At 71.2% G+C, this 230,686-nt stretch carries 184 protein-coding genes and 7 pseudogenes (1 of these 191 cut by a window edge); 100 read left to right on the forward strand and 91 right to left on the reverse strand.

Annotated elements, in window-relative coordinates:
• Positions 1–427 precede the first annotated feature (427 nt).
• Complete coding sequence (locus AB0D34_RS00795; RefSeq protein ID WP_362654397.1) at positions 428–1,597, reverse strand: GDSL-type esterase/lipase family protein; 1,170 nt, start codon at positions 1,595–1,597, stop codon at positions 428–430.
• Positions 1,598–1,613: 16 nt separating this feature from the next.
• A complete protein-coding gene (locus AB0D34_RS00800) occupies positions 1,614–2,183 on the reverse strand; it encodes a WHG domain-containing protein (RefSeq protein ID WP_362654400.1) in 570 nt (189 codons plus the stop codon).
• A 70-nt stretch (positions 2,184–2,253) separates the two neighbouring features.
• Between AB0D34_RS00800 and AB0D34_RS00805 the strand changes: the two genes are divergently transcribed.
• Entirely contained in the window at positions 2,254–2,748 is a 495-nt protein-coding gene (locus tag AB0D34_RS00805) for an FBP domain-containing protein (protein WP_362654403.1), read from the forward strand.
• Between the two features lie 22 nt (positions 2,749–2,770).
• Here AB0D34_RS00805 and AB0D34_RS00810 read toward each other — a convergent pair whose 3' ends face one another.
• Complete coding sequence (locus AB0D34_RS00810; RefSeq protein ID WP_362654406.1) at positions 2,771–5,467, reverse strand: beta-L-arabinofuranosidase domain-containing protein; 2,697 nt, start codon at positions 5,465–5,467, stop codon at positions 2,771–2,773.
• Positions 5,468–5,615: 148 nt separating this feature from the next.
• Between AB0D34_RS00810 and AB0D34_RS00815 the strand changes: the two genes are divergently transcribed.
• Entirely contained in the window at positions 5,616–8,237 is a 2,622-nt protein-coding gene (locus AB0D34_RS00815; RefSeq protein WP_362654409.1) for an AAA family ATPase, read from the forward strand.
• Positions 8,238–8,337: 100 nt separating this feature from the next.
• Positions 8,338–9,753, forward strand: a complete 1,416-nt coding sequence (locus AB0D34_RS00820; protein WP_362654411.1) for an FAD-binding oxidoreductase — start codon at positions 8,338–8,340, stop codon at positions 9,751–9,753.
• Between the two features lie 752 nt (positions 9,754–10,505).
• On the opposite strand, the gene AB0D34_RS00825 is transcribed toward AB0D34_RS00820, so the two are convergent.
• Both AB0D34_RS00825 and AB0D34_RS00830 read right to left on the reverse strand, forming a co-directional pair.
• The gene (locus AB0D34_RS00825; RefSeq protein WP_362654414.1) at positions 10,506–11,195 is read right to left on the reverse strand and encodes an HAD family phosphatase; all 690 of its coding nucleotides are present in this window, start codon (positions 11,193–11,195) and stop codon (positions 10,506–10,508) included.
• A 19-nt stretch (positions 11,196–11,214) separates the two neighbouring features.
• On the reverse strand, positions 11,215–11,691 hold the full coding sequence (locus AB0D34_RS00830; RefSeq protein WP_362654416.1) for an Lrp/AsnC family transcriptional regulator: 477 nt from the start codon (positions 11,689–11,691) through the stop codon (positions 11,215–11,217).
• 208 nt (positions 11,692–11,899) lie between these two features.
• Here AB0D34_RS00830 and AB0D34_RS00835 point away from each other — a divergent pair, with 208 nt between their 5' ends.
• Both AB0D34_RS00835 and AB0D34_RS00840 read left to right on the forward strand, forming a co-directional pair.
• Entirely contained in the window at positions 11,900–13,387 is a 1,488-nt protein-coding gene (locus AB0D34_RS00835; protein ID WP_362654419.1) for an FUSC family protein, read from the forward strand.
• A gap of 101 nt (positions 13,388–13,488) precedes the next feature.
• Entirely contained in the window at positions 13,489–14,523 is a 1,035-nt protein-coding gene (locus AB0D34_RS00840; protein ID WP_362654422.1) for a lactonase family protein, read from the forward strand.
• Positions 14,524–14,602: 79 nt separating this feature from the next.
• Here AB0D34_RS00840 and AB0D34_RS00845 read toward each other — a convergent pair whose 3' ends face one another.
• Entirely contained in the window at positions 14,603–15,526 is a 924-nt protein-coding gene (locus tag AB0D34_RS00845; RefSeq protein WP_362654425.1) for a hypothetical protein, read from the reverse strand.
• A 95-nt stretch (positions 15,527–15,621) separates the two neighbouring features.
• The gene (locus tag AB0D34_RS00850) at positions 15,622–16,605 is read right to left on the reverse strand and encodes a BadF/BadG/BcrA/BcrD ATPase family protein (RefSeq protein WP_362654428.1); all 984 of its coding nucleotides are present in this window, start codon (positions 16,603–16,605) and stop codon (positions 15,622–15,624) included.
• 108 nt (positions 16,606–16,713) lie between these two features.
• Between AB0D34_RS00850 and AB0D34_RS00855 the strand changes: the two genes are divergently transcribed.
• Positions 16,714–17,391, forward strand: a complete 678-nt coding sequence (locus tag AB0D34_RS00855) for a uracil-DNA glycosylase (protein ID WP_362654431.1) — start codon at positions 16,714–16,716, stop codon at positions 17,389–17,391.
• 38 nt (positions 17,392–17,429) lie between these two features.
• Here AB0D34_RS00855 and AB0D34_RS00860 read toward each other — a convergent pair whose 3' ends face one another.
• Together AB0D34_RS00860 and AB0D34_RS00865 are read right to left on the reverse strand one after the other, a co-directional pair.
• Positions 17,430–19,169 (reverse strand): GAF domain-containing sensor histidine kinase, encoded by a 1,740-nt coding sequence (locus tag AB0D34_RS00860; RefSeq protein ID WP_362654434.1) that lies wholly within the window; start codon positions 19,167–19,169, stop codon positions 17,430–17,432.
• 157 nt (positions 19,170–19,326) lie between these two features.
• Positions 19,327–21,720: a phosphoketolase family protein gene (locus AB0D34_RS00865; protein ID WP_362654437.1), complete on the reverse strand. Its 2,394-nt coding sequence runs from the start codon at positions 21,718–21,720 to the stop codon at positions 19,327–19,329.
• A 29-nt stretch (positions 21,721–21,749) separates the two neighbouring features.
• Between AB0D34_RS00865 and ppk2 the strand changes: the two genes are divergently transcribed.
• The gene (gene ppk2, locus AB0D34_RS00870; RefSeq protein ID WP_362655358.1) at positions 21,750–22,553 is read left to right on the forward strand and encodes a polyphosphate kinase 2; all 804 of its coding nucleotides are present in this window, start codon (positions 21,750–21,752) and stop codon (positions 22,551–22,553) included.
• 17 nt (positions 22,554–22,570) lie between these two features.
• Here the strand turns inward: ppk2 and AB0D34_RS00875 are convergent, their stop codons facing one another.
• The 4 genes from AB0D34_RS00875 to AB0D34_RS00890 form a co-directional block, all read right to left on the reverse strand.
• On the reverse strand, positions 22,571–23,440 hold the full coding sequence (locus AB0D34_RS00875; protein WP_362654440.1) for a universal stress protein: 870 nt from the start codon (positions 23,438–23,440) through the stop codon (positions 22,571–22,573).
• Positions 23,437–24,459: a zinc-dependent alcohol dehydrogenase gene (locus AB0D34_RS00880; protein ID WP_362654443.1), complete on the reverse strand. Its 1,023-nt coding sequence runs from the start codon at positions 24,457–24,459 to the stop codon at positions 23,437–23,439. Before AB0D34_RS00880 ends, AB0D34_RS00875 begins: the two co-directional genes overlap by 4 nt.
• 12 nt (positions 24,460–24,471) lie before the next feature.
• A complete protein-coding gene (locus tag AB0D34_RS00885; protein ID WP_362654446.1) occupies positions 24,472–25,377 on the reverse strand; it encodes a universal stress protein in 906 nt (301 codons plus the stop codon).
• Positions 25,378–25,539: 162 nt separating this feature from the next.
• Positions 25,540–26,169: a hypothetical protein gene (locus AB0D34_RS00890; RefSeq protein ID WP_362654449.1), complete on the reverse strand. Its 630-nt coding sequence runs from the start codon at positions 26,167–26,169 to the stop codon at positions 25,540–25,542.
• Positions 26,170–26,394: 225 nt separating this feature from the next.
• Between AB0D34_RS00890 and sulP the strand changes: the two genes are divergently transcribed.
• Both sulP and AB0D34_RS00900 read left to right on the forward strand, forming a co-directional pair.
• The gene (gene sulP, locus AB0D34_RS00895) at positions 26,395–28,089 is read left to right on the forward strand and encodes a sulfate permease (protein ID WP_362654452.1); all 1,695 of its coding nucleotides are present in this window, start codon (positions 26,395–26,397) and stop codon (positions 28,087–28,089) included.
• Between the two features lie 530 nt (positions 28,090–28,619).
• Positions 28,620–29,084, forward strand: coding sequence for a cyclic nucleotide-binding domain-containing protein (locus AB0D34_RS00900; protein ID WP_362654455.1), 465 nt, complete (start codon positions 28,620–28,622; stop codon positions 29,082–29,084).
• 253 nt (positions 29,085–29,337) lie between these two features.
• On the opposite strand, the gene AB0D34_RS00905 is transcribed toward AB0D34_RS00900, so the two are convergent.
• A complete protein-coding gene (locus AB0D34_RS00905) occupies positions 29,338–29,553 on the reverse strand; it encodes a hypothetical protein (RefSeq protein WP_362654458.1) in 216 nt (71 codons plus the stop codon).
• A 122-nt stretch (positions 29,554–29,675) separates the two neighbouring features.
• Between AB0D34_RS00905 and AB0D34_RS00910 the strand changes: the two genes are divergently transcribed.
• Both AB0D34_RS00910 and AB0D34_RS00915 read left to right on the forward strand, forming a co-directional pair.
• A complete protein-coding gene (locus tag AB0D34_RS00910) occupies positions 29,676–30,377 on the forward strand; it encodes a response regulator transcription factor (RefSeq protein ID WP_362654461.1) in 702 nt (233 codons plus the stop codon).
• 131 nt (positions 30,378–30,508) lie between these two features.
• Positions 30,509–31,489 carry a nitroreductase family protein gene (locus AB0D34_RS00915; protein ID WP_362654463.1) on the forward strand — a complete coding sequence of 327 codons (981 nt, stop codon included), beginning with the start codon at positions 30,509–30,511 and terminating at the stop codon, positions 31,487–31,489.
• Positions 31,490–31,746: 257 nt separating this feature from the next.
• Here the strand turns inward: AB0D34_RS00915 and AB0D34_RS00920 are convergent, their stop codons facing one another.
• The 7 genes from AB0D34_RS00920 to AB0D34_RS00950 form a co-directional block, all read right to left on the reverse strand.
• A complete protein-coding gene (locus AB0D34_RS00920) occupies positions 31,747–32,127 on the reverse strand; it encodes a hypothetical protein (RefSeq protein WP_362654466.1) in 381 nt (126 codons plus the stop codon).
• Between the two features lie 216 nt (positions 32,128–32,343).
• Complete coding sequence (locus tag AB0D34_RS00925) at positions 32,344–32,943, reverse strand: response regulator transcription factor (RefSeq protein ID WP_362654468.1); 600 nt, start codon at positions 32,941–32,943, stop codon at positions 32,344–32,346.
• A 171-nt stretch (positions 32,944–33,114) separates the two neighbouring features.
• A complete protein-coding gene (locus AB0D34_RS00930; RefSeq protein WP_362654471.1) occupies positions 33,115–34,362 on the reverse strand; it encodes an ROK family protein in 1,248 nt (415 codons plus the stop codon).
• 778 nt (positions 34,363–35,140) lie between these two features.
• Complete coding sequence (locus AB0D34_RS00935) at positions 35,141–36,073, reverse strand: carbohydrate ABC transporter permease (protein WP_362654474.1); 933 nt, start codon at positions 36,071–36,073, stop codon at positions 35,141–35,143.
• Positions 36,073–36,978, reverse strand: a complete 906-nt coding sequence (locus AB0D34_RS00940) for a sugar ABC transporter permease (protein ID WP_362654477.1) — start codon at positions 36,976–36,978, stop codon at positions 36,073–36,075. The genes AB0D34_RS00935 and AB0D34_RS00940 overlap by 1 nt, the downstream gene beginning before the upstream one ends.
• Positions 36,979–36,984: 6 nt before the next feature.
• Entirely contained in the window at positions 36,985–38,271 is a 1,287-nt protein-coding gene (locus AB0D34_RS00945; protein WP_362654480.1) for a sugar ABC transporter substrate-binding protein, read from the reverse strand.
• Positions 38,272–38,570: 299 nt separating this feature from the next.
• The gene (locus tag AB0D34_RS00950) at positions 38,571–39,656 is read right to left on the reverse strand and encodes an exo-alpha-sialidase (protein WP_362654482.1); all 1,086 of its coding nucleotides are present in this window, start codon (positions 39,654–39,656) and stop codon (positions 38,571–38,573) included.
• A 293-nt stretch (positions 39,657–39,949) separates the two neighbouring features.
• Between AB0D34_RS00950 and AB0D34_RS00955 the strand changes: the two genes are divergently transcribed.
• Positions 39,950–40,537 (forward strand): hypothetical protein, encoded by a 588-nt coding sequence (locus AB0D34_RS00955; protein ID WP_362654485.1) that lies wholly within the window; start codon positions 39,950–39,952, stop codon positions 40,535–40,537.
• A gap of 146 nt (positions 40,538–40,683) precedes the next feature.
• Here the strand turns inward: AB0D34_RS00955 and AB0D34_RS00960 are convergent, their stop codons facing one another.
• Positions 40,684–42,702, reverse strand: coding sequence for a HEAT repeat domain-containing protein (locus AB0D34_RS00960; protein WP_362654487.1), 2,019 nt, complete (start codon positions 42,700–42,702; stop codon positions 40,684–40,686).
• 147 nt (positions 42,703–42,849) lie between these two features.
• Positions 42,850–44,505, reverse strand: a complete 1,656-nt coding sequence (locus tag AB0D34_RS00965) for an acyl-CoA dehydrogenase family protein (RefSeq protein ID WP_362654490.1) — start codon at positions 44,503–44,505, stop codon at positions 42,850–42,852.
• Positions 44,506–44,570: 65 nt separating this feature from the next.
• Here AB0D34_RS00965 and AB0D34_RS00970 point away from each other — a divergent pair, with 65 nt between their 5' ends.
• Positions 44,571–45,326: a PaaX family transcriptional regulator C-terminal domain-containing protein gene (locus tag AB0D34_RS00970; RefSeq protein ID WP_362654493.1), complete on the forward strand. Its 756-nt coding sequence runs from the start codon at positions 44,571–44,573 to the stop codon at positions 45,324–45,326.
• Between the two features lie 64 nt (positions 45,327–45,390).
• On the opposite strand, the gene AB0D34_RS00975 is transcribed toward AB0D34_RS00970, so the two are convergent.
• Complete coding sequence (locus tag AB0D34_RS00975; RefSeq protein WP_362654496.1) at positions 45,391–46,194, reverse strand: pectate lyase; 804 nt, start codon at positions 46,192–46,194, stop codon at positions 45,391–45,393.
• A 48-nt stretch (positions 46,195–46,242) separates the two neighbouring features.
• A complete protein-coding gene (locus AB0D34_RS00980) occupies positions 46,243–47,220 on the reverse strand; it encodes a polysaccharide lyase family 1 protein (protein ID WP_362654498.1) in 978 nt (325 codons plus the stop codon).
• A 508-nt stretch (positions 47,221–47,728) separates the two neighbouring features.
• Between AB0D34_RS00980 and AB0D34_RS00985 the strand changes: the two genes are divergently transcribed.
• Entirely contained in the window at positions 47,729–49,033 is a 1,305-nt protein-coding gene (locus AB0D34_RS00985; protein ID WP_362654500.1) for a PHB depolymerase family esterase, read from the forward strand.
• A 221-nt stretch (positions 49,034–49,254) separates the two neighbouring features.
• Here the strand turns inward: AB0D34_RS00985 and AB0D34_RS00990 are convergent.
• Positions 49,255–49,629 (reverse strand): annotated as a pseudogene (locus AB0D34_RS00990) (tRNA-dihydrouridine synthase); the annotation flags it as partial.
• On the opposite strand from AB0D34_RS00990, the pseudogene AB0D34_RS00995 reads away from it, so the two are divergent.
• A pseudogene (locus tag AB0D34_RS00995) lies at positions 49,583–49,922 on the forward strand (helix-turn-helix domain-containing protein). The pseudogenes AB0D34_RS00990 and AB0D34_RS00995 sit on opposite strands and share 47 nt — an antisense overlap.
• Here the strand turns inward: AB0D34_RS00995 and AB0D34_RS01000 are convergent.
• Together AB0D34_RS01000 and AB0D34_RS01005 are read right to left on the reverse strand one after the other, a co-directional pair.
• Positions 49,845–51,218: a nucleobase:cation symporter-2 family protein gene (locus AB0D34_RS01000; protein WP_362654502.1), complete on the reverse strand. Its 1,374-nt coding sequence runs from the start codon at positions 51,216–51,218 to the stop codon at positions 49,845–49,847. The pseudogene AB0D34_RS00995 and the gene AB0D34_RS01000 sit on opposite strands and share 78 nt — an antisense overlap.
• 130 nt (positions 51,219–51,348) lie before the next feature.
• Positions 51,349–52,683 carry an FAD-dependent oxidoreductase gene (locus tag AB0D34_RS01005; RefSeq protein ID WP_362654503.1) on the reverse strand — a complete coding sequence of 445 codons (1,335 nt, stop codon included), beginning with the start codon at positions 52,681–52,683 and terminating at the stop codon, positions 51,349–51,351.
• 157 nt (positions 52,684–52,840) lie between these two features.
• Here AB0D34_RS01005 and AB0D34_RS01010 point away from each other — a divergent pair, with 157 nt between their 5' ends.
• Positions 52,841–53,305: a DUF6214 family protein gene (locus AB0D34_RS01010; protein ID WP_362654504.1), complete on the forward strand. Its 465-nt coding sequence runs from the start codon at positions 52,841–52,843 to the stop codon at positions 53,303–53,305.
• Positions 53,306–53,342: 37 nt separating this feature from the next.
• Here the strand turns inward: AB0D34_RS01010 and AB0D34_RS01015 are convergent, their stop codons facing one another.
• The gene (locus AB0D34_RS01015) at positions 53,343–54,011 is read right to left on the reverse strand and encodes a DUF305 domain-containing protein (RefSeq protein ID WP_362655361.1); all 669 of its coding nucleotides are present in this window, start codon (positions 54,009–54,011) and stop codon (positions 53,343–53,345) included.
• 96 nt (positions 54,012–54,107) lie between these two features.
• Here AB0D34_RS01015 and AB0D34_RS01020 point away from each other — a divergent pair, with 96 nt between their 5' ends.
• Complete coding sequence (locus AB0D34_RS01020; protein WP_362654506.1) at positions 54,108–55,610, forward strand: hypothetical protein; 1,503 nt, start codon at positions 54,108–54,110, stop codon at positions 55,608–55,610.
• On the opposite strand, the gene AB0D34_RS01025 is transcribed toward AB0D34_RS01020, so the two are convergent.
• From AB0D34_RS01025 to AB0D34_RS01045, 5 genes are all read right to left on the reverse strand, one after another.
• On the reverse strand, positions 55,598–56,272 hold the full coding sequence (locus AB0D34_RS01025) for a helix-turn-helix domain-containing protein (protein ID WP_362654509.1): 675 nt from the start codon (positions 56,270–56,272) through the stop codon (positions 55,598–55,600). The two genes, AB0D34_RS01020 and AB0D34_RS01025, sit on opposite strands and share 13 nt — an antisense overlap.
• Before the next feature lie 216 nt (positions 56,273–56,488).
• The gene (locus AB0D34_RS01030; protein ID WP_362654511.1) at positions 56,489–57,181 is read right to left on the reverse strand and encodes an HAD-IA family hydrolase; all 693 of its coding nucleotides are present in this window, start codon (positions 57,179–57,181) and stop codon (positions 56,489–56,491) included.
• A 9-nt stretch (positions 57,182–57,190) separates the two neighbouring features.
• Complete coding sequence (locus AB0D34_RS01035) at positions 57,191–57,454, reverse strand: hypothetical protein (RefSeq protein WP_362654513.1); 264 nt, start codon at positions 57,452–57,454, stop codon at positions 57,191–57,193.
• Between the two features lie 120 nt (positions 57,455–57,574).
• Entirely contained in the window at positions 57,575–58,246 is a 672-nt protein-coding gene (locus AB0D34_RS01040; RefSeq protein WP_362654516.1) for a phosphatase PAP2 family protein, read from the reverse strand.
• Between the two features lie 126 nt (positions 58,247–58,372).
• Positions 58,373–58,903, reverse strand: a complete 531-nt coding sequence (locus AB0D34_RS01045; RefSeq protein WP_362654519.1) for a DUF5134 domain-containing protein — start codon at positions 58,901–58,903, stop codon at positions 58,373–58,375.
• A 171-nt stretch (positions 58,904–59,074) separates the two neighbouring features.
• On the opposite strand from AB0D34_RS01045, the gene AB0D34_RS01050 reads away from it, so the two are divergent.
• The 3 genes from AB0D34_RS01050 to AB0D34_RS01060 all read left to right on the forward strand — a co-directional run bounded on the left by AB0D34_RS01050 (position 59,075) and on the right by AB0D34_RS01060 (position 63,926).
• Positions 59,075–60,664 carry an FUSC family protein gene (locus AB0D34_RS01050; RefSeq protein ID WP_362654522.1) on the forward strand — a complete coding sequence of 530 codons (1,590 nt, stop codon included), beginning with the start codon at positions 59,075–59,077 and terminating at the stop codon, positions 60,662–60,664.
• Positions 60,661–61,200 (forward strand): MarR family transcriptional regulator, encoded by a 540-nt coding sequence (locus AB0D34_RS01055; protein WP_362654525.1) that lies wholly within the window; start codon positions 60,661–60,663, stop codon positions 61,198–61,200. The genes AB0D34_RS01050 and AB0D34_RS01055 overlap by 4 nt, the downstream gene beginning before the upstream one ends.
• A 125-nt stretch (positions 61,201–61,325) precedes the next feature.
• Positions 61,326–63,926 (forward strand): cellulosome protein, encoded by a 2,601-nt coding sequence (locus AB0D34_RS01060; RefSeq protein ID WP_362654528.1) that lies wholly within the window; start codon positions 61,326–61,328, stop codon positions 63,924–63,926.
• 4 nt (positions 63,927–63,930) lie between these two features.
• Here the strand turns inward: AB0D34_RS01060 and AB0D34_RS01065 are convergent, their stop codons facing one another.
• Complete coding sequence (locus AB0D34_RS01065; RefSeq protein ID WP_362654531.1) at positions 63,931–64,323, reverse strand: glyoxalase superfamily protein; 393 nt, start codon at positions 64,321–64,323, stop codon at positions 63,931–63,933.
• A 70-nt stretch (positions 64,324–64,393) separates the two neighbouring features.
• Between AB0D34_RS01065 and AB0D34_RS01070 the strand changes: the two genes are divergently transcribed.
• Entirely contained in the window at positions 64,394–64,930 is a 537-nt protein-coding gene (locus AB0D34_RS01070) for a GNAT family N-acetyltransferase (RefSeq protein WP_362654534.1), read from the forward strand.
• Between the two features lie 12 nt (positions 64,931–64,942).
• Here AB0D34_RS01070 and AB0D34_RS01075 read toward each other — a convergent pair whose 3' ends face one another.
• Positions 64,943–65,626, reverse strand: coding sequence for a glycerophosphodiester phosphodiesterase family protein (locus AB0D34_RS01075; RefSeq protein ID WP_362654537.1), 684 nt, complete (start codon positions 65,624–65,626; stop codon positions 64,943–64,945).
• A gap of 271 nt (positions 65,627–65,897) precedes the next feature.
• Here AB0D34_RS01075 and AB0D34_RS01080 point away from each other — a divergent pair, with 271 nt between their 5' ends.
• The 4 genes from AB0D34_RS01080 to AB0D34_RS01095 all read left to right on the forward strand — a co-directional run bounded on the left by AB0D34_RS01080 (position 65,898) and on the right by AB0D34_RS01095 (position 69,819).
• On the forward strand, positions 65,898–67,295 hold the full coding sequence (locus AB0D34_RS01080) for a DUF6421 family protein (protein WP_362654540.1): 1,398 nt from the start codon (positions 65,898–65,900) through the stop codon (positions 67,293–67,295).
• Positions 67,296–67,354: 59 nt separating this feature from the next.
• Positions 67,355–68,104 carry an SDR family oxidoreductase gene (locus AB0D34_RS01085; protein WP_362654543.1) on the forward strand — a complete coding sequence of 250 codons (750 nt, stop codon included), beginning with the start codon at positions 67,355–67,357 and terminating at the stop codon, positions 68,102–68,104.
• Positions 68,101–69,171: a low specificity L-threonine aldolase gene (locus AB0D34_RS01090; RefSeq protein WP_362654546.1), complete on the forward strand. Its 1,071-nt coding sequence runs from the start codon at positions 68,101–68,103 to the stop codon at positions 69,169–69,171. The genes AB0D34_RS01085 and AB0D34_RS01090 overlap by 4 nt, the downstream gene beginning before the upstream one ends.
• A gap of 75 nt (positions 69,172–69,246) precedes the next feature.
• Positions 69,247–69,819: a transglutaminase domain-containing protein gene (locus tag AB0D34_RS01095; protein ID WP_362654549.1), complete on the forward strand. Its 573-nt coding sequence runs from the start codon at positions 69,247–69,249 to the stop codon at positions 69,817–69,819.
• A gap of 133 nt (positions 69,820–69,952) precedes the next feature.
• Here the strand turns inward: AB0D34_RS01095 and AB0D34_RS01100 are convergent, their stop codons facing one another.
• Both AB0D34_RS01100 and AB0D34_RS01105 read right to left on the reverse strand, forming a co-directional pair.
• Positions 69,953–70,681 carry a lysophospholipid acyltransferase family protein gene (locus AB0D34_RS01100; protein WP_362654552.1) on the reverse strand — a complete coding sequence of 243 codons (729 nt, stop codon included), beginning with the start codon at positions 70,679–70,681 and terminating at the stop codon, positions 69,953–69,955.
• A 186-nt stretch (positions 70,682–70,867) separates the two neighbouring features.
• Entirely contained in the window at positions 70,868–71,284 is a 417-nt protein-coding gene (locus AB0D34_RS01105) for a DUF4395 domain-containing protein (protein WP_362654555.1), read from the reverse strand.
• Positions 71,285–71,359: 75 nt separating this feature from the next.
• On the opposite strand from AB0D34_RS01105, the gene AB0D34_RS01110 reads away from it, so the two are divergent.
• The 4 genes from AB0D34_RS01110 to AB0D34_RS01125 all read left to right on the forward strand — a co-directional run bounded on the left by AB0D34_RS01110 (position 71,360) and on the right by AB0D34_RS01125 (position 74,541).
• Positions 71,360–71,773, forward strand: coding sequence for a thioredoxin family protein (locus AB0D34_RS01110; protein WP_362654558.1), 414 nt, complete (start codon positions 71,360–71,362; stop codon positions 71,771–71,773).
• Between the two features lie 207 nt (positions 71,774–71,980).
• On the forward strand, positions 71,981–72,490 hold the full coding sequence (locus tag AB0D34_RS01115) for a flavin reductase family protein (protein ID WP_362654561.1): 510 nt from the start codon (positions 71,981–71,983) through the stop codon (positions 72,488–72,490).
• Positions 72,491–72,716: 226 nt separating this feature from the next.
• Positions 72,717–73,505, forward strand: a complete 789-nt coding sequence (locus AB0D34_RS01120; protein WP_362654564.1) for an electron transfer flavoprotein subunit beta/FixA family protein — start codon at positions 72,717–72,719, stop codon at positions 73,503–73,505.
• A 73-nt stretch (positions 73,506–73,578) separates the two neighbouring features.
• Positions 73,579–74,541, forward strand: coding sequence for an electron transfer flavoprotein subunit alpha/FixB family protein (locus AB0D34_RS01125; RefSeq protein WP_362654566.1), 963 nt, complete (start codon positions 73,579–73,581; stop codon positions 74,539–74,541).
• A gap of 58 nt (positions 74,542–74,599) precedes the next feature.
• Here the strand turns inward: AB0D34_RS01125 and AB0D34_RS01130 are convergent, their stop codons facing one another.
• Positions 74,600–75,493: an endonuclease/exonuclease/phosphatase family protein gene (locus tag AB0D34_RS01130; RefSeq protein WP_362654569.1), complete on the reverse strand. Its 894-nt coding sequence runs from the start codon at positions 75,491–75,493 to the stop codon at positions 74,600–74,602.
• A 189-nt stretch (positions 75,494–75,682) separates the two neighbouring features.
• On the opposite strand from AB0D34_RS01130, the gene AB0D34_RS01135 reads away from it, so the two are divergent.
• Both AB0D34_RS01135 and AB0D34_RS01140 read left to right on the forward strand, forming a co-directional pair.
• Positions 75,683–76,999 carry an aldolase gene (locus AB0D34_RS01135; RefSeq protein WP_362654572.1) on the forward strand — a complete coding sequence of 439 codons (1,317 nt, stop codon included), beginning with the start codon at positions 75,683–75,685 and terminating at the stop codon, positions 76,997–76,999.
• A 95-nt stretch (positions 77,000–77,094) separates the two neighbouring features.
• On the forward strand, positions 77,095–79,503 hold the full coding sequence (locus AB0D34_RS01140; protein WP_362654574.1) for a serine/threonine-protein kinase: 2,409 nt from the start codon (positions 77,095–77,097) through the stop codon (positions 79,501–79,503).
• Here AB0D34_RS01140 and AB0D34_RS01145 read toward each other — a convergent pair.
• Both AB0D34_RS01145 and AB0D34_RS01150 read right to left on the reverse strand, forming a co-directional pair.
• Entirely contained in the window at positions 79,449–80,186 is a 738-nt protein-coding gene (locus AB0D34_RS01145; RefSeq protein WP_362655364.1) for a hypothetical protein, read from the reverse strand. The two genes, AB0D34_RS01140 and AB0D34_RS01145, sit on opposite strands and share 55 nt — an antisense overlap.
• A gap of 148 nt (positions 80,187–80,334) precedes the next feature.
• The gene (locus tag AB0D34_RS01150; protein WP_362655367.1) at positions 80,335–81,384 is read right to left on the reverse strand and encodes a LacI family DNA-binding transcriptional regulator; all 1,050 of its coding nucleotides are present in this window, start codon (positions 81,382–81,384) and stop codon (positions 80,335–80,337) included.
• Between the two features lie 195 nt (positions 81,385–81,579).
• Between AB0D34_RS01150 and AB0D34_RS01155 the strand changes: the two genes are divergently transcribed.
• Positions 81,580–82,530, forward strand: coding sequence for an ROK family protein (locus AB0D34_RS01155; protein WP_362654577.1), 951 nt, complete (start codon positions 81,580–81,582; stop codon positions 82,528–82,530).
• Between the two features lie 102 nt (positions 82,531–82,632).
• Here AB0D34_RS01155 and AB0D34_RS01160 read toward each other — a convergent pair.
• Positions 82,633–82,848, reverse strand: a pseudogene (locus AB0D34_RS01160) (NPCBM/NEW2 domain-containing protein); the annotation flags it as partial.
• 303 nt (positions 82,849–83,151) lie between these two features.
• Between AB0D34_RS01160 and AB0D34_RS01165 the strand changes: the two are divergent.
• The 7 genes from AB0D34_RS01165 to AB0D34_RS01195 all read left to right on the forward strand — a co-directional run bounded on the left by AB0D34_RS01165 (position 83,152) and on the right by AB0D34_RS01195 (position 90,909).
• Entirely contained in the window at positions 83,152–83,352 is a 201-nt protein-coding gene (locus AB0D34_RS01165; protein WP_362654580.1) for a hypothetical protein, read from the forward strand.
• A gap of 147 nt (positions 83,353–83,499) precedes the next feature.
• Positions 83,500–84,540, forward strand: coding sequence for an NUDIX domain-containing protein (locus tag AB0D34_RS01170; protein ID WP_362654582.1), 1,041 nt, complete (start codon positions 83,500–83,502; stop codon positions 84,538–84,540).
• 295 nt (positions 84,541–84,835) lie between these two features.
• Positions 84,836–85,867, forward strand: a complete 1,032-nt coding sequence (locus AB0D34_RS01175) for an ABC transporter permease (RefSeq protein WP_362654584.1) — start codon at positions 84,836–84,838, stop codon at positions 85,865–85,867.
• Positions 85,868–85,952: 85 nt separating this feature from the next.
• A complete protein-coding gene (locus AB0D34_RS01180; protein WP_362654587.1) occupies positions 85,953–87,620 on the forward strand; it encodes an ABC transporter substrate-binding protein in 1,668 nt (555 codons plus the stop codon).
• 75 nt (positions 87,621–87,695) lie between these two features.
• Positions 87,696–88,688 (forward strand): ABC transporter permease, encoded by a 993-nt coding sequence (locus AB0D34_RS01185; protein ID WP_362654590.1) that lies wholly within the window; start codon positions 87,696–87,698, stop codon positions 88,686–88,688.
• 26 nt (positions 88,689–88,714) lie between these two features.
• On the forward strand, positions 88,715–89,791 hold the full coding sequence (locus tag AB0D34_RS01190; protein WP_362654593.1) for an ABC transporter ATP-binding protein: 1,077 nt from the start codon (positions 88,715–88,717) through the stop codon (positions 89,789–89,791).
• The gene (locus AB0D34_RS01195; RefSeq protein ID WP_362654596.1) at positions 89,788–90,909 is read left to right on the forward strand and encodes a dipeptide ABC transporter ATP-binding protein; all 1,122 of its coding nucleotides are present in this window, start codon (positions 89,788–89,790) and stop codon (positions 90,907–90,909) included. Before AB0D34_RS01190 ends, AB0D34_RS01195 begins: the two co-directional genes overlap by 4 nt.
• On the opposite strand, the gene AB0D34_RS01200 is transcribed toward AB0D34_RS01195, so the two are convergent.
• Together AB0D34_RS01200 and AB0D34_RS01205 are read right to left on the reverse strand one after the other, a co-directional pair.
• Positions 90,810–91,907: a protein kinase family protein gene (locus tag AB0D34_RS01200; protein ID WP_362654598.1), complete on the reverse strand. Its 1,098-nt coding sequence runs from the start codon at positions 91,905–91,907 to the stop codon at positions 90,810–90,812. The two genes, AB0D34_RS01195 and AB0D34_RS01200, sit on opposite strands and share 100 nt — an antisense overlap.
• Before the next feature lie 27 nt (positions 91,908–91,934).
• Complete coding sequence (locus AB0D34_RS01205; protein ID WP_362654600.1) at positions 91,935–93,290, reverse strand: dipeptidase; 1,356 nt, start codon at positions 93,288–93,290, stop codon at positions 91,935–91,937.
• A 133-nt stretch (positions 93,291–93,423) separates the two neighbouring features.
• On the opposite strand from AB0D34_RS01205, the gene AB0D34_RS01210 reads away from it, so the two are divergent.
• Positions 93,424–94,704, forward strand: coding sequence for a geranylgeranyl reductase family protein (locus AB0D34_RS01210; RefSeq protein WP_362654603.1), 1,281 nt, complete (start codon positions 93,424–93,426; stop codon positions 94,702–94,704).
• A 19-nt stretch (positions 94,705–94,723) separates the two neighbouring features.
• Here AB0D34_RS01210 and AB0D34_RS01215 read toward each other — a convergent pair whose 3' ends face one another.
• Positions 94,724–95,173 (reverse strand): nitroreductase family deazaflavin-dependent oxidoreductase, encoded by a 450-nt coding sequence (locus tag AB0D34_RS01215; RefSeq protein WP_362654606.1) that lies wholly within the window; start codon positions 95,171–95,173, stop codon positions 94,724–94,726.
• Between the two features lie 134 nt (positions 95,174–95,307).
• Between AB0D34_RS01215 and AB0D34_RS01220 the strand changes: the two genes are divergently transcribed.
• The 3 genes from AB0D34_RS01220 (at position 95,308) to AB0D34_RS01230 (ending at position 97,986) form a co-directional block, all read left to right on the forward strand.
• Complete coding sequence (locus AB0D34_RS01220) at positions 95,308–96,003, forward strand: TetR/AcrR family transcriptional regulator (protein WP_362654609.1); 696 nt, start codon at positions 95,308–95,310, stop codon at positions 96,001–96,003.
• 82 nt (positions 96,004–96,085) lie between these two features.
• On the forward strand, positions 96,086–97,324 hold the full coding sequence (locus AB0D34_RS01225; protein WP_362654612.1) for a sensor histidine kinase: 1,239 nt from the start codon (positions 96,086–96,088) through the stop codon (positions 97,322–97,324).
• Positions 97,321–97,986, forward strand: a complete 666-nt coding sequence (locus tag AB0D34_RS01230; protein ID WP_362654614.1) for a response regulator transcription factor — start codon at positions 97,321–97,323, stop codon at positions 97,984–97,986. Before AB0D34_RS01225 ends, AB0D34_RS01230 begins: the two co-directional genes overlap by 4 nt.
• On the opposite strand, the gene AB0D34_RS01235 is transcribed toward AB0D34_RS01230, so the two are convergent.
• Both AB0D34_RS01235 and AB0D34_RS01240 read right to left on the reverse strand, forming a co-directional pair.
• Complete coding sequence (locus AB0D34_RS01235) at positions 97,947–98,234, reverse strand: DUF6332 family protein (protein ID WP_362654616.1); 288 nt, start codon at positions 98,232–98,234, stop codon at positions 97,947–97,949. The two genes, AB0D34_RS01230 and AB0D34_RS01235, sit on opposite strands and share 40 nt — an antisense overlap.
• A gap of 75 nt (positions 98,235–98,309) precedes the next feature.
• A complete protein-coding gene (locus AB0D34_RS01240; RefSeq protein WP_362654619.1) occupies positions 98,310–99,797 on the reverse strand; it encodes an MFS transporter in 1,488 nt (495 codons plus the stop codon).
• A gap of 86 nt (positions 99,798–99,883) precedes the next feature.
• Here AB0D34_RS01240 and AB0D34_RS01245 point away from each other — a divergent pair, with 86 nt between their 5' ends.
• On the forward strand, positions 99,884–100,264 hold the full coding sequence (locus tag AB0D34_RS01245; protein ID WP_362654621.1) for a MarR family transcriptional regulator: 381 nt from the start codon (positions 99,884–99,886) through the stop codon (positions 100,262–100,264).
• A gap of 12 nt (positions 100,265–100,276) precedes the next feature.
• Here AB0D34_RS01245 and AB0D34_RS01250 read toward each other — a convergent pair whose 3' ends face one another.
• The 3 genes and pseudogenes from AB0D34_RS01250 to AB0D34_RS01260 form a co-directional block, all read right to left on the reverse strand.
• Entirely contained in the window at positions 100,277–101,047 is a 771-nt protein-coding gene (locus AB0D34_RS01250) for a DUF5995 family protein (protein WP_362654624.1), read from the reverse strand.
• A 34-nt stretch (positions 101,048–101,081) separates the two neighbouring features.
• Positions 101,082–101,816, reverse strand: coding sequence for a maleylpyruvate isomerase family mycothiol-dependent enzyme (locus tag AB0D34_RS01255; RefSeq protein ID WP_362654627.1), 735 nt, complete (start codon positions 101,814–101,816; stop codon positions 101,082–101,084).
• Between the two features lie 134 nt (positions 101,817–101,950).
• Positions 101,951–102,049: pseudogene (locus AB0D34_RS01260) on the reverse strand (LysR family transcriptional regulator); the annotation flags it as partial.
• 43 nt (positions 102,050–102,092) lie between these two features.
• On the opposite strand from AB0D34_RS01260, the gene AB0D34_RS01265 reads away from it, so the two are divergent.
• Positions 102,093–102,788, forward strand: a complete 696-nt coding sequence (locus tag AB0D34_RS01265; protein WP_362654630.1) for a type 1 glutamine amidotransferase domain-containing protein — start codon at positions 102,093–102,095, stop codon at positions 102,786–102,788.
• Positions 102,789–102,828: 40 nt separating this feature from the next.
• A complete protein-coding gene (locus AB0D34_RS01270; protein WP_362654633.1) occupies positions 102,829–103,344 on the forward strand; it encodes a GNAT family N-acetyltransferase in 516 nt (171 codons plus the stop codon).
• Between the two features lie 11 nt (positions 103,345–103,355).
• Here the strand turns inward: AB0D34_RS01270 and AB0D34_RS01275 are convergent, their stop codons facing one another.
• The 3 genes from AB0D34_RS01275 to AB0D34_RS01285 all read right to left on the reverse strand — a co-directional run bounded on the left by AB0D34_RS01275 (position 103,356) and on the right by AB0D34_RS01285 (position 105,593).
• Positions 103,356–103,742 carry a LuxR C-terminal-related transcriptional regulator gene (locus tag AB0D34_RS01275; RefSeq protein ID WP_362654636.1) on the reverse strand — a complete coding sequence of 129 codons (387 nt, stop codon included), beginning with the start codon at positions 103,740–103,742 and terminating at the stop codon, positions 103,356–103,358.
• A complete protein-coding gene (locus tag AB0D34_RS01280) occupies positions 103,739–104,245 on the reverse strand; it encodes an ATP-binding protein (RefSeq protein WP_362654639.1) in 507 nt (168 codons plus the stop codon). The genes AB0D34_RS01275 and AB0D34_RS01280 overlap by 4 nt, the downstream gene beginning before the upstream one ends.
• Positions 104,246–104,423: 178 nt before the next feature.
• Entirely contained in the window at positions 104,424–105,593 is a 1,170-nt protein-coding gene (locus tag AB0D34_RS01285; RefSeq protein WP_362654642.1) for an MFS transporter, read from the reverse strand.
• A gap of 332 nt (positions 105,594–105,925) precedes the next feature.
• Here AB0D34_RS01285 and AB0D34_RS01290 point away from each other — a divergent pair, with 332 nt between their 5' ends.
• Positions 105,926–106,846, forward strand: a complete 921-nt coding sequence (locus AB0D34_RS01290; protein ID WP_362654645.1) for an AraC family transcriptional regulator — start codon at positions 105,926–105,928, stop codon at positions 106,844–106,846.
• A gap of 180 nt (positions 106,847–107,026) precedes the next feature.
• On the opposite strand, the pseudogene AB0D34_RS01295 reads toward AB0D34_RS01290, so the two are convergent.
• Positions 107,027–107,428, reverse strand: a pseudogene (locus AB0D34_RS01295) (sugar ABC transporter ATP-binding protein); the annotation flags it as partial.
• A 216-nt stretch (positions 107,429–107,644) separates the two neighbouring features.
• On the opposite strand from AB0D34_RS01295, the gene AB0D34_RS01300 reads away from it, so the two are divergent.
• The 12 genes and pseudogenes from AB0D34_RS01300 (at position 107,645) to AB0D34_RS01355 (ending at position 123,299) form a co-directional block, all read left to right on the forward strand.
• Positions 107,645–108,412, forward strand: coding sequence for a sulfite exporter TauE/SafE family protein (locus AB0D34_RS01300; protein ID WP_362654648.1), 768 nt, complete (start codon positions 107,645–107,647; stop codon positions 108,410–108,412).
• A gap of 205 nt (positions 108,413–108,617) precedes the next feature.
• Positions 108,618–109,955 carry a gluconate:H+ symporter gene (locus tag AB0D34_RS01305; RefSeq protein WP_362654651.1) on the forward strand — a complete coding sequence of 446 codons (1,338 nt, stop codon included), beginning with the start codon at positions 108,618–108,620 and terminating at the stop codon, positions 109,953–109,955.
• Positions 109,956–109,988: 33 nt separating this feature from the next.
• On the forward strand, positions 109,989–111,317 hold the full coding sequence (locus AB0D34_RS01310) for an enolase C-terminal domain-like protein (RefSeq protein ID WP_362654654.1): 1,329 nt from the start codon (positions 109,989–109,991) through the stop codon (positions 111,315–111,317).
• A gap of 165 nt (positions 111,318–111,482) precedes the next feature.
• On the forward strand, positions 111,483–112,082 hold the full coding sequence (locus tag AB0D34_RS01315) for a hypothetical protein (RefSeq protein WP_362654657.1): 600 nt from the start codon (positions 111,483–111,485) through the stop codon (positions 112,080–112,082).
• A gap of 191 nt (positions 112,083–112,273) precedes the next feature.
• Positions 112,274–112,999: pseudogene (locus tag AB0D34_RS01320) on the forward strand (amidohydrolase family protein); the annotation flags it as partial.
• Between the two features lie 122 nt (positions 113,000–113,121).
• Positions 113,122–115,755 carry a SpoIIE family protein phosphatase gene (locus AB0D34_RS01325; protein ID WP_362654660.1) on the forward strand — a complete coding sequence of 878 codons (2,634 nt, stop codon included), beginning with the start codon at positions 113,122–113,124 and terminating at the stop codon, positions 115,753–115,755.
• A gap of 2 nt (positions 115,756–115,757) precedes the next feature.
• Positions 115,758–116,702: a substrate-binding domain-containing protein gene (locus tag AB0D34_RS01330; RefSeq protein WP_362654663.1), complete on the forward strand. Its 945-nt coding sequence runs from the start codon at positions 115,758–115,760 to the stop codon at positions 116,700–116,702.
• Positions 116,703–116,747: 45 nt separating this feature from the next.
• Positions 116,748–117,980: a sugar ABC transporter substrate-binding protein gene (locus AB0D34_RS01335; protein WP_362654666.1), complete on the forward strand. Its 1,233-nt coding sequence runs from the start codon at positions 116,748–116,750 to the stop codon at positions 117,978–117,980.
• Positions 117,977–118,876, forward strand: coding sequence for a sugar ABC transporter permease (locus AB0D34_RS01340; protein WP_362654669.1), 900 nt, complete (start codon positions 117,977–117,979; stop codon positions 118,874–118,876). Before AB0D34_RS01335 ends, AB0D34_RS01340 begins: the two co-directional genes overlap by 4 nt.
• Entirely contained in the window at positions 118,873–119,700 is an 828-nt protein-coding gene (locus AB0D34_RS01345) for a carbohydrate ABC transporter permease (RefSeq protein WP_362654672.1), read from the forward strand. The genes AB0D34_RS01340 and AB0D34_RS01345 overlap by 4 nt, the downstream gene beginning before the upstream one ends.
• A 5-nt stretch (positions 119,701–119,705) precedes the next feature.
• Complete coding sequence (locus AB0D34_RS01350) at positions 119,706–121,715, forward strand: TIM-barrel domain-containing protein (protein ID WP_362654675.1); 2,010 nt, start codon at positions 119,706–119,708, stop codon at positions 121,713–121,715.
• Positions 121,716–121,823: 108 nt separating this feature from the next.
• Positions 121,824–123,299: a glutamate--cysteine ligase gene (locus tag AB0D34_RS01355; protein ID WP_362654678.1), complete on the forward strand. Its 1,476-nt coding sequence runs from the start codon at positions 121,824–121,826 to the stop codon at positions 123,297–123,299.
• Here the strand turns inward: AB0D34_RS01355 and AB0D34_RS01360 are convergent, their stop codons facing one another.
• Together AB0D34_RS01360 and AB0D34_RS01365 are read right to left on the reverse strand one after the other, a co-directional pair.
• On the reverse strand, positions 123,300–124,397 hold the full coding sequence (locus AB0D34_RS01360) for a Gfo/Idh/MocA family oxidoreductase (protein ID WP_362654681.1): 1,098 nt from the start codon (positions 124,395–124,397) through the stop codon (positions 123,300–123,302).
• Positions 124,367–125,077 (reverse strand): ThuA domain-containing protein, encoded by a 711-nt coding sequence (locus tag AB0D34_RS01365; protein WP_362654684.1) that lies wholly within the window; start codon positions 125,075–125,077, stop codon positions 124,367–124,369. Before AB0D34_RS01365 ends, AB0D34_RS01360 begins: the two co-directional genes overlap by 31 nt.
• A 206-nt stretch (positions 125,078–125,283) precedes the next feature.
• Between AB0D34_RS01365 and AB0D34_RS01370 the strand changes: the two genes are divergently transcribed.
• A complete protein-coding gene (locus AB0D34_RS01370) occupies positions 125,284–126,426 on the forward strand; it encodes a S1 family peptidase (RefSeq protein WP_362654687.1) in 1,143 nt (380 codons plus the stop codon).
• A gap of 80 nt (positions 126,427–126,506) precedes the next feature.
• Here AB0D34_RS01370 and AB0D34_RS01375 read toward each other — a convergent pair whose 3' ends face one another.
• Complete coding sequence (locus AB0D34_RS01375) at positions 126,507–128,663, reverse strand: PQQ-binding-like beta-propeller repeat protein (protein WP_362654690.1); 2,157 nt, start codon at positions 128,661–128,663, stop codon at positions 126,507–126,509.
• 195 nt (positions 128,664–128,858) lie between these two features.
• On the opposite strand from AB0D34_RS01375, the gene AB0D34_RS01380 reads away from it, so the two are divergent.
• The 4 genes from AB0D34_RS01380 to AB0D34_RS01395 all read left to right on the forward strand — a co-directional run bounded on the left by AB0D34_RS01380 (position 128,859) and on the right by AB0D34_RS01395 (position 134,457).
• Entirely contained in the window at positions 128,859–131,303 is a 2,445-nt protein-coding gene (locus AB0D34_RS01380; RefSeq protein WP_362654693.1) for a tetratricopeptide repeat protein, read from the forward strand.
• Positions 131,207–132,424 (forward strand): hypothetical protein, encoded by a 1,218-nt coding sequence (locus AB0D34_RS01385; protein ID WP_362654696.1) that lies wholly within the window; start codon positions 131,207–131,209, stop codon positions 132,422–132,424. The genes AB0D34_RS01380 and AB0D34_RS01385 overlap by 97 nt, the downstream gene beginning before the upstream one ends.
• Positions 132,421–133,722: an alpha-glucoside ABC transporter substrate-binding protein gene (locus AB0D34_RS01390; RefSeq protein ID WP_362654699.1), complete on the forward strand. Its 1,302-nt coding sequence runs from the start codon at positions 132,421–132,423 to the stop codon at positions 133,720–133,722. The genes AB0D34_RS01385 and AB0D34_RS01390 overlap by 4 nt, the downstream gene beginning before the upstream one ends.
• Before the next feature lie 72 nt (positions 133,723–133,794).
• Positions 133,795–134,457 carry a DUF6629 family protein gene (locus tag AB0D34_RS01395; protein WP_362654702.1) on the forward strand — a complete coding sequence of 221 codons (663 nt, stop codon included), beginning with the start codon at positions 133,795–133,797 and terminating at the stop codon, positions 134,455–134,457.
• A gap of 73 nt (positions 134,458–134,530) precedes the next feature.
• On the opposite strand, the gene AB0D34_RS01400 is transcribed toward AB0D34_RS01395, so the two are convergent.
• The 5 genes from AB0D34_RS01400 to AB0D34_RS01420 all read right to left on the reverse strand — a co-directional run bounded on the left by AB0D34_RS01400 (position 134,531) and on the right by AB0D34_RS01420 (position 141,194).
• Positions 134,531–134,878, reverse strand: a complete 348-nt coding sequence (locus AB0D34_RS01400; RefSeq protein ID WP_362655370.1) for a hypothetical protein — start codon at positions 134,876–134,878, stop codon at positions 134,531–134,533.
• Positions 134,879–135,438: 560 nt separating this feature from the next.
• Complete coding sequence (locus AB0D34_RS01405) at positions 135,439–136,470, reverse strand: LacI family DNA-binding transcriptional regulator (protein ID WP_362654705.1); 1,032 nt, start codon at positions 136,468–136,470, stop codon at positions 135,439–135,441.
• 51 nt (positions 136,471–136,521) lie between these two features.
• A complete protein-coding gene (locus AB0D34_RS01410; protein ID WP_362654708.1) occupies positions 136,522–137,589 on the reverse strand; it encodes a glycerophosphodiester phosphodiesterase family protein in 1,068 nt (355 codons plus the stop codon).
• 183 nt (positions 137,590–137,772) lie between these two features.
• Positions 137,773–139,944, reverse strand: a complete 2,172-nt coding sequence (locus tag AB0D34_RS01415) for an MMPL family transporter (RefSeq protein WP_362654711.1) — start codon at positions 139,942–139,944, stop codon at positions 137,773–137,775.
• Positions 139,945–140,189: 245 nt separating this feature from the next.
• Positions 140,190–141,194 carry an aldo/keto reductase gene (locus tag AB0D34_RS01420; protein ID WP_362654713.1) on the reverse strand — a complete coding sequence of 335 codons (1,005 nt, stop codon included), beginning with the start codon at positions 141,192–141,194 and terminating at the stop codon, positions 140,190–140,192.
• Positions 141,195–141,303: 109 nt separating this feature from the next.
• On the opposite strand from AB0D34_RS01420, the gene AB0D34_RS01425 reads away from it, so the two are divergent.
• The 3 genes from AB0D34_RS01425 to icmF all read left to right on the forward strand — a co-directional run bounded on the left by AB0D34_RS01425 (position 141,304) and on the right by icmF (position 145,891).
• A complete protein-coding gene (locus tag AB0D34_RS01425) occupies positions 141,304–142,221 on the forward strand; it encodes an AraC family transcriptional regulator (RefSeq protein ID WP_362654715.1) in 918 nt (305 codons plus the stop codon).
• Between the two features lie 139 nt (positions 142,222–142,360).
• Positions 142,361–142,528: a hypothetical protein gene (locus AB0D34_RS01430; protein ID WP_362654718.1), complete on the forward strand. Its 168-nt coding sequence runs from the start codon at positions 142,361–142,363 to the stop codon at positions 142,526–142,528.
• 132 nt (positions 142,529–142,660) lie between these two features.
• Positions 142,661–145,891: a fused isobutyryl-CoA mutase/GTPase IcmF gene (gene icmF / locus AB0D34_RS01435; protein ID WP_362654721.1), complete on the forward strand. Its 3,231-nt coding sequence runs from the start codon at positions 142,661–142,663 to the stop codon at positions 145,889–145,891.
• Positions 145,892–145,961: 70 nt separating this feature from the next.
• On the opposite strand, the gene AB0D34_RS01440 is transcribed toward icmF, so the two are convergent.
• The 3 genes from AB0D34_RS01440 to AB0D34_RS01450 form a co-directional block, all read right to left on the reverse strand.
• The gene (locus tag AB0D34_RS01440; protein WP_362654724.1) at positions 145,962–146,093 is read right to left on the reverse strand and encodes a hypothetical protein; all 132 of its coding nucleotides are present in this window, start codon (positions 146,091–146,093) and stop codon (positions 145,962–145,964) included.
• Positions 146,094–146,163: 70 nt separating this feature from the next.
• Complete coding sequence (locus tag AB0D34_RS01445; RefSeq protein WP_362654727.1) at positions 146,164–148,218, reverse strand: 2-oxo acid dehydrogenase subunit E2; 2,055 nt, start codon at positions 148,216–148,218, stop codon at positions 146,164–146,166.
• Between the two features lies 1 nt (position 148,219).
• On the reverse strand, positions 148,220–149,170 hold the full coding sequence (locus tag AB0D34_RS01450) for a thiamine pyrophosphate-dependent enzyme (RefSeq protein ID WP_362655373.1): 951 nt from the start codon (positions 149,168–149,170) through the stop codon (positions 148,220–148,222).
• Between the two features lie 388 nt (positions 149,171–149,558).
• Between AB0D34_RS01450 and AB0D34_RS01455 the strand changes: the two genes are divergently transcribed.
• From AB0D34_RS01455 to AB0D34_RS01480, 6 genes are all read left to right on the forward strand, one after another.
• Positions 149,559–150,848, forward strand: a complete 1,290-nt coding sequence (locus AB0D34_RS01455) for a cysteate synthase (protein WP_362654730.1) — start codon at positions 149,559–149,561, stop codon at positions 150,846–150,848.
• Between the two features lie 488 nt (positions 150,849–151,336).
• Positions 151,337–159,394: an amino acid adenylation domain-containing protein gene (locus tag AB0D34_RS01460; protein ID WP_362654733.1), complete on the forward strand. Its 8,058-nt coding sequence runs from the start codon at positions 151,337–151,339 to the stop codon at positions 159,392–159,394.
• Between the two features lie 6 nt (positions 159,395–159,400).
• Positions 159,401–167,038 carry an amino acid adenylation domain-containing protein gene (locus tag AB0D34_RS01465; protein ID WP_362654736.1) on the forward strand — a complete coding sequence of 2,546 codons (7,638 nt, stop codon included), beginning with the start codon at positions 159,401–159,403 and terminating at the stop codon, positions 167,036–167,038.
• Between the two features lie 58 nt (positions 167,039–167,096).
• Positions 167,097–171,254 (forward strand): amino acid adenylation domain-containing protein, encoded by a 4,158-nt coding sequence (locus AB0D34_RS01470; RefSeq protein WP_362654739.1) that lies wholly within the window; start codon positions 167,097–167,099, stop codon positions 171,252–171,254.
• Positions 171,251–171,463: an MbtH family protein gene (locus tag AB0D34_RS01475; protein WP_362654740.1), complete on the forward strand. Its 213-nt coding sequence runs from the start codon at positions 171,251–171,253 to the stop codon at positions 171,461–171,463. Before AB0D34_RS01470 ends, AB0D34_RS01475 begins: the two co-directional genes overlap by 4 nt.
• Positions 171,464–171,481: 18 nt before the next feature.
• Positions 171,482–172,702, forward strand: a complete 1,221-nt coding sequence (locus AB0D34_RS01480; RefSeq protein WP_362654743.1) for a cytochrome P450 — start codon at positions 171,482–171,484, stop codon at positions 172,700–172,702.
• Here the strand turns inward: AB0D34_RS01480 and AB0D34_RS01485 are convergent.
• Both AB0D34_RS01485 and AB0D34_RS01490 read right to left on the reverse strand, forming a co-directional pair.
• Positions 172,651–173,937 (reverse strand): MFS transporter, encoded by a 1,287-nt coding sequence (locus AB0D34_RS01485; protein WP_362654745.1) that lies wholly within the window; start codon positions 173,935–173,937, stop codon positions 172,651–172,653. The genes AB0D34_RS01480 and AB0D34_RS01485 overlap by 52 nt on opposite strands.
• A gap of 69 nt (positions 173,938–174,006) precedes the next feature.
• Positions 174,007–175,050: a LacI family DNA-binding transcriptional regulator gene (locus tag AB0D34_RS01490; RefSeq protein WP_362654748.1), complete on the reverse strand. Its 1,044-nt coding sequence runs from the start codon at positions 175,048–175,050 to the stop codon at positions 174,007–174,009.
• Between the two features lie 148 nt (positions 175,051–175,198).
• Between AB0D34_RS01490 and AB0D34_RS01495 the strand changes: the two genes are divergently transcribed.
• Together AB0D34_RS01495 and AB0D34_RS01500 are read left to right on the forward strand one after the other, a co-directional pair.
• Complete coding sequence (locus AB0D34_RS01495; RefSeq protein WP_362654751.1) at positions 175,199–176,257, forward strand: cellulase family glycosylhydrolase; 1,059 nt, start codon at positions 175,199–175,201, stop codon at positions 176,255–176,257.
• Positions 176,258–176,399: 142 nt separating this feature from the next.
• On the forward strand, positions 176,400–177,092 hold the full coding sequence (locus AB0D34_RS01500; RefSeq protein ID WP_362654754.1) for a restriction endonuclease: 693 nt from the start codon (positions 176,400–176,402) through the stop codon (positions 177,090–177,092).
• Between the two features lie 12 nt (positions 177,093–177,104).
• Here the strand turns inward: AB0D34_RS01500 and AB0D34_RS01505 are convergent, their stop codons facing one another.
• Positions 177,105–177,578: an NUDIX hydrolase gene (locus AB0D34_RS01505; RefSeq protein WP_362654756.1), complete on the reverse strand. Its 474-nt coding sequence runs from the start codon at positions 177,576–177,578 to the stop codon at positions 177,105–177,107.
• Between the two features lie 110 nt (positions 177,579–177,688).
• Here AB0D34_RS01505 and AB0D34_RS01510 point away from each other — a divergent pair, with 110 nt between their 5' ends.
• A complete protein-coding gene (locus AB0D34_RS01510; RefSeq protein WP_362654759.1) occupies positions 177,689–178,159 on the forward strand; it encodes a carboxymuconolactone decarboxylase family protein in 471 nt (156 codons plus the stop codon).
• Positions 178,160–178,206: 47 nt separating this feature from the next.
• Here the strand turns inward: AB0D34_RS01510 and AB0D34_RS01515 are convergent, their stop codons facing one another.
• The 6 genes from AB0D34_RS01515 to AB0D34_RS01540 are packed head-to-tail and all read right to left on the reverse strand — an operon-like array spanning position 178,207 to position 184,857.
• Positions 178,207–179,223, reverse strand: a complete 1,017-nt coding sequence (locus AB0D34_RS01515) for an oligopeptide/dipeptide ABC transporter ATP-binding protein (RefSeq protein ID WP_362654762.1) — start codon at positions 179,221–179,223, stop codon at positions 178,207–178,209.
• Complete coding sequence (locus AB0D34_RS01520; RefSeq protein WP_362654764.1) at positions 179,220–180,248, reverse strand: ABC transporter ATP-binding protein; 1,029 nt, start codon at positions 180,246–180,248, stop codon at positions 179,220–179,222. The genes AB0D34_RS01515 and AB0D34_RS01520 overlap by 4 nt, the downstream gene beginning before the upstream one ends.
• Positions 180,241–181,209, reverse strand: coding sequence for an ABC transporter permease (locus AB0D34_RS01525; protein ID WP_362654767.1), 969 nt, complete (start codon positions 181,207–181,209; stop codon positions 180,241–180,243). The genes AB0D34_RS01520 and AB0D34_RS01525 overlap by 8 nt, the downstream gene beginning before the upstream one ends.
• Positions 181,210–181,211: 2 nt before the next feature.
• A complete protein-coding gene (locus AB0D34_RS01530; protein WP_362654770.1) occupies positions 181,212–182,237 on the reverse strand; it encodes an ABC transporter permease in 1,026 nt (341 codons plus the stop codon).
• The gene (locus AB0D34_RS01535) at positions 182,225–183,943 is read right to left on the reverse strand and encodes an ABC transporter substrate-binding protein (protein ID WP_362654772.1); all 1,719 of its coding nucleotides are present in this window, start codon (positions 183,941–183,943) and stop codon (positions 182,225–182,227) included. The genes AB0D34_RS01530 and AB0D34_RS01535 overlap by 13 nt, the downstream gene beginning before the upstream one ends.
• Before the next feature lie 17 nt (positions 183,944–183,960).
• Positions 183,961–184,857 carry a proline iminopeptidase-family hydrolase gene (locus AB0D34_RS01540; RefSeq protein WP_362654775.1) on the reverse strand — a complete coding sequence of 299 codons (897 nt, stop codon included), beginning with the start codon at positions 184,855–184,857 and terminating at the stop codon, positions 183,961–183,963.
• A gap of 281 nt (positions 184,858–185,138) precedes the next feature.
• On the opposite strand from AB0D34_RS01540, the gene AB0D34_RS01545 reads away from it, so the two are divergent.
• Positions 185,139–185,855: an FCD domain-containing protein gene (locus tag AB0D34_RS01545; RefSeq protein WP_362654778.1), complete on the forward strand. Its 717-nt coding sequence runs from the start codon at positions 185,139–185,141 to the stop codon at positions 185,853–185,855.
• Between the two features lie 6 nt (positions 185,856–185,861).
• Here the strand turns inward: AB0D34_RS01545 and AB0D34_RS01550 are convergent, their stop codons facing one another.
• Both AB0D34_RS01550 and AB0D34_RS01555 read right to left on the reverse strand, forming a co-directional pair.
• Positions 185,862–187,334: an L-fucose/L-arabinose isomerase family protein gene (locus tag AB0D34_RS01550; protein ID WP_362654781.1), complete on the reverse strand. Its 1,473-nt coding sequence runs from the start codon at positions 187,332–187,334 to the stop codon at positions 185,862–185,864.
• A gap of 25 nt (positions 187,335–187,359) precedes the next feature.
• On the reverse strand, positions 187,360–188,658 hold the full coding sequence (locus tag AB0D34_RS01555) for an MFS transporter (protein WP_362654784.1): 1,299 nt from the start codon (positions 188,656–188,658) through the stop codon (positions 187,360–187,362).
• A 240-nt stretch (positions 188,659–188,898) separates the two neighbouring features.
• Between AB0D34_RS01555 and AB0D34_RS01560 the strand changes: the two genes are divergently transcribed.
• The gene (locus tag AB0D34_RS01560; protein ID WP_362654787.1) at positions 188,899–192,837 is read left to right on the forward strand and encodes a glycosyl hydrolase; all 3,939 of its coding nucleotides are present in this window, start codon (positions 188,899–188,901) and stop codon (positions 192,835–192,837) included.
• Here the strand turns inward: AB0D34_RS01560 and AB0D34_RS01565 are convergent.
• Complete coding sequence (locus AB0D34_RS01565; RefSeq protein ID WP_362654790.1) at positions 192,820–193,845, reverse strand: LacI family DNA-binding transcriptional regulator; 1,026 nt, start codon at positions 193,843–193,845, stop codon at positions 192,820–192,822. The genes AB0D34_RS01560 and AB0D34_RS01565 overlap by 18 nt on opposite strands.
• 368 nt (positions 193,846–194,213) lie before the next feature.
• Between AB0D34_RS01565 and AB0D34_RS01570 the strand changes: the two genes are divergently transcribed.
• The 3 genes from AB0D34_RS01570 to AB0D34_RS01580 all read left to right on the forward strand — a co-directional run bounded on the left by AB0D34_RS01570 (position 194,214) and on the right by AB0D34_RS01580 (position 196,981).
• Positions 194,214–194,411, forward strand: coding sequence for a hypothetical protein (locus AB0D34_RS01570; RefSeq protein WP_362654793.1), 198 nt, complete (start codon positions 194,214–194,216; stop codon positions 194,409–194,411).
• A gap of 144 nt (positions 194,412–194,555) precedes the next feature.
• The gene (locus tag AB0D34_RS01575; RefSeq protein ID WP_362654796.1) at positions 194,556–195,344 is read left to right on the forward strand and encodes a cyclase family protein; all 789 of its coding nucleotides are present in this window, start codon (positions 194,556–194,558) and stop codon (positions 195,342–195,344) included.
• Complete coding sequence (locus AB0D34_RS01580) at positions 195,341–196,981, forward strand: thiamine pyrophosphate-binding protein (protein ID WP_362654798.1); 1,641 nt, start codon at positions 195,341–195,343, stop codon at positions 196,979–196,981. Before AB0D34_RS01575 ends, AB0D34_RS01580 begins: the two co-directional genes overlap by 4 nt.
• A 10-nt stretch (positions 196,982–196,991) precedes the next feature.
• Here the strand turns inward: AB0D34_RS01580 and AB0D34_RS01585 are convergent, their stop codons facing one another.
• Positions 196,992–197,957, reverse strand: coding sequence for a WYL domain-containing protein (locus AB0D34_RS01585; protein ID WP_362654801.1), 966 nt, complete (start codon positions 197,955–197,957; stop codon positions 196,992–196,994).
• A gap of 130 nt (positions 197,958–198,087) precedes the next feature.
• Between AB0D34_RS01585 and AB0D34_RS01590 the strand changes: the two genes are divergently transcribed.
• The 3 genes and pseudogenes from AB0D34_RS01590 to AB0D34_RS01600 all read left to right on the forward strand — a co-directional run bounded on the left by AB0D34_RS01590 (position 198,088) and on the right by AB0D34_RS01600 (position 200,677).
• Positions 198,088–199,404, forward strand: coding sequence for an FAD-binding oxidoreductase (locus AB0D34_RS01590; protein ID WP_362654804.1), 1,317 nt, complete (start codon positions 198,088–198,090; stop codon positions 199,402–199,404).
• Positions 199,405–199,428: 24 nt separating this feature from the next.
• Positions 199,429–199,860: pseudogene (locus AB0D34_RS01595) on the forward strand (ABC transporter transmembrane domain-containing protein); the annotation flags it as partial.
• Positions 199,861–199,930: 70 nt separating this feature from the next.
• On the forward strand, positions 199,931–200,677 hold the full coding sequence (locus tag AB0D34_RS01600; RefSeq protein ID WP_362654807.1) for an ATP-binding cassette domain-containing protein: 747 nt from the start codon (positions 199,931–199,933) through the stop codon (positions 200,675–200,677).
• A 9-nt stretch (positions 200,678–200,686) separates the two neighbouring features.
• On the opposite strand, the gene AB0D34_RS01605 is transcribed toward AB0D34_RS01600, so the two are convergent.
• The 5 genes from AB0D34_RS01605 to AB0D34_RS01625 all read right to left on the reverse strand — a co-directional run bounded on the left by AB0D34_RS01605 (position 200,687) and on the right by AB0D34_RS01625 (position 206,665).
• The gene (locus AB0D34_RS01605; RefSeq protein WP_362654810.1) at positions 200,687–202,129 is read right to left on the reverse strand and encodes a glyceraldehyde-3-phosphate dehydrogenase; all 1,443 of its coding nucleotides are present in this window, start codon (positions 202,127–202,129) and stop codon (positions 200,687–200,689) included.
• A gap of 76 nt (positions 202,130–202,205) precedes the next feature.
• Positions 202,206–203,435, reverse strand: coding sequence for a DegT/DnrJ/EryC1/StrS family aminotransferase (locus AB0D34_RS01610; protein WP_362654813.1), 1,230 nt, complete (start codon positions 203,433–203,435; stop codon positions 202,206–202,208).
• Positions 203,436–203,522: 87 nt separating this feature from the next.
• Positions 203,523–204,665, reverse strand: coding sequence for a GNAT family N-acetyltransferase (locus AB0D34_RS01615; protein WP_362654816.1), 1,143 nt, complete (start codon positions 204,663–204,665; stop codon positions 203,523–203,525).
• Positions 204,666–204,806: 141 nt separating this feature from the next.
• On the reverse strand, positions 204,807–205,454 hold the full coding sequence (locus tag AB0D34_RS01620; RefSeq protein ID WP_362654819.1) for a response regulator transcription factor: 648 nt from the start codon (positions 205,452–205,454) through the stop codon (positions 204,807–204,809).
• On the reverse strand, positions 205,451–206,665 hold the full coding sequence (locus AB0D34_RS01625) for a sensor histidine kinase (protein WP_362654822.1): 1,215 nt from the start codon (positions 206,663–206,665) through the stop codon (positions 205,451–205,453). The genes AB0D34_RS01620 and AB0D34_RS01625 overlap by 4 nt, the downstream gene beginning before the upstream one ends.
• Positions 206,666–206,824: 159 nt before the next feature.
• Here AB0D34_RS01625 and AB0D34_RS01630 point away from each other — a divergent pair, with 159 nt between their 5' ends.
• The 9 genes from AB0D34_RS01630 (at position 206,825) to AB0D34_RS01670 (ending at position 215,036) form a co-directional block, all read left to right on the forward strand.
• A complete protein-coding gene (locus tag AB0D34_RS01630) occupies positions 206,825–207,610 on the forward strand; it encodes a class I SAM-dependent methyltransferase (protein ID WP_362654824.1) in 786 nt (261 codons plus the stop codon).
• 52 nt (positions 207,611–207,662) lie between these two features.
• Positions 207,663–208,280, forward strand: coding sequence for a TOPRIM nucleotidyl transferase/hydrolase domain-containing protein (locus tag AB0D34_RS01635; protein WP_362654827.1), 618 nt, complete (start codon positions 207,663–207,665; stop codon positions 208,278–208,280).
• Between the two features lie 225 nt (positions 208,281–208,505).
• Positions 208,506–209,618, forward strand: a complete 1,113-nt coding sequence (locus AB0D34_RS01640) for a Gfo/Idh/MocA family oxidoreductase (RefSeq protein WP_362654830.1) — start codon at positions 208,506–208,508, stop codon at positions 209,616–209,618.
• Positions 209,615–210,541 (forward strand): PmoA family protein, encoded by a 927-nt coding sequence (locus tag AB0D34_RS01645; protein ID WP_362654833.1) that lies wholly within the window; start codon positions 209,615–209,617, stop codon positions 210,539–210,541. Before AB0D34_RS01640 ends, AB0D34_RS01645 begins: the two co-directional genes overlap by 4 nt.
• Positions 210,535–211,290 (forward strand): cupin, encoded by a 756-nt coding sequence (locus AB0D34_RS01650; RefSeq protein WP_362654836.1) that lies wholly within the window; start codon positions 210,535–210,537, stop codon positions 211,288–211,290. Before AB0D34_RS01645 ends, AB0D34_RS01650 begins: the two co-directional genes overlap by 7 nt.
• Positions 211,291–211,361: 71 nt before the next feature.
• Positions 211,362–212,645, forward strand: a complete 1,284-nt coding sequence (locus tag AB0D34_RS01655; RefSeq protein WP_362654839.1) for an ABC transporter substrate-binding protein — start codon at positions 211,362–211,364, stop codon at positions 212,643–212,645.
• Positions 212,642–213,583: a sugar ABC transporter permease gene (locus AB0D34_RS01660; RefSeq protein ID WP_362654842.1), complete on the forward strand. Its 942-nt coding sequence runs from the start codon at positions 212,642–212,644 to the stop codon at positions 213,581–213,583. Before AB0D34_RS01655 ends, AB0D34_RS01660 begins: the two co-directional genes overlap by 4 nt.
• Complete coding sequence (locus AB0D34_RS01665; protein WP_362654845.1) at positions 213,580–214,440, forward strand: carbohydrate ABC transporter permease; 861 nt, start codon at positions 213,580–213,582, stop codon at positions 214,438–214,440. The genes AB0D34_RS01660 and AB0D34_RS01665 overlap by 4 nt, the downstream gene beginning before the upstream one ends.
• A complete protein-coding gene (locus AB0D34_RS01670; RefSeq protein WP_362654848.1) occupies positions 214,437–215,036 on the forward strand; it encodes a hypothetical protein in 600 nt (199 codons plus the stop codon). Before AB0D34_RS01665 ends, AB0D34_RS01670 begins: the two co-directional genes overlap by 4 nt.
• A 23-nt stretch (positions 215,037–215,059) precedes the next feature.
• Here the strand turns inward: AB0D34_RS01670 and AB0D34_RS01675 are convergent, their stop codons facing one another.
• Entirely contained in the window at positions 215,060–217,306 is a 2,247-nt protein-coding gene (locus AB0D34_RS01675; RefSeq protein WP_362654851.1) for a heavy metal translocating P-type ATPase, read from the reverse strand.
• Positions 217,307–217,461: 155 nt separating this feature from the next.
• On the opposite strand from AB0D34_RS01675, the gene AB0D34_RS01680 reads away from it, so the two are divergent.
• Entirely contained in the window at positions 217,462–218,406 is a 945-nt protein-coding gene (locus tag AB0D34_RS01680; RefSeq protein ID WP_362654854.1) for a hypothetical protein, read from the forward strand.
• A 2-nt stretch (positions 218,407–218,408) separates the two neighbouring features.
• Here AB0D34_RS01680 and AB0D34_RS01685 read toward each other — a convergent pair whose 3' ends face one another.
• The 3 genes from AB0D34_RS01685 to AB0D34_RS01695 form a co-directional block, all read right to left on the reverse strand.
• Positions 218,409–219,284, reverse strand: a complete 876-nt coding sequence (locus AB0D34_RS01685) for a PhzF family phenazine biosynthesis isomerase (RefSeq protein ID WP_362654856.1) — start codon at positions 219,282–219,284, stop codon at positions 218,409–218,411.
• A gap of 47 nt (positions 219,285–219,331) precedes the next feature.
• Positions 219,332–221,152, reverse strand: a complete 1,821-nt coding sequence (locus AB0D34_RS01690; RefSeq protein WP_362654859.1) for a glycoside hydrolase family 15 protein — start codon at positions 221,150–221,152, stop codon at positions 219,332–219,334.
• Positions 221,153–221,219: 67 nt separating this feature from the next.
• The gene (locus tag AB0D34_RS01695; RefSeq protein ID WP_362655375.1) at positions 221,220–221,999 is read right to left on the reverse strand and encodes a DeoR/GlpR family DNA-binding transcription regulator; all 780 of its coding nucleotides are present in this window, start codon (positions 221,997–221,999) and stop codon (positions 221,220–221,222) included.
• Positions 222,000–222,123: 124 nt separating this feature from the next.
• Here AB0D34_RS01695 and AB0D34_RS01700 point away from each other — a divergent pair, with 124 nt between their 5' ends.
• Both AB0D34_RS01700 and AB0D34_RS01705 read left to right on the forward strand, forming a co-directional pair.
• Entirely contained in the window at positions 222,124–223,008 is an 885-nt protein-coding gene (locus tag AB0D34_RS01700) for an SIS domain-containing protein (RefSeq protein WP_362654862.1), read from the forward strand.
• An 8-nt stretch (positions 223,009–223,016) separates the two neighbouring features.
• Positions 223,017–223,868, forward strand: a complete 852-nt coding sequence (locus tag AB0D34_RS01705) for a class II fructose-bisphosphate aldolase (RefSeq protein ID WP_362654864.1) — start codon at positions 223,017–223,019, stop codon at positions 223,866–223,868.
• Here the strand turns inward: AB0D34_RS01705 and AB0D34_RS01710 are convergent.
• Complete coding sequence (locus AB0D34_RS01710; protein ID WP_362654865.1) at positions 223,846–224,592, reverse strand: class I SAM-dependent methyltransferase; 747 nt, start codon at positions 224,590–224,592, stop codon at positions 223,846–223,848. The two genes, AB0D34_RS01705 and AB0D34_RS01710, sit on opposite strands and share 23 nt — an antisense overlap.
• A 34-nt stretch (positions 224,593–224,626) precedes the next feature.
• Entirely contained in the window at positions 224,627–225,769 is a 1,143-nt protein-coding gene (locus AB0D34_RS01715; RefSeq protein ID WP_362654868.1) for a methyltransferase, read from the reverse strand.
• Positions 225,770–225,837: 68 nt separating this feature from the next.
• On the opposite strand from AB0D34_RS01715, the gene AB0D34_RS01720 reads away from it, so the two are divergent.
• The 4 genes from AB0D34_RS01720 to AB0D34_RS01735 all read left to right on the forward strand — a co-directional run bounded on the left by AB0D34_RS01720 (position 225,838) and on the right by AB0D34_RS01735 (position 228,919).
• On the forward strand, positions 225,838–226,479 hold the full coding sequence (locus tag AB0D34_RS01720) for an alpha-ketoglutarate-dependent dioxygenase AlkB (RefSeq protein ID WP_362654871.1): 642 nt from the start codon (positions 225,838–225,840) through the stop codon (positions 226,477–226,479).
• A gap of 37 nt (positions 226,480–226,516) precedes the next feature.
• Positions 226,517–227,761 (forward strand): ROK family protein, encoded by a 1,245-nt coding sequence (locus AB0D34_RS01725; RefSeq protein ID WP_362654873.1) that lies wholly within the window; start codon positions 226,517–226,519, stop codon positions 227,759–227,761.
• A gap of 311 nt (positions 227,762–228,072) precedes the next feature.
• Positions 228,073–228,477: an NUDIX domain-containing protein gene (locus AB0D34_RS01730; RefSeq protein ID WP_362654876.1), complete on the forward strand. Its 405-nt coding sequence runs from the start codon at positions 228,073–228,075 to the stop codon at positions 228,475–228,477.
• Between the two features lies 1 nt (position 228,478).
• Entirely contained in the window at positions 228,479–228,919 is a 441-nt protein-coding gene (locus AB0D34_RS01735) for an RpiB/LacA/LacB family sugar-phosphate isomerase (RefSeq protein ID WP_362654879.1), read from the forward strand.
• A 14-nt stretch (positions 228,920–228,933) separates the two neighbouring features.
• Here the strand turns inward: AB0D34_RS01735 and AB0D34_RS01740 are convergent, their stop codons facing one another.
• Complete coding sequence (locus AB0D34_RS01740; RefSeq protein ID WP_362654882.1) at positions 228,934–229,905, reverse strand: NAD(P)-dependent oxidoreductase; 972 nt, start codon at positions 229,903–229,905, stop codon at positions 228,934–228,936.
• Positions 229,906–229,944: 39 nt separating this feature from the next.
• Positions 229,945–230,686 carry the 3' portion of an HTH-type transcriptional activator IlvY gene (gene ilvY / locus AB0D34_RS01745; protein ID WP_362654885.1) on the reverse strand. The gene runs 116 nt beyond the window's last position, so 742 of the gene's 858 nt are visible here — the last part of the coding sequence; the start codon falls outside the window, past its right edge; the stop codon is at positions 229,945–229,947.

Raw genomic sequence — 230,686 nt, forward strand, 5'->3', positions numbered from 1 at the left:
CGGTGCCTCGACCCCTGCGTTCGGTGCCCGGGGTCCGCAGCCCTGTGCGCGGTGCCCGCGGTCCCGCAGCCCGGTGTCCGGTGTCCGCGGTCCGCAGCCCGGTCCCCGGTGCCCCAACCCCTGCGTTCGGTGCCCGGTGCCCCAACCCCTGCGCTCGGTGCCCGGGGTCCGCAGCCCTGCGTTCGGTGCCCGGTGCCGGGGGTCCGCAGCCCGGTGCCCGGTGCCCGGTGCCCGGCGCCCGGTGCCCGCGGTCCCGCAACCCGGTCCCCGGTGCCCCAACCCCTGAGCCCGGTGCCCGCGGTCCGCAGCCCGGTGCCCGCAGCCGGAGTCGGTTTTCGCAGCGGGGTACCGGCGGTGGGGTGTCTCGGCCTCGGGATCCGAGCGGCCCGGGCGATCCGTCTGCCTCGGATCGGGCGGCGCCGGCACCTCAGTCGCTGCCGAACACCCCGTCAACCCCGAACGCCACCGCCGCGAACCGTTCCCCGATCCGCCGATGCGCAGCCGCATCCGGATGCAGGCCGTCCGGCAACGGCAACTCCACCGAGTCGGCCTCGCCGTACAGCTCACGCCCGTCCAGGTAGTGCAGGTTGGGATCCTCGGCGGACCGCTGCTTCACGATCCGGGTCAGTTCCTCGCGGATCACCTGAAGCGTCAGCTTGCCGCTCGCGCTTTCGGAAGGGTCACCGAGTGTCCTGAACCGCAGCCGACCTTCCCCGATCTCGCCGAAATCCGGAAAGCAGGGCCCCGGAGTGTCCTCGTGGAGGGGGCACAGGATCGGGGAGACGACCAGCAGCGGCACCTCCGGATGTCCCTCACGGATCGTGTCGAGGAAGCCGTGCACCGCGGGACCGAACGCGCGCAGCCGCATCACGTCGTGGTTCACGATGTTGATCCCGATCTTGACGCTGATCAGGTCGGCAGCCGTGTCCCGCATGGCCCGCGCGGTGAACGGATCGAGCAGCGCGCTCCCGGCGAGGCCCAGATTGATCAGCTCCACGCCCCCCTGCGTCGCCGCCACCGCGGGCCAGGTGTTCCTGGGGCTCGCCGCGTCGGAACCGTGGCTGATGGAGCTGCCGTGGTGCAGCCACACCCGGCGGTCACTGGAGGCCGCGGGTTCCACGGGAGCGTCCGTGCGCAGGGCGATCAGCTCGGTCGTCTCGTTGTGCGGCAGCCAGATCTCCACGTCCTTGGCCCCGCCCGAAAGGCCGTCGAACCGCACGGTGCCGGGCGACCCGGCCCTGACCTCCGACGTCCCCGCGGCCATGTCGATGGTGATGACATGGCCGTCGAGCACGCTGCCCTGCCCCACCGGTCGCCCGTCGACGACCAGGTCGTACAGGCCGTCCGGACGCGGCGGGGCTCCCACATAGGCCCGCTTGGTCGGCAACGTGTCCAGCTCCACCGCCGTGGCCCGGGTGCGGAAGACCAGCCGTACCCCGGCGGGCTGGGACTCGGCCATCGCCAGCTGCCCGTCGGTGTTCTGCGCCCGGGCCCGGGCCGGCAGCCGGTGCGGCAGCACCCCGAGTTCGGTGTGCTCCACGTCTAGGGCGCCGCGCAGCAGCTCGGCGGTGACGGGGGTGGTGATCCAGTCGGACATGTCCTCAGCCTGTCGGTCAGTGGGCGGGCCAGTTGCGGAGCAGCGTGTCGAGGGCGTCCAGGATCCGGTTCCAGGACTCCTCGGAGTCTGGGGAGCTGTGGCTGAACCCACCTGCCCCCTCCAGGCTCGCGTAGCCGTGGAAGGTGCTGCCCAGCAGCCGTACGGCGTCGGTCTGGCCGGGTTCGGGCAGGTCGTAGCCGCGCAGGATCGCCCGCATCATCCGCGCGAGCCGTACGCCGGCGCTGGCGGCCGCGGTCTCGGGGTCGAGCCGGAGCCGGGCCGCCGCGGCGCGGCCGGGGTGGGCGTGGGCGTAGTCGCGGTAGACGTTGGCGAACGCGGTCAGGGCGTCCTTGCCGGCCCGTCCGGCCACCGCGTCCGCGGACAGGTCGGCGAGCTCCGCGAGGGCGAACAGGGCGATGCGGGTCTTCAGGTCCTGGGAGTTCTTGACGTGCGAGTACAGGCTCGCGACCTTGACGTCGAAGCGCCGGGCGAGCTCCGAGACGGTGACGTGCTCGAAGCCCACCTCGTCCGCCAGCTCCGCGCCCGCCCGGACCAGTCGTTCCGTGGTCAGTCCCACCCGTGCCATAACCGTCCTCCTGTATGCCAGAGCCGATTATGCATTTGCCTAAAGGTTTTAGGCAATCTAGCGTGGGATTATGGAACCGCTGACCGAACAAGAGATCCGCGCCGCCTTCGTGAACTGCACCAAGGGCGAGGCGAAGCGGCTGTCCGTGCCCCGCGACCTGGCCGACCGGCCCTGGCAGGACCTGGACTTCCTCGGCTGGCGCGACCCGCAGGCCCCCGACCGTGCATACCTCGTGGCTGTCCTGGACGGCCGTGCGCGCGCCGTCCAGCTGCGGGCCGGTGCGCGCGGCTTCTCGCAGACGCGGAAGAGCATGTGCTCGCTGTGCCTGACCACCCACACCGGTGGGGTCTCCCTGATGGTCGCCCCGAAGGCGGGCAAGGCCGGACAGCAGGGCAACTCGGTCGGCGCCTACATATGCGACGACCTCGCGTGTTCGCTGTATGTGCGAGGCAAGCGGGACGCGGGCGCGGGTGCGCGGCTGCACGAGACGCTCACGCTGGAGGAGAAGGTCCAGCGGACGGTCGCCAACCTCGCCTCCTTCGTCACCAAGGTGGTGGGACCGTAGCGCGCCCGCGCCCTGCGGGAGTTCAGGAGACGTACGTCGCCTGCTGTGCCGTGCTCAGCACCGTCCGGCCGTCCGCCTCGCCGAGCAGGCCGTCCGCCACCCAGGAGTCCACCGTCGACCGCACCCGGGTGACGAGCGCGCTCTTCGTCACGAAGGGTGCCCCCGCCCAGATCTCGTCGAGCAGTGAAGTGCCGTCGGGCTTCACGGGGTTGGCCACCCCGGAGTCGAGCCCGCCGAAGACGACCTTGGGTTCCGAGCGCCGGAAGTAGACGTGGGTCGGGTCCTCGGTCCCCTCGTGGAAGGGGGCGAACTCGGTGCCGTTCAGCGTGAAGTGGAGGGGCTTGCCGCTCACCGGGGTGAGGGCCGGCAACAGGTCGCCCGAGAGGGCCGCGTCGGCGTACAGCCCGAACGGCAGGTAGCTGGTGGCCAAGTCGCGGGCGACCAGGTTCACCGGACCGTAGAACAGGGTCTGCAGCGTCGGGTCGTCCAGCGCCTTCTCGGTCCGCAGCCGGAACGGCACGGAGACCTGGACGACGTCACCCGCCTTCCAGGTCCGCGACACCGTGAAGTACGAGCCGGGCACCGGAGTCCCGTCCACCGCATCGCCGTTGACGGTCACCTGGAACCCGGCGGTCGCCCACGACGGCACCCGGAGCTTCAGACCGAAGGTGGCGCTGCCCCCGCCGAAGGTGAGCGTGGAGCCCTGCTCGCTCGGACAGTCCGTGGTCTGAGTGACCGTCATTCCCCTCTCAGTCCAGGTGAGTTGGGACGCGCTGTACAGGTTGACGTACAGCGCGCTGCCGTCGGCGGACTTGAAGTACACCGAGTCCTGGTACCTGGTGGCGCTCTCCATGCCCGTGCCCTCGCAGCAGGTGGTGCCCTGCTTGGGCGTGTAGTCCCGCACATGACCGGGCGTCAGCCCGATGAAGTAGGTGACGCGCGGCTTCTCGGCGTCGGCCCTGTCCTGCTTGGAACCGAGCACCTGGTTGTAGAGGGCCCGCTCGTAGTAGTCCATGTACTTCGGGGCCTGCTCATGGAAGAACAGGGTCCGGCTCAGCTTCAGCATGTTGTACGCGCAGCACGTCTCCGCCGTTGTGTCGCTGATCGTGCCCGCGATCACCCCGGCGGCCTTCCAGAACTCCAAGGTGCTGGTGCCGCCGATGCCGTACATCCGGGCCGGGACGACCATGTCCCAGAAGTTCTTCGCGGCGGTGAGGTAACGCGCCTCGTCCGTAGCGTCGTACAGCCGCAGCAGCCCGGTGAAGATCGGGATGTGCTGGTTGGCGTGCAGCCCGTCGAGTGTGTCGGTGTTCGCGGCGCACGCGTCGATCAGCTTGTCCAGGTCGAACAGGCGGGCCAGCGCGAGGTGTTCGGCCTTTCCGGTGCATGCGTGCAGGTCGACGATCGCCTCGACGATGCCGCCGAACTCCCCGCTGGAGAAGAGGCCCCACATCCGCTGCAGGGTCGCCTCGGGGAGCACCGACAGCCGGGAGTACATCCAGTCGCCCATGCCCGACGCGAGATCCAGCGCGCGGGCGTCGTCCGTGGCGGCGTACGCGTCGAGGAGGCCTCTCAGGATCTTGTGCGCGGTGTAGTAGGGCGCCCACACTCTGGTGTAGTCGCTGGAGGTCATCGACTCCAGCTGGATGAACTGCGTCTCCGGGTACGCCGCGAGGAACCCGGGGTGGCTCGGGCCGCCCCAGGTGCGGCGCAGGGTCGCGGTGAGGCCGCGGCCGGACGCGTCGGCGAAGGTGCCGCCGGTGGTCTCGGAGAAGTCGTACGACGCCAGGTCGCCGCGTCCGGCCGGGGTGCCGGAGGCTCTGGTGCTCTGGAGGGCGGTGATCTCGGCGGCGGTCAGGGCCCGGGACCAGACGTTGAACTCGTCGAAGGCGCCCGCGAAGACGGGGTCACCGGAGTAGTGCGAGCGGCCGAGCCAGTGGTGGGCGAGCGTGCCGAGCGCGGCCGGGTCGAGGCTCATCGCGGTGTTCGTCGCGACGGCCGTGCCGTTGACGTACAAGGTGGCGGTGGTCCCGGAGATCGTGACCGCGAGATGGCTCCACCGGTCCAGGGGCAGTGCGGCGTTGCCGTCGAGGCCCTGCTCGCCGGCCGCCGCGCCGGTCGTGACGGCGAAGCGGGGTACGCCTGAGGCGTTGCGGGCGGCCAGGTACAGGTACGTGGTGGTGTCGTTGCCGAAGTCGAGGACGCGGGCCCAGTCGTCGGCGTGGGTGGGCTTGACCCACGCGGACAGCGTGACCGCCGAGGCACCGCCGAGCAGGGCCCCCGGGAGGTCGACGTACTGGTAGGAGCCGCGCACGTTCTCCTGGGCGGTGCCGAACCTGCCGGTCACGGCGAGCGTCCTCGGGTCGGTCCGCAGGGCCGCGCGCACCTCGGTCAGGGCGCTGACCATGCTCGCGATCCGGTCGGCGAACACCTGCTCGCCGGTGCCCGCGTACGCCTGCGAGAGCATGGTCAGAAAGTGCCCGGTGTAGTGGCCGCGCAGATTGCCGTTGGCCTCGCCGTCCAGTCCCTCCCAGCCGCCGGGTGCGACCGCGCCGCCGGTGGACAGACCGGCGTTGGCCCGGAAGACCTGGAGCAGCCGGTTCACGTCGTAGCCGCGGGCGTGGTCGAGCATGAGCTCGCGCTTGTCCGCGAACAGGCCTGCGCCGAGGGTGACTTCGTCGAGCGCGAAGGGCTGGACGGTCCACACGGGCGGTGCCATGGGGTGCTCCTCTACTGGTGAGCAGTGTTCGTAATCACGAACACTGTTCGGGTCATCGATCAGACGATAAGGATCACGCTGAGCAGCGTCAATGGGCCCGCTCGTCGTGGAGGGCCGTTCCGCCGTCCCCGGTGGCAGAATCGGCTCCGTGGATTGGGGGATCCTCGAGCGCGAGCCCGAGCTGGCGTGCATGGCCTCGGCCGCGCGGGAGGCGGCGGACGGGGCCGGATCCGTCGTGCTCGTCCTCGGTGAGGCCGGCATCGGCAAGTCGAGCCTGGTCAGAGCCCTGCCGGAACACCTCCCGGACGGCACCCGGGTCCTCGTCGGCGAGTGCGACGACCTGGCCACCCGGCGCCCCCTCGGCCCCTTCCGCGATCTGATCGGCAGCGTGGGCGGTGAACTCGCCGACGCCGTGACCGAGGGCGGAGACCGCCACCGCGTCCACGAGGCACTGCTGGAAGAACTACGCGGAGCGGTCCTCGTCGTCGAGGACGTCCACTGGGCCGACGAGGCCTCCCTGGACGCCCTGCGCTTCCTGGTCCGGAGGGTGGAACGGCTGCCCGCCCTGCTCGTCCTGACCTACCGCGACGACGAGTTGAGCCGCGAACACCCCCTGCGTCACCTCCTCGGCCAGGTGTCCCGGGCTTCCCGCGTGCACCGGCTGCCCCTGGCGCGGCTGTCCCTGGACGCCGTACGCACCCTCAGCGCGGGCCGGGTGGACCCCGCCCAGGTGTACGCGGTCACCAACGGCAACCCCTTCTTCGTCGCCGAGATCGTCGCGGCCGGCGGCACCGGCAAGGTACCCCCGACCGTCGTCGACGCGGTGCTCGCCCGGCTGAGGGGGCTGCCCGGCGCCACCGCGGACGCCCTGGAGCAACTCGCCGTGGTCCCCTCGGCCGTCGAACGCCCGCTGGTCGACGCGCTGTTGGCCGAAGGCGCCGGGGAGCGGCGCGGTCCGCTCACCGACGGCGTCTCCGTCCTCGCGGCCGCCGAACAGCGCGGTCTGCTCACCGTCACCCCGGAACGGGTCGCGTTCCGGCACGAGTTGATCAGGCGGGCCGTCGCGGACTCCCTGCCCGCCGCCCGTCGTATCGGCCTCAACCGGGCCGTTCTCGCCGCCCTTGTCGCCCGTCCGGGATCCGACGCCGCCCGTGTCGTTCACCACGCGGCCCAGGCCGGCGACCGGGACGCCATCGCCCGTTACGGCCCCGACGCGGCGCGCGACGCCTCCTCGGCCGGTGCCCACCGTGAGGCCGCCGCCCAACTCCGGCTCGTGCTGCGCGAACGGCACCGTTATGCCCCCGCCGAACTCGCCGACCTGCTCGAACGCTACGCCGTGGAGACCTACACCATCGCCGACTCGGCCGCCGCCGTCGCCGCCCAGCGGGAGGCCGTCGCGCTGCGCCGGGCCCTGGGCGACACCCTCGCCCTCGGCGCCGACCTGCGCTGGCTGTCCCGCATCCACTGGTGGGCCGGCAACGCCGACCAGGCGCAGGAGGCCGCGCGTGAGGCGGTGGCGGTCCTCGAACACGCGGGCGACGACCGGCTGTTGGCCCTCGCCGTCAGCAACACCGCCCAGCTGCGCATGCTGTCCGAGCGCTATGCCGAAGCCGTCGAACACGGCGAGCGCGCCATCACCCTGGCCCGCAAGGCCGACGATCCGGCGATCCTCGCGCACGCCCTCAACAACGTCGGCACCGCCCGCTGGCGCTCCGGAGACCCCGGTGGGCGCGCCCAGTTGGAGGAGAGCCTCGACGTCGCGCTCGCCGCCGGGGAGGTCGAGCACGCCTGCCGGTCCTACGCCAACATCATCTGGACCCTGCTCGACAACCTCCAGTACGACGAGGCCGACGCGTTCCTGCCCCCGGCGATGGAACTCGCCGACCGCGCCGAGCACTTGGGCTTCCTCAACTACCTGCACGTCGAGCTCGCCATGCGCCGCCTCGCCGCCGCCGACTGGGAGGACGCCGAGAAGCACGCCGAGTACGGGATGCACGACTTCGTCCCGGCCCGCTGTCCCGCCCTGACCGTCCTCGCCCGGGTCCGCGTCCGCTGCGGCCGCCCCGGCGCCGACGAACTCCTCACCGAGGCCTGGGAGATCGCCGTAGGGACGAAGGAGCTGCAGCGCACCGGACCGGTGGCGGTGGCGCGGGCGGAGGCGGCCTGGCTGCGCGGGGACGCGAAGGCCGTGATCGAGGCCGCGGAGCCGGTGCACACCCAGGCGAGCCGGCTGCCCGGCGCGCCGCACCGGCCCGAACTCGGCTACTGGCTCACCAAGGCGGGCCACCCCGTCCCACCGGACGACTCCGGCCACCCGTACGCCTTGCAGGCGCGCGGGCAGTGGCGTCGGGCCGCCGACCTCTGGCGGGCCGCGGGATGCCCCTACGAACACGCGGCCGCGCTCGCCGAGAGCCCGGACCCCGCCGACAAACTGACCGCCCTCACCGCCTTCGACGCGCTCGGCGCCGAGCCGGCGGCCCGCCTGCTGCGCGCCGAGCTACGACAACTCGGCGTGCGCCACATCCCGCGCGGCCCCCTCGCCGCGACCCGCGAGAACCCCGCCGGGCTCACCGAACGCCAGCTCCAGGTGATCCGGTTGCTGGCCGAAGGGCTGACCAACGCGGAGATCGCCGCCCGGCTCGTCGTGTCGGTGCGCACGATCGACAACCACGTGCGGGCCGTACTCGACAAACTCGATGCGCCGGGCCGACGCCAGGCGGCCGCACGCGCGGCCGAGCTCGGGCTGCTGCCCGACGGGTCGCAGACGTAGGTATGCCGGGTCGCCGAGCTGGGTGACGGTCACGGATGTCCGCTTCCGCGCGACGCGAGTAGAACGGGCGAATCGACCCGATTCGGAAACGGGGGACCCCATGTCCAGCACGCCCGCCCAGGCCGCACGTCGTGAACTGACCGGATTCACCGGGGAGTTGATCGGCCCCGACGACGCCGGCTACCAGGAGGCCCGTACCGTCTACAACGCGATGATCGACCGGCGCCCCGCCCTCGTCGCCCGCTGCGCCGACGCGGACGCGGTGGCCCGCACAATCGGCTTCGCCCGCGCGCACGGTCTGCCGCTCGCTGTCCGGGGCGGTGGCCACCACGGCGCCGGACTCGGCACCGTCGACGGGGGAGTGGTCGCCGACCTGTCACCCCTGAAGGACATCCAGGTCGACCCGGCGGCCCGCACCGTCAGGGTCGGTGGCGGCTGCGTGTGGGGCGAGGTGGACCGTGCCACCAACGCGCACGGCCTGGCCACGCCGAGCGGCATCGTCTCCACGACCGGCGTCGGCGGCATCACCACCGGCGGCGGGCTCGGTCATCTGACCCGCAGGTGCGGGCTGACCATCGACAACCTGTTGGAGGCCGACGTGGTCCTCGCCGACGGCCGCAGGGTACGGGCGAGCGCCGACGAGAACAGCGACCTGTTCTGGGCCATCCGGGGCGGCGGCGGCAACTTCGGCGTCGTGACCTCGTTCGTCTTCCGGCTGCACGAGGTCGGCACGGTCATCGCCGGTCCGACCTTCTGGCCCGTCGAGGTGAGCGCCGAAGTGCTCTCCGTCTACCGGGACTTCATCCTGGACGCGCCCCGGGAGCTGGGCGGATTCTTCCTGTACGGCACGGCCCCGCCGGCCCCGCCGTTCCCCGAGGAGATCCAGCTCCGCAAGACGGCGGGCGTGGTGTGGTGCTGGACCGGCGACGACACCGAGGCCGCCGCCCGCGCGATGGCCCCGCTGCTCGACGCCCTGCCCGCGCCGCTGCTGCACGCGCCCATGGTCATGCAGCACCCCGACCTCCAGTCCATGTTCGACGGGCTCTACCCGCCCGGCCACCAGTGGTACTGGCGGGCCGACTTCGTCGAGACCATTCCGGACGAGGCGGTCCAGCTGCACGCCAAGTACGGCGCCGAGGTGCCGACCATGCAGTCGACCATGCACCTCTACCCGATCGACGGCGCCGCCCACGACGTGGGTCAGGACGAGACCCCCTGGGCCTACCGCCACGCCAACTGGGCCTCCGTCTACGCGGGCGTCGACCCGGACCCGGCCAACGCCGAGCTGATCAAACGGTGGACCGTCGACTACTTCGACGCCCTCCACCCGTACTCGGCGGGCGGCGCCTACGTCAACATGATGATGGACGAGGGTCAGGAGCGCGTCCGCGCCAGCTACCGCGGCAACTACGACCGCCTCTCCCGCATCAAGGCCGACCGGGACCCGGACAACGTGTTCCGCCTCAACCAGAACATCCACCCGGCCCCGAAACCGTCACACGGGGCACGGCCGTAGGACGGACCGGGGCGGGCCGCCTCAGGCCGGACAGCCGGACAGCCGGGCAGCCGGTCGGCCACGGCCCGGTACGGCCGCGCTCCACCGGTGACCGGCACCGAGACGGTGCGCATGCCCGCCTACGGCCGCGCCCTGATCGGTCCGTTTCCCGACCCGCACCACCGGCCGGGAAACGGGTCTGCGGGCTGTGCCTTCGGCCGAGTCGGCCCCCGTCGGGCCCTGGCCCGGATCGGATCGGATCGGCCCCGGCGGTAGGAGTCGCCAGCTGGGCTCGTCCCCAGCAGGCGCCCCTCCGCCGGATCAACCCGGGGCCCGGGGCCCGGGGGCTCGCCCCTGCGCCCGGTTGCCCTTGGGACGGCTCCTGGGCGGGTCTGGGGTTCGTGGCTTGTGCCTGTGCCGGGTGGCCCTTGGGCTGGGTTCTGGGCCGGTCCGAGTCCCGTGGCGTCGCCGCTGTGGCGCGGGTGGCCCTCGGCTCGGCTGCTGAGCCGACCCGGGGTTCGTGGCTTGTGCCTGTGCCGGGTGGCCCTTGGGCTGGGTTCTGGGCCGGTCCGAGTCCCGTGGCGTCGCCCGTGCGGTCCGGGTTGTCCTTGGGGCCGACTTCTGGGCCGGTCCGGGGCCCGTGGCGTCGCCGCTGTGGCGCGGGTGGCCCTCGGCTCGGGTCTTGAGCCGGCCCGGAGCCACCCGCGCCTGCGCCCGGGCTGCCCGGTCGGCTTCTGAGCCGGCCTGCGCGCAAGCCGGACCCCGTGGTCACGTCAGCCGGTGTTCCGCGTCAGCCACTCATGAGCCGCCCGTGCCGTGAACTCCTCCTGGCCTGCCCGTAGGAGCAGATCGGCGTGGGCGAACTCCGGGGCATCCGCCTGGGCGGCGACGTACGGGATTGCGATGCAGCGCATCCCCGCGGCGTGCGCGGCGGCGGCGCCCGGGGCGGCGTCCTCCAGGACCACGCAGTCGGCCGGGTCGGCGCCCAGTCGGCGGGCCGCCTCCAGGAAGACGTCCGGGGCGGGCTTGCCGTGGGCCACCTCGTCGGCCGAGACGACCGTCCGCAGGTACCCGTCCAGCCCCGTCCCGGCCAGGATCGCGTCGATGGCCTCCGGCGAGGACCCCGAGGCCACGGCCATCGGCACACCCTCACCGGCCAGCAGCTCCACGAACTTCCGCATCTCCGGGTACGCGCGCGTGGCCGTGCGCGCCAGCTCCAGATAGCGCCGGTTCTTCGCGGCGAGCAGTTCCGCCACCGACGCCCGCAGCCCGTACAGCGACTTCCAGTGCGCGACCGTCTCCTGCGTACTGATCCCGACGTACCGCTCGTGATCGGCCCAGCTGAAGCCCGGGACGCCGTACTCGGCGAGCGTCAGCCGACCCGCTTCGTAGTAGTTCGGCTCGCTGTCCACGAGTGTTCCGTCGAGATCGAAGATGACCGATATTCCGCTGAGCCCGCTCATGGCCCCAGGATGTCAAAGATCAGTTTCGGGCAGTGCGCCCGACCGACTCCACCAGCGGCAGCAACCGGTACGCCACCCGCTCCCGCAGCGCCACCTCGGTACGCGTGCGCACCACACCCGGCAGACTGATCACCTCCTGGATCACGTCCTCCAGATGCGCGTTGTCCCGCGCCACCACCCGCGTCAGCAGATCCCCGCCGCCCGCGATCGAGAACGCCTCCACGATCTCCGGTACGGCCGCCAGCGCGTCCCCCACGTCGTCCAGCCGCCCCTGCGTCACCTCGATGTGCACGAACGCCAGCACCGGATGCCCCAGCGCGGCAGGCGAAAGCGAGGGCCCCGTACCGGTGATCACCCCGTCCCGCTCCAGCCGGTCGAGCCGCGCCTGCAGGGTCCCGCGGGCAACCCCGAGTATCCGCGCGTACTCCCGCACACTCGTCCGCGGCTGCTCCAGCAGCAGCCGCAGGATCCGGGTGTCGAGCTCGTCCACGGTCATGACGTACGGCCTCCTCGTGCCTGGTCCGTCGGCCCACCGATGTGCGCCCAGGAACCACTTCTCCTGTACCAATGGCCCAGCATATTCGACCTCGCTTGAGCCACCAGTGGCAAGGATGCTGCAATGGGCCCGTCGATGGCGCTGCGGACCCCGCGGCGCCTTTTCCATGCCGGTGCACCCGGCACACAAGGGTTCCAGGGGGCGGTACGTGCTGAAGAGGGTGTTCATGGCTCCGGACCCGGGCCGGGCCCGGCTGCGCTTCGCCGCGCGGGCGGTGCTCGGCATCGGTCTCGCGGTCGTGGTGTGCGGGCTCGCGGGCCACTCGCTGGCCGGTGCCGTCACCGGCGGTCTCGCCGCGCTGCTCGCCCTGTTCACCGTCACGGACGCCACCGTGCGCGGGCAGGCCGTCACCACCGTTCTGCTGCCCGCCGTCGGCCTGCCCGTCCTCGCCGCCGCGGCCGAACTCCACGATCACCCCGTCGCCCGCGACCTCACCTTCCTCGCTGTGGTCGGCGCGGGCGTGTACGCCCGGCGCTGGGGCCCGCGCGGGCACAGCCTCGGTGTCTTCGCGTTCATGACCTTCTTCGTGGCGCAGTTCCTGCACACGACCACGGACCGACTGCCCGAGCTGTCCGCCGCCGTCCTGCTGTCCCTGCTCACCGCCGCCGCGGTCCGCTTCGGCCTGTGGTGCTACGAACGCCAACTGCCCCCGGCGCCCGTACCCGCCCCTCCCGCCGGCACCGGCCTCGCCCGCGCGACCACCCGCCAGGCGGTCCAGGCCACGGCCGGCGCGGGCTTCGCCCTCGTCGTCGGCCAGCTGCTCTCGGGCCAGCGCTGGTACTGGGCCGTCGGCGCCACCTGGTGGATCTTCGTGAACACCACCTCGCGCGGCGAGACCCTGGTGCGCGGCTTCCGCCGGGTCCTCGGCACGGTGATCGGCATCGGACTCGGTCTGCTGGTCGCCGTACCGCTGCACGGCGCGCCCGCCCCGACGGCCGTACTCGTCGCCGTCTGTGTCTTCGGCGTCTTCTACTCGGCCGCCGTCTCCTACACCTGGATGATGCTCTGGGTCACCCTGCTCGCCGAGCTCCTCTACGGCCTTCTCGGCGTCCTGAACCCCGGCCTGCTGGCCCTGCGGTTCGCGGAGACGGGGGTCGGCGCGGTCGGGGCCGTCCTGGCGGTGCTCTTCGTCCTGCCGATCACCACACATGCCGTCACCGACGCCTGGATCCAGCGCGCCCTGCGCCGCGTTCACACCTGCACCGCGGAGGCGGCGGCCCGCCTCGCCGGAACGACCGAGGCCGACCCGGCCGCCCGGGTGACCGAACTGGAGCAACTGCTCGGCCGGGTCCGGCTCTCGGTGGCCCCGCTGGTCCACCCTCTCAACCCCATGCGGGGCCGCAAGCGCCGCGCCCGCCGGGTGCTCGCCCTCCTCGACGACTGCGCCCGCGAGATCCGCGGCCTGGTCACCGTCGCCGCCGACCCCGAGGCCGCGCACGACACCCGGCTGGCCGTCGCGTGCCGGCGGGTGGAGACCGCGGTGGAGGCCCTCACCGGCGGCCGCGACCTCCCGGTCACGGAGCGCCCGCCCGCCGAGGGACCCGCACTGACCCATCTGCATGGCCTGGAGCGGGCGCTCGCGGAGCTGGCGGCACCGCTGCGGACGCCGCCGGGCTCGCCCTTGGTGGGAGCCTGACCCCGCACCGGCCCGGTGAGATTTTGCCCGGGCTGGTCTAGACCGCTGGTGATCGACTGCTACCGTCGCCCCGAACGACACAGGACCGAGAGGGGACGACGGTGGCAGACGGCATCGAGCGGCGGCGACGGGCCTACATCGGGTCGTTCACGGCTGCCGGGGGCCCCGGCATCGTGACGGCGACCGTGAACCCGGACACGGGTGCGCTGAAGGTGCTGGGCGCCCTCAACGGCGTACCCGATCCGTCGTATCTGGCCCTGTCGGCCGACAGGGAGGTCCTGTACGCGGTCAGTGAGACGGCCGAGGGCGCGGTGGCCGCGTACCGGGTGACCGGCGAAAGGCCCGCGCCGACCGGTCCGCCGGTGCCGGTGGACGGGAACGGGCCCACCCACATCGCCGTGCACGCCGGGCACGTCCTGACCGCCAACTACGGCTCCGGCAGCGTGACCGCCACGCCCCTGCGCCCCGACGGCACCCTCGCGGACGCCCCCACCGGAGTCCTCCGGCACACCGGCTCGGGCCCGCACCCGTCCCGCCAGCAGGGCCCGCACGCCCACCAGGTGCAGTCCGACCCGAGCGGGCGGTGGGTCGTCAGCGTCGACCTCGGCACGGACTCGGTGCGGGTGTGCACCCTGACGGACGGCACGCTCGACGTGCACCGCGAGATCGCCCTGCGTCCCGGATCCGGCCCCCGTCACCTGGCCTTCCACCCCGACGGCACGCGTGCCTACGTCCTCAACGAGCTCACCCCGACCGTCACCGCATGCCGCTGGGACGCCGAGAAGGGCTCCCTGAAGCCCCTGAGCGAGGCCCATGTGCTGGCGGGCGCCGCGTCGCGCGACGCGTACCCGTCAGGCGTCGTCGCGTCCCCCGACGGCCGCTTCGTCTGGACCGCCACCCGCGGTGAGGACGTCCTGTCCACGTTCGCCGTCGAGGGCGACGAACTGCGGCTGGTCGGCACGGTGTACTGCGGCGGCGACTGGCCACGGGCGCTCGCCGAGTCCGGCGGCTTCCTGTACGTCGCGAACGAACGCTCCGGCGAGGTGACCTGGTTCGCCGTGGACCCGGAGACGGGCCTGCCGCGCTACGAGGGCTCGATCGAGGTGTCGGCCGCGTCCTGCGTGATCTTCGACTGAACCACGCGCCCGCATGCCGAAGGGCCCGCTCCGAGGTCTGGAGCGGGCCCTTTCGGCGTCACGGTCGCGGTGCGCGAGGTCAGCGCACCGGTGCGCCCTGCGCCTGCTGCGGGGCGATGCCCAGCGCGGTCGTGTACTTGGCGAGGGCGAGCTTGCCGATCGCCGGGTAGGGGCCGAGCGGCTCCGCGGCGGAGCAGCCGGCCTCCTTCGCCGCCTCCTCGATGACGGCCGGGTCGATCTCGGGCCCTATCAGGTAAGGCGCCAGCGCCAGCTGCTGGGAACCGGAGGACCGCAGCTGGTCGGCGATGGACGCGATCGAGCCGTCCTGGTCCAGGGCCGCGGCCATCACCGGCACGGCGAGACGCGCGGCGAGCAGCATGCCGGTGATCCCGGCCGCCTGCACGGCCTCCTCGCCGCCCACGGCGGCCAGCACGATGCCGTCCGCGGCCGTCGCCACGGTGAACAGCCGGGCACGGTCGGCGCGGGCCAGACCGGCCTCCGACAGCCGTACGTGCAGCGCCTCGGCGAGCAGCGGGTGCGGGCCCAGCACATCGGTGAGGTCGGCCGCGATCCGGCTGTCCATCACGGCCTGGCGGATCCGGCGCAGCAGCGCGTTGTCCGGACCGGCGAGCAGCGGCACCACGACCGCGACCGGGCCCTCGGGCTCCCGAACGTCCATTCCGGCGGCCCTGGCCTGCTCGTAACGCGCGGTGCGCTCCTCGGCGGCATGGGTCAGCACGGCCTGGAGTGTGGGGAACTCCGAGTCGTCCCCGTCGAGGTACCCGATCCGGGCATCAAGGCCGGGCAGCTCGGAGCGGGCGATGCTCACGACCTCCTCGGCGAGGCTGCGCGTGGCGGGGCCGGGCGTACCGGGCACCGCGAGGACGAGCGCGGGCGCGCCCTCGGGAGCCGCCAGGGGCTCGGGTCGGCGGTGCCGCCCGGGCTGGCGAGGTCGCGGCATTCGTACTGGCAGGCCGGACGCGGGCCCAGTGGGGGAGCTCATGGCGACGCATGTTACTGGCTCAGAGGGCTCCCCTGTTCGGGGAGGGTGCAGGTGAGCGGTATCCGTCCGGTTTTGTCTGATGAGTTACGTCCGCTTCAGCCCCTCTTTGGGGTCACCACGTACAGCATCGACTCGTCACTCGGCAGGGTGAGCGAACTCCGCGCCAGTTCTGCGGCGATCTGTACCGATCCCTCCAACGGCCCGCCCGCTGCCGCGACCTGCCGGGCGTGCGGCAGCCGTCGCTTCAACTCCTCCTCCAGCGGTACGACGAGGGCGGCACCCAACCTGAACAAGCCACCGGTGAGACCGACATACGGCTCACCCTCGGCCGGGCAGACCGCGGCCGCCGACTCGGCCATGTGCCGGGCCGCCGCACGCAGGATGCCGTCGGCGACCGGGTCGCTGTCGGCGCAGGCCGCCACCTGCGGTGCGAAGGAGGCGAGGACGGCGGGCCGGTCCGTACGCGGGTACAGCCTGCCGGGCAGCTCCCGCGCCGGTCCGAACACCTCCTCGGCCAGGGCCAGCAGCGTCGCCGAGCCCCCGGGCCGGCCGTCGTGGGCCCGCAGCGCGGCCTCCAGTCCGGCCCGCCCGATCCACGCACCGCTCCCGCAGTCGCCCAGCAGATGACCCCAGCCGTCCGCACGGCGCCAGGACTTCAGGTCGGTGCCGATCGCGATCAGACCTGTCCCGGCGGCGACCACCGCACCCGGCCGCGGTCCGAGAGCACCGGTGTACGCGGTCACCGCGTCCGCGACCAGCGCGACGGTCCGGACCCCGAACTCCCGCCCCAGCGCGTCGGGAAGCTCGGCACGCAGGGCATCGCCCAGGGTCGCGAGACCGGCCGCCCCGACGACGGCGGAACCGAGCCCGGTCACTCCCGCCTCCGGCAGCAACGCCCGGACCATGGGCACCAGTTGTTCCATCAGGTGGCCCGGCTCGATCCCACGTGGCCCTGTCCTCACGGGCACCCGTGACTCCCTCGGGGCCGTGCTGCCGCGACCGGGGACACCGATGACGGCACGCAACCCTGAGCCGCCGGAATCGACGGCGAGGAAACCTTCCCCCGTGCTACCGGTCACGGCGTCTCCCTTCCCGTCGGGGAGGAAGAGTAGCGCCCGGGACAGGGCCTCTGCGCGAAGTCTTCCCCGCGTACGCAGGGTGTCCGTGGGTGCCAGTAGAGTCGCGCCGTGGCACCACGACCTTTGCATGAACTTGTTGAAGCGGGCTGGGCGAAGGCTCTCGATCCTGTGGCCGAACGCATCGCCGCGATGGGGGACTTCCTGCGGGCCGAGATAGCCGCGGGCCGGACCTATCTTCCGTCCGGTGCGAACGTGCTGAGGGCCTTCCAACAGCCCTTCGACGACGTCCGGGTCCTGATCGTGGGTCAGGACCCGTACCCCACACCGGGCATGGCCATCGGGTTGAGCTTCGCGGTGGCGCCCGAGGTGCGGTCGTTGCCGGGGAGCCTGGAGAACATCTTCCGCGAGATGCACTCCGACCTGGGCCTGCCGCGGCCGTCGAACGGTGATCTGACCCCGTGGACCCAGCAGGGCGTGCTGCTGCTCAACAGGGCACTCACCACGGCCCCGCGCAAGCCCGGCGCCCACCGCGGTCAGGGCTGGGAAGAGGTCACCGAGCAGGCCATCCGGGCGCTGGCGGCCCGCGGTACGCCGCTGGTGTCGATCCTGTGGGGACGGGACGCGCGCAATCTGCGACCGCTGCTCGGCGACCTTCCGTCGATCGAGTCGGCCCACCCCTCACCGATGTCGGCGGACCGGGGCTTCTTCGGCTCCCGGCCGTTCAGCCGGGCCAACGACCTGCTGGTACGGCAGGGTGCACAGCCGGTGGAGTGGCGACTGCCCTAGAGGACCGGCATATCGGCCGGCGGCCTGTGAGACCGGCTTCACCCGGCATCCTGAGCGGTCGGCACCGGCACCCACCACACCAGCAGGGCGCCCCCACCCGCGGGGGCGCGCAACTCCAGCCCGCCGCCGAGCTGTTCGGCCCGCTCGGCCATGTTGCCCAGCCCGCTGCGGCGGCCCTCGGGCGCAATGCCGACGCCGTTGTCGGTGACGGTGAGGCGGACCCGGCCGGACTCCGCCGTGAGGGCCACGTCGGCGCGGTCGGCGTGGGCGTGGCGGGCGATGTTGGTCAGGGCCTCGGAGAGTACGGCGACCACGTGATCGGCGGTCTCGCGCGGTACGTCGGTGTCGAGCAGCCCCTCCATCCGCACACTGGGCGCGAAGCCCAGTACCGGGGCGGCCTCGCCGGCGATCCGCACCACCCGTGCCCGCAGTCCCGTCCCGGCGGCTCCTTCACGTGAGCGCAGGCCGAAGATCGTCGACCTGATGATCTTGATGGTCTCGTCGAGGTCGTCCACCGCGCGCACGACGCGTTCGGAGGCCTCGGGATGGTCGATGAACCGGCCCGCGCTCTGCAGGGTCATCCCGGTGGCGAACAGCCGCTGGATCGCGAGGTCGTGCAGGTCGCGCGCGATGCGGTCACGGTCCTTGAGCACCGCGACCTCCTCGGCGTCCTGCCGCCGTTCCGCCAGCTCCATCCCGATGGCGGCCTGGGCGGCGAAGGCCTGAAGGGTTTCGGTCTCGGTCGTCGAGAACCCGGTCGTGCCCGACTCCCGGGCCAGCAGGAGCACGCCTCGCACCCCTTGCTCACCCGTGCCGATGGGTACCGCCACGGCGGGACCGAGCCCCTCGAAGCGGGGCGGCTGCGGGGAGATTCGGTCGTCGTGGGAGACGTCCGCGCTGACCGCGGGGGCAATCGTGGCGAAGGCCAGGCCCATCAAGGTGGAGTCCATGGGCAGCACGAGTCCCTGGTGCGCCTCCGCGTGCAGTCCGACGGCGATCTCCACCGAGAGCGAGCCGGTCTCCGTCATGGGCAGCGCGACCGCGGCCAGCGCCGAGCCGGTGATCTCGCCGGCCCGCTCGGCGATCAGAGCGAGCACGTCGGCCCGGCCGCCGCCGGACAGCAACCGGTGGGTGACCTCCGCGTTCGCCCGCAGCCAGCGCTCCCGCAGCCGGGACTCCTCGTAGAGGCGGGCGTTGTCGATGGCCACACCGGCCGCCACGGCGAGGGTCGACAGGACCGATTCGTCCTCCCCGTCGAACTGTGCTCCGCCGCGCTTCTCGGTGAGGTACAGGTTGCCGAAGATCTGGTCGCGCACCCGGATGGGGACGCCGAGGAAGGTGTTCATGGGCGGGTGGTTCGGCGGGAAGCCGTACGAGGCCGGGTGCTCGGAGATCTTCGCCAGGCGCAGCGGCTCGGGACGGCTGATCAGCTCGCCGAGGATGCCGTGTCCCTCCGGGAAGGGACCGATGCGGGCGATGCGCTCCTCGGAGACCCCGACGGTGTGGAAGGCGGACAGCCGCTTGCCGTCCGGACCGATCACGCCGAGGGCGCCGTACTCGGCGTCGACCAGCACGGCCGCCGCCTCGACGATGCCGTGCAGCGCCTGCTCCAGATCCAGCTCCCGGCCGACCGAGAGGACCGCCTCCAGCAGACTGTGCACCCGGTCCCGGGTGCCGCGGGCGGCGTCCAGCCGCGCCTGCAGCTCCCCGAGCAGCTCGTCCAGCCTCAGCTGAGGCAGCCGTACGCGAGGCTGCTGAGGCTCCTCGGAGCTCCCCACCTGCGCCCTCCTCCGGCATGTCGGGCGGGCTGACACCGGCCGCTCCAGTCATGGGCCACGCTACCGGCCCTCGGAGGGCGACGGTACGGGTCCGGATACGGAGTCGGCGGCGCCCGCCCGCCCGTCGGATCCCGTCCGAGGCGCGCGAAGCGGGGCGTCAGGTGTTCCAAGTCCAGTCGGCGACCTCGGGCAGGTCGGTGCCGTGCTCGCGGATCCACGCCTGGTGGCGGGTGCGGGCGTCGGCCATCTCCTGCCGTACGGCGGCGGCGCGTACGGCGAGTCCGGGGACGCGGTCGATGACGTCCATGACCAGGCGGTAGCGGTCGAGGTCGTTGCGGACGACCATGTCGAAGGGTGTGGTCGTGGTGCCGGACTCCTTGTAGCCGCGCACATGCAGGTTCCTGTGGCCGGTGCGGCGGTAGGCGAGGCGGTGGATGAGCCAGGGGTAGCCGTGGTAAGCGAAGACGACCGGCCTGTCGGCGGTGAAGAGGCCGTCGTACTCGAAGTCGCCCATGCCGTGCGGGTGTTCCTCGTGGGGCAGCAGACGCGCGAGGTCGACGACGTTGACCACGCGGACGGCGAGGTCCGGCAGGTGGCGGTGGAGCAACTGGGCCGCGGCCAGGACCTCCTGGGTGGGAACGTCGCCCGCGCAGGCGAGGACCACGTCGGGTTCACGGGAGCCGTCCTCCGTGCCGGCCCAGTCCCAGATCCCGGCGCCGCGGGCGCAGTGGGCGCGGGCCTGGTCGATGGACAGCCAGTCGAAGCAGGGCTGTTTGCCGGCCACGATCACATTGACGTGGTCGCGGCTGCGCAGGGCGTGGTCCGCCACCGACAGAAGGGTGTTGGCGTCCGGCGGCATGTAGACCCGTACGACCTCGGGGCTCTTGTTCAGGACATGGTCGACGAAACCGGGGTCCTGGTGGGAGAAGCCGTTGTGGTCCTGGCGCCAGACGTGGGAGGTCAGCAGGTAGTTGAGGGAGGCGATGGGGGCGCGCCAGGCCAACTCCCGAGACGTTTTGAGCCACTTGATGTGCTGGTTGACCATCGAGTCGACGATGTGTACGAACGCCTCGTAGCAGGAGAACAGGCCGTTTCGCCCGGTGAGGAGATAACCCTCCAGCCAGCCCTGGCAGGTGTGTTCGGAGAGGATCTCCAGCACCCGGCCGTGCGGGTCCAGGTGCTCGTCGACCGGCAGTCGCTCGGCCTGCCAGGCCTTGCCGCTGGCGCCGAAGACGGCCTGGAGCCGGTTGGAGGCGGTCTCGTCCGGGCCGACGAGCCGGAAGTCCCGGCGGACGCCGGTGTCCCTCATGACCTGTTCCAGGAGGTCTCCGAGGACCCGGGTCGGCTCGTGCAGGGTCGTGCCCGGCTTCTCGACGGGTACGGCGTAGTCGTCCAGTGAGCGGATGGGTAGGTCGCGCAGGAGGAGCCCGCCGTTGGCGTGCGCGGTGGAGCCGAGACGGCGGGAGCCCTCCGGGACGCAGGCGAGGACGTCGGCGACGGGCCGGCCGTCCCGGCCGAACAGCTCCTCGGGCCGGTACGAGCGCAGCCAGGACTCCAACTGCCGTAGATGCTCGGGATTTTCGCGGACCTGCGACAGCGGGACCTGGTGGGCGCGCCACGTGCCCTCGACGGGCTCACCGTCCACCTCCGCCGGGCCGGTCCAGCCCTTGGGGGTGCGCAGCACGATGACGGGCCAGTGCACGCGCTCTGCGCGGCCGTCCTCACGGGCCGACCGCTGTACGGCCGCGATGCGGTCCAGCGCCTCGTCGAGGGCCCGGGCCATGGCCCGGTGCACCTGGAGCGGGTCGTCGCCGCTGACGTGGATCGGGTCGTGGCCGTATCCGCGCAGCAGCTCGTCGAGTTCGGACTCGGGGAGCCGGGCGAGCACGGTCGGGTTTGCGATCTTGTAGCCGTTGAGGTGCAGGATCGGCAGGACGGCACCGTCGTGGACCGGGTCGAGGAACTTGTTGGAGTGCCAGGAGGCGGCCAGCGGTCCGGTCTCGGCCTCGCCGTCCCCGATCACGCAGGCGACCAGCAGGTCCGGGTTGTCGAAGGCGGCCCCGTACGCGTGGGCGAGCGAATATCCGAGCTCACCGCCCTCGTGGATCGAGCCCGGTGTCTCCGGGGCGACATGGCTGGGCACCCCGCCGGGGAAGGAGAACTGCCGGAACAGCCGCTCCATCCCCTCCGCGTCCCGGGAGACGTCCGGGTAGGTCTCGCTGTAGCTGCCCTCCAGCCAGGAGTTGGCGAGCACGGACGGCCCGCCGTGACCCGGGCCCCACACGCACAGCGCGTCCATACCGCGGGCCCTGATCACCCGGTTGAGGTGGGTGTACACGAGGTTCAGGCCGGGGGAGGTGCCCCAGTGGCCGAGGAGCCGCGGCTTGATGTGCTCCGGCCGCAGGGGTTCGGTCAGCAGCGGGTTCGCCAGCAGGTAGATCTGTCCGGCGGCCAGGTAGTTGGCGGCTCGCCAATGGGCGTCCAGGGTGCGCAGTTCGTCGTCGGAAAGTACGGTGGCGTCGAGGTGTTCGACGCGTTCGAACTGGGACATGGAAGGGCTCCGTGGGCAGGTCGTCGGATGTGGGAGGCGGCATGGCGGCGAAGCTGCCGCGCAGGACGTACGAGACGGAACTGCTGCGTCTGCAGACCGAGTTGGTGAAGCTCCAGGAGTGGGTGCGCGCGGAGGGCGCCCGGGTGGTCGTGGTCTTCGAGGGCCGGGACGCGGCGGGCAAGGGCGGCACCATCAAGCGGGTCGCCGAGCACCTCAACCCCCGGGTCGCCCGGATCGCGGCGCTGCCGAAGCCGACCGAGCGCGAGCGCACCCAGTGGTACTTCCAGCGGTACGTCGAGCATCTGCCGGCGGCCGGCGAGATCGTGCTGTTCGACCGGTCCTGGTACAACCGGGCCGGGGTGGAGCACGTGATGGGCTTCTGCACCAGGGAGGAGTACCAGCTCTTCCTGCGCCAATGCCCCATCTTCGAGCGGATGCTCGTCGAGGCCGGGATCGTGCTGCGCAAGTACTGGTTCTCGGTGAGCGACACCGAGCAGCAGGAGCGCTTCCGCAAGCGGCTGGAGGACCCGCTGCGCCGCTGGAAGCTGTCGCCGATGGACCTGGAGTCGATCACCCACTGGGAGGCGTACTCCCGGGCCAAGGACGAGATGCTGGTGCACACCGACATCGCGGAGGCGCCCTGGTTCGTCGTGGAGAGCGACGACAAGCGCCGGGCACGACTGAACATGATCGCCCACCTGCTGTCCTCCGTGCCCTACCGGGAGGTGCCGCCGCCGGTCCTCGAACTGCCGAAGCGGCCGAAGTCGACCGGCTACGAGCGGCCGCCGCGCGATCTGCAGACCTACGTCCCCGACCACGCGGCGAGCCTCTGAGCAGCCGGTCACCTCGCTCACCCCTGCTCGGGCACAATCGTGACCGGGCAGGCGGAGTGGTGCAGCACCCGGTGGGCCACCCGGCCCAGCTGGAGCCCGAAGTGCCGCGGGCGGCGCCTGGCACCCACGACCAGGAGGTCGGCTTGGTGCGAGGCGGCCACCAGAGCATCTCCGGCGGGGCCCTCGACCGTACGGCGACGGAGCTCGGCGTCCGCGGGTACGTACTGGAGGGCCGCGTCCAGCGTCTCCACCGCCTCCTGCTCGTGCAGCCGGGCGGGCTCCCCGGTCAGCAGCGGGTGGTCGGTGTTCTCGTGCGCCGGGCACCGCCAGGCCCGTATCGCCTCCACCGGCACCCCGCGCCGCTCGGCCTCCTCGACGGCGAAGTTCACGGCCGCCGTGTCGCCGACGCCCACGACGATCCGGCCGTGCCGCCCCGACCGTGCCTGGTTGTCGTGGCTGCCCCGGACGACGACCACCGGGCAGTGCGCATGCCCGGCCACCGTCAGGCTCACGGAACCCAGCAGCGCCTCGGCCATGCCGCCGCGGCCCCGGGTGCCGGTGACCAGCAGGGAGGCGTCACGGCTCTCCCGGACCAGCGCGTACTCGGGCTCCTCGAAGACCACCTCGAAGGTCACTTTCAGGTCGGGCTGCCGGGCGCCCGCGCGCCGGACGGCACCGCGGACGACATCCTGCGGCAGCACCCGGCCGGCGCCCTCGCCCAGGTCATGGGCGAGAGCGGCACCCTCGTAGCGCTCCCACAGGCAGGCGTTCACGATCCGTAGCGGCACCCCGCGTAGGACGGCTTCGTCGGCCGCCCAGTCGGCGGCGCGCAGGCTGGGTTCGGAGCCGTCGACGCCGACGACGATCGGAAGCTCCACGGCGCTCATCGTCCTGCTCCCATCTCGAAGACGATCCGTGCCCTGACCTGGCCGCGCAGTACGTCGTCGATGGATTCGTTGACGGTGTCGAGCGGGCGGGTCTCGGAGATGACCCGGGTGCGGCCGGCCGCGTGCAGCCGGAACACCTCGGCGAGGTCCTGGCGGGTGCCGACGATGGAGCCGATCACGCTGGTGCCGTTGAGGACGGTGTCGAAGATCGGGACTTGGACCGTGCCGTGCGCGGGCAGGGCGACCATGACGAGCTTGCCGCCGCGCCGCAGTCCGGAGTTGACGGCGGCGAAGGCGTCCTCGTTCACCGCCAGGGCGATCGCCGCGTGCGCCCCGCCGTACCGTTTGAGGACGTCGCCCACGTCGTCCTTGCGGGCGTCGATGAGGAGGTCGGCGCCGAGTTCGGCGGCGAGTTCGAGCTTCTCGTCGGTGACGTCGATCGCGGCCACCTGGGCCCCGGCGATCTTCGCGTACTGCACGGCCAGATGACCGAGTCCGCCGATCCCGGAGATCGCGACGAACTGCGCGGGCCGTACTCCGGCGACCTTGAGCGCCTTGTACGTGGTCACGCCCGCGCAGGTCAGCGGGGCGGCGTCGACGGCGGTGACTCCGCGGGGCACCGGCTGGGCGAAGTCGGCCCAGGCGAGCATCTTCCCGGCGTGGCCGCCGTCGCAGCCGTATCCGGTGTTGACCTGCCGCTCGCACAGCGTCTCCCAGCCGGACAGGCAGTGCTCGCACCGACCGCAGGCCTTCCCCAGCCAGGGCACGGCGACCCGCTGCCCGACGGACAGGTGGGTGACCCCGTCGCCGGGCTTCTCGACGATGCCGACACCCTCATGGCCGGGCACGAAGGGCGGGTTCGGCCTGACGGGCCAGTCGCCGCGGGCGGCGTGGATGTCGGTGTGGCAGAGCCCGGAGGCCTCGACACGGATGCGGACCTGGCCGGGGGCGGGCTCGGGGTCGGGGCGTTCCTCGATGACCAGGGGTTCGCCGAAGGCTCGTACGACTGCTGCCTTCATGGTTGCTGCTCCTCAGGGATGGGGGATCACGGCGACGGGGGCGGCGGAGTGGTGCAGAACGGCGTGGGTGACGGGGCCGATGTGGGCGCCGAACGGGCTGCGGCGGATGCGCCGGCCCACGACGACGAGCGAGGCCTCGCGGGAGGCGTCGACGAGGTGGGCCGCGGGGGTGCCGTAGAAGGACTCCTCGGTGACCTCGACCTGCGGGAACTTCCTGCGCCACGGGGCCAGGACCTCCGCCAGCGCGGCGGTCTCGCGCCGGGTCAGTTCCCCGTGGAGTTCCAGGTCCACGGACAGGCCGTAGGCGTAGTACGGGGGCGGGTTCCAGCCGTGCACGACCCGCAGGGAGGTGCTGCGGCGGGCGGCGGCCGCGAACGCGAAGGCGATCAGTTCCTCGTCCGGGCTCTCGATGTCGAGTCCGAGGGCGACGGGCCGGAACGGGGTCGCGGCGGACGGGATGCCGGTCGGGTCCATCTCGTGCTCGTCGGCCGCCTGCTCACCTGCCCGGACCAGGACGACAGGCCGCTCGGAATGTGCCACCGCCGACAGACCGACGGAGCCGATCATGAATCCACCGACCCCACTGAGACCGCGCGAGCCCAGCACCAGCAGCTCGGCTTCCTTCGCCGCGCCCGCCAGCACCTCCGCGGGCCGGCCGGAGAGCTGCTCGGTGATCACGTCGAGGCCGGGGTGGCGCAACCGGAGGCCTTCGGATGTCTCCCGGGGAATGCGCTCGGTCCAGTGCTGCCGGGTCTCGGCACCGAGCAGCGGCGCCTGCGCCATGGGGGCCGGCACCGGCTCCCAGACCTGGACCAGCCTCAGCGCCAGACCGAGCAGCTGCGCCTCGCGGGCCGCCCACTCGGCCGCCGCCCGGCTCTCACGCGAGCCGTCCAGGCCGACGGTGACGGTGCGGGTCATGATCTCCACCTCCTGAATCGGGGGTCCCGATTCGAGCGTCGTCTTCGGATGGGGCCCCCGGCAGGGGCCGTACGTCCCTGCCGGGGGGCGACCGGCCCAGGCCGGTCGTTGGTGCGGCGGACCCCTGCTCCCCCTTGATGGGGCCCGCCGCGCCTCCCGCGGTCAGCGCAGCCAGCGGCTGCGGCTGACGAGCGGGAGCTTGGCCCAGGCCCTGCCGAGGCCGAGGGTGTCGCCGGCGGAGGCGGCGGCCAGGGCGATCAGGACGACCGCGTAGACGAGGTGGTAGTCGGCGAACGGGTTCGTCGACATGCTCGGCGAGCCGTCCGAGAGGTGCTGGGCGGGCGGCCACTCGGCGACCCACATCAGCGCCATCATGACGCTGCCCGCGAGGGCCGCGAGCCGCAGTGCCACGCCGGTGATCAGCGCGACGCCGATGCCGAGCAGACCGAGCATGAACAGCCAGTCGGCCCAGGCGTCCCCGGCCCAGGAGTGGAGGGTGGACTCCATCGGCCCGGCGGCGACACCGCTCAGGAAGCCCCTGGTGGGCGAGCCGCCGTCGATCCAGCCCCTGCCGGAGGAGGTCGCGTAGCCGAGGCCGAAGGTCTTGTCGAGGAACGCCCACAGGAAGACGAACCCGGTGAGCAGACGCAGGGACGCGAGGACGTAGGCCCGCGCGGTGTGCGTGCCGCTGAGTGCCGACACGCCGGACTCGGAGGAGGAGGCGTTCCGGTGCCTGCGCAAGGACGGCAGGTGGAAGCCCGGGCTCCGGTGCGGGTGCTCGTGCACGGCCATGGCGGTGATCCCTTCGGGGAGGGTGAGTCCGTTCGGTGTCTGTCGTCCCTCACACCGGTCGCGGAAGACGGCCGCCGCCGGATGCCGAAGATCGCTGACCACAGGGCTGAACGGCCCTGTCCTCAAGGGCCGTTGGGGTACACGCATGCTCGACGTCCGCCGCGCGGAACTCGCGCCCGCGGTCGGCCCGGTGGATGCTGGGGCCCGGACGGAGGGAGGTGGTACATGAGGCAGCACTCGGACGTTCCGGGATGGCGCCGCCTGATGCCCGGAGCCGTCGCGCTCCTCGGCTACCGGCGCACCTGGCTGAGGGGCGACCTACTGGCCGGCGTCACGGTGGCCGCGTATCTGGTGCCGCAGGTCATGGCGTACGCGGGGGTGGCCGGGCTGCCGCCGGTCGCCGGACTGTGGGCGATCCTGCCCGCCCTCGTCCTGTACGCGCTGCTCGGTTCCTCACGCCTGCTCTCGGTGGGCCCCGAGTCCACGACGGCACTCATGACCGCGACGGTGGTCGGTCCGCTCGCCGCCGGTGACCCCGGTCGATACGCCACCCTGGCGGCCGCGCTCGCGGTCACCGTGGGACTCCTGTGCCTGGCGGCACGGGTGGTACGCCTCGGCTTCCTCGCGGACCTGCTCTCCCGCCCCGTGCTGATCGGCTACCTGGCCGGCGTGGCGCTGATCATGATGGTGGACCAGCTGCCCAAGCTCACCGGGGTGCGGACGACCGGCTCGGAGTTCTTCCCCCAACTGTGGTCCTTCGTACGGCACTTGACCGACGCCCACCAAGCGACCGTGATCCTTTCCGCCGCCGTGCTCGCGTTCCTGTTCACGGTGCCGAGACGCGTCCCCGGGCCCCTGGTCGCCTTCGTCCTCGCCACGGCCGCCGTGGTGGTCTTCGACCTCGACGACCGGTACGGCGTCAAGGTGATCGGTGACATTCCCTCGGGCCTGCCCGGCCTCGCGTGGCCCGACCTGAGCGAGCTGCCGCGTCTCGTGCTGCCCGCCCTCGGCGTCCTCATCGTCGCGTACACGGACTTCATCCTCACCGCGCGGGCGTTCCACACCGAGGGACCCGGGCTCGACGCCGACCAGGAGTTCCTGGCGCTGGGCGCGGCCAACCTCGGCGCGGGCGTCCTGCACGGCTTCCCGGTCAGCAGCAGCGCCAGCCGCACGGCGCTCGCCTCCTCGGCGGGCGCCCGCGGCCAGGCGTACTCGCTGGTCGCCGCTGCCGTGGTGCTCGCCGTCCTGCTGTTCCTCAGCCCGCTGCTCACCCGCGCACCCTCCGCGGTGCTCGGCGCGCTCGTCGTGTACGCCGCCGTCCGCATGATCGACCTCGCGGGCTTCCGCCGTCTCGCGTCCTTCCGCCGCCGCGAACTCCTGCTCGCACTCGGCTGCCTCGCCGGGGTGCTGGCCCTCGACATCCTCTACGGCGTCCTCGTCGCCGTCGGCCTGTCGGTGGCCGAGCTGCTGAGCCGGGTGGCCCGGCCGCACGACGCGATCGAGGGCGTGGTGCCGGGCGTGGCCGGCATGCACGACGTGGACGACTATCCGACGGCCCGCACGATCCCCGGCCTGCTGGTCTACCGGTACGACTCCCCGCTCTTCTTCGCCAACGCCGAGGACTTCCACCGCCGCGCCCTGGCCGCCGTGGACGAACAGACCGAGCCCGTACGGTGGTTCGTCCTCAACACCGAGGCCAATGTCGAGGTCGACATCACGGCACTGGACGCGGTCGACGCACTGCGCCGCGAACTCACCGACCGCGGACTCGTGTTCGCCCTCGCCCGCGTGAAGCAGGACCTCCTGGACGACCTCCAGGCGTACGGCCTCGCGGACTCCGTAGGCCCGGAACTGATCTTCCCGACGCTGCCGACGGCGGTGGCGGCGTACCGGCGCCGGCCGGACGGGGCATCGGGGTAGCGCGCGCACCGGAGTCGGGGGAGTCGGGGTGGCGCGCGCACCGGAGTCGGGGGAGTCGGGGTGGCGCCGGGCACCCGAGCCAAGGGGAGCCCGGGTTGGCGCCGGGCTCCGGAGCCGCGTGGTCTGCCCGGGTGGCGGCCGGGTGCCGAAGGCGTGGGGAGCCCGGGTTGGCACCGGGTACCTGAGCCGCGTGGTCTGCCCGGGTGGCGGCTGGGTGCGGAAGGCGTGGGGGATTCGGGGTAGTGCCCCGCACCGCGGGCGAGGGGCCGGTGGTGTCGAGCACCGCTGTTGCGTGGACTGCCCGGGTGGCGGCCGGGTGCCGAAGGCGAGGGGAGCCCGGGTTGGTGCCGGGCTCCGGAGCCGCGTGGCCTGCCCTGGAGGCGCGCCCTGCACCGCAGGCGAGCGCAGCCCTGGTAACCCTCCGCACCGGAGCCGAGTGGCTCGGCCGAGGGACCGAGTGGCCCATGGGCCGCCGTCGGCGGTGGGAGCACGCTGGCCTCAGCAGTTCCCCACCCGCCGGGAGGCAGGCCATGATCACCACCCCCACGCCCAGCATGCTGCGAGCCCTACCCGCCGAACACCGGCACCGGCTGATGCGCGTCGCCCGCGAGGTGGCCTACCCGCAAGGCGCGCGACTGTTCGAGGAGGGCAGCCGGGCCGACCGGTTCTGGATTATCCGTACCGGCACCGTCCAGCTCGACATGCATGTGCCGGGCCGCCGGCCGGCCGTGATCGAGACCCTGCGGCACAACGAACTCGTCGGCTGGTCCTGGCTGTTCACCCCGCACAGCTGGCACCTGGGCGCCGAGGCGACGAGCCCGGTACGGGCGTACGAGTTCGACGCCACGGCCGTCCGCCTGATGTGCCAGGAGGACCCGGCCATGGGCAACTCCGTGGCCCAGTGGGTCGGGGACGTGCTCGCCCACCGTCTGCACTCCGCCCGGATCCGGCTCCTGGACCTGTACGCCCCGTACGGCTCCGGAAGCATCGTCTGACGGTGGCCGCCGTCGGCCGCAGGGCCACCTTCAAGGAGATCGTGCGGCTGATGCGGGACCGGGGCATCAGCGCCCTGCCCGTCCTCGCAGGCGAGGCCTGCGTGTTCCGGCCCGCCAGTCCGGGGCGCTGTCGCGGGCGAGGTCAGCAGCTCCTCCGCGGTGACGGCCCCGCACTTCGCCAGGTCCGACAGGCGCCGCGGCCGCCCCGGACGCCACGCTCGCCAGGCCGCCCGGACCATGGCGCACGCCGGCGTCAAGCCTGCCGCTGGTCGACGGACTGGGCATGCTGCAGGCCGTCGTCAGCAGCTCCGACCTGCTCAAGGTGTTCCTGCGCGGCGACGAGGAGATCGCGCAGGAGGTGCGGCGCGAGATCGTGGACGACGGTGCGGTTCGTCGGCCGGGTCCGGGACACGTCCCTGATCCCCGTGGCCGCCCGTGCCACGCCTGCCACGGATGCCGGGCGGGCCATGGACGCCCGGCCTTCCGGCGCACCTTGGGCCGATCGGCCCTAGTGCGTCCGGCCCCCGCGAGCGATGATCGTCCTCAGGGACAGCCCGCAGTCCGTCCGCCACCGGGGAACGAGGGGTCGTCATGACCGAGCCAGGCACCTTCACGGAGGACAACCCGATCCGTGTCTTCCTGCTGGACGACCACGAGGTCGTACGGCGGGGCCTGACCGACCTGCTCGACGCCGAACCGGACATCTCGGTGGTCGGCGACGCCGGCACCGTCGAGCACGCCCTGGTCCGAGGACCCGCACTGCGCCCCGACGTCGCCGTCCTCGACGTACGGCTCCCGGACGGTGACGGCATCACGGTCTGCCGCGAACTGCGCAGCCAGATGCCGGAGTTGGCCTGTCTGATGCTCACGTCGTTCGACGACGAGGACGCCCTGCTCGACGCCATCATGGCCGGAGCAGCCGGTTACGTCCTCAAGCAGATCAGGGGCTCCGACCTGGTCTCGGCGGTCCGCACGGTCGCCTCGGGCCAGTCGATGCTCGACCCCGCGACCACTACCCGCCTGATGCGCTCACTGCGAGCCGACCCCGCCGAGGCACCGGCTGTGGCACCGGAGCTGGCGAGCCTGTCGCCTCGCGAGCGGGACATCCTCGCCCTCATCGGCGACGGTCTGACCAACCGCGAGATCGGCAGGAAACTCTTCCTGTCGGAGAAGACTGTCAAGAACCACATCTCGCGGCTGCTGGCCAAACTCGGTGTCCAGCGCCGCGTCCAGGCCGCGGTGCTCGCCTCCCACCTGGACCAGCCCGACACCGGCGGCCGTCCCACGAAGTGAGCTTCGACGGGGCCGTCCAGAACCCACTCGAGGCCGAGCGGCCCCTGCTCCTCACATGTGCCGGGCGCGACGCTGATCCGGTCACCGAGAAGCCCGGTGCCTCCTTCGGCGCAGGGCGGGGAGGAGCCCCGATGCCCCCGACGCGTACCGCGGTCCTCGACGCGGCGACCCTGGAGACACTGGTCTCCGCGGCCGTGGCCGCCCCTTCGATCCACAACACCCAGCCCTGGCGCTTCCGCCTCGACCCCGACCAGCTCACGCTGGAGATCCGCGCGGCCACACAGCGGGGCCTGCGCCGGATCGACCCGACCGGCCAGGCTCTGCACCTGTCCGTGGGCTGCGCCGTCCTGAACCTGCGGATCGCGGTCGAGCACTTCGGCTGGGAACCGGTGACGCGGCTGCTTCCCCGCGCGGACGAACCGGACCTGCTCGCCACCGTACGTCTCGGCGGAACCGCCAGGACCGCCCCGTACAGCCCCCTCTACGACGCCGTGTGGCGTCGTCACAGCAGTCGCTTCCCCTTCACGGGGCGACCGCTGCCCGCTCCCGTCCTCGCCGAGCTCGCCGATGCGGCCCACGTGGAAGGGGCTCGGCTGCAGCACTTCGGGGCGCCCCGGACCGAGCGCGTGCTGCGTCTCACCAGGGAAGCGGAACAGCGCAACACCATCGACCAGGATCGCGTCGCGGAAAGCCGCCGATGGGTGACGGAGAGCGGCGACACCGGCTTGGGTATCCCGCCCGAGGCACTGGGCCCCCACGACGTCTTGGACCGCGTCCCCATGCGGGACTTCGGCAGCCACGCTCAGGCGCGGGCGCTGACCGCCCGCGCCTTCGAGGAACAGCCCTCGATCGCCCTGCTGTCCAGCGTCCACGACCGCCGCAGCGACTGGCTTCGCGCGGGGCAGGCCCTCGAACGGGTGCTGCTGGTCGCCACCGTCCACGGAGTCCGGGCGTCGCTCCTGCACCAGGCGATGGAATGGCCCGACCTGCGCGAACGCCTCACACCCCCGACCGACGCCCGCCCGTGTCACGCACAGATCGCGATCCGCCTCGGCTACGGCCCCGAGGGACCGGTGTCACCCCGGACAATCGGCGGAGGGACATCCAGCTGACCGTGACGAATTCGGCCTCCGAGCCGAACGAACTCGCCGAGGCCGTGGACGGCCTCGGCGCCCCGGTGGGTTCGGCGACGTACGCCGGCGGCCACGCGGCGATCCTCCTCGCGGACCGTGACGTCCTGATCCCGCTCAGGCAGGTCGACGTCGTGGTCCCTCGGCCACGGCAGCGCGTGGCCGAGGGACCTGACCCGAGGTCGGCGGCCCGCCTGGCCGCCGATCACGCCTACATCGACGCACTCCGACGAGCCACGCTACGGTGCCTCGATGTCGGTCTCCTGAGTGGTGGACGTGCCGGCAGGCCTCTTGATCTTGAAGGTGTCCTTGTAGGTGTCGCCGTCCTCGCAGGTCACCGTGGCCGTGGCGGACAGACCACTCTTGGAGATCTTGGTGAACTTCACCGAGTACTCGCCCGTGTCATCGACGTCGGTCTTGTCGGTGCGGGTCTCCTTGCTCGTCTTGACCGTCACTTTCACGGGAGCGGACCCGCTGTCAGGGCAGTCCTCGACCGAACCGGTGACCGTCACGGTGGCTTTCGCCGGGTCGGCCTGTGCCTGGGTCGCTACCGCCAGGGAGACAGCGGCTGTCGCCGGCAGAATCGCCGTGACGGCGCAGATGGCGAGACGATTACGCATGGCTTCTCCTAGCTCGTCGGCACGCGTCGCGAACGGTTGCCCGAGGAACGCCAGGCCATGGATTTCCGATCCACCGTCCGACGGACGCGCTGGTGGGGGCCTGTTCCAGGCTCCGCATTCCAAGCTCCGGCTTCCTCGCGCGCGGATCAAGGGCGAGGTCTGCCCACCACCCGTGGGCACAGCTGCCCACGTACACAGCTCACGACGGCTCCACAGCTAGCCGGTGAACCCCTGCTCCACGGCCAGACGGGTCAGATCCGAACGGCGCCGGGAACCCGTTTTCTCGCCGATGCGGTCCAGATGGGACTGGACGGTGTGCTTGCTGATGCGCAACCGACCGGCGATCTCGTGGTCCGTCGCGCCGTGCGCGAGCAGCCGGAGGATCTGCCGTTCCCGGTCCGTCAGGTGCGGTGAGCGTGGCAGCAGCCGGCTGGCGGGCGGGCACACGTAGCTGCGCCCCGAGCCGACGGCACGGATCGCCCTGAGCACCTCGTCCTCCTCGGTCTGCCGGCTCAGGTAGCCGTGGGCCCCTGCCTGGATCACCTGGACGGCATCGATCTGCGGCGAGGACGACACGACGATGACGCCGTGCCCCCGGTCGCGCAGCTGCGCCACGACCGTGACGAGTTCCGGTGCGGGCCGCTCCAGGTCCACCAGGACCACGTGCGCGTGCCGGAGAGCGCCGTCCGCCCGCTGCACGGACGGCGCCGCGGCGACGAGGTCGAGGTCGGGCACCGTGTGGATCAGGCGCGACAGACCGCGCCGGAAGACGGGGCAGTCCCCGATGACCGCGACACGCATTACGTCGGCACTCACAGGGACCTCTTTCGATCTCGAGCGAGAACCCCCTGCCCCTCAGCTTCGACGCAGGCCTTGGCCGCGTCGCACCGGACTAGCCCGTCCAGGGCCTCACACGCGAGGGACATCGCCCGGGGGCCTGCCGCGCCCGACGTCCCGCACGCCGGCTCACGCCCCCTGCCGCAGGGCTCAGTTGACCTGCTCCGGATCCTGCCGTGGCCGGGTCCCGGCCGGGCCGGCCAGGCCGAGGCGGTCGAGGAACTGCTGAAGCGTGAAGGCCGCCATGCCGAGGGCGACGGCGTTGCCCGAGACCCGGGAGGGCTCGACGGTGAGGGACGACAGGGAGCCGGGCATGACATGCCGGGGGAGTTCCTCACGCACGGCGGGCACGAGCCATTCCGCCAGGGCCTCGGAGGCCCAGCCGGTGAGGGTCACATGCGGGACGTTGAGCAGGTTGACCAGGTCTCCGAGCGCCGCGGCGAGGTAACGCGAGGTCCGCAGGGCCAGCGCCGACAGCGCCGGATCCTCCGCGGCCAGGCCCTCGGCGACCGCCACCACGAAGTCGCGCTGCCGGGACTGCCCTAGCGTGGGATGCTCCGGATCGATCTCGGTGAGCGTGGTGCGCAGGCCCGGGGCGCCGACGTACGCCTCGACGCAGCCACGCCGGCCGCAGCGGCACTGCCTGCCGTCCAACTGGAGCAGTGTGTGGCCCCATTCACCGGCGTTGTTGGTGGTGCCGCGGATCAGCGAACCGTCGATGGCGATACCGGCGCCGACGCCGGTGCCGAGGTTGACGACGGCCATGCTGTCCACGACGGTCCCCACCCCGAACCACAGCTCGGACAGGACGACCGCCTTGAGCGGGTTGTCGACGTACACCGGGACCGGGAGGATCTCCTCCAGCATCTTCTCGACCGGGACGTCGTGCCAGTCCCAGTTGGGCGCGAAGACCGAGACGCCGGCGTCGGGATGCACATGCCCCGGCATGCTGACGCCGACGCCGATGACGCGCTCACGGTCGAGGTCGCCGGCCCCGACCGCGGCGCCGACGGCGCGAACGATCCCGTCGATGACGTAGGCGGGGTCGTTCTCGTCCTCGTCCAGCGCGACCTCGCCGTGGCCGAGCACGCCGAGGCCGAGGTCGTACAGCGTGGCGTCGACGTAGGTCTCGGCCACGTCGACGCCGACGATGCGGCCGCGTTCGGGGTCGATGGTGAGCCGCTCCTGCGGCCGCCCGCCGGTGTTGCGCTCCACGTTCGAGATCCGCAGGACGCCCTCGGACAGGAACTCGGTGACCAGGGTCGCCACGGTCGCCGCACTGAGCTCCGTGTGCCGGGCGAGTTCCTGCCGGGTGGACGGCCCGAGTTCGAACAAAGCGTGCAGAACCTTGAAGCGGTTCTCGCTGCGAAGATCACGAGCCGTGTGCCGCGCCACCATGCTCCTTCAGTTGTCAGAGGACTCCCACCACAGCTTAACGAGCTCCGGATCACCCGGTCCGGCAGTGCCCTTCGCCAGTAGGGCCAGGCCGGACCATCCGAGCGGCACCCAGAGTTTGTTCGATTCTCCGCCGGCCCATCGGTCACCCGGATCTGCGATCCCTCCCGGGGCAGCGGCAGTCGGATCACCTGCCCTGGTGCGGTGTCGGGCGCGGTGGCGAAACCGGTCAGCAGACCGTCGTCCTGGGCGGCACACGACCAGTCCGTCACCGGCTCCAGGCCGAGCAGCTTGCGGCAGCGTGACCTCGCAGCTGCAACGCCGACGCGGTGGCCGACCCGACCTCGCGCGTATAGGTGACGGGCAGACCGACACGGGTGCTGCTCCGCCCGCCGAGCCCCCCGCAGAGGCGCCGAGCGGCCGTTCAGCGCCCACCGGGCGGACACGTCGGTCAGCCCCCGGACCGCGCCGAGTCCCCGCAGCGCCCCGAGGTGCAGCGCCGGCGGCCCGAACCCGGCGATCGTCGGATGCGTCCGCCGGCTTCTCGGGAGCCGCCGCCGTCGCACGCCGCCGCACCTCCCGTACGGCAACGGGCGGCGGCGTGCTCCGTGCGGCCGGCGCGTCGGTCAGGTGCACCGTTGCGTCGGGGTCCCTCGCCCGCAGGCGTACGGCGTCCTCGGGCGCCGGCGCGACGAGGGCCGGCCCGCCGCCGGTCGCCCGCCCCGGTACTCCGGCCGGCCGGAGTACCGGACCTGCTGGAGCCGGGCGCGCCACCGCCCCCTCACTTGACTCCCGCGCTTCCGCCGCTGATGTCCATCTCGTACAGGTACCGCTGGCCCAGGTAGTAGACGGCGATCATCGGCAGCGTGAGGAGGATCGAGCCGACCATCACCAGGTTCCACGGCGGCGGCTGGCCGGCCACGGCGGTGGTGGTGATGTACTGCACGCCGAGGGCGAGGGGCATCTTCGACTCGTCGTTGAGGTAGATCAACGGCCCCATGAAGTCACCCCAGTTGTAGGTCAGGGTGAAGATGCCGATCGCGATCAGGACGGGCCACAGCATCGGGAGCATGATGCGCCGGTAGATGCCGAAGAACCCGAGCCCGTCCACCATGGCCGCCTCGTCGAGCTCACTGGGCAGGCGGGAGACGAACTGCCGGACCAGGAAGACGTTGAAGGCGTTGGAGAAGAAGTTCGGCACGATCAGCGGCAGATAGGTGTTCACCCAGCCCAGGTCCTTGAACAGGATGAACTGGGGGATCATCGTGATCTGCGTCGGGATCATCATCGTGGCGATGACGACCAGGAACATCACGTTCTTGCCGGGGGCCCTCAGACGTGCGAAGGCGTAGCCGACCAGACCGCTCGACACCATCTGGCCGATGACCGAACCCAGCGAGATGATCAGTGAGTTGACCAGGAACCGGCCCATCGGCAGATCGCTGCCGAAGACCCGGGTGAAGTTCCGCCACTCGAACTCGTGCGGGAAGATCGTGAACGTGTTGGTGGTGACCGTGTGGTCGCTCGACAGCGAGATCGACACGGCGAACACCAGCGGGACCGAGAGGACCGCCGACACGATGATCAGGGTCGCGTAGGTGAACGGCGTCGCCCTGAAGACCCCGAGGACGCGGGCCGAACCGCCCACGGGCTCCTCGTCCTTGTGGAGTTGCCCGCCCTGCTGCGGTGCGACGGTGGGTGCGAGGGTCGCCATCACTTCACCTCGGTCTCGTAGAACACCCAGCGGCGGGTGGTGCGGAAGGCCACCAGGGTGAACACCAGGATCACGGCGAACAGCAGCCATGAGATCGCCGAGGCGTAGCCCATGTGGTAGTAGGAGAAGGCCTGGTCGAAGAGGTACGGCACGGTGGTCTGGCTGGCGTTGTAGGTGCCGGGCTGGGAGGCCTTCGGGGTGAGGATGTACACCTGTGAGAAGACCTGGAACGCCGCGATCAGCCCCATCACCAGGTTGAAGAAGATGACCGGGGTCAGCTGGGGCACCGTGATGCTCCAGAACTGCCGCACCGGTCCCGCGCCGTCGATCTCGGCCGCCTCGTACAGCTCCCGGGGGATGCCCTTCATGGCGGCGAGCAGCAGCACGGTCGCGCTGCCCGCGCCCCACACCGACAACAGGATCAGGGCGTACTTCACCCAGCTCGGGTCGAGCAGCCACTGCGGTCCCTTGATCCCGACCCACCCGAGCGCGTCGTTGAGCGGGCCGGAGGGGGCGAGCACCACCCGGAAGGCCAGCGACGCGGCGACCAGGGGGACCAGTGTCGGCAGGTAGATCAGGGTGCGGAACAGCTTGCGGACCCGGACCTGCTTGTTGAGCAGGTTCGCCAGCCACAGGCCGACCAGCAGACCCAGGGGCACGGAGAGCGCCGCGTAGAAGAGCGTGTTCCCGAGGGCCTTCCAGAAGACGGGATCCTCGGTGAGCAGCTTGGTGTAGTTGTCCAGGCCGACCCACTTGGGCGGGGTGAAGGAGTCCCAGTCCGTCATCGAGAAGTAGATCGACGAGATCATCGGCCCGAGCAGGAAGGCGAGGAAGCCGATCACCCAGGGAGAGACGAACAGATAGAAGGAGAGCGCCTCACGGCGCCGCATCCGCGACATTGCCATGGCCGGTCATCCCGCGGACTTGACGATGGATTCCAGGCTCTTCTGGAGGGCGGTCAGAACCTTCTTGGCGCTCTTCTCCTTGCCGAGCCAGAAGTCGGCGGTCGTGGTGTCGATGGCCGCCTGCATCTCGTTCCACTCGGGGATGAACGGTGCCTTGAAGAGGAACTCGCTGGACTCGGCGAACACGTCCATGCTCAGCGGGGTCTTCATCCAGGCCGGCTTGAGGAACGCCTCGCTCTTCTGCACCTCCAGGTTGGCCGGCACGTCCTCGGCGGCGGCGATGATCTGCTGCTGGGCCTCGGGCGAGGTGAGGAAGTCGATCGCCTTGAAGGCGTTGGTCGGGTTCTTCGCCGTACGGGAGATGGCGAGACCGCTGCCGAAGGAGGACACGGCCTGCTTCTTGCCGCGCCACATCGGGGCGATGTCCCACTCGAACGTGGACTTCGCCTGGCCGGCGATGGCCCAGAACCCGGTGGTGCTCACCGCGACCGTGCCGGCCGCGAAGGCCTGGTCACCGCCGACGTCCGTGCCCATGTCTGCGTACTGCGCCTTCGACGGTGTCACCCCGTGCTTGAAGAGCAGGTCGCCCGCCCACTGCAGTGCCTCGACGACCTCGTCACTGTCCGCCGTCGGCTTCCCGTCGGCGTCGATGATCGCGCCACCGTTCTGGTACGCCAGGCTCCACCACACGGGCCACCAGCCGGCACCGCCGTACCCCCAGGTCTTGCCCTTCTCCGTCAGCTCCTTGAACGCGTCGAGGGTGTCGTCCCAGCTCCACTCCGCCGTGGGGGCCTTGATGCCCTTCTTCTCGAACAGGGTCTTGTTGTAGTACATGATCATCGCGCCCGAACGGTCCGGTATCGCGTAGACCTTGTCCTCGTACGAGTACAGCGAACCGATCGTCCCGAACCGCTGGGTCAGATCCAGTCCCGCGCTCTTGGCCAGGTCGTCGAGCGGCCGGAGCTGGTTCTTGCTGGAGTAGACGTTGACGTTCTCCGCGACCTGCATGATGTCCGGGCCGCTGCCGCCCGCGATCATCGTCTGCACCTTCTGCGGGTACGAGTCCGACGGGATCAGCTGGAGCTTCACCTTCAGGTCGGGGTACTTCTTCACCAGCAGGTCGATGCGCTTCTGGTAGGCGGCCCGGTCGGTCTCCCCGCCCCACACCGTCATCACCAGCGGGGCGTCACCCGACCCGCTGCCGGAGCCGCACGCCGTCAGCGTGATCACCCCCGCCGCGACTCCCAGACCCAGAAAACCCCGACGAGAGAACTGCGCTCGGTCAAGCGTCATGGCATTGCCCTTCCTTGAGACATGCACACGCCCTGGAGTCGCCCGGGTGATCAGGCCGGGCTTCGAATGGCGGTTAAACTAACCGTCGTTTTAACTCGGGTACAAGACCTTGTTTCCCACGGGTTTCAAGGGGCGGCTGGGGCCGGAGGTGTCACAAAAGCAGGCATCGCGGCTGTTGTTGCAGGTGGGGGACGGGGCGAGCGGGCCCGGGGAAGAGTGGGGCCCTCCCACGACTTTCGTGGGAGGGCCCGCTGGGGGTGATCAACCGTCGGCCGAGGCCCGCGGTTACGCGTCCCGGATCACCCGACCACCGCCGCCCGCACACACAGCACGTCCGGCAGATGCGAGGCCAACTGGCGCCAGCTGTCGCCGTCGTCGGCGGAGGCGTACACCTCGCCGTTGCGGTTGCCGAAGTAGACGCCCGCCGGGTCCGCGTCGTCCGTGCACATGGCGTCCCGCAGCACCGTGCCGTAGTGGTCCTCCCGCGGCAGCCCCGCGGTGAGCGGCTCCCAGGTCTTGCCCGCGTCCGCGGTGCGGAAGACCCGGCAGCGGTGCCCGGCCGGCACCCGGTCCACGTCGGCGTTGATCGGGAAGACGTACGCCGTCCCGCCCCGGTGGGGATGTGCGACAGCCGCGAAACCGAAGGTGGACGGCAGCCCCTCGCCGATGTCCGTCCAGTGCGCCCCGGCGTCGTCGCTTCTGTACACGCCCCAGTGGTTCTGGAGATACAGCCGGTCCGGATCGGCCGCGTCCCGGGCGACCTTGTGCACGCACTGGCCGAACTCGGGGTCGGGATCAGGGAGGAAGACCGCGGAGACACCGGAGTTGGACGGCTCCCAGCTCGCGCCACCGTCCTTGGTGCGGAACACCCCGGCGGTGGAGACGGCCACCGTCACCGCACGCGGATCCCGCTGGTCGGTGAGGACGGTGTGCAGGCCCTCACCGCCACCGCCCGGCACCCACTTCGAACGGGTCGGGTGCTCCCACAGCGGCCGGACGAGCTCAAAGCTCTCCCCGCGGTCCTCGGAGCGGTACAACGCCGCGGGTTCCGTGCCCGCGTACACCACGTCCGGCTCGGCCGTCGCCGGGTGCAACTGCCAGACCCGCTCAAGGGAGGCCTCGGTGTCCTTCGGGAACTTCACGGCGGGCTGGGCGGGCTCCGTCCAGGTGCGGCCGAGGTCGTCGGAGTGGAACACGGACGGTCCCCAGTGCGCGCTGTCCCCGCCGGCCAGCAGCCGCGGGCGCTCGCCACGGGTGTCGATCGCGACCGAGTACACGGCCTGCGCGTTGAAGTACGGGCTCTCGTCGAACTCCCAGGTGCCGCCGCGCGCACGCCCGATGAACAGGCCTTTGCGGGTTCCCACGGCAAGCAGCTTCTCCGTCATACCGATCACCTCCGCTGTGCTGTGACCTCTTTGTCCCAGCCACCGGCCAGTCTGCACCCCAGCACTGACAGTCACCTCTGGAAAGGGCTTCACCCCAGGTCAGCGCCCGGATGGTAACGGGCTGCGCCGATTCGGGGGCGGCTTTCCGCAAGATGCCCGCGGCGGCGGTCTGCCAGTGGGACCGTCGTGACGGAGAACTCGCCGTGAGCCGTGAGCATCGAGGAGGGCTCTCCCGTATGGGAGGTCGGTCCGGCATGTTCGTGCGCCCGTCGCTCATGAGGAGGATGCCTTCGATGGCGTTCCGTGGTCCCAAGGTCTGGCTGTGGCGGTGGCGGCGCAATCCGCTCAGACGCCGCGCCGACACCGTCGAGGCGTGGGTCGTGCTCGGTGCCTGGCTGCTCACCGTGTTAACCGGTGTGTTCGGAGGGCTGGCGGTGAGCCGGGCCGTCGAGCACCAGCTGGCCCTGGAGCGCGTCGAATGGCGGCCGGTCGTGGCGCGGCTCACCGAACAGGCGCCCGGTACGGCCGATCCGGGCACGGCGAGCGGTGAGCGGGTGTGGGGCAAGGTCGCCTGGAGCGGTACTGACGGCTCCTCCCACACAGGGCAGGTCCGCGTCGATCCCGGCAGCACCCAGGGCACCCCGGTCACCGTCTGGACGGATGCCGAGGGCCGCCTGATGACCCAGCCCGCCACCGAGGGCCAGGCCCAGATCCGCGCCGCGATGATCGGCACCCTGGTCGGCATCAGCTCCGCCGCCGTCCCCTTCGTCGGCGGCCGAGTCCTCCGGGGGCGCATGGAACGCCGCCGCCTCGACCAGTGGAACACGGACTGGGCCCACTTCGGACCGCTGTGGGGCGGGAGGCGGGCGGACGGAAGGTAGCGGGGGCAGAGGAACGGAAGGTGGCGGGGCAGGGGAGCAGATCGATCCCCTGCCGACCGGACTCCCCGGCCCCCCTGCCGGCCGGGCTCTCCCCGGCCCCCTGCCGACCGCAGGCTCCCCGCCCCCTGTCCACCCCGCACCCCGTCCTACCCGCCGTTCAGCACCTCCCCGCACGCCCGCACCAACCGCTCGTCGTCCAGCACGTCATGGCTGCCGTGCCCACCGGACGGTGACGCCAGATGCCGCCGCCGAGCTGCCAGCTCCTCCCGGAGAAGGTCGTGGAGGGGCGCTCCGGCGGGGCCGAGCCCGGCGAGGCAGGTGGTGACGGTCCGGCGTGTGCACGGATTCTCCGTCCAGGCGGCCCGCAGAACCGGCGCGGCGAGGTCTGAGTCCCCGCTGATCCGCCACACCGCGCCCGCGGCGGCCACTCGCTCCCACAGGTCCTCGGCCCGGAGCATCCGGCGCAGCCCCGGCAGCGCCGGATCCGCCGCCGGGCCACCGAGCCGCGCCAGCGCCCCCGCGGCGGCCCCTCTCCGCGGCCGCCCCTCCCCCAACTCGGCCATCAGCACGGGCACTACCGCCGACACGTCCCCCTCCACGGACCACAACGCCCCCGCCGCGTCCGCCGCGCACTCTGTCTCCAGCAGCTCCCGCAGCACCGGTACGACCTCGGAGGCCGCCGCACCCCCGAACGCGTCCAGAGCCCTTACGGCCGACTCCGCCACCGCGTCCCGCAACCGCAGCCCCACCGACATGCCCCGCACCAGCCGCAGCACCTCCGGTACGGCCTTCGCGTCACCCAGCGCGGTGAGCGCCGACAACAGAGGTACGGCTCGCTCGAACATCCCGGGGGAGTCCAGCGGGACCTCTCCCAGCCGACGACGCAACGCGGGCGCGAGCGGGGCCGCGGCGGCGCCCAGATGACCGATCACATGCCCCAGGTCGTCGGGTACGACCACCCCGTCCAGCACCTCCGCAAGAACCGGCACGGCCCGTGAATCCCCGCTCCTGGCAAGGGCCTTGAGCGGACCGCCCAGGGTAGGTGCCCCGCGCTCCCACCGGCGGACCCACAGCTCGGGCCGGGCGGTCACCAGGGCGGCCAGGCCATCGGCGGCGGGGGCGGCAAGGCCGAACAGGTTCTCCAGGACGGATACCGCGGCATCCCGCAACCTGCCCTGGTCGGCGTCCAGTTGAGCGCCGATCAGGGTGACCGGCTCGGCCCAGTCGGCGCGCCACTCGCGGAAGAGCCCCGCCGACATCCACACGGCGTTGCACCGGTCGACGGCGTCAGGAGCCGTCAACTGCCCCAGGAGCAGGGCCGTTCGCTCGTCGAGCCGGTCGCCGAGTCCGCGGTGCAGGGTCCGCAGCAGTTGCGAGCCCTCCTCGTCCGAGGGCCGCAGTCGCCTCAGCCGCCCCACGAGCGTGTCGGCGTGGGAGCAGTCGACGCCGTACCGTCTGGTGGGTCGGCTCCCCGACCGTTCCCTGAGCAGTCCGACGGCGACCGGCACCAGGTCGGGCGGCAGCCGGTCGGGGGCGCAGTCGGCGAGCTGACCGAGGGCGGCCAGCCGCAGGGCCGGATCGTAGGGCGGCGCGCTCTGTACCGTCAGCAACTCCAGCGCCTCGGCCGCGTGTCCGGGATGCCGTCGTACGAAAAGCCCCAAACCCTCGGTGAGGGCGAGCAGCACCCGGTCGTCCCGCTCCAGCGTGAAGCGCTCCCGCAACAGGCCCAGCACGCGGGCCGGTTCGTCGAGGAAGCGTACGAGGGCCCCGGGTGCGGCCCGGCGGACGGCGGGGTCGGCGTCCGCCGCCAGCCGGACGAACACCTCGGCGCCGGCGCGGACCCCGACCCGGGCCAGGAGACCGTCCTCGACGCCGGTCTCACGGTCCTCGTACTCCGACCCGATGCTGACAAGGAGTTCGACGATGCCGGCCCGGTCCGCCACCTCCCCGCTCGCCACGAGCGTGAGCAGAAACGGAACGCAGGCCAGGGTCGAGTCGTACACGTCTCCCTGGTGGTGCACGGCGCCGTACATCCCGTCAAGGGCGGTCTCCCGCTCGACCGGATCCACGGAGGCGAGCCCCCGCAACAGTGCGGGCACGTCCTCCGCACTGCCGTACGCATGCCGCAGCGAGGCCCAGTCGACCTCGTTGATCCCCGTGAACACGTCGTCCTCCCCCAGGCGAAGTACCAACTGATCGGAGTCTGCACCACGGGACTGACAACGAAGCGGAATCAGGCTGTGACGGTGAGCGATCCGGACAGGGAGGCGGTCCGGTTTTCGCCAGGTGGACCAAGTGGGCCTGGAACGGCCTCAGTCGTCGCCGGTCAGCGCCCTCCCGAGGACCGTGTCCATGTCCACGGCGTCGGGCAGTGTGCCGAAGGCGTGCCCCCAGTCGCCGTCGAGCCGGGTCGCGCAGAACGCGTCGGCCACGGCGGAAGGAGCGTGCCGGACGAGCAGGGAGGCCTGGAGCGTCAGGGCCATGTGCTCCACCAGCCGACGGGCACTCGCCTCGGACGCTGTGGCCAGCAGGTCCTTCAGCCGGGCCACGGACGCGTCAAGTCGGGCATCCGCCCCCCGGGCCAGGGCGAGTTCGCCGAACAGGGCCTGGGCGGTGTCGGGCTCACGGCGCAGCGCCCGCAGGACGTCGAGGGCGTTGACGTTCCCGGACCCCTCCCAGATCGACAGCAGCGGCGCTTCACGGTAGTGCCGGGGCATGCCCGAGTCCTCCACGTAGCCGTTGCCGCCGAGGCACTCCAGGGCCTCCGCGGTGAAGGCCGGGCCCCGCTTGGTGACCCAGTACTTGCCGACCGCGGTGGCGATACGGCGGAACGCCTGCTCGCCGGCGTCCCCGCGCACCGCCCGGTCGGCGGCGCCCGCGAGGCGCAGCGTGAGCGTCGTGGCGGCCTCGGACTCCAGCGCCAGATCGGCCAGCACGTTGCGCATCAGCGGCTGGTCCACCAGCCGGGCACCGAACGCGCTGCGGTGCCGGGCGTGATGCCCCGCCTCGACGAGCGTCCGGCGCATCAGCGTCGCCGACATCATCACGCAGTCCAGGCGCGTGCAGTTGACCATCTCGATGATGGTCTTCACGCCCTGCCCCTCGGGGCCGACCAGCCAGGCGACGGTCCCGTCGAACTCGGGCTCGGAGGACGCGTTCGACCGGTTGCCGAGCTTGTCCTTGAGGCGCTGGATGCGGAAGGTGTTGCGGCTGCCGTCCGGCAGGACGCGCGGGACCAGGAAACACGACAGCCCGCCGGGCGCCTGCGCCAGCACCAGGAACACATCGCACATCGGCGCCGACGTGAACCACTTGTGACCGCGCAGCGTGTACACGCCGGACTCGGCCGTCGGCGTGGCCGTCGTGGTGTTCGTCCGGACGTCGGAACCGCCCTGCTTCTCGGTCATCCCCATGCCCGCGAGCAGCCCGCGCTTCTCGGTCGGCACCCGGAGCTCCGGCTCGTACTCGCGGCCGGTCAGCAGGGGCTCGTAGACCTTCGCCAGGTCCGGCTGTTTGCGCAGTGCCGGGATCGCCGCGTACGTCATCGACGTGGGACAGCCGTGGCCGGCGTCCGTGTGGCCCCAGACCAACCCGCCTGCCGTACGGGCGACATGGGCCCCGGCACGGTCCTCCGCCCACGGCGTGCCGGCCAGTCCCTCGGCGACGGCGGTGCGCATCAGGTGGTGCCAGCTCGGGTGGAAGTCGACCTCGTCGACCCGGTTGCCGTAGCGGTCGTGCGTACGCAGCACCGGCTCGTTCCGGTTGGCCTGATCCGCCCACTCCTGGGCCTCGGCGCTGCCGGCCCGCAGACCGAGCCGCCGCAGCCCCTCCTCGGCCCAGCCGGCACCCTCACGGCGCAGCCCTTCCAGCAGGACGGGGTCGTCGGAGGCGTCGTAGGGAGCCAGGGGAGATGGCTGATTCGTGACGGTGTGAGTGGCGGACCGATCGGGCGCGGGTACGGAGGTCATGGCCCCCATGTTGCGACTTCGCTGCGGCTGTATCAATAGTGCAACAAGACGTACAGTACGTGACCATGCGGAGGAACGTGTCGGTGCAGCCCGGAGAGGTCGACCTGCGACCGCTGTCCGCGCGGTCGGTCGTGCTGAGTCTGCTCCTCGGCGCGCATCCGCCGGAGATGCCCGTCAAGGACCTGGTCCGCGCGGTGGAGCCGTTCGGTGTCGGCGGGTCCACGCTGCGGGCCGCCCTGAGCCGGATGGTGACCGCCGGTGACCTGCTCCGCGCCGACTCCGTCTACGGTCTCAGCGACCGTCTGCTGGCCCGTCAGCGGCGCCAGGACGACTCCGTGCACCCTCGCACGCGCGCGTGGGGCGGCGACTGGGAGACGGTCGTGATCACCGCGACGGGCCGTGGACCGGCCGAACGCGCGGAACTGCGCGCGCGACTCACCGCACTGCGGCTCGCCGAACTCCGTGAGGGCGTCTGGCTGCGCCCCGCCAACCTGCTCCGGCCGCTCCCGGACGACCTCGACGGGATCGCCCAGTGCTTCACGGCCCGCCCCGCGCGCCCCGGACCCGAGCCCGCCGCGCTGTGGCCCCTCGACGACTGGGCGGCCCGGGCCCGGGCGCTGCTCAACCATGTCGCCCGCGCGGACCGGCCCGCGGACCGGCTCACCGGCTTCGCGGCCGTCGTACGGCATCTCCTGGCCGATCCGGTGCTGCCGCCGGAACTCCTGCCGCCGGACTGGCCCGGCGCCGAGCTGCGCTCCATGTACGCGGACTATCAGCGGGAGTTGGCGGACACCGTCCCCCAGCATCACCTCCGGACATGACACGGCGGCCGCGCGAAGCGTCGTGCGGGGACGCTTCGTACGGCCGCCTTCACCTGCGAGAGGGCTACCTGTAGGTGATGTCCGAGGTCGCGTACTTGCAGTAAGTACCGTCGGCGTTCGTGCCGTTCGTGGTCGGCTCCTTGCCCGTGTTGTTACCGATGTACTTCTGGCACGGGATGATCTTCTTGCTGGAGTCGCCGACGATCGTGATCTTCTTCAGGGTCGCGCTGTCGCCGTAGTTGGTGTTGATGCCGACGAGCTTGCTGCCCGAGTAGGTCGCCTCGATGGTGTTGAGGTTGATCGTCCGCTTGTACTGCGTGGAGCAGTTGCCGCAGGACCGGACGAAGGTGCCGAAGCCCTGCACGGCGAAGTTCGAGACGTTGAGCGTCCCGGCGCCGTTGAACTGGAACACCTTGTCGCTGGCCGACTTCGCACCACCGCCGGAGACGGTGTACACGTTCGATGACGAGGAGCCGCGGAAGGTCGCGGCGTCCTCGCCGACGTCCTCCCACCAGACGTTCTGCAGCGTGCAGCTGCCGGCGCAGTGGATGCCGTCGGCGGCGGGGGCGCCGATGATGACGTTCTTGAGGACGGTTCCGGCGGCCAGGTTCAGGATCGGCCCCTGGTCCTCGTCCTGGCTGCCGCTGCCCAGGTCGCCGGTGCCGTAGAGGCGCTTCATCCCGTAGTCCTTGGTGCCGGACAGCTGGATGGTCGAGGAGACCGCCTGGCTGCCGTTGGCGGTGGGCCAGGTGGCGGCGCTGGCGGTCGGGGCATTCAATGTCATGATCATGCCAACCGAGAGGCCGAGTGCGGCCGTGGCGCCGGTCAGCGCGCGGGTACGCGCGCGTGGACGTGGTGAAGAAGTCATGTCCCGAATCCTTCTTCCGTGATGGGGGGGTTGACGGGGTGGGGGTGGTCAGATCTTTCCGGTGCCCGCGCCGCCCGTCACCGAGGTGACGACGGAGGAGGCGGGCTCGGCGGTGTAGCCGTACGGAGCGGTGGTGAAGGTGCCCACCCGCGAGACCTCGGTGGCGGCTCCGCCGAGGTCGTTGCCGCGCAGGTTGGCGTACCCGTCGACGTCACTGCTCCGGTTCGTGGTGACAGCGACTCCGGTACTGCGGAAGACGTTGTTCTCCACGAGCATCTGGGCGCCCATGCGGGAGTGCACGGCGGTCTCGGCGCCGACGACGTAGTTGTCGTAGAAGTGTCCGGTGCCGAAGCGCAGACTGGGGATGCGCGAGTTGACGTTGTTGAACCAGTTGTGGTGGTACGTCACCTTCAGATGGCCGGTGTCCTCGCTCGCGTTGTTGTCGCTGTGGCCGACGAGCGAGCCCTTGAAGTGGTCCTTGAAGGTGTTCCAGGACACCGTGACGTTGTCCGAGGCGTGGTTGATGTCCAGCAGACCGTCGTAGTAGTCCTTGTCGTGATCGCGGTCCGCCGAGAAGGAGTTGTGGTCGATCCACACCTTCGTCGAGGCCTGCACCTCGATACCGTCGGCGGGTGCGAGCGGCTTGCTGATGTTGAGGTTGCGGACGACGACGTTCGTGACCTTCTTCAGCCGCAGTCCGCCGCCGGTGAACCCGGAGGACGAACCGACGCCCAGCACCGTGGTGTTGGAGCCGACGTCGACCGTGCCGCTCAGCGAGATCAGGCCGTTCACCTTGACGACCTTCGCCGTGCTGCCGGTGACCGCCGTCTTGAAGGCGGCCAGTGTCGAGACGGTGACCGCCGAAGCGCTGCCGCCGCCGGTCGTGCCGGCGCCGAAACCGATGGGGGAGGTCTCGGCGGCCCCGGCCTGCTGCGGGACGGTCAGGGCGGCCGCCGTCGCGAGCGCGGCCGCGCCGGCGGCCAGAGCGGATCTTTGCGCGTGTGTACGTGGGGGGCGAGTACGCATGCGGGTGCGTCCCTTCCAGGATGCAGACGGGTGCATGTTCTTGAACGATGTTCGTGCACATGAACGCCGCCTGGGTTTTTCGGTGGATGTAGCGACCGGTCGTCACTCGGTCGGTCACATCGCTGAACGGAACGTAGGGGGCAAGCGCTTTCTAGTCAACGCTTTGCGCAGAAGACATTCGGTCATCCCAGGTGGCGGGCCTCAGCGAATTCTTTCGATGCATGGGAGCGCTTCCATGGCAGGCATGTGCATGCCACGATGCTGGCCGGACGCTTCCCTTCCGAGAGATTCCGAGAGATTCCGAGAGGGGCGAGTCGATGTCGACCCCACCCATGCGTACGTTCGTCGGCGGCCTGGTGCTCACTCGGCCGGCCGTGGCTCTCGCAGCCGCGTACCGGTCGCCGATGTCGGGGCCCGCCGTTGTACCCCACGACCAAGAACCTGGCCGACCTCGACCAGGCGCCGTTCCTCCTGCTGATTCGTCCTGCTGAACGAAAGGGGCAAGGCCGTGTCCACCACCCCCCGCAACACGACGAGAAGACCGCTGAGTTCGGTGCTGTTGGCCCTGCTGTCGTTACTCGCGGCGGCGTTTCTCACCGCGCCCACGGCAGTGGCCCGCACCGAGGCGGTCCCCACCGCGACCCTCACCGAGGTGACCGGCTTCGGCACCAACCCCAGCAACCTGCAGATGTACCTGTACGTGCCGGACAACGTCACCGCGCACCCCGCGGTCGTGGTGGCCGTGCACTACTGCACCGGCTCCGGACCGGCCATGTACAACGGCACGGAATGGGCCCAACTGGCCAACACATACGGCTTCGTGGTGATCTACCCGTCGGTCACCCGGTCCAGCAAGTGCTTCGACGTGTCCTCGCCGCAGGCCCTCAAGCGCGGTGGCGGCAGCGACCCCGTCGGCATCAAGTCCATGATCGACTGGACGGTCAGCACCTACTCCGCCGACACCAGCCGGATCTACGCCACCGGCATCTCCTCCGGCGCGATGATGACGAACGTCCTGCTCGGTGACTACCCGGACGTGTTCGCGGCGGGCGCGGCCTTCTCCGGCGTCCCCTTCGGCTGCTTCGCCACCACGGACGGCTCGGAGTGGAACAGTGCCTGCTCGGGCGGCACGATCACGCACACCCCGCAGGAGTGGGGCGACCTGGTCCGTGCCGCCTACCCCGGCTACACCGGCGCCCGCCCGCGGATGCAGGTGTGGCACGGCACCGAGGACGACGTGCTGCGCTACCCCAACTTCGGGGAGGAGATCAAGCAGTGGACGAACGTCCTCGGCGTGAGCCAGACCCCGGCGGCCACGGACACTCCGCAGTCCGGCTGGACCCGCACCCGCTACGGCGCCACCAGTGACCGTGCCCCCGTCGAGGCGATCAGCCTCCAGGGCGTCGGCCACAACCTCTACGCCAACGGCATGGCCACACGAGCCCTTACCTTCTTCGGCCTCGACAGCACGGGCCCGGCGCCCCAACCCCAGCCGGGCGCCTGCAAGGTGACGGCCACGACGAACGCCTGGAACACCGGCCTGACGGCATCGGTCACCATCACCAACACCGGCACGACGACGATCAACGCCTGGAAACTCGCCTTCACCCTCCCCACCGGCCAGACCATCACCAACGGCTGGGGCGCCACGTACACCCCGGCCTCCGGCGCGGTGACGGCGACGAACGCGACGTACAACGGGACGATCGCCCCGAACGCGAGCGTCTCCATCGGGTACCAGGCGAACCACGGCGGGAACAGCGCGGCACCGGGTGGCTTCACGCTCAACGGAACAGCCTGTACGACGAGTTGAGCGCTCACAGCAGGCTCTTCCGGCGGGATGTCCCGGCGCGGTACGCGGGAGTCCCGCCGGACGACATGCCAGGAGCGCAACAGGCCTCGCACCCGGTCGAGGGGTCCGGCAAGGGCGTACATCCACACGGATGTCTCAGGCCGACCACCCTGAACCGACCGTGCGCAAGGGAGCCCACCTGCCCTGTCCCCGCGCCGAAGGTCCTCTGCGGAAACCGGAGTTCACACCGACCGGTGGTACTGGTCCGGCACACGCACGTCCGCGCCAGGCTCCCGTGCCGCCTGCCGTGCCGAGGACGGGTTGCGCAGCAGTTCGCGGCCCAGGAGTACGGCGTCCGCCTCGCCGTTGGAGAGGATCTTCTCCGCCTGCTCGGTGTCCGTGATGAGGCCGACCGCGGCGACCGGGAGGTCGGCCTCGTGCTTGACACGGGCCGCGAAGGGCACCTGGTAGCCGGGGCCGACCGGGATGCGGACGCCCGACGCGTTGCCGCCGCTGGAGACGTCCAGGAGGTCGACGCCGTGGGCCCGGAGGTCGCCGGCGAAGCGGACGGTGTCGTCCGGGGTCCAGCCGCCCTCCTCCGAGCGCGACGACATACGGCTGGAGGGCGTCCTGCACGCGCTCTCCGACCCGATGCGGCTCCGGATCGTGCGAGAGCTCGCCGCCGTCCGGCGACGAGCTCTCCTGTTCGCACTTCGATCTGCCCGTCACCAAGTCGACGACCACCCACCAGTTCCGGGTGTTGCGCGAGGCAGGGGTGATCCGGCAGACCTACCGGGGCACGGCCAAGATGAACGGCCTGCGTCACGACCGGCTAGACGATCTCCTCCCGGGCCTGCTCGGCGTCCTGCTCGACGCCGTCGACCGTCAGGCCGGCCGGCTCGGGGGCTGACCCGATGTGGTTGAAGAGCAGGTTCAGCACGATCGCCGTCAGACAGCCCGCGCTGATGCCACTGTTCATCACCGTCTGGAACCAGTCGGGGAACTTCTCGTAGATCGTCGGGACCCCGACCGGCAGCACACCCATGGCCACCGAGACGGCCACCACCGTCAGGTTGTTGTTGCCCTTGAAGTCCACCTGGGTGAGGGTCCTGAGGCCGCTCGCCGCGACCGTCCCGAACATCACCAGCCCCGCCCCGCCCAGCACCGGCGCCGGTACGGCCGCGACCACCGCGCCCAGCTTGGGCAGCAGCCCCAGCAGGACCAGGATGCCGCCGGCCGTGGCGACGACCCAGCGACTGCGCACCCGGGTCATCCCGACCAGCCCCACGTTCTGCGCGTACGCCGTGTACGGGAAGGTGTTGAAGACACCGCCGAGCACCGTCGAGAGACCGTCCGCGCGCAGGCCGTCCGAGAGCGAGCGCGGCTCGACCTTCCGGTCCGTCATCTCGCCGACCGCGATCAGGTCACCGGTCGTCTCGGTCATCGTCACCAGCGCCACGACCAGCATCGACACGATCGCCGAGAACTCGAACGTGGGCGCCCCGAAGTGGAACGGCGTGCTGATCCCGACCCAGTCCGCGTCCCCGACCCCGCTGAAGTCCGTGAACCCGAAGGGGACGGCCACCGCCAGACCCACCACGATGCCGATCAGTACCGCGATCCGGCTCAGGAAGGCGGGCGCGAAGCGTTGCACGCCGAGCACCACCGCCAGCACGAAGACGGCCAGTGCGATGTTCTTCGGTGCGCCGAAGTCGGCCGATCCGACTCCACCCGCCACCCAGTTGCCCGCGACCGGGAGCAGCGAGATGCCGATGATCAGGATCACCGTGCCCGTGACCAGGGGCGGGAAGAAGCGCAGGAGTTTCCCGAAGACCGGCGCGAGCAGCATGATCGCCAGGCCGGCGACGATCACCGAGCCGTAGATCGCGGGCAGTCCGCCGCCCGTCGTGCCGATCAGGACCATGGGGGACACGGCCGCGAACGTACAGCCCTGCATGATCGGGAGCCGAACGCCGAAGCGCCAGAAGCCGACGCACTGGATGAGCGTGGCGATGCCGCACACCAGGAGGTCGGCGGTGATCAGATACGCCAGGTCGGCGGGCGAGAGTTTCATCGCGCCGCCGACGATCAGGGGGACGGCCACGGCGCCGGCGTACATCGCGAGGACGTGCTGGAGGCCGAAGACGGTGAGCTGGCGGACGGGGGGTACCTCGTCCACGGGGTGCACAGGGGTGGTTTGGGCCATGTCCGAGACGGTAGGGGCGTTGAACAGATTGTTGATTTCGGGGGTGTTGCCGGTGCGTTGCCTGGTGCGGGTAGTGCGGGGCTGGTCGCGCCCACGCGGCGGAGCCGCTTATCGATACGGCCCCGCGCCCCTAAATTCCGTGAGCGGCGTTGAGAAGGGACTGCCAGTCGGGGAGCTTCACCACGCCCCTGCCCAGAGACGCGCCGAGTTCCACCTCTGCTTGCTCAATGGCGCACCAGCCTGCCCACTCCACCGGATCGACGCCCGCAGCCCGCAGTGCCGTCAACGGGTCGCCGGGCAGATCTTTGTGTACGAGCGTGTCGGCGTCCTCCAGCAATGACGTCGCCGTCTCCTTCGCGCATGGCCGGTTCGTGCCGATGACGCCGGTCGGGCCGCGCTTGATCCAGCCGGCCGCGTACTCGCCCGGTGCCACCGTGCCCTCGCGCAGGACCCGTCCGGCGAGGTGGGGCACGGTTCCCGTCGCGGGGTCGAACGGGAGGCCCTCCAGCGGGACTCCGAGATAGCCGACCGAACGCAGCACCAACTGGGCCTCGATCTCCTCGAATTCGCCAGTGCCGGTCACGCCGCCGTGTCCGTCCGGTGCCGTGCGCTCGAAGCGGACCGCGCCCACCCGGCCGCCGGCGGCGAGCAGTTCGACGGGACGGAGGAAGAAGCGCAACGAGATCCTGCGGGACGACGGTCGCGGGTCGGCTGCCGCCCAGCCCCGCAGTACCTCCACGTTCCGGCGCTGCGGTGCCGGCAGGGGAGAGGGGTCGAGGTACGCCGGGTCCAGTGCCAACTCCCCGGCCCGAACCTTCACTTCGGTGCCGGGAAGCGAACCCAGCTCGCGCAGCTCCTTGGTGGTGAACCGGGCCTGGGAGGGGCCGCGCCGGCCCACCATGTGGATGTCCGTCACCCGGCTGGCCGCCAGCGCGGTGAGCGCCGGCTGCGGCATGTCGGTGGGGCTGAGTTCGGTCACCCCGCGCGCCAGCATCCGCGCCACGTCCACCGCGACGTTCCCGACGCCGATGACCACGGCCGACCGCGCGCCGGCCACGAAGCCGTCGGCCGTCGAATCGGGGTGCGCGCTGTACCAGGACACGAACTCGGTCGCCGACCAGCTGCCCGGCAGGTCCTCGCCCGGGATGCCCAGATGGCGGTCGGTCGCGGCGCCCACGCAGTACACGACGGCGTGGTACAGCTCGCGCAGCCGTGCGGCCGGTATCCCACCGGGGCCGATCGCGACACCGCCGAGGAACCGCACCCGCTCGTGCTCCAGGACGGTCCGCAGGTTGTTCTGGAGCGACTTGATCTTCTCGTGGTCCGGTGCCACGCCGTACCGCACCAGGCCGTACGGGCACGGCAGCCGGTCCAGGACGTCGACGAGCACGTCGGGATCCTGCTGGACGAGGCTCTGGGCGGTGTAGCACCCGCTCGGCCCGGAGCCGACGACGGCGACACGCATACCTTCAGGATCGCACCATCGCCGCTGCGCTGACAGGGTGCTGCGCGCCAGGAGTACGCGTGTCCGTTCGTATGGAATGTGATCATGCGGTTACGTTGCGTGTGTGCTAGAAGCATCCTTTCTTAATCTTTCTGATCGTTGTCCGACGGACGGCAGCGTGTCCGTGTGGCCCGCGTGGGAAGTGCGGGAGGACGAGGACGCGACCTCGTGGTTCCACGTCCGGCTGGCCTTCGGTGACGGTGCCCGGGTGGACGTGCTCGCCGTGGTGGCCGAGGGCTGTGCCTCCCTGGAGGACGTACGGGCGCAGCCGGCGCTCTCGCTCGACGACCTGGCCGCACTCGGGGACTGGATCGAGGGCCCGCTGTTCGAGGCCTGCGGCATCGCGCCCGAGGCGGACGCCGAAGCCCGGGAGGCCGGACCGCGTCGTGCCCGCCCCGCCTGGCCGCGTGGCATGGAGGGCCGTTGGCTGGTCGCCCAGGAGTACCGGGCCGCCCAGGAGGACGGCGTGGACCCGGTCCTCGCGGTGATGTGCGCGACAGGCCACAGCCGCCGCAAGTCGCTCCGGCTCATCTCGCAGGCACGCGACGCGGGATTTCTGACGCCACGTCACGCAAGGCGCTGAACAGGCCGGTTGAGACCGCTTCGCGGGGCAGGCCGGTTCAGAGCATGTCCCGCATCCGGTCGATCTCGCTCGTCTGCTGGGCCACCACGTCGTCGGCCATCTCCTCGATCCGGACGTTGTTGCCCTGCCCCTTCACATCCGTCGCCATGGTGATCGCCCCCTCGTGGTGGGTGATCATCAGGGTGAGGAAGAGCTGGTCGAACGCCGTCCCCTTCGCCGCGCGCAACTTGTCCAGCTGAGCCTCGGTCGCCATCCCGGGCATCGCGGCGTGCTCGTGGTCGTCGCTCTTCTCGGACTGCCTGTAGGCCTTCAACCAGGCCTTCATCGCGTCGATCTCCGGTCCCTGGGCGGCCGCGATCCGCTCGGCGAGCGCCTTGAGCTGCTCCGACTCAGCGCGTTGCGGGGCGAGTTCGGTCAGTTCGAGGGCCTGGCTGTGGTGCTCGATCATCATCCGCGCGTACGAGACGTCCGCCGAGTTGGGGCTGTCGTCGTCGGCCCGCTGCTCTTCGGCGTCCTGTGCGGACAGCGTGCGGTTGGCCTCACCGGGCTTGCCGGGCACCAGCACCGAAGGCCCGGTCGCCGAGGCCGACTTCGGGTCCGCGTCGGAGTCGCAGCCCCCGAGGGTCAGGGCTGCCAGTGCGGCCAGGGCGGCCGTCGCGTACGGCGCGCGGCGGAAAAGCACAGTGGTCACCCGTGGTCCCTTCATTACGAGTTCGTTGCCCTCTGTTGATCTGTGCATGGTGAAGACGATACTGCGGGGGTGCGTGCAGCGTTCCACATGAACCGCACAGGGAGGAAAACAGTGATCCTGTTGAGAAATCCCCGAACCCGGCACAGACGTCTGGGAGTTGCCGCGACCGCCGTGGGTCTCCTGGCCGCGCTGCTGTCCGCCGGCCCGGCCGCCGCGACCCCCGACCCCGGGGACCGCCCGGCCGCGGGCAAGGAGGTGTCCAAGAGCACCGAGGCCGAGGTGAGGGCGGCGATCGCCGACGGCGAGATACCCGGCCAGGACGAAATCGTGCACTCCGACAACATCGAGCACCTCGTCAACATCCCCAAGGACGCCCTGCCCGGCACCAATTCGGACCTGGCCTTCCAGGGCCGGTACGCCTTCGCCGGCAACTACGACGGCTTCCGGATCTTCGACATCAGCAACCCGAAGGTGCCGAAGACCGTCTCCCAGGTGCTGTGCCCCGGATCGCAGAACGACATCTCCGTCTCCGGGAACCTGCTGTTCCTCTCCACCGACTCCTCGCGCAGCGACAGCAGTTGTGCCAGCACCACCCAGCCCGCGACCGAGAAGTCCTCGTGGGAGGGCATGAAGGTCTTCGACATCAGCGACAAGCGCAACCCGAAGTACGTCGCCGCCGTGGAGACCGCCTGCGGCTCGCACACCCACACGCTGGTGCCGGAGCGCAGGAACGTCTACCTGTACGTCTCCTCGTACTCGCCGAGCGCCACCTACCCCGACTGCCGGCCGCCGCACGACGGCATCTCCGTCATCAAGGTGCCGCGCAGCGCCCCCGAGAAGGCGGCGGTCGTCAGCTTCCCGGTGCTCTTCCCCGGCGAGGGCCCCGACGGCGGCGGCAACCCCGGTTCGCCCACCAACCCGGGCGTCTCCAAGACCACCGGCTGCCACGACATCACGGTGCTCCCGGAGAAGGACCTGGCGGCGGGCGCCTGCATGGGTGACGGCATCCTGTTCTCCATCAAGGATCCGGAGAACCCGAAGGTCATCGACCGGGTGCAGGACAACGTGAACTTCGCGTTCTGGCACTCGGCGACCTTCAACCAGAAGGCGAACAAGGTCGTCTTCACCGACGAGTTGGGTGGCGGCGGTGCGGCCACCTGCAACGCGGAGATCGGTCCCGACCGCGGCGCGGACGGCATCTACGACATCGTCGGCAAGGGTGACAAGCGCAAGCTCGCCTTCCGCAGCTACTTCAAGATCCCGCGCCACCAGGCCGACACCGAGAACTGTGTCGCGCACAACGGCTCGCTGATCCCGGTCAAGGGCAAGGACATCATGGTCCAGGCCTGGTACCAGGGCGGTGTCTCCGTCTGGGACTTCACCAACTCCGCGAAGCCCAAGGAGATCGCCTACTTCGAGCGCGGCCCGCTGAGCACCACCACCCTGCAGGGCGGCGGAGCGTGGTCGGCGTACTACTACAACGGCTACATCTATTCGAACGACATCGCCAAGGGCTTCGACGTACTGAAGCTCAGTGACCGGCGCACGGATCCGGCCAAGAAGGTGTGGCTGAACGAGCTCAACGTCCAGACGCAGCCGGACTACTTCGACTGACCCCCGGGCTCGCCGCCCGTCTCGAAGAAACGCGACAGATCGGTGTCGTACGTCCCGTCGGGTGCCTCGGTGCCCGGCGGGACGCCCTGCTCCCAGTCGAGCCGGTAGCGCGTGAAGAGCTCGGCACGCAGGGTCGTGAGTGGCATCGGGACGTTCGGCACGACCATCGCGTAGACCGCGCCCATGAGCTGCGAGCGCAGCATCGGGTAGTCGGTCTCGACCGTCTGCGAACCATGCCGTTCCATCGTGTCCCGCAGCAGCTCGGCGAGGCGCTGCTGTTCCGGGCACTGCACGACGCCGTCGGTGTCCAGCAGGCCCGCCATGTGCTGGCGCATCAGCACGGTCCGGTCCCGGGTGAGGCCCAGGATCGCGTCGATGGCCCGCGCCATCCGCTCTCGCCCGTCCTCGGTGCGGGGCTCGCGCTCCAGCGCCTCCTCCAGTGTGCGGTGCATGATCCGGTGTACGGCGGACTGCACCAGCCGGCGCTTGCCGGGGAAGTAGTACGACACCAGACCGCGCGCCGAACCGGCCCGGTCCGCGATGTCGCCGAGGGTCGTGGCCTCGTACCCGCGCTCGGAGACCAGTTCGATCGCCGCCTGCAGGAGCCGCTCCCGGGAACGGCGGCGCAGCTCTTCATTGACCGAGGCGCTGCGCGGGGACATGCTGTAACTCCTGCGTTGACTGGCTATCAGCCAACTATACTCAACGCGTCCGGCCCGGCCCGTGAAAGGCCTGGTCGGGGCTGCTGCCTGCTCTGGGCGACGCGGGGGATCGTCCAGAGTGGGCGAGCATACGCTCCGCTGGTGTCCTCAGGCGACCTTCTCGGCGGGGTGACCACCCCGTTTTCGGCCACCGATTTCCGGGCGTCCGTCCGGGCCTCAGCCCACCAGACCGAGGACCGGCCGCAGCCCGTCGGGGCGTCGCGCCACCGGCAGATGGTCCACGAAGTGCACCCCGCAGCCCAGGGCCGCCGCGCCGCCGTCCGCCCGCCGGTCGTCACCGACCATGAGGACGTCCCGGGGCTCCACGCCGAGCGCCGAGCAAGCGGTCTTGAACAGCCTGGGATCCGGCTTCTGGATGCCGTGTTCGTACGACAGCACATAGGCGTCGACGTACGGATCGAGCCCGTGCGCGCGGAAGACCGGCCGTAGATCCCAGCCGATGTTGCTGACCACGCCCACCTTGATCCCGCGCTCGCGCAATGCGCGCAGCACCTCGGCGGCGTCGGGATAGGGCTGCCAGGCGGCCGGGAGCATGTGCCGGTCGTACAACGCGTCGTGCAGGGCCGGATCCGGCAGCGCGACGAGCCGGGAGAGCCCGGTGTAGGCGGCTCGGTGCAACGCGGCACTCTCGTCCCGCACGCCCCACATCTCGGCGAGCTCGTCCGGCATCGGCACCCGCGGCGCCGCTCCACCCGGCAGGGCCCCCACGCTCTCCAGTTCCTGCGCGGCCCGCGCCAACTCGGCCTCGGCGAGCGTGAGTCCCGCCTCGGCGAGAACGGCACTCAGCCAGGCCTCGGTGGACTCGATCCGGAAGAGGGTGCCCGAGAAGTCGAACAGCACGGCAGTCATACGGTGATCCTAAGGGCCCGCGTTCCACGCGACGGGGAGTTCGCTCCCGCAGAACACACAGACGAACTCCGCCTCGCGCACGATCGAGCGCTCCCCGCACTCCTCGCACCGCCGGAACACCACCTCGTGAGTGAACCGGCCGGGGTGCTCGGGGCCGACGCGGTCGAGGGCACGCCGCACGGCGTGCCACGAGTCGGTGTCCGGGCAGTAGCCCGTGGAGGGGTTGGTGACCTCGTGGACGGTCCAGCGGCCTGCGGCCCGGGCGAACCCCATCTCGCCAGAGCCAGGTGGCGAGGTCGGCGGCGGAACGGATGGTCCGCCCTCGCTGTTCGGCCGTACCGTCGAGCGCAGATCGGGCGGGCTCGCATAGCGAGACGCGGCTCGGTCCGTCGTTCACGGCCGGTACCGCTGGTGAACCGTCACCGCCAGGGTCACGAGCATCGCGCCCAGCAGCCAGCCGCCGAGGACGTCGGAGAACCAGTGCACGCCGAGCCAGATGCGGGTCAGGCCCACGCCGACGACGGAGACGACGGCGATCGTCAGGGCCGTGAGCCGCAGGGCGCGGCCGGCGCCGTAGTGGTGGAGGAGCCACAGCAGGAGGCCGCAGACCACCGTGGCCGTCAGGGCGTGGCCCGACGGGTAGGCCGCGAAGTGGGCGGAGTCGACGGGGTCGGGCCAGACAGGACGTTCCCGGCCGACGGCGGCCTTCAGGATCTGCTGGACCAGTGTGCCCAGCGCACATGTGACCACCAGCCATACGGCCGTCCAGCGGGCGTTGCGACGCCACACCAGCCACAGGGCCGCGACCGCAGCCAGGACGCGCATCGCCCAGGGGTCCCAGACCCAGTCCGTCAGGATGCGAAAGGCGTGCGTGAGCCCCGGTTCGTCGACCGCCCAGCGGTGGGTGGTGTCGGCGATGTCGCCGTCGGCGGAGAGCAGCGGCCGCCACTCGGCCACGACCAGGACGAGCAGCAGCACCGAGCACAGGGCCAGCGCACCGGTGGCGCGAGCGGCGATCCGGTGCTCCGGCGGACGGGGCGGGGAGTCCACGGACGGGGAGTGCATAGTGCGATCCTCGCCGACCGGAGCGGCTTGAGGCGAATCCCGGGACGGGACTCTCACAGACGGGGCCCGTGACCGTCGCGGTCCCAGCACCCGTGGCCCCGGCCCTCATTGAGTTCGCCGCTCGCCTCAGAGCGTCAGCAGCATGGCCACCATCGCGATGCCCATCGACAGCCGGCACGCGCGCGCGAGTTCGGGCCGGTCGCCCCAGCCGACGGCCGCCCCACCGGCGGTCACCGGTATGAGACGGACGCCGGACAGCAGGACGTATCCCGTGAAGTAGAGGAGCAGCACGCCGGTCACGACGGGCACTCCCGCACCGCCGTGGTGGCCCGGCGAGACAGCCATCGCCACCGCCATGTAGACCATGGCCGAGGCCCCCACCAGATGGTGCAGGTGGTGACTGCTGGTGCGCGCCGTCCACAGCGCCCGCAGCGCGGCCCCGCCGAACACGGCCGTGTAGACGGGCCAGGCCCACGACGGTGGTGTGAACACGGCGGCCGGTACGGCCATCGCGGCCATCCCGAAGCCCATCAGCGCCTCGCCGCCCGCGGCCCGACGCTGTTCCTCGACACCGCTGCGCATCCGCAGCAGACAGTACGCCCCGGTCGCCGCGCAGAGCGCCACCAGCAGCCAGCCGGGCGAAGCCGGTCCGTGCACGCCAACCTCCCCCGCTCGACGTCGGTCAAGGAATGCCCGTGCCTTGCGGCGCGCAATCGAGCGCAAGGGTGTACGCGGGGAGCGTGCGACGGAGCACGGCAGGTCAGGGGCATCTCAGGGGTATCGACCTTGTATCGTTTACGGGTAAAACACCTGCTAAGGTTGTGCACCATGAGCACTCGTCTTCCGCTCGCCGGTGTGCTGCGCCTCGGCAGGCCCTCCGACATCTGGTTCAAGCCCGCCCTGAGCGTGGTTGTCGCGGTCGCCCCGCCCAACCTGACCCTGCTGGCCCTCGGCCGACTCGACCTGGCGATGTACGCGATGGCCGGATCCCTGTGCGCGCTGTACGCCCACAACCGGCCGTACGCCGCCCGGGCCCGTGCCCTGGCCTGGGTGGTGCTCGGCATGGTCACGGGTCTCGGTGTCGGTCTGGTCGCCGCCGCAATGACCGGCAGTGCCGTCGTGCTGGTGACCGTCGGCGCGCTGGTGGCCGCCGCGCAGAAGGCCCTGTGCGACGCGACCAGGATCGGTCCGCCGGGTCATGTCGTGCTCACCTTCATCAGCTCCGCCGCCCTGTTCGCCCCGCAGACCCTCGGCCAGGTTCCCGGCCATCTGGGCCTGGCCCTCGCCGCGGGCGCATGGGCCTGGCTCGTCGGGATGGCGCCGGGGCTGGTGCGACCCCACGGTCCGGAGCGGCGGGCCACCGCGCAGGCGCTGAACGCGACGGCCGCCGCCATGGAAAGCCCGTCCTCCCGCGCGAGCGGAACCGCTCATGCCGCGGTCCAGGCCGCCTGGCAGACCCTCCTCTCGGCCGGCGCCCGCACCGAGACCCGGCGCGCCCTCGAACGCCTCGTCGTCCGCGCCGAGGTCGCGCTCGCGGCACCTGCCGACGCGGACCCCCACCTCCTGCGCGCCTGGGCCCGCCACCTGCGCGGCACAGGACCGGTCCCGAGGGCGGCGGACGACGGCGAACTCCTCGGTGTGGATGTCGAGTCGGCCATGCCCGCCCGTCCGTGGTGGCGCGCACTCGGCCCGCTCGCCCCGATCGCCGTACGCACCGCGCTGGGCTGCGCCCTCGCCGGATACGCCTCCCTCGCCCTCGGCGTCGGCCGCCCCTACTGGGCCCTGGTCACCGCGGCCTCCCTCTATCAGGCCAATGTCACCCTCACCTGGAGCAGGGGAGTCCAGCGTGTTGTCGGCAACCTCGTCGGCGTCCTGGTGTTCGCCGCCGTTGTCCCGCTCGCCCATGTCGGACCCGCCGCCCTCGTCCTGTGCTGTCTCGCCTTCAACTTCGGTGCCGAGGCGCTGATCGGCCGCAACTACTGGCTCGGCAGCATCTGTGTGACCCCGATGGCCCTGCTGATCACCGAGTTCGCCGGCTACCAGGAGCCGGGACAGCTGATCACCGAGCGGGTCGTGGACACCCTCGTCGGCGCCCTGGTCGGCTTTGTCGCCGCCGTCGCCGTCACCAACCGGCGTGCGGGCGACCGCGTCGAGCAGGCGCTGGCCACCGCGGAACACGCCCGCGAGCACACCGCCCGGCTCCTGGCGGAGCCGCACCCGGCGCCCGGAGCCCTGGACTCCGCCCGCCGCGCCCTCGCCGCCGCCCTCGTCGACCTGCGGACCAGCGTCGAGGCCGCGTCCGGCGAGTGGTGGCAGCGCGCGCTGCCCCAGGAGAGGGTCGTGCGCGCCGAGCGGGCCGGACACCGTACGCTCGCGGCGACGACCGGGCACCACAGAGCGGAGGGCGTACGTCCATGACGGCAGCGAACGGACGACCGGCGGGCGTGGCGAGGAACGACACCGTCGCCGCCGTCGTCCGGCAGTGGCAGACCGTCCACCCCGGCCTCGACACCGGGCCCATGGAGATCATCGGCCGGGTCAACCGCTGCGCCGCCCTTCTCCAGCAGGCCGAGGACGCCCCGCTGCGCCGGGCCGGACTCAGCCGCCCCGAGTTCGACCTGCTCGGCGCCCTGCGCCGCACCGGGCACGAGCTGACCCCCGGCGAGCTGGCCCGCGAGACCTTCTCCTCCGGCGCCGCCGTCACCAAGCGCCTCAAGCAGCTGACCGAGCGGGGGCTGGTCGAACGCCGGGGCGACACCCGTGACCGCCGCGTCGCCCACGTCCGGCTCACCGACGCGGGCCGCGACCTCGTCGACGAGATCCTGCCCGAGCAACTGGCGTACGAGACCTCGGTGTTGTCCGTCCTGACCGCCGAGGCGCAGGGCGAGCTCGCCGCCCGGCTCGGAGAGCTTCTCGGCCGACTGGAGGGCAGCCTCGGAGCGCTGCGCGCCTGAGGGCTCCGACCTGCGGCTTTGAAACTTTCGTAACCCGCTGCCTGTTGACGCGGTCCACGCGTGCTTCCTACGTTCGTCCAGGTCGGTGCGGGTCATCGACTGTCGTACGGAATATCGAACGAAGGATGGATGCCGTGGCAGCCGAAGGCCCCGCCCCCGAGAAGCTCACCATCGACCTCGGCACCGAGACCGGCCCCTTCCACGGCGGAGCCAGCGGCACGCTCTACGGCCTCTACGGCGACGGCGTGCCCAGCCGCACGGTGGTCGAGGGCATGTACCCGCGCACGGTGACGACCAAGGCCCAGGACGGCATCCAGCACCCCGGCGGCGACGCCCTGGAGATCCTGCCGCCCTTCGTCGCGGCGGGTGGCAAGGACGTCTACGTCTACCTTCCCGATTTCTACCGCGGCTTCCCCTACGAGTGGCCCGGCGCCACCGGCGAGGAGCGGCTCGCCGGACATCTGGACGTGATCCGCCGCCAGGTCGAACAGGTCCTGACGCTGGGGGAGTTGAAGGAACACGTCGTCTACGTGCCGTTCAACGAGCCCGAGGGCAACATGTTCGGCGACGGGGAGTGGAGCTACGACCAGGTCTCCTGGCGGACCGACCCCGGCCACTACTTCGGCGCCTGGGAGGCCGCGTACCGCCTCATCAAGGACCTCGACCCGGACGCGCGCGTGGCCGGACCCAACACCTGCATCCTGTACCCCGAGGTCAGGGACTTCCTGGAGTTCGCCAAAGCCCACGACGTGCTGCCGGACATCGTCACCTGGCACGAGCTGTCCTCGCCTGCGGAGGTCCGCACCAACATAGCCAAGTACCGGGACTTGGAGAGGGAGTTGGGCATCGGCCCGCTGCCCGTCAACATCAACGAGTACGCGCACAACTACCACGTCTCCGTCCCGGGCCAGATGATCCAGTGGATCGCCGCCATCGAGGAGTCGAAGGTCGACGCCGACCTCGCGTACTGGAACATCGCCGGCAACCTCAACGACTCGGCGGTGGAGGCGAACAAGGCCAACGGCCAGTGGTGGCTGTACAACGCCTACGGACAGCTGACCGGTAACACCGTCCGGGTCCTCGCCCCGCACCCCAACGAGCAGTACACCCTCCAGGGCGTCGCCACCCTCGACCGGGAGAAGCGGCAGGCACGGGCGCTGTTCGGGGGAGCGGGCGGTGCGGCGGACGTGGTCTTCGAGGGTGTGGACGCGGAGGTGTTCGGTGCCGTGGTCCACGTACGGCTGGTGGAGATCCTGTGGACCGGCCAAGTGGGCGCCAGTGCACAACCGTTGCGACTGCGGGACGAGGAACTCCCCGTCCTCGACGGCAGGCTGACGGTCGGTCTGACCGACCTCGACGCGATGTCCGCGTACCAGCTGATCCTGTCGCCCGGCGGCAACGGCGCCGTCTCCGTGCCGCCCGCGGTGCGCTGGAGACGTACGTACGAGGCTGAGGACGGCACCTACACGGGTGGCGGCTACACGAAGAACGGTCCCGAGGGCTCCCCGTCCGCCGTGGACCGGTTCGCCACCTCCGGCGGCTACCACGTGGGCGGACTGCGCACCGGCTCCGACGGCGTGCTCGCCTTCGATGTCGAGGTCCCGCGGGACGGGACGTACGACGTCGTCGTGTTCGCGGGCTCGCACAACCTCGCCGACCTCGTGCGCGAACAGGGCCCGACCAACGTCTTCCTGCGCGTCGACGGCGAGGACCCGCGCGAACTGCGGCTGCCGCTCGGCTACAAGCCGGCTGTGTGGGGGCACACCGACACGCGCGTCGAACTGACCGCGGGCCGGCACCGGATCACCCTCGCCGCGCAGGACCCCGACCTCGGGGTCACCAAGGGCGACGCGAACATCGACAAGCTGGACCTCGTGCTGCGCGCCGAGGACGAGACGGCGCTGTACGACGCCGAGTTCACCCACCTCGGTGGGGGCGCCCGGGTCAGCCACGCGCACCGAGGGGCCTCGGGACCCGGCGTCGTCGTGCTCCCGCGGGGCGGCACCGTCACCTTCTGGGTGTACGCGGCCGACGACGGGGAGGCCTCGGTCACCGTCGACCTGCTCGGGCCCGGAGAGGGCGTGTTCAGTGTCAACGGTGAGGAGGTCGGTCGCGTCGAGCGCGGTGCCGTACCGCTCTTCCTGGCCGGGGGTGTCAACCGGATCACCGTCACCGGGACGTCGGACCGTCTGATCGTCGACCGCCTGCGCGTCGCCCCCTCGCGCGGCCTGCTGCCCACGAGCGTGTACGCCGCCGAGGAGGGCGTCCTGACCGGCGCGGCGAGGGTGACCGGATACGCGTACGCCACCGGCGGCAAGGCGGTCGACGGCGTCGGCGCCGGGCCCGCGAACGCACTCGCCCTGACCGTCACGGCGGACCGCGCCGGACGCCACGCGCTGACGATCCGCTACTCCAACGGGGAGCAGCCCCCCTCCACCCACTACAACCCGGACCCGGTCTGCCGCCACGCCGACATCTCCGTCAACGGCGCCCCCGCGCACCGGGTCCTGTTCCCCACCACCTTCCACTTCAACAACTTCTGGAACCTGTCCCTACCCGTCACCCTGCGCCCGGGCCTCAACACCCTCACCTTCACCGCCGACGAACTACCGGACTTCGGCGGTGACACCAGCAACGAGTACGGGCAGCGTTCCGCGTACGCACCCGTCATCGACCAGGTCACGGTGACACCGCTCGCTGAGGGGGAGGCACCGGTGGCCGCGTAAAGGGTCAGATCCCGGGCCGGTACCGGATCGGATGGTCCGCCGGCACCTCCACCAGCACGATCGGTGTGCCGTCCGGGTCCGCCACCCACATCTCGACCAGCCCCCACGGTTCCTTCACCGGCGGCCGTACGATCTCGACGCCCTTGCCCAGCAGCTCCTGGTGGGCCGCGGCGACGTCGGGGACCTGCAGCCACAGCCGCACATCCGCCGACGGCGGGGCCTCGGACCGTCCGGACAGCTCCAGGAAGCCGCCGCCGAGGAAGTAGACGGTTCCGCGCTCCGGTCCCGTACCGAAGTCGCGGTACACGGCGAGGCCCAGCTGATCGCCGTAGAAGGCCCGGGAACGCTCCGGATCGGTGGGCCGCAGCAGAACGCGGCCGCTCAGTACGTGCACCATGCGGGCGAGCCTAGCCGGGGAGTTACCCTCGTCCGTGCCCGAGTCGTGCCCCGAAGTGGAGATGCGCCCCATGGAGACCACCGCCGGCCTCACCTTCCGTGACGCCACCGACGCCGACGTGGACACGCTCGTCGCGCTCGTCGAGTCGGCGTACCGGGGGGACGACAGCCGGGCCGGATGGACCACCGAGGCGGACATCCTGGAGGGACAGCGGACCGACCCGGAGGGTGTGCTCGCGGTCATCAAGTCGCCCGACAGCCGGCTGCTGACCGTGGAGCGGGACGGCCGGGTCGTCGCCTGCTGCCAGCTCGAACACCGGGGCGCCCACGCGTACTTCGGGATGTTCGCGGTCAGCCCCGCGCTCCAGGGCGGCGGCCTCGGCAAGGTGATCATCGCGGAGGCGGAGCGGATCGCCGGGGAGACCTGGGGCGTCACCGAGATGCACATGACCGTGATCTCCGTGCGCGACGACCTCATCGCCTGGTACGAGCGGCGCGGCTACCGCCGTACGGGAGAGATGACGCCGTTCCCGTACGGCGACGAGCGCTTCGGCATTCCGCAGCGCGACGACCTGGAGTTCGAGCTGCTGGTCAAGCCCCTGGCATGACGGGTGTGACGTTCATGCGGTGAAGCGGCCGGTGCGCTTGATCTCCGGGTAGTCGGTCGTCGCGCCGTCCAGTCCCAGGGCCCGCACAAGGCGCAGCTGGTCCTGGGTGTTCACCACCCAGCCGATGATCTTCAGATCCGCCTTGCGGGCCGCCTCGACGACCTCGAGCGTCAGCCGGCGGATGTTCAGACAGACCGTTCCCGCCCCGGCCTCGACGGCCCGCTCCACGATGTCCGGGCCGAACCGGCTGCCGATCAGCGCGGTCCGCACACCGGGCACCAGGCGGCCGATCTCGGCGATCGCCTCGTCGTGGAACGAGGAGACCTCGACCCGGGAGACCAGATCCCGCCGCAGCATGACCTCGGCCAGCGCACGGGCCGCCGCGATGTCCTTGATCTCGGCCTGGAGCGGCGACCGTACGGCGTCCAGGACCTCCTCGAACACCGGGACCTGCTCCCCGCGGCCCGCGTCCAGGGCGCGCAGCTCGGCGAGGGTCTTCTCGGCGATCGGGCCGGTTCCGTCGGTCGTGCGGTCCACGTCGGTGTCGTGCATGACGACGAGAGCGCCGTCCTTGCTCAGATGCAGATCGAGTTCGATGACGTCGAGACCGGCCTCCTGGGCGGCGCTGAAGGAACGGAGGGTGTTCTCGGGTTCGACACCCATGATTCCGCGGTGACCGATGGTAAGGAAGTTCAAGGTTCAACTCGCTTCCGTCGACGGCGGCTCGTGCAGAGCCGCAGCCTAATGGCTACACCGTGTGATGGACCCATGCGTACACGAGGGATCACGGTGACGTACGGGACGGACCTTTCTCCCTACCCGAAAACGCTGCGCTCATGGCACCCGGCAGGAAAAAATTCGGTGACCATTGGGTCGCGCAGGATAACTTCCCGAGTCTGCCCTTGCTGGAGGGAAGCCCGTATGTATACGGTCTCCATACGCGAGGTTCTCCCGTGGAGGATGGGACATGACGGAAATTCTTGTGCAGGCGGCTTCGGGGGGCCAGGTTCCTCCCGTGACCAGGGTGGTGGAGCACCCGGCATGGCCCGTGCTCAAGGATGCCGTGGAGCGGATTCGGCCATGGCAGTCCAAGGACGGGTCGATCGACTTCGAGGCGGACGGCGCCCCGTCCCGCGCGGACGCCGAGGCGGTCGTACGGCAGGTCGTGGCAGCCGTCGAGGAGTTGTCCCCGCTGCTCCCGCATGACGGCGACTACCACGCGGCCCTGGCGAAGGACCTCACGCGCTGGGCCGAGGGCGGCTTCGCGGTGCCTGACTTCCTCGACTCCCTGCTGGCCTTCCAGCCCGCGGCGAACCGCGCGGACGGCCTCCAGCACCTGGTCGTCTTCCCGATGTACACGCAGAACGGCAACCCCGACCGCAACCTCGAAGCGGTCGTGCTGCGCATGGTCTGGCCCGACTGGCTGGCCGAACTGGAGCGCACCCGCTACGACAACCCGCTGTTCTGCGGCATCAAGTTCGAGGACTTCACGGCCGGTTACGACACCAACTCGGCCGTCCTCTTCCCGGAGACCATCGCCGTGCGCGAGGCGCCGGAACGCTTCTCCTGGGGCGGTATCTTCTGCGACCGCGAGGCCGCCCGCTTCCGCCGGGTCACCGACGCCGCCGTCGACATCCTGGGCCTGGAGCTGCCGGAGGACATCGCCGCGATGGTCCACGACCAGAAGCGCTGCGAGGAGGCCTTCGTCCTGTGGGACATGGTCCACGACCGCACCCACAGCCATGGCGACCTGCCCTTCGACCCGTTCATGATCAAGCAGCGCCAGCCGTTCTGGATGTACGGCCTCGAAGAGCTGCGCTGCGACCTCACCGCCTTCAAGGAGGCCGTGAAGCTGGAGGCCGACGGCGTCCCGCAGGCCCGTGACGTGCAGTACGCGGTCCTGTTCGACCGCATGTTCCGCTTCCCGGTCACCGGCGAGCGGGTGCGCAACTACGACGGCCTCGGCGGCCAGCTCCTCTTCGCCTACCTGCACAAGCACGACGTCGTGCGCTGGACCGACAACAAGCTGTTCATCGACTGGCAGCGCGCCCCGCAGGTCACCAACCAGCTGTGCGGCGAGATCGAGGACCTCTACCGCGCCGGCATCGACCGCCCGAAGCTCGTCCACTGGTTCGCCGCGTACGACCTGGTCGCGCGGTACCTCGCCCCGCACCCGGGCTCCAAGTGGGCCAAGGGTCCGGACGCCCTCGACCTGTCGCTGCCGCCCCGGAAACTCGTCGATGACGTGCTTCCGGACGAGTTTCCGCTGAGCATGTTCTATGAGGCACTCTCCAAGAAGCTTCGCCAGGTGATCGCATCCACCCGGGGCATCACCGCGGAGAGCGCCGAGCAGGCCGCCGCGTGACCGAGCGCGGCACCGAGAACACTGCACAGGCCGCTCCGGCGGCAGCTCAGGAGGCGAAGATGGTGGGGAACGGAGCTCTCAGTGGTGCGGTGGTCGCGGTGGCCGGCGCGGGTGGCCCCGCGGGCCGCGCGACGCTGCTGCGACTTGCCGAGGCGGGCGCGACCGTCGTCGGCGCGGACAACGACCCGGAGCGTCTCGCGGAGGCCGTGGACGCGGCCCGCTACGCCTCGGGCGGCGCCACGGTCACCGGCGAGCCGGTCGACCTGCTGGACCTGGACTCGACCCGTGAGTGGGCATCGCACATCGAGAAGGACTTCGGCCGTGTCGACGGTCTGGTCCACCTCGTCGGCGGCTGGCGCGGCAGCGAGACCTTCATCAAGTCGAGCCTGGACGACTGGGACTTCCTGGAACTGCTGCTCATCCGCACCGTCCAGCACACCTCCCTCGCCTTCTACGAGGGCCTGCAGCGCAGCGAGCGCGGCCGCTACGTCCTGATCAGCGCCGCCGGCGCGACGAAGCCCACGGCCGGCAACGCGTCGTACGCCGCCGCCAAGGCCGCCGCCGAGGCCTGGACGCTCGCTCTCGCCGACGCCTTCCGCAAGGCCGGGGGCGCCGACGGGCCGACCTCCGCGGCTGCGATCCTGGTGGTGAAGGCACTGGTGCACGAGGCGATGCGCGCCGAGCGGCCCAACGCGAAGTTCGCGGGCTTCACGGACGTCAAGGAACTGGCCGAGGCCATCGCCGGTGTCTGGGACAAGCCCGCCGCCGAAGTGAACGGAAACCGTCTGTGGCTCACCGAGAAGCCGTGAACCCCCCGAAGACCGACGCCCGTCGCCATCACGACCCGCAGGTCCGCGGCTTCGCCAGCGACAACTACGCCGGGGCCCACCCGGAGGTGCTCGCCGCCCTGGCCCTGGCCAACGGCGGGCACCAGGTCGCGTACGGCGAGGACGACTACACCGAGAACCTCCAGGGCGTCATCCGCAGCCACTTCGGCGCTACGGCGGAGGCGTTCCCGGTCTTCAACGGCACCGGCGCCAACGTCGTCGCGCTCCAGGCGGTCACCGACCGCTGGGGCGCGGTGATCTGCGCCGAGAGCGCGCACATCAACGTGGACGAGGGCGGGGCGCCCGAGCGCATGGGCGGCCTGAAGCTGCTCACCGTGCCGACGCCGGACGGCAAGCTCACACCCGAGCTGATCGACAAGCAGGCGTACGGCTGGGACGACGAGCACCGCGCGATGCCGCAGGTCGTCTCGATCACCCAGAGCACGGAACTCGGCACGCTCTACACGCCCGACGAGATCCGCGCGATCTGCGACCACGCCCACGCGCATGGGATGAAGGTCCACCTGGACGGCTCCCGCATAGCCAACGCGGCCGCCTCCCTGAACGTCCCCATGCGGACGTTCACCAACGCCGTCGGCGTCGACATCCTCTCCCTGGGCGGGACGAAGAACGGCGCGCTGTTCGGCGAGGCGGTCGTGGTCATCAACCAGGACGCGGTCTCCCATATGAAGCACCTGCGCAAGCTGTCCATGCAGCTCGCCTCCAAGATGCGTTTCGTGTCGGTGCAGTTGGAGGCCCTGCTCGCCAAGGACCTGTGGCTGCGCAACGCCCGCCACTCCAACGAGATGGCCCAGCGCCTCGCGGAGGGCGTCCGCGCCGTCCACGGCGTCGAGATCCTCTACCCGGTCCAGGCCAACGGCGTCTTCGCCAAGCTCCCGCACGACGTGAGCGAGCGGCTCCAGAAGCGCTTCCGCTTCTACTTCTGGGACGAGGCGGCGGGTGTCGTCCGCTGGATGTGCGCCTTCGACACCACCGAGGACGACGTGGACGCGTTCGTGGCGGCGCTCAAGGAGGAGATGGCCCGCTGAGACTCTATGCATAGGTATGCGGTCACCTGAAAAGTCATTGACGATCGGGTGATCGTATTCCTATGCTCTGCGGTCATGGAGCTGATCCAGGACACCCCCGACCTTTCCGCGTACTTGGCCGCCGACGAGGTGATCGACCATCACCATCCGCTGGTGCGCGACACAGCCGCACGCCTCGCCGGGGAAGCCGAGGACTCGTATGCCTATGCAAGGCTGGCCTTCGAGTTCGTCCGCGACACCATCCCGCACTCACAGGACTCCGGCGACCTGCGCGTCACCTGGAGGGCGTCCGACGTCCTGGAGCAGGGCACTGGCATCTGCTACGCCAAGGCCCACGCGCTCGCCGCCCTGCTGCGCGCCGAGGACATCCCGACCGCGCTCTGCTACCAGGAGCTCGACGTGGTGCACGGCCTGGTCGCCGTACGGTTCAACGGCGCCTGGCACCGCCAGGACCCCCGGGGCAACAAGCCAGGCGTGGACGCCCAGTTCTCCCTCGACGGCGAGCGGCTGGCCTTCACGCCCGACCCGCAGTCCAACGAAAGGGACTGCCCGGTCCTGTACGCCGAACCGCACCCGGTCGTCCTGAGCGTCCTCAAGGCCGCCCCCGACCGTCCGTACCTCTGGAAAACGCTCCCCACGTCGCTCTGAGGTATCGATGGTCCTCTCGACGAGGCCCGCGGACTCGTCAACGGGCCCAGCACCGACGCCGGTTCGGCCCTCCCCGACGACATGGGGGAAGTCGTACGGCGCGACCGGCCCCCATGAACCCGAAGACAGCCGACTACCGCGCCTCGGCCTCCCGCACCGCTTCCGGCGTAGGTGCCGTACCCCCAAGATGTGCCGGCATCCACCACGTGTCGTCCGGCCCCTTCGGCCGCACCGGATACGCCCGCTGAGCCGCTTCCAGGAGCTCGTTGACCCGCTCCCGAACCTGCCGGGTGATGGCTCCGGCGTACTTGTCCCGGGACGCCTCGACCGCCTCGCCCACCCGGATCGTGATCGGGGTGTGGCTGCGCTTGAAGTTGCGCGGGTGGCCCTTGGTCCAGATCCGCTGGGTGCCCCAGAGAGCCATCGGGATCAGCGGAACGCCCGCCTCCTGCGCCATCCGCGCCGCACCCGACTTGAAGCTCTTCAGTGTGAAGGACTGCGAGATCGTCGCCTCCGGGAAGACCCCGACGATCTCGCCCGACCGCAGCGACTCCAGAGCGTGGGCGTACGCCTTCTCGCCCTGCGCACGGTCGACCGGGATGTGCTTCATCCCGCGCATCAGCGGACCGGAGACCTTATGGCGGAAGACGGACTCCTTCGCCATGAAGCGCACCAGACGCTTCTGGGGGAGCGCCGCCAGGCCGTTGAAGACGAAGTCCAGATAGCTGATGTGATTGCTCACCAGCACGGCGCCGCCCGAGCGCGGGATGTTCGCCGAACCCTTGAGGTCGATCTTGAGGTCCCAGGCCTTGAACAGCGCCTGGGCGAATCCGACGACGGGACGGTAGACAAGCTCTGCCATGGGCGGGGTGAGCCCTTCCTGCTCTGCCGGGGTAGCGAGTCCCGACATTAAGTTACGCAGCCGTAGGTTTACGGCATCTCGCAGATCGTGCCCCAAGAACGGGCGGGGAGCCAGTCCTGGTGCCCGACCCGGGCGAGATTCTCGTCACGTCCACCCGGTGATCCACCTTGGGCTTTTAAACCGCCTTTACTCCGCGCGTACCGTTACCCGCCGTACGAGCAGGTACATCTCGCATCCCAGGCAGTACCCGAACGCGGCGTTGAGAAAGGCCGCCGCCAGTGCCGCGCCGGTGGCCGCAAGTCCCAGCCACTCCGGCCCGATCCCGTATCCCACCAGTCCGAGGACCGCGAAGGCGAGCCCCACGCCCTGCGCGAAGCGCGGCGGCTCCGGCGCCTCGAACTCGGTCGGCGGTCCGATCCGCGGCCGTACGGCCTTCTGGAACAGCCATCCGTACGGCGAGCGCCCCACCCCGCCCGCCGCGCCCAGCGCGAACGCAAGCGTCTGCCAGGCCAGCAGCCAGAAGCTGCCGGTGATCAGAACGACCGCCAGGGCGACGGTGGTCACGGCCGCGCCGAAGCGTGGCCCTCGTGCATCAATGTCCATGAATCAAGCATTCCGCAACGGAAAGACTGGGGGGAGTCGGGAATCTTTGCAGTCTCGTGAATGCTTGTGCGGGTGATGACCGGACTTGTGGTGTGCGTGGTGGTGCTCGCGGTGGCGAGCGCCTATGGAGTGCTGCAACGGCGGCGGAGCGGGAGGGTACGGGTGCGCGGGCGCGACGACGACAAGAGGATCGGCGCCGCCGAGTTGGGGGAGGAACTCGGCGAACGCGCCACGCTTGTCCAGTTCTCCAGCGCCTTCTGCGCGCCCTGCCGGGCGACCCGGCGCGTGCTGGGCGAGGTCGCCGGCATGGTCCCGGGCGTGGCCCACGTGGAGATCGACGCCGAGAAGAACCTCGACCTGGTCCGCGCACTCGACATCCTCAAGACGCCGACCGTGCTGGTCCTCGACGTGGACGGCCGGGTCGTGCGGCGGGCCACCGGTCAGCCCCGCAAGGCGGACGTCATCGCGGCGATCGGGGAGGCGGTTTGACCCCGAGTGCGCCCACGGTGAGGCATCTCCCATATGCCGGAACGTACTTGACTGCGCACCGCACGTATCGTCAGCCTGACCGTATGCCTACGGAACTCCTTCTGTTCGGGCGGGTTCATGTCGACCTCGCCCGCACCGCGAGCGCGCGCTGTCCGGCTTGTTGAGCAGCCACGGTCCCGCTCGACACTCCTCGCAGAAGGAACACCCATGACGGCCTCGCCCGACCTCGGCACTCCTCAGCTCGCCTCGCCCGACCTCCTGCGTTCCGTCTTCCGGCGGCACGCGGCAGGAGTCGCCGTGATCACCGCGAGCGGTGACACCGGTCCGGTCGGTTTCACCGCCACCTCCCTCTCCTCGGTCTCCGCCGAGCCCCCGATGCTCTCCTTCGGAATCGGTACGGGCGCCTCCAGCTGGCCGGCGATATCCCGGGCCGAACACGTCGGTGTGCACATACTCGGTGAGCATCAGGAGGAACTGGCCGCCACCTTCGCCCGCAGCGGTGCCGACCGCTTCGGCGCGCCCACCGCCTGGCGGGAGGGGCCCGAGGGCGTCCCGGTCCTCGACGACGTCCTCGCTTGGCTGGTCTGCCGGGTACACGCGCGCGTGCCCGCCGGGGACCACCGCATCGTGTTGGCCGAGGTGCGGCTCGGTGACCCCGCCGGCGCCGGCCGGCCACTGCTCTATCACCAGGGCCGGTTCAACGGCCTGCGCGACTGATCGGATCGTCGGCTCTCCCGCTGGTGTGCGCGGCCGTCGAGTTCCGATTACGCTGCGTTGCAAAGGTCACAGTTCAAAGCGCTTGCTTAGCGGGCATGAACTGGGTGTACTGGCGAGTAATATTTCGGCTGGAGCGCAGCCCGCCCCGACCGGGATCGGCCACTTGGGGCGCCTATGCTGCCTGCAAGAGGCAGCCGAGAAATGACGATGCAGTAGGAGAGCCGGCGTGAGCTTGAGGATCGTTGTCACTGTGAAGTACGTGCCCGACGCCACTGGCGACCGGCACTTCGCCGATGACCTGACCGTCGACCGGGACGACGTGGACGGTCTGCTCTCCGAACTGGATGAGTACGCGGTCGAGCAGGCGCTGCAGATCTCGGAGAACTCCGATGACGACGTCGAGGTCACCGTCCTGACCGTGGGTCCCGAGGACGCCAAGGACGCGCTGCGCAAGGCGCTGTCCATGGGCGCCGACAAGGCCATCCACGTCGAGGACGACGACCTGCACGGCACCGACGCGATCGGCACCTCGCTGGTGCTGGCCAAGGCGGTCGAGAAGGCCGGCTACGACCTGGTGATCTCCGGCATGGCCTCCACCGACGGCACCATGGGCGTCGTACCCGCGCTGCTGGCCGAGCGCCTTGGTGTGCCGCAGGTGACGCTGCTGTCCGAGGTCTCCGTGGAGGACGGCACCGTGAAGGGCCGCCGGGACGGGGATGCCGCGAGCGAGCAGCTGGAGGCTTCCCTGCCGGCTGTCGTCTCCGTCACCGACCAGTCGGGCGAGGCGCGTTACCCGTCCTTCAAGGGGATCATGGCGGCGAAGAAGAAGCCGGTTCAGTCCTGGGACCTGTCCGACCTGGACCTGGAGGCCGAGCAGGTCGGCCTGGAGGGCTCCTACACCACGGTCGACTCCGCCGCGGAGCGTCCGGCCCGCACGGCCGGCACGATCGTCAAGGACGAGGGCGAGGGCGGCAAGCAGCTCGCCGAGTTCCTCGCGAGCCAGAAGTTCATCTAAAGGGTTCTGGCCCGCTGAGGCTCAACCCCCTTACCGCCCCTTAAGCCTTCGCAATCCGCAGGAGAGCATTCCCATGGCTGAAGTTCTCGTCTACGTCGACCACGTGGACGGTGCCGTCCGCAAGCCCACTCTGGAGCTGCTGACCCTGGCCCGCCGCATCGGCGAGCCGGTCGCGGTCGCGCTGGGCGCGGGTGCCGCCGACACCGCCGCCGCGCTGGCCGAGCACGGCGCCGTCAAGGTCCTCACCCACGACGCCTCCGAGTACGCCGACTACCTGGTCGTGCCCAAGGTCGACGCGCTGCAGGCCGCGGTCGCCGACATCTCCCCGGCCGCCGTGCTGGTGCCGTCCTCCGCCGAGGGCAAGGAGATCGCCGCCCGTCTGGCGCTGCGCATCGGCTCCGGCATCATCACCGACGCCGTCGACCTGGAGGCCGGCGACGAAGGCCCGGTGGCCACCCAGTCGGTGTTCGCCGCCTCGTTCACCACCAAGTCCCGTATCTCCAAGGGCACCCCGGTCATCACCGTCAAGCCCAACTCCGCCGCCGTGGAGGCCGCCCCGGCCGCCGGTGACGTGTCGGAGCTGAGTGTGACCTTCTCCGCGCAGGCGACCGGTACCAAGGTCACCGGCCGTACTCCGCGTGAGTCGACCGGGCGTCCGGAGCTGACCGAGGCCGCGATCGTGGTCTCCGGCGGCCGTGGCGTCAACGGCTCCGAGAACTTCGCGATCATCGAGGCTCTCGCCGACTCCCTGGGTGCGGCCGTCGGTGCCTCGCGTGCCGCGGTGGACGCGGGCTGGTACCCGCACACCAACCAGGTCGGCCAGACCGGCAAGTCCGTCTCGCCGCAGCTGTACATCGCCAACGGCATCTCCGGCGCCATCCAGCACCGCGCGGGCATGCAGACCTCGAAGACGATCGTGGCGGTCAACAAGGACGCCGAGGCCCCGATCTTCGACCTCGTCGACTACGGCGTCGTCGGCGACCTCTTCGACGTCGTCCCCGCCCTCACCGAGGAGATCAACACCCGCAAGGGCTGATCCCGCTCCGGGCGTACGAGGCCCCCGCGACCGCATCGGCGGTCACGGGGGCCTCGGCTCATCCCAGGGTCACCGTAGCCTGCACCGGCAGGTGGTCGCTGGGGAACTGCCCGTTCAGGGCGAAGGTGTTGATGGCGGCCCGGTGGACGGTGATGCCGGGCGTGGTGAGGATCCAGTCGATGCGGTCGCCGTCGGGGGTCAGGGGTTTGTAGCCGTGGAAGGTGGCGTACTGCTTGCCGCGCTCGGCGGCCGCGTCCCAGGTGTCGACGAGTCCTGTGGCGAGCAGGGTGTCATAGGCCGGGTTGTCGTGGGCGGTGGCGTTGAAGTCGCCGGTCACGACGACCGGCAGCGAGCGCTCGAACCCGGCGATCTTCTGGCCGAGGAACAGCGCGGAGCGCTCGCGCGCGTACTGGCCCGCGTGGTCGAAGTGGGTGTTGAGGACGTAGAACTCCCGGTCATCGGCGGTCCGGTCGCGGAAGCGGACCCAGGTGAGGATCCGGGGGAGCGCGGCGCCCCAGGTGTTGGAGCCGATGACCTCGGGTGTGTCGGAGAGCCAGTGGGTGTCGTGTTCCACGGGGGCCAGGCGCCGGGTGTCGTAGAAGACCGCCGTGGACTCGTCGTGGCTGCCGCCCTCGCGCCCGGTGCCGATCCACTCGTAGTGCGGTCCGAGGTCGGTGTGGATGTCGCGCAGTTGCTGGTACAGGCCTTCCTGGGTGCCGATGAGCGTGGGGGCCTCCCGGCGTAACAGTCGGCGCATCACCGGGCGGCGGGCGGACCAGCTGTTGGGTTCGGAAGTGCTGGCGAAACGCAGATTGAACGTCATGACATCGAGTCGGCGGTTGGTCGGCTTGGCGGCGGAGGCCGGCAGCGTGCCGATCAGCGGCACGGTGACGGCGGCGGCCACGACGGTTCTCAGGCCCATGCGACGCGTCATTCTGTGGGTGTCCGACATGTGGTTCCCTCCCGACGGGACAGGATGAATGTTCGAACCGGAGTGCGGTAGAGGGCGTAGAGGTTCTCGGCACCTTGAATGAACGGGGTGGCTCATGCTGTGGACGGGGTGTTGACCGTCGGGAAGCTTCACGGATAGCTTCGTTCTACGGATTGTTGATTCCGTAGAGCGGAAAACAGGAGGTGCGGGATGGGTCAGGGCCGACAGGAGCAGGTGGCGACGAGCCTCGCGGGTGCCGTCAGCGAGGAGATCAGCGCCTCCCTCGCGCCGGTCGACGCCGAACTGGAGCGCCGCTACCCGGGAGACCCCGGCACCCGCCAGCCCGTGCACACCGTCTACGTCCCCGGTGACGTCTTCGCCGCCGACACCATCCGCTCCTGGGGCGACCAGGCCCTCGCCGCCCTCGACGAACACGCCCCGGACGCCGCGTCCTTCGCCGCCGTCCTCGGGCTGTCGGACGACCTCGCCGAGCCCGTCCACGCGCGCGTGCGCGCCAAGCTGGAGCAGGAGCCCATCGAAGACCTGCGCGTGGACTTCGAGGACGGCTACGGCCCGCGCCCGGACGCCGAGGAGGACGAGACGGCGGCCCGCGCGGCCCGGCTGATCGCCGAGGCGTACAAGAACGGCACCGCGGCGCCGTACATGGGCATCCGGATGAAGTGCATGGAGGCGGCCGTCCGGGACCGCGGCATCCGGACCCTCGACGTCTTCCTCACCGGGCTGATGACCGCGGGCGGCCTGCCCGAGGGGCTGGTGCTGACCCTGCCGAAGGTGACCTACGCCGAGCAGGTCACCGCGTTCGTTCGGCTCCTGGAGGCCTTCGAGAAGGCGCACGGCCTGGACACCGGGCGGCTCGGCTTCGAGATCCAGATCGAGACCAGTCAGTCCATCCTCGCCACCGACGGCACCGCCACCGTCGCCCGCATGATCCAGGCCGCCGAGGGGCGGGCCACCGGACTGCACTACGGCACCTTCGACTACAGCGCCTGCCTCGGTGTCTCCGCCGCCTACCAGGCCAGCGACCACCCCGCCGCCGACCACGCCAAGGCGATCATGCAGGTCGCGGCCGCGGGCACCGGCGTACGGGTGTCGGACGGCTCCACGAACGTCCTGCCGGTCGGGCCGACCGCGAAGGTCCACGACGCCTGGCGACTGCACTACGGTCTGACCCGCCGTGCGCTCGCCCGCGCCTACTACCAGGGCTGGGACATGCACCCCGGCCACATCCCCACCCGGTACGCGGCCGTGTTCGCCTTCTACCGGGAGGGCTTCGAACAGGCCGCCGGCCGTCTCACCCGGTACGCCAACCGGACCGGCGGCGACGTCATGGACGAGCCCGCCACCGCCAAGGCCCTCAGCGGCTATCTGCTGCGCGGCCTCGACTGCGGTGCCCTCGACATCGCCGAGGTGGCCCGGCTGACCGGCCTGACCCGGGCCGACCTGGAGGGTTACGCGGCACCCCGGCGCGGGGACCTGGCCGTCGCCACGAAGGAGCCGCAGAAGTAGCGGGCCTGTCACAGTCGCAACCGGCGACTGGAGTTGTCACTCCTGCCCCGTAGTCTGTACCGCACATATTGGCGGGTCACAGGAACGGGGCAGCGGTGTCTTCGGGGGAGACCAGGGGAAACGGCCGGGACGAGACCGGTCGGCTGCTGGCCGGGCGTTATCGCGTCGTGGCCCAGCTCGGGCGCGGCGGCATGGGTGTGGTCTGGCGGGCCGTCGACGAGGTGCTCGGCCGCGAGGTGGCCGTCAAGGAACTGCGCACCTACACCGACGCCGACGGCCCCGAACTCGCCGATTTGCGGCTGCGGATGCAGCGCGAGGCGCGAGCGGCGGCCCGGGTCCGGCATCCCGGCGTCGTCGCGGTCCATGACGTGGGCGAGGTCGACGGACGTCCGCTGATCGTCATGGAGCTGGTCGACGGGCCGTCCCTGGAAGCGGTGCTGCGCAAGCGCGGGCCCCTCGACCCGCAGGAGGCCGCGGGCATCGGCGCCAAGGTGATGGACGCGCTGGCCGCCGCCCACCAGGTCGGTGTGCTGCACCGGGACGTCAAGCCCGGCAACATCCTGCTCGACCGCTCGGGCCGCGTGCTGCTGACCGACTTCGGCATCGCCACCATGGAGGACCCGGGGGACGGCGCGGCCACCCAGCTCACCCGTACCGGCCATCTCGTCGGTTCCCTGGACTACATGGCGCCCGAGCGGGCCCAGGGCGCCGACCCCGGCCCGGCCTCGGACGTCTGGGGCCTGGGCGCCACGCTGTACGCGGCCGTCGAGGGTGCGTCGCCGTTCCGCCGTACGTCGACGTTCTCCACGCTCACGGCGATCGTGGGCGAGCCCCTCCCCGAGCCCCATCGCGCCGGGGCTCTGGCTCCCGTTCTCCAGCGCCTGCTGGACAAGCGTCCCGAAGCCCGCCCGGAGGCCGAGGAGGCCCGCGCGCTGCTGCAGGCGGTGGCGGACGGGGTCATCGGGCAGGACAGCGCCACGACGACGCTGCGGGGCACGGAGGCTTCGGCGGGGCGGGTGGAGCCGGCGTCGGAATCGGATTCGGCGGGCCCGGCGTTGCCGCCGGGTTTCCGGACGGCGGGATCGGCAGGGGCGTCGGCGGCGGCCGAGGGGGCTGGGGCGGCACCGGGTTTCGGGGCGCCGGAGGCGGTGGGTCCCGAGGCGGCGCCCAGGACGACGACGGCGCCGGGCTCCGAGGCCGGACGGGCGACGGGGCCGACGGCGGTGCATGGGCAGGGTGGCGGGCAACTGGCGGGCCCGGCTGCGGTGCATGGGCAAGGGGGTGCGCAGCATGCGGGCCCGGCCGCTGTGCATGGACAAGAGGGTGCGCAGCAAGCGGGCCCGGCGGTGGTGCATGGGCAGGGTGGCGGGCAACTGGCGGGCCCGGCCGCGGTGCATGGGCAAGGGGGTGCGCAGCAAGCGGGCCCGGCGGTGGTGCATGGGCAGGGTGGCGGGCAACCGGCGGGCCCGGCCGCGGTGCACGAGCAGGGGGCCGGACAGCCGATGGGGGCTGCGGCCGCGTCGGGGTTCGGGGCTCCCGGGCAGGGTGCGGCCGGGGCTCAGGGCTTCGGTGGCTCCGGGCAGAACGGTGCGGCGGCGCAGCCGGCTGGGGAGCCCGGCGGCGGTCAGGGACCGTACGGTCCGGGGCAGGCCGGTGTCGGTCAGTCCGGCGTGGGTGTTCCGGGGCAGGCCGTTCCGCCGACGCGGGACTTCGGGGCGTCTGCGACCCACGGCGCCCAGGGCGGTGCTCCGGGGCAGCCCGGGACGCCCGCGCACGGTGCCGGGCCCCTCGTCTCCCACGAGCAGCCTCCGACGAGCCCCATGGACAGCTCGCGCCCGCCCCGGCGCAAGCGGCGCGCCCTGCTGACGGCCATAGCCGTCACGGTCGTGCTCGCGGTGGCCGGAACGACCGCCGCGCTCCTCAATGGCTCGGGCGGTGCCGAGGCCGACGGTCGGTTTCCGGCGTCCGGCACGAGTGCGCCGACCTCCTCCTCGGCCTCGGACCGAACCGACGCCGACCGCACCGGCAGCCCCGAGCCGACGGCCGAGGGTGACAGGAAGAAGACCCCGAGCGCGAAGGAGACGTCCGGCGAGGGCGACGGCTCCGAGCCCACGGGCCGTGCCTCCTCGACCGCCACGCCGAGCCCTTCGGGCGGCGACGACTCGGACGGCAGCGACTCCGGGGGCGGCGCCCCGACCATCGGCAGCTCCAGCACCCCGGCCCCGGCGTGCACCGCCATCGGCGGCGGCAAATACAACTGCACCGTCTGGAAGACCGCCACGTCCTACACCGCATCCGGCGCCGAGGCCGGCGTCCTCTACGCGGGCACCAACTACTTCTACTGCCAGTCGAACCTGGGCCGCCGCGAGACGTCCGGCGAGTGGACCAACGTCTGGTGGGCGAAGACGGACGACGACAGCGGCAACACCGGCGTCTATGTCAGCGACGTCTATGTGAAGGGCGGGGACAACGACGAGCCGGTTCCGGGACTCCCGGTCTGCTGAACCGTCACGTACCGCTCCAGGCCGGACGCCGTCACCCGCTTCTCGTCGGCGAACAGCCGGGTGCCCGCCTCACAGAGCCGACGGTCGGCGCGGGCCCGTACCACGAACTCCTCCGGGGTGACACCGAACAGCTCCCGCAACCGGGCCGATCCCACGAGGAGTTCGGTCAGCAGCTCCCGCTGGCCGGGATGGGTGCGCGGAGCACCGGTGCCGTCGTGCAGGACCCCATGGCGGTTGACGTACGAGTGGACGCCGGGCAGCGTCACGCCGTCCGGCAGCTCGACCCGCACTTCGGGCGCGGGCAGCCAGGCGCGGCCGTAGTTGCCGTTCGGCAGCGGTACGCCCTCGCTCGCGTCGATCACCGTGAGCTGCTCGGCGTCCAGCCAGATGACGAACAACTCCCGTACGGCGTCCGGCGCGTCGAAGGGGGACGCGGAGACGTATCCCATGCGGCTCACGTGCGCGGAGACGCCGACGTCCACGCCGGTCACCCGTGCCCGCACCATCGGGATCGGCGAGGTGATGCCGAACTCGGTCATCTTGTGGCGCAGTTGACCGGGGCTGGCGTTCGAGCCGACCGCGAGGACGGGCGTACGGTCCTCGTGCAGCAGCCGGTCGAGGGGCAGCAGCCGGCCGCCGTGGAGGAGCGCGGAGTCCGGTGGCCAGGCGCCCGGGTAGAGCAACGGGTGATCGCGGGGCGCGTCGGCCAGCCCGAGCGCCTCCAGAGTGGCACCGACGGGATCGTCCAGCACCTGGTCCCCATCCGCGCCCGGCCGCGAGACCTGCGGCTCCGTACGCCCGCCGCCTGTCCCCGTTCCCGTCCCCATCCGCTCAGTCCGCCGGCGGCAGTTCGCCCGAGCCGCGGGTGATCAACCGGGTCGGCAGCTCGATCCGTTCCGGGGTCAGCAGCGTGCCGTCGAGCTGCCGGAACAGGCGCTCCGCGGCCGTGCGGCCGAGGGTCGCCGCGTCCTGGGCGACGACGGTGACGCCCGGTTGCAGCAGGTCCGCGAGTTCGATGTCGTCGAAGCCGACGAAGGCCACGCGGCGGGAGTGTTCGGCGAGGACCCGGATCACGGTGACCGTCACCCGGTTGTTGCCCGCGAAGATCGCGGTGACGGGGGAGGGGCCGGAGAGCATGTCCTCGGCGGCCCGGCGTACCCGCTCGGGGTCGGTGACGCCCAGCGACGTCCAGGCGTCCGCCACCTCTATGCCCGCGTCCTCCATGGCGGCCCGGTACCCGCGCAGCCGCTCGGCCGCCGTGTGGATACGGGGCATGTCACCGATGAAGCCGATCCGCCGGTGTCCGTGGGCGATGAGGTGGGCGACACCGTCGCGGGCCCCGCCGAAGTTGTCGGACAGGACGACGTCGGCGTCGATCCGGCCCGCCGGACGGTCCACGAACACCGTGGCGACGCCCGCCTTCAGCTCGGGCTCCAGATAACGGTGGTCGTCACCGGCCGGGATGACCACAAGGCCGTCCACCCGCCGCGCACACAGAGCCAGCACCAACTCCTGCTCCCGCTCCGGGTCCTCCGCGCTGGAACCGTTGATCAGCAGAGCGCCGTTGGCCCGGGCGATCTCCTCCACCGCGCGGCTGAGGGGGCCGTAGAACGGGTCCGCGAGGTCCTCCAGGACCAGCCCGATGCTGGCGGTACGGCCCTTGCGCAGCACGCGCGCGCTGTCGTTGCGACGGAAGCCGAGCGCCTCGATGGCCTCCCGGACCCGGTGTTCCGTCTCGGGCGTGACCCCCGCCTCTCCGTTGACCACGCGAGAGACCGTCTTGAGTCCCACACCGGCCCGTGCGGCCACGTCCTTCATGGTCGGGCGATTGCCGTACCGGGTTGCGGAGAGGCGGTCTGCTCGGCTGTGGGTGTCGGGCACGATACGGCGTCCTGTCCTGTCGTCGACGGGGATGCGGCGGTCCATGATTTTGTATGAGGATGTGGCGTCGAGCATAGAGTCTGGACAACGTTGTCAGATGCGGGGGACACTGTCCACCGCAATCTGTCGGCCAGCGCCCCCACCGCGACACCGGCCTGCCCATTCCTCAAGGTTGACCGGGGAGAACTGACACTGATGCACACCGACCTCGTGGCTGCGCTCGACATCGGCGGCACCAAGATCGCCGGAGCGCTGGTGGACGGCCACGGCCGGATCCTGCTCCGCGCTCAGCGCGCCACGCCCGCGCAGGAGGACGGCGACACCGTGATGCGCGCCGTCGAGGAGACCCTCGGCGAGCTCACGGCCTCGCCGCTGTGGGCACGCGCAGGCGCCCTCGGCATCGGCAGCGCGGGCCCGGTGGACGCCTCCACCGGCACCGTGAGCCCGGTGAACGTGCCCGGCTGGCGCGACTATCCCCTGGTCAGCAGGGTCCGTGAAGCGGCCGGCGGGCTCCCCGTCGAGCTGATCGGCGACGGTGTGGCCATCACCGCCGCGGAGCACTGGCAGGGCGCCGCCCGAGGGCATGACAACGCCCTGTGCATGGTCGTGTCGACCGGTGTGGGCGGCGGTCTGGTGTTGAACGGTCAGCTGCACGCCGGGCCGACCGGCAACGCCGGGCACATCGGGCACATCAGCGTCGACCTCGACGGCGATCCGTGTCCGTGCGGTGCGCGGGGCTGTGTCGAGCGCATAGCCAGTGGCCCCAACATCGCCCGGCGCGCGCTGGAGAACGGCTGGCGACCCGGTCCTGACGGTGACACCTCCGCCGCCGCGGTGGCCGACGCGGCCCGGCGCGGCGATCCGGTCGCCGTGGCCTCGTTCCAGCGTGCCGCGCAGGCGCTGGCCGCCGGTATCGCGGCCACCGCGACCCTCGTCGAGATCGACATCGCCGTCATCGGCGGCGGGGTCGGCAAGGCCGGTGACGTCCTCTTCGAACCGCTGCGCAAGGCGCTGGGTGACTACGCGACCCTCTCCTTCGTCCAGCGTCTGACGATCGTGCCCGCGCAGATGGGCACGGACGCGGGGCTGGTCGGGGCGGCGGCCGCGGCGCTCGCGAAGAAGGCGGACGCGGCCGCGGCGGTCTGACGTAGAGGTGCTGCCCGCCGACGGCGTCGGCAGAAACGTTCACTTGGCGACCGGGTCCTGCTGTGGCCCCGGTCGCCAAGTCGGTACGCGGCACTCAGCGGCTCAACCCTCCGCCCAGTCCGCGTGGTCCGAGTCGATGCCGTCCCCGCCGTCGGTGACGACGAGCCTGACCACCCGGGCCCCTGGGACGTCCGCGGTGAGCGGCTGGGCCTGCATCGCGTTGGCCAGCACGCCCGTGGACGCCACCTTGGTGCCGTCCGCCCAGATCTCGAAGGCGACGGTGCCGTTCGCGGCCTTCTCGTCGTCGACGCCGACGTCCGTGATCCCCTTGACCATGGACTCGTCGAACTCGGCCCGGCAGTGCGTGGAGTTCCAGTTGTCGAAGCCCATGGGCGGGGTGAGGGCGAGGCTGTCGGCCAGGGCGGGGGACGAGGGTCTCGCCTCGTCCGCCACGGCGGCGGTAGCCGCCGCGGGCACCGTGAACAGCAGCGGAAGGTGGGATGACTGCATGTACGCGTCATCCCGTGGGCGGTTGCGGTAGAACGTGTCGGACTGCGGTGGAAGAGACCCGCACGGATGGTGACACCGTGACCCATTGCGTACGGCGACGTTGATCAGGCCATGAAGAAGCGCAGCATGCTCGCCATCGCCTCCCTCGCCACCGGATTCGTCGTCGCGGCGGTCACGCCCTCGCACTCCCTGGACCTGGGCAAGGACCTGAACCACGTCAACGTCGACGACACCCTGAGCACCCTGGGTCACACCGTCTCCAGCGACAGTCTGGACGGCCTCGACGAGGGGGCCCTCGGGCAGAACGGCTGACGAGGTCCGCCGCACGGACCGCGGCGCCGGAACCCCTTGGACGTGGGGGCTCCGGCGCCGCTTCCGTGCGCCCCCCAGCTGCGGCTGGTTTCCGTGGCAGGGTGGAACGGGCAAGCCTCAGGGGGCCAAACAGAAGAGGGGGAGTCCGTGATCGTCTGGATCAACGGCGCGTTCGGTGCGGGGAAGACCACCACCGCACGGGAACTGATCGAACTGATCCCGAACAGCACGCTCTTCGACCCCGAGGACATCGGCGCGGCGGTCGTGCGGCTGCTGCCGCCCAAGCATCTCGCGGAGGTCGGCGACTTCCAGGACCTGCCGATCTGGCGACGTCTGGTGATCGACACGGCGGCCGCGATGCTCGCCGAGCTCGGCGGGACCCTCGTGGTCCCCATGACCCTGCTGCGCCAGGAGTACCGCGATGAGATCTTCGGTGGCCTCGCCGCCCGCCGGATCAGTGTCCGGCACATTCTCCTCGCTCCGGCGGAAACGATCCTGCGCGAACGAATAGCCGGGCGGGAGATCCCGCCCGACCAAGCGGACGGTGAGATACGACAGTCGCAGTGGGCGGTCGACCACATCGAGCCCTACCGGGCCGCCCTCGCCTCCTGGCTCACCGCCGACGCCCACGTGATCGACACCAGCGCGCTCAACCCCTACGAGACGGCCACCCGGATCACCGAGGACCTCGGCGCGGGGACCGTGCCCGTGTGCGACATTGTGCAGACCCCCGAGCCCACCGCCGAGACCGTGGCCGCCGGGGTCCTCCTCTTCGACGAGCAGGACCGCGTGCTGCTCGTCGACCCCACCTACAAGGCCGGCTGGGAGTTCCCCGGCGGTGTCGTCGAACCCGGCGAGGCGCCCGCGCGGGCCGGTGTGCGCGAGGTCGCCGAGGAGACCGGCATCCACCTCGACGACGTACCCCGCCTCCTGGTCGTGGACTGGGAGCCGCCTGTGCCTCCTGGGTACGGCGGGCTCCGCCTCCTCTTCGACGGCGGCCGGCTCGACTCCACGGAGGCCCACCGGGTGCTGCTGCCCGGACCCGAGCTGCGCGGCTGGTGCTTCGCCAGCGAGGAGGAGGCCGCGGACCTGCTGCCGCCGGTGCGCTACGAGCGGTTGCGGTGGGCGCTGCGGGCCCGGGAGCGCGGGGCGGCGCTGTATCTGGAGGCCGGGGTTCCGATCGGCTGACGTCCGGGCGAAGCCCCGTCGGCGCACGGTGCCGACGGGGCTTCGTCATGTTCGAGGTGATGTTCGAGTCAGGCAAGTAGAGGGCGAGAACCCGCCAAGGGAATCGTCGCGATACCTCCATGTCAGAGCTAATGGAATGTCCCGCCCTCGTCAACACTTGGCAACGAGCGCAAACAATCCCCTTTTCGGCCATTTTCTGTCTTGACCGGTTCTCGGCGTGTTGCGACAGTCCGCTCAGTCTCACGGCGCCGGCAACGGTCGGCGACCTCCAGCACATACCCGGGACGTCCGCACGATGACGACGCAACAGCAGCCGATGCCCGCCGCCACCGGCCCCGCGCAAGCGGCCGGTGAACCGCCGCCGGACCCGCGCGGTGACGGCACGGCGATCACCGGGCGTTCGCCGGCCCGTATGGCCTGGCGGCGCATCAAGCGGGACAAGGTCACCCTGGCCGCGTTCATGATCACCGTGCTGTTCATCCTGATCGCACTGCTGGCCCCGGTGCTGACCGCGATCACCGGCTGGGGTCCCATCACCCCGGACGGCAAGGCGATCGACCCCGACACCGGCAACTTCCCGCGCGGGGCACTGGGCGGCATCAGCCTCACCCACCTGCTCGGAGTCGAACCGGGCACCGGTTACGACCTGTTCGCCCGGATCGTCTACGGCCTGCGCACCTCGCTGCTCGTCGGCTTCGCCTCAGCCGTGCTGTCCACCGTCGTCGGTGTCGTGGCAGGCCTCGCGGCGGGCTACTCCGGCGGCTGGGTCGACTCCGTGCTGTCGCGGATCATGGACGTGATGCTGGCCTTCCCGCAGCTGCTGTTCATCATCGCGCTGACCCCGGTCATCCAGAACGCGATGCAGACCAACAGCCACGGCGGCACCGACGAGAACCTCCGCCTGCTGGTCCTCGTCCTGAACATCGCGGTGTTCGCCTGGGCCTACACCGCCCGGCTGGTGCGCGGGCAGGTCCTGTCGTTGCGCGAGCGGGAGTTCGTCGACGCCGCGCGGATCATGAGCGCCGGACGGTGGCACATCCTCTTCCGCCAGCTGCTGCCGAACCTGTGGGCGCCGGTGCTGATCTCCTTCGCGCTGGCCGTCCCGCAGAACATCACCACCGAGGCGGCCCTGTCCTACCTCGGCGTGGGCGTCATCCCGCCCAACCCGGACTGGGGGGCGCTGCTCTCGGACGCCTCGCAGTACTTCCTCCAGGACCCGATGTACCTGTTCATCCCCGGTGTCCTGCTCCTGATCCTCGTCCTGGCCCTCAACCTCCTCGGCGACGGGGTCCGGGACGCCCTCGACCCCCGCGCGAGCCGCAGCTGACGCCCACCCCCCTCGCACCACCGGCCCGGACGGTTCCGTCACGGACCGCCGAAGCCGAGAACGTACAAGATCGGAGTGTTACCTGATGACGCGCAGAACGCGCACGATCGGCCTCACAGCCACCGCTGTGGCCATAGCCCTGACGGCCACCGCATGCGGGGGATCCTCCAGCAACAACGCCGGCGGCGCCCCGGCCAAGGGCGGCACGCTGACGATCCTCGACGACGCGGACTTCAACCACATCGACCCCCAACGGACGTACACCACCGAGGGGTCGAGCATGGACTACGAGCTCGTGCGGACGCTCACCGGATGGGACGAGACGGGGTCCCAGCCCAAGCTGGTCGGAGACCTGGCCACGAACACCGGAACGCCCAGCAAGGGCTCCACGGTGTGGACCTTCCATCTGCGCCACGGCGTCAAGTGGCAGGACGGCACGGACGTCACCGCGCAGGACGTCAAGTACGGCGTGGAGCGGGTGTTCTCTCCGGACATCAACGGCGGTCCGCCGTACGCGAGTCAGTGGCTGGTCGGCGGCGCCTCCTACAAGGGCCCCTTCAAGGGACAGCAGCTGAACTCCATCCAGACGCCGGACAAGTACACGATCGTCTTCCACCTCAACCAGCCGGTCGCCGACTTCAACGAGACGACCGCGATGACCACCTGGTCGGCGGTACCCAAGGCGCACGACACCGGCGCGTCGTACGACACGCACGTCTGGTCCGACGGGCCGTACATGATCAAGTCGTACAGCCATGGCAAGGAACTCGTCCTCGTCAGGAACAAGTACTGGAACCAGGCGACCGACCCGATCCGTGAGCAGAACCTCAACGAGATCGACGCGAAGTTCGGGCAGGACCAGTCCGCCATCGACCAGCAGATCAAGTCCGACGCCGGCGTCGCCCAGACCGCGATCACCCAGACGCCGATCGCCGGTTCCGACCTGACGACCCTGGCCAACGACCCGTCGATGAAGTCGCGCTTCTACAAGATCGCGGCTCCGGGCATCAACTACATGGCGATCAACATGAATCGGGTGAAGGACATCCGGGTCCGCCAGGCGATCGAGTACGCCGTGGACAAGACCACCGTCCGCGGTGCCTTCGGCGGCTCGGTCTACGGCGACTACGCGAGCACCATGCTGGCCCCGGGCATCGACGGCCACAAGAACTTCAACCTCTACAGCAGCAACCCGGCCGGTGATGTCACCAAGGCCAAGGCGCTGATGAAGCAGGCCGGGAATCCGAAGCTCACCATGTCGCTTGCGGTGGAGAACATCCCCACGCACGAGCACTTCGCCGAGGCCGTGAAGACCGCGCTGGCGAAGATCGGCATCACGGTGAACATCTCCCCGCTCGACAAGAACAACTACTTCAGCATCGTCGACAACGTGAAGAACCAGTACGACCTCACCTGGGGCGACTGGATCGCGGACTGGCCGAACGCCTCCACGGTGCTGCCCACCCTCTTCGACGGGCGGCAGATCACGAAGCTTCCGCAGTCCAACAACGACCTGGCGTACCTGAACGACCCGAAGGTCAACGCACAGATCGACACGATCGGCAAGATGACCGACATCAAGCAGCGCAACGCCGCCTACGGCGCGTTGGACGAGCAGATCATGAAGGACGCCGCCGTGGTTCCGCTGATGTACATGAACTTCAGCGACATCGGCGGATCCAAGGTCGGCGGTGTCATCGACGACACGATCATGGCCGAGCCCAGCCTGGTCCACGCCTACGTCAAGAACTGACGCACCCCTCCTGAGGCCCGCCGGCGGTGTCCGGCCGCCGGCGGGCGCCCCACTCACGTCAGGTCCCAGCACCCCATGCTTCGTTACCTCATCCGACGCCTGCTGGCAGCAGCCGTGATCCTGCTGGTGATCACCGTCATCACCTTCGTCATCTTCTTCGCGCTGCCGTCCGACCCCGCGCTCCTGGCCTGCGGCAAGACCTGCTCGCCGTCCCGGCTGGCGGAGATCAAGCACTCCCTCGGCCTCGACCGGAGCTACTTGACGCAGTTCTGGGAGTTCTTCAAGGGCCTGTTCATCGGCCGGGACTACGGCGACCAGAGCGTGCGCGTCCACTGCGGGGCGCCGTGTCTCGGGGTGTCCTTCCAGACCGACACCCCCGTCCTGACCACCCTGCTGTCCGACTTCCCCGCGGACCTCTCGCTCGGCCTCGGCGCCGCGGTGCTCTTCCTCGTCCTGGGCGTCGGCCTCGGCACGGTCGCCGCCGTCCGCCGGGGGAAGGCCGCCGACAAGGCGGCCGTCGGACTCGCCCTGCTCGGCGTCTCCGTGCAGATCTACTTCGTCGGCCTGCTCCTTCTCTACCTGTTCGTCGACAAGTGGCAGATCCTGCCCACCTCCGGCTACACCCCGATCACCCAGGACCCGTCCGCCTGGTTCCATGGCCTGATCCTGCCGTGGGCCACCCTCGTCATCGTCTACCTCGCGCTGTACACCCGGCTCACCCGCTCCTCCATGCTGGAGGTCTTCGCCGAGGACTACATGCGCACCGCCCGGGCCAAGGGCCTGTCCACCGGCAAGGTCGTCCTCAAGCACGGTCTGCGGGCGGCGATCACCCCGATCATCACCATCTTCGGCATGGACGTCGGCTCGCTGATCGGCGGCTCCGCGGTCATCACCGAATCGGTGTTCGGCATCAACGGTATCGGCAAGCTCGCGGTCGACTCGGTGCAGAACTCCGACCTGCCGGTCATCCTCGGCACCACGCTCTTCGCGGCCACCTTCGTCGTGCTCGCCAACGTGGTCGTCGACGTGGTCTACGGCCTTGTCGACCCCCGCGTCCGTCTCGCCTGAGCCCCTCACCGCAGCAAGGAACTCCCGTGTCCCTCCTGACCTCACCGCAACCGGCGGACGTCGATCCCGCGGCCGCCCCCTTCCTCGACGTACGGGACCTGCGGGTGCGCTTCCCGACCGAGGACGGGATCGTCAAGTCCGTCGACGGCGTCTCCTTCACCCTGGAGAAGGGCAGCACCCTCGGCATCGTCGGCGAGTCCGGCTCGGGGAAGTCGGTCACCTCGCTGGCCCTGCTCGGGCTGCACAAGGGCACACGTGCCGAGGTCTCGGGTGAGATCCGGCTGGACGGACGGGAGTTGGTCTCCCTTCCCGAACGCGACATGCGCGCACTGCGCGGCCGTACGGTCTCCATGATCTTCCAGGACCCGCTCTCCGCCCTGCACCCGTACTTCACCGTCGGCGCGCAGATCGCCGAGGCCTACCGGGTCCACCACAAGGTCTCGAAGAAGGAGGCCCGGGACCGGGCCGTGGAGATGCTGAAACGGGTCGGCATCCCGCAGCCCGAACGCCGGGTCCGCGACTACCCGCACCAGTTCTCCGGCGGCATGCGCCAGCGCGCGATGATCGCCATGGCGCTGGTCTGCGACCCCGAACTGCTCATCGCCGACGAGCCGACCACCGCCCTGGACGTCACCGTCCAGGCGCAGATCCTCGACCTGATCCGCGATCTCCAGGAGGAGTTCGGCTCCGCGGTCATCCTCATCACCCACGACCTCGGTGTGGTGGCCGACATCGCCGACGACATCCTGGTGATGTACGGCGGCCGCCGCATCGAGTACGGCACCGTGCACGACGTGCTCAAGGAACCCCAACATCCCTACACCTGGGGCCTGTTGGAGTCGATGCCACAGATCACCGGAGACGTCGAGCGGCGCCTGAACCCGATCGCCGGGTCCCCGCCGAGCCTCATCAACCCGCCGGGAGGCTGTGCCTTCCACCCTCGCTGCACCTACAAGGGCTGGGTGCCGGAAGGGCGTTGCGCGGCCGAGCGGCCGGAACTGCTCGCCGTGCCCGGCACCGGCCGGCACCTCGCCGCCTGCCACCTCACCCCCGAGACCAGGCAAGAGATCCGCGTGCGTACGGCCGCGGGGGCCGCGCAGTGACCGCGGCGGACGGACAGGAGCAGCCCGTGAGCACCACCCAGCCCACCGCCGGGGAGCATCTGCTCGAAGTCACCGGCCTCACCAAGCACTTCCCGATCCGCCACGGCATCGTCTTCCAGCGGCAGATCGGGGCCGTGCACGCCGTCGACGGCATCGACTTCACGGTCGGCGCCGGGCAGTCGCTCGGCCTGGTCGGTGAGTCCGGCTGCGGCAAGTCGACGACGGGCCGCCTGGTCACCCGGCTGCTGGAACCCACGGCCGGAAGGGTGCTGTTCGACGGCGAGGACATCACCCACACCCCCGAGAACCGGATGAAGGAGGCCCGCCGGAACCTCCAGATGATCTTCCAGGACCCGTACTCCTCGCTGAACCCCCGGCACACGGTCGGCACGATCGTCGAGACCCCGATGCGGCTCAACGACATCAACCCGCCGCAGGGCCACAAGAAGCGCGCCCAGGAACTCCTGGAGACGGTCGGCCTCAACCCCGAGCACTACAACCGCTACCCGAACGAGTTCTCCGGGGGTCAGCGCCAGCGGATCGGTATCGCCCGCGCCCTCGCCCTGCGTCCGAAGCTCATCGTGGCCGACGAACCGGTGTCGGCGCTGGACGTGTCCATCCAGGCGCAGATCGTGAACCTGCTCCAGGACCTCCAGCGGGAGTTCGGGATCGCGTTCGTGTTCATCGCCCACGACCTGTCCGTCGTACGGCACTTCTGTGAGCGGGTCGCGGTGATGTACCTCGGCAAGATCGTCGAGGTCGCGGACCGGCAGACGCTGTACACGAGGCCACGGCACCCCTACACCCACGCCCTGCTGTCCGCGGTCCCCGAGGCCGACCCGGACGGCACCCGGCGGCGCGAGCGCATCCGGCTCGCCGGGGACGTGCCCTCGCCGGTGGACCCGCCGTCCGGCTGCCGCTTCCGGACCCGGTGCTGGAAGGCACAGGACCGGTGTGCGACGGAGGAGCCGCCGCTGGTGCGTCTGACGGGCAATGCGGAGGGCCACCTCACGGCCTGTCACTTCCCCGAGGTGCCGAGCGTCGAAGCCCGGGACGAGGACATCGTGCTCGATCCGGCGCTGACGACACTGGAGGACAGTGCGTCGACCTCGTCGTGAGGGTAGGGGGTGAGCCTGCTCTCCTGCTCCAGTCGGCGGTTGAAGTCGCCGACCACGACTGCCAGTCGGGCATGGCGCGAGATGAGCGCGGCGGCGGCCTCGGGGATTCCCTCGGCCGGCCTGCCGTCGGCACACGCCCGGATGAAGTCCTCGCGCTCGTCCCGGGCGAGGCCGTACTGGTCGACGACCAGCCAGTGGACCAGATAGGAGAGGGCGTAGGCGCGGTCGTAGTGGCGGTGGCGGGCGTAGAAGTCGCGTTCCGGCGGGGCGAGTTGGAAGCGGCTGGACAGGGCGAGCCCGTAGTCGGCCAGGTAGAGCTGCTGTCCGTCGGTGAGGATGTTGCGGAAGTGGGCGTCGAAGTGGACGAGTTGCTGCTTCTGGAGGAAGTCGGTGACCGCTTCGAGGCCGTGTTCCACGAGAGCGCAGGCCGTGTCGACGGCATCCGAGCGAAGCTGTTCGTGGAACCAGTCGTGGACGGTGTACGGCTGGTACTCCAGAAACAGTGCCAGGCTCGTGGACGCGGTGCGCCGGGCCTCGAAGTGTTCACGTCCGCCGCCCCAGTAGGCCACGGACCGCTCCACATCGGCGAGTCCCTCCGGAAGCGGCTGCTGCGCGTCGGGGAGAACCCGCCAGTGGTGCATCAGCGGGAAGCCCGGGAAGCGTCCTGACCGCACCCAGTTCGTCGTCATCTCGTGCACGGCCAGCTCGCGCCAGGCACCGAAGCCGGGGCTGCCGATCGCGCCGATGCCGTAGTGGCAGTGGGCCGGCATGTCGAAAAGGTTCGCGGTGGAGCGCATGTGGTCGAGCTCGGTGTCGGTGAGCGGTATCTGCTTCACGAAAACCCGCCCCCCGTCCACCTCCAGCAGCGTCGTCCGTCCCCCGATCCCCGTACCGGCGGGCGTGCCGGACGCCACGAGCGCCGCGAGGTCGCGGTCGCTCAGGAGGGCGAGGGTGGTGGCGGTGTCGGCGTGGGCGCGGAGCCGGGTGAGGGAGACCATGACCCCATGATCGGCCCACCCGTCGGATCAGCTCGTCGCGTAGTTGCGCAGGAACAGGGCCTCCGCCACCGACAGCCGCTCCAGTTCCTGCGGGGACACGCTCTCGTTCACCGCGTGGATCTGGGCCTCCGGCTCGCTCAGGCCGATGAGGAGGATCTCGGCGTGCGGGTAGAGGGACGCGAGGGTGTTGCACAGGGGGATGGAGCCGCCCTGGCCCGCGTACTGCATCTCCTGGCCCGGGTAGGCCACCGCCATCGCCTCGGCCATCGCCGCGTACGCCGGGCTGGTGGTGTCCGCGCTGAAGGGCTGGCCCTGCCCGATCTGCTCGGTGCTCACCCGTGCGCCCCACGGCGTGTGTGCCTCCAGGTGCGCCTGGAGCAGCTTGGTCGCCTCGGCCGCGTCGATGCCCGGCGGCACCCGCAGGCTGACCAGTGCGCGGGCGCTCGCCTGGACGGACGGGGTGGCGCCGACGACCGGCGGGCAGTCGATGCCGAGGACCGTGACGGCCGGGCGGGCCCAGATGCGGTCGGCGACCGTGCCGGCACCGATCAGCTCGACGCCGTCCAGGACCTTGGCGTCCGCACGGAACTGCTCCTCGTCGTACTGCAGGCCGTCCCAGGACGCGTCCGGCGTGAGCCCGTCGATCGTCGTCGAGCCGTCCTTCGCGCGCAGCGAGTCCAGTACGCGGATCAGCGCGGCCAGCGCGTCCGGGGCGGCGCCGCCGAACTGGCCCGAGTGGAGGTTGCCCCGCAGGGTGTCGATCCGCACCCGGAGCATCGTCATGCCGCGCAGGGTGGCGGTGACCGTCGGCAGGCCGACACGGAAGTTGCCCGCGTCGCCGATGACGATGGTGTCCGCCTCCAGGAGCGCGGGGTGCTGCTCGGCGTACCGCTCCAGGCCGCCCGTGCCCTGCTCCTCCGAGCCCTCGGCGATGAACTTCACATGGACCGGGACCCCGCCGTTGGCCTTGAGGGCGCGCAGCGCGAGCAGGTGCATGATCACACCGCCCTTGCAGTCGGCGGCTCCACGCCCGTACCAGCGGCCGTCGCGCTCGGTCAGCTCGAAGGGCGGGGTCGTCCAGCCGGCCTCGTCCAGCGGCGGCTGCACGTCGTAGTGGGCGTACAGGAGGACCGTCTTGGCGCCCGCGGGACCGGGCAGGTAGCCGTACACCGACTGGGTGCCGTCCGGGGTGTCGAGCAGCGCCACGTCCTGGAATCCCTCGGCGGTGAGCGCGTCCGCGACCCAGCCGGCGGCGGCCTGGCTCTCGCTCCTCGGGAACTGGTCGAAGTCCGCCACCGACTTGAACGCCACCAGTTCGGTGAGCTCCGCCCGCGCCCTCGGCATCAGCGAGGCGACGGTCTCGGCGACCGGATTCGACGACATGGGCACGCTCCTTGTGGGTGCGACGTTGTACCTGTGAGTGCCGTAGATCATCCCACAGTGGTCTGTGGGCGGGCCCGCCGTAGGATGCGGGAGACAGGTGCGGCAACGGCTTGATCGGGAGCAGCAGACCATCGTGAGCAGCGAGAACTCTTCGGCGGACGACGCTTCGGCGGACGGCGTGCAGGACGACGGGCAGCGGGTGTGGGACGTCGTCGTGGTGGGCGCAGGCCCCGCGGGCGCCTCGGCCGCCTATGCGGCGGCGGTCGCGGGACGGCGTGTGCTGTTGCTGGAGAAGGCCGAGCTGCCGCGGTACAAGACCTGCGGCGGCGGGATCATCGGTCCCTCGCGGGACTCCTTGCCGCCCGGCTTCGACCTGCCCTTCCGGGACCGGGTGCACGCGGTCACCTTCTCGAACAACGGCCGTTTCACGCGGACCCGGCGCTCCAAGCAGATGCTGTTCGGGCTGATCAACCGGCCCGAGTTCGACCAGCAACTGGTCGAGCACGCGCAGAAGGCGGGCGCCGAACTGCGGACCGGCGTCACCGTGCAGCGCGTCGAGCAGCACGGCTCGGCGGTGCCGGACCGGCGTACGGTCGCCGTGGTCCTCCAGGGCGGCGAGACGGTGCTCGCGCGGGCGGTCGTCGGGGCCGACGGCAGCGCCAGCCGGATAGGAGCGCATGTCGGGGTGAAGCTCGACCAGGTCGACCTCGGCCTGGAGGCGGAGATCCCGGTGCCGGAGACCGTCGCCGAGGACTGGAAGGGGCGGGTGCTCATCGACTGGGGCCCGATGCCCGGCAGTTACGGCTGGGTCTTCCCGAAGGGGGACACCCTCACGGTCGGGGTGATCTCGGCGCGCGGTGAAGGGGCCGCCACCAAGCGGTACTTGGAGGACTTCATCGGACGGCTCGGCCTCGCCGGGTTCGAACCCAGCATCTCCTCAGGGCACTTGACCCGCTGCCGTGCCGACGACTCACCGCTCTCGCGAGGGCGGGTACTGGTCTGCGGTGACGCCGCGGGGCTCCTGGAGCCGTGGACCCGCGAGGGCATCTCCTTCGCGCTGCGCTCCGGGCGGCTCGCGGGGGAGTGGGCGGTGCGGATCGCCGAGGCCCATGACGCGGTGGACACCCGGCGGCAGGCCTTGAACTACGCGTTCGCCGTCAAGGCGGGGCTCGGCGTCGAGATGAGCGTCGGTAAGCGGCTGCTGACCGCGTTCGAGCGCCGGCCCGGTCTGTTCCACGCGGCGCTGACGGGCTTCCGGCCAGCGTGGAACGCGTTCAGGGAGATCACCCAGGGCTCGACCACGCTGGGCGAGCTGGTCCGGGGCCGACCGATGGCCCAGCGGGCGCTGGCCGCACTGGACCCGCGTCCGGCCGGGCGCGGGGCGGGCACGGCCGACGAGGCCACCACGTCCTGACGGGTCGCCCTCCGACGGTTCACTTCGTGACCGTGATCCGGAACACCGGGTGGTCCGGGGCGGCCGCGACGATCTCCTCGTCGGAGGACTTCGCGGTCACGCCCTGGAAGTACTGGTTGACCTCCCAGCCCCACTTCTCCAGGTAGGTCCGCAGGATCGGGAGCTTCTCCGCGTCGGGAAGTTCCACCGCGGTGAACTCCCGCACCTTGCGGCCGACCCGCAGCTCCCCGCCGCCGGCCACGCGCATGTTCCGCACCCACTGGGAGTGGCCGCGCGCCGATACCAGGTACTGCCCGCCCTCGTAGGTGTGCGGGTTGACCGGGATCCGCTGCATCTTGCCGCTCTTGCGGCCGCGCACCGACAGCTCCGCCAGACCCGCCAGGCTGAGGCCGTGCCGGGCCAGCCAGGCCATGAGGCTGTTGAAGCGGACGTTGAGCGGGCTGCCCTTGAGGTAGTAAGGCGACGACATGGTGACCCCCAGCGCATTGAGAGAGCGGTGCTCTCGCTTTCGTCTGGCATCAGTCTGCACGGCTCGGCAGCCGAATGCAAGAGCAGTGCTCTCGATTGTGTGCACTGCTCTGTTCCTGTGGGAGACTGGCTCGCATGAGCACCGCACAAGGAGCCCGGGCTCGCGCCCGGATCGAAGTCACCGCCGCCATCAAGGACGAGGCGCGCCGGCAGCTCGCGGCGGAGGGCGCGGCCAAGCTCTCGCTGCGGGCCGTGGCGCGTGAGCTGGGGATGGTCTCCTCGGCGCTGTACCGCTACTTCCCGAGCCGTGACGACCTGCTCACCGCGCTGATCATCGACGCGTACGACTCCATGGGGGAGCGCGCGGAACGGGCGCACGTAGCCGTCGCCGAGGCCGGGCCGCTGGAACGCTGGGTCGCGGTGTGCGAGGCGGTACGTCACTGGGCGCTGGAGCATCCGCACGAGTACGCGTTGATCTACGGCTCTCCGGTCCCTGGCTACACCGCACCCCAGACCACGGTCCCGCCCGCCGCCCGCGTCGGCCTCCTCCTGATCGGCATCGTGCGTGCCGCCCACCAGAGCCCGGGCCTCGCGGAGCTGCCCCGGGTCCCCGAAGACCTCCGGGCGGAGTCCACCCGCATGACCGCCGACCTCGCTCCCGACCTGCCGTCCGAGGTGGCCGCGCCTCTCGTGGCGGCCTGGGCCCAGCTCTTCGGCCTGATCGGCTTCGAGCTCTTCGGGCAGTTCAACCGGGTCGTGGAGGAACGGGAACCGTTCTTCCGGCACGCGGTGCGGCAACTGGGGCGAAGTGTGGGGCTGCGCCAGCGGTGAGCGGCGTACTTCGCGAGGAGTACGTGTGATCACCACGCCCGGGGGACGCCCGGCCCCGGCGGGGGCGTCTAGCGTGGCTGCCATGGACGGTGAGCAGCGCGTACGCGGGCCCGGTCACCCGCGATGGTGGCGGCAGGGGCCGCCGTGGTGGACGCGCTCGGGTGACCAGGAGCGGGCGGCCCGGTGGCCGTGGGCGTCCACGCTGCTGCTCACGTTCTTCGTGCTCGGAGGGTCGAACTACGCGGCCCAGCAGCAGGTCGGCGAGCGGGCCGCACTCGATCCGTTCGCGCGGGCGCTGCTGGTGATCGGCACGGGACTGTTGCTGTGGCGCCATCGGCGGCCGGTGCTCGTCGCCTTCGGTACGGCGGCCGCCGCGATGCTGTATCTCGGCGCCGGGTATCCCTACGGACCCGTCTTCCTGACCGTCGCCCTCGCCTGCTTCAACGCCGGCGTGGCCGGGCACCGCAAGGCCGCCTGGAGCGCCCTCGGCATGCTCTGGGCCGGGCACGTCCTGGTGGCCCACTGGCTCTACCAGTGGCTGCCGCCGTCCAAGGACTCGGCCGCACCGTGGGGTCAGGAAGGCGTGATCGCCGCCTGGGTGGTCGCGATCGTTGCCGTGTCGGAGCTGGTCAGGACCCGGCGCGAGCAGTGGGCCCGGGACCGGGCCGAGCGGGCACAGGCCGCACAGCGGCGGGCCGACGAGGAGCGGCTGCGGATCGCCCGTGAGCTGCATGACGTGCTCGCGCACAGCATCTCCGTCATCAACGTCCAGGCCGGCGTCGGCCTCACCCTCCTCGACACCGACCCCGAACAGGCCCGCACCGCGCTCACCACGATCAAGGCGGCGAGCAAGGAGGCGCTCGGCGAGGTGCGTCAGGTGCTCGACACGCTGCGCGCACCCGGTGACGCGCCACGTGCCCCGGCCCCCGGCCTCGACCGGCTGCCCGAACTGGTGTCCCAGGCCGCGGGCGCGGGGCTCACGGTCGAGGTGGAGGGAACCGCGCCGACCCTGCCGCCCGGCGCGGACCTCGCGGCCTTCCGGATCGTCCAGGAGGCGCTCACCAATGTCGTACGGCACTCCGGATCGCGGCACGCGCGCGTGCGGCTCGATCACGACGACGGCGCTCTGCGGCTCCGTATCGACGACGACGGACCCGCGACCGGCGCCGAAGCGGGCGGCAGTGGCAACGGTCTGGCCGGAATGCGGGAGCGGGCGGCCGCACTCGGTGGCACGATCGAGGCGGGCCCGCGTCCGGACGGCGGCTTCCGGGTGCTCGCCGTACTGCCGCTCAAGGCGAAGGCCAAGGAGGACGACCGGTGATCCGCGTACTGCTCGCCGACGACCAGTCACTCGTGCGGGCCGGCTTCCGGGCGCTGCTCGACGCGCAGCCGGACATCGAGGTGGCCGGGGAGGCCTCCGACGGTGAGGAGGCGCTGCGCAAGGTACGCGAACTGCGGCCGGACATCGTCCTGATGGACATCCGGATGCCGCTGCTCGACGGCCTCGCCGCGACCCGGCGTATCACGCAGGACCCCGCTCTTGGCGAGGTGAAGGTGGTCATGCTCACCACCTTCGAGCTCGACGAGTACGTCTTCGAGGCGATCCGCTCCGGTGCCTCCGGGTTTCTGGTCAAAGACACCGAACCGGAGGAACTCCTGCGTGCCGTAAGGGCCGTGGTCGACGGCGACGCGCTGCTCTCGCCGGGCGTGACACGGCGGCTCATCGCCGAGTTCGCGGCCCGTTCCAAGGAACCCGCGGCCGAGGGTGCCCTCGCCGAACTCACCGAGCGGGAACGGGAGGTGATGGCGCTGGTCGGTATCGGTCTGTCCAACGACGAGATCGCCCGCCGTCTGGTCGTCAGCCCCCTCACCGCGAAGACCCACGTCAGCCGCACGATGGTCAAGCTGGGTGCCCGAGACCGTGCTCAACTCGTCGTGCTGGCCTACGAGTCGGGGTTGGTGCGGCCGGGCTGGCTGGGCTGATCGTCCTTCGTCCGGAACCGCACCAGCACGCTGATCACCCGGGCGACGAAGACCACGGGAGCGATCACCAGGCCGATGCGGAGCAGCAACTTCTCGACGGTGTCCGGGAGTTCGAACAGCAGCGCCGGTCCGGCCACCGCCCCGAAGAGCACGGCCGCCGCGAACAGCGCGCTGCACAGCGCGTATCCGATCTCGACGGTGATGGCGTCCCGTTCGGCCTGGTTCCGGCGTCCCCCGTAGGTCTCCATCCTCCGAGTCTCCAGCCGTGTGCCCGGCGGAGCAAGCAGGCTCCGCCGGGCACACGGGGGTGGGAGGCGATCCCCCTAGTCGCGTACCGGTACGCGCTCCGCCTCCTGGGAGAGGGACTTGGTGACCACCACGGTCGGCTGCCGGCGCCGGACGCGCAGTCCCGTGAGGGAGATGAGCAGGCCCACGACCGCTATCCCGGTGACCACGGTCAGGGCGGGCAGGTAGCTGTCGAGGACGGCCTGCGGGGACGCGCCCTCCGCGGGGGCGTTCGCCGTCAGGACCGCCGTCACCACGGCCAGGAACAGCGCACCGCCCACCTGGACCGAGGTGTTGAGCAGCCCCGAGACCATGCCCTGCTCGTGTTCGTCGACGCCGTTGGTGGCCTGGACGTTGAGGGACGGGAAGGTCAGGGCGAAGGCCGCGCCGACCAGCAGCATGGTCGGCAGGATCACCGACGCGTAGACCGGGGCCAGGTCGATGCGCAGGAACAGCAGATAGCCGACGACCATCAGTGCGAAGCCCACCACGATCAGGCGCGGGGTGCCGAACCGGTCGATGACCGTGCCCACCTTGGTCGCGGACAGGGCCACCAGCGCCCCCGCCGGCAGGAAGGCCAGCGCGGTGTGCAGCGCGGACCAGCCGAGCAGCTGCTGCATGTAGAAGGTCACCAGGAACTGGAAGCCCATGTAGCTGCCGAGGAAGGTCAACGCCCCCAGCTGGGCTCGCACTTGGGGCCCCGAGCGTAGTACGCCGAGCCGGATCAGCGGGCTGGGGCTGCGCCGCTCCACGGCCACGAACGCGGTCAGCAGGGCGATCACGGCGACGAAGGACAGGAGGGTGCGGACCGAGCCCCAGCCCGCTTCCGGCGCCTGGACGACGGTGAACACCAGCAGCAGCATCGAGGCGGTGCCGAGGACCGCGCCGGGGAGGTCGTAGCCGCCGGTGCTCTTCTCGCGCTCACTGCGCGGCAGCAGCTTCAGGCCGACGACCAGGGCGATCAGGGCGACCGGCGCGGGCAGCAGCATGGTGTAGCGCCAACTGGCCTCCGTGAGCAGGCCGGAGAAGACCAGACCCATGGAGTAGCCGGTGGCGCCGCAGGTGGTGTAGATGGACAACGCGCGGTTGCGCAGGGGGCCTTCGGCGAAGGTCGTGGTGATGATGGACAGACCGGCGGGCGCGGTGAAGGCCGCGCTCAGGCCCTTGATGAAGCGGCTGGCGATCAGTAGCGGACCCGAGTCGACGAGGCCGCCGAGCAGCGAGGCGACCGCGAAGACGCCGAGCGCCACCAGGAAGACCTGGCGCCGGCCCAGCAGGTCGGCGGCCCGGCCGCCCAGGAGCAGGAGGCCGCCGTAGCCGAGGATGTAGCCGCTGACGATCCATTGCAGGGTCGCGGTGGAAAGGCCCAGGTCGGCGCCGATGGAGGGGAGCGCGACGCCGACCATCGACACGTCCAGCGCGTCCAGGAACATCGCGGCACACAGCACCAGCAGGGTGCCCCAGAGCCTGGGTGTCCAGCGGACCGCTGAGGAAGGGTCCGCGGGGGTGGTGAGCGGAGAGGTCATGGCGAGGACACTACATGCGCATGCATCGAATGCAAATGCATTTAATGCCGATGCAATAATCCGCCTTCTCTGCTACGGTGCCGCGCATGGTGGCGAAGAAGCCCGAGCAGGCGCTCGCGGAGCAGTGGCGGGACATCCTGGCACTGCACGCGCGCACGCAGTGCGAACTGGACCGTGCCCTGCATCAACACGGACTGTGCGCCAGCGACTTCGAGGTGCTGGACGTCCTCGCCGACGGCGGCTGCGCCTATCGCGTCCAGGAGATCTCCGAGCGGGTCCACCTCAGTCAGAGCGCGCTGTCCCGGCTGATCGCCCGGCTGGAGAAGGACGGGCTCGTCGAGCGTGGGATGTGCGCGGAGGACCGCCGGGGGGTTCGGGTGTCCCTCACACCGAAAGGGCGCGCGCTGCACGGGAACGCTCTGCCGGTGCAACGCGCGGTCCTGACACGGATGTTGGAGCCGTCGTAGCCGCCGGCCCGGTCAGGCGGCCGGTTGCTGCACCGCGTTGTCGAGGTGTGTGATGACGGCCGGTATGTCGTCGCTCTCCGTCCTCCGGATCAGTTCGAGGGCCGGGCGGGCCAGGGCGCCCGGCCGTGCTATCAGGCGGGCGAGGACGGCGGCCCGGATGTCGAGCCGCTCGATGGTGGCCGCGCGTTCCGCTTCGTTCTGGCCGGCCAGCAGGACGGCGTTGTACCAGGCCTCCTCGCGGGACTGACGGACGCTGAAGTCGAGGATGCGCTCGTCGGTGCGGGCTCCGATCCGGTCCAGGAGGTTCAGGAGGGGCGACAGAGCGCCGACCGAGTCCTGCACCTCCAGCACCACCCGCGCCAGGATGTCGTTGATCAGCAGGAAGTCGCGCCGCAAGGCGTGGATGTCCGCGCCGGGACTGGTCCGCGCGGCGGCGACGGCCAGGTCGAGGTTGATGTGCGCGTTCACGCCGAGTACCAGGTGCTGGACGATGACCGTGTCGGTGTCGTCGAGCAGTCCGAACGTCTCACGCCAGCAACGCGGTCCGCTCCGGTCCCGACGCCAGGCGTCGTACGCCTCGAAGTAGCGGTTGCCGAAGTGCGTGTCGAAACGGTCCATCCGTGCGCCGTCGTCGAACCGCCCGGCGTGGATGGCGGTGCGTACCTCGACGGTCACCTGTCTGTACAGCGCCGCGAAGTACCCGACCCGGTCACGGTGCCGACCGGCCTCCCGCACGATCCCGGCCAGCCCGTCCACGACCTCGTCGATGTTCTGTGCCGCCATGGCCAACTCCCTTTCGGATGAGGTGTTCTCTCGGCTAACCCACCGCGGACTTCTCCCGCCACAGCCCGGCGACCGAGACATCACCGGTCACGCGGGGGAACGGCAGGCGGTTCCACAGGGCCAGGTAGAGGCGGGCGGCCGGGCCGGACACCTCGCAGTCGGCGGTGCCCGGGGCGCCGTACCCGGTCGCCGGCGGGTCCTCGGACAGGCGTACGGTCCACACCGCGCCGTCCGCGTCCGTCGCCCGCACCCGCAGCACCCGGGGCTCGGCGGTGCGGACCCTGCTCCTCGTGCGGGCGTGGAAACCGCGGAGCAGTTCGTCGATGCCGTCGGCCGCGAAGTGGCGGTCGATCTCGTCCGGGGTGCCGCCGCGTGCCGTCTCCGCGTCGAAGCGGTGGACTGTCGTCTCATGAGCCTGCCGGCGGGCCCAGAACGCGAGTGGTGACGGCGCGGGCAGGAAGTGCCAGCACTGTACGTCGGGTGCGGCGGAGACGAGTGTGTTCACGAGGCGGCGGTGGCCGGACCGGAACCAGGTCAGCAACTCCTCGCCGTCGAGGGCGGGTTCGCCGCCGAAGGGCTGGTACGAGGTGTGTTCCTCGGTTACGAACGCCGTCGCCCAGCGATGCACCGCCCCCGTGTGCCGCAGCAGGTCCCGCACCTGCCAGTCCGGGCAGGTCGGTACCTTGGTGTCGGTCCCGGCCTGTTCGGCGGCGGACGCCAGCAACTCGCCTTCCCGCTCCAGGACTTCGATGAACTCGGCTGTCTCCATGGGGTGAGTGTGCCCGACGGGGCCGCTCTCCTCGCGGACCTTCAGCACTTCGTCGCCGAGGGCTGACCTCGGCGGGGCTGCCAGTCCCGGGCCGCGGCCACCTGCGGGTTGCCGGAGGTGCCGGGCCGTTACGGATAACGGGGAAGCACGGTGAATCCGGTGCCGCCGAGCACCGCGGCCTTCACGGCGCTCAGGTCGGGCGTCGTGACCGCGGGCTGCCGTACCAGGCGTCGGCGTCGTTGGATTTCTGTGACAGGGCGGGACTACGGTTTCACCATGTCGAAGATCCTGTTTGTGATGACCGGCGCCGACCACTGGACCCTGGCGGATGGCACCCAGCACCCCACCGGCTACTGGGCCGAGGAGGCCGTGGCACCGTACGAGGCCTTCAAGGCCGCGGGCCACGAGATCGAAGTGGCCACCCCGGGCGGTGTCGTGCCGACCGTGGACAAGGGCAGCCTCGCCGCCGAGGTCAACGGCGGCCAGGAGAACGCCGACCGGATCGCCGGGGTGCTCGCCTCGGCCACCGAACTCCAGAACCCGGTGCGGCTGGAGGACGTGCGCCTCGACGACTACGCCGCCGTCTTCTACCCCGGCGGCCACGGGCCGATGGAGGACCTCGCGGTCGACGAGACCTCCGGACGGCTGCTCACCCTCGCCCTGGAGAGCGGCAAGCCGCTCGGTGTCGTCTGCCACGCCCCCGCCGCGCTGCTCGCCGCCACCAAGGACGACGGCTCCAACGCGTTCGCCGGGCGCCGTATCGCAGCCTTCACCAACGCGGAGGAGACCCAGGCCGGCTTCGCCGACAAGGCCAAGTGGCTGCTCCAGGACCGACTGACCGAGGCCGGCGTGCAGGTCGACGAGTCCGAGCCGTGGGCTCCGCATGTCATCGTCGACGGCAACCTGGTGACCGGACAGAACCCGGCGTCCTCCGCACCGCTGGCCGTCGAACTGTTGAAGAAGCTGGGCTGAGTCGGAGGGGCGGGACTGTGGCGAGGCAAGGGGTCACGACGTGAGCCCCTTGGTGGCTCGAACCATCGCCACCGGCCGGCTGGAGCTGCTGCCGCTGCGTGTCGAGTACGCCGACGAGATGGCTGTAGCGCTGTCCGATCCGGCCCTCCACACCTTTGTCGGCGGCACTCCGGACTCTCCGCAGGCCCTGCGTTCGCGCTACGAGCGGCTGACGGCCGGATCTCCCGATCCGGCCGTCTCCTGGCTGAACTGGGTGATCCGGCTGCGTGCCGAGGCGTGCCTTGCGGGCTATGTCCAGGCCACGGTCGGCTATCCGGACGAGGGCCCCTTCGCAGAGATCGCCTGGGTGGTGGGGACCCCGTGGCAGGGACGGGGTATCGCCGCCGAAGCGGCCCGAGGGCTCGTCGACTGGCTCGGCCGCCAGCGGGTGCGGCGGGTCGTCGCCCACATCCACCCCGACCACACGGCGTCCGCCGCCGTCGCCACGGCGGCCGGACTCGCACCCACCGCCGAATGGCACGACGGTGAGATCCGCTGGACCCTGCTCAACGGATGAGGAACGCGGCGTCAGCGCGTGGGCGCGGTTCTCAGGACGTCGGACAGGGCGAGCCGGGAGGACACGTCCAGCTTGCGGTAGACGCGGGACAGACGGGTCTCCACCGTGCGGGGGCTCAGGAAGAGCCGTTCGGCGATCTGGCGGGTGCGCAGACCGGACGCCGCGAGTTCGGCGATCTCCCGTTCCCGGTCGCTGAGCAGACCGACGGGGTGCGCGGTGCGGCCGTCCTCCGACAACTCGGAGCGCAGCCGGCCCACCCGTTCCCGCACGAGCCCGGCGCCGCAGGCTCGCGCGATCGCCTCCGCCGCGTCGAGGCGGCCGAGCGCCGTCGCCCCGCCCTCGGCTTCGTGAACCGAGCGAGCCTCCGCGTCGAGGGGGCCCGGTTCGATCCGTGTCACCGTGCCCGCGCGCACCCCGTCCTCCAAGGCCTCCAGCAGCTCGGGTGCCGTGTGCGCCGGACGGTGGACGAGGGCGAGCAGGAGCGGACCGGCACCATGGAACGTGCGAGGCGCACGAGCACCGCTGTCGAGTCCGGGTCGCACCAGTGGACGTCGTCCAGCACCAGGACACCGCTCCCGGTCCACTCGGTGAGCCGCTCACTCTTTGGGTCGAACGACCCCACGCCAGGTGTCTGCCGGGTCTCCCAGGCATCCCTGAGCACCTGGAACGGCACGGTGTTCCCGCGTACGGTGTGCGCGCGGACGCAGGGAATCCCGCGGCGGAGGGCCAGCTCCACGAGCGCCACGGCCAGCCGGGTCTTCCCGATGCCCGGTTCGCCGGTGATCTCCACGACCGAGCCGCGGCCGTCCGCCAGCGCTTCCACGGCCCCTGCGAGCACGGAGAGTTCGGCTTCCCGCCCGACGGGACGCTCTCCGGCAGCCAGTACGGGCACCGCGGTCATGAGCGCCGTTCTCCCTTTTCGCAGGGCAACGTCATGGCAACCATACAGAAGCAAAACACGGTGATCGGCAGGGGTTTGCGGGGGCGTCCGCAGGTCACGAGAGTCACCGGCACCTCCGGGCAGACGTCATGAACGCGCCGTAGGCGTCGCATGCCTGCCCTCGTTCACCGCGTCCGGGTCAGGCCGTCGCCGCGCGTCGGGTCAGCAGGGCGATGGCCGCGGCCGTGGCGGCGAGCGCGGCGACGCTCGTGAGCGCGGCGGGGAGGGAGAACCAGTCGGCCATGAAGCCGATGGCGGGCGGGCCCAGGAGCATGCCGCCGTAGCCGAGGGTGGAGGCGATGGCGACCCCGTCCGGTCCGGCCAGCCTGCCCGCACGCTCGACGGCGACGGGGAAGAGGTTCGCGAGACCCAGCCCGGTGATCATGAATCCGAGCAGCACCGCCCATACGGTGGGGGCCAGGGCGCCGAGCAGCATGCCGAGCGCGGCGGTGGCGCCGCCGCCCACGAGCGTGCGGGTCTGGCCAAGGCGTTCGAGCAGCTTGGTGCCGGTCAGCCGGCCGATGGTCATGGCGAGCGCGAAGCAGGAGTAGCCGACCGCCGCGACACCGGGGGTGGCGTCGAGGTCGTGCTCCAGGTGCAGGGCGCTCCAGTCGGCCAGGGCGCCCTCGCCGTAGGCCGTGCACAGGGCGATCAGGCCGAAGGTGACGACGAGACCGCGGGTGCGGCTGTCCAGGCGGCGGGGCGCGGGCTTCTGCTCGGTGGAGGGCTCCGCGGGGGCCGGGGTCCTGATGCGCAGCAGGGTCCGGCCGGCGAGGAGGGTGACCAGCAGACCGATCGCGGTGAGGCCGAGCAGGTGCCGCATGGGGGAGATGCTTCCGGCGACCAGCCCGCCGAGCCCGGCGCCGACCATGCCGCCGAGGCTGAAGGCGGCGTGGAAGCTCGGCATGACGGGCCGGCGCAGGGCGCCCACGAGATCGACCGCCGCGCTGTTGAACGCCACGTTGATGCTGCCGTACGCGGCGCCGAAGACGAGCAGCACGGCGCCGAGTGCCACCGCGGAGTGGGTGAGGGGTGGCAGCGCGACGCTGAGGGAGAGCAGTACGGCGCAGACGACGGTGACCTGGTGGGTGCCGTAGCGGCGGCACAGGCGGCCGGTCAGCATCATGGTGATCACCGCGCCGGCCGAGACACCCAGCAGGGCGAGGCCGAGGGCGCTGGCGGAGGCGCCGGTCTGTTCCTTGATCGCGGGGATGCGGACGACCCACCCGGCGAAGATGAAGCCGTCGAGGGCGAAGAACACGGTGAGGGCGATGCGGAGCCGGGTGAGATCGCTGTGGTCGTCGCGCACGGCGTTGTGCGTCCAGGGTTTGTTTATTAGCGGCACAAAAGCAGGGTAGGTGTGTGCTCGGTTGTCGGCAAGGGCGTTCGAGTGAGCGGGAGGTGGCTGCAAAGGATCAGAGCGGATCGCGCCGTGCACGGTGGGACTCGCGCTTCGGGCTCGGAACCCTCATCGGATCTGCACTCGTCTTCACTTCGGGACCGGTGAGCCGGAAGCGGCGGTGGGGATACTGGGAAACGGGCGGAACGATCGGCCGCCTCGCCGGACGCACGGCGAGGGCGCGGCGGGACCGGCAACCGGTCGGTTCAGGGTGGTCCCTCGGGGGTGAGGGGAGCCTCTTGGTGGTTCTTGGCGCACGTGACGGCACGGCTGGGACGGGCGCGGTGCGGGTGGCGCGGCTCGGCGGGCTGTGGCGGGTCACGCGGCCCTGGCATCCAGGCCTGCGGCCGTACTTACGCAGCTACGTCGGATACTGGGAAGCCATGCCCACACCGTACGAGGTGCGGCTGGTGCCGACCGGACGGGCGACCCTGCTGATCAGCCTCGCGGAGCCCTTCTCGCAGGTCCGGCGCCTTGGAATGCCGGGTGGGGGCAGCGGGAGCATCGGGTCCCTGGTGGTGGGGATGGAGGACCGGCCCGCGATCTGTACGCATCCCGGCGGCCAGGAGGCGATCCGGGTGGAGTTCACGCCCCTGGGCGCCTACCGGCTGTTCGGCCTGCCGATGGGGGAGTTGACGAACCTGGCCGTCGAGATCCGGGACGTGCTGGGCCCCGAGGCCGGATTCCTGGTGGAGCGGCTGGCGGCCACCCGCGACTGGGCGGCCCGGTTCGACCTGCTGGACGCGGCGCTCCTCGACCGTCTCGGCCACGGTCCGGAACCCTCGCCCGAGGTCGACCACGCCTGGCAGTTGCTCTCCGGCAGCGCGGGTGCGATCCCGATCGCCGGGATCGCCGCCGAAGTGGGCTGGAGTCAGGGGTACTTGATCCGGCGGTTCACCCAGCAGATCGGGCTCACTCCCAAGGCGTCCGCCCGGGTGCTGCGCTTCCGCCGAGCCGTGGCACTGCTCGGCAGCGGGGCCGCGAGTCTGACCGAGATCTCCACGGTCTGCGGCTTCTACGACCAGGCCCACCTGAACCGGGAGTTCCGGGCCATCGCGGGTACCACGCCCGGCCGCATGGTCGCCGCGCGTCGGGTGGAAGGCGCGGTGGCGCTCTCCGGGAGTGCAAATTCTTCCAATACCGCGTCGGCGGCCGCCCGATAGCGTTCCCGCCTGTACGGCCGATGGCCGGTCGGATGGCGCGGGGGACCGTCCGACCGGCCGGACAGCGCGGACCGAAGACACCGGTGAGGGGGTCATGGTCGTGCGCGGTCGGAGGCCGCTGGTTCCGGCGGCGTATCGAGGCCTGCGGCCGACGACGCCGTAACGGACGCCTTCTTGCGGTCAGGCCGGTGAGGTGCCGCCTGCGTTCGCCACGGGTGCGGTGAGGGCGTCCTCTTCGGGGAGGGCTTCGGTGTCGACACCGCGGACCTGGGACAACTCGTGCTTGGGGGCGGCGAGTTCGGCGCCGCCCGCCATGTGGTTGGTCAGCTCCTCCAGGGTGATCTGCTCGCGGGAGGCGGACAGTTCCATGGTGCCCAGGCGCAGCACGCTGAAGTGGTCGCCGACCATGTAGGCGTGGTGCGGGTTGTGGGTGATGAAGATGACCCCGAGCCCGCGGTCGCGGGCGGCGGCCACGTACTTGAGGACGACACCGGACTGCTTGACACCCAGCGCGGCGGTCGGCTCGTCGAGGATCAGCACGCGGGCGCCGAAGTAGACGGCACGGGCGATCGCGACACACTCCGAGGTCGGCCTGAGTGGTGCTGAGCCCTGGCACGAAGACCGCCGGCGGCCCGTCGCCGGACACCGTCACAGGGATGGTCGCATCGCCACGTCGAACCGTGAACGTCTCCATGGCCAAGGAAGTCTAGGTGACTTGCGGTCTCCCTATGTAGACAGTGTTTTCATATGGGAGAGCACTTACGGAGAATGAGGCATTCGTACCGAAGGGAAGTCCGCGTGGGTCCTGGTTCCGCACTACTGCTCGCCATCGCCGGTGTCGCCTCCGGCCTGGCCGGTTCGATCGCGGGGCTGGCCTCGCTGTTCAGCTATCCGGCGCTGCTGGCCGCGGGGCTCCCTCCGGTGGCCGCCAACGTGACCAACACGGTGGCTCTGTTCGCCAACACCGCGGGAACCGCGGCCGGTTCGCGTGAGGAGTTGCGCGGTCAGCGGAGCCGGCTGGTCCGGCTCGCGATCCTCGCGGCGGCGGGCGGCTCTGTCGGCGCGGCGCTGCTGCTCGGCACCCCGGCCTCGGCGTTCAGCCGCGTCGTGCCCTGGCTGATCGCGCTGGGCTCGGTGCTCATCCTGGTGCGCGAACCCCTGCGCCGACTGGCCGACACCCACACGCGACTCACCGACGGCGGTCCGCGCGCGAAGCTCCCCCTGGCCGCCGCGGTCCTCCTGGTCGGCCTTTATGGCGGCTACTTCGGCGCCGCGGCAGGTGTCCTGATGCTGGCGGTGCTGTCCCTGTCCGCGAACGAGCCCCTGCGCGTCACCAACGCGGTGAAGAACATCGCCACCGGTGCCGCCAACATCACCGCCGCGGTCGCCTACGCCTTCCTGGCTCCCGTCCACTGGAGCGCCGCGGTCGCACTCGGCCTGGGGTGCCTCGTGGGCAGTCGCATCGGCCCGGTCCTCGTACGCCGCCTCCCCGAGAAGCCGCTACGGATCGCCATCGCTCTGGCGGGCCTGGTCCTGGCGATCTCCCTGTGGTGGCAGGGCAGTTGACTCCCGGAACGTGACCGGCCACGACGGTGCCGCAGCCGACGCGCCGCTGCATCCGGGTGCGGGGACATACGTGGTTCGCCAGTTGATTCGCGCAAACCCATTGACCCCCGGTGACTCATACACCTAACCTCCGTCTTCATATGTAGACGGCGTCTCTGTATGGGGACTCCGTTCAGTGGGGTGACGATCGTTCAAAGGAGAACGCATGCCGCTCGTGGTGGTCGGGATCAGTGTGCTCGTCCTGCTCTTCCTGATGACGAAGCTGAGACTGAACGGCTTCGCCGCCCTCCTCCTGGTCGCCGTGGGTGTGGCACTGGTCCAGGGCATCGGTCTGGAGGAGATCCCGGACATCCTCTCCGAGGGCATCGGCGACCAGATCGGCGACACGATGCTCACCATCGGCCTCGGCGCCATGGTCGGCCGGGTGATGGGGGACTCCGGCGCCGCCCAGAGGATCGCCGGGAAGCTCCTCGACGTGTGCGGCCCGCGCTGGGTGCAGGTCGCCATGGTGCTCTCCGCGATGCTCATCGGTGTGACCATGTTCTACGAGGTCGCCTTCGTCATCATCGTCCCGGTCGCCTTCACCCTGGTCCGGGTCACCCGGGCGAACCTCCTCTGGGTGGGGCTGCCGATGTCGATCGCCCTGTCCACCATGCACAGCTTCCTGCCGCCTCACCCGGGCCCCACCGCCGTGGCCGCGACCTTCCACGCCTCCGTCGGACTGACCCTGTTCTACGGCCTGTTCATCGCGATCCCGGTCGGCGCGTTCATCGCCCTGCTGTGGCCGCGCCTGCCGTTCGTGCGCAGGATGAACCCCGAGATCCCGAAGGGCCTGGTCAGCGACCGGGTCTTCGAGGACGAGGAAATGCCGGGCATGGCATGGTCGTTGGCGGTTGCCCTGCTGCCCGTCGTGCTGATCGCCGGCGCCGCGGTGACCGACCTGGCCGCCTCCGGGGACAACGCCGGGCTGCACTTCGTCGCCTTCATCGGCTCCGCGCCGATCGCCCTGCTGCTGACGCTCCTCGTCGCCGTGTGGGCGTTCGGCCCCCGGATGGGGCGCAGCCTGGCCGAGGTCAGCACCTCGTGCAAGGAGGCCGCCCAGGCGATGGCGATGATCCTGCTGGTGATCGGCGCGGGCGGTGCCTTCAAGAACGTCCTCGTCGAGGGCGGGATATCCGACTACATCAAGGACGCGACCGACGGCTGGTCCATCTCGCCGATCATCCTGGCCTGGCTGATCGCGGCGATCCTTCGCGTGGCCCTCGGCTCCGCGACCGTCGCCGTGGTCACCGCCTCCGGCGTGGCATTGCCGCTGCTCGCCGGCAGCGGGGTGCACGCAGAGGTGATGGTCCTCGCCGTCTCCTGCGGCTCGATCGCCTTCTCGCACGTCAACGACCCGGGCTTCTGGATGTTCAAGGAGTACTTCAACCTGTCGGTCATCGACGCGATCAAGGCACGGACCACGTACACGACGGTGCTCGCGATCCTGGGCCTCGGCGGTGTACTGGTCCTCGAACAGGCACTGGACGCCCTGAACGTCTGACCCTCCACCTCATCAGAAGGACACCGGCCCACCATGAGCCAGCCCGTCGTCACCAAGTTCTCCGTCCACCCGGTCGCCGGCCGCGACTCCATGCTCCTCAACCTCTCCGGCGCGCACGCCCCCTACTTCACCCGGAACGTCGTCGTCCTGGAGGACTCCGAAGGACGCACCGGCCTGGGAGAGGTGCCGGGCGGCGACGGCATCACGCAGACCCTGCGCGACGCCGAGCGACTCGTCGTCGGCGCCCGTGTCGGCGACTACAAGCACGTGCTGCGCACGATCCAGGACACCTTCGCCGACCGCGACTCGGGCGGCCGCGGCGCCCAGACCTTCGATCTCCGTACGACCGTCCACGCGGTCACCGCCGTCGAGTCGGCCCTTCTCGACCTGCTCGGACAGCACCTCGACGTCCCCGTGGCCGCCCTGCTCGGCGACGGCAAGCAGCGTGACTCCGTACGGGTTCTCGGCTACCTCTTCTACGTCGGCGACCCGGACCGCACCGACCTCGACTACGTACGTGAACCCGGCGCCGAGGCCGAGTGGTACCGCGTCCGGCGCGAGGAGGCGCTGACCCCCGAGGCGATCGTCCGCCAGGCCGAGACCACCTACGACCACTACGGCTTCCGCGACTTCAAGCTCAAGGGCGGTGTCCTGCCGGGCGGCGAGGAGGTGAAGGCCGTACACGCGCTCAAGAAGAGGTTCCCGCAGGCACGGATCACCCTCGATCCGAACGGCGCCTGGTCCCTGCGGGAGGCCGTCGAGCTGTGCCGTCCGCTCGTCGGCACGCTCGCCTACGCCGAGGACCCGTGCGGTGCGGAAGGGGGCTACTCCGGCCGTGAGATCCTCGCGGAGTTCCGCCGGGCCACCGGGCTGCCCACCGCGACCAACATGATCGCCACGGACTGGCGGCAACTGACCCACGCCCTCGCCCTGCAGTCGGTGTCCATCCCGCTCGCCGACCCGCACTTCTGGACCATGCAGGGATCGGTGCGGGTGGCCCAGCTGTGCAACGCCATGGGGCTGACCTGGGGCTGTCACTCCAACAACCACTTCGACATCTCCCTGGCGATGATGGCGCACTGCGGAGCCGCGGCCCCGGGCGAGTACAACGCCCTCGACACCCACTGGATCTGGCAGGAGGGGCTGGAACGGCTCACCGTCGAGCCGCCCCGGATCACCGGCGGCGAGGTCGCCGTACCGGACACGCCGGGGCTCGGGGTCCGGCTGGACCGGGACCGGCTTCGGGCCGCGGAGGAACTGCACGAGCAGGTCGCCTCGGCGGGCCGTGACGATGCCGCCGGGATGCAGTACCTGATCGAGGGCTGGAGCTTCGACGCCAAGCGTCCCTGTCTGGTGCGGTGAACCGGGGGCAGGCTGCGAAGGTCCGGCGCCGAGGGGATGCCGGAGTTGTTGACATGGTCAAGACACCTCATTAACATCCGGGAAACTTGGAAAGCGCTTTCCCGTTCATGCCTCGACTCCCCCCACGGGATCCACCCCGGATCCACCCCCACAAGAGGACCCCACATGAACCCACGAAAGGGCGCGGTCGTCGCCGCGCTCGCAGCCCTGCTCCTGGCCTGTCCCGGCGTCGCCCAGGCCGCCCCGCCTCCCGCTCCCGTGCCCCGGGAACAGGTCGCGGCGGCCACCATCACCTGGACCCTGGAACGGGCCGCCAACCCGACCGCGGACCAGCAGTCGGCGTACACGCTGATCACCTCGGCGATGAACGCCGCGGTGGCCCGCTACAACAACCTCAGCGACCTGGGGAAGTCCATCACCGTCCGCTACGACACGAGCGTGCCCACCGCGGACGGCAACCTCAACGGGACCATCCGCTTCGGCAGCAACCGCAGTTACATGACCGAGCGGACCGCGCTGCACGAGATCGCCCACACCATCGGCGTGGGCACGAGCGCGGGCTGGTCCTCCCTCGGCGGCAGCGGCACCTGGACCGGGGCCCAAGCCACCGCGCTGGTCCGGCAGTTCGACGGCTCGTCCGCCAAACTGTCCACCGGCGGCGGCCACTTCTGGCCCTACGGCCTGAACTACGACAACGAGTTCTCCGGTACGGCGGCCGACCGGCATGTGCAGATCGTCGCCGCGATGGTGCGTGACGGTCTGTGATGTGAGGGTTGGAGTCCGGGGGCGGCCTCCGCTCCCGGACACGGTGTTCGAGCGCAAGACCGGCCCCGCGGGGAAGGGCCCTTGCTGTCCGGCACATCACCCGCCCGCACTGGGAGCTCCCTTGGACGTCCACGACCCGCAAGCCGCCTGTGGCGGCCTGGAGGAATCTGCGGCGGGAGAACGGACCGGGTCATCTGCAGGCCACGCGGCGCCTGGAGTTCGGGCACGCCACCTCCGCCGCAGGCCGCGCCTACCAGGACGTCCAGGAGATCTGCACCAGGGCGGGCTTCCACCTCGTCGCCACCCCGTTCACGGCGCTCGCCCTGCTCGGAGCGGATCCCGCGCTCGCCGAGGACCGCCGTGTCACCACCCTGATGCCTCCGTGGGACACCGCGCTCGTCCGCCAGCAGGCGGGGCAGCCGTCCACGTCTGCCCAACTGGCAACGCTCGACCGCGAGTTGGCCGTCTACCGGCGGATCCTGGCCGACGGCGGCTACGTGGCGCTCGGCACGGACCAGCCGCTGGTACCGGTCGGTCTGCATCTGCCTCTCGCCCTGCGGGCACCGCATCGAGGCGGGCTCGCACCGGCCGAGGCCCTGCGCACCGCCACCGTCCTGCCCGCCCGTGTGTCCGGCGCGGACGCCGACCTGGGCACCCTGGAGGAGGGCAAGCTCGCCGATCTCACGGTGGTGGACGGTGATCCCTTCACCGACTTCGACAACCTGATCCGCACGGCGGCGGCACTGCGCGGGGATGTGCTCTTCGAGCAGGCGGATCTCGTGGGCGCCTTCGACCCCGTACGGCGGGCCGACGCGTCCCCCGATGCGTCGCCCGATGGGTCGTCCGACGAGGAATGGCTCGGAGTGAGCCGGCAGCTGCGGCGTGAGGGATGCTGCGATCCGGGGACCGCGCTGTGAAAGAGACGCGGGGATGCGGGTCTGACGCCAGCTGGCCTACGGGCTCTTGGATCTGACTTGTCCGATTCCTGCGTGGCGCGCACTCTGGGTCTGAGGCACCTCACCGCGCGAATAGAGCAAGAATGGCCACTTTCGATCAAGGAAACGGTCACTGCGGGTGGTCAGCCGAGGTCGCGACGGTCACCCTCAGCCTGGACGGCACGGTCACGGGATGGAGCGAGGGCGCCCGGCGACTGCTGGGTCACCGCGCCCCGGAGGTCGTAGGACGGGCCGCGACCGATCTGCTCCTCGGTGAGGGAGCTCCCGAGGCGACCGGGCTCTCCCTCACCGGGACCCAGGAATGGCGGGGCACGGCGGCACTACGGCACCGGGACGGCCACCGCCTCGAAGCGACCCTGCACGCCCAGCCGTCACTCGGCGCCGACGGCACCCCCCAGGCCTTCGTCGTGGCCGTGACCACTGACTCCGACCCCGGCATGGTCGAGTGGGCGTTCGACCAGGCCTCCATCGCCCTCTCGACCCACACCGTGGCCTCCGACTCCTGGCGGCGGAACGCGGTGGCGGAGGGCGGCGGGGAGCGGCGGTCGGCAGGCGGGACCGAGCAGGCTGTCAGGGCCGGACGAGGGCAGACCGCAGGGGCCGGCGGTGCGCGGGGGGCGGACTCCGGAGAGGTGCGAGGCGCCGGGACAGGGCCGGGTAGGGCTCCCGAGGCGGGCTCGGCGCGGACCGTTGGGACCGGAGCCCCCGACGACGACACTCGCACAGGCACAGGCACAGGCACAGGCACAGGCACAGGCACAGGAACCGAGCAGCGAGCCCCCGCCCCCGGTGACGAAGGCTTCCTCCGCTGTGTCCGTCGGGTCGCCGAAGAAGGTGCCCCGATGCGCTACGAGTGCCTGGCCCCGGAGCCCTCCAGCGCACCCGACGCCAGCCCCACCGCCGTCCGCCACCGTGCGTGGGTCATCGAGCTGTGGCCCGTCCGGGACCCCGCCACCGGGGAGGTCGTCGGTGTGGGCACCGCCGCGTTCGACAGCAGTGACCAGCACGCGGCCCGGCAGCGGCTGGTGCTGCTCCAGGAGGCCGGCACCCGTATCGGCACCACCCTGAACGTAAGCCGCACCGCCCAGGAGCTCGCCGACCTCGCCGTCCCACGGCTCGCCGACTTCGTCAGCGTGGATCTGCTCGACTCCGTACTGCGCGGCGACGAACCCGTACCGGGACCGGTCGACGCGGCCGTGGTGCTCCGCAGGGTCGCCCACCAGTCCGGTGCCGAGGGCGAGGATGTCCCCGAGGCGGCCGTCGACCTCGGCGGGATGGACACCTACCCGCCGTTCTCACCGCCCGCCCGCTGCCTCGCCGACGGGAAACCCGTGCTCAGCGGCGCGGACGACCCCGACTTCGCCCGCTGGATCGCCGGGCACGAGACCCGTACCGCCCGCAACGAGGAGTACGGATTCCACTCCGTCATGGCCACCCCCCTGCGCGCCCGGGGCATCACCCTCGGCGTCGCGGTCTTCGCCCGACTCGGCGGCTCCCCGCCCTTCGAGCCGGACGACCTGATCCTCGCCGAGGAACTCGCAGGGCGGGCCGCGGTCGGCGTCGACAACGCCCGCCGCTACACCCGTGAGCGCACCAACGCCCTCACCCTCCAGCGCAGCCTGCTGCCCCGGGACCTGCCCAGACAGGCGGCCGTCGAGGTGGCGTACCGCTATCTGCCCGCCGGGACAGGTGCCGGCGTCGGCGGCGACTGGTTCGACGTCGTACCGCTGTCGGGCACCCGTGTCGCCCTGGTCGTCGGGGACGTGGTCGGCCACGGCATCCATGCCTCCGCCACCATGGGCCGCCTGCGCACCGCGGTCCGCACCCTCGCCGACGTAGACCTGCCCCCGGACGAACTCCTCACCCACCTCGACGACCTGGTCACCCATCTCGCCACGGACAAGCAGGACAACGCCCCCGACGAGCCGTACCTCGTCAGCGGCGAGATCGGCGCGACCTGCCTGTACGCCGTCTACGACCCGGTCTCCCGCGTGTGCACCTTCGCCAGCGCGGGCCATGTCCCACCCGTCGTCCTGCTCCCCGACGGCACGGCCCGTGTGGTCGAGCTGAGCCCGGGGCCGTTGCTCGGCATCGGCGGGCTGCCCTTCGAGTGCACCGAGCTGGAACTGCCCGAGGGCAGTCTGCTGGCCTTCTGCACCGACGGACTGGTCGAGGCGCGCGACCGTGACCTGGGCCTCGGCCTCGACCGGCTCTGCGAGGCCGTCACCGGCCCCGTCACCTCCCTGGAAGCCACCTGCGACACGATCCTCAAAGCCCTGCTGCCCGCCGGCCCCGCCGACGACGTGGCCCTGCTCCTCGCCCGCACCCGCGCCCTGCACGCCGACCAGGTCGCCGCCTGGTCCCTGCCCTCCGACCCGGCGGTCGTGGCCGACGCCCGCGCCCAGGCCACCCGCCAGCTCACCGCCTGGGGCCTGGAGGAGGCGGCGTTCGTCACCGAGCTGGTGGTGAGCGAGCTGGTCACCAACGCCATCCGCTACGGCGCCGTACCGATCGGCCTCCGGCTGATCCGCGACCGGACCCTGATCTGCGAGGTCTCCGACGCCAGCAGCACCGCCCCGCATCTGCGCCGCGCCCGCACCTACGACGAAGGCGGCCGCGGACTGCACATGGTCGCCCAGCTCACCCAGGGCTGGGGCACCCGCCAGACCCCCTTCGGCAAGACCATCTGGGCCGAACAGTCCCTCCCGGCCGGCTGACCATGGCACAGCACATCGGAAGCGACTACTCCAGCGGTGGCACGCACACGCTGGGTCTCCTCTACCCGCCCGCCGGGCGCCTCGGTGACTACACCACCATGCAGCTCGCCTTCGTCGGCGGAGTGGCCGAGGCCGCCGCCGAGCACGGCTACGACCTGCTGCTCGCGCCCGCGGGCAGCCACGACGATCCCTCGTTCCCGCGGATGGTCGACGACCGTCGGGTGGACGGCGTGATCGTCATGGAGATCCGCCGCGAGGACGACCGCGTCGAGCAACTCGCCGAGGCAGGCTTCCCCTTCGTGGCCATCGGCCGCAACCACCGGGCCGACGTGGCCGGTTGGGTCGACCTGGACTTCGCCGGTCTGGCCGGTGGCTGCGTCCAGCACCTCGCCGACCTCGGCCACCGCAGGATCGCCTTCGTCAACCGTTCCGAGCAGCTGTTCAACAGCGGCTACGGCTTCGCCCGGCTCGGCGACGAGGGCTACACCGAGCAGATGAAGAAACTGCTCCTCACCCCGCACGCCTACCTCTGCGGCGACGACCTCGCCTCGGGAGAGGGGGTCCTGGAACGCATCCTGGCCGACGACCCGGCGACGACCTCGCTGGTCACCCTGAACGAAGCAGCGCTGGAGGGCGTCTACCGCGGACTCACCCGGCACGGCCGCAGCGTGCCGCGCGACTTCTCCGTGGTCGGCGTCGCGGCCAGCCCCTGGGCCGAACAGGTGAACCCGCCGCTCACCGCGGCCGAGATTCCCGCCAAGGAGATGAGCCGGGTCGCCGTCGACCTGATGATGCGACGACTGCGCTCACCGGACTCGCCTCCCCGGCACGTCCTGCTGAAACCCCTGATCACCCTGCGCGCCAGCACGGGGCCCTGCCGGCCGGTGCCGGGCTCGGAACCCGAATCCGACCTCCCCGATTTCCCCGATATCGACCTGGATTTCTGATACGTCGGTTTCTGTGCCCGATCACCGAACCTCTGGGAGCAGACCATGTCGTACCCCGTCGACCGCCGTGGCTTCCTGCGTGTCTCCGGCGCGGCGGCGGCCGCCGCCGCCCTCGGTCTGACCTCGTGCAGCTCGTCCAAGTCGGGCCCGGTCACCCTGCGCTGGTGGGACTACTTCACCCTGGACAATTTCCAGCCCGGAATGAACCGCCTGATCAAGGACATCGAGGCCGGTGTCCCCGACGTGCGGATCGAGCGCCGCAGCTTCCCCTTCGCGGAGCTGGAACGGCAGATCACCCTCGGCGCGATCTCCGGCGACCTGCCCGACCTCGCGATCGTCGACAACGTCTCCATGAACACCCTCGGCGGCAGCCGTCTGCTCGCCGACCTCACCGCCCGAGTCGAGAAGTGGGGCCAGGCCGACCAGTACTACAAGGGCCCGTGGTCCGGCTGCCAGGTCGACGGAAAGACCCTCGGCATTCCCAACAACAGCAACTGCCTCGCCCTGTACTGCAACACCCGCCTGCTCGAGTCCGCCGGCGTGGAACCCCCCACCACCTGGGACGAACTGGCCGCCGCCGCCCAGAAGCTGACCAGCGGCAACCGCTACGGCCTGGCGCTGAGCGCGATCAAGACCGAGGAGGGCGTCTTCCAGTTCCTGCCGTTCCTCTGGCAGGCGGGCGGCGACCTGGACAGCTTCCGCACCCACGGCGCCACCGCGCTCACCTTCCTCGACGAACTGATCGCCAAGGGCTCCCTGTCCGAACAGTGCGTGGGCTGGACCCAGCAGGACGTCAACACCCGCTTCCTCAACCAACGGGCCGCGATGCAGATCAACGGCCCCTGGCAGATCCCCACCCTCAAGAAGGCCGACTTCGACTGGAACGTCGTCGCCCTGCCTCGCGACAAGGAGGCCGCCACCTGCCTGGGCGGCGAGAACTGGGTCGTGATGGCGAGCAGCAAGCACGTCGACAAGGCGTGGGAGGTCCTGGAGTACACCCAGCGCCCCTCGGTCCTGGTGCCCTACCTGGTGGCCTTCGGGGAACTGCCCGCCCGCAAGGACCTCGCCGACCGCGGCACCTGGGCCTCCGACCCGGCCCTGCGGCTCTTCCTGAGCCAGCTGCCCCTCGCCCGGCCACGCCAGTACGGCGCCCACTACGCCGAGGCCTCGCAGGCCGTCGCGGAGGCCGAGCAGGCCGTGCTCGCCGGATCCACGTCGCCGTCCGCCGCGGCCAGGACGGCGGCCACGAAGATCGACAAGGCGCTGGGCCGGCAATGAGACAGCCCTCCGCGCGCCGCCGCCGCACCGGCTACCTCTTCTGCCTGCCGGGCCTGACCTTCCTCGTCCTCTTCCTGGCCTACCCCCTCTGCTACACCGTGTGGACCTCCGTCCACGAGGTCGACCTGGGTCAACTCCTCGGCGAGGGCGAGCAGTTCAACGGACTGGACAACTACCGGACCGTGGTCGACGACCCCGCCTTCTGGCACTCGGTACGCCTCTCCCTGGTCTTCACCCTGGGCTCGCTGCTGCTCCAGTTCACGATCGGCTTCGCCCTGGCCCTGCTCTTCGCCCGCCCGTTCCCCTTCAACGGCCTGCTGCGCTCACTCCTGTTGGTGGCCTGGCTGCTGCCCCCGGTGGTCAGTGGCACCCTGTTCCGCTGGATGCTGGACGCGGAGTCCGGCGCCTACAACGCCCTGCTGGAGCCGGTCGGCCTGTCCCACGACTGGCTCACCGACCCGTCCACCTCGATGGCAGGGGTGATCTTCGCCAACGTCTGGGTCGGCGTGCCCTTCAACATGCTGCTCCTCCTGGTGGGACTGCACACCATCGATCCCCAACTCCACGAGGCCGCGGCCATCGACGGGGCGAGTGCCTGGCAGCGCTTCCGCCACATCACCCTCCCGCTGATGCGACCGGTCTCGGTGACCGTCCTCCTCCTCGGCCTTCTCTACACCTTCAAGGTCTTCGACCTCGTCTTCGTGATGACGGGCGGCGGCCCGGTCGACGCCACCCGCGTGCTCTCCCTCTACGTCTACGAGGTCTTCTTCACGTTCTTCCGGTTCGGCCAGGGCGCGGCGGCGGGCCTGCTGCTGCTCGTCGTACCGCTGCTCGTCGGCGTGTGGTACGTCCGACGGCTGCGGCGCGAGGAAGAGCCGGCGGGTGGCGCCGTATGAGAACTCCACGCCACCCCTGGCTGCTGACCGCGGCCGCCACGGCGGTCACCGCCCTCTTCCTGCTGCCGGTGTACTGGATGGTGAAGACCAGCCTCACCCGGCCGGACCGCATCCAGGCGCCGGACCCGCAGTGGGTGCCCCGCCCCGTCACCGGCGAGAACTACGCGACGGCGTGGGGCTACGAGGGACTGACCCGAGCCCTGCTCAACAGCCTCGTCATCTCCAGCGGGGTGGTCGCTCTCACCCTGCTGCTCGGTGTGCCGCTCGCCTACGCGCTCGCCCGGGTCCGGATGCGCGGCTCGGGCGCGATGGTGCTCGCGCTCCTCGTCGCCCAGCTCCCGCCCGCCATCGTGCTGGCGGCCCCGCTGTTCATCCTCGAACGCCGGGCCGGGCTCACCGACACCTACCTGGGCCTGATCGCGGCCGACACCACCCTCACCCTGCCCTTCACGGTGATCGTGCTGCGCCCGGTCATGCGTGCTGTCTCCCCGGAACTGGAGGAGGCGGCCCTGGTCGACGGCTGCGGACTGCCCGGTGTGCTGCTGAGGGTCGTCCTGCCGCTGATGCTGCCCGGCGTGGTCGCGGCTGCCGGACTGTCCTTCCTGATCGGCTGGGGCGAGTTCCTGTTCGGCCTCACGCTCGCCCAGGGACCGGAGGTCCAGCCCGTCACCGTCCTGCTGAACGCCTTCATCGGGCAGCACGGGACGTCCTGGGGCGCCCTGATGGCCACCGCCACCCTCATCAGCATCCCGGTGGTCTGCGTCTTCGCCCTCTTCCAGCGGTTCATCGTCGGCGGGCTCACCGCGGGCAGCGTGAGGGGCTGAACACCATGCACCCTCGTGACCGCACACCCTGGGTGGCACCGCCTCCACCCCTGATCCCGGCCCGGCTGGATCCCCTGGCCGGCGCTCGGGTCACCCGCGCGGACAAGGACGGCGTGACCCTCGACGTACGTACCGTGGCCGGGCGTACCGGCACCCTCCGCCTGCGCCCCGCGACGGGCAACTCCCTGCGGATCACCCTGCGGTTGGACGGCGTACCGAAGGCGGCCCGGGTCTCCGTCGTCACCGCACCGACCGGCACCGAGTGCACGGTCGAGGGGTCACCGCTCACCCTCCGCCTCGACCGCCTGTGCCTGACGGTCCATCTGTCACCGCTCGCCCTGGAGTTGACGGAGCCTCACCTCCGCCAGGCCACCGACGTCAGCGACCCCAGCGACCGCACGACCGTCCTGCCCCTCGGCGTCACCGAACTCACGGACGGGCAACTGGCCTACCACGACAGCTGGTTCGCCGAACCCGACGAACACTTCTACGGACTCGGCGAGCGCTTCACCGGACCGGACCTGCGCGGCCAACGGGTCGACTGCTGGGTCGAGGACGCCCAGGGTTCGACCGGCACCCGCTCCTACAAGGCGGTCCCGTTCCTGCTCTCCAACCGGGGCTACGCGGTCCTCGTGGACACCACCACCGCGGCCTCCTTCGATCTCGCCCACAGCAACACCGGCGCCTGGTCGCTGACCGTCCCCGACGAGGAACTCGACTACTACCTGATCACCGGCACCCCGTCCGAGTGCCTGAGCACCTACCGCGACCTGACAGGACCCGCCCTGCTGCCCCCGGAGTGGGCCTTCGGCCCCTGGATCTCCGGCGGCTTCCGCAGGGACAGCGCGGCCGACGTACGCGAGCGGGCCCGCCGTATCCGCGAACTCGGCTTCCCCTGCGGGGTGTTGCACCTCGACACGTACTGGCAGCGCGAAGGCCGCTGGTCGGACCTGGAGTGGGACACCGAGGCGTTCCCGGACCCGCGCGGGTTGATGACCGACCTGTCCCGGCAGGGCTTCCACGTCTCCCTCTGGATGAACCCCTACATCAGCGTCGACAGCCCGTACTTCGCGGAAGCGGACCGCAACGGCTGGTTCCTGCACGGCACTTCGGGCGCCACCTGGATCGGGCAGGTCTGGGGCGGCGCGCACCCCGACTCGGCCGTCCTCGACCTCACCCACCCCGGCGCGGTCGACTGGTTCCGGGACCGCGTCCGCCAGGTACTGGCCACCGGAGTCTCGGTCCTGAAGACCGACTTCGGCGAGGCGGTCCCGGTGGCGACGGTGGCGTACAACGGCATGACCGGCGACCGTCTGCACAACCTCTACCCCCTCCTCTTCCACGACCTGGTCGCCGAGGTCACCCGGGAGACCGCGGGCCACGGCCTGACCTGGGGCCGCTCCACCTGGACCGGCGGCCAGCGGCACGGCGCCAAGTGGACCGGCGACCCCAACGCGAGCTGGCAGGACCTGGCGTCGACCCTGCGCGCGGGCCTCTCCCTCTCCTTCTCCGGGCACCCCTTCTGGAGCCACGACATCGGCGGCTTCCACGGCACCCCCGATCCCGAACTCTTCGTGCGCTGGGCCCAGTTCGGCCTGCTGTCACCGCTCAGCCGGTTCCACGGCATGACATCCCGACTGCCCTGGGACTTCGGCGAGGAGGCGTACGCGGCCGTCCTGCACGCGGCCTGGCTGCGCGCGAGCCTGCTGCCGTACGTCCGCCGAGCCGCCGTCGACGCGGTCCGCACCGGAGAGCCGCTTGCCCGCCCGATGGCCCTGGACCACCCGGGCCGCCCGGACGCCCACGCCGCCGACCTCCAGTACCTGCTCGGCCCCGACCTGCTGGTCGCCCCGCTGTACGCCCCCGGCGGGCGAAGACAGGTGTGGATCCCGCCGGGGGAGTGGCTGCCGTACACCGGCCGCCGCATCCCTGTGACCGGCCCGGCATGGCGGCACGTCGAACTGCCTCTCGCCACCGCACCCCTCTGGCTGCGGGCCGGCGCACACGTTCTGTGAGCGGGGTGTCGCTCACCGCCCGGTGTCGCCCGCCGACTGTCCGGGACGCTCCTGAAGTGGGACTCTGGGACGGGAGAGGTATCCGCCGAGGGGACTCGGGAGGGCCCGATGGGACGTGACGTGCCGGCCCTGGTCTTCACGCGGGAGGACCGCCGACGGTACCGGGACAAGATGCACACCTGCCTCGACGTCCTCGCGCAGATGCTGCGCGAGTCGGGCTTCGAGAGCGAGCGGCCGCAGGTCGGTCTTGAGATCGAGCTCAACCTGGTCGGTGACGACGGGCTCCCCGCCATGCGCAACACCGAGGTGCTCCAGGCCATCGCCGATCCTGCCTGGTCGAGCGAGCTGGGCCGCTTCAACCTGGAGATCAACGTTCCGCCGCGCCGGCTCCTGTCCGGCGGGCCCGGCTCCTGGGAGCGGGAGATCCGTGACGCGCTCAACCACGCCGAGGAACGCGCCTCGGCGGTCGGCGCACACCTGATCATGGTGGGCATTCTGCCGACGCTGGGAGAGACGGACGTCGGCGAGAACGCCCTGTCCGGCGATCCCCGCTACCGGCTCCTCAACGAGCAGATCTTCGCGGCACGAGGCGAGGACCTGCACATCACGGTGGACGGCGTGGACCGCCTCGCGATGTACGCCGACGCCATCACCCCCGAGGCCGCCTGCACCAGTACGCAGTTCCATCTCCAGGTCGAGCCACGGGAGTTCGCCGACTACTGGAACGCGGCCCAGGCCGTCGCGGGCGTACAGATCGCCCTCGCCGCCAACTCGCCCTTCCTCTTCGGCAGGGAACTGTGGCGTGAGACCCGTATCCCGCTCTTCGAGCAGGCCACCGACACCCGCCCGCAGGAGATCAAGGCGCAGGGCGTACGGCCCAGGGTGTGGTTCGGGGAACGCTGGATCACCAGCGTCTTCGACCTGTTCGAGGAGAACGTGCGCTACTTCCCGGCCCTCCTGCCGATCTGCGACGAGGAGGACCCACAGGAGACGCTCGACGCCGGTGGTGTCCCGGAACTGGGCGAACTGACCCTGCACAACGGCACGATCTACCGCTGGAACCGCCCGGTCTACGCCGTCACCGACAGCGGTCCGCACCTGCGCATCGAGAACCGGGTCCTGCCCGCCGGGCCCACGGTGGCCGACATCCTCGCCAACGGCGCCTTCTACTACGGCCTGACGCGCGCCCTCGTCGACGAGGACCGGCCGGTGTGGACCCGGATGTCCTTCTCGGTCGCCGAGGAGAACCTCCACACCGCCGCCCGTGACGGCATCGACGCCCGCCTGTACTGGCCCGGAGTGGGCGAAGTGCCGGTCACGGAACTGGTGTTGCGGCGCCTGCTGCCCCTGGCCCACGACGGGCTTGAGCTCGCGGGCATGGACGCCGAGTGGCGCGAACCCCTGCTCGGCGTCATCGAGCAGCGCTGTGTCTCCGCCCGCAACGGGGCCCTGTGGCAGGCGGAGACGGTCCACGACCTGGAGAAGGCGGGCTGTGACCGCCAGGAGGCGCTACGGCGGATGACGGTCACGTACATGGACTACATGCACCTCAACGCGCCCGCGCACACCTGGCCCGTGGACTGATCACCGCCACTTCTCCCGAGGTGTCAACGGCACCGGGGCGGGCCGCTGCGCGGACGTCGACAGCTCGATCCGCCGGCCCTCGGCCGACGAGCGCAGCAGGGCGGTCATCGTCTCCAGCACGTGCAGGGCGAGTTCACCGCCCGCGCGCGGCGCCCGCTGTCCGTCGGCGGCGACGAAGTCGAGCAGGCCGACCCCCCGGGTGGCGCCGACGTAGCCCGCCGACGGGGGCAGGGTGCGCCACTCGGACTCACCGAGTCCGAGGAGCCGTACGTCGCCCTCGAAGTTGTTCGGGTCCGGGACCGTGAGGGTGCCCGTCTCGCCGTGGACCTCGATCGGCGCGGCCGTGGTGGTGACCCCGTCGAAGCTCGTCGTGATCGTGGTCAGGGCTCCGCCCTCGTGTTCCAGGACCCCGGAGACATGGCTGTCGACCTCGACCGGGATGCGCTCGCCCGCGCGCGGCCCGGAACCGATGACCCGCTCGGTGCGCAGTCGGCTGGACGACCCGATCACGGACCGCACCGGGCCCAGCAGGTGCACCAGGGAGGACAGGTAGTACGGCCCCATGTCCAGCAGAGGGCCGCCGCCGGGGGCGTAGTAGAAGTCGGGGTGGGGATGCCAGCGTTCGTGGCCCGGGGTGACCATGACGGCCGACGCGGCCAAGGGCCGGCCGATGGCCCCGGCCTCCACGGCCGCCCGTGCCGTCTGGACCCCGGTGCCGAGGACGGTGTCCGGCGCGCATCCCACGCCCACCGCGGCCTTCGCCGCCGCCTCCATGACGGCATGGGCGTCGATGAGTTCGGCGGCCAGCGGCTTCTCACCGTAGACGTTCTTGCCGTGGGCGATGGCGCCGAGGGCTATCTCGGCGTGCGCGGCGGGGATCGTGAGGTTCAGTACCGTGTCCACGTCCGGGCTGCTCAGCAACTCCGCCACGGACAGCGCCCGTACGCCCGGCAGTTCGGCGGCGACCGTGGCGGAGCGGGAGGCGTCGAGGTCGGCGACCGCGGTGACCCGCACGGCGGAGCGGCCGACGAGCGTGTCGAGGTAGGCGCGGGAGATGACGCCGAGACCTACGACGCCGATGCGGTGCGCGTCGCCCACAGCATGCCCCTCTCGATGACCGTACGGACGCTGGGGTTCTCCAGGACGTCGAGGTCGTGCCCCGGTGTCGTCACCACGACCCGTCCGGCACCCCACTGCCGGGTCCAGACCGCCGGTGAGGTGACCGGCCGTTGCCAGGGCTGCCACGGCTGGGCGGGATGCGTGGTGGTCGCGAGGACGTCGATCAGGTCGTCGTGGAGCACCCAGTACTGCTCGGTGTACAGCTCGAAGTTCTCGACGCCCGCGGTGACGGGGTGTTCGCGGCCGAGATCGGTGATGCGGACGGTGTGCGGCAGGAAGTTGTCGTCCGCACCGCCTCGCCGCTCGCACGGCTCCTTGCCCGGGTGGGTCGCGAACTGGCCACCCACCAGGTGGAGATAGTCCGACGAGGCACGGAACGAGTCGGCGATTCCGCCGTGCCAGCCGGTGAAGCCGGTGCCCGCCTCGACCGCCGCGCTCAGTCCGGCCACCTGCTCGTAGGTGATCTCCGACATCGTCACGCACTGCACCACGAGATCGGTGGCGGCCATCTCGGCGGTGTCGGCGTAGACCTCGGGCGACTCCTCGATCCGGACGTCGTATCCGTTGCCTTCGAGGAAGGGCAGGAACAGCTCCGTGGCCTTGACCGGCTGGTGCCCCTCCCATCCGCCTCGGACCACCAGGGCCTTCTTCCGCGTCATCTTGCTCCTTTGTGGGGCAGGCATGGTTCCTGAGGGGATTTCCCCGGACGGGCCGATATTAGGCACAGGTTTTCGACAACTTCGAGATTGGTATGGACCTGTCAATCCTGTGCGGCTAGGCTCTGCCGGGCCACACCACTGAGAGCGCTCTCAGAGAACTCTGCTGTTCCACCCCCAACCAGTTGGAACGACGAAGGGCAATCTCCATGAGACGCACCAGAATCATGCGCGCGGCCCTGGCCGTGCTGCTCCTGCTCGGTGCCGGAGCGACCGCGAGCACGGTCCCCGCCACCGCCGAGGAGAAGCAGCCCGCCTCGGCCGGAGTCCTCACGGCGATGCAGCGGGACTTCCACCTCACGAAGGCCGAAGCGAAGGCGAGGCTCGCCGCCGAACAGCGGGCCACCGCCCTGGAGCCCAGGGCCCGCCGGGCCGCCGGAGCCTCCTTCGGCGGCTCCTGGTTCGACGCCGGCACCAACGAACTGACCGTCGGTGTTGCCCGGGGCGCATCCGCCACGACCCTCCGGGACGTCCGGGCCACCGGTGCGACCGTCCGGACCGTCGCCCACAGTGCCCGCGAACTCTCCGCCGCCCAGGGGAGGTTGGACAAGCTGTCACCACCGGACGCGGTCAGCAGCTGGCACGTCGACCACGAGGCGAGCACGGTCGTCGTGAACGTCGTCGAGGGCAAGCAGACTGACAACGATGTCCGCTCCTTCCTCGACCGGGCCCGTGCGGCAGGCCCGATCACCGTCGAACAGGTACCCGCCGCGCCCACGACCTTCGCCGCCGGAACCGTCGGCGGTGACCCCTTCTACACCGGCAACGTCCGCTGCTCCATCGGCTTCTCGGTCCACGGCGGCTTCGTGACGGCCGGCCACTGCCGCCAGCCGAGCACGGCGGTGTACGGCTGGGACCGCTCGTACATCGGCAACTTCCAGGCGGGCACCTTCCCGGGCGACGACTACGGCTGGGTCAGCGTCGGCAGCGGCTGGTGGACCGTCCCCGTGGTGCTCGGCTGGGGCACCGTCTCCGACCAGCTCGTGCGTGGCTCCCGCGTGGCGCCCGTCGGCTCCTCGATCTGCCGCTCGGGATCGACCACCCACTGGCACTGCGGCACGGTGCTCGCGATGAACGAGACCGTCAACTACAGCCAGGGTGCGGTCCACCAGATGACCAAGACCAGCGTCTGCGCCGAACCCGGTGACTCCGGCGGCTCGTTCATCAGCGGCGACCAGGCCCAGGGCGTCACCTCCGGTGGCTGGGGCAACTGCTCCAGCGGGGGCGAGACCTGGTTCCAGCCGGTCAACGAGATCCTCAACCGCTATGGCCTGACGCTGCACACCGCCTAGGCGAACGACCGTGTGGGCCCGGCCTGTTCGCGCCGGGTCCACACACCTGTTGGGTCGACCGGCCGGACCGACAGTCCGGCTCAGGTGACGTCGCCCACCGAGAAGACCCCCGGCCCGCTGACCCCGTACAGCACGTCCCCCACCAGCAGGGGTGGAACCGCACTCGGGCTCAGCTCCTCGAAGGAGCGGCCCGCCGTGTCGAAGGACGGGGCGGTGCGGCCGATCTCCTTGCCGGTCCCCGGGTCGAGGGCCAGGACGCTGGTGTCCGGCATCATGACGTACAACCGGCCCGCGTGGTAGGCGGGTTCGCTGAAGACGCGCAGGTCGCGCGAGCTCGACCACAACGGCTTGCCCCGCTTCACGTCGAGCGCGAGCAGGGTCTCGTTGCCGTAGTCGAAGATGTACATCGTGTCGCCCTCCACCAGCGGCGGCGCCTCCGGCTCGACGCTCCAGGGGAAGTCGATGCGACGGGTCTTCCCGCTGTCGAGGTCCTGCACGAAGAAGGCGGCGGAGACACCGGAGTCGTCCTCCCAGCGCGCGTAGTACGCGGTGCCGTCGTGGACTGTGGCCAGCCACAGATCGCCCTTCGGCGCGTCGACGCCGCCCAGGGTCCTGCCGGTCTTCACGTCGAGACGGGCGATGCCGCCGTCCCCGCCGCGCAGATCGGCGTAGAGCGTGTCCTCGGGGCCCTCGTAGAACGGGCCCGACGAGGTGGAGGTCAGCTCGCGGCGCCACAACTCCGCGCCCGTGCGCGGCTCGTACGCCGCATAGCGCGCGGTGTCGGAGGGGCCGAGCCGATCCAGGCGTACGAGCAGCACACCGTTCAGGATGTCGAACTCGCCCAGCGGGCCCTTCAGTTGCCACAGCCGCTTGCCGGTCCTCCCGTCGAAGGCGTCGACGCCCTCCGAGCGGTCCGCGCTGTTGGCGAAAACCACGCCGTCATGGACCACGGGTTGACGTATCGAGAAGCTGCTGACCTGCTTGCGGCTCATGGGCTTCGTCCAGTCGACGTTTCCCGTCGCCGGGTTAAGCCGGGTCAGGGCGATCTGCTCGGAGGAGCAGAAGACGCCGAGCGCGTCGGGAACGCAGGACGGGCCGAGCATCATCCCGTCGGCACCGTCGTCAGCCATGGTGTTGTGCCAGGGCCGCCAGCCGGCCGGCGCTGCTTTTGCCGGCGTCGTCCCGGGGGCGGTGCGGACGACCTCGCCGGCCGGGCTCGTCGAGTCGCCGGCCACCACGGCGGCCACGGCCGCACCGGCCCCTCCGAGGACGGCAACGACGGCTACGGCGGCCCACAGTCTCCGCGCCCGGCGGGGCCGCGGTCCGGTCGGCTCGGAGGTGCCCAGCGGTGCCGTGGCCGGGTCCGGCGCCACGATCTCCGGCGACCGCTCCGGGGCGGGACCTGCCTCGGCCTGGTCCTCCGTCAGCCCCGCCAGTCTCTCCAGGACCTCGCTCGACGTCGGCCGGTCCGCGGGCTCCTTCGCCAGGCACTGCGCGACCAACGGGCGCAGGCGCTCGGGCAGTTCGCGCAGCCTCGGCTCGCCGTGCACGGTGTTGTACGCGGCCAGATAGGCGTTCTCCGCGGCGAACGGGCTGTGCCCGGTCGCCGCGTACACGAGCACCGCGCCCAGGGAGAAGACGTCCACCGCGGAGCCGACCTCGTGCGGGCGGCTGAACTGCTCCGGCGCCATGAACGGCGGCGAGCCCATCACCATGCCGGTCTGGGTGCGGACATCGCTGTCGGCCGCCCGCGAGATGCCGAAGTCGATGACGCGTACGGCACCGTCGTCGCCCTCGCTCTCCAGCAGCAGCACATTGCTCGGCTTGAGATCCCGGTGCACCACCTCCGCGCGGTGGATCTCCCGCAGGGCCTCGGCGAGTTCGGTGCCGAGGCGGTGCAGGGCGGGCCAGTCCAGCGGTCCCCCCTCGTCGACCCGGTCGGCGAGCGTACGGCCCGGGACGAACGCGGTGGCCATCCACGGCCGTTCCGCGTCCGGGTCGGCGTCCACGACCGGTGCGGTGAACGCGCCGCTGACCCGGCGCGCGGCGGCGATCTCCTGCCGGAACCTGGCCCGGAACTCGGGGTTGCCGGCATAGCGAGCGTGGACGACCTTGACGGCGACGGCCCGGCCCGAGGCCGACCTGCCGAGATAGACGACGCCCATGCCGCCGGTCCCGATCCGCGATTCGATCCGGTAGCCGCCGACAGACTCCGGGTCGTTCTCGCGCAGGGTCACCGCGTCTCCTTCACCGCTCGCGGCCTGGGCGGTTCCGGCCCGGACCCTTCTGACAGGGACCCCTCACTCTAGAGGGGCCCCGATCCGCGGGGGCGCCGATCGCGGCCCTGCCGTCGGGCCGAACCCGGCGGCATCACCGTTCGCAGGAGGAACGCAAGGGGTCAATCCCGGCACCTGGCCCTATTCTGAGGAGGCATGAAGGGGGCTCGGGGCGGGAGTGCGTTCGGTGAAGTACCGGAATCGGAGGGGTCGTTCGGTCCGCTCGTCGTCGCCGGACAGCCGATGTACCTGAGGGCCGCGTATGTCGAGCTTCCCGCGGAGAACCCCGACCCGACCGTGCTGCCCTCGGTGACCCTGCCCGGACGTGGCTGGGACCCCGGCGGAGACCCCGGCGAACTGCCCCTGCCCCCAGGGCAGTTGCTGGCGGGCCAGTACCGGCTGATCCGCCCCCTCGGGTACGGCGGTATGGGCGAGGTGTACCTCGCGCTCGACACCAAGGTCGACAACCGCGAGGTCGCCATCAAGATGCTGCACCCCGATCAGGCGGCGGCCGCGTCGGGCGCCCTGGCCCGGGAGCGGCGGGCCCTGGTCGACCTCGGCCACGACGACATCATCCGTGTCTTCAACTACGGGCATCATCCCGAGGTGGGTGACTTTCTCGTCCTGCAGTACGTGGACGGGCTCACGCTGGAGGAGGTCAGGGCACGGGCCAAGCTGAACCCGGCCGAGTTCGGCGACCAGCGCTTCCACGAGTTCGTCCTGGCCTACGGGGTGCGGATCCTGTCCGCCCTCGCCTATCTGCACGCCGACCGGCCCGCCAAGGTCTACGGCGACCTCAAGCCGGGCAACGTCATGCACGACGGCACCACGACGAAGATCATCGACGTCGGGAGCGTCCGCCCGGCCGGCACACCGGGAATGACCACGGACGGCTTCAGCGCACCGACGGTCGGCCCGAACGGCGAGTCCAGGGGCCAGGACGACCTGTTCAGCCTGGGCGAGACCCTGCGGAGGCTGAGCGGGCTCGGCACGGGGGCGGAGGATCTGGCGCGGCTGGGGGATCTGAGGATGCTGGCTGCGGGGGCTGCGGGGGCTGCGGGGGCTGCGGGGGCTGCGGGGGCCGATGAGGCGCTGCCTGTCGAAGGCGGGCCCGGCCCGACAGCGTCCCTGCCCGCCGAACGGAACCGGCGTGCCGAATCCGCACCGCCCGCCCAGTCGCTCTCGCCCGCCAAGGAACCCTGGGCCATCCACGACGCCACGGCCCCCGTCCCCCGCGGTCTCGGTCTGCTCTCTCTCGCCCGGGTCCTGCACCGCGCGACCCTGGACGAACCGGCCGGCCGGTTCGCCGACGCCCGGGAGATGGACGAACAACTACGGGGCGTCTTCCGTGAGTTGAGGTCCCTGCGCACAGGTACCGAGACCTTCGAACCCTCGCCGCTGTTCCTCCCGTCCCCGTACGCCCTCGACGGCGCCCTCGGCTCCGCGCCACCCCTCGCCCACTGGACCGCCCCCGACGCCCCGTCGCCGTTCGCCCCGCCCTCACCCGCCGAGGTCGCCCAGCGCTTACCCGTCCCGCGCCCCGACCCCCACGACGAACACCACGCCGAGCTGAGCAGACTCGCCGACGCCGCCCCGGAGGCCCTGCTGCAGCACATAGGGGACTGGCGGGACTCCACGGAGGTCCATCTCCTGCGCTGCCGCCTGCGGTTGCGGAACCCGGCAGACGGACCGGACGCCGCCGAACGGGAACTACGGGCGGCCGAGGCGCGCATCGGCCGCCGACGCGCCCCCTACGACTGGCGGCTGGACTGGCACCGCGGGCTGTTGGCGCTCGCCCGGGACCAAGTCACCATGGCCTGGCACCACTTCGACCGGGTGTACGCGGCGATCCCCGGCGAGTACGCCCCCAAGCTGGCCCTCGGCCACTGCGCGGAACGCCTCGGCCGCTGGCACGAGGCCCTGACCTTCTACGAGGCGGTCCGGCTGCGCAACCCGTCCCTGGGCAGCGCGGCCTTCGGCGCCGCCCGCGCCCGCCTGGCCCGGGACGGAGAAAGGGCGCGCGAGGAGGCCGTACGCGAACTCGACGCCGTACCGCAGCATTCACGGCACCGGACCGCGGCGCGCACGGCTGCCGTGCGGATCGGTATCGAGTACGTGCGGACGGCCGAGCGCGACGACGAGGTGCCGCAGCGGCTGGGCGAGGTGCTGCGACGCCTCGCACTGCTCTTCCACGCGCACGGACTCACCGACGAGGAGGCCAGGGTCCGGATGACCGTCGAGGTGTGGGAGGCCGTGGAGGGCGCCCTAGCCCGCGGTGCCCTCGACGCGGACGGGCTCGCGGACCTGTCCGCCGGCGCCGACCCCCGCCTCGGTCTCGCGCCCGACGAGCACGCGCTGCGCGAGGATCTCTCCCGCCGCTATGTCACCCTCGCCCACCAGGCCGCCCGCTCCGCCGCCCCCGCGGACGCGGCCGTCGCCGAGATCCTCCTGGACCGCGCCTACGAGGTCCGCCCGCTCGCCTTCCGACATCACAGGGACAGCCCATGGCTCGGCAAGAGAGTCGCCGACTGGCTCCGGACGGTCGCTTACGCACCCTCGCACCGGACACCGCCCGCCTCGGGCGGGCCGTCACCGCCGTAGTCGCCGAGCTCGGCCGCCGTATCCACCGCTACGCCTGGCCAGCCACCGCCGGCCGCCGCAACCGCGGCTATCTGCGGGACCGGCTCGTGGCGCTGCCGCTGCTCGTCCTCGTCGCCTTCGGGGCGCTCGGCTGGACCTACGCGGGCGTGCGCGGCGACTCCGCGTACATCCGGGAGCGCGCCGCACCCGCGCTGGTCGACCTCGCGGACGCCCGCGCCTCGCTGCTCATCGCGCAGGGCGAGGCCGAGCGGAACCTCGCCGAGGGACGGGCCGCCGAGCTCAGCGGACTGAGCGACCGGTACCGGACCCGGATCGCCCGCGCCACCCAGAGCCTGAACCAGGTCACCCGCAGCGGCGCCCTCACCGTCGCCGAGGAGCAGGAGCTGCGGGTGGTGTCCGCGCTGGTCGTCGACTACACCGGCTGGATCGGCCGGGCCCAGGGTGATGCCACCGACCCGGTCCTGCGCGACGCCGAACTCACCTACGCGCGCAGCATGCTCTGCTCCCAGGCCGTCGCCGCGAGCCGCAAGAACCCCTACCCCGCCTGCCCGGCCGCGACCGGCTACGGCGCGACCGCGATCGTCGACCGGGTCACCGGTCTGGAGAACCAACTGCGTGAACGGCTCGCCGAGCGGGCCGCCTGGGGCGCGGGTGCCATCACCGCGGCGGTCGTCGCCGCGCTCGCCTTCGCCCTGCTCGCCGCCGGTCTCTGGCGCACGGTGTCCTTCCTGCGCCGCCGCTTCCGGATCCGGCTCAGCGTCCCGCTCGCGGCCGCCGCCCTGCCGTTGCTCACCGTCCCCTTCCTGACGGCCGACGCCCTGCTCGCCCTGCACGCCCAGCACGGGACCGTCCGCATCGCGGACACGCTGGCCGAGCGGACCTCGCCGGCGACGGAGACGGTGGCTGAGGAACGCCCCTTCGCCGGACCGGACCCGCGGGCCATCGAGACCCTCCAGGCGCGGATCGACGACGGCCTGGCGGACGGGCGGCTCGCCTTCCTCGACGGGATCGCCCCGTTCGTGTTCCCCATGGGCCTGACCGCCGCGGCCCTGATCGCCGGCACCCTGCACGCCTACCGCCGCGAATACCTCGTCGTCACCCGCCCGGGAGCCGCCGCATGAGCCGCCGTAAGAGCTGCCGTACGAGCCCCCGCATGAGCCGCCTCCTGCGTGCCTTGCTCGCGGCCTGTCTTCTCTCCCTGGTTCCCGGCTGCGCGTCGGACACCCGCGACCCGCTCGTCGTCCTCGGACCCTGGACCGGCGAGGAGGGCAAGGCCTTCGAGGCCGCCCTCGACACACTCGACGACGGGACCGGACGGACGTACACCTACGAGGGCACCCGCTCACTCCGCGAGACGCTCGTCTCACAGCTGGAGGCCGACGACCCGCCGGACGTGGCGGTCCTCAACAGCATCGGCGAACTCACCGAGTACGCCCGCCGAGACAAGCTGAAGCCCCTCGCCGAGCCGAGCGCCGAGCGCGCCTATCCGCCCTGGGCGCCGACGCTGATCGTGGACAGCAAGCGGCGCACGTACTGGGTGCCGCTGAAGGTCGACCTCAAGAGCCTCGTGTGGAGCAAGAAGGGCGCCCCGAGCGACCGGCCCGTCTGGTGCGTGGGCCTCGCCTCGCAGGCCACCTCCGGCTGGCCCGGCACCGACTGGATCGAGGACCTGCTGCTCCACCAGGCGGGCCCCGACCTCTACACCGAGTGGGCCATGGGCCGCCTCGACTGGCGCGACCCGGCCGTCGAACGCGCCTGGACCACCTGGGCGCAGCTGCTCGGCAAGCGCTCCCCGGCGTCCGTCGAACGGTCCCTGACCACGTCGTTCGAGGGCTCCTCCACCCCTGAGGGACAGCCGCGCGGCCTGCTCGACTCACCCGGCTTCGACTGCACACACGAACACCAGAGCGCCTTCATCCGGTACGTCTACGCGGGCGACGACGTGACCGTGGAACCCTCGGCCCGCTATCTGGACGGACAGTCCGCGTACCGGGACGTCTTCGAGGTCGCGGGTGACATGGCCGCCGTCTTCAGCGACGACCCGGACGCCCAGGAACTCGTCGAGCGGCTGTCGAGCCCGACCGGGCGCGAGCGCTGGCGGGCCGAGGCGGATCCCGCGGTACGGCCGCTGTTCCCGGACACGGCCGGACTGTCCCCGCCGGCCTCCGTGACCCCGGTCGAGCGGGAGATCAACTCGCTGCTCATCTCCCGGGCCCGCATCCTCTGCTTCGACGCCTCCGACGTGATGCCGCCCGAACTCCGCGATGCCTTCCACCGCGCGGTCCTGGAGTTCTTCCGCGAGCCGACCCAACGGCAACTCGATTCGCTGCTCCAGCAGTTGGAGGTCGTACGGACCCAGGTGAACGCGGACTCCGGCACCGACCGCACCTTCCGCCCACCGCAGGGCATCTGCGCGTGAGCGGTCCGCGCCGACCGAGTGCTCGCCCTGGCGGAGAACGCGGTCGTGGGCCCGAGCTGACATGGTGGTGTCATGTGCTGGAGTGCGACGGCGGATCTCGTGGCGGGCGCGGCCGTCGTGTCCGTCGGAGCGGCCTGCCTGATCCGGACCCGCCACGCCGGAGAGCTTCCCCTCGCCGCACTGCCGTTGCTGCTCGGCACCCACCAGCTGGTCGAGGCACAAATCTGGCACACCGGCGGAGGCACCGGCGCGGCCACCGCCGCCTGGGCCGTCATCGCCCTGCCCGTGCTCGCCCTGTGGGTACCGGTAGGCGTGTGGTGCGCGGTCGCGGGCCCGGCCAGACGCCGGGTGACGGCGCTCGTGGCGGTGGGCGCGGTGACGGCGGGCTTCCTCGCGTACAGCCTCGCGACCCGCCCGGTGCGGGCCGAGATCCGCGGACACACCATGGCCTACGTCATCGGACTGCCCCGGGCGGAACTGCTCGTCGCGGGCTATCTGATCGCCACGGTCGGCGCACTCCTGCTCTCCGGCGACCGCTGGCTCACGGGGCTCGGAGTCCTGGCCGGGGCGGGCGCGCTGGTCTGCTGGCTGCTGTGGCGGCTGGAGTTCGTGTCGACCTGGTGCGCGCTGGCGGCGGTCTGCTCGGTGGTCCTCTACGGGTGGGTACGCGGACGGGCCACACGGGGAGGTCGATGGTCGGTGCCCGCGCCGTCGCACTGCCGGGACAGTGCGTAGCCGCCTGCGCCGGGCGCCTTCCCCAGCGGTGTACATCGGGGCCGACCGCCGACAGCCCCACCCATGCCCCAAGTCAGCGCTTGACGAGGACCTTGAGGCTCTTGCGGTCGGCCATGTCCCGGTAGCCGACGGGAACGCCGTCGAGCGTGGAGGTGACGTCGAAGACCTTGCCGGGCTCGACGGCGCCGCTGAGGATGTCGGGCATCAACTCCTCGTTGTAGGCGCGCACCGGAGCCGGTCCGTCGGACAGGCGGATGTGGTGGCGGAAGAGGCTGCCGAAGCCGATGGGTGCCTCCTCGTACTGGGGCACGCCGACGCGGCTGATGACGCCGCCCGGGCGGACGATGCCGGTGGGCTGCTGGTAGGCGGGCATGTTGCCGACGCACTCCAGGACGACATGGGTGCCGTGTCCGCCGGTCAGTTCCCGCGCCGTTCGAGCCCCAAGGGGATCTGGAGCTCATGACCGACTCGAATCCGGCCCGCGTGACGCTGCTGGCGCTGTATTCGCCCCGGCTTGAGGAATGCCGGCGCTTCTACGAGATCCTCGGCCTGCGTCTCACGGCGGAGCGGCATGGCCGGGGCCCGAGCGCTACGCGGCCGTCCTGGGCGGCGCGGTTTTCGAGCTCTATCCAGCGCGTGTGGACCGGGAGACCGGTGTGCTCCGTCTGGGCCGGGCGTCGACGGCACGACGGCCACCCCACCGCTCACCCCTGGGCGCCACCTGCTCACCGACCCGGACGGACGAACCGTCGAGGTCCACGCCTCCTGAGGGCCGCCGGCCGGCCACGGTGACGGGGGAGGGCTTCAAGGCGCGAAGGGAAGATCATCCGGGCCGAGCAGGACGTTTCCGGAGCGCGGAGTACACGAGCCCCTTCGTCGCCTTCCGCGAGCGTGGCGCGGGCGCACGGCTGCTGCCGGCTTCGGCGACTTCGACGGTCGGCGCGGACTCCTGTCGGACCGGTCGCTACCAGATGGGGCTATTCAGGCGGGCGGCCGCCCCGAGCTCTCCCGGACCACCAGCTCCGGCACGGAGACGGGATGCGGGGCGATCGGCGCGGATTCCTCCAGCACCCCGTGCAGCAGGGCGAACGCGGCCCGGCCCAGGCCGGTGAAGTCCAGGCGTACGGTCGTCAGGGACGGCGTCAGATAGGCGGAGTGCGGGGCGTCGTCGAACCCGGCCACGCTCACCTCGCCCGGCACCGGACGACCGGCCTCGTGCAGGGCACGGAGCACACCCAGCGCGAGGTCGTCGTTGCCGCACAGGACCGCGGTGACGGACGGGTCCCCGGCGAGTTCGAGGCCTGCCGCGTGGCCGCCCGCAGGTCCCCAACTGCCCTGCACGGGGCGGGGTTCCGGGGCGCCGGCCTCCTTGAGGGCCTGACGCCACCCGCTGGTGCGGGCGCTGGTGCGGCGAGTGCTGGAGGGGATGGCGACGAAGTGCACGGTCTCGTGGCCGAGCGCCAGCAGATGCCGGGTCGCCTGGTAGGAGGCCTCGCGGTCGTCGGTCCACACCCATGGCCGGTTGTCGGTGGGTGGGCTCGCCGGCGTCTCGACCACCCCGACGACCGGCAGCCCGGCAGGCACCGCCTCCAGGGCCCGGACGCCTGCCGGGTCGTAGGCGATCACGATCAGTCCGCCGCCCGCGTCGGCGGCGCGCTGCACCTCGGCGGTGACGGCGGCCTCGTCGGCCGATTCGAGGACGCCCACCCCGACCGAGTACGCTGCCGCGCGGGCCGCCTCCTCGACACCCTGGAGGATCGAGGCGTAGCCGTAGTGGGTGGTGTTGGCGGTGAGCACGGTCACCGCCCTGCTGCGGCCCCTGGCCAGGGCGAGCGCGGTGGCGTTGCGCCGGAAGCCCAGCTCGTCGATGGCGGCGAGGACGCGGTCCCGGGTCGACTGCTTGACGTTGGGGTGGCCGTTGATCACCCGGGAGACGGTCTGGTAGGAGACCCCGGCGGCCGCGGCGACATCGCGGATGCTCGCCGAACTGCGGGTGTGACCGGTCACATTCATTGCAGAAGTCTGACCGGTCGCCAACGGGACGTCAAGCGAAGGCACCGGTCGTCAGCGGGGCTGATACGACCTGGGCAGCGGCATACCCCGGTCGGCCATGATCTGCCGTACGTAGTCGGGGTAGTCGGTGATGATGCCGTCCACGCCCATGTCCATGAGCGCCTCCACGGTGGCCGGGTCGTCACAGGTCCACGGCACGACCTTGAGGCCGCGGGCGTGTGCCTCCCGGACCATCGTCCGGTCGACGTAGAAGCGGAAGCCGGGGTCGCCGACCTTGCCGCTCTGCGGGAAGCCGTAGTTGGGGGAGAGTGCCCTGACCCCGGGGACGGTGGCGGCGGCCCTGACGAAGTCGCCGCCGTAGTCGTCGGCGTCGATCCCGCCGAGCCAGGGGGAGGCGCCGGGCTGCCCGACCTGGAGGAAGTCGTAGTTGGTGAGGGCGACGAGCGGCCACCTCGGGGCCAGCTTGTGCATCGCCTTCAGCGCGCCCCAGTCGAACGACTGGATGGTCACCTGCTTCTCGATGCCCGAGCGGTGGATCTCCTGGTACACGCGCCGCACGAACAGCTCGCGTGGCGCGGTCTGTTCGGGCGCGCCCGCCTCGACCTTCGTCTCGACGTTCAGCTTGACCTGCTTGGCGCGGTAGCTCTTGACCAGGTTCAGGACGTCCTTCAGCTCGACCATCCGGAAGCCCTTGACCACCTCCTGCTCGGGGAAGCCGGGCAGTTGCCGGTAACCGCAGTCCATGGTCCTGATCTGAGTTAGCGTCAGATCCTTGATGTACTTGCCGACATACGGGTACATCGGATCGCCGGGCGTCACGGGTGCCGTGTCACGGCACTTGACCGCGCTGATCTGCCGGTCGTGGTTGACGACGACCTTGCGGTCCTTGGTGACATGGGTGTCCAGCTCCAGCGTGGACACCCCGAGACGCAACGCCTTGCCGAAGCCCTCCAGGGACTCCTCGGTCGTCATGCCGAGACCACCGCGGTGGGCCTGGAGGTCGAAGTACGGCTTGGAAACGGGCAGTTGGTGGCCGTCGAGCGCCGTCGCGGGCGCGGTGGCCGACAGGGTGAGCATCGGCGCCAGCGCCAGGCCGGCGAGGACATGTCGTGCGGACATCGACACCTCACTCGTGTGGGTCGGGACGTCCACAGACGCTAGTGAGAGCTCGGTCCGGTTCAACCCCTCGGACGTGATCCCGCCGTGAATGTCCGGGGAACGCCGTCCCGGTCAAGTGTCACGCCCCGCGTACGGCGGCTGCCGGACCGTACGGCCCGGCAGCCGCCCCAGCTCACCGGGGCGTCAGTTGCGGCGCCCCGCCGGATCGTGCACGGCGCTGTCCCGGCCGCCGCCGGAGACCGGTGCCGGTACGGGCTCCGGCTCCTTCGCCCGGTCAGCGTGCCCCGGCCACCACGCCGCATGGCCGATCAGGGCCGTGAGGCTCGGGGTGAAGAACATCGCCATGACGAACGCGGCGACGGCGATGCCGAAGGAGACCGCGAAGCCCATCTCGGTGAGGAGGGAGTTCCCGGCCAGCATCATGGTGGCGAAGGTCGCCGCCAGGATGAACCCCGCGGCGGCCACGGTGGGTCCGGCGTGCCGTACGGCCATGCCGGCCGCCTCGCGTGGTTCGCGGCCCTCGCGGGCCTCCTCCCTGAGCCGGGCGATCATGAGGATGTTGTAGTCGGTGCCGATGGCGACCACGAAGAGATACATGATCACCGGGAGCATGAACATCAGTCCCGAATGACCCTGCCCCTCCTGGAAGATCCAGACCGTGGCACCGAGCGTGGCGCCGAAGCCCAGGCCCACCGACGCCATCAGGTACCAGGGGGCGACCACACTGCGCAGCAGCAGCCCCAGGATGAGCATGATCAGTGCGGCGGCGACGGGGAAGACCGTCCTGTAGTCGTGGTTGACTGCCGCGTCGATGTCCTTGTAGATCGAGGACATGCCTCCGACCAGGGCCTCGGTACCCTCCGGGGCGTCGGAGTGCGCGACGTCGCGGACCTTGCCCACCGCCTCGATGGCCTTGTCCGTCGACGCCTCGTACTTGAGCGTGACGGTGAAGTCCGCGGTCGTACCCGCCCTGTTGACCTGGGACATACGGGCACTCGCGACCCCGTCCACGGCCCCGAGCTTCTGCGCGTACGCGTCGAAGGCGCTCTTGTCCAGGGGACTCCCGTCGGTGCTGGAGAGGTAGACGTCGGTGGGCGCGGCGGCGCCCGCCGAGTACGCCTTCTGCATCTCGTCCTGGACGACCATCGACTCCTTGGTCTTCGGCATGGAGCCCGACGCCAGGTCGAAGGTGGCCTTGTAGCCGAGCGTCCCGAGCGACAGCGCGACCAGGATGAGGCCGGAGACCGCGGCGACGAGGGCCGGGCGGTTCTGCACACCCCGGCCCAGGGCGGCGAACCGGGCGTTGTCCGGCTCCCGTTGCCAGGACTTCGAGGGCCAGAAGACCTTCGGGCCGATGAGGGAGACGACGGCCGGGATCAGCGTCAGGCCCGCGATCAGGGTGACGGTGACCGCGATCGCGAGCGCCGGGCCCATCTGCTTGAGGAAGCCCAGCGTGGACAGCACCAGCGCGAGGAAGGCGATGATGACCGCCCCGGCGGCGGAGGCGATGGCCTCGCCGACCCGGTCGACCGCGTTGACCATGGCCTGCTTCGGTTCGTCACCGAGGCGCAGGCGTTCTCGGTAACGGAACATCAGGAACAGGAAGTAGTCGGTGCCCACGCCGAACAGCACCACGATCAGGATCGACGAGATCGAGCTGTTGGCCTGCAGATCGAAGAGCTTGGTGGCGTACGCGATCAGTCCGTTGGCGATCGCGGACACCAACCCGATCGTGATCAACGGCAGGAAGGCCAGGATCGGCGCCCGGAAGATGATCAGCAGGGTCACCAGGATGATGACGAAGGTGCCGATGCCGATCAGTGCCTCGCCGCGCTTGGACGAGTCCTGCTGGTCGAGGGCCTGGGCGGCGGAACCGCCGAGCTTGACGTCGAGGTCGGTGCCCTTCGCGAGCTGTTTGACGTCGTCGCGCAACACCTCGGCCGCGTCGGCCTGTTTGGGCTGACCGGCGTTCTTGCTGTCCATCTGGACCAGGGTCAGGGCGTACCTGCCGTCCTCGGACGGCTGGCCGGGGACCACCTTCTGCACCTGGTCGATCTTCTTCTCGCCCAGTTCGGTGGTGATCCGGGCGACGTCCTTCTTGTCCTGGGCGGTCAGCTTGCCGCCGTCGGTGCGCTGGTACAGCGCGATCGCGGAGGGGGTGAAGGCGCTGGGGAACGCCTTCACCTGGAGGTCCGCGGCCTTGATGGATTCGTAGCTCTTTGGCAGAAAACTGCTCTCGTCGCTGTTCGAGGGCAGGCTCGGGGCGGTGGCGACGATCGCCACGGCGGCGATCAGCCAGGCCACGATCGTCCAGACGGGATGTCGGACGACTGCGTTGCCAATACTTCGGAACATGCGGGGTGTCCTCCTGGACAGGAAGATCACCGCAGCCCGGGGAGCGGTCCCTGGCACCGGCGACCCCGGCCGTCCCGCAGGGCACTCCCCCCGTCGAACGGCCGGACTGGTTGTCTTGGGCTCACATCGTAGGGATCACCGGTGGAGATCGCTTCAGGGGGCCCCGGGGCCACCCGTCGTCGTGGCCGAAGACAGTCGGTCCGGGAGGGGAACGAGTGGGCGCGCCCCGGGTGTCACGCATGCCGCTACCAGGTCGGCATCATGCTCTCGGGGTAGCGGGAGCCGGCCGCGCCGTGCGGAAGGATCTCCTGGATGCGGGCGAGGTCCTCGGAGGTGAGGTCGACGTACGCGGCGCCGACGTTCTCCTCCAGACGGCGGGGGCTGCGCGTGCCCGGGATGGGCACGATGTCGTCGCCCTGGGCGAGGAGCCAGGCGAGGGCCAGCTGGGTCACCGTGACGCCCTTGGACTCGGCCAGGGCGGTCAGCTCGCGGACGGCGGTCAGGTTCTTCTCGTAGTTCCCCGGCTGCCAGCGCTCGTCCCAGCTGCGCATGTCGTCGGACGGGTACTCGGAGGCCGGCTTCACCGCGCCGGTGAGGAAACCGCGGCCCAGCGGCGAGTACGGCACGAAGCCGATGCCCAGCTCGCGCACCACCGGCAGTACGTCCCCCTCCACGGCCCGCTCGAACACCGAGTACTCGGTCTGGAGCACCGAGACGGGGTGGATGGCGTGGGCCCGACGGATGATCTCGGGTCCGGCCTCGCTCAGGCCGAAGTACCGCACCTTGCCTTCCGCGATCAGCTCGCCGACGGTTCCGGCCACGTCCTCGATGGGTACGGCCGGGTCGACCCGGTGCTGGTAGAGCACGTCGATGTGGTCGGTGCCGAGGTGGCGCAGGCTGTTCTCGGTCACCTCGCGGATGTGCTCGGGACGGCTGTCGAGGGCGCCGAGCTGCGTGGGGTCACTCAGGTCGAAGCCGAACTTGGTGGCGAGGACGACGCCGTCGCGCACATCCTTCACCGCCCGGCCGAGCAGCTGCTCGTTGCTGCCGGTGCCCATGCCGTACAGCTCTGCGGTGTCGAAGAAGGTGACGCCCAGCTCGTAGGCGCGGCGGATGGTGGCGATGCCGCCCGGCTCGTCACCGGAGCCGTAGGCCATGGTCATGCCCATCGTGCCCAGGCCGACGGCGCCGACCTCCAGACCCTGGGTGCCGAGCCTGCGGTGGGGGAGGTTCCTGTTGTGCTGTGTCATGCCTCCACGCTAGGAATCCAGCGCCGGGGAGTCATGGGGCACCGATCGCATAGGGTTGCCTGATCCTCTCAATCGACGGATTGAAGCCTCTCGACCGAAGGGCGCTCTCATGCTGGACCGGCTCGCTCACGCCATCGAGCGGCACTGCGCGGGGCCGTGGTCGGAGACCGCCGTGCCCAAGCTGTCGCTGGTCGCGCTCGACGAGCTCATCGAGCCGATCGAGGTGACGTACGAGCCGATGATCTGCTTCATCGCCGACGGCGCCAAACGGACCGTGGTGGGTGAGCGCAGTTGGATCACCCCGCCCGGCGAGATGGCCTTCTTCACCCTCGACCTGCCGGTCACCGCGGCCTTCGAGAAGGTGCCCTACCGGGCCGCCGTCATGCGGCTCGACAGCTCGGCGCTCGCCGCCCTCCAGCTGGAGCTGGCGGAGGCCGGCCCGCCCTCGGCGCCGCCGGCCGCCGCGGCGGCGGTCACCGCGCCGATGGCGCCGGAACTCGTCGACGCGGTCACCCGCTGGGTCGACCTCCTCGGCAGTCCGGAGGACATCGGCCCCCTGGGCCCCCGTATCGAGACCGAGATCCTCTACCGGCTGCTGCGCAGCCCGCTCGGGCCGGTGCTGCGGCACTGGTCGCCGGCCGACTCCGCCGCCTCACGGATCCGTACGACCGCCCGCTGGATCCGGGACCACTACGCCGAGCCACTCGGCATCGACGAGATCGCCGAGGTCGCCCGGATGAGCCCGGCCACCCTGCACCGCCACTTCAAGGCGGCCACCGGGATGAGCCCTCTGCGGTTCCAGAAGCACCTGCGGCTCCGCGAGGCCCGACGGCTGCTGTTCGCAGGGGATGTGACGGCGGCTCAGGTCGCGCAGGAGGTCGGATACGTCAGTGCCACCCAGTTCAACCGTGAGTACCGCCGTGCCTACGGTCTGCCGCCCGGTCGGGACTCGGCGCAACTGCGCAGCAGGCTGGCCGGGTCCCGCGAGGTGCCGCTGCTGCACGACGGGTCGGGGGCGACGCCGTGAGCGGCGGTCCCGCGACTGCCGTCTCGGCGTCGTACCTCGCAGGACGGTGAACACTTCGCCAACTTCCTGTATGCGAACAGGGTTCGGTAGTGACAGGGATCAAGCACTTCGTGTACTTTTCAAGTAAAGGGAAAGTCAAATGACCTGGGAGGCGATGGTGTTCGATCTGCGTACCGAGGCCGAGATGAGGCTGCACTCGGACAGGATGGCGAAGGAGCTCGCCGCGAAGAAGCAGCGCGAGGCGGGTGGCGAGGAGCAGGTGGTTGCTGATGCGACCGTCGCCACCGAAGAGGAGCAGGCCGTCTGAGGGTCGAGGGGTGAGGGGTCGCGGCTCGAAGAATTCTTGTGGTTCTCCTCACCCTGGTGCTCGCTAATTTACTAGGACGTCCTACTATTTTCTCAGTCCGCGCTCTTCGACGCGTCTTGGGAAGGCTCCGCAATGAGCGATCTGCACCGCCCCGCGCACCCCGTCCGTCTGGTCACCGCTTCGGCGCTGTTCGACGGCCACGATGCCTCGATCAACATCATGCGGCGGATCTTCCAGTCGCAGGGTGCCGAGGTCATCCACCTCGGCCACAACCGCTCCGTGCGGGAGGTCGTGGACGCGGCGCTCGAAGAGGACGCGCACGGCGTGGCGGTCTCGTCGTACCAGGGCGGACACGTCGAGTACTTCGAGTACCTGGTCGCCTCGCTGCGCAAGCAGGGCGCGGAGCACATCAGGGTGGTCGGCGGCGGAGGCGGGGTCATCGTGCCCGAGGAGATCACCCGGCTCCGGGAGAGCGGGGTGACGATCTTCTCTCCCGAGGACGGCCAGCGGATGGGCCTGGCGGGGATGGTCAACACGGTCGTACGGGACTGCGACTTCGACCTCTGGGACGGCAAGCCGGCCGACCTCACCGCGGTCCTGGCCGGCGACCGGTTCGCGATCGCCCGCGCCGTCACCGGTGCCGAACTGGGCAAGCTGCCCCCGGAGTTCCTGGCTGAGCTGCGGGCCACGGCGGCCGCGCGGCACGTGCCGGTGCTCGGCATCACCGGCACCGGCGGCTCGGGCAAGTCCTCCCTGACCGACGAGCTGGTGCGCCGGTTCCGGGTCGACCAGCGGGACGCGCTCCGTATCGCGGTGATCGCGGTCGACCCGACCCGTCGCCGGGGCGGTGGCGCGCTGCTCGGCGACCGGATCCGGATGAACTCCCTTGACGGGGACCGGGTGTTCTTCCGCAGCCTGGCCACCCGCGGCAGCCGCGAGCTGCCCGAGCATCTCTCCGACGTGATCGACGTGGTGAAGGCCGCCGGGTTCGACCTGGTGATCGTGGAGACGCCCGGGATCGGCCAGGGCGACGCGGCGATCGTGCCGTTCGTCGACGCCTCGCTGTATGTGATGACGCCGGAGTTCGGCGCGGCCTCGCAGCTGGAGAAGATCGACATGCTCGACTTCGCCGACGTGGTCGCGATCAACAAGTTCGAGCGGCGCGGCGCCAAGGACGCGCTGCGGGACGTCGGCCGCCAACTGGTGCGCAACCGCGAGGCGTTCGGCCAGCGGCCCGAGGACATGCCGGTGTACGGCACCTCCGCGGCCACCTTCAACGACGACGGCGTCACCGCCCTCTACCAGCACCTGAAGAACACCCTGGTGGAGAAGGGTCTGCCGCTGTCCGAGGGGTCGCTGGACCCGGTGGACGTACGCCACTCCTCCGGCATCCGCCAGGTGGTACCCGCCGACCGGGTGCGCTACCTCGCCGAGATCACCGACGCCGTCCGCGGATACCACGCCGAGACGCTTCAACTGGCCGAGCGGGCGCGGCGGGTGCAACGCCTGGAGATCGTCGAGGGCGAGCTCGCCGACGCCGGCCTGGACTCCGAGGACGTACGGTCCCTGCTGACCGAGGCGCGCCGGCAGCTGCCGTACGAGATCACGGAACAGATCACGAACTGGCCGGCGGTGATCGCCTCCTACTCCGGCGACGAGCAGGTCGTGACGATCAGGGACAAGGAGATCCGCACCAAGCTGACCCGTGAGTCCCTGTCCGGCAACAGGATCCCCCGGGTCGCCCTGCCCCGCTTCACCGACCACGGGGAGCTGGTGCGGTTCTGGCGCGGCGAGAACCTGCCGGGCCACTTCCCGTTCACGGCCGGGGTGTTCCCCTTCAAGCGCGACGGCGAGGACCCGGCGCGGATGTTCGCCGGCGAGGGCGACCCCTTCCGCACCAACCGCCGCTTCAAGCTCCTGTCGGAGGGCCAGCCGGCGACCCGCCTGTCGACCGCCTTCGACTCGGTCACCCTCTACGGCCGCGACCCCGACGAGCGCCCCGACATCTACGGCAAGGTCGGCACCTCCGGCGTCTCGGTCGCCACCCTGGAGGACATGAAGGCGCTCTACGACGGCTTCGACCTGGTGGCGCCCACAACCTCCGTGTCCATGACGATCAACGGACCGGCACCGGCGGTGCTGGCGTTCTTCCTCAACACCGCGATCGACCAGCAGCTCGACCGGTTCCGTGACCAGGAGGGCCGCGACCCGTCGCCCGAGGAGGCGGCCGAACTGCGGGCGCACGCGCTGGCGAACGTGCGCGGCACCGTGCAGGCCGACATCCTCAAGGAGGACCAGGGCCAGAACACCTGCCTGTTCTCCACCGAGTTCAGCCTGCGGATGATGGCCGACATCCAGGAGTGGTTCATCGAGCGGAAGGTCCGCAACTTCTACTCCGTGTCCATCTCCGGCTACCACATCGCCGAAGCGGGCGCGAACCCCATCAGCCAGCTCGCCTTCACCCTGGCCAACGGCTTCACCTACGTCGAGGCCTACCTCGCGCGCGGGATGCGCGTCGACGACTTCGCCCCGAACCTGTCGTTCTTCTTCTCCAACGGCATGGACCCCGAGTACTCGGTGCTCGGCCGGGTCGCCCGCCGCATCTGGGCCGTCGCCATGAAGGAGAAGTACGGCGCGGGTGAGCGCAGCCAGAAGCTGAAGTACCACGTCCAGACCTCCGGACGCTCCCTGCACGCCCAGGAGATGGACTTCAACGACATCCGCACCACCCTCCAGGCCCTCATCGCGATCTACGACAACTGCAACAGCCTGCACACCAACGCCTACGACGAGGCAGTCACCACCCCCACCGAGGACTCCGTGCGCCGGGCCCTGGCCATCCAGCTGATCATCAACAGGGAGTGGGGCCTGGCGATGAACGAGAACCCGCTCCAGGGGTCGTTCATCATCGACGAACTCACCGACCTGGTCGAGGAGGCCGTACTCCAGGAGTTCGAGCGGATCAGCGAACGCGGCGGTGTGCTCGGCGCGATGGAGACCGGCTACCAGCGCGGCCGGATCCAGGACGAGTCGATGCTGTACGAGCAGCGCAAGCACGACGGCTCGCTGCCCCTGATCGGCGTCAACACCTTCCGCAATCCGCACGCGGACACCGCGGAGCCCGGCGTCGTCGAACTCGCCCGCGCCACCGAGGAGGAGAAGCAGTCCCAGCTGGAGCGCGTACGCGAGTTCCACGCCCGCCACCAGGACGAGGCCCGGGTCGCACTGGACGCCCTCAAGGACGCGGCGGTACGCGGCGACAACGTCTTCGCCGTCCTCATGGACGCCACCCGGGTCTGCTCCCTCCAGCAGATCACCGAGGCCTTCTTCGAGGTCGGGGGGCAGTACCGGCGTAACGTCTGAGGCCTGGGGGAGTGGGGCCTCGCGGCTCCTGGAGCGGCAGAAGGCCGCCGTCCCTCGCCTCGGCAAGGAACTATGTGCCCTGGTCGAGGCCGGCGTCCGGACCGCCGCCACCCCGGACGCCCTCCACCGGGTGGCCGAGGGCGGAGATCCCCGAGGTCGACATCACACCCACCGAGACGGGCCCCACCGTGGTCCTGGCCACGGGGGAGGCCCTCTTCGTCGCACCGGACCTGCACCAGCGGGAGCCCGGTCGGCACCAGGGTGAGTGGAGATCAGCGGCCCACCTCCGGCTCCACCGCCGACCCGAACTCCACGGCGCTCACGACATGCCGCAGGAAACCCGCCGCGGTGCCGCCGTCGCAGACGCGGTGGTCGAAGGTCAGGGAAAGGGTGACGACCTTGCGCACCTCGACTCGGCCGTCCACCGCCCACGGCCGGTCGGTGATCCGGCCCACGCCGATCATCGCCACCTGCGGGTGGTTGAGGATCGGCGTGGCGCCGTCGACGTCGAGCACACCGTAGTTGTTGAGCGTGAACGTGCCCCCGGTGCGATGTCCGGTCGGCAGCGCGTCACGCCGGGCGAGTTCGGTCAGGCGCCGCAGCTCCGCCGCCAACGCGTCCGGCGACAACCGGTCCGCATCCCGTACGACGGGCACGACCAGGCCCTCCGACGTCTGCGCGGCGAAGCCGAGATGGACCTGGGAGAGCCGGACCACCTCCCCGCGGTCGCCGTCGACACGGGAGTTGAACTCGGGGAACTCGGCGAGCCCGCTGAGACAGCCCCGCGCGAGGAGTGTCAGCAACCCCACGCCACGGGAAGCCCGTTCGGCGAGCAGGGCTGTGGCGTCCACATCCGCCCAGATCGTCACAGCGGGCGTGTCGCGATGGGAGCGGAGGTATTTCTCTGCTGCCGCCTCCATCGGGACACGGACGTCGGATCTGCCACCGGTTCGAGAGACTTTCGGGGCGGACCAGCGCTCCGACGCCCCCGTCCCGTAGCCCGTCAGCACCGCACCCGAACCGGATTCGGATTCCGCCACGGTGAGCAGCGGTGCTCCCACCTGTACGACCTCACCGGCCGGGCAGTGCAAGGCAGTTACGGTGCCGGCGAACGGACTCGGCAGTGCCACCGCGGACTTGGCCGTCTCGACCTCGGCGACCACCTGATCGTGCGCCACGGTGTCGCCCACCGCGACCTTCCACTCCAGGAGTTCGGCGTCCGTCAGCCCCTCGCCCAGGTCCGGGAGAAGGAACGTGCGGCCGGACACGGGCGGCGCGGGGCGGCCGGCCGGTCGCCGGTCGAGGCCCGACAGCCGGTGCAGCCCGGCCAGTACACGCGGAACACCGGGAAGGTACGCGCCCTCCAGCAGCGGCGGGGGACAGGGCGTGTCCAGGCCCGTGACACGCAGCACCGGTGCGCGCAGGGCGTCGAAACACCGCTCCTGCACCAGCGCCGCGATCTCCGCGCCGACGCCCGCGAACCCCTGGGCCTCGTGGACGACCAGACAGCGGCCGGTGCGCCGTACGGACTCGGTGAGCGTACGGTCGTCCAGCGGGACCAGGGTGCGCAGGTCCAGCACCTCGACGTCCAGGCCGTCGGCGGTGGCCTCCGCGGCCGCAGCCAGGGCCAGGGTGACCGAGGGGCCGTATGCGACCAGTGTGGCGTCGGTGCCGGGACGGCGGATCGCCGCGGTGCCGAACGACTCGGTGCGGGACGGCAGTTCGGCGATCTCCTTGGTCCAGTAGAGGCGCTTCGGCTCCAGGAAGATCACCGGGTCCGGGTCCTCGATCGCCTCGCGCAGCAAGGAGTAGGCGTCCGCCGCCGTCGCCGGGACCACCACCTTCAGGCCCGCCGTGTGCGCGTAGTACGCCTCGCTGGAGTCACTGTGGTGCTCGACCGCGCCGATCCCGCCGCCGTACGGGATGCGCACCACGATCGGCAGTCCGAGCCGGCCCCGGGTGCGGGCCCGCATCTTGGCCATGTGCGAGGCGATCTGCTCGAACGCCGGGTAGGCGAAGGCGTCGAACTGCATCTCCACCACGGGCCGGAAGCCCGCCATCGCCAGCCCGATCGCGAGGCCCGCGATACCGGCCTCGCTGACCGGGGTGTCGAAGCAGCGCCGGTCGCCGAACCTGTCCGCCAGTCCGTCCGTGATGCGGAAGACCCCGCCGAGGCGGCCGACGTCCTCCCCGAAGACCAGCACACGTTCGTCCGCGGCGAGCGCGTCGCGCAGGGCCGAGTTGAGGGCCTGTGCCATCGACGTCGAGGTCAGGGCCGGTGCCGTCGGGGCTGGTGCCGTCGGGATCGGTTCGAGTGCCTGGGCCATCTCAGCGCCTTTCCAACTCGTCGTGCAGCGCCTCGCGTTGGGCGCGCAGCTGGGGGGTGGGGGTGGCGTAGACATGGTCGAGCAGGGCCGCGGGGTCCACCTCGGGGTCCGCCGCCAGCCGCTCGCGCAGCCGTGCCGCGTACGCCTCGGCCTCCTCCGCCACGACAGTGACGTCCGCGTCGGTCAGCAGGCCCCGGTCGTGCAGCGCGGCCTCCAGGCGGGCGAGCGGGTCCCGGGCGCGCCAGTGCTCCTCCTCGGTGGCCGTACGGTAGCGGGACGGGTCGTCGGCGCTGGTGTGCGGGCCCGCCCGGTAGGTGTGTGCCTCGACCAGCCAGGGCCCGCCGCCGGTGCGCGCGTCCTCCACGGCGGCGGTCAGCACCGCGAGGACGGCGGCCGCGTCGTTGCCGTCCACCTGCTCCGCGCGGACGCCGTAGCCGATGCCCTTGTACGCCAGACCCGGCGCCGCGGTCTGGGCGGACAACGGCACGGAGATGGCGTACCGGTTGTTCTGGATCAGGAACACCACCGGCGCGCGCAGCACCCCGGCCAGGTTCACGGCCTCGTGGAAGTCGCCCTCGCTGGTGGCGCCGTCGCCGACCAGGGCCAGGGCGACTGTGTCCGCGCCCTTGAGGCGCTCGCCGTGGGCCAGTCCGACGGCGTGCGCGGCGTGGGTGGCCAGCGGGGTGCACTGCGGTGCCGTGCGATGACGTGTGGGGTCGTAGCCGCAGTGGGCGTCGCCGCGCAGCAGGGTGAGCGTCTCGACGGGGTCGATCCCGCGGCTGATCAGCGCCACGCTGTCGCGGTAGGTGGGGAACAGCCAGTCTGTCGCGCGCAGCGCGAGGGCGGCGCCCACCTGACACGCCTCCTGACCGAGGCTCGACGGGTACACCGCGAGCCGCCCCTGCCGGGCCAGTGCGGTCGCCTGCTGATCGAACCGTCGCCCCAGGACCATTCCGCGGTAGGCCTCAAGGAGGAGTTCAGCAGAAGGGGCTCCGTCTTTGTCCAATTCTTGCAAAAAGGAAACCGGAACCTGGGAGGGGAGCCAGAACGACGGATCTACCCGGTCTCCGGGCTCCTTATGAAAGGGCGTATCTCCCATGGCCCATCTGCCTTTCGTCAAGGACTGTGCGCCAAGGATGTTGTCCGCTCTCCCAACTGCCCTGCAGGGGCTGTCGAGTGAAGCATCGTTGAACATTGAGCACCCTGTTCAGCTGGTTGAACGAGGAAGGGAATGTGTCAACCGGGCGTCAATGCAAGGATAATGTGGCCGTTGCCTGCGAGTTCCGTGTCCCGGGTTCCAATTGACCGGCCAGACACGGCACTTCGGAAAGCGAGCGAAAATGTCCCGAGCGCTCCCGGGAACACGCCACTACACGGTTGTCTGTTCCTCATGCGGAACCCGCTGTGAGGACGACGGGCTCATGCTCGACTGCCGTGCGTGCAAGGAACCCGCGTTCCTGCGCACCGAGTACCACCGGACTTTCACCGCGAGCGCCACCGGGCTGTTCCGCCACGCCCCGCTGCTGCCGGTGACGCGGACCTTCCCCGGAGTGCCGGGACCGGTGGTGTACCCCGCGCAGCGGCTCGGCCGGCTGCTCGGTCTGGACCGGCTGTGGGTGGCGTTCAACGGCCACTGGCCCGAGCGCGGGGCGCAGCTTCCCACGTGCACCTTCAAGGACCTCGAGGCCTACACCGTCCTCGGGCGGCTGCCCGACGAACCCCCGCTGCTCGTGATCCCCTCGGCCGGGAACACCGCCGCCGCCTTCGCCTGGGCCGCCACCCGGTACCGGGTCCCGTGTCTGCTCGTCGTGCCCGCCCCGGCCCTGGAGCGGATGCGCTTCCCCGCCGCGCTCGACCCCTGCGTCCGGATCGTCGCCCTCGACGGTGCCGCCACCTACAGCGACGCCATCGCCTGCGCCGACCTCCTCGCCCGGATGCCCGGCCACCACGCCGAGGGCGGCGCGCGCAACGTGGGCCGCCGCGACGGACTCGGCAGTGTCATGCTCGCCGCCGCCGAGGCCGTTGGTGAGCTCCCGCAGGTCTACGTACAGGCCGTGGGCAGCGGCACGGGTGCCATCGGCGCGCACGAGGCGGCCCGCCGCATACGGGCGGACGACGAGCCGCTGCCGCGGCTGCTGATGTGCCAGAACACGCCGTTCGCCGCCCTGTACGAGGCCTGGTGCCACGGCGGACAGCCGCCCGCGAGCCGCGAACTGGAACCGCTGGCCCGCGAACTCACCAACCGCCGCCCGCCGTTCGCCGTCCGCGGCGGGGTGCGGGACGCCCTCGTGGAGAGCGGCGGCGACGTCCGGTGTACCGACAACGAAGCGGCGCTCACCGCGATGGCCCTCTTCGAGGAGATCGAGGGCATCGACATCGAACCCGGCGCGGGGGTGGCCGTGGCCGCGCTCGCGGAGGCGGTGCGCGACGGGCAGGTGCGCCCGGACGAACTGGTGCTCCTCAACATCACCGGCGGCGGCCGCGCCCGCCAGGCCCAGGACCTCGCCCTCGTACCCGCCGAACCCTGGCTGCGGGTCCCCTGGCCGGGCGGTGAGTCGGGCCCGCGGCGGGTGGCCGAGCAGGTCGAACGCCGGCTGACGGGTGCCGTGGTCGCGGGGGCCGCCCGATGACGGACCTCTCCGCATCTGCATCCGCATCCGCATCCGGGTCTGCTGGGGCTGCGTCCGCGCCTGGCTCTGCCGGGGTGGTGCCGGCGTCCGCGCCTGGCTCTGCCGGGGTGGTGCCGGCGTCCGCGCCTGGCTCTGCCGGGGTGGTGCCCGCGGCCGCTTCTGCCGAGGCCGCCCAGGTACCCGCCCCCGCCGTAGCCAGCCACGTGCCCGGCTCTCCTGGGGCCGCCCAGACGCTCGCCCCTCCCACGGCCGCCTCTGCCGCACCCCCTCCCACGGCCGTCTCTGTCGCGGCTGCTCACGTGCCTGTCTCTGCCGCCGCTGCCCACGCGTCCACCCCTGCCGCGGCTGCTCACGTGCCCGTCTCTGTCGCGGCTGCTCACGTGCCCGTCTCTGTCGCGGCTGCTCACGTGCCCGTCTCTGTCGCGGCTGCTCACGTGCCCGTCTCTGCCGCCGCTGCCCACGCGTCCACCCCTGTCGCGGCTGCTCACGTGCCCGTCTCTGCCGCGGCTGCCCACGCGCCCACCTCAGCCGCGGCTGCTCACGCGTCCACCCCTGGCGCAGCCACCCACACGCCTACCCCTGCCGCACCCGCCCCCACGCTCGGGCTCTCCGCCGCCCAGCGCTCGATGTGGTTCGGTCAGCGGCTCGACTCTGCCGCCGGTTCGGCCTACAACGTCGGTGAGTACACGGAGATCCACGGTCCCGTCGACGTCGACCGCTTCCGTGTCGCCCTGCGCCAGGTCGTCGCCGCGACCGAGACTCTGCGGGTCCGGTTCACGGGCGACGGTGACGGCGTCCACCAGATCGTCGAGCCCGACCCCGCCTGGGAGTTGGCCGTCGTCGACCTCACCCACGAGGCCGACCCCACAGCCGCCGCCCACGCCTGGCGGCGGACCGACTTCGCGGTGCCCTTCGACCTCGAAGAGGCCCCGCTCTTCCGGTACGCGCTGCTCCGGCTCGGCGACGCGCACTGGATCTGGTACCACTGCTACCACCACATCGCCGTCGACGGGTTCAGCTGCTCCCTCATCGCCGCCCGGGTCGCCGACGCGTACACGGCCCTTGTCACCGGCACCGAGCACACCCCGCCGCACGCGCCCCTAGCCCCGCTGGTCGCCGCGGACGAGGCCTACCACGCCGACGACCGGCACGCACGCGATCGCCAGCACTGGGCCGCAGTCTGCGCCGACCGCCCCGACCCCGTCGGCCTCTCCGACCAGCCGCCCCGGGTCACCGACGACTTCCTGCGCAGGACCGGCCATGTCACCGGGGCCGCAGGCGACTTGGTGCACTCGGCGGCCACACACACCGGCACGCGCTGGTCCCGCGTCCTGATCGCCGCGACCGCCGCCTATCTGCACCGGCTCACCGGCGCCCGGGACATCGTCCTGGGCCTCGCCGTCACCGCCCGCGAGAGCGACACCGAGCGCGCCACCCCGGGCATGGCCTCCAACGTCCTCCCGCTGCGGCTGTCCGTACGCCCCGACACCTCCGCCCACGACCTCGTACGCCAGGCCGCGGCCGCCACCCGCGACCTGCTCGCGCACCAACGGCACCGGGGCGAGGACCTGCGCCGCGAGTTGAACTGGCCCGGCGGCGACCGCCGGTTCTTCGGTCCGGTCGTCAACATCATGTCGTTCGGACCGGAGTTGAGATTCGCCGGACACCCGACCACCCGCCACAACCTGTCCACGGGCCCGGTCGAGGACCTCGCCCTCAACGTCTACGACCGTGCCGACGGCAACGGCGTGCGCATCGACCTCGACGCGAGCGGCGCCTGCTACTCGGATTCCGAACTCGCCGCCCATCACCGGCGTTTCACCCACTTCGCGGAGCGGTTCGCGGCCGCCGTGCTCGGCCCCGGCACCCCGGTGGGCCGGGTCGAGGTGACGCCCCCCGAGGAGTCGGAGGAAGCGGCCCGGCTCGACGGCCCGGCACCACGTACGGCCACGGGAACCGTTCCCGCCCTCTTCGCGGCCCAGGTCGACGCGACCCCCACGGCCACGGCGGTGGCCTGCGGCCAACAGGCCCTCACCTACGCCGAGTTGGATGCCCGCGCCAACCGCCTCGCACACCGCCTGCTCCGCCTCGGCGTCCGCCCGGAGGACCGCGTCGCCGTCCTGATGCCCCGCTCCGAACACCTGGTCACCGCCCTGCTCGCGATCCTCAAGGCAGGCGCCGCCTACGTCGGCCTCGACCCCCGCGCCCCCGTCGCACGAACCCGCCGCATCCTGGACGGGACCGCGGCGACGGTTCTCCTGGCGGAGGGGACGACACCCTCGTACGGCTGCCGGGTGATCGTGGTCGACGACCTGCAGTCGCTCGCGACCGAGCCGGACACCACTCCTGAACTCGCTCTGCAACCAGACCAGTTGGCCTACGTCAGTCACACCTCAGGCTCCACCGGCACCCCCAAGGGCGTCGCGGTCACCCACCGGGACGTGACGGCCCTCGCGACAGACAGTGCCTTCGGAGGCGGTGCGCACACCCGGGTCCTCGTCCACTCGCCGGTCGCGTTCGACGCGTCCACCTACGAGCTGTGGGTTCCGCTACTGGCGGGCGGCACCGCCGTGGTCGCGGGCCCGGACGAGGACGTGGACGCGGCGGCGATCACCCGGCTGACCCGTCGGCACGGGCTGACCGCGCTGTGGCTGACGGCCGGACTGTTCCGGCTCGTCGCGGAGGAGGACCCCGGCTGCCTCAGCGGACTTCGCCAGGTCTGGGCCGGTGGCGACACCGTCCCGGCCACCGCCGTCCGCAGGGCGCTGGACGCCTGCCCCGGCCTGACCGTCACCAACGGCTACGGCCCGACCGAGACCACCACCTTCGCCACCAGCCGCCCCTGCCCTGACCCGCGGTCGGTGCCTGACCCGCTGCCCGTCGGACGGCCGCTCGACGGCATGCGTGCCTACGTCCTCGACGGCGCCCTGCGTCCCGTACCGCCGGGCGTGATGGGGGAGTTGTACATCGCGGGGCCCGGAGTGGCCCGCGGTTATCTCGGGCGCGCCGGTGCCACCGCCGAGCGGTTCGTCGCCGACCCCTTCGGGCCGCCCGGCGGACGCATGTACCGCACCGGCGACCGGGTACGGCTGACCGCCGACCGTGAACTCACCTTCCACGGGCGGGCGGACGAACAGGTCAAGCTCCGTGGCTTCCGCGTCGAACCGGCGGAGGTCGAGGCGGCCCTCGCCGGGCACCCGGACGTCGAGCACGCCGTCGCCGTCGTCCGCGAGGACCGGCCCGGAGACCGGAGCCTCGTCGCCTACGCCACCGCCGCGCCCGGCGGAGTCCTCGACGCGGCCCAACTGCGCGACCACCTCGCCACGTTGCTGCCGGTCTACCTGGTGCCATCCGCCGTCGTCCTGCTGGACCGGCTGCCGCTGACCGTGAACGGGAAGGTCGACCGCAGGGCCCTGCCCGCGCCGACGCCCGTCGGCCGGAACTCCGCGCGCGGAGCACGCACCGCCCACGAAGAAGTCCTGTGCGCGCTGATCGCCGACGTCCTCGGTCTGCCCGAAGTCGCCCCCGACGACAGCTTCTTCGCCCTCGGCGGCCACTCCCTGCTCGCGCTGCGGCTCGTCCACCGCATCCGCACCACCCTGGGCGCCGACCTCGGTCTGAGGGACGTCTTCGAGGCCCCTACCCCGGCCGCCCTGGCCCGGCTCGTCCAGTCCGCCCGGCCGGCGCGTCCGGTGCCTCCACTGATCCGGAGCACGGAGCCCGGCGAGGCCCCGCTGTCCTCCGCCCAACGGCGCCTGTGGTTCCTGCACCGCGCCGAGCCGACCGGCGCCGCCTACCACGTACCTCTCGCCGTACGACTCACCGGCGCACCCCTCGATCAGGACGCCCTGCGAGCGGCCCTGGCCGATGTCAGCGACAGGCACGAGATCCTGCGCACCGTCTATCCGGACACCGACGGCACCCCGCACCCGCGAGTGCTGGAGGGCGTGTCCCCGGAGCTGCCCGTCACCCGCGTGACGGAAGAGGAACTCGAGTGCAAGACCGCTGAGTTGGCCTCGACGGAGTTCGAGCTCGCCACCCAGCCGCCCCTCCGCGCCCACCTCCTCTCCCTCGGCCTCGAAGGGCCCGAAGAACCCGAAGAACCCGAGGACCAGGTTCTCCTCCTGGTGCTGCACCACATCGCCGCCGACGGCTGGTCCCTCCAGCCGCTCCTGCGCGACCTGGGCACCGCCTACCGGGCCCGGCTCACGGGGGAGAGCCCCGCCTGGACCCCGCTGCCCGTCCGGTACACGGACTACGCCCGGCGACAGCGCGCACTCCTCGCCGACGACCGCGACCGGCAACTCGCCCACTGGCGGCAGATCCTCGCCGGACTGCCCGACGAGCTCCCGCTGCCCGCCGACCGGCCCCGCCCCGCGCGGGCCACCCACCGCGGCGGTGACATCCCGGTCCGCTGGGACGCCGGCCTGCACCAACGGCTGCGTGACCTCGCCGCCGGTCAGGGCGCGACGGTGTTCATGGCCGTACAGGCCGGGCTCGCCGCCCTGCTGACCCGCCTCGGCGCGGGCACCGACATCCCGCTCGGCACACCGGTCGCGGGCCGCGCCGACGAGGCCCTGGACGACCTGGTCGGCTGCTTCGTGAACACCCTCGTGCTGCGCACCGACACCTCCGGCGAGCCGACCTTCAGGGAACTCCTCGACCGGGTGCGCGAGACCGACCTGGCCGCCCACGCCCACCAGGACCTGCCGTTCGAGCAGCTCGTCGAGGCCCTCAACCCGACCCGCTCACTCGCCCGGCACCCGCTCTTCCAGGTGATGCTGGCCTTCCGCCCGACCGCCGACTGGCGCCTGGACCTGTCCGGCGTCGACGATCGCGCTCTCCCCGTGGAGACCGGCGCGACCAAGATCGACCTCACCTTCAACCTCGCCGAACACCGGGCACCGGACGGCACCCCGAGCGGCATCGAGGGCACTCTCCAGTACAGTGCCGACCTCTTCGACCGGGACACCGCCGAGGGACTGGCCGCGCGTCTGGAGAGGCTGCTGCGGGCCGCGCTCGCCGCCCCGGATTTGAGCATCGGCCACCTCGACGTCCTCGACCCGGAAGAACGGCGGCGCCTGCTCTCCGACCTGACCGACACCGCGCGGGATGTTCCGGCCACCACGTTCCCCCGGATGTTCGAGCAGCAGGCGGCCGAGACGCCCGACGCGATCGCCGTGACGGACGGCATCAGCGCGTTGACGTACCGGCAACTGGACGCGCATGCCGCTCACTTGGCGCGTGTACTGCGTGAGCGCGGCGCCGGTCCCGGTCGCGTGGTCGCCTTCGCGCTGCCCCGCTCCGTCGACCTCGCGGTTGCCGTCCTGGCCGTCCTCAAGGCGGGGGCCGCCTATCTCCCGCTCGACCCGGAGCACCCCGCCGAGCGCACGGCCCATCTGCTGGCCGACGCCGACCCCGTCTGCGTGATCGCACGGGAACCGGTCGACGGGGACCGCCCGCACGTGAGCCCCGACGCGACACCCGCCGACCCCACGGCCGGACTTCCCGAAGCCCGGCCCTCAGACCCGGCCTATCTGATCTACACCTCAGGCACCACCGGCCGTCCCAAGGGCGTGGTCGTCGAACACCGGAACCTCACCACCTATGTGGCCCGCTGCGTCGAGGCCTACCCGAGCCTGCGTGGCACCTCGCTGCTGCACGCCACGATGACCTTCGACGCGACCGTGACCACCCTGCACGGAGCGCTCGCCCTGGGCGGCCGGGTTCACATCGCCGCGTTCCACGAGGCGGGCGCGACCGGTCTGCCGGGCGGCTACAGCTTCCTCAAGGCCACCCCCAGCCACCTCCCGCTGCTGCCGGCGTTGCCCCACGACCTCTCGCCGACCGAGGAGTTCATGCTGGGCGGCGAGGCCCTGGTGGGTGAGGCACTGCGGGCCTGGCGCCGCGATCACCCCGAGGTCCGGCTCGTCAACCACTACGGCCCGACCGAACTCACCGTCGGCTGCACCGACCACCGCATCGAACCGGGGGAGGAGCTGCCTTCCGGGCCGGTACCCGTGGGCCGCCCCATGTGGAACACCCGGGTATATGTGCTCGACGCACACCTCAACCTCGTACCGCCCGGTGTCGAGGGCGAGCTGTATGTGGCGGGCGATCATGTGGCCCGCGGCTACTGGAGGCGTCCCGGGCTGACCTCCGAGCGGTTCGTCGCCGACCCCTTCGGTCCGCCCGGCGACCGCATGTACCGCACCGGCGACCTTGCCGTGCGCCGAGCCGACGGCGTCCTGGAACTGCGGGGCAGGGCCGACGGACAGCTGAAGATCCGGGGGCTGCGGATCGAGCCCGGCGAGGTAGAGGGCGCGCTGACCGCGCATCCGGCCGTCGCCCAGGCCGCGGTGGTGGTGCGCGAGGACATCCCGGGCGTACGGCGCCTCGTCGGCTATGTCGTCGGAGTCGAGGCTGGTGGCTTGGGTGGGGTCCGTGGCGTGGGGGTCGAGGCTGGTGGCTTGGGTGGGGTCCGTGGCGTCGGAGCCGCCGCAGATGCCTTGGGTGGGGTCCGTGGCGTCGGAGCCGCCGCAGATGCCTTGGGTGGGATCCGCCGCGTCGGAGCCGCCGCAGATGCCTTGGGTGGGATCCGCCGCGTCGGAGCCGCCGCAGATGCCCTGGATGGGATCCGCCGCGTCGGAGCCGCCGCAGATGCCTTGGCCGGGATCCGCCGCGTCGGAGCCGCCGCAGATGCCCTGGACGAGATCCGCCGCGCCGGAGCCGCCGCAGATGCCCTGGACGAGATCCGCGGCGCCGGAGCCGCTGCCGGCGCCCTCGACGAGATCCGTGCCCGTGTCGCCCGCCAGCTGCCCGCCCACATGGTCCCCGAGGCGCTCGTCCCCCTCGACGCCCTGCCCATGACATCCAACGGCAAGCTCGACCGCGCGGCCCTGCCCGCGCCCGAGACCGGCCACGGCGGTTCCGGTGACCGTGAGCCGCGCACACCGGAGGAGGAGACACTGCAAGGTCTCTTCGCCGAGGTGCTCGGACTGCCGACGCCCCAAGTCGGCCTGGACACCGGCTTCTTCGACCTCGGCGGCGACAGCATCACCTCCATCCACCTCGTCAGCAGGGCCCTCGCGGTGGGACTGCGCCTCACGCCACGCGATGTGTTCGAGCAGCGCACGGTCGCGGGCCTGGCCGCGGTGGCCGCCACCGCACCGAGCAGCGATCCGGCCGCACAGGACGATCCGACGGGTGAGCTGCCACTCACACCCGCCCTGCGGCGACTGGTCGAACGCGGCGGACCCATCGACGCGTTCAGTCAGTCGATGCTGCTCGTCACACCGGAGGACGCCGACGAGGAGCGCCTCCGCAAGGCGCTCCAGGCCGTGATAGACCACCACGACACCCTGCGGATGCGTCTGAACGACGACGGCACGGCAGTGATCCCACCGCCCGGCTCCCTGGACGCCACTCGCCTGCTGGACCGGGTCACATCACTGGACCTGCATCGACCGGCGCCTCGACTCGCCCCCGAGCACGGTGAGTTGGTGCGAGCGGTCTGGTGCGACGCGGGCCCCGGCCGCCGCGGCCGACTGCTGCTGACCATCCATCACCTCGCCGTGGACGCGGTGTCCTGGCACATCCTGCGCACCGACCTGGCCGCGGCCTGGCGAGGCACGGAACTCACCCCGAAGGGCACGTCCTTCAGGGCTTGGGCCCGTCTGCTGGAGGGGGAGAGCAAGCAGCGGGCCGGCGAACTCGACCTGTGGACAGCGATGTTGGAGGACAGTCAGCCCCTGCCCGCCGTGCGATCCACCGACCTCGTGGGCCAGATGCGCCACCTCACCGTGGATTTCCCGACCTCCGGCCTGCTCACCACCGTCCCCGCGGCCTTCCACGCCGGACCCGAAGACGTCCTGCTCACCGCCCTCGCCACCGCCTTCGCCCGGCTGCGGGGCAGGCAGACGCTGCTGCTCGACCTCGAACGCCACGGCCGTGAGGAACTCGCGGACGGCGTCGACCCGACCCGGACGGTCGGCTGGTTCACCAGCGTCGTACCGGCCCGCCTCGACCTGCGCGGACTCGACCTCGACGATCCGGCGCAGCTCCTCAAGACCGTCAAGGAACACCTGCGGGCAGCCCCCGACCACGGCCTGGGACACGGCCTGCTCCGCCACCTCAATCCCGACACGGCCGCCGTCCTCGCCGAACTCCCCACCCCGCAGATCGGCTTCAACTACCTGGGCCGCAGCACCCCCGGCGCGGACACCCCCTGGTCGCCGGGGCCCGAACCCCTGCCCGGCACGGCCCTGGGCGCCGCCCACGACCCGGCGCAGCCCGTCGCCCACGGCCTGGAGATCACCGCCGTGGCCGACGCCGACGGCACGCTCACCGCCACCTGGTCCTGGGTGCCGCGGCTCTGGTCCGAGGACGAGGTGCGCGCCCTGGCCGACGGGTGGTTCCAGGCCCTGGCCGCCTTCGAGGACACCGGCGCGAACGGCGGGCACACCCCGTCCGACCTGCCCCTGGTGTCCCTGTCCCAAGCCGAGATCGACGAACTCGAAGCCGAGTTCGGAAGCGAGTGGAGGTAACCCACGGTGTCCCGGTCCGGAATCGCCGACATCCTGCCCCTGTCGCCGTTGCAGGAAGGGCTGCTCTTCCACGCCCTGTACGACGACGACCAGGCACCCGACGTCTACGCCGCCCAGCAGATCCTGGAGCTGACCGGCGACGTCGACCCCGCCGCCGTCCGCGCCGCCGGGCAGGCCCTGCTCGACCGGCACCCGAACCTGCGCGCATGCTTCCGCCGTCGCGAGGCCGCCTCACCCCTCCAGATCGTACCCGCGGACGTCGAACTGCCGTGGGCCGAGCAGGACTTGAGCGGTCTGGAGGACGCCGATCGTGAGTCGGCCTGGGGGCGTGTCCTGGACGAGGAGCGCGCCCGCCGCTTCGACCTGGCCCGCCCCCCGCTGCTGCGGTACCTGCTCGTGCGCTGGACGCCCGACCGGTACCGCCTGGTGATCACCAACCACCACATCCTCCTCGACGGCTGGTCGAAGCAGCTGCTCGTACGGGAGTTCACCGCCCTGTACGCGGGCGAGCACCCCACCGCGCTGCCCCCGACCCCGCCGTACCGCGACTACCTCGGCTGGCTCACCCGCCAGGACCGCGCCGCCGCCGAGTCCGCCTGGCAACAGGCCCTGGAAGGCGCCGAGGAGCCGACCCTGCTGGCCCCCGCGGCGGCGACCGGCACGACCGTGCTGCCGCACGAACTCGTCGTCGAACTCCCCGAGTCGGCGACCGCGGCCGCCGAGACCGCGGCCCGCAAGCTGGGCATCACCCTCAACACCCTCGTCCAGGGCGCCTGGGGCGTGCTCCTCGGCCGCCTCACCGGCCGTACCGACACGGCGTTCGGCCAGACCGTCACCGTCCGCCCGCCCGAGCTGCGGAACGTGGCCTCGATGGTCGGCTTCTGCATCAACACCGTGCCGACACGGGTGCGTTGGAACGACGGCGACACCATCAACGAGTTCCTCACCACCCTCCAGGAGCGGCAGGCCGCCCTGCTCCCGCACCAGCACCTCGGCCTCGCCGACATCCGGCGCGCCACCGGCACCGGCGACCTCTTCGACACCCTGCTCGCCTTCGAGAGCCACCCAGCCGCCACCGGCCCCGGCGGGGACCGCGTCACCCAGCTGACCGGCCGCGACGCCACCCACTACCCCCTCACCCTCGCCGTCCTCCCCGCCCACCACCTCGCCCTGCGTCTCTCCTACCGGCCCGACCTGTACGACGAGACCGGCGCCCGCACCCTCCTGGACCGTTTCGCCACCGTCCTGGCCCAGCTCACGGGCGATCCGTCCCGGCGCGTGGGCGAGGTGGAGGCGCTGCTCCCGGGGGAGCGGGAGCAGCTCACGAGCGGCGGTGAGGTCACCTCCGCCGTGCCGTCCGTCGCCCTCACCGACCTCTTCGCCCGCCAGGCCGCCCGCACCCCCGATGCGACGGCCGTGGTGCACGGCGAAACCCGTCTCACCTACGCCGAACTGGACGCCCGTGCCTCGGAGTTGGCGTCCGTGATGATCAGCCGCGGCGCCGCCCCCGAGCGTAGGGTCGCCCTCGCCCTGCCCCGCTCCGCGGACCTGGTCGTCGCGATCCTCGCCGTCCTGAAGACCGGCGCCGCCTACGTCCCGCTGGACCCGGAGTACCCCGCCGAGCGGCTGGCGTACATGCTCACGGACTCCGCACCCGTCCTGCTCCTCAGCACGCGGGAGGTGGCCCCGAACCTGCCCGCCACGGCGGTACCCGTACTGGCCCTGGACGACCAGCGGCCACCAGCCTCCGGCATCGATCTCCCGGCCCTGACCGGCGACCACCTGGCCTACGTCATCTACACCTCCGGCTCCACCGGACGCCCCAAGGGCGTCGCCGTCCCGCACGGCAACGTGGTCCGCCTTTTCGAATCCACCCGCCACTGGTTCGACTTCGGCCCCGACGACGTGTGGACCCTGTTCCACTCCTACGCCTTCGACTTCTCCGTCTGGGAACTGTGGGGAGCACTGCTGCACGGCGGCACGCTCGTCGTCGTACCGCACGAAGTCAGCCGGGACTCCCACGAGTTCCTGCGCCTGCTCGCCCGTGAGCGGGTCACCGTCCTCAACCAGACCCCCTCCGCCTTCGGGGCGCTGGTCCACGCCGACGCCGAACTGCCCCAGAAGAGCCGAGAACTGAGTCTGCGTCACATCGTCTTCGGCGGCGAGGCCCTCGATGTCACGCCGGTCGCCGAGTGGTTCACACGGCACGCCGAGGACGCCCCCGCACTGGTGAACATGTACGGCATCACCGAGACCACCGTCCATGTCACCGGACTCCCGCTCACCCGGGAGCGGTGCGAGGGCATCGGTGAGCCCATCCCCGATCTGCGCGCCCACGTCCTGGACGCCGGCCTGCGGTTGGTGCCGACGGGCGCGGTCGGCGAGCTGTACGTGGCCGGAGCGGGACTGGCCCGCGGCTACCTCGGACGACCGGGGCTGACGGCCGGCCGCTTCGTCGCGAACCCCTTCGGCGGGCCCGGCGAGCGGATGTACCGCACCGGCGACCTCGCCCGGCGGTCGGCCGACGGGCGGCTGGAGTACCTTGGCCGCGCAGACGACCAGGTCAAGATCCGCGGCTTCCGCATCGAGTTGGGCGAGGTCGAGGCGGCCCTCGCGGCCCACCCGGAGGTGTCCCGCGCGGCCGTCCTGGTCCGTGACGGGCGGCTGGTGGGGTACGCCGTGTCCGCATCCGCGCCGGACCCGGTATCACTCCGCGCCCATACCGCACTCACCCTGCCCGAGCACATGGTGCCCTCCGCGGTCGTCGTCGTGGACCGGCTCCCACTCACCGCCAACGGCAAACTGGACCGCGCCGCCCTCCCCGCCCCGGCGACCCCCGACGCCGTCACCGGCGGCCGCGCACCGCGCACCCCGCGGGAGGAGATCCTCTGCGGCCTGTTCGCCGGCGTCCTCGGCCTGGAGGCTCACCAGGTCGGCCCGGGGGACGCCTTCTTCGACCTCGGCGGCGACTCCCTCCTCGCCATGCGCCTCGCCGACCGGATCAGGACCGCCTTCGGCACCGCCCTCCCCGTACGAGCCGTCTTCGAGGCACCCACCCCGGCCGCGCTGGCCACCCGCCTGGACGAGACGCGGGACGGACACCGGCGCCGCCTCCTCCCGCTGCCGAAGCGACCCGACCCGATCCCCCTCTCCTACGGCCAGCAGCGACTGTGGTTCATGAGCCGCCTCGACGGCGGCCACACCACCTACACCGTCCCCGCGGCCCTGCGTCTGACCGGCCCTCTGGACCGGCAGGCGCTCACCGAGGCCCTCGTCGACGTCGTCGCCCGCCACGAGCCGCTGCGCACCCTCCAGCCCGACATCCAGGGCACCCCGTACCAGCACGTCCTGGACCCCGACGCGGCCCGGCCACACCTGGAGGTGGTCCCCACCACGGAGGCGGAACTGCCCGCGCTGCTCACGGCGGCGGCCGGCCACCGCTTCGACCTCGCCGCCGAACCACCCCTGCGCGTGACCCTGTACGACCTCGGCGGCGACACCCACGTCCTGCTCCTGCTCGCCCACCACAGCGCCGTCGACGGCTGGTCGATGCGCCCGCTGACCCGCGACCTGGAGACCGCCTACGCGGCCCGCTCCGAGGGGCGGGCACCCGCGTGGCCGCCCCTGCCCGTCCAGTACGCCGACTTCGCGCACTGGCAGCGCGAGTCGCTCGGGGACGAGAACGACCCCGGCAGCCTGATGGCCGATCAGATCGACTTCTGGCGTACGGCGTTGGAGGGCGCCCCGGAGGAACTCCCGCTCCCCGTCGACCACCCCAGGCCCGCCGAGCCCAGTGGACGGGGCGACCGTACGCCCGTCACGGTGGCTCCCGCGCTCCATGCCGGGCTCGCCGACCTGGCCACCGCACAGCGCGTCACCCTCTTCATGGTGCTCCAGGCCGGACTCGCCGCCGTCCTGACCCGGCTCGGCTCCGGCACCGACGTGCCCATCGGCACCCCCGTCGCAGGCCGGAGCGACGAACGCCTCGACGACCTCGTGGGCTTCTTCGTCAACAGCCTCACCCTGCGCACCGACACCTCGGGCAACCCCACCTTCCGCGAACTCCTCGCCCGTGTCCGGGACTTCGACCTCGCGGCCTACGCCCACCAGGACGTGCCGTTCGACCTCCTCGTGGACGCCGTCAGCCCCGAGCGGAGCCTTGCCCGCCACCCGCTCTTCCAGGTCATGCTGGCCTACACCGGACACGGCGCCGACCCGGTCCCTGCCCTGCCCGGTCTGAGCGTCGCCCGCGAGCCCGTGACCACGGGCGCTGCCCGCTTCGACCTCTCGCTCTATCTCACCGAGCACCGCCACGACGACGGCACCCCGGCGGGCATCGACGGCGTCGCCGAGTTCAGCACCGACCTCTTCGAACCCGAGACCGCCCGCCGACTGGCCCAGAGGCTCATCCACTTCCTCGACGCCGTCGCCGCCGACCCGGACCGCCGCATCGGCGACATCGACCTCCTCGCCGAGGACGAGCGCGGACGCCTCGACCAGTGGAGTGCCGCCGGGGGAGAGCCGCTCCAGCCCGAGTCCCTGGCCGAGATGTTCACCCGGCAGGTACGGCTCAGGCCCGCGGCGCCCGCGCTCAACGACCTCACGTACGCCGAACTCGATGCCCGGGCCCGGGAGTTGGCCAGCGCCCTCGCCGGGCGCGGCATCGGCCCCGGCGACCTCGTCGCCGTACGACTGCCGCGATCCACAGACCGTGTCGTCGCCATCCTGGCGGTAGCCCTCGCCGGCGCCGCGTTCCTCCCGGTCGACCCGGCGCTCCCCGCCGACCGCATCGACGCCCTGCTCACCGATGCCCGTCCGGCGCACGTCCTGACCGACCTCACCGCGGACGGCACCCCAGGCGAACTCCCCACCGCACACCACCCCCACGCCGCCGCCTACGTCATCCACACCTCCGGCTCGACCGGCACCCCCAAGGGCGTGATCGTCGAGAACCGCGGACTCGCCGCCCTCGCACGGACCCAGATCGAGCGCTTCGGACTCGGCCCCGTCAGCAGGGTCCTGCAGTTCTCGGCCCCCGGCTTCGACGCCTCCGTGATGGAACTGCTGATGGCGTTCGCGTCCGGCGGGACCCTGGTGGTGCCGGACGTGCACGGACCCCTGCTCGGCGCGGAACTCGAACAGGAGCTCACCCGGGGCCGTATCACCCACGCCCTGATCCCGCCCACCGCACTCGCCACCCTGGCGCCGAACGAGCTGCCCGACCTGGAGACCCTGGTCGTGGGCGCCGAGGCCTGCTCCGGCGAGCTGGTGGCCCGCTGGGCGCCGGGCCGCCGGATGGCGAACGCCTACGGGCCCACCGAGTCCACGGTCTGCGCGACCATCGCCGTCCCGCTCACCGGCGACCAGGCCCCGCCCATCGGCCGCCCCGTCGCCGGCACCCGGACCCTCGTCCTGGACGCCTGGCTGCGCCCGGTGCCACCCGGCACGGCCGGCGAGCTCTACCTCGCGGGAAGCGGAGTCGCCCGCGGCTACCTGGGCCGCCCCGGTCTCACGGCATCGCGATTCGTCGCCGACCCCCAAGGCGGCCCCGGTGACCGGATGTACCGCACCGGCGACCTCGCCCGCTGGTCCGCCGACGGGCAGCTGGAGTACCTCGGCCGCGCCGACGAGCAGGTCAAGCTGCGTGGCTTCCGTATCGAACCCGGTGAGGTCGAGGCTGTCCTGGCCCGCGATCCGTCCGTCGCCCAGGCAGCCGTCGTGGTGCGCGAGGACGAGCCGGGGCAACGGCGCCTCATCGCCTACGTCACCACGCGCGCCGGACACTCGCCCGCCGACCCCGCCGCACTGCGCCGGGACGCCGAACGCCTGCTCCCGGAGTACATGGTGCCCACGGCCGTGGTCGTCCTGGACGCCCTTCCGCTCACCCCCAACGGCAAGCTGGACCGAAGGGCCCTACCCGTTCCCGAGGCGCCGTCGGCCGTGGCGGCCGCGCGCGAGCCGAGCTCGCCCGCCGAGCGGGTGCTCGCGGAACTCTTCCGTGACCTGCTGAAACTGCCCGGGCTCACCCTCGACGAGGGTTTCTTCGCGCTCGGCGGCGACAGCATCTCCTCGATCCGGTTGGTGAGCCGGGCCGCCGAGGCCGGTGTGGTGATCAGCCCTCGTGACGTGTACGAGCACCAGACCGTGGCCGCCCTCGCCGCGGTGGCCCGCGGACCCGTGGGTACCGCGACCAGCAGTGGCGCGGCGGGTGACAGCGTCGGGGAGGTGCCCTTCACGCCCGTGATGCACTGGCTGGTCGAACGCGGTGGCCCGATCGGCCGTCTCAGCCAGTCGGTACTGCTGACCGTGCCCGCGGAGGCCGACGTACCGCGCCTTAACCGCGCCCTGCAGTCGCTCGTCGACCACCACGACATGCTGCGCTCCCGGCTCACGGACGAGCGGGTCATGGAGGTCGGCCCGGTGGGCTCGGTCACCGTCGCCGTGGACCGCCGGGACGTCAGCGGCGAGGACGACCTCCACTCGGCCGTGGCCGAGGAGTTCGACCGCGCGCTCGGCACCCTCGACCCCGGCACCGGCGCGATGCTGCGGGCCGTCTGGCTCGACGCGGGCCGGGACCGCGCCGGCCGACTGCTGCTGGTCGTCCACCACCTGGCCGTGGACGGAGTGTCCTGGCGGATCCTCGTGCCCGACCTGGAGACGGCCTGGGAGGCGGTCTCGGCCGGACGCGAGCCCCGACTCCCGCCCGTCGGAACGTCGTTCCGCGCATGGTCCGCCCTGCTGCGTGCGGAGGCGGGCAAGCGGGGCACGGAGGCCAAGCTGTGGCGCCGGACGGCCGACGCCCCGCGCGTCCCGTTCGGAGCCAGGCCGCTCGACCCGGCCCGGGACACCGCGGCCACCACCAGGTCGCTCCGCCTGACCCTCGATGCCGACACCACCGGCCCGCTGCTCTCCAGCGTGCCCTCCGCCTTCCGTACCGGACCGCAGGACGTGCTGCTCGCCGGGCTCGCCCTCGCCGTCGCCGCCCGGCAGGACGTCCCGCACGTCCTGGTCGACGTCGAGGGCCACGGCCGTGAGGAGCTCGCCCCGGGTCTCGAACTCTCCCGTACCGTCGGCTGGTTCACCTCGCTCTACCCGGTCCATGTCGACCTGGACGGCGTCGATCTGAAGGACGCGCTGGCCGCGGGTGCCGCCGCGGACAGCGTGGTGCGCCGGGTCGCCGACCGGCTCGGTGAACTGCCCGACCGCGGCGTCGCGTTCGGCCTCCTGCGCTATCTGAACCCCGACACGGCAGGCGAGTTGGCCCAGCAGCCCTCTCCGGCGATCGGCTTCAACTACCTCGGCCGATTCACCGCCCCGGCCGGGGACGCCCTGTGGTCGTTCGCCCCCGAGTCCCCGGCGCTCGGCAGCGGCACCGATCCGGGCCTGGCCGCCGCCCACGCCCTCGACCTCAACGCGGTCGTCCACGACACGGCGGACGGGCCCCGGCTGGTGGCCGACTGGTCGTGGCCGGAGGGGCTGTTCACCGAGCCCGAGGTGCGAGAGCTCGCCGAGGCCTGGTTCGCCGCCCTCACCGCGCTGACCGACCGCGCCACCCGCACGGCACCGGCAGCCCCGGGCGACCTGCTGTCGGCTCAGCTCGACGCGGACGAACTCGACGAACTGGCGGTCGGCCTGGACGGCTAGGGGCCGCAGCCGACCCGATCCGCCGGACCCCCCCACCCGCACCGAAAGAGACGATGCGATGTCCCAGCCCGCGCTGGCCGACGTACTGCCCCTGACCCCCCTCCAGGAGGGTCTGCTCTTCCACGCCGTGTACGAGCACGAGCGGGACGCCGCCGACGTGTACCTCGTACAACTGGTCTTCGAGCTCGAAGGCCCGGTCGACGCAGGCCGGTTGCGTGAAGCCTGGCAGGCCCTGCTGGACCGCCACCCCAACCTCCGTGCCGCCTTCCGGCGGCGCAAGGGCGGGGCGCCCGTCCAGGTCGTCCCGCACCGGGCGACCCTGCCGTGGACGGAGACGGACGTCGACACCGAGGACGCGTGGTCCCGGCTGCTCGACGAGGACCGCGACCGCGGCTTCGACCCGGCCACCCCGCCCCTGATCCGCTGCACCCTCGCCCACCTGGGCAACGGACGGCACCGGCTCCTCGTCACCCACCACCACATCCTGCTCGACGGCTGGTCGGTGTCCGTCTTGGTCCGCGAGCTCCTCGCGCTCTACACGAAGGCCGAGCTGCCGCCCGCCCCCGCCTACCGCACCTTCCTCGAATGGCTGGCCCGCCAGGACCGCACCGCCGCGGAGACCGCCTGGCGTACGGCCCTGGACGAGGTGACCGAACCGACCCGGCTGGCCCCGCCCAACCCCGGCCCCGGGCCCCTCGCCCAGTCCCGCGCCGAACTGCCGGAAGCCACCGGAGCGGCCCTGACCGCCCTGGCCCGCAGGCTCGGTGTCACCGCCAACACCTTGGTGCAGACCGCGTGGTCGATCCTGCTCAGCCGGACGACCGGCCGCAACGACGTGGTGTTCGGCGCCACCGTCTCGGGCCGTCCCGCCGCCCTGCCCGGCGTCGAGTCGATGGTCGGGCTGTTCGTGAACACCGTGCCGGTACGCGTACGGCTGCGCCCCGACCGCTCGTTGAGCGACCTGCTGCGCGAGGTCCAGGACGGCTACATCTGCCTGCTCGACCACCACCATCTCGGCCTGGCCGACATCCAGCGCACCACCGGTCTGCCCGAACTCTTCGACACCCTCGTCGTGTTCGAGAACTACCCGATGGACGAGGCCGCCCGGGCGGGTGCCGACGGTCTCCGGATCACGGGGACGAGCGGCCGTGACGCCACCCACTACCCCGTGACCCTGGTGGCCTTCCCCGGCCCGCGCCTGCGCTTCCGTCTCGCCCACCGCGCCGACCTCTTCGAGAACGGCTGGGCCGACGCCCAACTCGCCCGTCTGGTCCACATCCTGGAGACCCTCGCCACCCACCCGGACCTCCCGCTGGGCCGCCTCGGCCTCCTCGACCCCAAGAGCGACCCGCGCCCCGACCCGGCCACCGAACCGGCCCCCGCGACCCGCACCCTCACCGACCTCTGGACGGCACAGGCCGCGGCCACACCCGACGCGGAGGCCGTACGAGCGGGCGGGACGAGTCTGTCGTACGGCGAACTCGACACCCGTGCCGAGCAGTTGGCCCACCGGCTCACCGCACTCGGCGCCGGCCCCGAGCGGGTCGTCGGCATCGCCCTGCCGCGCACACCCGACCTGGTCGTGGCCGTGCTCGCCGTGCTGAAGTCGGGGGCCGCCTATCTGCCGCTCGACCCGGCGTACCCGAGGGACCGGCTGGCGTACATCGTGGAGGACGCGCGGCCGGTGGCCGTACTGGCGACGGCGGACACGGCGAGGGTGCTGCCCAGGGGAGTCGAGCTGGTCCTTCCGGACAGTGAGGTGACTGAGGGTCAGGCCGGCCCGGCGTGCCCCTCGCCCGACAACCTGGCCTACATCACCTACACCTCCGGCTCCACCGGCCGCCCCAAGGGCGTCCTGGCGACCCACCGCAACGCCGTCGAGTTCGTCGAGTGGGCCCACCGCGCCTTCGGCCCCGAGGCCCTGGAGAAGGTCCTCTTCTCCACCTCCCTCAACTTCGACGTCTCGGTGTTCGAGATCTTCGCGCCGCTGCTGTGCGGGGGACGCATCGAGCTCGTCGACAGTCTGCTGTGCCTCACCGCCTCCGGCACCGACGCGGGGCTGATCAGCGGAGTGCCGTCGGTGATGGCCGGCGTCATCGCCGAGCGGCCGGACGCCGCGCCGCACACCGTCGCCCTCGGCGGGGAGCCCATCCCCGCACAGCTGCGTGAGGAGCTCCGGGCCGCCTTCCCCGGGGCCCGGCTGGTCAACTTCTACGGGCCCACCGAGGCGACCATCTACGCCACAGCCTGGCGCTCCGACGAGGACACGGCGGATGGCTCCCCGCCCCTCGGTGACCCGCTCGCCCGCAACCGCCTCTACCTCCTCGACCAGGCCCTGCGGCCCGTCCCCGACGGGATCGTCGGCGAGGTCCATCTCGGCGGGGGCGGTCCCGCCCGCGGCTACCTCGGCCGCCCGGGCCTGACTGCCGCGCGGTTCGTCGCCGACCCGTTCGGGGCGCCGGGGGAGCGGATGTACCGCACCGGTGACCTCGCGGTCCGCGGCCGTGACGGACGACTGCGGTTCGTCGGCCGCGCCGACCACCAGGTGAAGATCCGCGGCTTCCGAGTCGAACTCGGCGAGATCGAGACCGCGCTGACCGCGCACCCTGCCGTGGCCCAGGCGGCGGTGACGGTCCGTCAGGATCGCCGTGGCGAGAAGCAGTTGGTGGCGTACGTGGTGGGCACGACCGAGGAGGCCGTCCCGGCCGGAGACCACTCGGACCCGCTCGTACCTGTCGGCGATGGCCGGGGCGAGCGTCCGGCTCTCGTGCTCCCGTCGGGGATCGACCCGCGCGGAGACCTCCCGGTCCCGCCCGAGTCCGAGGTGGTTCCGCGCGAGCAGCCGACTCGTGTGCCTGGGTCGGCGATCGCTCCCGTCGACGCAGGCGGCGAGCGCCCGGTCTGTGCGCTTCCCTCGGGGATCGCCCCGCTGGGCGGCCCGCACCGTAACCTCCCGACGACGCCCCAGTCCGAGGTGGTTCCGCGCGAGCAGCCCCCCACTCCGATCCCCGGGGCGGCGATCGTCCCCCTCGACGCCCTCCGTGACCACCTCACCCGCACCCTCCCCGCCCACATGGTCCCCGCCACGATCGTCCCCCTGCCCGCCCTCCCGCGTACCGCCAGCGGCAAGACCGACCGTACGGCCCTGCCCGATCCCGCTGTCCCGGCCTTGGCCGGCGGCGCCCCGCGCACCGCGGACGAGGAGCGGCTGTGCACGATCGTCGCCGACGTTCTCGGTCTGGAGCCGTCCCGCGTCGGCGTCCACGACAGCTTCTTCGACCTAGGCGGTCACTCCCTGCTGACCCCGCGCCTGACCGCCCGCATCCGCACCGACCTCGGCACCGAACTGCCTCTGCGCGCGGTGTTCGACACCCCGACGGTCACCGGGCTGGCCCAGCGGCTGCGGGGCGGGGCCTCGGGCGCGGCGCCCCTGGACGCCGTACTGCCCCTGCGCACCCGGGGCGACAAGGAACCCCTCTTCTGTCTGCCGCCCGCCTCTGGCCTCGCCTGGGGCTTCGCCGGACTCGCCCGCCACCTCGACCCCGACCGCCCGCTGTACGGCCTCCAGTCCCAGGGCCTTGTCCCAGGGGCGCCGCGGTCGAGCAGCCTGCGGGCGACGGTCGCCGAACACATCGCCCGTATCCGCGAGATCCAGCCCGAGGGCCCCTACCACCTGCTCGGCTACTCGATGGGTGGCCTGGTGGCGTACGAGGTCGCCGTCACCCTCCAGCGGGACGGTCACGAAGTCGCTCTGCTGGCCATGCTGGACGCCTTCCCCGGCGTCTGGATCCACCGCGGCCCCCGCCCCACCGACCGGCCGGAGCTGCTGCGCAGCCTCCTCGCCATCCTCGGGCGTCCACAGTCCGAAGAGCCCCTCACCGACGCCCGCTTCGCCGAACTCGTGCGCCGCGTCCCCGACATGACCGCGAGCCTCGACGACGCCGAGCTCGCCGCCCTCGTCGAGGTCACCGCGAACAACCGCCGTCTGATGGAGGAGTTCGCCCCCACGACGTACCACGGTGACCTGCTGTTCTTCACGGCCGCACAGGATCCGGACATCCACCCGGACCGGCATCACGCCTGGCGGCCGTACGTCGACGGACGTGTCGACAACCACGACATCCCGTGTCTCCACGGGGAGATGACCCGGCCGGGCCCGCTGGAGCGGATCGGCCCCGCACTGAACACCGCGACCCTTAGGAGGAACCCCGCATGAGCACCAACCCGTTCGACGACGACACCCTCGAGCACTACGTCCTGGTCAACGACGAGGGACAGCACTCGCTGTGGCCCGCCTTCGCCGAGGTCCCCGCGGGCTGGACGGTCGTGCACGGCCGGGCGAGCCGCCAGGAGTGCCTGGACCACGTCGAACAGCACTGGACCGACATGCGTCCCAAGAGCCTGATCCGGGCCATGGGCGAATAGAACAGGGAGAGTTGAACGATGACCACACGGCGGGCGATCGCCCCGGAAGAGCTCGACACCCTGGACCTGGCGGATCCGCGGCTGCACGCCGAGAACGAACTGTCCGCCGTGTGGCGCCACTTGAGGAAGCATGAGCCGGTCCACTGGAACCCGGCCACCGACACCGCCCCCGGGTTCTGGGTGGTGACCCGGCACGCCGACCTGACCTCCGTGTACCGGGACAACAGCACCTTCACCTCCGAGGGCGGCAACGTCCTGGAAACCCTCCTTGCCGGCGGCGACTCCGCGGCCGGACGCATGCTCGCGATCACCGACGGGGACCGGCACCGAGAACTCCGCCGCGTCCTGATGTCCGCGTTCACCCCCCGCGCACTGCAACCGGTCGTGGCGAGCGTCCGCCGCACGGTCGACCGGCTGCTGCGCGAGGCCCTCGACAAGGGCAGCTGCGACTTCGCCGCCGACGTGGCCGCCGGCATCCCCCTCGGCGCGATCTGCGATCTGCTCGGCGTCCCCGAGAGCGACCGGGCCCATGTGCTCAGCCTGACCTCCTCCGCCCTCGGCTCCCACGACGCCGACGGCACCGCGGCCGACGCGTGGATCGCCAAGAGCGAGATCCTGCTCTACTTCGCGGGCCTCGCCCGGGACCGCCGCGACAGCGGCCACGCGGACGTCATCGCGCTGCTCGCCGGCAGCAGGGTGAACGGCGTGCCGCTGGACGACGACGAGATCATGCTCAACTGCTACAGCCTGATCCTCGGCGGCGACGAGACGGCCCGGCTGTCCATGATCGGCGCCGCCCTCGCCCTCGTGGACCACCCCGACCAGTGGCGGGCGCTCAAGCGCGGCGACGTCGGCACGGATACGGCGGTGGAGGAGATGCTCCGCTGGACGACCCCGGCGCTGCACTCGGGCCGTACGGCCACCGTCGACACGGAGATCGCGGGTCACGCCATCCGCACCGGCGACATCGTGACCGTGTGGAACGCCTCCGCCAATTTCGACGACCGGGTCTTCGAGGCCCCGGAAGAACTCCGCCTGGACCGCACCCCCAACAAGCACTGCACCTTCGCCTACGGTCCCCACTTCTGCCTCGGTGCGTACCTCGCCCGCGCCGAGATCGGAGCCGTACTGGAAGGCCTGCGCGACCAGGTGACGCACCTGGAACAGACCGGCCCGTCCAAGCCGGTCTACTCCAACTTCCTCAACGGCCTGTGCGAGTTGCCGCTGACCCTGAAGTGAGGCTCAGGGGCGGCCCGATGACGTCGGAACCCGGGGAACAGCAGAAGCAGGAGGAGCGCGGTCACGACCGTCACGACGCCGCCGCCCGCGACGGTCCACGTGACGCCGAGGCCGGCGCCGACCGTCCCGTGCAGCAGGTCGCCGAGCCGTGGGCCCCCGGCGGCCACCACCGTGTCGATCCCCTGGAGCCGGCCCCGCATCTCGTCGGGAACGGCGCTCTGCAGGACCGTCCTGCGGAAGACCCCCAGCGCCAGGAGCGCTCCACCGGCCGCCAGCAGCCAAGCCACCGCGGAGACCAGGGAGTGGGCCAGCCCGAAGCCGGCAACCGCCAGGCCCCACACAGCAGCCGAGACCGCCACCGCTACGCCGTGCCGGCCGACACGGGTGAACGCCCCGGAGAACAGCCCCGCCAGCACCCCACCGGCCGAGAGGGCGGCGTACAACACCCCGATGTCCGACGCGCGGAAGGTCTCCGCCGCCACCTGCGGGAAGAGCGCCGTGGGCAGGCCCAGGGAGAGCGCGGCGAAGTCGGAGAGGTAGACGACCAGAAGGATCTGACGGCTCGTCACAATCCGTACGCCGTCCGCGATGTGCCGCAGACTCGTGGTCTGCGGCCGCGCACCGGCGCCGACCGGAGCAAGCGCGGGCAGCCGCCACACGGCCCACACCGTCGCGCAGACCGTGAGGGCGTCCGCCAGATACAGCGTCCGGCTCCCCACGACCGGCAGCAGTCCGCCGGCCAGCAGCGGTCCGGCGATCCCGGCGGACAGCACGACCGTCGACTGCAGCGCGTTGGCGGCGGGCAGCAGCTCCGGGGGCACCAGCCGAGGTGTCACGGCCCTGTGCACCGCGGTGTGGGCACCGAACAGGGCCTGCTGGACACCCACCAGGACGAGCAGCACACCGACGGACCGCAGATCCGCCCACGCCTGGACCCACAGCAGCGCTGACGTCACACCGATGCCGGTCGTGGTCCCCAGCAGCACCCGCCGCCGGTCCCGTACGTCGGCGAGCACCCCTCCCCAGAGCGCCGCAGCGGCCATCGGCACCAGGCCCACCAGCCCGGCCAGCCCCACATACGCCGACGAACCCGAGAAGTCGTAGATCTGCAACGGCACCACGACCGCGGTGAGTTGAGCCCCCAGAGCGGTCACGATCCCGGCCGCCCACAACCGCCGGAACCCACCCCCCCGCAGCGGTCGTACGTCGACCAGTACCCGTTTCCCTCGCACCATGCGGCGATGCTGTGGGCTGTCCTTGGGGCAAGGTCAACCGACGTGGGGTCCGCGAGACGATCACCGTCGTCACCTTGGTGGAGCCGTACTCCCTCGCACCACCAGGCTCGTGGGGACGAGGTCGGTGCCCGGTTCCGCCCCGCCGCTCGCGCGGATCTGCTGGAGTGCCTTCTGGACACAGCGGTGCCCCACCTCGGCGAAGTCCTGGTGGACCGTGGTGAGCGGTGGCACGAAGAACGCCGCGTCGGGGATGTCGTCGAAACCGACCACGCTGACGTCGTGCGGCACGGACCGCCCCCGCTCGTGGAACGCCCGCAGCAGACCCAGGGCCATCTGGTCGTTCGCCGCGAACACCGCCGTACAGTCCGGCTGTTCGGCGAGCACGAGCCCGGCCTCGTAACCGGATTCGGCCGACCAGTCCCCGTACACCGCGGGCGGCACCGGACACCCCGCCTCCGTGAGCACCGCACGCCAGGCCTGGGCCCGCCGCTGCCCCGCGAAGGACGCCTGCGGCCCCGTCACATGCCATACGGTCCGATGTCCCAGATCGAGCAGATGCCGTACGGCCTTCCGCGCACCGTCCGCCTGGTCGGTGTCGACCACGCTGTAGCGGTCGCCGGCGTCGGAGTCCACCACGACCACATGCACCCCGGGCGGCAGCTGGACCGTCCCGGTGTCGAGGAGGTGGATCTCCATGATGACGATCACGGCGTCGACCGCCAGCTCGCCCATGCGCGTGAACGCCCCGAGGACGTTGTCCTGCGTGGGGACGTCGATGGGGATCAGGGTGATCGCGTACCCCTCGGCCGCCGCGTGCGTGGCGATCGCCTCCACCGTGCGGCTGTTGCCCGTCGAGGACAGGCTGAACAGGATCACCCCGATGGTGTTGAACTGGCCGTACCGCAGGGCTCGTGCGGCACTGTTGGGCCGGTAGCCCAGTTCCCGCATCGCCGCCAGGACCTGCTCGCGCGTCGAGCTGATCACCCCGGGCTGACCGTTGGAGACGCGCGAGACCGTCTGCGAGGAGACGCCCGCGAGCCTGGCCACGTCGGCCATGGACACCCGCTGTTTGCGCCGCCCACCGGGGACACCGGAACCTCCCCGCTCCACCACTGCTGCCTCCTCCGTCCGCACACGAATGTGTTGCGTCTCGCACCGGATGTTACGTGTGGGAAACCTTGACGGCCGCAGGAGCGGATGCCACGATTCCGGCGCCGTCATGTTTACGTAAACATGCTGTCATTCCGAAAGGGATTGGTCGATGCGCAAGACCCCCACCAGCGCCCGTCGTACCCCCAGGCTGCGTGCCTCGCTCGTCGCCGTCGCGATCGCGGCGATCGGCGGCGCCACCCTCACCGGCAGCCCCGCCTCCGCCGCCGCGCCGACCACCGACACGACCCAGTTCAAGGGTGTCAACTGGGCCGACCCGCGCGACAACTTCGCCGACGACGAGCTCCAGTTGTCGGGCCTGTCGACCACCGACACCTACGCCCAGACGTACACCAAGGCGACCCGCATCATCGCGGCGTTCCGCGCGAACCTCGGCGCCAACACCGTCCGGCTGCCGATCAACCCGTACACCGTGGGCGGCTCGTACTGGAAGTCGTACCGGGGTGTCATCGACGCGGCGACCGCGCAGGGCTTCAAGGTCATCGTGTCCTACTGGGAGGGCACGGGCGACCGCAGGGACGGCTTCATCGACGACGAGGCCACCTACTGGCCGATGTGGAACACCGTGGTCAAGGCCTACCAGGGCAACTCCCGGGTCTACTTCGAGCCGATGAACGAGCCGCACGGCTACACCGACACCGAGTGGGCCGACATCGCCGCGAAGTGGCTGGACACCTACAAGTCGGTGCCGCGCAACCGGGTCTTCGTCAGCGGCGCCGGCTACAACGACCACGTCACGACGGTGTGCGCCGACCCGCGCCTGAAGGGCACCTACCTGTCGCTGCACCACTACGGCTTCTGGAAGTCGTACGCCACCTACGACGAGTGGGTGGCCGACCTGAAGGTCCGCATCGGCGACTGCGCCAACCGGACCGTGGCCGACGAGTTCGGCGCCCCGATGACGACCGGCCTGAACTACAACGTGAAGACCCCGGACGACAACTTCGTCAACTTCATCCAGGCGGTTACCGACACCTTCCGCGAGCTGAAGATGGGCTCGGTGTACTGGCCGGGCCTGCGCACCGACGACATCTACTCGGTGCAGAAGCTCGTCGGCCCGGCCAACCGGCCGTGGCTGGAGACCACCAACCAGTCCGGCGCGGACCGCCTCGCCTGGGCGTGGGGTAGCGGCAAGCCCGTCAAGGGCTGACCCGCCTCCCAGCCGGCCGCGGTGCCTTCGGGTACCGCGGCCGCTCCCGCACCACGATCCGGACATGGCCGACTCGCGCCCTTCTCACGCCCCCTTGAGCTGCCCAGACTCCTTGTAGGGAGCACAGGGGGGGGAGGCCGCCATGGCCGGGCGTCGACGGGGTAAGGCCGCTCGCGGACGGCGGGCACGGCAGCTGTCCTGGGGCGGCGCGGCGGCGCTGCTCCTCGCGGTGGTGTTCTGGGCGAGTGTGTGGCCGTATGTCCTGGGTGTCGTCGCGGTCGGTGTCGTCGCGGCGATCACCTGGCGGCTGTGGCGCACGGACCGGCTCCTGAGGGGCGGGGACCGCCTCTGGCGGCAGGAGGAGGCGGTGCAGGCGGGCCGGCGGACCCTCACCCAGGTGGATGCCATGACGGGCACCGAGTTCGAGGAACTGGTCGCGGGCCTGTGCCGGCGGGACGGATGCACGGAGGTCCGGCGGGTGGGCGGCGCGGGCGACAACGGCGCCGATGTCCTGGGCCGGCTCCCGGACGGCCGCACGATGGTCGTCCAGTGCAAACGCTACGCACCGAGCAGGGCGATCCCCAACCGCGAGCTGCGCGATCTGCTGGGCGCCCGGGTGCACTTCCGCGCCGACGTGGCCGTGTTCGTGACGACCAGCCGCTTCACCCGCCCCTCCGAGAAGTTCGCCCTGGAGCACGGAATCCTCGCCGTGCACCGCGACCTGCTCGGCCTGTGGAACAACGGGGCCTCCCTCAAGTCCCTGGGCGAGGTGAACGGCCGCGGCCAGGGAGACGCACGGCACCGGGTCCGCTGGAAGAAGGCGTACGGCGGCTGAGGGCGCTTGACCTCAGTGCTGGATCAGCCCGCCGACCGGGACGGCGTCGACATGACCCGACGCCGGAAGAGTGCGCGCCAGCGCGAGGCCGACGTCGACCAGTGACGACCGGCGCAGACGACTGACCTCGGTGATCGGTGTCCAGACCGACTCGGCGGTCTCGCCGTTCGGTTCGGGCCGCAGCTCGCCGCCAATGACACGGACTCCGTAGAAGATCCCGACGTTCTGGTGGTCGGGCAGCCCCGGCACGCGCCGCTCGGCCGCCGGGATCACCCGCGAGTCCACGCCCAGCAGGCGCGCCACCATCGCGTCGTAGCCGGTCTCCTCGGCGACCTCCCGGATCACCGCGTCGAACGGGTCCTCCGCATGCTCGACCCGGCCGCCCGGAAGCGTCCAGGTGCTGTCGCCGTCCGGCGCCACGAAACGCGCGAGCAGCACCTGCCCGTCCTCGATGCACACGGCGTACGCCGCGAGTCGGAAGCTCATCCCGAACAACACCACCCCAGGGAGACGCAGGTCACATTCATCCATGTCACAATCCGCCGGGCCATTCAGTCATAGGTGTGTAGCCAACGACAACGGCAAAGGAGCACACCATGGAAGCCCGACTGAACGTCTTCACCAGCCCGCTCGCCGGCAAGCTGCTGAAGCACTTCGCCATGGCGGGCAAGGTGGTCACCGACTCGGGACTGCCGATGACGACCCAGGAACTGGTGAAGATCCGTGCGAGCCAGATCAACGGCTGCGGGTTCTGCCTCGACATGCACACCAAGGAGGCCGCCGCCGCGGGCGAGACCACGCAGCGCCTCCACATGGTCGCCGCCTGGCGTGAGGCCAAGGTCTTCACCGAGGCCGAGCGCGCCGCGCTGGAGCTGGCGGAACAGGGCACCCGCCTCGCCGACGGGACCGGCGTCCCGGACGAGATCTGGGAGAACGCCGCCAAGCACTACGACGAGGAGCAACTCCTCGCCATGGTCTCCCTGATCGCCGTCATCAACGCCTTCAACCGGCTGAACGTCATGACCCAGCAGCCGGCCGGCGACTACGTGGTGGGCCAGTTCGGCTGAACCTGACGGCCGCTGGGCCGGCCCCGGGGGCTGCAGACCCCGGGCCCTCAGCCGGCCAGCGGGTAGTGACAGGCCACCTGGCGACCGGAGACCGTCGCCGTGAGCCGCGGACGTTCCACCGCACACAGCTCCTGGACATAGGGGCACCGCGTACGGAACGGACACCCCGTCGGCTTGTCCGCCGGACTCGGCACCTCACCACTCAGCACGATCCGCTCCCGCGGCCCCCCTTCCGTGACCGTCCCGTCGTCGATGTCCGGGACCGCAGACAGCAGGGCCTGGGTATAGGGGTGCGCCGGCTGCGAGTACAAGGCCTCCGTCCCCGCGAGTTCGACGATCTCTCCGAGATACATGACCGCGATCCGGTCCGACACATGACGGACCACACCGAGATCGTGCGCGATGAAGACATACGTGAGGCCGAACTCCTCCTGAAGGTCGGCGAACAGGTTCAGCACCTGCGCCTGGATCGACACGTCCAGCGCGGACACCGGCTCGTCGGCCACGATCAGCTTCGGATTCGTCGCCAACGCCCGCGCGATACCGATGCGTTGACGCTGACCGCCGGAGAACTCGTGCGGATACCGGTCCAGATGGGCCGCCGCCAGTCCTACGACGTCGAAGAGCTCCCCGACCCGGCGGCGGACCGCGGCCGCGTCGCCGTACCGGTGCACCAGCAGCGGCTCGGCCACGATGTCTCCGGCACGGCGGCGGGGGTTGAGCGAGGCCTGCGGGTCCTGGAAGACCAGCTGCATGCCGGGCCGCACCGGCCGCAACCGCCGCGTGGACAGCGTCGAGATGTCCTGCCCGTCGAACTCGACACGCCCGCCGGTGAGTTCGGTGAGCCGGACCAGACAGCGGCCCAGCGTGGACTTGCCGCAGCCGGACTCACCCACGACGCCGAGGGTCTCGCCGCCGCGCACCTCCAAGGAGACCCCGTCGACCGCACGGAGTACCTGACGTCTGCCGCGTACGGGGTAGTGCTTGGTGACGTCCGTGGCGCGGAGCAGCACCTCGCCGGGGGGTGCCGGCACGTCCACCGTCACGAACTCCTGTGCTGTCATGACACCGCCTCCGTGTTCACATCGTCCTCGGCCCCATGCCGCAAGCCCGCGCGGTCGTCGGGCGGCAGCCAGCACGCGTCCAGATGTGCGGCATCGCCATGGCCCGCGGTCAGCGCCGGTCGTTCCTCGCATTGCTCGTGCCGCAGTCGGCAGCGCGGCGCGAACGCGCAGCCCTCCGGGACCGTGCCCGGTGAGACGGGTGTGCCGGCAATGGTCGGGAGCCGCCGCAGCCGGGTACCGCCCACCCGGGGCACCGAGTCGAGCAGGCCCCAGGTGTACGGGTGCCGCGGACCGTGGAACACCGCCCGCCGCGGGCCCTGTTCGGCCGCCCGGCCGCCGTACATGACGAGGACCCGGTCGGCGATCTGGGAGACCACACCCATGTCGTGGGTGATGAGCACCATCGCGGAGCCCTGCTGGTTGAGGTCCCGCATGAGATCGAGGATCTGCGCCTGGACCGTCACGTCCAGCGCGGTCGTCGGCTCGTCGGCGATCAGCAGCGAAGGACCGCAGGAGAGCGCCATCGCGATGACCGCGCGCTGCCGCATCCCGCCGGAGAACTCGTGCGGATAGGCGTTCACCCGCGAGGCCGCGTCCGGGATACCGACGTCGGAGAGCAGCTGGACCGCACGGGCTCGTGCCGCCTTGCGGGAGACCTGTTCGTGCGCCCGGATCGCCTCGGCGATCTGCCAGCCGACGGTGTACACCGGTGTCAGCGCGGTCATCGGGTCCTGGAAGACCATCGCGATCTCCCGGCCGCGCACCGCACGCATCTCCTTGTCCGACAGGGTGAGCAGGTCACGGCCACGGAAGCGGACTTCGCCCGACACGCTCACGTTCGGGCTGGTCAGCAGACGCAGTACGGCCAGCATCGACACGCTCTTGCCGGAGCCCGACTCGCCCACCACACCCAGGACCTCACCGGGCGCGACGGAGAAGGAGAGACCGTCGACGGCGGTGACAAGGCCCTGGCGGGTGCGGAAGCGCACGCTCAAGTCCTGTACGTCCAGCAGGGGTTCAGGCATGGCGGGCCCTCGGATCGAGTCGCGCGTACAGGATGTCCACCAGGGCGTTGGCGAGGACCACGAAGAACGCCGCGTACAGGACCGTGCCCATGATCACGGGCAGGTCGAGGTTCTGCAGGGCGTCGAAGGTGAGCTTGCCGATGCCGGGGAGGCCGAAGACCACCTCGGTGAGGAGCGCGGCCCCGCCCACCAGCGCTCCGAAGTCCAGGCCGAACAGCGACACGATCGGGATCAGCGAGCAGCGCAGGGCGTGCCGGATCAGGATCCGTCGCTCGGACAGACCCTTGGCGCGGGCCGTACGGACGTAGTCCTCGTTCAGCGCGGTGACGACCTCCCCGCGCAGCAGCCGGGCGTAGATCCCGGCGTACAGCAGGGCCAGGGTCAGCCAGGGGAAGAGCATGTGCAGCGCCCACTGGCCGGGGTCCTGGCCGAGGCCGACGTAACCGGGCGGGGGCACCCAGGAGAACAGCGAGTCGTGCAGCTGCTTCTGGGTGAGGAGGTTGACGACCTCGCCGAGCCAGTAGGCCGGGAGGGACACCCCGACCACGCCCACGAGCATGATGATCGGGTCGGCGGCCTTGCCACGCAGGGTCGCCGCGGCCGTACCCATGAGGATGCCGGCCGTCATCCAGATCAGGGCCGCGCCGATTACCAGGGACAGGGTCACGGGGGTGGCCTGGATGATCTGCGGGATGACCCGTGAGCCGCGGTTGACGAAGGACTCCAGGTCCCGGTCGATCAGCAGGTGGCGCATCATCAGCAGATAGCGGACCGGCATCGGCCGGTCGAGGCCGAAGGAGTGCCGCACCTGCGCGAGGGTGGCCGGGTCGGCGTTGCGGCCGGCGATCCTGGCCGCCGGATCGACTCCCGGGGTGGCGAAGAAGATCAGGAACACCAGCACACTGATGGCGAACATCACCAGCAGGGCCGAGCCGAAGCGCTTGAGGGCGAAGGCGAGCATGGTCACACTCCTCCGCGCAGCCGGGCGCTCGGGTCGAGCGCGTCGCGCACGCCGTCGCCGAGGACGTTGAGTGCGGCCGTGGTCAGCGCGATCAGCAGACCGGGCGCGATGGTCACGGCGGGCCGGGTGTAGAGCAGCCCCAGGCCGTCCTCGATGATCGTGCCCCAGCTGGCGTCGGGCGGCTGGACGCCGACGGACAGGAAGGACAGCGCCGACTCCGTGAGCATGGCCAGCGCGGTCATCAACGGGACGAACACGATCGCGGTGGGCACCACGTTCGGCAGCACCTCCCGACGCAGGATGCGCGAGGTGGGCGCACCCGAACCCACGGCCGCCTGGATGTACTCCTTGTTCCGCAGCACCAGCACCTGACCGCGCAACGGCCGTGCGATGTACGGCACGTAGATCGCCGCGATGATCGTGACGGGCAGCCAGAGGCTTCCCGCGTCCACGGTGACCGGGCCCAGCCTGAGACCGTTGGTGAGCAGTACCACCGACAGGCAGATGGCCAGCAGATACACCGGGAACGCCCAGATCACGTCCAGGATCCGGGAGATGACCGCGTCCACGACCCCGCCCGCGTACCCGGCGACGACTCCCACGACCGTTCCGATGACGCAGGTCAGCAGCGCCGCCGTGAACCCGATGAACAGGCTCGTACGGCCGCCGTACAGCAGCCGCGCCATCACGTCCCGCCCCTGGTTGTCGGCGCCGAGGAAGTAGTGGGCCGGGTCCCAGGTCGGGCCGATCGGGGTGACGCCGAGGCCGAGGCCGGTGCTGCTCGGGGTGAGCACCGGCACGGTCCTGCCGTCCACCACCGTGGAGCCGGAGATGTGGGACTGGAACGGGTCGCTGTGGGCGATGTGGTCCGCGTAGAGCGGGGCGCACACGGTCGCCAGCACGACGAGGAGCAGCACCGCGGCCGCGGCCAGGGCCGACCTGTTGCGCAGCAGGTCGCCGGCGGCGGTCCGCCAGGGACCCGGCGAGCGCCGGACCCCTGGCGACGGGGCGAGGGTCACTTCACCCACAGCTGCCCGACCAGCATGTAGAACTGCTTGCTGAACTGGTAGTTGCCGACCCGTGTCGACGTGAAGTCGATCATCTTCGGGTTGATCAGCGGGACGACCGGGGACTCGCCCATGATCTGCTGGTCGATGGCGCCCCACTGCTTGTTTGCGCTCGCCGGGTCGGTCTGCATGGTCTTCAGCGCGGCCTGCATCTTGGCGTCGACGCCCTTGTCGCAGAACCCGGAGATGTTGATGCTGGAGTCACTGCCGGGGTGGTAACTCGCGCAGGACAGCAGCACGTTGAGGAAGTCGGAGGCCGCCGGATAGTCCTGGTACCAGGACGTCAGGGCGAGTTGCACCTTGTTCTTGGTGTTCTGGATGTAGGTGAACTGGATGTTCCCCGACAGCGGCTTGAGCGTCGCCTTGTACCCCAACTGCGTGAGCAGACTCTGCAGGTACTGCCCGATCGACTTGTTGACGTCGTCGTCCTGCGTGACGATCCCGACCTCCTGCCCCGCCGTACCGGACTGCTTCACCAGCGCCTTCGCCTTGGCGAGATCCGCCGCCTTCCAGGTCGTACCGCCGCCCTTGGTGTAGTCGCAGGAGTCGACGTGCCCGGGGAAGCCCGGCGGCAGGATCGTGCACGCCGGGGAGGCGAGGTTGGTGCCGCCGTACAGCCGCACCACGGCGGAGCGGTCCACGGCCCAGTTGATCGCCTGACGCGCCAACTTGTTGTTGAACGGCGCCATGTTGACGTTGAGCGTCGCGTACCAGAACGCCGTCAGCGGGTTCACATGCGCCTGCGAGGCGTACTTGGTGCCGATCTCGTTGAGGCGGTCGGCGGGCGGCGGGTCGTACATCCAGTCCGCCTGGCCGTTCTCGACGGCGGTCACCTCGGACTCGACGGTCTGCCCGAAGGTGTAGTCGATGGCGTCCGGGTAGCCCTGCGGCTCCGCCTCCCGTGACCACTCCTTGAAGTGCGGGTTGCGCACCAGCTTCAGCGCCCGGTTGGGGTCGTACGACGCCGCCATGTACGGGCCGGTCGAGGGCAGCGGCTTGGTGCCCGCGTCCTTGGCCGGCGAGTCCTTCGGTACGACGACGGCGTGCGGGACGGCCAGTTTGTACTCGAACTCCGGGTCCGCGGCGGTCAGGTTGACGGTGACCGTGTTGGTCTTGGCGTCACCGATCACGCCCTTGGACAGGGTGCAGGAGGCCGGCGTCTTCAGACAGGCGTCGGCGCCGACGATGCCGTTGTAGAAGGTGCCCGCGGTGGGGCTGGAGACCTTGAAGATGCGCTGGAAGGACGCCACCACGTCGTCCGTGGTCAGAGCCTTGCCGTTGGAGAAGGTGATGCCCTTGCGGAGTGTGAAGGTGTAGGTCTTGCCGCCGTTGGTCACCTTCGGCATGGCGGTGGCCAGGTCGGGGACGACGGTGAAGGACTCCTGTCCGTTGACCTTCTTGAAGGCGAGCAGGCCGTCGTACATCGACTGGAACAACTGCCAGTACTGGAGCGTGTAGTTGACCTGGGGGTCGAAGCTGCCGGCGGCCGCGTGGGCGACGAGCTTCAGGGTGCCGCCCTTGTGCTGGGCCTGGAAGGCGGAGGACCCGGAGGCGGAACCGCTCGGGTCGGCGGAGGAGCCGGAGCCCGAGGAGGACGAACAGGCGGCGGTGAGTGTGAGGGCGACGGTGGCGGCGGCGAGCGCGCCCCGTCTGGTGGTGCGGGACATGGCAGACAACTCCCGGATCAGTCGGTGGAGTCGAGGAACTCGCCGACGATCCGGAGGTAGAGCTCCTCCTCCTCGACGTGCGGCATGTGGCTCGAGTGCTCGAACATGTGCCAGCGCACATCGGGGATGTGGTCGGCGAAGGGGCGGACGGTCTCGGGGGTCGCCTCGTCGAAGCGTCCGGACACCAGCAGGGTCGGCACCTCGATCAGGTGCAACCGGTCGATGACGGACCAGTCCTTGAGAGTGCCGACGACATGGAACTCGTTCGGGCCGTTCATCGTGTGGTACACGGTTGGATCGGCCGCGATGTTGTCCCAAGTGGCCTGCACCTCGGGCGGGTTGGGCCTCAGGCGGCACACATGGCGCTCGTTGAAGACCTGTTCGGCCGCCCGGTAGTCGGGGTGGGCCGTGGTCCCGGCCGCCTCGTGGGCGTGCAGGGTGCGCTGGACCTCCTCCGGGAGCTCGGCGCGCAGTTCGGCGGCCGCTTCCAGCCACAACTCCATGGACGCGGGGGAGTTGGCGATGACCAGCCCGCGCAGCCCCGGCGGCCGCCGTACCGCGTGCTCGGCGGCGAGCATGCCGCCCCAGGACTGGCCGAGGATGTGGTAGCCGTCGGCTATGCCCAACTCCTTGAGCAGGTTGTCCAGTTCGTCGAGGAAGAGCTGGACGGTCCAGAAGTCGGCGCCGCGGTCGGGCAGATGGGTGGAGAACCCGGTGCCGAGCTGGTCGTAGTGGATCACGGGACGGCCCTGCTCGGAGATGCCCGCGATGCTGAGCGTGTAGTGGTGACCGGCGCCGGGTCCGCCGTGCAGGACCACCAGGGGTGTCCTGCCCGGTTCGCCCGTGATCCGGTACCAGGTGGAATTGCCGTTGAAGTCGACGGTTCCGGTGTGGTTCGGTTCGGGGATCGCCACGCGAGAGCCTCCCAGACCGGTCGGAACCAGCCGACCGCTGTCTGAAAATAGTTGGGTGTGACGGATGGGTGAGATAGTGGGGCGGTAAAAGGTCAGTCCACAAGACCTTTTAGCTGGGGCAGGGAAAGACGTAACGGCGGGTTCACATGGCCCGTGTTCGTTTACAGGAACGGCGACTTACGGGAGGGCAACTGACATCCGCACCCGGACCCGGGGACGAGTACGCACGCGTCCTCGACCGCGTCCTCCTTGGCGACGCCCCGTCATCGGCGCTGCGCCCGGTGCGCGTGGCCTCGGCGGTCGACGAGGTCTGCGACCGACTCCTCACGGCGATCGCGGTAGGCGACTTCCTCCCAGGCGAACGGCTGCCGGCTGAGCGTGAACTCACCGGGCTGCTGCGAGTGAGCCGTCCCACCGTGCGTGAGGCGATTGCGCGTCTGCAGGCTGTCGGCGTCGTCGAGATCCGCCGAGGCCGCAACGGCGGGGCGTACGTCCGCGACAGCTGGACCGAGTCGACAGCTGCCGCGGTCCGGCACACCCTGGTGCCTCGGTGGGAGGAGTTCGAGCAGCTCTTCGACCTGCGTGGTCTGGTGGAGGGCATGGTGGCCGCGACGGCCGCCCGGCGTCGGCGTTCCGAGGACCTCGAGCCCATGCGGGACGCCTTGTCGGCCTATCTGTCCGCCCGCACACCGCGCGGCGAGCAGACGGCGGACAGCGCCTTCCATCAGGCCGTCCGTGCTGCCACGGGCAACCCACAGATCGTCATGCTCAGCCGCGATCTGCTCGCGCGGACCAGTCTCGGCTTCCCGGTCGAGCCCTGGGGGAAGGCCGAGCGGACCCACTTCCATCAGGGTGGGGAGGACCACAAGGCGCTCTACGACGCCATCGAGGCGGGTGAGCCGGAGCGGGCCGAGGAGATCGCGCGGCAGCACTTCAAGATCAGCGCCGAGATGATCCGCGACGTTCTGGCCCGCGTTCGGGGTGGGGAGCCCTCCTGAGCCCGGTCACACCTCCCGGTGATCGATCCCCAGCAGACTCGCCGCCGCCCCGAAATCCGCGCCGTGATGCCCCACCGCCAGCGACCAGTGGTGCCCCACCCCCGTGGCGCTCCACGCGTCCACCCACTCACCGGGATCCCGGCCGAAGTCGACCCTGCTGGTGGTGTTGCCGATCTCCAGCAGCGGACCGGGCACGACCGTGCCCTCGGAGGTGATGAAGGACAGGCTGCCGTCGGCGTCCTGACCGAGACCGAGCAGGGTGACCGGCCCCTGCCGGACGTCGAACTCCACGCTGACACCCCAACCGCGCTTGCCGTGATAGACACCGAGGCCGCGCAGCAGCGGATCCCGGGCGCTGAGCGCGAGGTGGGCGGGTCCGTCGTGGCCCATCTCCACCACGCGGTCCTCGAAGTTCAGCGCCTGGATCTCCGTGAAGGAGCCCCCGGCGCCGACACTCTGCGAGGCCAACTGGGCGAGGCTGGTGCGCAGTTCGTACTCCCCGGCGGCGGGCACCCCCCGGGCCGTGAGCAGCGAGGCGCCCAGGATCATGCCGGCGCCGAGCCGCTCGTGCTGCTCACCGTCGAGACCCCGGTGGTAGTACGCGAGGGTGTCGAGGCCGAAGTCCTCCACCAGCCGGTCGAGGGCCACCGACACGGTCGCGCCCCACGCGAAGTCCTCGTCCACCACGCTCTCGTCGACCGTGAAGATCCGCCGGGCGAGCTCCACCCGCTCCCGGGTCTGAGCCTCGGTCACCCTCTCCACCCGGTGCCGCAGATCGTCGAACTCCAGCACCTCGACATGCGAGCCGAAGGTCGCCGACAGCAGCGTCGGATCGGTCTGCACGTCCAGCATCCCGGGATACACGTGCCCCATCAGGCCGTGCCGGGCGTGCCGGAGCGCGGCCCTGACCTGCGCGGCCCGCACCCACCGCTCGACACGCCGCCACGCCGACTCCTGCCGCAGCCAGCCCGACACCGACCGGAACGGGATCCCGGCCCGGCGGAAGACGTTGCCGACCTCCGGCACCGAGCACTGCGAGCAGTACGCCAGCCAGTCGCCGGTGTCGAAGGAGGCGTGGTCCATCCGCTCGGACGGCTGGAGGTCGACGACCAGCACCGGGGTGTGCGTGCGCTGGGCGATCGGCAGCACCATCGACGAGGTCAGGTAGGTCGTCAGGAACAGCACGATCAGATCGCAGTCGGCGCGCCGCAACTGTTCGGCGGCGACCGCGCCCTCTTGTGCGTCGGACACGAACCCGGCGTCCGTCACCTCCGCGTCCAACTGCCCCAGCCGCTCGGCGACATACGCGGCCGACTCCTTCAACTGGGGCAGCAGCCCCGGGAACTGCGGCCAGTACGTGCCGAGCCCGCCGGACACCAGCCCGATCCGCGGTCGGCGGCGGGCAACGGGCGGCAGCAATTCACCCAGCACGCCTTCCCGTTCACCGGCGTACGTCGTGAGGGGTTCGGTCGTCGCCATGGTCGGCGCTCCTTCGGGATTCGGTTCAGGTCTGCGCGACCTTGAGGTCCGCCGGAGCGGTGGCGGCCGGGGACGCGCGAGGAACGAGGACACGCACGATGTAGACGCCCGCGACCGCCGACAGCGCCATGCAGCCGGTGATCACCCAGAGCAACAGGCTCGGGCTCTTGTCGAGCAGGGCGGGCGTGACGAACGCGACGCCCGCGAAGACACCGCGCGAGACGGCATAGGTGATCCCCTGCGTGGTGCCCCGGGTGTCCGCGGGCAGCGTCAGCTGCGACCACACCTTGTAGTTGGCCTCGCCCGCGAAGGGATAGCACAGCTGGTAGAGGACGTAGAAGACGAGGAAGCCCACGATGGAGCCCACAGTGAGTGAGGCGATGGCGAAGGCCGCGATCTGCAGGACCGTGGTGGCGTAGAACATGCGGTCGCGCCGCGGACCGTCGGCGATCCGGACGAAGGCGAGCGTCAGCAGCAGGCCGATCGGGAGACAGGCCAGGTTGATGCCGGTCGCCACGCTCTGCGAGGCACCGCTGACGGTGACCAGCAGATACGTCGTGAACTGGCCGATGGTGTTGGCACCCAGACCCCAGGTGACGTAGAAGGCGAAGGTCGCGAGCATCGGCACCAGAGCGGCCCGGGTCCAGACGTTCTTCAGCGCGACACCCTGCTCCTCGGCCGGCTTCTCCAATGAGACCCGGTCCTGCTCCGGATCCGGTCCGGCGGCCAGTTCCAGGCGGGAGCGCAGATGCCAGGTGACCAGTGCGGCGACCGCCAGATGGCCGGTGATGAGCCGGGCCCCGAGCATGCCGGCGTCCGACAGCGCGAAGCCGACGAAGACCACGACGATGATGCCCATCATCCACATGACCTGGGTGAAGGCGATGAGCCGCCCCCGGGCGTGGTCCGGGGCCGCGTCCGAGACCACGGCCAGGGACGTCGGCAGGTCGGCACCGGCCGCGAGACCGGCGAGCAGGACACCCACCAGAAGAGTGATGTCGTCGGGTGCCAGCGTGATGATGATCGCCCCGAGGGCGTAGCAGAGGATGTCCAGGTTGTAGAGGCGGCGTCGGCCGAAGACATCGGCGAGCCGCCCGCCGACCAGGGAGCCGACCGCGATGCAGATGGTGACGATCGCGCTGATCGCACCGGCCATCCACACGCCCATGTCGTAGGCGTCGCGATAGATGGCCAGGTTGACGCCGATGCTGACGATGAGTGCGGCATCGAGATAGGACGCCATGCCGGAGAGGGTCGCGACCTTCCACAGGCGCTTCTCGATGGGTGGTTCCGGCTGGCTTGGGGCAGGCGAGGTTCGGGCCATGATGCGGCTCCGTCTGGGGAGAGAGGGTCCGAGCGGAGGGGGACGTCGCTGTTCTCGGCCGATGTCCAGCGACTATAGGAGGGTAAAAACGTTCCAACAAGACGTCATGCGGCCATCCGTGGAAACGACCTGACGGCCCCGCAGCTCTGGCGGGCGCCGCCCGGCCGTCCTACGGTGAGGCTGACGTAAAACGTTTTTGATCCGTGAGAGCGTCCGGGCCGTAGTCGGAAGGACCCATCCGTGATCTCTCCAGCTCTGCGACAGCTGTTCGACAACCCGCCCCGCGACTTCGGCCCCGCCCCACTGTGGTGGTGGTCCGGCGCGAAGGTCACCCGTGACCGCCTGGCCTGGCAGCTGCGCCGGTTCGCGGACGGCGGCGTCCACAACCTCGTGGTGATCAATCTGGCCCCCGCGGGTCCGACCTTCGGCGCCCGCACCGACGACCCCGTGTGGTTCGGCGAGGAGTGGTGGGCCCGGTTCACGGACGCCTGCGAGATCGCCGGCGACCTGGGCACGCGCCTGTGGTTCTACGACCAGATCGGCTTCTCCGGCGCCAACGTCCAGGGAAGCATCACCCGGCGCCACCCCGACTCGGCGGGCCGCGCCCTGCGCTCGCGCCGGGCGGTCGTATCAGGCGGCACGGTCGCGCTGCAGGGCACGGAGACACTGCTGGGGGCGTACGACAGCGAGGGTGCGCGGCTGCCTGCCCCGGTGGGTCAGGAAGGCCCGGCGCGGATCGAGGCCGCCGACGGCACCGAGGTACGCCTGGTCCTCGCCGTGCCCTCGGCCTTCGACTACCTCAACCCCGCAGCCGTCGGTCTCCTGTTCGACGCCATCCATCACGAGTACGACCGCCGCGTCCCGGAGTATCTGGGCAACGTCATCGCCGGCAGCTTCCAGGACGAGCTGCCCGCCACCAACTCCTGGACCGGCCGATTCCCCGAGGAGTTCCGGGCCCGGCGCGGCTACGACCTCCTCGACCACCTGCCCGCTCTCTTCTCCGGAGACGACTCCACCCGGACCCGGAAGATCCGCGCCGACTACTACGCCGTCCGCGCCGAACTCACCGAGGAGGCCCTGTTCCGCCCCCTCGCCGCCTGGCACGAGGAGCGCGGCCTCCTCCTGGGCTGCGACCAGAGCAACCCCGCCCGCTCCGGGTACCCGGCCCAGTCGACCCAGCTCTACACCGACTACTTCCGCACGCACCGCTGGTACAGCGCCGCGGGCAGCGACCACCACGGCGACGCCAAGGTGCACTCCTCCATGGCCCACCTCTACGGCCACGAGCGCGTCTGGATCGAGTCGTTCCACTCCTCCGGCTGGGGCGGCACCCTGGAGGAGACCTACGACTGGCTGCTGCCGTTCCTTCGCAGCGGCGCCAACCTCTACAACCCGCACGCCAGTTACTTCGGCACCGCGGGCGGCTGGTTCGAGTGGGCGCCGCCGTCCACCGACTGGCGTCAGCCCTACTGGCGGCAGTACCCGGCCTTCTCCCGGGCCGTCGCCCGGATCTGCTCGATCCTGTCCTGGGGCACCTACAGCGCCGACGTGGCGGTCCTGCACCCCAGCGCCACCATGCAGGCCCACATCCCCGTCGACGTACCGGTGAAGCACTTCGGCGGCAGCGGCCTCGACGACGCACTCATCGACGAGACCCAGCGTCACTACCTGGACCTGTGCGGCACCAACAACTGGCTCCACCCGCGCACCGGCGCCCTCGACCGCCACCGGATCTCCTTCGACGTCATCGACGACGCCTCGGTCCAGAGTGCCAAGGCCGGTGACGGGGCCCTGCGCGTCAGGGACCTGGCGTACACCGCGGTCCTCCTGCCGTCGGCGAGCGTCCTGGAGGCGGAGACGGCCCGCCGGCTGACCGAGCTCCTGGACACCGGAGGGCGGGTCGTGGTCGTGGGCCGCCCACCGGCGCAGGCGGCGGGACTGGCCGGTGACGACACCTTCGTGGCCGACCTGCTGGCTCACCCGCGCCTTGAGCGGGCCGCCGACGCCGAGGCCGGTGCGGCGGCGGTCGCCGACGCCTGCGGGTATGCGACCGGTGAGGTGCCGCTGCTGGTCAGGAGGAAGGGTGACGCGGCGGTCGCGCTGGTCACCGGGGCGTTCCCCGACGCCCGTACGCATCCACCGAGGGGCCGCCACGAGATCGATCCCGCCCGCTACGCCCGTACCTCCTCCGTGACCGTGCGGGGCCCGGTCGCCGAGGCCGAGATCTGGAACCCGGCGACCGGCCACCGCACTCCCGGACGCGTCACCGTCACCGACGGCGTCTCGACCATCGAGGTGCCGCTGGCAGGTGCCCCCGCCGCCCTCGTCGTATGGCGTGAGGGCCCTCCGGCGAACGACACCGCGCCACCCCACCCGGAGCGGTCGGAGCCCTCGGAGCCGCTCGACCTCTCGGCCGGATGGGAGGGGCGCCTCGTCGCCACCATGGACAACACCTGGGGCGATCTGGCGCTGCCCGCGGGATCGTCCGTCGCCGAACCGCAGATCTGGACCATGCGGTGGGCCGAGGGCGAGGGCCCCTGGGAGCAGGCGCGGGCGACCTACGGCAACCGGGTCCGAGTCCTGCCTCCCGTGCCCGCCGCCGAGGCCCCGGCTCCTCTGGACGCTACCGATGTCGCACAAGTCCTCGACAGGACACGGGAGTTGGCGCCCGCCGACTGGGGTGTCTCGCTGTACTCGTCGAGTCGCGGCATCCCGGACCCGGACGGACTGCTCGGCAACAAGGGGCTGGTGCCTGAGGAGTTCGTGCGGGTGCCGGTGCCGGTCAGCGGGACCGTCGCCCGGGTCAGGGCCGTCGTGGAGACCGACCACCGCGGGCCCGCCGATCTGCACGTCGGCGCGGCGGCGACCAAGCGTGTGTGGTGGAACGGCAGGAGGCTGGAGACGGGCGGGGGCTATCTGGCGTCCGGCCGGGTGGAGGTCGAACGGGCCCACAACGTGCTCGAATACGAGCTGGCCGACGCCCAGGACCGGCCGCAGACCATTTCGGGCGCCGCCGACACCCCGCTGGGCAGCTACTTCTGTCTCTCCCACCCGGACGGGTTCGTGCCGCGCCCGCTGTTCATGCGGGTACCCGAGGGTGTGAGCCCGGACGGCCGCGTGACCTACCGCGGGCGTATCGGCGTCCCGGAGGAGGGCGCGGCCGCCGTCCTCGTCGTGGGTGCCGCGGTCGGCGTGACCGTCCTGCTCGACGGGGCCGTCGTGGCGCGGCAGGAGAAGGTCGAGTACTACGAGTCCGACTGGGGAGCGGTGCCGGCTTTCTTCCGGCACGACCTCACGCTGAACGGCGGTGATCACGTCCTCGACGTCGTGGCCGACAGCGTGGACGCACGTGACCCGGTGTTCGTCGACCTCGTGGCGGGCACCGCCGCCCTGGTCAGCGGCCCCGGCTGGGAGGCCGTGACGGGCAAGTGGCACGGGTTCACCGTCGAACACGAGGGCAGGTGGGGGGAGTTGCAGCACTGTGGTGCGACGGTACGGCCGCATCCCCTGCCCGAGGCCGAGTGGCTCGCCGGGCCTCCCGCGCTCGGCTCCCCCGTCCTGCCGCTCCGGGCCACCGACGAACTCCAGGAGAGCGAACAGCGCTTCCGGTTCACCGTCCCGCCCGGGACCGTGTCACTCGACCTGCCGCTCAAGCTTCCCGCACGGGTGAGGACGGCTGACGGCCATGAACTACCGCTGCGCGGATCAGAACTGAAGCTGGATCAACCATGCTCCGAAGCTACCGAGTTCGAGGTCGTCACCGCTCCCACGGCTGTTCTGCGCGGCGGCTCCGCCTGGCAGGGACCCGTACGTCTGCGTACCCTTCCGGCGCCCCTGCCGCTGGGGGAGTGGGGTGAGCTGGGACTCGGCGGTTGGAGCGGAGGTGTGACCTATGCGCGGACACTGGAGGTGCCGGCCGGGCCGGACCCGGTGCTGGATCTGGGGCGGGTGCGCGGCAGCGTCGAGGTGTGCGTCGACGGCGAACTCGTCGGCGAGGCGTTCTGCGCGCCGTACCGCTTCGAACTGAGCGGGAGCGCCGGGCGTACCGTCCGCCTCGAAGTGACCGTCCACAACACCCTGGCCCCGTACCTCGCCGAGGCCACGCCGACCGCCTGGGCCTTCCCCTCCCAGCTCCCCTCGGGGCTGCTGGGGCCGGTGCGGCTAGAAAGGCGTGGCTGAGGACGCCCGCGTGGAGTCCCGCAGGACCAGTTCCGGTGCGAACACCCGGGTCTCGTGGGCGTGTTCCGCGCGGGCCTCCACCTCGTCGAGGAGCATCTCCACGGCCGCCCTGCCGAGCTCCTCGACGGGCTGCCGGACCGTCGTCAGGGTCGTGCCCACGAAGCTCGCTATGTCCAGGTCGCCGTAGCCGACCACCTGTATGTCCTCGGGGACCTTCACTCCGAGCTCGCCCAGCGCACGGCACAGGCCCGCGGCGAGGAAGTCGTTGGTGCAGAAGACCCCGTCGGGGAGTTCGTCGAGACTGCGGGCGATCTCGCTGCCGTACGCCACCGTCATCTCCTCGGCGACGACCTGGCCGAGGCGGGCCTCGCGCCGGGTGCGCACCGCCTGGCGGGCGCCCTGGTAGCGGTCGGCGCACTGGCGGATGGTGCGGTCGCCGTTCACCACGAGGATGCCCCGCGCCCCGCTCTCCAGCAGGTGCTGCACGGCGATTCGACCGCCGGCGATGTCGTCCACGGAGACCGAGCAGCCCTCCTGGGCGGGCAGCGCACGGTCCGCCAGGACCAGCGGGATGCCGCGCTCCCGCAGCCGGGTGAGCCTGGTGGGATCGGCGCTGAGCGGGACCACCACCGCACCCACGGCCCGCTGTTCGACCAGCATGGTGAAGTAGCCCTGCTCCCGCTCCGGCGCGTCCCCGCTGTCGCACAGCACGAGGGAGTAGCCGTGTTCGTAGGCCGCGTCGGCGGCACCGCGCGCGATACGTGAGTAGAAGGAGTTGGCCACGTCGGGCAGGACGAGACCGATCGACGAGGAGTGCCCGGTGCGCAGCCCGGCGGCTCCCGGGTGCGGGACGTAGTCGAGCGCGGCGACCGCGACGCGGACCCGCTCTGCGGTGCGGGCGTTGACCCGCTCGGGCCGGTTCAGGACGTTCGACACCGTGGAGACCGAGACCCCGGCGGCTGCCGCGACGTCCTGGATACGGGCGGGGCGAACCGAAATGACGTCCACCCCCTTGTTGTTCGGCCTTACGACCAGGCGACGCAAGTCTACCCTCGCCGGATGTGAAACGTTTTTCGAATCCGTGAGAGCCCGGGGAATCCCGCCGGGCCGTCATCGAAAATCCGGTGAACCTGCACACCGTTCACCGTTGGGGCGAGGGAAGACCGAGTCGTGGCCGCGGTTGTGCCGACCCACGCCTTTTGCGTGTCGGCACGATGGCGAAGTGCGTGAAGAAACGGGGGTGTTCGGTGAGCGGGTTGCGACGCTGGTGAAGCCGCCCGCGTTGACCTGCGTCGGGTGACTGGCAGTGACGCTCGGGGCATGCTTCGATCCGGGGGTCGTCCTCGACATTGCTTCCGCGAAAGGAAACGCGCGCCATGAACTCCGCCCCGCACTTCGCCACCACCGAGATCCACGACGCGGACCTCGACAGCATCTCCGGTGGCGTGGCCGTCACGGCCGCCTCCGGTCTCCACATCGAGGCCGGCCCGCTCGCCGTCTGCGCCGACGTCGACGCGCTCGTCTCGGCCAAGGGCATCGCCGCGAACGTGAACACCAACGTGTTCGTCGGCTGACCGACACGGCGCGCCCCACGGGCCCCGGATCCTCGGATCCGGGGCCCGTGGTCGTCCGGTTCCGGATGTCCGCCGATCACAGTGCCCCCTCGCCCGGACGGTGGGTGACATGCTGTCAGCCCCGGAGCGTTTCAGGAGGCCCTCATGCCCGAGCAGCCGTCCGTCCTCGTCTCGTTGGTGACCGCGCTGCGCGACCGCTCGGTCGAAGTCGTCGATCTCACCTCGCCGTTGTCGTCCTCGACCCCGGTGATCCAGCTGCCGCCGCAGTTCGGCCAGACCGCGATCTTCGAGCTGGAGGAGATCAGCCGCTACGACGACCGGGGACCCGCCTGGTACTGGAACAACTTCCGCAGCGGCGAGCACACCGGCACCCACTTCGACGCCCCCAACCACTGGGTGACCGGACAGGACCTCGCCGACATGGCCTCGGTGCCGGTGCACCGGCTGATCGCCCCGGCCGCCGTACTGGACTTCACCGCCGAGGCGGCCAAGGACCCGGACTTCCTGGTGGAGGTGGAACACGTCAAGGGCTGGGAGGAACGCAACGGCCCGCTGCCGGACGGTGGTTGGCTGCTCCTGCGCACCGGGTGGGACGCCCGCTCGCACTCCCAGGAGGACTTCCTCAACGCCGACGAGAACGGTCCGCACACCCCCGGGCTGTCCCCGGAGTGCGCCCGCTGGGTGGCCGAGGAGTCGCCCGTGATCGGTCTCGGCGTCGAGACGGTCGGCACGGACGCCGGACGCGGGCACTCCTTCGAGCCGGCCTTCCCCTGCCACTCCTATCTGATGGGCAGCGACAAGTACGGCCTCACCCAGCTCCAGAACCTGGCCGCGCTGCCCGCGACCGGCAGTGTCGTCATCGCGGGACCGCTGCCCATCGTCGCGGGCTCAGGCTCGCCCGCGCGGGTGCTCGCGCTGGTGGAGCGGTCGTGAAGGTCGCGGAGGCCGTCGGACGTGCCCTGTACGCGGCCGGGGTCGAGCAGGTCTTCGGCGTCGTCGGATCCGGCAACTTCCATCTGACCAACGCCATGGTCGCCGCCGGGGCACGCTTCGTCGCCGCCCGCCACGAGGGCGGTGCGGCGACGATGGCCGACGCGTACGCGCGCGTGAGCGGCACGGTGGCCGCGCTGAGCGTCCACCAGGGGCCCGGTCTGACCAACGCGCTGACGGGCATCGCCGAGGCCGCCAAGAGTTGTACGCCGCTCGTCGTCCTGGCGGCCGAGGTGACCCGGCCGACCTCCAACTTCTACGTCGACCAGGAGGCGTTGGGGGCCGCGGTGGGCGCGGCCCCGATCCGGGTCAGCGCGCCCGAGGACGCCGTACAAGTGACGTGCACGGCGGTGCGACGGGCCCTGCACGAACGCCGTACGGTTCTCCTCAACCTCCCCCTGGAAGTACAGGCGCTGGACGTCCCCGACGGAGCCCTCGCCCAGGCGGCACCACCACCGCGGCGACCCGCGGTCGAGCCGTTGTCCGCCGAAGTGGCCTCTCTGGCACGGGCGTTGGACCGGGCCGACCGGCCTGTCTTCGTGGCAGGGCGCGGTGCGCGCTCACCCGGCGCCCGGGACGCCCTGGAAGACCTCGCCGGGCACTGCGGCGCGCTGCTGGCCACCTCCGCCGTGGCACGCGGGCTGTTCCACGACAACCCCTGGTCGCTCGACGTGTCCGGGGGCTTCGCGTCCCCGCTCGCGGCCGAACTCGTCGGAGCCGCCGACGTGATCGTCGGCTGGGGCTGCGCCCTGAACATGTGGACCATGCGGCACGGCGCCCTGATCGGCGCCGACACGACCGTGGTGCAGGTCGACGACGACCCGTCGGCACTCGGCGCGCACCGCGAGCTGCACCTCGGGGTCATGGGCGACGTCGAACTCACCGCCCGGCACGTCCTGGCGGCCTGCGGCGGGAAACGGCAGGGCAGCCGGACCCCCGACGTCGCCGAGGCCATCGCCACGCGCGTGCGCTGGCGGGACGTGCCGTACGAGGACTCGGGCACCCGCGACCGGATCGACCCCCGGACCCTCAGCATCGCGCTCGACGACATCCTCCCCGCGGAGCGGGTGATCGGCGTCGACTCCGGCAACTTCATGGGCCACCCGAGCATGTTCCTGTCGGTGCCCGACCAGGACGGCTTCTGTTTCACCCAGGCCTACCAGTCGATCGGCCTCGGGCTCGCCACCGCGATCGGGGCGGCGCTGGCCCGCCCAGACCGGCTGCCGGTGGCCGCGCTCGGTGACGGCGGCGCGCTGATGGGCGCCGCCGACCTGGACACCGTACGGCGGCTCGGGCTCCCCATGGTCGTCGTCGTGTACAACGACGACGCCTACGGAGCCGAGGTCCACCACTTCGGACCCGACGGACACCCGCTCGACACGGTCGAGTTCCCGCCCACCGACATCGCGGCCGTGGCCCGCGGCTACGGCTTCGAGGCGGTCACGGTGCACACCCGGGCCGACCTGAAGGCCGTACAGGACTGGGTCGACGGGCCCCGGGCCGCGCCGCTGCTGATCGATGCGAAGGTGGTGCGGGACCGCGGGTCCTGGTGGCTGGAGGAGGCGTTCCGGGGGCACTAGGTGGTGCGGGTCAGGGCGTGGGTGAGGGCGCGTAGTGGTGGGCGAGGTCGGTGGCGAGGGCGCGGAGGTGGGCTCTGGCTTCGGTGGGGCCGTGCACAGTGATGGCGCTCCCGAACGGCAGTAGTGCTCGTACGTCCTCCAGGTGCGGGAAGCGGATCGTCACCTTGTGGCCGGTGGCGGAGTCTTCGTGGTCGTCCCGGACGAGTCGTTGGCCGAAGACCCGTCGCGCTCGCTCGATCTGGGTCTGGTCGATGGTGGCGCTGACCTCGATCGCATGCTGGTGTTCCCACTGGTCAATGAGCGCTGCGGCGACGGTGGCCAGGGTCTGGTTCGCGCGGATCCGTCGCGGCTGGTCGACCTCTTTCCACGCCGTGATCCGTTCGAGTCGGTACATCCGCGGCACTTGGGCGCGGTCGGCGACGAGATACCAGATGCCGGCCTTGGCGAACAGCCCGTAGGGATCCACGACCCGCTCGCGTGGGCGTGACGCGCGTGGGCTGTCGTACTCGATCCGTAGCCGGCGGCCTCGCCGCACCGGGCCGAGCAGCGAAGCCGGAGTCGTGCCACAAGCTCGTGTCCGGAGCCAGGGGCGGCTGTCCACGTGCACCACGTCGGTGAGCGGCAGGAGCTCATGACCTCGACGTGACGGTGCAGCGACGATCTTGGAGAGCGCACGCCGGCTTTCGGCCGATGCGTCGAGCTCCGCACGCTGCTTCTCGTCCAGACCGGTGAGCGAGAGGTGATCACGCTCGCCCGGTGTGAGCCGCGTGAGGTCGAGCCCGGAACCGGGCAGCAGGCTCACGCCTCCGAGGCGGCCCCGTTGTGCGGTCACCGGCAGGCCGGCGTCACGGAGCCAGTTCAGGTCCCGGGTGATGGTGCGAAGGGACACCCCGAGGGCCGAGGCGAGTTCCTGTGTGGTGACGGCATCCCTCGATTCGAGGAGCAGCATCAGGGAGAAGAAGCGGTCTGGCGTCACCCACCAAGTGTTTCAGGAATTGCGACAGGATACGGCGTATATCCCGGTCAGGGTGGTGGATGCGTACCCACGAGCTGCCTGTTCGCCGTGGGTGCGCGCACGCACCCCCCGATCCAGAAAGCTGCTCGCGATGAGTGCCAACACGACCGACGCCGCATCACCGTTGGCGTACCACCCAGGGTCTGCCGAGTACGACGAGCACTGTGCCGGCTTCCAGTTGCGGGAGCAGCATCAGCCGGCCCGCGTGGTGGCGGCACGCACCGCCGGCGACGTCGCGGCGGCCGTCCGGCACGCCGCGGAGTCATGTATGCCGATCGCGGTCCAGGCCACGGGACATGGACTCGCCAACCCGCTCGCCGGTGAAGGTGTGTTGGTGTCGACGCGAAGGATGGACCGTGTCGAGGTCGACCCCGGTGCCGGCTCCGCATGGGTGGGCGCCGGAGCGCGGTGGCGCGACGTGATCGAGGCCGCCGCACGCCACGGTCTGGCACCGCTGTCCGGGAGCATGCCCGGTGTCGGCGCTGTCTCCTACACGCTCGGCGGCGGCATCGGGCTGATGGCTCGTCGCCATGGCTTCGCCGCGGACCATGTCACGCGCCTGGAGCTGGTCACCGTCGACGGCTCCCTGCTGACGGTTTCGGAACACGAGGAGCCGGACCTGTTCTGGGCGCTCCGTGGCGGTGGCGGGAGCTTCGGCATCGTGACCGGGCTGGAGACGGCTTTGCTGCCGGTCGCCAGGCTGGTCGGGGGCGGTCTGATGTTCGACCTGGGTGAGACGCCGGAGGTGGTCTCAACCTGGCTGCACTGGACGGCGACCATGCCCTCGGAGATGACCTCGGCGATGACCACGCTTGAGGTTTCCGAGCGGCACATGGCCCATGTCCAGATCGCCTACCTGGGTTCGGCCGCGGAGGCGGACGAGTTGGTGGCCCCGTTGCGGGCGTTGAAACCCGCGCACGACGGTTTGCGGGAGATCCCGTACCGGCGGTCCGAAACCGTCTTCAGCGAACCGGATCAGCCGCATGCGTATGTCGCCGACAACGTCCTGGTGCGGGCGATCGACGAGGAACGCCTCCGCGACGCCATCGCTCTGTCGGCGCCGGGCCGGTCGGTTCCCTCCATCGTTTCGGTTCGTCATCTCGGCGGAGCGCTGTCCATGCCGCCGAGGGTGCCGAACGCGGTCAGCCACCGTGAGGCGACGTACCTGCTGTGCGTGGTGTCCCCGACCACCGAGTCGAACGCGGCAAGCGCGCGGGCGCTGCAGGACGATCTGCTGGCCGGCTGGGCCGAAACCGCCGTAGGCAGTTCGCCGAACTTCACTCTCGGACGACCCGACCGACGCGCCGCCGCAGAGCTGTTCGACGCCGAGCGTCGTGACCGACTGCTGCGGCTGGCCCGTAAGTACGATCCCGCCGGACTGTTGCACCCCAGCTTCGTCATCGCCTGAGCACCTCCTACGAAAGGTCGACCGATGCGTCTGGTCCGTGCTCAGCTCGCCAAGCATCGAAGGTGGTTCGCCGGTGTGGCCGTCTTCCAGTTGGTCAGCGTCACCGCCACCTTGTATCTGCCGACGATCAATGCGGATCTGATCGACAACGGCCTCCTGCGCACGGACGTCGGGCACATCTGGACGGCCGGCGGGTGGATGGTGGTCGTCAGTGTCGTCCAGCTGCTGGCAGCGGTGATCTCGTCGTATGCCGGAACGCGCGCAGCCACAAACGCCGCGCACGACCTGCGGTCAGACGTCTACGACAAGATCGCCACGTTCTCCAGCCGGGAACATCAGGACTTCGGCACGCCGACGCTGATCACTCGCAGCACCGACGACGTGCAGCAGATACAGGCGCTCCTGCTCACCTTCGGCACAGTGGTGGTCGCCGCACCGATCACGATGCTGGGCGGAGCCTGTATGGCGTTGCGTGCGCCAGGGACGGCTGCCGGCCGTTCGGCCGCGCCGGATCACGTTCGAGCACGTGTCGTTCGGCTACGACCGCGAGCCGACCATCAAGGACCTCGACCTGGTCGTCGAGCCGGGGCGGACCGCGGCGATCGTCGGCGCGTCGGGCGCCGGGAAGACGACCCTGATGAAACTGTTGATGCGGTTTCACGACGTCGGCAGTGGACGCGTCCTCGTCGACGGCACGGACATCACCTCGGTGTCTCGGGACGCGTTGCGCTCCGAGATCGGGCTCGTTCCTCAGGAGCCGTGGCTGTTCGGCGGAACCATTCGCGACAACATCGCCTACGGGCGCCCGGATGCCACACTCGGGCAGGTCGAACAGGCCGCTGAGGCCTGCGGTGTCAGCCACATCGTGAACGCCCTTCCACAGGGCTACGACACGGTGGTCGGCAGTGCGGACGGACGCCTGAGCGAGGGCGAGCGACAACTGATCTGCATCGCCCGCGCGTTCATCGCCGACCCGGCCGTGCTGATCCTCCATGAGGCCACCAGTGCGGTCGACGCCCGCACCGAGCTCCTCCTGCAACGGGCGACCTCGCGGCTGCGGCATGGCCGCACCTGCCTGGTGATCGCCCACCGGCTCTCCACGATCCGCGACGCCGACGTCATCGTCGTACTGCGGGACGGCCGGATCGTGGAGAAGGGAACGCACAGGCAGCTACTGCGAGCCGGTGGTGAGTACCACCGGCTCAGTCAGTACCAGTTCCACGAGCCGAGCACCTTGCCGGCTCCGGACCCCGACCAGCATGCGTCGCGATGAGGAGACTGATCAGAGTGCCGACGGATACGTCGGGTACTCCACGCCCGAGACGTGCTGCACGACCCGGATCACCTGGCAGGAGTAGCCGAACTCGTTGTCGTACCAGAGGTAGAGGATCGCGTTGTCGCCGTCGACCTTCGTCGCGCCGGCGTCGATGATCGAGGCGTGCCGGGAGCCGACGAAGTCCATGGAGACCGCGTCGGGGGCGGTGGTGAAGTCGATCTGGCGCTTGAGCGGGGAGGTCAGCGACACGTCACGGAGGTAGTCCAGGACCTCCTCGCGGGTGGTCTCGCGGCCGAGGCGCAGGCTCAGGATCGCGATGGACACGTCCGGCACCGGCACCCGGATCGAGCTGCCGGTGATCGGTGCCTTGAGGTCGGGCAGCGCCTTGGCGACGGCCGAGGCGGCGCCCGTCTCCGTGATGACCATGTTGAGCGGCGCCGAACGGCCCCGTCGGTCCGCCTTGTGGTAGTTGTCCAGCAGGTTCTGGTCGTTGGTGAACGAGTGGACCGTCTCCACGTGACCGCGCAGCACGCCGTACTCGTCGGCCATCGCCTTCAGCGGCGGCACGATCGCGTTGGTGGTGCAGGACGCGCAGGACAGGATCTGCTCGTCCGGCTTGATGGTGTCGTGGTTGACGCCGTGCACGATGTTGGGGACGTCGCCCTTGCCCGGCGCGGTCAGCACCACCTTGTCGATGCCGGGGCGCAGATGCTGCGAGAGGCCCTCGCGGTCGCGCCACTTGCCGGTGTTGTCGATGAGGATGGCGTTGTTGACGCCGTACGCCGTGTAGTCGACCTCGGAGGGGTCGTTGGCGTAGATCACCTTGATGGTGTTGCCGTTGGCGATGATCGCGCTCTCGGCCTCGTCGACGGTGATCGTGCCCTGGAACTGGCCGTGGATGGAGTCCCGGCGCAGCAGCGAGGCCCGCTTGACGATGTCCTGTTCGCCGCCCCCGCGCACCACGATCGCGCGCAGGCGCAGTCCGTTGCCGGAACCGGCCTTCTCGATCAGCAGCCGGGCCACCAGACGCCCGATGCGGCCGAAGCCGTAGAGGACGACATCCCGTGGCTCACGCCGGTCGATCTTGTTGCCGCCCGTCGCGCCGGCCACGGCCTCCGCGGTGAACTCCGCCACCGACAGACCGCGGTCGTCGGCCTTGTAGATCTCCGCGAGCCGGCCGATGTCGATCTGCGAGGGGCCGAGGTCCAGCGCGGTGAGCGCCTGGACGAAGGGCAGGGTGTCGGTGACCGAGAGCTCCTCACCGGCGATCTGCCGGGCGAACCGGTGGGTCTTGAGGATGCTGACCACCGACTTGTTCACCAGGGAGCGGCTGTGCAGCAGAACCGTTACGTCCCGCTCCCTGTGCAGCCTCCCGATCATCGGGATCATCGATTCCGCGATCTCCTCGCGGTTCTTCCAGTCGGTGAACGAGTCGTCCTTGACAGTCACAGAATTCTCTTTCGAGCTAGGCGGCGCTCATATGCTAACCCCCTGATGCTTTGATCGATCATCGGGGTGGCGCAGCTCACTGCCCCAGCAACCGGGGCGATGCGGTGTCGGGGACCGGCCGCAGCAGTGAGGGGTGCGCGTCGGCCACCCGCTCCTTCGCGAACGCGGCCATGATCCTGCGAGCGAGGAGCGGATCGGCCGGGAGCGCGTGGGCCGCGAACCAGCGGGCGGGCGCCGGGTCGGGGGAGGGCTCGACGAACTCCGCGCCCGCGTAGTCGTCCAGCGGCGGGTCGTAGATGTAGCCCGAGACCACGTCGTGCCGCACCAGCCGCCGCACGAGATCGTCCCGGTCGTGGACCAGGAGCGGCACCCGGAAGAGCGGCAGGGGGCCGTCGTGGGCGGTACGGTCGCGCAGCGCCGGAGTGGCCCAGGGCGTCCCCGCGAGGAGGGAGACCCCGGCCCGGCGCCGGGCGAGGTCCTCGTCGAGACGGGCCAGGCGCAGCCTCAGCTGGCCGCGGACCAGTGAACCGTGCCGGGAGCGGTAACCGTGCAGGTCGACGCGGACCCACCGCTCGTACGCCGCGAGACTCGGCGCCTCCCTCGCGGACGCCGTGAGCCGCGAGGCGTGCAGCGCCATCCGGAACGCGTCGCGCTCCAGCAGTCCGAGGCCCTCCATCGTCCGCCACACCGGTCGCACCAGACGCAGGGTGCGGATCGTCGACCTGGCCAGCGGGCGCAGTGTCGTGGCGAGGTCCTCGCGCAGCCGGCCCGGGGTGAGCAGATCGTCCCGCAGCACCTCCAGCTCCCGTCGGGAGCGCGCGTCCTCGACGGCGAGGAAACCGCCCGCCATCCCCGCAACGTGCTTGGACAGGCTGAACACCGCCGCCTTGCCGAAGGTCCCGACCGGCTGCCCGTCCACATGGCTGCCGATGGCGTGCGCCGCGTCCTCGAACAGCGGGATCCCCAACTGCGCGCAGCGGCGGCGCAGTTCGAGGACCCGGTCGGGCACCCCGTACAGGTTGGTGGTCAGGACGGCGTCCACACCGCGCCAGGTCGACTCCGGTACCGCGGCCGGGTCGATGTTGCCGTCCCACACGGACACCGGGGCCTGCACCGGGCGCAGCCCGGCCGCAAGGACCACGAACAGGATCACGTCGTCGTTCACCGGGGACATCAGCACCCGCGCGCCCGGCCGGCACCAGCGCCTGAGCGCCAGATACAGGGCCAGTCGGGCCGAGGGTGTGTAGACGCATTCGCGTCCCAGTCGCTGGGTCATCGTCGCGGCCAGCCGCGAGCCGTACGGCATCGGCACCCCTCGTGTCGATGGGCGGGGAGAACGGCACGTTCGTGTCCCCCGCGGCGAGCCGAGGGGGCGCTGTGGGTGAACCGGCGTTCAGCTCGCCATCGGGCCCGCTCTGTCGGAGTCCGAGTGCTGCCCGGACGTGCGCAGGGTGCCGACGGTCTTCAGGAGCCGGTCGGCGGGCTCGCGCAGGGCGGGGTGGGCGTTGACCGTGTTGCGCAGGCCCCGCACCGGGCGGCGCCACAGGCTGTGGGCCGTCGCGACCGGGTGCGGACGGGTGGCGAATCCTTCCGCCACGCGCAGCTCACGGGTCTTGAGCCGGTCCTTCCACTCCTTGTCGCCCCGCCCCATGTCCATGAGCCGCGCCCCGCGCCGGCCCGCCGCCTCCGCCATCCGCAGGTGCATGACCAGGCCGGGGGAGTAGTAGCGCAGCTCGGGGTCGTACGCGGTGAACCAGGGCGCGAACACGGTGCGGGAGAGCGGCCCGAAATGGGCGGCCACCGGCCGGTCCCCGGCGTACACCACCGACAGGACCCCGGTGAAGTGCTCCTCGCGGACCTGGAACAGGTCCTCCACCAGCTCCACGATCCAGGGCCGCGCGAACCGGTCCATCCGGCCTGTCCTGCGGTACTGGGCGGACTTCCAGCGCATCAGCGTGCGCAGCGCCCCCGGGTCGCGTTCGTCGAACACGAAGCGCATCTCGCCCAGGTCGCGCCCGAGCCGGCGTTCCTTCTTGAGCGTCGTCTTGGCGAGTCCCGGGTACGCGCCGCGCAGCCACTCCGGGTAACTGTCGCTGCCGACCTTCAGATCGATCACCGGTGAGGCGAAGGTCCCCGTGACATACGGGGCGAAGGGCCTCTGCTCCTCGACGAGGTGGTCGAACTCGAACACCGAGAGCCGGCAGGCCCTGAGCAGCGCACGGGTGTCCCAGGTGAACCCCGGGCGGTGCACGAGCCCCTGGCAGTCGGAGAGCCCGAGCCCGATGGCCCGGCCGACGCCGAAGGAGTTGCGTTCGTACGGGAGGAAGCCCACGGCCTCGCCGCGCTGGTGCAGCACCGCCACCCGGGCGGTGCCGCGGCGATGTCTGCCGATGCCGGCCGCGAACTCGGGTGCCAGGAACGGGTTGGCGTACTCGGGTGATTCGTCCATCGCCCGGTGCCAGGCCCCCCGCAGCGAGGCACCGAGCTCCTCGGGTCTGTGGATGGTGATGTCCGTGTCACTGCTCATCGATCGCATGGGCGACCGCACCCCCCAATTCCCCCATTGCCGATCGAACGGTCGGCAAGGATCAAACGTCGCGAAACAGTACGCACGCTGTCAAGGGTGCCTGCTGTAACGGAACGACGCCGAACGGATACCCATGGTTCCCGCGGGCGGTCACGACAACAGCCGCCGTTCCTTGGCGACGGCCACCGCACCCGCCCGGGTGTCGACCCCCAACTTGCCGTAGATCCGGCCCAGATGGGTCTTGACGGTGGCCTCGCTGATGAACAGCGCCCGGGCGATCTCCCGGTTGCCGAGACCGCGGGCCAGCTGCGCGAGGATCTCCTGCTCCCGGGCGGACAGGGTGGGGAGAGGGCTGCGCAGCCGGGTCAGCAGCCGGTCGGCCACCGGCGCGGAGAGCGTGCCGCGGCCGGACGCGGCATCGCGGATGGCCGTGAACAACTCCTCGGGCTGCTCGGCCTTCAGGAGGTAGCCGGTGGCACCCGCCTCGATGGCGCGGGTGATGTCGGCGTCGGTGTCGAACATGGTCAGCACCAGCACGCGAGGGCCGCGCTCACCCCGGCCGGTGAGCTCCCGAGTGGCTGTCACTCCGTCCATGCCGCCGTCGAGTTGGAGATCCATCAGCACGACGTCGGGGCTCAGATGGGCCGTCATCGCGAGCGCCTCCTCACCGGTTGCCGCCTCCCCGACCACGTCGATGCCGTCCGCGCTGGAGAGCAGGGCGCGCAGACCGGCCCGTACGACGGCATGGTCGTCGCAGAGCAGCAGCCGGACGGGGGAGGAGGGGGCGGTCGTACTCACAGGGCGGGCTCCTTGATCACGAGCGGGACGGCGACCGACACCACGGTGCCCTCGCCCGGCGTCGACTCCACGGTGAGGGCGCCGCCGGCCTGGCTGGCCCGGATCCGCATGGCGGGGAGCCCGTGCCCGCGCGGCGACGACGGCGACGGGGGGTGCGCCAGGCCCCGTCCGTTGTCGGCGACGTCCAGCGAGACCTGGTCGTCAAGCCAGGTCAGTGTGAGCGCGGCCCGGGTCGCCGCCGCGTGCTCGCGTACGTTGGCCAGCGCGCCCTGAGCGATCCGCAGCAGCGCCGCCGCGACCCGCTCCGGCAGCGGGCCCGGTTCCCCGTCGAGCCGGAACTCCACGGTCAGCCCCGGACCGCTCTCGCGCCGGGCCAGGTCCCCGAGCGCCTCCGTCAGGGAACGCTCCGCGAGATCGGCCGGAGCCAGGTCGTGCACGAAGCGACGGGCCTCGGCGAGGCTGTGCGAGGTGATCTCCGCCGCCGCCCGGACATGTCCCCGGGCCGCCTCCTCGTCCGTGCCCCACGTCCGCTCGGCGGCCTGGAGCAGCATCCGCTGGCTGGACAGCCCCTGCGCGAGGGTGTCGTGGATCTCCGCGGACAGCCGCTGGCGCTCGGCCAGCACCCCGGCCCGCCGTTCGGTGGCGGCGAGTTCGCTCCGGGTGCGCATCAGGTCCTCGATCAGTACGCGCTGGCGGGCGCCCTGCCGTTGCAGATGCACCAGTACGGCGGTGGCGACCGCGGCGACGGCCGGCGGGGCCACGACCATGTTCGGGTTGAGCGGCCCGTCCGCCACCCGTATCTCCGACACGACGACGAGTGCCGTGAGCAGGGCCGCCGCCGGTACCGCGATCCTCGGCGGCAGGGCGTGCAGCCCGGCGAACAGCAGGGGCATCACGCACCAGGTGGCGCTCGGCGCGAGGGCGAGCAGGACGACCCAGACGGCGGTGGCCGAGCCCAGCCAGAGCAGATGCCGCCGGGTGGGTGACAGGCCCGGCCGGGGTGGCGGGGCGAGCAGATGCCCGAGAACGTAGAGAAGACAGAAGAAGACGAACAGCGCCACCACCCAGCCGGTGCGCGCCCCACCCTGGTCGCGGGAGAGGAAGCGGGCGAACGACGAGCCCAGGAGCAGGAAGAACGCGCCGTGCACGATCGCGCCCAGCCAGCGCTCGTCCGGATCGGTGTGGTTCAAGCTCCGTTCGGTGTGGTTCATGCTCCGTGTCTAACGCGACGGACGCGGCAGCGCATCAACCGATCGGCTGACATGGCGGTCACCCGAACCTCCCCGGGGCCGAAGCCTGTTGACCGAGCCTGAGGCACCGCCGCCGCACCGAGGCTGGCAGCACAACGACGATCTCCGAAAGGTCTCAGGATGCCCGCCAAGAACCTCACCGCCAACCGCGCCGCCCTCGGCCACCGCGTCGGCTACGCCCTGCGCCACCCCGACCGGGTGCCCCGCCATCTGGCCCGCGCCGCCCGCGACCTGTGGCTCAGCCGCCGTCACTCGGACCACATCGCCTACTACCGGGCCGTGATGCGCTCCGACACCCAGGCCGATCCCGACCTGGCCGTCGGCAGCCGCAACCGGGAACGCTGGCTGACGCTCGGGGCGATGCAGTTCGACTACCTGGTCGGCCATGGTCTGCGCCCCGAGCACCGCATGCTGGAGATCGGCTGCGGCAACCTGCGCGGCGGCTGGCGGTTCATCCGCCACCTGGAGCCCGGCCACTACTACGGCGTCGACATCTCGCCCGACATCCTCTTCGCCGCACAGGACACGATCGTGGAGATGGGCCTGGAGAAGCGGTTGCCGACGCTGACGCCGGTCCGCGACCTGACCTTGCGCTTCCTGCCGGACGCCCACTTCGACGTCGTCCACGCGCACAGCGTCTTCTCGCACTCGCCGCTCCCGGTGATCGAGGAGTGCCTGGCCCATGTCGGCCGGGTGCTCGCTCCCGGCGGCTGGTTCGACTTCACGTTCGACCGCACCGAGGGCGAGGAACACCATGTGCTCCGGGAGGACTTCTACTACCGGGTCGAGACGCTCGTCGCCCTCGCCGAGCGGCACGGCCTGCGGGCCCGGTTCATGGACGACTGGGAGCAGCTCCCGCACGGCCAGTCCAAGATCCGGGTGACGCACGGGGAGACGAGCCGGTGAGCCCGGCGGAAATTGCCTACCGTCGGGGCGGGTGAGGGCACAGACTCGTGCCATGGCTGACATGGGGGAGTTCCGGGACGCGGTCACGGCGTGGGCGGCCGGTGGCCCGGAGGGCCCCGCACGCGAGCTGGCCGCACGGCTGTCCGTCGGGACCGTCGTCCTGCTCGAAGGGCCGAGCGACGTGGCAGCGGTCGACGCGCTGGCCGCGAGCCGGGGCCGGGACCTGGCCGTCGAGGGGCTCTGCGTCCTGGCGATGGGCGGGGCGATGAGTGTCGGCCGCTTCGCCGGTCTGCTCGGCCCGTCGGGCCTGGGCCTGCGCCTGACAGGTCTGTGCGACGAGCGGGAGCGGCCCTTCTACGCCCGGGGCTGGGAGCGGGCCGGCGCGGCACCGCACGGGTACTTCGTCTGCGCGGCGGACCTGGAGGACGAACTCATCCGCGCGCTGGGCGTGGAACGGGTGACGGAACTCGTGCGCGAGCAGGGCGACGATCGGCCTCTGCGGACCTTCCTGTCCCAGCCCGCCCAGCGGGGTCGCACCGCCCAGCAGCAGTTGCGGCGCTTTTTCGGTACGAAGAAAGGGCGCAAGATCCACTACGGACGGGTCCTCGTCGAGGCCCTCGACCCCGACCGCGTTCCCGCCCCGCTCGACGACCTGTTCGCCGCTCTCTGACCGGGAGCCTCTCGCGCACCTGGGCGCCGGAGGAAGCGGGCGGAGGTGAGGGCGGTCGCATTACTTGCGTCAGGCAAGTGAACGAGTGGTACGCGTGGCGTGTTCACCGATATCACGGCACGGGGTCTTGTTAGGACAATCGCCTGGGATCTAGGGTCACTCCGGGGAGCAAGCGCTTTCCCCGCACGTCAGCGTCCTTTTGCCGGGACGCCCGAGGAGGACCGTATGCCCCGTCCAGCCCGCCGCCGCGCAGCCGTGGTCGGTACCGGCGCCATCGTCAGCGGCAGCCACCTGCCCGCGCTCAGGGCCCACGCCGAGCGCGTGGATCTGGTCGCCGCCGTGGACGTGGACCAGGGCAGACTCGACGCCTTCCAGGAGCTCGCCGGCGACGGGGTCGCCGGGTACACCTCGATGGACGAGATGCTGGACGCCGTACGACCCGACCTGGTCCTCATCGGCACCCCGCCCTCGCTGCACCGGGAGCAGACGGTGGCCGCGCTCAAGGCGGGTGCCTGGGTGCTGTGCGAGAAGCCGCTGACGCTGTCGCTCGCCGAGTACGACGAGATCGCGGCGGCCGAGGAGGCCTCCGGCGCCTACGCCTCCGTGGTCTTCCAGCACCGCTACGGCTCCGGCGCCGTCCACGCGCGCGAGCTCATCACGAGCGGCGAGCTCGGCGCCCCCCGGGTCGCGCACTGCCAGACCACCTGGCACCGGGACGCCGCCTACTACGCCGTACCGTGGCGCGGGACCTGGGCCAGCGAGGGCGGCGGCCCCACCATGGGCCACGGCATCCACCAGTACGACCTCCTCCTGCACCTGCTCGGCCCGTGGGCGGAGATCCGCGCCATGGCGGCCCGGCTGGTCCACGACACCGAGAGCGAGGACGTCTCCACCGCCCTCGTCCGCTTCGAGAGCGGGGCCCTCGCCACCGTCGTCAACAGCGTGCTGTCACCCGACGAGGTGAGTCGCATCCGCATCGACTGCGCCGACGCGACCGTCGAACTCACCCACCTGTACGGCCACCGCAACGAGGACTGGACCTACACGCCCGCCCCCCACGTGGGCGCCGAACGCACCGACGCCTGGCGCACGCCCGCCTCCGACGTGCCCAGCTCGCACGCGGCCCAGCTCGGCACGCTCCTCGACGCGTACGACAACGGTGTCAGGCCTCCGGGCAGCGGCACCGACGCGCGTGCCACCCTCGAGTTCGCCGCCGCGCTCTACAAGTCGGCGTTCACGGGGCAGCCCGTGCACGCGGGCGAGATCGCGCCCGGTGACCCCTTCTACCCGGCCATGCACGGAGACCACCCCCACTGGGCCCCCAAGGAGCGCGCATGAGCATCCGCGTCAGCCACGTCCACGGCGAACACATCGCCGTCGAGGCGGCGAACGGCACGGAGATCCTCCGCTACGTCTACCGACCCGACCCGGAGGCCTTCGAGGCGAAGAAGCCCTACGCCCACCCGGTGCGCACCCTCGCCGGGAACACGGTGACCGGCTACCGGCCCAACGACCACCGCTGGCACAAGGGCCTGCAGATGACGGCCAGCCATCTGTCCGGGCAGAACTTCTGGGGCGGCAACTGCTATGTCCACGGGCAGGGTTACCTGCCCCTGCCGGAGCGTGTCGGTTCGATGCGGCACGACGGTTTCCCGGCGCTGGAGATCGAGGACGACCGGCTCACCCTCACCGAGGAGCTCACCTGGGTGGAGAACGGCGGCACCGAGTGGGCGCGCGAGGTCCGCGGCATCACCGTCCACTCGGTGGACGAGGAGTCCGGATCCTGGGCCCTCGACTGGTCGATCCGCCTGACCAACACCCGCGACGAGCCCCTCTCCTTCGGCTCCCCGACCACCGCGGGCCGGGAGATGGCCGGCTACACCGGACTCCAGTGGCGCGGCCCCCGCGACTTCACCGGCGGCACGGTCTTCGCCCCGGGCTCCGACGCCGACGCGGACAAGCTGATGGGCAGCCAGGGTCCCTGGCTCGCCATCACCACCGAGCACGACGACGTGGACGCCCACTCCACGCTCGTCTTCGCGCACGCCCCCGAGAACCTTGACGCGCAGACCGCGATCCACGAGTCGCACTGGTTCGTGCGCTCCGAGCCGTTCCCGACGGTCGCGTTCTCCTGGGCGTTCTTCGAGGAGTTCGAGCTGCTGCCGGGGGAGTCCTTCGAGTACCGCTACCGGCTGGTGGTGGCCGACGGGGCCTGGGACGCCGAACGGGTCGGTGAGCACCTGGAGGGGCTGCCGTGGTGAGCGGGCCGCAGCTTTCGGGGTTTCCGCACCCGCTGCCCGGCGCCGTGGGCCTGTCCCACCTGAGCGCCTACGACTGGGAGGCCGCCGACGGCGTCTGCGGCGGCAGCCCGCATCTGCACCTGGTGTGCACCGAGGCGTACGTCGTCACGGGCGGCCGGGGCGCGGTGCAGACGCTGAGTCCCGACGGCTACCGGGAGATCCCCCTGGAGCCGGGCTCGATCGCCTGGTTCACCCCGGGCACCGTGCACCGCATGGTCCAGGGCGGCGACCTGCGGATCACCGTGCTCATGCAGAACAGCGGCCTGCCCGAGGCCGGGGACGCCGTCTTCACCTTCCCTCCGGAGGTCCTCGCCGACCCCTCGCGGTACGCCGAGGCCGCGCAGCTCCCGCCCGGCACGGGTCCGGAGACGGCCGCGGCCGCCCGAAAGCGCCGGGACCTGGCCGTCGAGGGCTATCTCGGTCTGCGCGAGGCCCTGGCCGCCGGGGACAACGCCCCGTACCTGGAGTTCCAGCGGGCCGCCGCCCGCCTCGTGCGGGCGAAGGTGCCCGACTGGCGCGAGCTGTGGCAGGCCGGCGCGCTGGCCACCGCCGAGCGCACCGGCGCCCAGCTCGACGCGCTGGCGGCCGGGGAGCCGTCGTATCTCGGCGAGGCGACCGCGTACGAGGCCGCACCCACCCGGCTCGGCGGCTTCGGGATGTGCGGCCGCCGGGACGAGTACAACCTGCCGGGGACGACACTGCCCGAGTAACACGGTTTGTTCTGGGGGGAGTTCCGAGGGGGGCCGTAGAAAGTCCGAGGAAGGGAAGAGGTGACCTCGGCATGCCCGGACACAGGACAAAGGGGTTCTGCGCTTCGGCGGTCGCACTCGCGCTCTGCGCGCTGGCGGCCGCTTGCGGGGGATCCGGGGAGTCGGTCGGCGGCGGAAAGGTCGTGCTGCGCTACACGTGGTGGGGCAACCCCGACCGCGCGGAACGCACCGAGCAGGCCGTCGCCCTGTTCGAGAAACAGCACCCGAACATCCAGGTGCAGACGTCGTTCTCGGGTTACGACGCCTACAAGCAGAAGCTCGCCGTCCAGGCCACGGGCGGCGACGCACCCGACGTGATGCAGCTCGACTACCGCCAGATCGACCAGTACGCGTCCGGCGGGGTCCTGCTCGACCTGGCGAAGCAGAAGGCCGTGCTCCGCACCTCCGAGATCGACTCCGGACTGCTCGCCACCGGCCGGGTGGACGGCACCCAGTACGCCATCCCGCAGGGCCGGGGCACCGAGACCGTCGTCTACGACGTCAAGACCTGGAAGGACTCGCGAGTTCCGCTCCCCGAGCAGGGATGGACCTGGGACGACTGGGCCGACGCTGTGCGCGCGCTCAAGCAGAAGACCGGCGAACCGGGCGCCACCGATCCCGGGTGGAGCGAGGACGCCTTCGAGGTCTGGCTGCGCGGACAGGACAAGGCCCTCTACACCAAGAGCGGGGGACTGGGCTTCACCGCCGACGACCTCACCAAGTGGTGGACCTTCACGGACAAGTTGAGGCGTGCGGGCGCGGTTTCCCCGGCCGAGCAGACCACCCAGCTCGACGGCTCGGTCGAGAACACCCCGCTGGGCCGCGGCAAAGCGGTCTCCGACACCAACTGGGACGCTCCGTCCAGCGGTTACCTCGCCCTCATCCCGACCGGGATCGCGCTGGCACCCATGCCGTCCGGCTCCGACGGCACGCCCGGCCAGTACTTCAAGCCGTCCATGTTCCTCGGCGTCTCCGCCGACTCAGGCCACGCCAAGGAGGCGGCCCAGCTCGTCGACTTCCTCCTCAACGACCAGGCCGCGGCGAAGATCCTCGGCGCCACCCGGGGCATCCCCGTCAACGAGTCCATCCGGAAGGAGACCGCGCCGCTCCTGAAGGACTTCGACGAGACGGTGGCCGACTACCAGGCCTCCCTGGAAGGGAAGTTGAAGGACCCGCCGCAGGCCCCGCCCTCCGGCGACAACGCCCTCCAGTCCACCTTCCAGCGCGACTACGACCAGGTCTCCTACGAGCGCATGTCGCCCCGCGAGGCCGCCGAGAACTACGTCACCGAGGCGAAGGCGGAGCTGAGGTCATGACCACCACCACCGCGATCCCGACGGGTGGGAAACGCGCCACCGCCGCCACCTCGAAGCGCAGCCCCAAGCGCGAACGCCAGGGCGCAGCCTGGGTGTTCCTCTCCCCGTGGGTCCTCGGCGCGATCGTGCTGACCCTGCTGCCGATGGCCGTCTCGCTGTACCTGTCCTTCACCGACTACAACCTCTTCGACCCGCCCCACTGGGTGGGCTTGCGCAACTACACGCAGATGTTCACCGAGGACCCGCGCTACTGGCGTTCGGTCACGACGACCCTCCTGTACGTCGTCATAGCCGTCCCCTTGCAACTGGCGCTGGCCCTGGTCGTCGCGCTCGCCCTGAAGTCCATGAAGCACGGCAAGGCCTTCTACCGCTCCGCGTTCTACGCTCCCTCGCTGCTCGGCGCCTCCATGTCGATCGCGCTGGTCTGGCGGGCGGTCTTCAACGACGGCGGCACGGTGGACAACCTGTTCGGCACCGGTGGCTGGGTGAACAAGCCGGGCTGGGCGCTGCTGGCCGTCGCGCTGCTGACGGTGTGGCAGTTCGGGGCACCGATGGTGATCTTCCTCGCGGGCCTGCAACAGATACCCGCCGAGCTGTACGAGGCGGCGGCCGTCGACGGGGCCGGTCGGTGGCGGCAGTTCCTGTCCGTCACCGTTCCCATGCTGTCCCCGGTCCTCTTCTTCAACCTGGTTCTGCAGACCATCCAGGCCTTCCAGGTCTTCACGCCCGCCTTCGCGGTGAGCGCGGGCAAGGGCGGTCCCGCGGACTCCACCCTCGTCTACACGATGTACCTCTACGACCGGGGCTTCGTCGCCTCCCACATGGGCTACGCCTCCGCGATGGCCTGGGTGCTGCTCCTGGTCATCGGCGTCGTCACGGCGGTGCTGTTCCGTACCTCGCGTTCCTGGGTCTTCTACGCGTCCGAGGGGGACCGATGACCACAACCGCCGTTGTTCGCAAGCCCGTTCGCTGGGGCCGGGTCGCCCTGCACCTCGGCTGTCTGGCCGCCCTGCTCGTGATGCTGTACCCGCTGGCCTGGCTCCTCGCCACCTCGCTCAAGCCCGCCGACGAGGTCATCGCCAGCCTCGACCTCCTGCCGAGCCATCTGGAGTGGTCCAACTACGAGACCGCCTTCGAGGGTGTCAACGACGTCTCCATCTGGCGGCTGCTGTCCAACTCCCTGCTGATCGCGGGCGGCGCGGTCCTCGGCAACGTCATCAGCTGCTCGCTGGCCGCCTACGCCTTCGCCCGTCTGCGGTTCCGCTTCCGCGGCCCGATGTTCGCCTTCATGATCGCCACGATCATGCTGCCGCACCACGCGATCCTGATCCCGCAGTACATCATCTTCAACAAGCTCGGCCTGGTGAACACCTACTGGCCGCTGATCCTGCCCAAGTTCCTGGCCACGGAGGCGTTCTTCGTCTTCCTCATCGTGCAGTTCATGCGCGGCCTGCCGCGCGAGCTGGAGGAGGCCGCCCGCATCGACGGCTGCGGGCCCTTCCGCAGCTTCTTCCAGATCGTGCTGCCGCTGACCAGGCCCGCGCTGATCACCACGGCGATCTTCACCTTCATCTGGACCTGGAACGACTTCTTCACCCAGCTCATCTACCTCTTCGACCCCGACAAGTTCACGCTCACGCTCGCCCTCAGGTCGTTCGTGGACGCTTCCAGCCAGTCGGCGTTCGGCCCGATGTTCGCGATGTCGGTGATCGCCCTGCTGCCGATCGTGCTGTTCTTCCTGGCCTTCCAGCGGTTCCTGGTGGAGGGCATGGCCAGTTCGGGACTCAAGGGATGAGTGACATGCGTGCTCGTGAGCCCGGTGAGGTCTTCGGACCCCGGATGACCCTGTTCGCCGACATGCTGAGCGTCGGCCTGGCAACGGCCCTGGTGTGCCTCCCGGTTGTGACGGCCCCGGCCGCGCTGTCGACCGCGTGCGCGGTCCTGCGGGGCGCGGGGGAGGGCCAACCCGCTACCGCCGGACGGTACTTCGCGTTGCTACGGCGACGGCTGCGGGCCGGAGACCTGGCGGCGGGCGCCGTGGCCCTCGCCGGTGGTCTGCTGTTCCTGGCGGACCTGGCGCTCGCCGGCGCCGGGCTGCCGGGGGCGCCCCTGTTCGCGGTGGTGGCCGCCGGAATCGGTGCGGCCGCCCTTGTCGTGGGCCTGCGGGCCTGCGCCCGCCCGGAGTCGCTCACCGACTGGCCGGCCGCCGTGCGGGAAGCCGGCCAGGACGCGGTGCGGGACGTCGGCGGGAGCGTGCTGGTGCTGCTCGCCGTGGCCACGGCGGCTCTGTGCGCGTGGATGCTGGTGCCGCTGGCCTTCCTGGTGCCCGGGCCGCTGGCGCTGGCGCTGACGGCCGTCCACGTCCGGCTGACGGACCATCAGAGTGCCTGAGGTGTACGGCGACGGTCACGAAGTCAGCGTGCCGCCTTGAAGGACCGCAACCGCAGCGAGTTGCCGACCACGAACACCGAGGAGAACGCCATCGCCGCTCCCGCGAGCATCGGGTTGAGCAGTCCGGCCGCCGCCAGCGGCAGGGCCGCCACGTTGTAGGCGAAGGCCCAGAACAGGTTGGAGCGGATCGTGCCCAGGGTCCGGCGGGCGAGCCTGACGGCGTCCGCCGCGGCCCGTAGGTCGCCTCGGACCAGGGTCAGGTCGCCCGCCTCGATCGCCGCGTCCGTGCCGGTGCCCATCGCCAGGCCCAGGTCGGCCTGGGCCAGCGCGGCCGCGTCGTTGACACCGTCGCCGACCATCGCGACCGAACGGCCCTCTGTCTGAAGGCGCTTGACTACGTCGACCTTGTCCTGGGGCAGCACCTCGGCGATCACGTGCGCGGCGTCGATACCGACGTGGCGGGCCACGGACTCGGCCACGGCCCGGTTGTCGCCGGTCAGCAGGATCGGGGTGAGCCCGAGGGCGCGCAGCCGGGTGATCGCCTCGCGGCTCGTGTCCTTGACCGCGTCGGCGACCTCCAGGACGGCCCGTGCCTCGCCGTCCCAGGCGACGGCGATCACCGTACGGCCCGCCGACTCCGCCGCGGCCTTCACGAGCCGGAGCTCCTCGGGCAGCTCCATCGCCCACTCCTTGAGCAGACGCTCGCGCCCGACGAGCACCGCGTGGCCGTCGACGATGCCCTGCACACCGAGCCCCGGCACGTTCGCGAAGTCCTCCGGTGTGGGGAGGGGGCCCAGTTTCTCCATCGCCCCCTCGGCCACCGCGCGGGCGACGGGGTGCTCCGACGCGTGCTCCAAAGCGCCCGCCAGCCGCAGGACTTCGGCCTCGTCGGTGCCGTAGGCCGCGTGCACGGCCAGCAGGTTCATCCGGCCGGTCGTGACCGTGCCGGTCTTGTCCAGGACCACGGTGTCGACCTTGCGCGTGGACTCCAGGACTTCCGGACCCTTGATCAGGACGCCGAGCTGGGCACCGCGTCCGGTACCCACCAGGAGCGCGGTCGGGGTGGCGAGGCCCAGGGCGCACGGGCAGGCGATGATCAGTACCGCGACGGCGGCGGTGAACGCGGCCGCCGTACCGGCGCCGTTGCCGAGCCAGAAGCCCAGGGTGCCGAGCGCGAGGGCGATGACAATCGGCACGAACACCGCGGAGATCCGGTCCGCGAGCCGCTGGGCGGCCGCCTTGCCGTTCTGCGCGTCCTCGACCAGCTTGGCCATCCTGGCCAGTTGCGTGTCCGCGCCGACCCGGGTCGCCTCGACGACGAGCCGTCCGCCCGCGTTGACGGTGGCGCCGGTGACGGCGTCGCCGGGGGTGACCTCCACCGGCACCGATTCACCGGTGAGCATGGAGGCGTCCACGGCGGACGAGCCCTCGACTACGCTCCCGTCGGTGGCGATCTTCTCGCCGGGACGCACGACGAAGCGGTCACCGACCTTCAACTCGGTGACCGGGACGGTCTGTTCGTGACCGTCCGCGTGCAGCACGGTGACGTCCTTCGCACCCAGCTCCAGCAGCGCCTTGAGGGCCGCGCCGGCCTTGCGCTTGGAACGGGCCTCGAAGTACCGCCCGGCCAGGATGAACGCGGTGACTCCGGCCGCGGCCTCCAGATAGAGGTTCCCGGTGCCGTCACCGCGGGCGATCGTCAGCTCGAAGGGGTGCTTCATGCCCGGCGTGCCCGCGGTCCCGAGGAACAGGGCCCACAGCGACCAGCCGAAGGCGGCCGTCGTACCGACGGAGATCAGCGTGTCCATGGTGGCCGCGCCGTGCCGGGCATTGGTGAACGCCGCCTTGTGGAAGGGCCAGCCGGCGTACGTCACCACAGGCGCCGCCAGCGTCAGCGACAGCCACTGCCAGTACTCGAACTGCAGCGCGGGGATCATCGCCATCGCCACCACCGGGACCGCGAGCACCACGGCGGTCACCAACCGCTCGCGCAGGGACCGCAGTTCGTCGGGCTCCGCTTCGTCAGGGGCGTCAGTCCGCTCCGGTGGTGCCGGTTCCCGGGCCGTGTACCCGGTCTTCTCCACGGTCGCTATCAGGTCCTGGACCGAGACGCCGGCGTCATAGGTGACCTTGGCCTTCTCGGTGGCGTAGTTGACGGTCGCGGTGACCCCGTCCATCCGGTTGAGCTTCTTCTCGATGCGCGCCGCGCAGGAGGCGCAGGTCATACCGCCGATGGCGAGCTCTGTCTCGGCTGCTGCGGTGGTGGTCATCGCCACTCCTCCGGAGTACGGGGTGGGGGTATGGTTGGTCGCGCCTCCTGTATACCCCTGGAGGGTATCCAAAGCAAGCGGGGTATGCCGGTTGACTTGATACCCCCTAGGGGTATGGTGAGGTGCATCGAGAACCCATACCGGAGGTGCCGACCATGCACGCAGGCCTGAAGATCACCGCATTCGCCGCCGCTCTCGCCGCCACGTTCGGCACCGCCTACGGCGTGGGTCAGGGTGTCGGCCCCGTGGTCGAGGAGAAGACGCCCGCACGCCATGACGCCCACGCGGACGACAGCACCCCAGGGCAGGAGTCACCCCCGGCGGGCGGACTCCAGATCTCCGAGAGCGGCTACACCCTCGACCTCCGCACGCCCCGCCTCACGGCAGGCCGTACCGCCGACCTGCGGTTCGCCATCCGGGACGACGACGGCCGCGCGATCACCGCCTACCGGCGGGAGCACGACAAGGAACTCCACCTGATCGTGGCCTCCCGTGACCTGAACACCTACCGCCATCTGCACCCCACCCGGGCCGCCGACGGAACCTGGAGCATCCCGGTGTCGCTGCCCCGCGCGGGCGACTACCGGGTCTTCGCCGACTTCACCCCCGAGAAGAAGGGCGCGGCGAATCTCACCCTCGGCGCGGATCTGGCCGTCTCGGGCACCTACGCGCCGCGGAACCTGCCGACGCCGAACGCCACCGCCACGACCGGCGGCTACGAGGTGAAGCTCGGCGGAGCCCTGCGCCCCGGCGCCGCCCGCGAACTGAAGCTCACGGTCTCCCGAGCCGGCAAGCCGGTCACCGACCTCCAGCCCTACCTCGGCGCCTACGGCCACCTGGTCGCGCTGCGCTCCGGCGACCTCGCCTACCTCCACGTCCACCCGGGCGGCGAGCCCGGCGACGGCACGACCCGGCCCGGCCCGGACATCTCGTTCACGGCCACGGCGCCCAGCAGTGGCACCTACCGGCTCTTCCTCGACTTCAAGCACGAGGGCAAGGTGCACACCGCCGCGTTCACGGTCCGGGCGGGAGGAGCGGCAGCGGCGGGTGGGACCGCCGAAGAGGCTCCCCACGAGTCCTCCGGCGCGCACGGCCACTGACCTCAGCCGATGCGGGCCCCCGCGCCGCTCACCCGGACCCGCGGGTCGCCCGCGCGCAGGGTCACCGTGAGCTCGCCGGGGCGGCCCAGGTCCTCGCCCTGGCGCAGGGTGAGGACGGCGTCCTCGGGGACCAGGCCCAGCTCACGGGCGTAGGCGCCGAACGCGGCGGCCGCGGCGCCCGTCGCCGGGTCCTCGACGACACCGCCGACGGGGAACGGGTCCCGGACATGGAAGGCTCCGGCCGACTCCCGCCACACCAGCTGGACCGTGGTCAGGTCGAGCCGGTGCATCAGGGCTTCGAGACGGGCGAAGTCGTACGCCAGCTCCGAGAGGCGGGCCCGGGTGGCCGCCGCCAGCACGAGATGGCGGGCGCCGGCGAACGCGATCCGGGGCGGGAACGCCGGGTCGAGATCGGTGGCCGGCCAGTCCAGCGCGGCGAGCGCCTCGGCGAGGTCGGCGTCGGCGACCCCTTCGACGTGCGGCTCGACGCTGGTGAGCGTGGCCCTGACTGTCCCGCCTTCCTCGGCCACCATCACCGGCACGGTCCCGGCGGGCGTCGCGAACACCAGCTCCCCGGGCCCGATCCGCTCGGCGAGGGCGACCGCGGCCGCGACGGTCGCGTGGCCGCAGAACGGCACCTCGGCCTTGGGGCTGAAGTACCGGATGGTGAACACCCGTCCCTCCGGTCCGTCGAGCCCCTCCGGCGGGGCGGTCAGGAACGCGGACTCCGAGTAACCGAGCTCTGCCGCGACGGCCAGCATGCCGTCGTCGTCCATGCCGCTGGCGTCGAGGACGACCCCGGCGGGGTTTCCGCCCTCCGGGCTGGTGGAGAAGGCGGTGTATCGCAGGACCTCGGGGCGCGGCGCGTTCGTCGTCATGCTGACGGCAACAGGGGACGGCACCAGGCATATTCCGGCCGGGGTGCTCAGCCCAGGGCCCGGTCCAGGTTGAACGCGGCGCTGATCAGGGCGAGATGGGTGAACGCCTGCGGGAAGTTGCCCTGTTGCTCACCGGTGTTGCTGATCTCCTCGGCGTACAGGCCCAGATGGTTGGCGTAGGTGAGCATCTTCTCGAAGGCCAGGCGCGCCTCGTCGATCCGCCCGGCATGCACCATGGCCTCCACGTACCAGAACGAGCAGATCGAGAAGGTGCCCTCGTCGCCGCGCAGTCCGTCGGGGCTCGCCATCGGGTCGTAGCGGTAGACAAGTGAGTCCGACACCAGCTCCTCGGTCAACGCGTCCAGCGTGGAAAGCCACTTGGGGTCGGTCGGCGCGATGAACTTCGTCAGCGGCATCATCAGGACGGCCGCGTCGAGCACGTCCCCGTCCTCGTGCTGGACGAACGCCTGCCGGGCCTCCGACCAGCCGCGCTTCATGATCCGCCGGTAGATCGTGTCGCGGCACTCCCGCCAGCGGTTCAGGTCGCCGGGCAGGCCGCGCCGGTTCGCCATGCGGATCGCCCGCTCGATCGCCACCCAGCACATCAGCCGTGAGTACAGGAAGTTCTTGCGGCCGCCGCGGGTCTCCCAGATGCCCTCGTCGGGCTGGTCCCAGTGCGCGCACACCCACTCCACCAGTGTGCACACGTCGTCCCACTGGCCGCTGGAGATGGGCTTGGCCCACTTGTCGTAGAGGTAGATCGAGTCGATCAGCGCGCCGTAGATGTCGAGTTGGAGCTGGTCGGCTGCGGCGTTGCCGACCCGGACCGGCGCCGAGCCCTGATGCCCTTCCAGGTGGCCGAGTTCACGCTCCGTCAGATCGGTGCGGCCGTCGATGCCGTACATGATCTGGAGCGGTCCCGAGGGGCCGTGGCCCTCCGGACTGACATGCCGGATCAGGAAGTCCATGAACTGCTCGGCCTCGCTGGTGAACCCGAGACGCAGCAGCGCGTACACGCAGAAGGCGGCGTCCCGCACCCACACGTACCGGTAGTCCCAGTTGCGCTCGCCGCCGAGCTGCTCCGGCAGGCTCGTCGTCGGCGCGGCCACGATGGCGCCGGTGGGCGCGTACGTGAGGAGTTTGAGGGTGAGGGCGGAGCGGTGCACCATCTCCCGCCAGCGGCCGCGGTACTTGGAGGCGGACAGCCAGTGCCGCCAGTAGGCGACCGTGCTGTTGAACTGCTCCTCGGCCTCGGTGCGCGCGCACCGGCGCGGGGTCACCTCGCCGCCGACCTGGTCGAGCGCGAACACCGCCGACTCGCCCTCGGAGAGCTTGAAGTCGGCCCGTACGTCCGGGCCTTCGGTCTCCAACGGCACAGTCGCGGTCAGTCCCAGCGACAGCTTCGGGGACTCGAAGACCGCGACGTCCCCGACCATGCGCAGGGTGTGCGGCTGGGCGCCGTAGTCGAAGCGCGGAGCGACCCGGGTGCGGAACGGGATCGAGCCGCGTACACACACCACCCGGCGGATCAGCCGGTGCCGCTCGGTCTCCACCGTGTCCCCGTCGACCGGCATGAAGTCCTGGACCTCGCCCACGCCGTCCTCGGTGTAGAACCGGGTGATCAGGACGTTGGTGTCGGGGAAGTAGAACTGCTTGGTCCGGGCCGGCACGGCCGCCGCCAGCTCGAAGCGGCCGCCGCGCTCCGCGTCCAGGATCGACGCGAAGACGCTCGGCGCGTCGAAGGACGGGCAGCAGTACCAGTCGATGGTGCCGTCGGTCCCGACCAGCGCCACACTGCGCAGATCGCCGATCAGACCGTGCTCGGCGATCGGCAGATAGCCGGTGTCGTTCCCAGGTGATCCGCTCATCGCAGCCTCCTGCGGATCAGCCTAAGCAGGATCGACCGCGGGTGTCCTGGGAACGGCCACCCGGCGTTCAGACGGTGAGGACCCGCATCCCGGCCTCCTCGAACCGTCGGACGGTGTCCGGCGCCGCCGCAGAGTCCGTGACCAGCGTGTCGATCTTCTCGGCCCCGCAGATCCGGGCGAACGCCCGCTGCCCCAGCTTGCTGGAGTCCGCGGCGACGACCACCCGCGCGGCCCGCTCGCACAGCAGCCGGTTGATCGCGGCCTCCGCCTCGTCATGGGCCGCGGCACCATGGGTCACGTCCAGGGCGACGACACCGAGCACCGCCACATCGAGGGTGATCTGACTCAGCACGCCGTCCGCGAGCGGCCCGATGAGCTCGTACGACTGCGGCCGCGCGACCCCGCCGGTCAGCACGATCTTGAACTGGGGGCGTACGGCCAGCTCATTGGCGATGTTGAGCGCGTTGGTGACGATGGTGAGCACGGGGGAGCCGCTGGAGAGATCCCCGCGTACGGCGAGCGCCCTCGCGACCTCGGTGGTGGTCGTGCCGCCGGTCAGTCCCACGGCCTCACCGGGCGCGATCAGCTCCCCGACCGCCTTGGCGATGCGCTGCTTCTCGGAGGCGTGGCGGGCCGTCTTGTACCTGAGCGGCAGTTCGTACGACACCCCGTGCACGACCGCCCCGCCCCGGGTGCGTACCAGCATCTGCTGCTCGGCCAGCTGGTCGAGGTCACGGCGGATCGTCGCGGCAGATACCTCCAGCTCGACGGCCGCCTCCTCGACGTCCAGCCGTCCCCGCTCGACGAGCAGCTCCAGCAGCGCCTTCCAACGGGCGTCGCGAGACATCTGCACCCTCCGTTCCTTCCACCTCCCGGCGACCTTAGCGCACTGTTCCTGCACTCGAATGCTTGATTGTGCTCGAAAACCCGCTATATCTTGCAAGAACAAGCAAGATGCGAAGGGGTACGGCATGACACATGTCGAGGACGAGCTGACCAGCCAGCCGGAGTGCTGGACCCGGGCGGCGACGGAGGCCGCACGGCACGCCGACGCTCTTCCGGCGCCGGGGGAGCGGGTCGCGGTCGTCGGCTGCGGCACGTCGTACTTCATGGCGCAGGCGGTCGCGGCGCTGCGCGAGGGCGCGGGACAGGGTGAGACGGACGCCTTCGCCGCCTCGGAGTTCCCGCCCGGCCGCGCGTACGACCGGGTCGTCGCCCTCACCCGCTCCGGCACGACGTCGGAAGTCCTCGACCTGCTCGGGCAGTTGAAGAGGCGCACTCGCACGACCGCCCTCACCGCCGACCCCGCCACGCCCGTCATGACCGCCGCCGACCACCTCGTCGTCCTCGACTTCGCCGACGAACGGTCCGTCGTCCAGACGAGGTTCGCGACCACCGCCCTCACGCTGCTCCGCGCCCACCTGGGCCTGCACACCGACGCCGTCGTCGCCGACGCCCGCACCGCGCTCGCGATCCCGTTGCCCGAAGGGCTCGTCGAGTGCGCGCAGTTCACCTTCCTCGGCCGGGGCTGGACGGTGGGCCTGGCCAACGAGGCCGGACTGAAGATGCGCGAGGCCTCCCTCGCCTGGACCGAGGCCTACCCGGCGATGGAGTACCGGCACGGCCCGATCAGCATCACCACCCACGGCACCGCCACCTGGATGCTCGGCGAGGCCCCCGAGGGCCTGGCCCAACAGGTGGGGGAGACCGGGGGGTTGTGGGTGCCGAGCACGCTCGACCCCCTCGCCGAACTGGTCCGGGTACAGCGCCTCGCGGTCGCCGTGGCCGCCGTTCGCGGCCTCGACCCGGACCAGCCGCGCCACCTGACCCGTTCGGTGATCCTCGCCCGCCCTTAGGAGACTTCGTGCCCCTGGTCACCACCGGCGAGCTCGTCACCCGCGCCGCCGCGGGCCGTTCCGCCGTAGCCGCCTTCAACATCATCACGCTGGAACACGTCGAGGCCGTCATCACCGGCGCCGAGTCCCTGAACGCGCCGGTCGTCCTCCAAGTCAGCGAGAACGCCGTCAAGTTCCGCTACGGCCGTCTCCTCCCGCTCGCCCGCGCCGCCGGCACCGCGGCCGAACGCGCCGCCGTACCCGTCGCGTTGCACCTCGACCACGTCCAGAGCGACGACCTCCTGCGCCAGGCGGCCGACGCCGGCTTCAGCTCCGTGATGTACGACGCGGCCCGCCTGCCCTACGCCGACAATCTCGCCGCGACGAAGGCGGCCGCCGACTGGGCGCACTCCCAAGGGCTGTGGATCGAGGCGGAGTTGGGCGAGGTCGGCGGAAAGTACGGCGAGCCCCCGCTGGACGCCCACGCGCCCGGCGCCCGCACCGACCCCGCCGAGGCCCGCGCCTTCGTCGCCGACTCCGGCGTGGACGCCCTCGCCGTGGCCGTCGGCAGCGCCCACGCGATGACGGAGCGCACCGCCACCCTCGACCACGACCTCATCAAACGCCTCGCGACCACCCTGGACGTCCCGCTCGTCCTGCACGGCTCCTCCGGGGTCCGGGACGACGAGCTCACCGCGGCCGTCGCGGGCGGCATCGCCAAGGTCAACGTCGGCACCGCCCTCAACGTGGCCATGACCGGCGCGATCAGGGAGTTCCTGGCGGCTCACCCCGAGGCGGTCGACTCGCGGAAGTACCTGAGCGTGGGTCGGGAGGCGATGGGCGAGGCGGCCCGGCGGATCATCCAGGTGCTCGGGCGGTGAGCACGGGCTGGTAGAAGCCGCTGGAAGCCGGCTCGTGCCACCGCACGTCCACGAAACCGGCCGCGGCCACGAACTCCGTCAGCTGCGCACGCGTCAGCGCCCAGGAGGTCGTACGACGGACGCGTACGGCCCAGTCGCCGTCGGCGGGCCGGAGCTGGAAGTACTCCTGGTCGTAGTGCTCGCCGTCCTCGTGCCAGTTCCACAGCTGGAAGGTGATCACCCGGCCGTCGGAGTTCTCGGAGACCTGGGGAGGCGCGGCCTCGGGCCTGTTCCGGCGGATCTCGTCGTAGTCGCGGACCGTGAGGAGCAGCAGGCCGTCGTCCCGCAGCACCCGCCGCATGCCCGCGAGAGCGGCCTCGACGTCCGGTGCCGTCAGCAGATGGGCGACCGAGTTGTCGGCGCAGACGACGACGTCGAAGACACCCGGCGCGAAGGGCAGCTGCCGCATGTCCGCGGCGGCCGTCGGCAGCAGCGCCCCACGGGCCGCGGCCTCCTCGGTGGCGCGGGCGGCGGCCACCGGACTGAGGTCGGTGCCGACGACCCGGTGCCCCGCGAGGGCCAGCCCGATCGCCTGGGTCCCGATCCCGCACGAGCAGTCCAGGACCCGGTGCGGACCCGGGCCCAAAAGGTTCCCCAGCACCGCCCCCTGATGCGCCATGCTCGCGTCCCAGTTCGCGAAGATCCGGTGGTAGTCCGGAGCCAGCGAATCGTAGAAGCCCCGCACGGAGGAAGCCTCGGAATCCGAGGAAGCCGGGGAATCAGTCACGCGACCCCTTCACCGCCTTCAGCACCACGAACTTCGGGTCACTGGCGACCAGTTGGCTGTTGCCGAACAGCTTGCGGAGCTTCACGTGGTACCCCAGATGACGGTTCCCGACCACCCACAGCTCGCCCCCCGGCCGTAGCGTCCGGCGCGCTCCCGTGAACATCCGCCAGGCCGTCGCGTCGGTCGTCGCCTGGTGGGAGTGGAACGGCGGGTTGTTGAGGACGATGTCGACGCTGCCCTCCGGGACCCCCGCCAGACCGTCTCCGACCCGGAACTCCGCGTGTCCCGGCACGCCGTTCGCCCGGTAGGTCCCCTCCGCCGAGGCCACGGCCTGGAAGGACTCGTCCACGAACAGCACCTCGGCCTCGGGATTGGCCAGCGCCACTGCCGTACCGACGACGCCGTTGCCGCAGCCCAGGTCCACGACCCGCTGGATGCCGCGGCTGTCCGGGAGGTGCTGGAGGAAGAACCGGGTGCCGATGTCCAGGCGGTCCGCGCAGAAGACGCCCGCGTGGTTGACGACGGCACGCCCGGAGACGGTGCCGACGCCGTCCGGGAGGGTGTAGCCGTAGGGCCAGGGGTTGGCGGGCCGTTCGAGCGACGACTCCGGTGTGCAGAAGATCAGCCGGGCCTTCTTCTCGGCCAGCGAGGTGCGGGTCGGTCCGAGGATCCGCTCGAACAGCTGGAGCGTCGAGGTGTGGATCTCCTTCACCATGCCGGTGCCGACCACGACCGTGCCCTCGTGCACGGCGGGCGCCAGCCGCAGCAGCTGGTCCTCCAGCAGGGCCAGGCTCTTCGGCACCCGCACCAGCAGCACGTCGATCCGGCCGGGCGGCGGGTCCTGCGTGGTGAGCAGCCGGACGGTACCGGGTTCGACGCCGGCGCGGTCGAGATTGGCCCGGGTCGCCTCCTGGCTGAGGAAGGAGTCGGTGATCTGCGTCGGCCGGTGCGCCGCCAACGCGGTGACCAGCGCACCCCAGCGGTCGCCGACCACCACGACCGTCCCGGACAGCGGCACCCCCTCGTCCGCGAGGTGCCTGAGCAGATACTCGTCGGAGGCGTCCCAGGCACGCAGCCTCTCACGCGGGTCCTCGGGAAAACGGGTGAGCGCGAGCTCGCCCCAGGGAGTCGTCATACGGTCGTCCATCGTGCGTCCAGGCTAGCCGAGCCGCAGCTCAGGCCTCCTCGGGCAGGATGGAACCCATGGACGCCGAGCTGTTCCCGAGGGCCCGCACCGAGGTCGCGCCGAGCGCGGTGCACCTACCGGACTGGCTGGAACCGGACCGTCAGCGCGACCTGCTGGAGGCCTGCCGCGGGTGGGCCCGCCCGCCCGCCGGACTGCGCACGGTCCGCACCCCGGGCGGCGGCACCATGACCGCGCGGCAGGTCTGCCTGGGCTGGCACTGGTACCCGTACGCCTACGCCCGCACGGTCGCCGACGGCGACGGGGCACCGGTGAAGCCCTTCCCCGACTGGCTGGGGGAGCTGGGCAGGGAAGCGGTTCGGGACGCGCTGGAGAGCGAAGCCTCCGGATACGACATCGCACTGATCAACTTCTATGACGGCGACGCCCGCATGGGCATGCACCGCGACAGCGACGAGAAGTCGGACGCGCCCGTGGTGTCCCTGAGCCTCGGCGACACCTGCGTCTTCCGCTTCGGCAACACCGAGACCCGCACCAAGCCCTACACGGACGTCGAGCTGCGCAGCGGCGACCTGTTCGTGTTCGGCGGCCCGTCGAGGCTCGCGTACCACGGGGTGCCCCGCGTGCATCCGGGCACCGCGCCGCCCGAGTTGGGGCTGACCGGGCGGCTGAACATCACGCTGCGGGTCAGCGGCCTCTAGGCCGGATCAGATAACGGATCATGGGAGACTCGCCCTCATGAGCGGCAAGGCGGACCCCCGGCCGGCGGGGGAAGGGACGACCTCGAGGGCGCGGCTGGACCGGGGGCGCGGTGCGCTCGGGCCCGCGTTGGAGCTCGTGCACACCGGACGCGCGCCCACCCGGGCCGTGCTCACCGCCGAGCTCGGGGTGACGCGGGCCACGGCAGGTGCGGTCGCCGCCGAACTGGAGGCGCTCGGGCTGATCCGGGTCGACGCCCGGCCCACCGCGGCCGCTGGTTCGCAGGGCAGGCCCTCGCACCGCCTCGCGGTCGCCGAGGACGGTCCTGTGGTGCTGGCCGGCCAGGTGCACGCCGACGGTTTCCGGGCCGCCCTGGTCGGACTGGGCGGCCGTATCGTCGCCACCGCGCCCGGCTGCGAGACCGTCGACGCCGACCCCGCGAAGGTCCTCGGCTCCGTCGTGGAGGCGGCCGCCGACCTGCTCCGTACGACCGGCAGACGCTGCGTCGGCGCCGGGCTCGCCGTGCCCTCCGCGGTCGCCGAACCCGAGGGACTCGCCCTCAACCCCCTGCACCTGGCCTGGCCCGCGGGCGCCCCCGTGCGCCGGATCTTCAACGAGTGCGTACGCGCCGCCGGCATCACCGGACCGGCCTTCGCGGGCAACGACGTCAACCTCGCCGCCCTCGCCGAGCACCGGCACGGCGCGGGCCGCGGCGCCCGGGACCTTTTGTGCGTGGCGACCGGACACCGGGGTGTGGGCGGGGCGCTGGTGCTCGACGGGCGGCTGCACACCGGCAGTTCGGGCCTCGCCCTCGAAGTCGGCCACCTCACCGTGAACCCCGAGGGCCGCCCCTGCTACTGCGGCAGCCGCGGCTGCCTGGACGTCGAGGCCGACCCGCTGGCCCTGCTCACGGCCGCTGGACTCGACCCCGGCCCCGAACTGTCCCTGCTCCAGCAGGCCGACGACCTCGTCCGCGACCACTACGACGACCCCGCCGTGCGTACGGCCGCCGAGGCGCTGATCGACCGTCTGGGTCTCGGCCTCGCCGGACTGGTGAACATCCTCAACCCGGACCGGATCATCCTCGGCGGTCTCCACCGCACCCTCCTGGACGCCGACCCGGAGCGCCTGCGCGCGGTCGTCGCCGACCGGAGCCTGTGGGGACAGAGCGGCGGCGTCCCCATCCTGGCCTGCACCCTCGACCACAACAGCCTGGTCGGGGCGGCCGAGTTGGCCTGGCAGCCGGTCCTCGACGATCCGCTGGGGGCACTGACCCGTGGTTGAACTGCTGGAGGCCGTAGGGCTCCGCCTGGTCGAGGTGGCGCCACCGGCGGTCCCGGCCGAGGCGCGGTCGGTCATGAACCGTGAATGGGACGAGGCGGTCCGCACCAACCCCGCCCTCTTCGACGGTCCGGTCGCGGCCTGCGCGGGACTCGCGCGTGACGGCGGGGACACTCTGGTCGTCTCCTGGTCGCGCACCAGCTACCGCTACTTCGCGCTGCGCCGGGTCCCGGGCGCCACCGCTCTGCGGTCACTCTTCGTGAGCGTGATGCAGCCGACGGACGACGGACGACGGACGCCTGCTCGTGGGCCGTATGTCCACGGCCACCGCCGCGCCCGGCCGGTGGCAGTTCCCCGGCGGATCGGTGGAACCGCCCACCGGCGACGGTCCCCTCGACGAGGCCGCGCTGCGTCACCACGCCGCGTTGGAGCTGGCCGAGGAGACGGGCGTCGAGGCCTCCGAGCTCACCCGGTGCCTGATCACCCACGGCGAGGACGGACAGGTCGGCGTCCACTACCAGGCGCCGCCCCTGCCCGCGGCCCTGATCCACGAGCGGTACGAAGCCCTCGTGGCCGCCGAGACCGCACACGGGCGCACCCCGGAGTTCGACCGGATCGTCCTCGTGGGCTCCCCGGCCGAACTGCCGGACCTCGCCGGTCCGCAGGTGGCCTACCTGGAACCCGTTCTCCGCTGGACGAGCCGCCGAGTAGGCTCGTGACATGCGGATCTCGGTCTCCTCGGACATGGACGAGCCGGTGGCGCGCACCCTCGTCGACGAGTTGCGCGCGCGTGGCCACGAGGTGGTGCCGTACGGCGCCCTGAGCCCCGGCGACGATCCGCAGTGGGCCGTCTGCTCGCAGGCCGCGGCCCGAGAGGTGGCCGCGGGGACCGCCGACCAGGCGATCGTGTGCTGCTGGACCGGCACCGGCGCGTCCATCGCCGCGAACAAGGTCCCGGGCGTCCGGGCCGCCCTGTGCACGGACGCCTACACCGCGGACGGCGCCCGCCGCTGGAACGACGCCAACGTCCTGGCCCTCAGCCTCCGCCTCACCTCCGAGCCGCTCCTCAAGGAGATCCTCGACGCCTGGTTCACCGCGCAGGCGAGCCAGGACGCCGAGGACCGGGAGAACGTGGCCCGCCTGGACGCCGACCGGGCCTAGCGGAGCCCGTCCGGTCAGGAGCTGAGCGGGACCGCCACCTTCAGCTCCCCGTGGTCGATCAGCCATCGCACCGACTCCAGTACGGCGGTCTCCGGTTCGTAGCGCGGGGCGTAGCCGATGAGCGTCCTGGCCTTCTCGATGGTGAAGCAGTGGCTGCGGTGCAGGTGCTCCCAGCTCGCCTCGGCGTGCTCGGCGGCCGTGGTCCTGCGGAACTCTTCCCAGGTCACCGGCTCGAGGGACGCGGTCTGTCCGAACCAGCCCGCCGCGATACGGGCGTACCCGCGGACGTTGAGCGCGGTGGGGGCGACGACATTGAAGTCCTCTCCCGCCGCCGCGTCCCGGTGTTCGATCGCCCGCTCGAAGGCCTGTGCCACGTCGTCGGCGTGCACATGGTGCATCAGTTCGACACCGCTGCCCGGGACCTGCAACGGCTGCCCCGCCGAGAGCGTGTACCAGACAGCCGGGTCGAGGCTTCCCAGCGGGCCGATCGGGTGCCAGCCGGGACCGACGATGTGCCCGGGATGCAGGGACGTGGTCACCAGCCCCCCGGACGCGGTCTCCTCCTTCAGCATCCGCGCGATCCGGTCCTTCTGGATGCCGTACTCACCGACGGGCGGGGTGCCCGTGGTCTCGGAGATCGGCAGCTTGTCGGCGGGGCCGTGGCGCCACACGGTGCCGCAGTGCAGCAGGTGCCCGACCGCGCCGCGCAGCCGCTCGACCAGCGCGGTGGCCGAGTCCAGGGTGAAACAGACCAGGTCGACCACGACATCCGGGTCCAGCCCGGCCACCCGCTCCCCGAAACCGCCCTCCGTGTCCTCCTGGTCCCGGTCGGCGACGACCTGACGCACCTGCTCCCACTCGGGAGCTTCGGCGTAGGCGGTACGGCTGCCACGGCTGATGTTGATCACTTCATGGCCGGCGCGGACCAGCCGGGGGACGAGGAAGGTGCCGATGTGCCCGCTTCCGCCGATGACGACGACTCGCATGTTCTTCCCATCAGTGTCAGGTCGGTCAGGTCAGTGTGGTCAGGGCGCCGGAGGCGCAGTCAAGCTCCACAGCGCCGCCACCAGCGGCCGGCGCAGATCGGACCGCCGTACGCACAGCCCGATCGGGAACCGCTCGGGCCGCGGATCGGCGGGCACCTCCGACAGCCGCTCGCGCACCGCGCTGTGTTCCAGTACGAGGCGGGGGACCACGCCCGTGCCGCAGCCCAGCGCGACCAACGTCAGCAGTCCCTCGTGACCGTCGGGCTCGCAGGCCACGTCCGGGACCGTGCCCCGGGCGCGGAACCAGCGGTCGGCGGCCTCGCGGACCAGGCCACGGTGCGGGAGGACGAAGGGGCCGTCCAGGTCCGGGTCCGGATGCTCCCGCGCGGTGACGAGGACCAGCTCGGTCACCGCGACCGTCCGGCTCACCAGCCCCTCCGGCAGCCGGGCCGGGATCCCCGCGACGGCCACGTCCACCTCGCCCTCGTCCAGCCGGGCCAGCGCGGCCGCCGCGTCACCGGTGCGCAGGTCGAGGCGGACCTGCGGATGGGCCGCGCGGAACGGCGCCAACAGGTCGGGCAGCAGCGCCTGGCAGGCGGTCACTGTCGCGAACACGGCCAGACGACCGGTGAGTTCGGCCGGGTCGGGATGCTCCTCCCGGTAGCCACGCCACAACTCCAGTGCCTGTACCGCGTAGGCACGGAAGCGGTGGCCCTCCGCCGTGAGCGACACCCCGCGCGGACCGCGGTCGAACAGCCGGTGTCCGAGGTCCGCCTCCAGC

The sequence above is a fragment of the Streptomyces sp. NPDC048420 genome (assembly GCF_040651535.1).
In the GTDB taxonomy this organism is placed as follows: domain Bacteria; phylum Actinomycetota; class Actinomycetes; order Streptomycetales; family Streptomycetaceae; genus Streptomyces.

Coding starts and splice junctions, on each gene's coding strand:
- AB0D34_RS00795 (WP_362654397.1), bottom strand. CDS start 1,597: ATGTCCGACTGGATCACCACCCCCGTCACCGCCGAGCTGCTGCGCGGC.
- AB0D34_RS00800 (WP_362654400.1), bottom strand. CDS start 2,183: ATGGCACGGGTGGGACTGACCACGGAACGACTGGTCCGGGCGGGCGCG.
- AB0D34_RS00805 (WP_362654403.1), top strand. CDS start 2,254: ATGGAACCGCTGACCGAACAAGAGATCCGCGCCGCCTTCGTGAACTGC.
- AB0D34_RS00810 (WP_362654406.1), bottom strand. CDS start 5,467: ATGGCACCGCCCGTGTGGACCGTCCAGCCCTTCGCGCTCGACGAAGTC.
- AB0D34_RS00820 (WP_362654411.1), top strand. CDS start 8,338: ATGTCCAGCACGCCCGCCCAGGCCGCACGTCGTGAACTGACCGGATTC.
- AB0D34_RS00825 (WP_362654414.1), bottom strand. CDS start 11,195: ATGAGCGGGCTCAGCGGAATATCGGTCATCTTCGATCTCGACGGAACA.
- AB0D34_RS00830 (WP_362654416.1), bottom strand. CDS start 11,691: ATGACCGTGGACGAGCTCGACACCCGGATCCTGCGGCTGCTGCTGGAG.
- AB0D34_RS00845 (WP_362654425.1), bottom strand. CDS start 15,526: ATGAGCTCCCCCACTGGGCCCGCGTCCGGCCTGCCAGTACGAATGCCG.
- AB0D34_RS00865 (WP_362654437.1), bottom strand. CDS start 21,720: ATGTCCCAGTTCGAACGCGTCGAACACCTCGACGCCACCGTACTTTCC.
- AB0D34_RS00875 (WP_362654440.1), bottom strand. CDS start 23,440: ATGAGCGCCGTGGAGCTTCCGATCGTCGTCGGCGTCGACGGCTCCGAA.
- AB0D34_RS00880 (WP_362654443.1), bottom strand. CDS start 24,459: ATGAAGGCAGCAGTCGTACGAGCCTTCGGCGAACCCCTGGTCATCGAG.
- AB0D34_RS00885 (WP_362654446.1), bottom strand. CDS start 25,377: ATGACCCGCACCGTCACCGTCGGCCTGGACGGCTCGCGTGAGAGCCGG.
- AB0D34_RS00890 (WP_362654449.1), bottom strand. CDS start 26,169: ATGGCCGTGCACGAGCACCCGCACCGGAGCCCGGGCTTCCACCTGCCG.
- sulP (WP_362654452.1), top strand. CDS start 26,395: ATGAGGCAGCACTCGGACGTTCCGGGATGGCGCCGCCTGATGCCCGGA.
- AB0D34_RS00900 (WP_362654455.1), top strand. CDS start 28,620: ATGATCACCACCCCCACGCCCAGCATGCTGCGAGCCCTACCCGCCGAA.
- AB0D34_RS00905 (WP_362654458.1), bottom strand. CDS start 29,553: ATGGCCCGCCCGGCATCCGTGGCAGGCGTGGCACGGGCGGCCACGGGG.
- AB0D34_RS00910 (WP_362654461.1), top strand. CDS start 29,676: ATGACCGAGCCAGGCACCTTCACGGAGGACAACCCGATCCGTGTCTTC.
- AB0D34_RS00915 (WP_362654463.1), top strand. CDS start 30,509: ATGCCCCCGACGCGTACCGCGGTCCTCGACGCGGCGACCCTGGAGACA.
- AB0D34_RS00920 (WP_362654466.1), bottom strand. CDS start 32,127: ATGCGTAATCGTCTCGCCATCTGCGCCGTCACGGCGATTCTGCCGGCG.
- AB0D34_RS00930 (WP_362654471.1), bottom strand. CDS start 34,362: ATGGTGGCGCGGCACACGGCTCGTGATCTTCGCAGCGAGAACCGCTTC.
- AB0D34_RS00935 (WP_362654474.1), bottom strand. CDS start 36,073: ATGGCGACCCTCGCACCCACCGTCGCACCGCAGCAGGGCGGGCAACTC.
- AB0D34_RS00940 (WP_362654477.1), bottom strand. CDS start 36,978: ATGGCAATGTCGCGGATGCGGCGCCGTGAGGCGCTCTCCTTCTATCTG.
- AB0D34_RS00945 (WP_362654480.1), bottom strand. CDS start 38,271: ATGACGCTTGACCGAGCGCAGTTCTCTCGTCGGGGTTTTCTGGGTCTG.
- AB0D34_RS00950 (WP_362654482.1), bottom strand. CDS start 39,656: ATGACGGAGAAGCTGCTTGCCGTGGGAACCCGCAAAGGCCTGTTCATC.
- AB0D34_RS00955 (WP_362654485.1), top strand. CDS start 39,950: ATGGCGTTCCGTGGTCCCAAGGTCTGGCTGTGGCGGTGGCGGCGCAAT.
- AB0D34_RS00965 (WP_362654490.1), bottom strand. CDS start 44,505: ATGACCTCCGTACCCGCGCCCGATCGGTCCGCCACTCACACCGTCACG.
- AB0D34_RS00970 (WP_362654493.1), top strand. CDS start 44,571: ATGCGGAGGAACGTGTCGGTGCAGCCCGGAGAGGTCGACCTGCGACCG.
- AB0D34_RS00975 (WP_362654496.1), bottom strand. CDS start 46,194: ATGACTTCTTCACCACGTCCACGCGCGCGTACCCGCGCGCTGACCGGC.
- AB0D34_RS00980 (WP_362654498.1), bottom strand. CDS start 47,220: ATGCGTACTCGCCCCCCACGTACACACGCGCAAAGATCCGCTCTGGCC.
- AB0D34_RS01000 (WP_362654502.1), bottom strand. CDS start 51,218: ATGGCCCAAACCACCCCTGTGCACCCCGTGGACGAGGTACCCCCCGTC.
- AB0D34_RS01005 (WP_362654503.1), bottom strand. CDS start 52,683: ATGCGTGTCGCCGTCGTCGGCTCCGGGCCGAGCGGGTGCTACACCGCC.
- AB0D34_RS01015 (WP_362655361.1), bottom strand. CDS start 54,011: ATGAAGGGACCACGGGTGACCACTGTGCTTTTCCGCCGCGCGCCGTAC.
- AB0D34_RS01025 (WP_362654509.1), bottom strand. CDS start 56,272: ATGTCCCCGCGCAGCGCCTCGGTCAATGAAGAGCTGCGCCGCCGTTCC.
- AB0D34_RS01030 (WP_362654511.1), bottom strand. CDS start 57,181: ATGACTGCCGTGCTGTTCGACTTCTCGGGCACCCTCTTCCGGATCGAG.
- AB0D34_RS01035 (WP_362654513.1), bottom strand. CDS start 57,454: ATGGGGTTCGCCCGGGCCGCAGGCCGCTGGACCGTCCACGAGGTCACC.
- AB0D34_RS01040 (WP_362654516.1), bottom strand. CDS start 58,246: ATGCACTCCCCGTCCGTGGACTCCCCGCCCCGTCCGCCGGAGCACCGG.
- AB0D34_RS01050 (WP_362654522.1), top strand. CDS start 59,075: ATGAGCACTCGTCTTCCGCTCGCCGGTGTGCTGCGCCTCGGCAGGCCC.
- AB0D34_RS01055 (WP_362654525.1), top strand. CDS start 60,661: ATGACGGCAGCGAACGGACGACCGGCGGGCGTGGCGAGGAACGACACC.
- AB0D34_RS01060 (WP_362654528.1), top strand. CDS start 61,326: ATGGATGCCGTGGCAGCCGAAGGCCCCGCCCCCGAGAAGCTCACCATC.
- AB0D34_RS01065 (WP_362654531.1), bottom strand. CDS start 64,323: ATGGTGCACGTACTGAGCGGCCGCGTTCTGCTGCGGCCCACCGATCCG.
- AB0D34_RS01070 (WP_362654534.1), top strand. CDS start 64,394: ATGGAGACCACCGCCGGCCTCACCTTCCGTGACGCCACCGACGCCGAC.
- AB0D34_RS01080 (WP_362654540.1), top strand. CDS start 65,898: ATGACGGAAATTCTTGTGCAGGCGGCTTCGGGGGGCCAGGTTCCTCCC.
- AB0D34_RS01085 (WP_362654543.1), top strand. CDS start 67,355: ATGGTGGGGAACGGAGCTCTCAGTGGTGCGGTGGTCGCGGTGGCCGGC.
- AB0D34_RS01095 (WP_362654549.1), top strand. CDS start 69,247: ATGGAGCTGATCCAGGACACCCCCGACCTTTCCGCGTACTTGGCCGCC.
- AB0D34_RS01100 (WP_362654552.1), bottom strand. CDS start 70,681: ATGGCAGAGCTTGTCTACCGTCCCGTCGTCGGATTCGCCCAGGCGCTG.
- AB0D34_RS01105 (WP_362654555.1), bottom strand. CDS start 71,284: ATGGACATTGATGCACGAGGGCCACGCTTCGGCGCGGCCGTGACCACC.
- AB0D34_RS01110 (WP_362654558.1), top strand. CDS start 71,360: ATGACCGGACTTGTGGTGTGCGTGGTGGTGCTCGCGGTGGCGAGCGCC.
- AB0D34_RS01115 (WP_362654561.1), top strand. CDS start 71,981: ATGACGGCCTCGCCCGACCTCGGCACTCCTCAGCTCGCCTCGCCCGAC.
- AB0D34_RS01125 (WP_362654566.1), top strand. CDS start 73,579: ATGGCTGAAGTTCTCGTCTACGTCGACCACGTGGACGGTGCCGTCCGC.
- AB0D34_RS01130 (WP_362654569.1), bottom strand. CDS start 75,493: ATGTCGGACACCCACAGAATGACGCGTCGCATGGGCCTGAGAACCGTC.
- AB0D34_RS01135 (WP_362654572.1), top strand. CDS start 75,683: ATGGGTCAGGGCCGACAGGAGCAGGTGGCGACGAGCCTCGCGGGTGCC.
- AB0D34_RS01155 (WP_362654577.1), top strand. CDS start 81,580: ATGCACACCGACCTCGTGGCTGCGCTCGACATCGGCGGCACCAAGATC.
- AB0D34_RS01165 (WP_362654580.1), top strand. CDS start 83,152: ATGAAGAAGCGCAGCATGCTCGCCATCGCCTCCCTCGCCACCGGATTC.
- AB0D34_RS01175 (WP_362654584.1), top strand. CDS start 84,836: ATGACGACGCAACAGCAGCCGATGCCCGCCGCCACCGGCCCCGCGCAA.
- AB0D34_RS01180 (WP_362654587.1), top strand. CDS start 85,953: ATGACGCGCAGAACGCGCACGATCGGCCTCACAGCCACCGCTGTGGCC.
- AB0D34_RS01185 (WP_362654590.1), top strand. CDS start 87,696: ATGCTTCGTTACCTCATCCGACGCCTGCTGGCAGCAGCCGTGATCCTG.
- AB0D34_RS01200 (WP_362654598.1), bottom strand. CDS start 91,907: ATGGTCTCCCTCACCCGGCTCCGCGCCCACGCCGACACCGCCACCACC.
- AB0D34_RS01205 (WP_362654600.1), bottom strand. CDS start 93,290: ATGTCGTCGAATCCGGTCGCCGAGACCGTCGCCTCGCTGATGCCGAGG.
- AB0D34_RS01215 (WP_362654606.1), bottom strand. CDS start 95,173: ATGTCGTCGCCTTACTACCTCAAGGGCAGCCCGCTCAACGTCCGCTTC.
- AB0D34_RS01220 (WP_362654609.1), top strand. CDS start 95,308: ATGAGCACCGCACAAGGAGCCCGGGCTCGCGCCCGGATCGAAGTCACC.
- AB0D34_RS01225 (WP_362654612.1), top strand. CDS start 96,086: ATGGACGGTGAGCAGCGCGTACGCGGGCCCGGTCACCCGCGATGGTGG.
- AB0D34_RS01235 (WP_362654616.1), bottom strand. CDS start 98,234: ATGGAGACCTACGGGGGACGCCGGAACCAGGCCGAACGGGACGCCATC.
- AB0D34_RS01240 (WP_362654619.1), bottom strand. CDS start 99,797: ATGACCTCTCCGCTCACCACCCCCGCGGACCCTTCCTCAGCGGTCCGC.
- AB0D34_RS01245 (WP_362654621.1), top strand. CDS start 99,884: ATGGTGGCGAAGAAGCCCGAGCAGGCGCTCGCGGAGCAGTGGCGGGAC.
- AB0D34_RS01250 (WP_362654624.1), bottom strand. CDS start 101,047: ATGGCGGCACAGAACATCGACGAGGTCGTGGACGGGCTGGCCGGGATC.
- AB0D34_RS01255 (WP_362654627.1), bottom strand. CDS start 101,816: ATGGAGACAGCCGAGTTCATCGAAGTCCTGGAGCGGGAAGGCGAGTTG.
- AB0D34_RS01265 (WP_362654630.1), top strand. CDS start 102,093: ATGTCGAAGATCCTGTTTGTGATGACCGGCGCCGACCACTGGACCCTG.
- AB0D34_RS01280 (WP_362654639.1), bottom strand. CDS start 104,245: ATGACCGCGGTGCCCGTACTGGCTGCCGGAGAGCGTCCCGTCGGGCGG.
- AB0D34_RS01305 (WP_362654651.1), top strand. CDS start 108,618: ATGCCGCTCGTGGTGGTCGGGATCAGTGTGCTCGTCCTGCTCTTCCTG.
- AB0D34_RS01310 (WP_362654654.1), top strand. CDS start 109,989: ATGAGCCAGCCCGTCGTCACCAAGTTCTCCGTCCACCCGGTCGCCGGC.
- AB0D34_RS01315 (WP_362654657.1), top strand. CDS start 111,483: ATGAACCCACGAAAGGGCGCGGTCGTCGCCGCGCTCGCAGCCCTGCTC.
- AB0D34_RS01325 (WP_362654660.1), top strand. CDS start 113,122: ATGGCCACTTTCGATCAAGGAAACGGTCACTGCGGGTGGTCAGCCGAG.
- AB0D34_RS01330 (WP_362654663.1), top strand. CDS start 115,758: ATGGCACAGCACATCGGAAGCGACTACTCCAGCGGTGGCACGCACACG.
- AB0D34_RS01335 (WP_362654666.1), top strand. CDS start 116,748: ATGTCGTACCCCGTCGACCGCCGTGGCTTCCTGCGTGTCTCCGGCGCG.
- AB0D34_RS01340 (WP_362654669.1), top strand. CDS start 117,977: ATGAGACAGCCCTCCGCGCGCCGCCGCCGCACCGGCTACCTCTTCTGC.
- AB0D34_RS01345 (WP_362654672.1), top strand. CDS start 118,873: ATGAGAACTCCACGCCACCCCTGGCTGCTGACCGCGGCCGCCACGGCG.
- AB0D34_RS01350 (WP_362654675.1), top strand. CDS start 119,706: ATGCACCCTCGTGACCGCACACCCTGGGTGGCACCGCCTCCACCCCTG.
- AB0D34_RS01355 (WP_362654678.1), top strand. CDS start 121,824: ATGGGACGTGACGTGCCGGCCCTGGTCTTCACGCGGGAGGACCGCCGA.
- AB0D34_RS01365 (WP_362654684.1), bottom strand. CDS start 125,077: ATGACGCGGAAGAAGGCCCTGGTGGTCCGAGGCGGATGGGAGGGGCAC.
- AB0D34_RS01370 (WP_362654687.1), top strand. CDS start 125,284: ATGAGACGCACCAGAATCATGCGCGCGGCCCTGGCCGTGCTGCTCCTG.
- AB0D34_RS01380 (WP_362654693.1), top strand. CDS start 128,859: ATGAAGGGGGCTCGGGGCGGGAGTGCGTTCGGTGAAGTACCGGAATCG.
- AB0D34_RS01385 (WP_362654696.1), top strand. CDS start 131,207: ATGGCTCGGCAAGAGAGTCGCCGACTGGCTCCGGACGGTCGCTTACGC.
- AB0D34_RS01390 (WP_362654699.1), top strand. CDS start 132,421: ATGAGCCGCCGTAAGAGCTGCCGTACGAGCCCCCGCATGAGCCGCCTC.
- AB0D34_RS01395 (WP_362654702.1), top strand. CDS start 133,795: ATGTGCTGGAGTGCGACGGCGGATCTCGTGGCGGGCGCGGCCGTCGTG.
- AB0D34_RS01405 (WP_362654705.1), bottom strand. CDS start 136,470: ATGAATGTGACCGGTCACACCCGCAGTTCGGCGAGCATCCGCGATGTC.
- AB0D34_RS01410 (WP_362654708.1), bottom strand. CDS start 137,589: ATGTCCGCACGACATGTCCTCGCCGGCCTGGCGCTGGCGCCGATGCTC.
- AB0D34_RS01415 (WP_362654711.1), bottom strand. CDS start 139,944: ATGTTCCGAAGTATTGGCAACGCAGTCGTCCGACATCCCGTCTGGACG.
- AB0D34_RS01420 (WP_362654713.1), bottom strand. CDS start 141,194: ATGACACAGCACAACAGGAACCTCCCCCACCGCAGGCTCGGCACCCAG.
- AB0D34_RS01425 (WP_362654715.1), top strand. CDS start 141,304: ATGCTGGACCGGCTCGCTCACGCCATCGAGCGGCACTGCGCGGGGCCG.
- AB0D34_RS01430 (WP_362654718.1), top strand. CDS start 142,361: ATGACCTGGGAGGCGATGGTGTTCGATCTGCGTACCGAGGCCGAGATG.
- icmF (WP_362654721.1), top strand. CDS start 142,661: ATGAGCGATCTGCACCGCCCCGCGCACCCCGTCCGTCTGGTCACCGCT.
- AB0D34_RS01445 (WP_362654727.1), bottom strand. CDS start 148,218: ATGGCCCAGGCACTCGAACCGATCCCGACGGCACCAGCCCCGACGGCA.
- AB0D34_RS01450 (WP_362655373.1), bottom strand. CDS start 149,170: ATGGTCCTGGGGCGACGGTTCGATCAGCAGGCGACCGCACTGGCCCGG.
- AB0D34_RS01455 (WP_362654730.1), top strand. CDS start 149,559: ATGTCCCGAGCGCTCCCGGGAACACGCCACTACACGGTTGTCTGTTCC.
- AB0D34_RS01470 (WP_362654739.1), top strand. CDS start 167,097: ATGTCCCAGCCCGCGCTGGCCGACGTACTGCCCCTGACCCCCCTCCAG.
- AB0D34_RS01475 (WP_362654740.1), top strand. CDS start 171,251: ATGAGCACCAACCCGTTCGACGACGACACCCTCGAGCACTACGTCCTG.
- AB0D34_RS01480 (WP_362654743.1), top strand. CDS start 171,482: ATGACCACACGGCGGGCGATCGCCCCGGAAGAGCTCGACACCCTGGAC.
- AB0D34_RS01485 (WP_362654745.1), bottom strand. CDS start 173,937: ATGGTGCGAGGGAAACGGGTACTGGTCGACGTACGACCGCTGCGGGGG.
- AB0D34_RS01495 (WP_362654751.1), top strand. CDS start 175,199: ATGCGCAAGACCCCCACCAGCGCCCGTCGTACCCCCAGGCTGCGTGCC.
- AB0D34_RS01500 (WP_362654754.1), top strand. CDS start 176,400: ATGGCCGGGCGTCGACGGGGTAAGGCCGCTCGCGGACGGCGGGCACGG.
- AB0D34_RS01505 (WP_362654756.1), bottom strand. CDS start 177,578: ATGAGCTTCCGACTCGCGGCGTACGCCGTGTGCATCGAGGACGGGCAG.
- AB0D34_RS01510 (WP_362654759.1), top strand. CDS start 177,689: ATGGAAGCCCGACTGAACGTCTTCACCAGCCCGCTCGCCGGCAAGCTG.
- AB0D34_RS01515 (WP_362654762.1), bottom strand. CDS start 179,223: ATGACAGCACAGGAGTTCGTGACGGTGGACGTGCCGGCACCCCCCGGC.
- AB0D34_RS01520 (WP_362654764.1), bottom strand. CDS start 180,248: ATGCCTGAACCCCTGCTGGACGTACAGGACTTGAGCGTGCGCTTCCGC.
- AB0D34_RS01525 (WP_362654767.1), bottom strand. CDS start 181,209: ATGCTCGCCTTCGCCCTCAAGCGCTTCGGCTCGGCCCTGCTGGTGATG.
- AB0D34_RS01535 (WP_362654772.1), bottom strand. CDS start 183,943: ATGTCCCGCACCACCAGACGGGGCGCGCTCGCCGCCGCCACCGTCGCC.
- AB0D34_RS01550 (WP_362654781.1), bottom strand. CDS start 187,334: ATGGCGACGACCGAACCCCTCACGACGTACGCCGGTGAACGGGAAGGC.
- AB0D34_RS01555 (WP_362654784.1), bottom strand. CDS start 188,658: ATGGCCCGAACCTCGCCTGCCCCAAGCCAGCCGGAACCACCCATCGAG.
- AB0D34_RS01570 (WP_362654793.1), top strand. CDS start 194,214: ATGAACTCCGCCCCGCACTTCGCCACCACCGAGATCCACGACGCGGAC.
- AB0D34_RS01575 (WP_362654796.1), top strand. CDS start 194,556: ATGCCCGAGCAGCCGTCCGTCCTCGTCTCGTTGGTGACCGCGCTGCGC.
- AB0D34_RS01590 (WP_362654804.1), top strand. CDS start 198,088: ATGAGTGCCAACACGACCGACGCCGCATCACCGTTGGCGTACCACCCA.
- AB0D34_RS01610 (WP_362654813.1), bottom strand. CDS start 203,435: ATGCCGTACGGCTCGCGGCTGGCCGCGACGATGACCCAGCGACTGGGA.
- AB0D34_RS01615 (WP_362654816.1), bottom strand. CDS start 204,665: ATGCGATCGATGAGCAGTGACACGGACATCACCATCCACAGACCCGAG.
- AB0D34_RS01625 (WP_362654822.1), bottom strand. CDS start 206,665: ATGAACCACACCGAACGGAGCTTGAACCACACCGATCCGGACGAGCGC.
- AB0D34_RS01630 (WP_362654824.1), top strand. CDS start 206,825: ATGCCCGCCAAGAACCTCACCGCCAACCGCGCCGCCCTCGGCCACCGC.
- AB0D34_RS01635 (WP_362654827.1), top strand. CDS start 207,663: ATGGCTGACATGGGGGAGTTCCGGGACGCGGTCACGGCGTGGGCGGCC.
- AB0D34_RS01640 (WP_362654830.1), top strand. CDS start 208,506: ATGCCCCGTCCAGCCCGCCGCCGCGCAGCCGTGGTCGGTACCGGCGCC.
- AB0D34_RS01645 (WP_362654833.1), top strand. CDS start 209,615: ATGAGCATCCGCGTCAGCCACGTCCACGGCGAACACATCGCCGTCGAG.
- AB0D34_RS01655 (WP_362654839.1), top strand. CDS start 211,362: ATGCCCGGACACAGGACAAAGGGGTTCTGCGCTTCGGCGGTCGCACTC.
- AB0D34_RS01660 (WP_362654842.1), top strand. CDS start 212,642: ATGACCACCACCACCGCGATCCCGACGGGTGGGAAACGCGCCACCGCC.
- AB0D34_RS01665 (WP_362654845.1), top strand. CDS start 213,580: ATGACCACAACCGCCGTTGTTCGCAAGCCCGTTCGCTGGGGCCGGGTC.
- AB0D34_RS01670 (WP_362654848.1), top strand. CDS start 214,437: ATGAGTGACATGCGTGCTCGTGAGCCCGGTGAGGTCTTCGGACCCCGG.
- AB0D34_RS01675 (WP_362654851.1), bottom strand. CDS start 217,306: ATGACCACCACCGCAGCAGCCGAGACAGAGCTCGCCATCGGCGGTATG.
- AB0D34_RS01680 (WP_362654854.1), top strand. CDS start 217,462: ATGCACGCAGGCCTGAAGATCACCGCATTCGCCGCCGCTCTCGCCGCC.
- AB0D34_RS01685 (WP_362654856.1), bottom strand. CDS start 219,284: ATGACGACGAACGCGCCGCGCCCCGAGGTCCTGCGATACACCGCCTTC.
- AB0D34_RS01690 (WP_362654859.1), bottom strand. CDS start 221,152: ATGAGCGGATCACCTGGGAACGACACCGGCTATCTGCCGATCGCCGAG.
- AB0D34_RS01695 (WP_362655375.1), bottom strand. CDS start 221,999: ATGTCTCGCGACGCCCGTTGGAAGGCGCTGCTGGAGCTGCTCGTCGAG.
- AB0D34_RS01700 (WP_362654862.1), top strand. CDS start 222,124: ATGACACATGTCGAGGACGAGCTGACCAGCCAGCCGGAGTGCTGGACC.
- AB0D34_RS01715 (WP_362654868.1), bottom strand. CDS start 225,769: ATGACGACTCCCTGGGGCGAGCTCGCGCTCACCCGTTTTCCCGAGGAC.
- AB0D34_RS01720 (WP_362654871.1), top strand. CDS start 225,838: ATGGACGCCGAGCTGTTCCCGAGGGCCCGCACCGAGGTCGCGCCGAGC.
- AB0D34_RS01725 (WP_362654873.1), top strand. CDS start 226,517: ATGAGCGGCAAGGCGGACCCCCGGCCGGCGGGGGAAGGGACGACCTCG.
- AB0D34_RS01730 (WP_362654876.1), top strand. CDS start 228,073: ATGTCCACGGCCACCGCCGCGCCCGGCCGGTGGCAGTTCCCCGGCGGA.
- AB0D34_RS01735 (WP_362654879.1), top strand. CDS start 228,479: ATGCGGATCTCGGTCTCCTCGGACATGGACGAGCCGGTGGCGCGCACC.
- AB0D34_RS01740 (WP_362654882.1), bottom strand. CDS start 229,905: ATGCGAGTCGTCGTCATCGGCGGAAGCGGGCACATCGGCACCTTCCTC.